208 protein-coding genes, 8 tRNA genes and 3 riboswitches (1 of these 219 cut by a window edge) are annotated in these 225,936 nt (G+C 63.4%); of the genes, 104 read left to right on the top strand and 112 right to left on the bottom strand.

What is annotated here, in order from left to right:
* Nucleotides 1–109: 109 nt before the first annotated feature.
* From WLQ66_RS03965 to WLQ66_RS03955, 3 genes are all read left to right on the top strand, one after another.
* On the top strand, nt 110–1,117 hold the full coding sequence (locus WLQ66_RS03965) for an ABC transporter permease (protein WP_340545090.1): 1,008 nt from the start codon (nt 110–112) through the stop codon (nt 1,115–1,117).
* Entirely contained in the window at nt 1,110–2,081 is a 972-nt protein-coding gene (locus tag WLQ66_RS03960) for an ABC transporter permease (RefSeq protein ID WP_340545089.1), read from the top strand. The genes WLQ66_RS03965 and WLQ66_RS03960 overlap by 8 nt, the downstream gene beginning before the upstream one ends.
* A gap of 265 nt (nt 2,082–2,346) precedes the next feature.
* Complete coding sequence (locus WLQ66_RS03955) at nt 2,347–3,420, top strand: YeeE/YedE family protein (RefSeq protein ID WP_340545088.1); 1,074 nt, start codon at nt 2,347–2,349, stop codon at nt 3,418–3,420.
* Here the strand turns inward: WLQ66_RS03955 and WLQ66_RS03950 are convergent.
* The 8 genes from WLQ66_RS03950 to WLQ66_RS03915 all read right to left on the bottom strand — a co-directional run bounded on the left by WLQ66_RS03950 (nt 3,356) and on the right by WLQ66_RS03915 (nt 10,914).
* Complete coding sequence (locus tag WLQ66_RS03950) at nt 3,356–4,636, bottom strand: DUF3422 family protein (RefSeq protein WP_340545087.1); 1,281 nt, start codon at nt 4,634–4,636, stop codon at nt 3,356–3,358. The genes WLQ66_RS03955 and WLQ66_RS03950 overlap by 65 nt on opposite strands.
* A 131-nt stretch (nt 4,637–4,767) precedes the next feature.
* Nucleotides 4,768–5,139: a carboxymuconolactone decarboxylase family protein gene (locus tag WLQ66_RS03945; RefSeq protein ID WP_340545086.1), complete on the bottom strand. Its 372-nt coding sequence runs from the start codon at nt 5,137–5,139 to the stop codon at nt 4,768–4,770.
* Nucleotides 5,132–5,500, bottom strand: coding sequence for a MerR family transcriptional regulator (locus WLQ66_RS03940; protein WP_340545085.1), 369 nt, complete (start codon nt 5,498–5,500; stop codon nt 5,132–5,134). The genes WLQ66_RS03945 and WLQ66_RS03940 overlap by 8 nt, the downstream gene beginning before the upstream one ends.
* 70 nt (nt 5,501–5,570) lie before the next feature.
* Nucleotides 5,571–5,945 (bottom strand): VOC family protein, encoded by a 375-nt coding sequence (locus WLQ66_RS03935; RefSeq protein ID WP_340545084.1) that lies wholly within the window; start codon nt 5,943–5,945, stop codon nt 5,571–5,573.
* A 98-nt stretch (nt 5,946–6,043) separates the two neighbouring features.
* The gene (locus tag WLQ66_RS03930) at nt 6,044–7,477 is read right to left on the bottom strand and encodes an NAD(P)(+) transhydrogenase (Re/Si-specific) subunit beta (RefSeq protein WP_340545083.1); all 1,434 of its coding nucleotides are present in this window, start codon (nt 7,475–7,477) and stop codon (nt 6,044–6,046) included.
* Nucleotides 7,478–7,490: 13 nt separating this feature from the next.
* Entirely contained in the window at nt 7,491–9,062 is a 1,572-nt protein-coding gene (locus tag WLQ66_RS03925) for a Re/Si-specific NAD(P)(+) transhydrogenase subunit alpha (protein ID WP_340545082.1), read from the bottom strand.
* A gap of 137 nt (nt 9,063–9,199) precedes the next feature.
* Entirely contained in the window at nt 9,200–9,661 is a 462-nt protein-coding gene (locus tag WLQ66_RS03920) for a methyltransferase family protein (RefSeq protein ID WP_340545081.1), read from the bottom strand.
* 299 nt (nt 9,662–9,960) lie between these two features.
* Nucleotides 9,961–10,914: an MBL fold metallo-hydrolase gene (locus WLQ66_RS03915; protein ID WP_340545080.1), complete on the bottom strand. Its 954-nt coding sequence runs from the start codon at nt 10,912–10,914 to the stop codon at nt 9,961–9,963.
* A 247-nt stretch (nt 10,915–11,161) separates the two neighbouring features.
* Here WLQ66_RS03915 and WLQ66_RS03910 point away from each other — a divergent pair, with 247 nt between their 5' ends.
* The 4 genes from WLQ66_RS03910 to kynA all read left to right on the top strand — a co-directional run bounded on the left by WLQ66_RS03910 (nt 11,162) and on the right by kynA (nt 14,576).
* Nucleotides 11,162–11,914: an SDR family NAD(P)-dependent oxidoreductase gene (locus WLQ66_RS03910; RefSeq protein WP_340545079.1), complete on the top strand. Its 753-nt coding sequence runs from the start codon at nt 11,162–11,164 to the stop codon at nt 11,912–11,914.
* Nucleotides 11,914–12,297 (top strand): MmcQ/YjbR family DNA-binding protein, encoded by a 384-nt coding sequence (locus WLQ66_RS03905; protein ID WP_340545078.1) that lies wholly within the window; start codon nt 11,914–11,916, stop codon nt 12,295–12,297. Before WLQ66_RS03910 ends, WLQ66_RS03905 begins: the two co-directional genes overlap by 1 nt.
* Nucleotides 12,298–12,396: 99 nt before the next feature.
* The gene (gene kynU, locus WLQ66_RS03900; RefSeq protein WP_340545077.1) at nt 12,397–13,590 is read left to right on the top strand and encodes a kynureninase; all 1,194 of its coding nucleotides are present in this window, start codon (nt 12,397–12,399) and stop codon (nt 13,588–13,590) included.
* Between the two features lie 152 nt (nt 13,591–13,742).
* Complete coding sequence (gene kynA / locus WLQ66_RS03895) at nt 13,743–14,576, top strand: tryptophan 2,3-dioxygenase (protein WP_340545076.1); 834 nt, start codon at nt 13,743–13,745, stop codon at nt 14,574–14,576.
* 84 nt (nt 14,577–14,660) lie between these two features.
* Here the strand turns inward: kynA and WLQ66_RS03890 are convergent, their stop codons facing one another.
* Nucleotides 14,661–15,284 carry a TetR/AcrR family transcriptional regulator gene (locus WLQ66_RS03890; protein ID WP_340545075.1) on the bottom strand — a complete coding sequence of 208 codons (624 nt, stop codon included), beginning with the start codon at nt 15,282–15,284 and terminating at the stop codon, nt 14,661–14,663.
* Between the two features lie 60 nt (nt 15,285–15,344).
* Here WLQ66_RS03890 and WLQ66_RS03885 point away from each other — a divergent pair, with 60 nt between their 5' ends.
* Together WLQ66_RS03885 and WLQ66_RS03880 are read left to right on the top strand one after the other, a co-directional pair.
* Nucleotides 15,345–15,809: a (2Fe-2S)-binding protein gene (locus WLQ66_RS03885; RefSeq protein WP_340545074.1), complete on the top strand. Its 465-nt coding sequence runs from the start codon at nt 15,345–15,347 to the stop codon at nt 15,807–15,809.
* 3 nt (nt 15,810–15,812) lie between these two features.
* On the top strand, nt 15,813–18,053 hold the full coding sequence (locus WLQ66_RS03880; protein ID WP_340545073.1) for a xanthine dehydrogenase family protein molybdopterin-binding subunit: 2,241 nt from the start codon (nt 15,813–15,815) through the stop codon (nt 18,051–18,053).
* Between the two features lie 87 nt (nt 18,054–18,140).
* Here the strand turns inward: WLQ66_RS03880 and WLQ66_RS03875 are convergent, their stop codons facing one another.
* The 4 genes from WLQ66_RS03875 to WLQ66_RS03860 form a co-directional block, all read right to left on the bottom strand.
* Nucleotides 18,141–18,920: a gamma-glutamyl-gamma-aminobutyrate hydrolase family protein gene (locus WLQ66_RS03875; RefSeq protein ID WP_340545072.1), complete on the bottom strand. Its 780-nt coding sequence runs from the start codon at nt 18,918–18,920 to the stop codon at nt 18,141–18,143.
* Between the two features lie 203 nt (nt 18,921–19,123).
* Nucleotides 19,124–19,549: a GlcG/HbpS family heme-binding protein gene (locus WLQ66_RS03870; protein WP_340545071.1), complete on the bottom strand. Its 426-nt coding sequence runs from the start codon at nt 19,547–19,549 to the stop codon at nt 19,124–19,126.
* 66 nt (nt 19,550–19,615) lie between these two features.
* Nucleotides 19,616–21,748: a malate synthase G gene (locus WLQ66_RS03865; protein WP_340545070.1), complete on the bottom strand. Its 2,133-nt coding sequence runs from the start codon at nt 21,746–21,748 to the stop codon at nt 19,616–19,618.
* A gap of 236 nt (nt 21,749–21,984) precedes the next feature.
* Nucleotides 21,985–22,185, bottom strand: coding sequence for a hypothetical protein (locus tag WLQ66_RS03860; RefSeq protein WP_340545069.1), 201 nt, complete (start codon nt 22,183–22,185; stop codon nt 21,985–21,987).
* Nucleotides 22,186–22,306: 121 nt separating this feature from the next.
* Between WLQ66_RS03860 and pepN the strand changes: the two genes are divergently transcribed.
* From pepN to WLQ66_RS03845, 3 genes are all read left to right on the top strand, one after another.
* Nucleotides 22,307–24,871 carry an aminopeptidase N gene (pepN, locus tag WLQ66_RS03855; protein ID WP_340545068.1) on the top strand — a complete coding sequence of 855 codons (2,565 nt, stop codon included), beginning with the start codon at nt 22,307–22,309 and terminating at the stop codon, nt 24,869–24,871.
* Nucleotides 24,872–24,976: 105 nt separating this feature from the next.
* On the top strand, nt 24,977–25,453 hold the full coding sequence (locus WLQ66_RS03850; protein WP_340545067.1) for a hypothetical protein: 477 nt from the start codon (nt 24,977–24,979) through the stop codon (nt 25,451–25,453).
* 177 nt (nt 25,454–25,630) lie between these two features.
* A complete protein-coding gene (locus tag WLQ66_RS03845) occupies nt 25,631–26,965 on the top strand; it encodes a hypothetical protein (RefSeq protein WP_374015626.1) in 1,335 nt (444 codons plus the stop codon).
* A gap of 19 nt (nt 26,966–26,984) precedes the next feature.
* On the opposite strand, the gene WLQ66_RS03840 is transcribed toward WLQ66_RS03845, so the two are convergent.
* The gene (locus WLQ66_RS03840; protein WP_340545065.1) at nt 26,985–29,366 is read right to left on the bottom strand and encodes a Tex family protein; all 2,382 of its coding nucleotides are present in this window, start codon (nt 29,364–29,366) and stop codon (nt 26,985–26,987) included.
* Between the two features lie 287 nt (nt 29,367–29,653).
* On the opposite strand from WLQ66_RS03840, the gene gatB reads away from it, so the two are divergent.
* Both gatB and WLQ66_RS03830 read left to right on the top strand, forming a co-directional pair.
* Nucleotides 29,654–31,165: an Asp-tRNA(Asn)/Glu-tRNA(Gln) amidotransferase subunit GatB gene (gatB, locus tag WLQ66_RS03835; protein ID WP_340545064.1), complete on the top strand. Its 1,512-nt coding sequence runs from the start codon at nt 29,654–29,656 to the stop codon at nt 31,163–31,165.
* A gap of 231 nt (nt 31,166–31,396) precedes the next feature.
* Nucleotides 31,397–32,068, top strand: a complete 672-nt coding sequence (locus WLQ66_RS03830; protein ID WP_340545063.1) for a DUF4177 domain-containing protein — start codon at nt 31,397–31,399, stop codon at nt 32,066–32,068.
* Nucleotides 32,069–32,142: 74 nt separating this feature from the next.
* On the opposite strand, the gene WLQ66_RS03825 is transcribed toward WLQ66_RS03830, so the two are convergent.
* A complete protein-coding gene (locus WLQ66_RS03825; RefSeq protein ID WP_340545062.1) occupies nt 32,143–32,397 on the bottom strand; it encodes a BolA family protein in 255 nt (84 codons plus the stop codon).
* A gap of 118 nt (nt 32,398–32,515) precedes the next feature.
* Between WLQ66_RS03825 and WLQ66_RS03820 the strand changes: the two genes are divergently transcribed.
* Nucleotides 32,516–33,139, top strand: a complete 624-nt coding sequence (locus WLQ66_RS03820; protein WP_340545061.1) for a DnaJ domain-containing protein — start codon at nt 32,516–32,518, stop codon at nt 33,137–33,139.
* 224 nt (nt 33,140–33,363) lie between these two features.
* On the opposite strand, the gene WLQ66_RS03815 is transcribed toward WLQ66_RS03820, so the two are convergent.
* Nucleotides 33,364–35,457, bottom strand: coding sequence for a DEAD/DEAH box helicase (locus WLQ66_RS03815; protein WP_340545060.1), 2,094 nt, complete (start codon nt 35,455–35,457; stop codon nt 33,364–33,366).
* Nucleotides 35,458–35,884: 427 nt separating this feature from the next.
* On the opposite strand from WLQ66_RS03815, the gene cobS reads away from it, so the two are divergent.
* The 4 genes from cobS to WLQ66_RS03795 all read left to right on the top strand — a co-directional run bounded on the left by cobS (nt 35,885) and on the right by WLQ66_RS03795 (nt 41,371).
* A complete protein-coding gene (cobS, locus tag WLQ66_RS03810; RefSeq protein WP_340545059.1) occupies nt 35,885–36,871 on the top strand; it encodes a cobaltochelatase subunit CobS in 987 nt (328 codons plus the stop codon).
* Nucleotides 36,872–37,063: 192 nt separating this feature from the next.
* A complete protein-coding gene (gene cobT, locus WLQ66_RS03805) occupies nt 37,064–38,941 on the top strand; it encodes a cobaltochelatase subunit CobT (RefSeq protein ID WP_340545058.1) in 1,878 nt (625 codons plus the stop codon).
* A gap of 235 nt (nt 38,942–39,176) precedes the next feature.
* Entirely contained in the window at nt 39,177–40,967 is a 1,791-nt protein-coding gene (locus WLQ66_RS03800) for an aminopeptidase P family protein (protein ID WP_340545057.1), read from the top strand.
* A 62-nt stretch (nt 40,968–41,029) separates the two neighbouring features.
* Entirely contained in the window at nt 41,030–41,371 is a 342-nt protein-coding gene (locus WLQ66_RS03795) for a DUF427 domain-containing protein (RefSeq protein WP_340545056.1), read from the top strand.
* 90 nt (nt 41,372–41,461) lie between these two features.
* Here WLQ66_RS03795 and WLQ66_RS03790 read toward each other — a convergent pair whose 3' ends face one another.
* The 16 genes from WLQ66_RS03790 to ftsW form a co-directional block, all read right to left on the bottom strand.
* Entirely contained in the window at nt 41,462–41,605 is a 144-nt protein-coding gene (locus WLQ66_RS03790) for a hypothetical protein (protein ID WP_340545055.1), read from the bottom strand.
* Between the two features lie 168 nt (nt 41,606–41,773).
* Nucleotides 41,774–41,965, bottom strand: coding sequence for a hypothetical protein (locus tag WLQ66_RS03785; protein ID WP_340545054.1), 192 nt, complete (start codon nt 41,963–41,965; stop codon nt 41,774–41,776).
* Nucleotides 41,966–42,181: 216 nt separating this feature from the next.
* Nucleotides 42,182–43,873 (bottom strand): chloride channel protein, encoded by a 1,692-nt coding sequence (locus WLQ66_RS03780; RefSeq protein WP_340545053.1) that lies wholly within the window; start codon nt 43,871–43,873, stop codon nt 42,182–42,184.
* A gap of 114 nt (nt 43,874–43,987) precedes the next feature.
* Complete coding sequence (recN, locus tag WLQ66_RS03775; RefSeq protein ID WP_340545052.1) at nt 43,988–45,634, bottom strand: DNA repair protein RecN; 1,647 nt, start codon at nt 45,632–45,634, stop codon at nt 43,988–43,990.
* A gap of 28 nt (nt 45,635–45,662) precedes the next feature.
* Nucleotides 45,663–46,511, bottom strand: a complete 849-nt coding sequence (locus WLQ66_RS03770) for an outer membrane protein assembly factor BamD (protein WP_340545051.1) — start codon at nt 46,509–46,511, stop codon at nt 45,663–45,665.
* A gap of 641 nt (nt 46,512–47,152) precedes the next feature.
* The gene (gene lpxC / locus WLQ66_RS03765) at nt 47,153–48,088 is read right to left on the bottom strand and encodes a UDP-3-O-acyl-N-acetylglucosamine deacetylase (RefSeq protein ID WP_340545050.1); all 936 of its coding nucleotides are present in this window, start codon (nt 48,086–48,088) and stop codon (nt 47,153–47,155) included.
* A 213-nt stretch (nt 48,089–48,301) separates the two neighbouring features.
* Complete coding sequence (ftsZ, locus tag WLQ66_RS03760; RefSeq protein WP_340545049.1) at nt 48,302–50,080, bottom strand: cell division protein FtsZ; 1,779 nt, start codon at nt 50,078–50,080, stop codon at nt 48,302–48,304.
* Between the two features lie 438 nt (nt 50,081–50,518).
* Complete coding sequence (gene ftsA / locus WLQ66_RS03755; protein WP_014874087.1) at nt 50,519–51,853, bottom strand: cell division protein FtsA; 1,335 nt, start codon at nt 51,851–51,853, stop codon at nt 50,519–50,521.
* Nucleotide 51,854: 1 nt separating this feature from the next.
* The gene (locus WLQ66_RS03750; protein WP_340545048.1) at nt 51,855–52,748 is read right to left on the bottom strand and encodes a cell division protein FtsQ/DivIB; all 894 of its coding nucleotides are present in this window, start codon (nt 52,746–52,748) and stop codon (nt 51,855–51,857) included.
* Nucleotides 52,736–53,656: a D-alanine--D-alanine ligase gene (locus WLQ66_RS03745; RefSeq protein WP_340545047.1), complete on the bottom strand. Its 921-nt coding sequence runs from the start codon at nt 53,654–53,656 to the stop codon at nt 52,736–52,738. Before WLQ66_RS03745 ends, WLQ66_RS03750 begins: the two co-directional genes overlap by 13 nt.
* A 286-nt stretch (nt 53,657–53,942) precedes the next feature.
* The gene (gene murB / locus WLQ66_RS03740; RefSeq protein ID WP_340545046.1) at nt 53,943–54,866 is read right to left on the bottom strand and encodes a UDP-N-acetylmuramate dehydrogenase; all 924 of its coding nucleotides are present in this window, start codon (nt 54,864–54,866) and stop codon (nt 53,943–53,945) included.
* A gap of 193 nt (nt 54,867–55,059) precedes the next feature.
* Complete coding sequence (locus WLQ66_RS03735) at nt 55,060–55,311, bottom strand: DUF2484 family protein (protein ID WP_340545045.1); 252 nt, start codon at nt 55,309–55,311, stop codon at nt 55,060–55,062.
* Nucleotides 55,308–55,562 (bottom strand): DUF2484 family protein, encoded by a 255-nt coding sequence (locus WLQ66_RS03730; protein WP_340545044.1) that lies wholly within the window; start codon nt 55,560–55,562, stop codon nt 55,308–55,310. The genes WLQ66_RS03735 and WLQ66_RS03730 overlap by 4 nt, the downstream gene beginning before the upstream one ends.
* A gap of 58 nt (nt 55,563–55,620) precedes the next feature.
* Complete coding sequence (murC, locus tag WLQ66_RS03725) at nt 55,621–57,018, bottom strand: UDP-N-acetylmuramate--L-alanine ligase (RefSeq protein ID WP_340545043.1); 1,398 nt, start codon at nt 57,016–57,018, stop codon at nt 55,621–55,623.
* Nucleotides 57,015–58,112: a UDP-N-acetylglucosamine--N-acetylmuramyl-(pentapeptide) pyrophosphoryl-undecaprenol N-acetylglucosamine transferase gene (locus tag WLQ66_RS03720; protein ID WP_340545042.1), complete on the bottom strand. Its 1,098-nt coding sequence runs from the start codon at nt 58,110–58,112 to the stop codon at nt 57,015–57,017. The genes murC and WLQ66_RS03720 overlap by 4 nt, the downstream gene beginning before the upstream one ends.
* Before the next feature lie 84 nt (nt 58,113–58,196).
* Nucleotides 58,197–59,366 (bottom strand): putative lipid II flippase FtsW, encoded by a 1,170-nt coding sequence (gene ftsW / locus WLQ66_RS03715; RefSeq protein WP_340546293.1) that lies wholly within the window; start codon nt 59,364–59,366, stop codon nt 58,197–58,199.
* A gap of 132 nt (nt 59,367–59,498) precedes the next feature.
* On the opposite strand from ftsW, the gene WLQ66_RS03710 reads away from it, so the two are divergent.
* The gene (locus WLQ66_RS03710) at nt 59,499–60,680 is read left to right on the top strand and encodes a BaiN/RdsA family NAD(P)/FAD-dependent oxidoreductase (protein ID WP_340545041.1); all 1,182 of its coding nucleotides are present in this window, start codon (nt 59,499–59,501) and stop codon (nt 60,678–60,680) included.
* Between the two features lie 56 nt (nt 60,681–60,736).
* Here the strand turns inward: WLQ66_RS03710 and WLQ66_RS03705 are convergent, their stop codons facing one another.
* Together WLQ66_RS03705 and murD are read right to left on the bottom strand one after the other, a co-directional pair.
* The gene (locus tag WLQ66_RS03705; protein ID WP_340545040.1) at nt 60,737–61,078 is read right to left on the bottom strand and encodes a thiamine-binding protein; all 342 of its coding nucleotides are present in this window, start codon (nt 61,076–61,078) and stop codon (nt 60,737–60,739) included.
* Entirely contained in the window at nt 61,078–62,508 is a 1,431-nt protein-coding gene (murD, locus tag WLQ66_RS03700) for a UDP-N-acetylmuramoyl-L-alanine--D-glutamate ligase (protein WP_340545039.1), read from the bottom strand. Before murD ends, WLQ66_RS03705 begins: the two co-directional genes overlap by 1 nt.
* Before the next feature lie 129 nt (nt 62,509–62,637).
* Between murD and WLQ66_RS03695 the strand changes: the two genes are divergently transcribed.
* Complete coding sequence (locus WLQ66_RS03695; RefSeq protein ID WP_340545038.1) at nt 62,638–63,552, top strand: glutaminase; 915 nt, start codon at nt 62,638–62,640, stop codon at nt 63,550–63,552.
* Nucleotides 63,553–63,883: 331 nt separating this feature from the next.
* Here WLQ66_RS03695 and mraY read toward each other — a convergent pair whose 3' ends face one another.
* The 8 genes from mraY to WLQ66_RS03655 form a co-directional block, all read right to left on the bottom strand.
* Entirely contained in the window at nt 63,884–64,966 is a 1,083-nt protein-coding gene (mraY, locus tag WLQ66_RS03690; RefSeq protein ID WP_061048820.1) for a phospho-N-acetylmuramoyl-pentapeptide-transferase, read from the bottom strand.
* A 27-nt stretch (nt 64,967–64,993) separates the two neighbouring features.
* A complete protein-coding gene (locus WLQ66_RS03685; RefSeq protein WP_340545037.1) occupies nt 64,994–66,406 on the bottom strand; it encodes a UDP-N-acetylmuramoyl-tripeptide--D-alanyl-D-alanine ligase in 1,413 nt (470 codons plus the stop codon).
* Entirely contained in the window at nt 66,403–67,887 is a 1,485-nt protein-coding gene (locus WLQ66_RS03680) for a UDP-N-acetylmuramoyl-L-alanyl-D-glutamate--2,6-diaminopimelate ligase (protein WP_340545036.1), read from the bottom strand. Before WLQ66_RS03680 ends, WLQ66_RS03685 begins: the two co-directional genes overlap by 4 nt.
* Nucleotides 67,888–67,902: 15 nt before the next feature.
* Complete coding sequence (locus WLQ66_RS03675) at nt 67,903–69,690, bottom strand: peptidoglycan D,D-transpeptidase FtsI family protein (protein WP_340545035.1); 1,788 nt, start codon at nt 69,688–69,690, stop codon at nt 67,903–67,905.
* Nucleotides 69,687–70,061 (bottom strand): cell division protein FtsL, encoded by a 375-nt coding sequence (ftsL, locus tag WLQ66_RS03670; protein ID WP_014874069.1) that lies wholly within the window; start codon nt 70,059–70,061, stop codon nt 69,687–69,689. The genes WLQ66_RS03675 and ftsL overlap by 4 nt, the downstream gene beginning before the upstream one ends.
* Complete coding sequence (gene rsmH, locus WLQ66_RS03665) at nt 70,061–71,065, bottom strand: 16S rRNA (cytosine(1402)-N(4))-methyltransferase RsmH (RefSeq protein ID WP_340545034.1); 1,005 nt, start codon at nt 71,063–71,065, stop codon at nt 70,061–70,063. Before rsmH ends, ftsL begins: the two co-directional genes overlap by 1 nt.
* A 3-nt stretch (nt 71,066–71,068) precedes the next feature.
* Nucleotides 71,069–71,572 carry a division/cell wall cluster transcriptional repressor MraZ gene (mraZ, locus tag WLQ66_RS03660; protein ID WP_340545033.1) on the bottom strand — a complete coding sequence of 168 codons (504 nt, stop codon included), beginning with the start codon at nt 71,570–71,572 and terminating at the stop codon, nt 71,069–71,071.
* A 698-nt stretch (nt 71,573–72,270) separates the two neighbouring features.
* On the bottom strand, nt 72,271–73,341 hold the full coding sequence (locus tag WLQ66_RS03655; protein ID WP_340545032.1) for an Mrp/NBP35 family ATP-binding protein: 1,071 nt from the start codon (nt 73,339–73,341) through the stop codon (nt 72,271–72,273).
* 328 nt (nt 73,342–73,669) lie between these two features.
* Here WLQ66_RS03655 and WLQ66_RS03650 point away from each other — a divergent pair, with 328 nt between their 5' ends.
* Nucleotides 73,670–73,888: a DUF1127 domain-containing protein gene (locus tag WLQ66_RS03650; protein ID WP_340545031.1), complete on the top strand. Its 219-nt coding sequence runs from the start codon at nt 73,670–73,672 to the stop codon at nt 73,886–73,888.
* A 334-nt stretch (nt 73,889–74,222) separates the two neighbouring features.
* Here WLQ66_RS03650 and WLQ66_RS03645 read toward each other — a convergent pair whose 3' ends face one another.
* Nucleotides 74,223–76,583, bottom strand: a complete 2,361-nt coding sequence (locus WLQ66_RS03645) for an ATP-dependent helicase (protein ID WP_340545030.1) — start codon at nt 76,581–76,583, stop codon at nt 74,223–74,225.
* 230 nt (nt 76,584–76,813) lie between these two features.
* Between WLQ66_RS03645 and WLQ66_RS03640 the strand changes: the two genes are divergently transcribed.
* From WLQ66_RS03640 to WLQ66_RS03630, 3 genes are all read left to right on the top strand, one after another.
* Nucleotides 76,814–78,610, top strand: coding sequence for a sensor domain-containing diguanylate cyclase (locus WLQ66_RS03640; RefSeq protein WP_340545029.1), 1,797 nt, complete (start codon nt 76,814–76,816; stop codon nt 78,608–78,610).
* Nucleotides 78,611–79,193: 583 nt separating this feature from the next.
* Entirely contained in the window at nt 79,194–80,399 is a 1,206-nt protein-coding gene (locus tag WLQ66_RS03635; protein ID WP_340545028.1) for an alpha-hydroxy acid oxidase, read from the top strand.
* Nucleotides 80,400–80,525: 126 nt separating this feature from the next.
* On the top strand, nt 80,526–83,966 hold the full coding sequence (locus tag WLQ66_RS03630; RefSeq protein WP_340545027.1) for a pyruvate carboxylase: 3,441 nt from the start codon (nt 80,526–80,528) through the stop codon (nt 83,964–83,966).
* Between the two features lie 115 nt (nt 83,967–84,081).
* Here WLQ66_RS03630 and WLQ66_RS03625 read toward each other — a convergent pair whose 3' ends face one another.
* On the bottom strand, nt 84,082–84,288 hold the full coding sequence (locus WLQ66_RS03625) for a hypothetical protein (RefSeq protein WP_340545026.1): 207 nt from the start codon (nt 84,286–84,288) through the stop codon (nt 84,082–84,084).
* Nucleotides 84,289–84,521: 233 nt separating this feature from the next.
* On the opposite strand from WLQ66_RS03625, the gene WLQ66_RS03620 reads away from it, so the two are divergent.
* From WLQ66_RS03620 to WLQ66_RS03595, 6 genes are all read left to right on the top strand, one after another.
* Nucleotides 84,522–84,596: transfer RNA gene (locus WLQ66_RS03620), tRNA-Gly, on the top strand.
* A 158-nt stretch (nt 84,597–84,754) separates the two neighbouring features.
* Nucleotides 84,755–85,729 carry a DNA cytosine methyltransferase gene (locus WLQ66_RS03615; protein ID WP_340545025.1) on the top strand — a complete coding sequence of 325 codons (975 nt, stop codon included), beginning with the start codon at nt 84,755–84,757 and terminating at the stop codon, nt 85,727–85,729.
* Nucleotides 85,730–85,831: 102 nt separating this feature from the next.
* Nucleotides 85,832–86,743: a NaeI family type II restriction endonuclease gene (locus WLQ66_RS03610; RefSeq protein WP_340545024.1), complete on the top strand. Its 912-nt coding sequence runs from the start codon at nt 85,832–85,834 to the stop codon at nt 86,741–86,743.
* A 67-nt stretch (nt 86,744–86,810) separates the two neighbouring features.
* Nucleotides 86,811–86,885 (top strand) — tRNA-Gly (locus WLQ66_RS03605).
* A gap of 242 nt (nt 86,886–87,127) precedes the next feature.
* Nucleotides 87,128–87,202 (top strand) — tRNA-Gly (locus WLQ66_RS03600).
* A 201-nt stretch (nt 87,203–87,403) separates the two neighbouring features.
* Nucleotides 87,404–88,756, top strand: a complete 1,353-nt coding sequence (locus tag WLQ66_RS03595) for an aminotransferase (RefSeq protein WP_340545023.1) — start codon at nt 87,404–87,406, stop codon at nt 88,754–88,756.
* Between the two features lie 508 nt (nt 88,757–89,264).
* Here the strand turns inward: WLQ66_RS03595 and WLQ66_RS03590 are convergent.
* Complete coding sequence (locus WLQ66_RS03590; protein ID WP_340545022.1) at nt 89,265–89,504, bottom strand: Lrp/AsnC family transcriptional regulator; 240 nt, start codon at nt 89,502–89,504, stop codon at nt 89,265–89,267.
* Between the two features lie 203 nt (nt 89,505–89,707).
* Here WLQ66_RS03590 and hisB point away from each other — a divergent pair, with 203 nt between their 5' ends.
* Nucleotides 89,708–90,295: an imidazoleglycerol-phosphate dehydratase HisB gene (hisB, locus tag WLQ66_RS03585; RefSeq protein ID WP_340545021.1), complete on the top strand. Its 588-nt coding sequence runs from the start codon at nt 89,708–89,710 to the stop codon at nt 90,293–90,295.
* Nucleotides 90,296–90,934, top strand: coding sequence for an imidazole glycerol phosphate synthase subunit HisH (gene hisH / locus WLQ66_RS03580; RefSeq protein WP_340545020.1), 639 nt, complete (start codon nt 90,296–90,298; stop codon nt 90,932–90,934).
* Between the two features lie 94 nt (nt 90,935–91,028).
* On the opposite strand, the gene WLQ66_RS03575 is transcribed toward hisH, so the two are convergent.
* On the bottom strand, nt 91,029–91,760 hold the full coding sequence (locus WLQ66_RS03575; protein ID WP_340545019.1) for an AraC family transcriptional regulator: 732 nt from the start codon (nt 91,758–91,760) through the stop codon (nt 91,029–91,031).
* A gap of 102 nt (nt 91,761–91,862) precedes the next feature.
* Between WLQ66_RS03575 and WLQ66_RS03570 the strand changes: the two genes are divergently transcribed.
* Both WLQ66_RS03570 and WLQ66_RS03565 read left to right on the top strand, forming a co-directional pair.
* On the top strand, nt 91,863–92,399 hold the full coding sequence (locus WLQ66_RS03570) for a peroxiredoxin-like family protein (protein ID WP_340545018.1): 537 nt from the start codon (nt 91,863–91,865) through the stop codon (nt 92,397–92,399).
* 39 nt (nt 92,400–92,438) lie between these two features.
* On the top strand, nt 92,439–92,822 hold the full coding sequence (locus tag WLQ66_RS03565) for a WGR domain-containing protein (RefSeq protein ID WP_340545017.1): 384 nt from the start codon (nt 92,439–92,441) through the stop codon (nt 92,820–92,822).
* Between the two features lie 72 nt (nt 92,823–92,894).
* Here the strand turns inward: WLQ66_RS03565 and WLQ66_RS03560 are convergent, their stop codons facing one another.
* Nucleotides 92,895–93,281, bottom strand: coding sequence for a DUF2147 domain-containing protein (locus WLQ66_RS03560; RefSeq protein ID WP_340545016.1), 387 nt, complete (start codon nt 93,279–93,281; stop codon nt 92,895–92,897).
* Between the two features lie 193 nt (nt 93,282–93,474).
* Between WLQ66_RS03560 and hisA the strand changes: the two genes are divergently transcribed.
* Nucleotides 93,475–94,197, top strand: coding sequence for a 1-(5-phosphoribosyl)-5-[(5-phosphoribosylamino)methylideneamino]imidazole-4-carboxamide isomerase (gene hisA / locus WLQ66_RS03555; RefSeq protein WP_340545015.1), 723 nt, complete (start codon nt 93,475–93,477; stop codon nt 94,195–94,197).
* A 233-nt stretch (nt 94,198–94,430) separates the two neighbouring features.
* On the opposite strand, the gene WLQ66_RS03550 is transcribed toward hisA, so the two are convergent.
* Complete coding sequence (locus WLQ66_RS03550; RefSeq protein ID WP_340545014.1) at nt 94,431–94,877, bottom strand: DUF302 domain-containing protein; 447 nt, start codon at nt 94,875–94,877, stop codon at nt 94,431–94,433.
* 273 nt (nt 94,878–95,150) lie between these two features.
* Here WLQ66_RS03550 and WLQ66_RS03545 point away from each other — a divergent pair, with 273 nt between their 5' ends.
* The 3 genes from WLQ66_RS03545 to WLQ66_RS03535 are packed head-to-tail and all read left to right on the top strand — an operon-like array spanning nt 95,151 to nt 96,744.
* Nucleotides 95,151–95,633, top strand: coding sequence for a DUF2867 domain-containing protein (locus WLQ66_RS03545; protein WP_340545013.1), 483 nt, complete (start codon nt 95,151–95,153; stop codon nt 95,631–95,633).
* 35 nt (nt 95,634–95,668) lie between these two features.
* Nucleotides 95,669–96,430, top strand: coding sequence for an imidazole glycerol phosphate synthase subunit HisF (gene hisF / locus WLQ66_RS03540; protein ID WP_340545012.1), 762 nt, complete (start codon nt 95,669–95,671; stop codon nt 96,428–96,430).
* Nucleotides 96,427–96,744, top strand: coding sequence for a phosphoribosyl-ATP diphosphatase (locus WLQ66_RS03535; RefSeq protein WP_340545011.1), 318 nt, complete (start codon nt 96,427–96,429; stop codon nt 96,742–96,744). Before hisF ends, WLQ66_RS03535 begins: the two co-directional genes overlap by 4 nt.
* A gap of 213 nt (nt 96,745–96,957) precedes the next feature.
* Here WLQ66_RS03535 and WLQ66_RS03530 read toward each other — a convergent pair whose 3' ends face one another.
* From WLQ66_RS03530 to rlmB, 3 genes are all read right to left on the bottom strand, one after another.
* Nucleotides 96,958–97,428, bottom strand: coding sequence for a CoA-binding protein (locus WLQ66_RS03530; RefSeq protein WP_340545010.1), 471 nt, complete (start codon nt 97,426–97,428; stop codon nt 96,958–96,960).
* A gap of 367 nt (nt 97,429–97,795) precedes the next feature.
* The gene (locus tag WLQ66_RS03525; RefSeq protein WP_340545009.1) at nt 97,796–98,410 is read right to left on the bottom strand and encodes a YHS domain-containing (seleno)protein; all 615 of its coding nucleotides are present in this window, start codon (nt 98,408–98,410) and stop codon (nt 97,796–97,798) included.
* 218 nt (nt 98,411–98,628) lie between these two features.
* Nucleotides 98,629–99,405 carry a 23S rRNA (guanosine(2251)-2'-O)-methyltransferase RlmB gene (gene rlmB / locus WLQ66_RS03520; RefSeq protein ID WP_340545008.1) on the bottom strand — a complete coding sequence of 259 codons (777 nt, stop codon included), beginning with the start codon at nt 99,403–99,405 and terminating at the stop codon, nt 98,629–98,631.
* Between the two features lie 120 nt (nt 99,406–99,525).
* Between rlmB and WLQ66_RS03515 the strand changes: the two genes are divergently transcribed.
* Nucleotides 99,526–99,609 (top strand) — tRNA-Tyr (locus WLQ66_RS03515).
* 224 nt (nt 99,610–99,833) lie between these two features.
* Here WLQ66_RS03515 and WLQ66_RS03510 read toward each other — a convergent pair.
* The 7 genes from WLQ66_RS03510 to bioB all read right to left on the bottom strand — a co-directional run bounded on the left by WLQ66_RS03510 (nt 99,834) and on the right by bioB (nt 105,994).
* A complete protein-coding gene (locus tag WLQ66_RS03510) occupies nt 99,834–100,361 on the bottom strand; it encodes a DUF2478 domain-containing protein (RefSeq protein WP_340545007.1) in 528 nt (175 codons plus the stop codon).
* 96 nt (nt 100,362–100,457) lie between these two features.
* A complete protein-coding gene (locus WLQ66_RS03505) occupies nt 100,458–101,246 on the bottom strand; it encodes a methyltransferase (RefSeq protein WP_340545006.1) in 789 nt (262 codons plus the stop codon).
* On the bottom strand, nt 101,243–101,863 hold the full coding sequence (locus tag WLQ66_RS03500) for a pimeloyl-ACP methyl esterase BioG family protein (protein WP_340545005.1): 621 nt from the start codon (nt 101,861–101,863) through the stop codon (nt 101,243–101,245). The genes WLQ66_RS03505 and WLQ66_RS03500 overlap by 4 nt, the downstream gene beginning before the upstream one ends.
* A gap of 3 nt (nt 101,864–101,866) precedes the next feature.
* Complete coding sequence (gene bioA, locus WLQ66_RS03495) at nt 101,867–103,165, bottom strand: adenosylmethionine--8-amino-7-oxononanoate transaminase (protein WP_340545004.1); 1,299 nt, start codon at nt 103,163–103,165, stop codon at nt 101,867–101,869.
* A complete protein-coding gene (bioD, locus tag WLQ66_RS03490; protein WP_340545003.1) occupies nt 103,162–103,881 on the bottom strand; it encodes a dethiobiotin synthase in 720 nt (239 codons plus the stop codon). The genes bioA and bioD overlap by 4 nt, the downstream gene beginning before the upstream one ends.
* On the bottom strand, nt 103,878–105,017 hold the full coding sequence (locus WLQ66_RS03485; protein ID WP_340545002.1) for an 8-amino-7-oxononanoate synthase: 1,140 nt from the start codon (nt 105,015–105,017) through the stop codon (nt 103,878–103,880). Before WLQ66_RS03485 ends, bioD begins: the two co-directional genes overlap by 4 nt.
* Nucleotides 105,017–105,994 (bottom strand): biotin synthase BioB, encoded by a 978-nt coding sequence (gene bioB, locus WLQ66_RS03480; RefSeq protein ID WP_340545001.1) that lies wholly within the window; start codon nt 105,992–105,994, stop codon nt 105,017–105,019. The genes WLQ66_RS03485 and bioB overlap by 1 nt, the downstream gene beginning before the upstream one ends.
* A gap of 209 nt (nt 105,995–106,203) precedes the next feature.
* Nucleotides 106,204–106,332: riboswitch (TPP riboswitch) on the top strand.
* A gap of 121 nt (nt 106,333–106,453) precedes the next feature.
* Here bioB and thiC point away from each other — a divergent pair.
* The 7 genes from thiC to thiD are packed head-to-tail and all read left to right on the top strand — an operon-like array spanning nt 106,454 to nt 112,556.
* A complete protein-coding gene (gene thiC / locus WLQ66_RS03475) occupies nt 106,454–108,268 on the top strand; it encodes a phosphomethylpyrimidine synthase ThiC (protein ID WP_340545000.1) in 1,815 nt (604 codons plus the stop codon).
* Nucleotides 108,265–109,239: an FAD-dependent oxidoreductase gene (locus tag WLQ66_RS03470; protein WP_340544999.1), complete on the top strand. Its 975-nt coding sequence runs from the start codon at nt 108,265–108,267 to the stop codon at nt 109,237–109,239. Before thiC ends, WLQ66_RS03470 begins: the two co-directional genes overlap by 4 nt.
* Entirely contained in the window at nt 109,208–109,405 is a 198-nt protein-coding gene (gene thiS / locus WLQ66_RS03465; protein ID WP_340544998.1) for a sulfur carrier protein ThiS, read from the top strand. Before WLQ66_RS03470 ends, thiS begins: the two co-directional genes overlap by 32 nt.
* Before the next feature lie 2 nt (nt 109,406–109,407).
* Nucleotides 109,408–110,175 carry a thiazole synthase gene (locus WLQ66_RS03460; RefSeq protein WP_340544997.1) on the top strand — a complete coding sequence of 256 codons (768 nt, stop codon included), beginning with the start codon at nt 109,408–109,410 and terminating at the stop codon, nt 110,173–110,175.
* 31 nt (nt 110,176–110,206) lie between these two features.
* Nucleotides 110,207–110,800 carry a thiamine phosphate synthase gene (locus tag WLQ66_RS03455; protein ID WP_340544996.1) on the top strand — a complete coding sequence of 198 codons (594 nt, stop codon included), beginning with the start codon at nt 110,207–110,209 and terminating at the stop codon, nt 110,798–110,800.
* Nucleotides 110,776–111,765: a ThiF family adenylyltransferase gene (locus tag WLQ66_RS03450; RefSeq protein WP_340544995.1), complete on the top strand. Its 990-nt coding sequence runs from the start codon at nt 110,776–110,778 to the stop codon at nt 111,763–111,765. The genes WLQ66_RS03455 and WLQ66_RS03450 overlap by 25 nt, the downstream gene beginning before the upstream one ends.
* On the top strand, nt 111,762–112,556 hold the full coding sequence (thiD, locus tag WLQ66_RS03445; RefSeq protein WP_340544994.1) for a bifunctional hydroxymethylpyrimidine kinase/phosphomethylpyrimidine kinase: 795 nt from the start codon (nt 111,762–111,764) through the stop codon (nt 112,554–112,556). Before WLQ66_RS03450 ends, thiD begins: the two co-directional genes overlap by 4 nt.
* A 293-nt stretch (nt 112,557–112,849) precedes the next feature.
* On the opposite strand, the gene WLQ66_RS03440 is transcribed toward thiD, so the two are convergent.
* The 3 genes from WLQ66_RS03440 to WLQ66_RS03430 form a co-directional block, all read right to left on the bottom strand.
* Complete coding sequence (locus tag WLQ66_RS03440; protein WP_340544993.1) at nt 112,850–114,784, bottom strand: methyl-accepting chemotaxis protein; 1,935 nt, start codon at nt 114,782–114,784, stop codon at nt 112,850–112,852.
* 263 nt (nt 114,785–115,047) lie between these two features.
* The gene (gene rpoH, locus WLQ66_RS03435; protein WP_340544992.1) at nt 115,048–115,944 is read right to left on the bottom strand and encodes an RNA polymerase sigma factor RpoH; all 897 of its coding nucleotides are present in this window, start codon (nt 115,942–115,944) and stop codon (nt 115,048–115,050) included.
* A 220-nt stretch (nt 115,945–116,164) separates the two neighbouring features.
* Nucleotides 116,165–117,199 carry an RluA family pseudouridine synthase gene (locus WLQ66_RS03430; protein WP_340544991.1) on the bottom strand — a complete coding sequence of 345 codons (1,035 nt, stop codon included), beginning with the start codon at nt 117,197–117,199 and terminating at the stop codon, nt 116,165–116,167.
* Here WLQ66_RS03430 and WLQ66_RS03425 point away from each other — a divergent pair.
* A complete protein-coding gene (locus tag WLQ66_RS03425; protein WP_340544990.1) occupies nt 117,198–117,512 on the top strand; it encodes a DUF6476 family protein in 315 nt (104 codons plus the stop codon). The genes WLQ66_RS03430 and WLQ66_RS03425 overlap by 2 nt on opposite strands.
* A gap of 116 nt (nt 117,513–117,628) precedes the next feature.
* Here WLQ66_RS03425 and WLQ66_RS03420 read toward each other — a convergent pair.
* Nucleotides 117,629–117,705: transfer RNA gene (locus WLQ66_RS03420), tRNA-His, on the bottom strand.
* A gap of 204 nt (nt 117,706–117,909) precedes the next feature.
* Between WLQ66_RS03420 and WLQ66_RS03415 the strand changes: the two genes are divergently transcribed.
* Nucleotides 117,910–118,098, top strand: a complete 189-nt coding sequence (locus WLQ66_RS03415; RefSeq protein ID WP_340544989.1) for a DUF6324 family protein — start codon at nt 117,910–117,912, stop codon at nt 118,096–118,098.
* 63 nt (nt 118,099–118,161) lie between these two features.
* Here the strand turns inward: WLQ66_RS03415 and WLQ66_RS03410 are convergent, their stop codons facing one another.
* The 6 genes from WLQ66_RS03410 to WLQ66_RS03385 form a co-directional block, all read right to left on the bottom strand.
* Entirely contained in the window at nt 118,162–118,632 is a 471-nt protein-coding gene (locus tag WLQ66_RS03410; RefSeq protein WP_340544988.1) for an MmcB family DNA repair protein, read from the bottom strand.
* A 447-nt stretch (nt 118,633–119,079) separates the two neighbouring features.
* A complete protein-coding gene (locus tag WLQ66_RS03405; protein ID WP_340544987.1) occupies nt 119,080–119,409 on the bottom strand; it encodes a hypothetical protein in 330 nt (109 codons plus the stop codon).
* Nucleotides 119,410–119,646: 237 nt separating this feature from the next.
* A complete protein-coding gene (gene nusB, locus WLQ66_RS03400; RefSeq protein ID WP_340544986.1) occupies nt 119,647–120,138 on the bottom strand; it encodes a transcription antitermination factor NusB in 492 nt (163 codons plus the stop codon).
* Nucleotides 120,135–120,686, bottom strand: a complete 552-nt coding sequence (locus tag WLQ66_RS03395; RefSeq protein ID WP_340544985.1) for a 6,7-dimethyl-8-ribityllumazine synthase — start codon at nt 120,684–120,686, stop codon at nt 120,135–120,137. Before WLQ66_RS03395 ends, nusB begins: the two co-directional genes overlap by 4 nt.
* A 1-nt stretch (nt 120,687) precedes the next feature.
* Nucleotides 120,688–121,809, bottom strand: coding sequence for a 3,4-dihydroxy-2-butanone-4-phosphate synthase (gene ribB / locus WLQ66_RS03390; protein WP_340544984.1), 1,122 nt, complete (start codon nt 121,807–121,809; stop codon nt 120,688–120,690).
* Between the two features lie 427 nt (nt 121,810–122,236).
* Nucleotides 122,237–122,830: a riboflavin synthase gene (locus WLQ66_RS03385; protein ID WP_340544983.1), complete on the bottom strand. Its 594-nt coding sequence runs from the start codon at nt 122,828–122,830 to the stop codon at nt 122,237–122,239.
* A gap of 254 nt (nt 122,831–123,084) precedes the next feature.
* Here WLQ66_RS03385 and WLQ66_RS03380 point away from each other — a divergent pair, with 254 nt between their 5' ends.
* The 3 genes from WLQ66_RS03380 (at nt 123,085) to WLQ66_RS03370 (ending at nt 127,645) form a co-directional block, all read left to right on the top strand.
* Nucleotides 123,085–124,377 carry a capsule polysaccharide biogenesis protein gene (locus WLQ66_RS03380; protein ID WP_340544982.1) on the top strand — a complete coding sequence of 431 codons (1,293 nt, stop codon included), beginning with the start codon at nt 123,085–123,087 and terminating at the stop codon, nt 124,375–124,377.
* A 96-nt stretch (nt 124,378–124,473) separates the two neighbouring features.
* On the top strand, nt 124,474–125,610 hold the full coding sequence (locus tag WLQ66_RS03375; RefSeq protein WP_340544981.1) for a polysaccharide biosynthesis/export family protein: 1,137 nt from the start codon (nt 124,474–124,476) through the stop codon (nt 125,608–125,610).
* Between the two features lie 4 nt (nt 125,611–125,614).
* A complete protein-coding gene (locus WLQ66_RS03370; protein ID WP_340544980.1) occupies nt 125,615–127,645 on the top strand; it encodes a capsule polysaccharide biogenesis protein in 2,031 nt (676 codons plus the stop codon).
* 19 nt (nt 127,646–127,664) lie between these two features.
* Here the strand turns inward: WLQ66_RS03370 and ribD are convergent, their stop codons facing one another.
* The 5 genes from ribD to WLQ66_RS03345 all read right to left on the bottom strand — a co-directional run bounded on the left by ribD (nt 127,665) and on the right by WLQ66_RS03345 (nt 130,756).
* Nucleotides 127,665–128,741, bottom strand: coding sequence for a bifunctional diaminohydroxyphosphoribosylaminopyrimidine deaminase/5-amino-6-(5-phosphoribosylamino)uracil reductase RibD (gene ribD / locus WLQ66_RS03365; protein ID WP_340546292.1), 1,077 nt, complete (start codon nt 128,739–128,741; stop codon nt 127,665–127,667).
* A gap of 38 nt (nt 128,742–128,779) precedes the next feature.
* Nucleotides 128,780–129,247, bottom strand: a complete 468-nt coding sequence (gene nrdR / locus WLQ66_RS03360) for a transcriptional regulator NrdR (RefSeq protein ID WP_340544979.1) — start codon at nt 129,245–129,247, stop codon at nt 128,780–128,782.
* Between the two features lie 121 nt (nt 129,248–129,368).
* Entirely contained in the window at nt 129,369–129,785 is a 417-nt protein-coding gene (locus WLQ66_RS03355; RefSeq protein WP_340544978.1) for a secondary thiamine-phosphate synthase enzyme YjbQ, read from the bottom strand.
* 34 nt (nt 129,786–129,819) lie between these two features.
* Nucleotides 129,820–130,311 (bottom strand): hypothetical protein, encoded by a 492-nt coding sequence (locus WLQ66_RS03350; protein WP_340544977.1) that lies wholly within the window; start codon nt 130,309–130,311, stop codon nt 129,820–129,822.
* Between the two features lie 34 nt (nt 130,312–130,345).
* Nucleotides 130,346–130,756 carry a hypothetical protein gene (locus WLQ66_RS03345; RefSeq protein ID WP_340544976.1) on the bottom strand — a complete coding sequence of 137 codons (411 nt, stop codon included), beginning with the start codon at nt 130,754–130,756 and terminating at the stop codon, nt 130,346–130,348.
* Nucleotides 130,757–131,001: 245 nt separating this feature from the next.
* Between WLQ66_RS03345 and WLQ66_RS03340 the strand changes: the two genes are divergently transcribed.
* Entirely contained in the window at nt 131,002–131,676 is a 675-nt protein-coding gene (locus WLQ66_RS03340) for an SDR family oxidoreductase (protein WP_340544975.1), read from the top strand.
* Between the two features lie 115 nt (nt 131,677–131,791).
* Here the strand turns inward: WLQ66_RS03340 and WLQ66_RS03335 are convergent, their stop codons facing one another.
* From WLQ66_RS03335 to WLQ66_RS03295, 9 genes are all read right to left on the bottom strand, one after another.
* Nucleotides 131,792–132,091 (bottom strand): hypothetical protein, encoded by a 300-nt coding sequence (locus WLQ66_RS03335; protein ID WP_340544974.1) that lies wholly within the window; start codon nt 132,089–132,091, stop codon nt 131,792–131,794.
* 227 nt (nt 132,092–132,318) lie between these two features.
* Nucleotides 132,319–134,307 carry an RNA polymerase sigma factor RpoD gene (gene rpoD / locus WLQ66_RS03330; RefSeq protein WP_340544973.1) on the bottom strand — a complete coding sequence of 663 codons (1,989 nt, stop codon included), beginning with the start codon at nt 134,305–134,307 and terminating at the stop codon, nt 132,319–132,321.
* A 131-nt stretch (nt 134,308–134,438) separates the two neighbouring features.
* Nucleotides 134,439–136,664 carry a DNA primase gene (gene dnaG, locus WLQ66_RS03325; protein WP_340544972.1) on the bottom strand — a complete coding sequence of 742 codons (2,226 nt, stop codon included), beginning with the start codon at nt 136,662–136,664 and terminating at the stop codon, nt 134,439–134,441.
* 1 nt (nt 136,665) lies between these two features.
* Complete coding sequence (locus tag WLQ66_RS03320; protein WP_340544971.1) at nt 136,666–137,004, bottom strand: hypothetical protein; 339 nt, start codon at nt 137,002–137,004, stop codon at nt 136,666–136,668.
* A 37-nt stretch (nt 137,005–137,041) separates the two neighbouring features.
* Nucleotides 137,042–137,587: a sarcosine oxidase subunit gamma gene (locus WLQ66_RS03315; protein WP_340544970.1), complete on the bottom strand. Its 546-nt coding sequence runs from the start codon at nt 137,585–137,587 to the stop codon at nt 137,042–137,044.
* Nucleotides 137,580–140,501 carry a sarcosine oxidase subunit alpha family protein gene (locus WLQ66_RS03310; protein ID WP_340544969.1) on the bottom strand — a complete coding sequence of 974 codons (2,922 nt, stop codon included), beginning with the start codon at nt 140,499–140,501 and terminating at the stop codon, nt 137,580–137,582. The genes WLQ66_RS03315 and WLQ66_RS03310 overlap by 8 nt, the downstream gene beginning before the upstream one ends.
* Nucleotides 140,501–140,761, bottom strand: coding sequence for a sarcosine oxidase subunit delta (locus tag WLQ66_RS03305; RefSeq protein ID WP_340544966.1), 261 nt, complete (start codon nt 140,759–140,761; stop codon nt 140,501–140,503). The genes WLQ66_RS03310 and WLQ66_RS03305 overlap by 1 nt, the downstream gene beginning before the upstream one ends.
* A gap of 81 nt (nt 140,762–140,842) precedes the next feature.
* Entirely contained in the window at nt 140,843–142,096 is a 1,254-nt protein-coding gene (locus tag WLQ66_RS03300; protein ID WP_340544965.1) for a sarcosine oxidase subunit beta family protein, read from the bottom strand.
* A 528-nt stretch (nt 142,097–142,624) separates the two neighbouring features.
* Nucleotides 142,625–144,055: a Glu/Leu/Phe/Val family dehydrogenase gene (locus WLQ66_RS03295; RefSeq protein WP_340544963.1), complete on the bottom strand. Its 1,431-nt coding sequence runs from the start codon at nt 144,053–144,055 to the stop codon at nt 142,625–142,627.
* 359 nt (nt 144,056–144,414) lie between these two features.
* Between WLQ66_RS03295 and WLQ66_RS03290 the strand changes: the two genes are divergently transcribed.
* From WLQ66_RS03290 to WLQ66_RS03280, 3 genes are read left to right on the top strand one after another with little or no spacing between them, the layout of a single operon-like run.
* The gene (locus tag WLQ66_RS03290) at nt 144,415–146,097 is read left to right on the top strand and encodes a pilus assembly protein TadG-related protein (protein ID WP_340544962.1); all 1,683 of its coding nucleotides are present in this window, start codon (nt 144,415–144,417) and stop codon (nt 146,095–146,097) included.
* A complete protein-coding gene (locus tag WLQ66_RS03285) occupies nt 146,094–146,654 on the top strand; it encodes a TadE/TadG family type IV pilus assembly protein (protein ID WP_340544961.1) in 561 nt (186 codons plus the stop codon). Before WLQ66_RS03290 ends, WLQ66_RS03285 begins: the two co-directional genes overlap by 4 nt.
* 3 nt (nt 146,655–146,657) lie before the next feature.
* Nucleotides 146,658–147,257 carry a TadE/TadG family type IV pilus assembly protein gene (locus WLQ66_RS03280; RefSeq protein ID WP_340544960.1) on the top strand — a complete coding sequence of 200 codons (600 nt, stop codon included), beginning with the start codon at nt 146,658–146,660 and terminating at the stop codon, nt 147,255–147,257.
* A 90-nt stretch (nt 147,258–147,347) separates the two neighbouring features.
* On the opposite strand, the gene WLQ66_RS03275 is transcribed toward WLQ66_RS03280, so the two are convergent.
* Nucleotides 147,348–147,863, bottom strand: coding sequence for a hypothetical protein (locus WLQ66_RS03275; RefSeq protein ID WP_340544958.1), 516 nt, complete (start codon nt 147,861–147,863; stop codon nt 147,348–147,350).
* A gap of 236 nt (nt 147,864–148,099) precedes the next feature.
* Between WLQ66_RS03275 and WLQ66_RS03270 the strand changes: the two genes are divergently transcribed.
* On the top strand, nt 148,100–149,011 hold the full coding sequence (locus tag WLQ66_RS03270; protein ID WP_340544957.1) for a pirin family protein: 912 nt from the start codon (nt 148,100–148,102) through the stop codon (nt 149,009–149,011).
* Between the two features lie 62 nt (nt 149,012–149,073).
* Here the strand turns inward: WLQ66_RS03270 and WLQ66_RS03265 are convergent, their stop codons facing one another.
* Nucleotides 149,074–149,691: a TetR/AcrR family transcriptional regulator gene (locus WLQ66_RS03265; RefSeq protein ID WP_340544955.1), complete on the bottom strand. Its 618-nt coding sequence runs from the start codon at nt 149,689–149,691 to the stop codon at nt 149,074–149,076.
* A gap of 97 nt (nt 149,692–149,788) precedes the next feature.
* Here WLQ66_RS03265 and WLQ66_RS03260 point away from each other — a divergent pair, with 97 nt between their 5' ends.
* From WLQ66_RS03260 to WLQ66_RS03235, 6 genes are all read left to right on the top strand, one after another.
* On the top strand, nt 149,789–150,118 hold the full coding sequence (locus WLQ66_RS03260; protein WP_340544954.1) for a hypothetical protein: 330 nt from the start codon (nt 149,789–149,791) through the stop codon (nt 150,116–150,118).
* Nucleotides 150,119–150,332: 214 nt separating this feature from the next.
* On the top strand, nt 150,333–151,619 hold the full coding sequence (locus tag WLQ66_RS03255; RefSeq protein WP_340544952.1) for a homoserine dehydrogenase: 1,287 nt from the start codon (nt 150,333–150,335) through the stop codon (nt 151,617–151,619).
* Nucleotides 151,620–151,752: 133 nt separating this feature from the next.
* Nucleotides 151,753–152,736 carry a class II fructose-bisphosphatase gene (glpX, locus tag WLQ66_RS03250; RefSeq protein ID WP_340544950.1) on the top strand — a complete coding sequence of 328 codons (984 nt, stop codon included), beginning with the start codon at nt 151,753–151,755 and terminating at the stop codon, nt 152,734–152,736.
* A 143-nt stretch (nt 152,737–152,879) separates the two neighbouring features.
* A complete protein-coding gene (recJ, locus tag WLQ66_RS03245) occupies nt 152,880–154,622 on the top strand; it encodes a single-stranded-DNA-specific exonuclease RecJ (protein ID WP_340544948.1) in 1,743 nt (580 codons plus the stop codon).
* A gap of 134 nt (nt 154,623–154,756) precedes the next feature.
* Nucleotides 154,757–154,831 (top strand) — tRNA-Glu (locus tag WLQ66_RS03240).
* A gap of 272 nt (nt 154,832–155,103) precedes the next feature.
* Nucleotides 155,104–155,178 (top strand) — tRNA-Glu (locus tag WLQ66_RS03235).
* Nucleotides 155,179–155,470: 292 nt separating this feature from the next.
* Here WLQ66_RS03235 and WLQ66_RS03230 read toward each other — a convergent pair.
* The 6 genes from WLQ66_RS03230 to WLQ66_RS03205 form a co-directional block, all read right to left on the bottom strand.
* On the bottom strand, nt 155,471–156,481 hold the full coding sequence (locus WLQ66_RS03230) for a diguanylate cyclase domain-containing protein (protein WP_340546291.1): 1,011 nt from the start codon (nt 156,479–156,481) through the stop codon (nt 155,471–155,473).
* Nucleotides 156,481–157,068: a heme NO-binding domain-containing protein gene (locus WLQ66_RS03225; RefSeq protein ID WP_340544946.1), complete on the bottom strand. Its 588-nt coding sequence runs from the start codon at nt 157,066–157,068 to the stop codon at nt 156,481–156,483. Before WLQ66_RS03225 ends, WLQ66_RS03230 begins: the two co-directional genes overlap by 1 nt.
* 94 nt (nt 157,069–157,162) lie before the next feature.
* A complete protein-coding gene (locus tag WLQ66_RS03220) occupies nt 157,163–158,950 on the bottom strand; it encodes a DUF4153 domain-containing protein (protein WP_340544945.1) in 1,788 nt (595 codons plus the stop codon).
* A 93-nt stretch (nt 158,951–159,043) separates the two neighbouring features.
* Nucleotides 159,044–160,603 (bottom strand): trimethylamine methyltransferase family protein, encoded by a 1,560-nt coding sequence (locus tag WLQ66_RS03215; protein WP_340544943.1) that lies wholly within the window; start codon nt 160,601–160,603, stop codon nt 159,044–159,046.
* Nucleotides 160,604–160,805: 202 nt separating this feature from the next.
* Entirely contained in the window at nt 160,806–161,495 is a 690-nt protein-coding gene (locus tag WLQ66_RS03210; RefSeq protein WP_340544941.1) for an HAD family hydrolase, read from the bottom strand.
* A 297-nt stretch (nt 161,496–161,792) separates the two neighbouring features.
* Nucleotides 161,793–162,077, bottom strand: coding sequence for a DUF3572 domain-containing protein (locus tag WLQ66_RS03205; protein WP_340544939.1), 285 nt, complete (start codon nt 162,075–162,077; stop codon nt 161,793–161,795).
* 115 nt (nt 162,078–162,192) lie between these two features.
* On the opposite strand from WLQ66_RS03205, the gene WLQ66_RS03200 reads away from it, so the two are divergent.
* A complete protein-coding gene (locus tag WLQ66_RS03200) occupies nt 162,193–163,623 on the top strand; it encodes a diguanylate cyclase domain-containing protein (RefSeq protein ID WP_340544937.1) in 1,431 nt (476 codons plus the stop codon).
* A 318-nt stretch (nt 163,624–163,941) separates the two neighbouring features.
* Here the strand turns inward: WLQ66_RS03200 and WLQ66_RS03195 are convergent, their stop codons facing one another.
* From WLQ66_RS03195 to WLQ66_RS03180, 4 genes are all read right to left on the bottom strand, one after another.
* The gene (locus tag WLQ66_RS03195) at nt 163,942–164,421 is read right to left on the bottom strand and encodes a periplasmic heavy metal sensor (RefSeq protein WP_340544935.1); all 480 of its coding nucleotides are present in this window, start codon (nt 164,419–164,421) and stop codon (nt 163,942–163,944) included.
* The gene (locus WLQ66_RS03190; protein WP_340544933.1) at nt 164,418–164,894 is read right to left on the bottom strand and encodes a hypothetical protein; all 477 of its coding nucleotides are present in this window, start codon (nt 164,892–164,894) and stop codon (nt 164,418–164,420) included. Before WLQ66_RS03190 ends, WLQ66_RS03195 begins: the two co-directional genes overlap by 4 nt.
* Complete coding sequence (locus WLQ66_RS03185) at nt 164,887–165,510, bottom strand: RNA polymerase sigma factor (protein WP_340544931.1); 624 nt, start codon at nt 165,508–165,510, stop codon at nt 164,887–164,889. The genes WLQ66_RS03190 and WLQ66_RS03185 overlap by 8 nt, the downstream gene beginning before the upstream one ends.
* A gap of 64 nt (nt 165,511–165,574) precedes the next feature.
* Nucleotides 165,575–166,078 carry an EF-hand domain-containing protein gene (locus tag WLQ66_RS03180; protein WP_340544929.1) on the bottom strand — a complete coding sequence of 168 codons (504 nt, stop codon included), beginning with the start codon at nt 166,076–166,078 and terminating at the stop codon, nt 165,575–165,577.
* Nucleotides 166,079–166,313: 235 nt separating this feature from the next.
* Here WLQ66_RS03180 and WLQ66_RS03175 point away from each other — a divergent pair, with 235 nt between their 5' ends.
* Both WLQ66_RS03175 and WLQ66_RS03170 read left to right on the top strand, forming a co-directional pair.
* Complete coding sequence (locus WLQ66_RS03175) at nt 166,314–166,730, top strand: DUF983 domain-containing protein (protein ID WP_340544927.1); 417 nt, start codon at nt 166,314–166,316, stop codon at nt 166,728–166,730.
* Nucleotides 166,731–166,758: 28 nt separating this feature from the next.
* Nucleotides 166,759–167,526 carry an NUDIX hydrolase gene (locus WLQ66_RS03170; RefSeq protein ID WP_340544926.1) on the top strand — a complete coding sequence of 256 codons (768 nt, stop codon included), beginning with the start codon at nt 166,759–166,761 and terminating at the stop codon, nt 167,524–167,526.
* A 32-nt stretch (nt 167,527–167,558) separates the two neighbouring features.
* Here the strand turns inward: WLQ66_RS03170 and WLQ66_RS03165 are convergent, their stop codons facing one another.
* Genes WLQ66_RS03165 through WLQ66_RS03155 form a run of 3 tightly spaced genes read right to left on the bottom strand, consistent with a single transcriptional unit; the run spans nt 167,559 to nt 169,619 of the window.
* Nucleotides 167,559–168,461: an EamA family transporter gene (locus WLQ66_RS03165; protein ID WP_340544924.1), complete on the bottom strand. Its 903-nt coding sequence runs from the start codon at nt 168,459–168,461 to the stop codon at nt 167,559–167,561.
* Nucleotides 168,462–168,478: 17 nt separating this feature from the next.
* Nucleotides 168,479–169,420, bottom strand: a complete 942-nt coding sequence (locus WLQ66_RS03160; protein ID WP_340544923.1) for a fatty acid desaturase — start codon at nt 169,418–169,420, stop codon at nt 168,479–168,481.
* A complete protein-coding gene (locus WLQ66_RS03155) occupies nt 169,413–169,619 on the bottom strand; it encodes a DUF2061 domain-containing protein (RefSeq protein ID WP_340544921.1) in 207 nt (68 codons plus the stop codon). Before WLQ66_RS03155 ends, WLQ66_RS03160 begins: the two co-directional genes overlap by 8 nt.
* Before the next feature lie 108 nt (nt 169,620–169,727).
* Here WLQ66_RS03155 and WLQ66_RS03150 point away from each other — a divergent pair, with 108 nt between their 5' ends.
* Complete coding sequence (locus WLQ66_RS03150; RefSeq protein ID WP_340544919.1) at nt 169,728–170,600, top strand: helix-turn-helix domain-containing protein; 873 nt, start codon at nt 169,728–169,730, stop codon at nt 170,598–170,600.
* 78 nt (nt 170,601–170,678) lie between these two features.
* Here the strand turns inward: WLQ66_RS03150 and WLQ66_RS03145 are convergent, their stop codons facing one another.
* From WLQ66_RS03145 to bcoG, 3 genes are all read right to left on the bottom strand, one after another.
* Nucleotides 170,679–171,437, bottom strand: a complete 759-nt coding sequence (locus WLQ66_RS03145) for an SDR family oxidoreductase (protein WP_340544918.1) — start codon at nt 171,435–171,437, stop codon at nt 170,679–170,681.
* 10 nt (nt 171,438–171,447) lie between these two features.
* A complete protein-coding gene (locus tag WLQ66_RS03140; protein ID WP_340544916.1) occupies nt 171,448–172,920 on the bottom strand; it encodes a carnitine 3-dehydrogenase in 1,473 nt (490 codons plus the stop codon).
* A gap of 102 nt (nt 172,921–173,022) precedes the next feature.
* On the bottom strand, nt 173,023–173,940 hold the full coding sequence (gene bcoG / locus WLQ66_RS03135) for a 3-dehydrocarnitine:acetyl-CoA trimethylamine transferase BcoG (protein ID WP_340544914.1): 918 nt from the start codon (nt 173,938–173,940) through the stop codon (nt 173,023–173,025).
* 132 nt (nt 173,941–174,072) lie between these two features.
* Between bcoG and WLQ66_RS03130 the strand changes: the two genes are divergently transcribed.
* Nucleotides 174,073–175,164: a GlxA family transcriptional regulator gene (locus WLQ66_RS03130; protein ID WP_340544913.1), complete on the top strand. Its 1,092-nt coding sequence runs from the start codon at nt 174,073–174,075 to the stop codon at nt 175,162–175,164.
* 68 nt (nt 175,165–175,232) lie between these two features.
* On the opposite strand, the gene WLQ66_RS03125 is transcribed toward WLQ66_RS03130, so the two are convergent.
* Nucleotides 175,233–176,276 (bottom strand): aldo/keto reductase, encoded by a 1,044-nt coding sequence (locus tag WLQ66_RS03125; RefSeq protein WP_340544912.1) that lies wholly within the window; start codon nt 176,274–176,276, stop codon nt 175,233–175,235.
* 180 nt (nt 176,277–176,456) lie between these two features.
* Between WLQ66_RS03125 and WLQ66_RS03120 the strand changes: the two genes are divergently transcribed.
* From WLQ66_RS03120 to glpD, 12 genes are all read left to right on the top strand, one after another.
* Nucleotides 176,457–176,858, top strand: coding sequence for a rhodanese-like domain-containing protein (locus WLQ66_RS03120; protein WP_340544911.1), 402 nt, complete (start codon nt 176,457–176,459; stop codon nt 176,856–176,858).
* 86 nt (nt 176,859–176,944) lie between these two features.
* Nucleotides 176,945–177,346, top strand: a complete 402-nt coding sequence (locus tag WLQ66_RS03115) for a rhodanese-like domain-containing protein (protein ID WP_340544910.1) — start codon at nt 176,945–176,947, stop codon at nt 177,344–177,346.
* A 162-nt stretch (nt 177,347–177,508) separates the two neighbouring features.
* Nucleotides 177,509–178,732: an MFS transporter gene (locus WLQ66_RS03110; RefSeq protein ID WP_340544909.1), complete on the top strand. Its 1,224-nt coding sequence runs from the start codon at nt 177,509–177,511 to the stop codon at nt 178,730–178,732.
* A 107-nt stretch (nt 178,733–178,839) separates the two neighbouring features.
* Complete coding sequence (gene metG, locus WLQ66_RS03105; RefSeq protein ID WP_340544907.1) at nt 178,840–180,558, top strand: methionine--tRNA ligase; 1,719 nt, start codon at nt 178,840–178,842, stop codon at nt 180,556–180,558.
* A 427-nt stretch (nt 180,559–180,985) separates the two neighbouring features.
* The gene (gene hemP / locus WLQ66_RS03100) at nt 180,986–181,153 is read left to right on the top strand and encodes a hemin uptake protein HemP (RefSeq protein WP_317961085.1); all 168 of its coding nucleotides are present in this window, start codon (nt 180,986–180,988) and stop codon (nt 181,151–181,153) included.
* On the top strand, nt 181,150–181,656 hold the full coding sequence (locus WLQ66_RS03095) for a hypothetical protein (protein ID WP_340544905.1): 507 nt from the start codon (nt 181,150–181,152) through the stop codon (nt 181,654–181,656). Before hemP ends, WLQ66_RS03095 begins: the two co-directional genes overlap by 4 nt.
* Nucleotides 181,657–181,734: 78 nt before the next feature.
* Nucleotides 181,735–183,003 carry an imelysin family protein gene (locus tag WLQ66_RS03090; protein WP_340544904.1) on the top strand — a complete coding sequence of 423 codons (1,269 nt, stop codon included), beginning with the start codon at nt 181,735–181,737 and terminating at the stop codon, nt 183,001–183,003.
* Between the two features lie 216 nt (nt 183,004–183,219).
* Nucleotides 183,220–184,854, top strand: a complete 1,635-nt coding sequence (locus WLQ66_RS03085) for a di-heme oxidoreductase family protein (RefSeq protein WP_340544902.1) — start codon at nt 183,220–183,222, stop codon at nt 184,852–184,854.
* Between the two features lie 110 nt (nt 184,855–184,964).
* Complete coding sequence (locus WLQ66_RS03080) at nt 184,965–185,984, top strand: imelysin family protein (RefSeq protein WP_374015627.1); 1,020 nt, start codon at nt 184,965–184,967, stop codon at nt 185,982–185,984.
* A 3-nt stretch (nt 185,985–185,987) separates the two neighbouring features.
* Complete coding sequence (locus WLQ66_RS03075) at nt 185,988–187,082, top strand: DUF1513 domain-containing protein (RefSeq protein WP_340544899.1); 1,095 nt, start codon at nt 185,988–185,990, stop codon at nt 187,080–187,082.
* A gap of 94 nt (nt 187,083–187,176) precedes the next feature.
* Nucleotides 187,177–187,962 carry a DeoR/GlpR family DNA-binding transcription regulator gene (locus WLQ66_RS03070; protein ID WP_340544898.1) on the top strand — a complete coding sequence of 262 codons (786 nt, stop codon included), beginning with the start codon at nt 187,177–187,179 and terminating at the stop codon, nt 187,960–187,962.
* Nucleotides 187,955–189,544, top strand: coding sequence for a glycerol-3-phosphate dehydrogenase (gene glpD, locus WLQ66_RS03065; RefSeq protein ID WP_340544897.1), 1,590 nt, complete (start codon nt 187,955–187,957; stop codon nt 189,542–189,544). The genes WLQ66_RS03070 and glpD overlap by 8 nt, the downstream gene beginning before the upstream one ends.
* Before the next feature lie 306 nt (nt 189,545–189,850).
* Here glpD and WLQ66_RS03060 read toward each other — a convergent pair whose 3' ends face one another.
* A complete protein-coding gene (locus tag WLQ66_RS03060; protein WP_340544895.1) occupies nt 189,851–191,083 on the bottom strand; it encodes a PAS domain-containing protein in 1,233 nt (410 codons plus the stop codon).
* Nucleotides 191,084–191,330: 247 nt separating this feature from the next.
* Nucleotides 191,331–191,966: a cob(I)yrinic acid a,c-diamide adenosyltransferase gene (cobO, locus tag WLQ66_RS03055; RefSeq protein WP_340544893.1), complete on the bottom strand. Its 636-nt coding sequence runs from the start codon at nt 191,964–191,966 to the stop codon at nt 191,331–191,333.
* Nucleotides 191,967–192,016: 50 nt separating this feature from the next.
* Nucleotides 192,017–192,236, top strand: a riboswitch (cobalamin riboswitch).
* A 98-nt stretch (nt 192,237–192,334) separates the two neighbouring features.
* Between cobO and WLQ66_RS03050 the strand changes: the two genes are divergently transcribed.
* The 7 genes from WLQ66_RS03050 to cobJ all read left to right on the top strand — a co-directional run bounded on the left by WLQ66_RS03050 (nt 192,335) and on the right by cobJ (nt 200,468).
* Entirely contained in the window at nt 192,335–192,742 is a 408-nt protein-coding gene (locus tag WLQ66_RS03050) for a DUF1636 family protein (RefSeq protein ID WP_340544892.1), read from the top strand.
* A 4-nt stretch (nt 192,743–192,746) separates the two neighbouring features.
* The gene (gene cobW, locus WLQ66_RS03045; protein WP_340544891.1) at nt 192,747–193,832 is read left to right on the top strand and encodes a cobalamin biosynthesis protein CobW; all 1,086 of its coding nucleotides are present in this window, start codon (nt 192,747–192,749) and stop codon (nt 193,830–193,832) included.
* Nucleotides 193,833–193,923: 91 nt separating this feature from the next.
* A complete protein-coding gene (gene cobN / locus WLQ66_RS03040) occupies nt 193,924–197,169 on the top strand; it encodes a cobaltochelatase subunit CobN (protein WP_340544889.1) in 3,246 nt (1,081 codons plus the stop codon).
* The gene (gene cobG / locus WLQ66_RS03035) at nt 197,166–198,344 is read left to right on the top strand and encodes a precorrin-3B synthase (RefSeq protein ID WP_340544888.1); all 1,179 of its coding nucleotides are present in this window, start codon (nt 197,166–197,168) and stop codon (nt 198,342–198,344) included. Before cobN ends, cobG begins: the two co-directional genes overlap by 4 nt.
* Nucleotide 198,345: 1 nt before the next feature.
* Nucleotides 198,346–198,975: a precorrin-8X methylmutase gene (locus WLQ66_RS03030; RefSeq protein ID WP_340544887.1), complete on the top strand. Its 630-nt coding sequence runs from the start codon at nt 198,346–198,348 to the stop codon at nt 198,973–198,975.
* 3 nt (nt 198,976–198,978) lie between these two features.
* Nucleotides 198,979–199,707: a precorrin-2 C(20)-methyltransferase gene (locus WLQ66_RS03025; protein ID WP_260087413.1), complete on the top strand. Its 729-nt coding sequence runs from the start codon at nt 198,979–198,981 to the stop codon at nt 199,705–199,707.
* On the top strand, nt 199,704–200,468 hold the full coding sequence (gene cobJ / locus WLQ66_RS03020; RefSeq protein WP_340544886.1) for a precorrin-3B C(17)-methyltransferase: 765 nt from the start codon (nt 199,704–199,706) through the stop codon (nt 200,466–200,468). The genes WLQ66_RS03025 and cobJ overlap by 4 nt, the downstream gene beginning before the upstream one ends.
* Here cobJ and WLQ66_RS03015 read toward each other — a convergent pair.
* Nucleotides 200,465–201,205 (bottom strand): cobalt-precorrin-6A reductase, encoded by a 741-nt coding sequence (locus WLQ66_RS03015; RefSeq protein WP_340544885.1) that lies wholly within the window; start codon nt 201,203–201,205, stop codon nt 200,465–200,467. The genes cobJ and WLQ66_RS03015 overlap by 4 nt on opposite strands.
* Between WLQ66_RS03015 and cbiE the strand changes: the two genes are divergently transcribed.
* The 7 genes from cbiE (at nt 201,204) to cobF (ending at nt 207,596) form a co-directional block, all read left to right on the top strand.
* Nucleotides 201,204–202,400, top strand: a complete 1,197-nt coding sequence (gene cbiE / locus WLQ66_RS03010) for a precorrin-6y C5,15-methyltransferase (decarboxylating) subunit CbiE (RefSeq protein WP_340544883.1) — start codon at nt 201,204–201,206, stop codon at nt 202,398–202,400. The two genes, WLQ66_RS03015 and cbiE, sit on opposite strands and share 2 nt — an antisense overlap.
* Entirely contained in the window at nt 202,397–202,774 is a 378-nt protein-coding gene (locus WLQ66_RS03005) for a cobalamin biosynthesis protein (RefSeq protein WP_340544882.1), read from the top strand. The genes cbiE and WLQ66_RS03005 overlap by 4 nt, the downstream gene beginning before the upstream one ends.
* Nucleotides 202,771–203,565 (top strand): precorrin-4 C(11)-methyltransferase, encoded by a 795-nt coding sequence (gene cobM / locus WLQ66_RS03000; RefSeq protein ID WP_340544881.1) that lies wholly within the window; start codon nt 202,771–202,773, stop codon nt 203,563–203,565. The genes WLQ66_RS03005 and cobM overlap by 4 nt, the downstream gene beginning before the upstream one ends.
* A 4-nt stretch (nt 203,566–203,569) precedes the next feature.
* Nucleotides 203,570–204,889 (top strand): cobyrinic acid a,c-diamide synthase CobB, encoded by a 1,320-nt coding sequence (locus WLQ66_RS02995; protein WP_340544880.1) that lies wholly within the window; start codon nt 203,570–203,572, stop codon nt 204,887–204,889.
* Nucleotides 204,886–205,650: a uroporphyrinogen-III C-methyltransferase gene (gene cobA, locus WLQ66_RS02990; protein ID WP_340544879.1), complete on the top strand. Its 765-nt coding sequence runs from the start codon at nt 204,886–204,888 to the stop codon at nt 205,648–205,650. Before WLQ66_RS02995 ends, cobA begins: the two co-directional genes overlap by 4 nt.
* A gap of 187 nt (nt 205,651–205,837) precedes the next feature.
* Nucleotides 205,838–206,053: riboswitch (cobalamin riboswitch) on the top strand.
* A 28-nt stretch (nt 206,054–206,081) separates the two neighbouring features.
* Nucleotides 206,082–206,759, top strand: a complete 678-nt coding sequence (locus WLQ66_RS02985) for an energy-coupling factor ABC transporter permease (RefSeq protein WP_340544878.1) — start codon at nt 206,082–206,084, stop codon at nt 206,757–206,759.
* Between the two features lie 69 nt (nt 206,760–206,828).
* Nucleotides 206,829–207,596 carry a precorrin-6A synthase (deacetylating) gene (gene cobF / locus WLQ66_RS02980; RefSeq protein WP_340544877.1) on the top strand — a complete coding sequence of 256 codons (768 nt, stop codon included), beginning with the start codon at nt 206,829–206,831 and terminating at the stop codon, nt 207,594–207,596.
* 75 nt (nt 207,597–207,671) lie between these two features.
* On the opposite strand, the gene WLQ66_RS02975 is transcribed toward cobF, so the two are convergent.
* Nucleotides 207,672–207,761 (bottom strand) — tRNA-Ser (locus tag WLQ66_RS02975).
* 333 nt (nt 207,762–208,094) lie between these two features.
* Between WLQ66_RS02975 and WLQ66_RS02970 the strand changes: the two genes are divergently transcribed.
* Genes WLQ66_RS02970 through WLQ66_RS02940 form a run of 7 tightly spaced genes read left to right on the top strand, consistent with a single transcriptional unit; the run spans nt 208,095 to nt 214,733 of the window.
* A complete protein-coding gene (locus WLQ66_RS02970) occupies nt 208,095–209,024 on the top strand; it encodes an SPOR domain-containing protein (protein ID WP_340544875.1) in 930 nt (309 codons plus the stop codon).
* 52 nt (nt 209,025–209,076) lie between these two features.
* Complete coding sequence (locus WLQ66_RS02965; protein ID WP_340544874.1) at nt 209,077–210,267, top strand: D-alanyl-D-alanine carboxypeptidase family protein; 1,191 nt, start codon at nt 209,077–209,079, stop codon at nt 210,265–210,267.
* The gene (tmk, locus tag WLQ66_RS02960; protein WP_340544873.1) at nt 210,264–210,968 is read left to right on the top strand and encodes a dTMP kinase; all 705 of its coding nucleotides are present in this window, start codon (nt 210,264–210,266) and stop codon (nt 210,966–210,968) included. The genes WLQ66_RS02965 and tmk overlap by 4 nt, the downstream gene beginning before the upstream one ends.
* Nucleotides 210,965–212,086 carry a DNA polymerase III subunit delta' gene (locus WLQ66_RS02955; protein WP_340544872.1) on the top strand — a complete coding sequence of 374 codons (1,122 nt, stop codon included), beginning with the start codon at nt 210,965–210,967 and terminating at the stop codon, nt 212,084–212,086. Before tmk ends, WLQ66_RS02955 begins: the two co-directional genes overlap by 4 nt.
* Nucleotides 212,087–212,130: 44 nt before the next feature.
* Nucleotides 212,131–212,952 carry a TatD family hydrolase gene (locus WLQ66_RS02950; RefSeq protein WP_340544871.1) on the top strand — a complete coding sequence of 274 codons (822 nt, stop codon included), beginning with the start codon at nt 212,131–212,133 and terminating at the stop codon, nt 212,950–212,952.
* On the top strand, nt 212,952–213,749 hold the full coding sequence (locus tag WLQ66_RS02945; RefSeq protein WP_340544870.1) for an MBL fold metallo-hydrolase: 798 nt from the start codon (nt 212,952–212,954) through the stop codon (nt 213,747–213,749). Before WLQ66_RS02950 ends, WLQ66_RS02945 begins: the two co-directional genes overlap by 1 nt.
* Before the next feature lie 51 nt (nt 213,750–213,800).
* Nucleotides 213,801–214,733 (top strand): AEC family transporter, encoded by a 933-nt coding sequence (locus tag WLQ66_RS02940; RefSeq protein ID WP_340544869.1) that lies wholly within the window; start codon nt 213,801–213,803, stop codon nt 214,731–214,733.
* Between the two features lie 58 nt (nt 214,734–214,791).
* Here WLQ66_RS02940 and WLQ66_RS02935 read toward each other — a convergent pair whose 3' ends face one another.
* The 3 genes from WLQ66_RS02935 to WLQ66_RS02925 form a co-directional block, all read right to left on the bottom strand.
* Nucleotides 214,792–216,309, bottom strand: coding sequence for a tripartite tricarboxylate transporter permease (locus tag WLQ66_RS02935; protein WP_340544868.1), 1,518 nt, complete (start codon nt 216,307–216,309; stop codon nt 214,792–214,794).
* A 1-nt stretch (nt 216,310) separates the two neighbouring features.
* Nucleotides 216,311–216,805, bottom strand: coding sequence for a tripartite tricarboxylate transporter TctB family protein (locus WLQ66_RS02930; RefSeq protein WP_340544866.1), 495 nt, complete (start codon nt 216,803–216,805; stop codon nt 216,311–216,313).
* Between the two features lie 148 nt (nt 216,806–216,953).
* Nucleotides 216,954–217,931, bottom strand: coding sequence for a Bug family tripartite tricarboxylate transporter substrate binding protein (locus WLQ66_RS02925; RefSeq protein ID WP_260090143.1), 978 nt, complete (start codon nt 217,929–217,931; stop codon nt 216,954–216,956).
* A gap of 131 nt (nt 217,932–218,062) precedes the next feature.
* On the opposite strand from WLQ66_RS02925, the gene WLQ66_RS02920 reads away from it, so the two are divergent.
* Genes WLQ66_RS02920 through WLQ66_RS02910 form a run of 3 tightly spaced genes read left to right on the top strand, consistent with a single transcriptional unit; the run spans nt 218,063 to nt 221,189 of the window.
* A complete protein-coding gene (locus WLQ66_RS02920) occupies nt 218,063–218,728 on the top strand; it encodes a response regulator transcription factor (RefSeq protein ID WP_260090142.1) in 666 nt (221 codons plus the stop codon).
* Nucleotides 218,725–220,140, top strand: a complete 1,416-nt coding sequence (locus WLQ66_RS02915) for a sensor histidine kinase (RefSeq protein ID WP_340544864.1) — start codon at nt 218,725–218,727, stop codon at nt 220,138–220,140. Before WLQ66_RS02920 ends, WLQ66_RS02915 begins: the two co-directional genes overlap by 4 nt.
* Nucleotides 220,110–221,189, top strand: a complete 1,080-nt coding sequence (locus tag WLQ66_RS02910) for an ABC transporter substrate-binding protein (RefSeq protein WP_340544862.1) — start codon at nt 220,110–220,112, stop codon at nt 221,187–221,189. The genes WLQ66_RS02915 and WLQ66_RS02910 overlap by 31 nt, the downstream gene beginning before the upstream one ends.
* 22 nt (nt 221,190–221,211) lie before the next feature.
* On the opposite strand, the gene WLQ66_RS02905 is transcribed toward WLQ66_RS02910, so the two are convergent.
* The 4 genes from WLQ66_RS02905 to WLQ66_RS02890 all read right to left on the bottom strand — a co-directional run.
* Nucleotides 221,212–222,303, bottom strand: coding sequence for an ABC transporter ATP-binding protein (locus WLQ66_RS02905; protein WP_340544861.1), 1,092 nt, complete (start codon nt 222,301–222,303; stop codon nt 221,212–221,214).
* 31 nt (nt 222,304–222,334) lie between these two features.
* A complete protein-coding gene (locus WLQ66_RS02900; RefSeq protein ID WP_340544860.1) occupies nt 222,335–223,993 on the bottom strand; it encodes an alpha-amylase family glycosyl hydrolase in 1,659 nt (552 codons plus the stop codon).
* 65 nt (nt 223,994–224,058) lie between these two features.
* Nucleotides 224,059–225,207: a carbohydrate ABC transporter permease gene (locus WLQ66_RS02895; protein WP_340544858.1), complete on the bottom strand. Its 1,149-nt coding sequence runs from the start codon at nt 225,205–225,207 to the stop codon at nt 224,059–224,061.
* A 12-nt stretch (nt 225,208–225,219) separates the two neighbouring features.
* Nucleotides 225,220–225,936 carry the 3' portion of a carbohydrate ABC transporter permease gene (locus WLQ66_RS02890; protein ID WP_260102984.1) on the bottom strand. 291 nt of this gene lie beyond the right edge of the window, so the window shows 717 of its 1,008 coding nt (coding positions 292–1,008); its start codon lies beyond the right edge, outside the window; it ends in the stop codon at nt 225,220–225,222.

Raw genomic sequence — 225,936 nt, 5'->3', positions numbered from 1 at the left:
CTCTTGCCATTCACGTCCGAATGACGTCATTGCGTCGGCCAGAAATGGATCTCAGGCAAAAGACCGCCCAGTTCCACCCCATTCTTCCAATTGCAAAGGCGCCTACTGGATGCTGACCTTTACAATCAGACGCCTTGTCCTGTCGGTACCGACGCTTCTGTTCATCAGCCTGGTGATCTTCCTGCTGCTTGAACTTGCGCCCGGTGACCCGATGGCTCAGGTCCCTCTGACCGTCCCCCCCGAAGTCAAAGAAAAGATGCGCGAAGCGCTTGGCCTTGGCCAACCCGCGCATATCCGATTCTGGAAATGGATCGTGCAGTTCTTCTGGATCGAACCTCAGGTTCTGATCGATTATTATTTTGGCACCAGCTTCTCCGCAGGTGACCTGCGGGTGATCTCCTGGCAGACCCGCTCGCCGGTGATGGATATCGTCGTGCAGCGTATTCCCCAGACCCTGTGGGTCGTGGGCACCGCCTATCTGGTCGCCATCGCCATCGCCCTGCCCATCGGCATCTATTCGGCCTATCGCCAGTATAGCTGGTTCGATCAGGTCGGCACATTTGTGTCGATGGTGGGTTTCTCGGTGCCGCCCTTCTTCTCCGGCGTACTGGTGATTGTGATCTTCTCGGTCCAGCTGGGCTGGTTCCCATCGATCTACGACACCACTCATATCGTGAACAGTTGGGAGTCTTTTGTAAAGCAGCTGCAACAGATGATCATGCCGGTCATGGTGCTGGCGCTGCAAATCACCGCACAGCTGAGCCGGTTCATGCGGGCCTCGATGCTGGACAACCTCAATCAGGATTACGTCCGCACCGCCCGCGCCAAGGGCCTCAGCGAATATGTGGTCGTCATGGTCCATGTTCTGCGCAACTCGATGATCCCGGTCGTGACCGTGATCGCGCTGGGGATTCCGTCGATCTTCGGTGGCGCCATCATCACCGAACAGGTGTTCAAGGTGAACGGCATCGGCCAGCTGCTGATCGGCGCGATCGAGGCCAACGACCTGCCGATGGTGCAGACGCTGACCTTCATCTTTGCCGTGCTGATCGTGCTGTTCAACCTGATTGCCGACGTGCTCTATGGCATTCTAGACCCGAGGATCCGCTATGACTGATAAGGACCGTCTGGTGCCCGACGAAGGGATTGTGCCCGCCTCGACCGCGCTGCCTGCGGCGGGCGTGATCGAAGAACTGGACCAACCACCCCGCAGCCAGTGGCTGGATGTGTGGGATCAGTTCAAGTCACACAAGGGCGCCATGCTTGGCGGGGCATTGTTCCTGCTGATCATACTGGCCGTCTATCTCGGCCCGTTTTTCTGGGACATTGATGCCACCCGCATTGATATCCGTGCCCGCAATCAGAGCCCAAGCTGGGCGCATCCTTTTGGCACGGATCAGCTGGGGCGTGACATGCTGGCCCGGATGATGGCAGGCGGCGCGACCTCGGTCTCCGTTGGCCTGACCGCGATGCTTCTGGCGCTGTTCCTCGGCTCATTGGTTGGCGTTCTCGCAGGGTTCTTCAAACGTCTCGACGGACCGCTGATGCGCCTGACCGATCTGTTCCTGGCGCTGCCGCTGTTGCCGCTGCTGCTGGTGATGATGCTGTTGTTCCGCGAGCCGCTGAATGCCGCCTTCGGCCCGGAACAGGGGATCTTTATCCTGATCGTGGCCTCGATCGGCATCACCAGCTGGATGCCCACCGCGCGGATCGTGCGTGGCGATGTGCTGGCGATCAAGGAACGGGAATTCGTTCTTGCGGCCCGCTCCATCGGCACCACCAACAGCAAGCTGATTTCGCGGCACATCCTGCCCAACGTGCTGTCACCGATCATGGTTTCGGCCACGCTGGGGATTGCAACCGCGATCATCACCGAATCCGCCCTGTCCTTCCTCGGCCTGGGCTTCCCGCCTGATTTCCCGACATGGGGGCGTCTGCTCTATGATGCGACGGACTATCTCCAGCAATACCCGGAGCGGGTGTTCTGGCCCGGTATGGCGATCTCTCTCACCGTGCTGAGCGTGAACTACCTCGGCGACGGTCTGCGCGACGCCTTGGACCCACGGATCCGCGGGCGCTGACCACCCAGAGATGTGAGGGCAGAACAGCTCAACACATTCAAATAAAAACATATCAACCGGCCACTTCTCCCGGGTGGCCGGTTTGTTTTTGCCCGCAGCGGCAGGGCTGGGACACATAGCCTGCGAAGGACACCTAGCAGAGAACATCATTCTGCCGGATGCCGCGCCAGCTTGGTGCCATAGGGTTGCTCAGATCAGAGAAACCGGCCATTTCGGGAAAATATTCCAAACGCGACGAATCCGCTCGCAGCAATGGAGGCCGCATATGTTCGAGACACTTGGCTTTGAAGACACCACCGCGCGGGCCGTTTCGGTTCTGTTTGCACTCGCTGTCGGTGTCCTGTTCGGCGGGCTGGCGCAATTGACCCGCTTCTGTTTCCGCCGCGCTATTGTCGGCGCTGATCGCCGTCAGGCCGCAGGCGTCTGGACAATGGCGCTGGCCGTTGCTGTTCTCGGCACGCAGGCCGCCGTGGCGCAGGGCTGGATCAGCTTTGCCGAGCACCGCCTGATGGTCGCGGATCTGCCAATTGCTGCGGTGGTACTGGGCGGCCTTATGTTTGGGGCCGGCATGGTGCTGACCCGTGGCTGCGTCTCGCGCCTGATGGTTCTGACCGGCAGCGGCAACCTGCGGGCGCTGGTTGTGATCGTGACCTTTGCAATTGTCGCCCACGCCACGCTCAAAGGCGTGCTTGCACCGCTGCGCAGCTGGATCGGCGGCGTCACGGTGCCGATTGGGGATTTCGCCTCTCTCACCGCACTGCCCGGCGGCGCGCTGACGGGCGCCGGGCCGATCGTTGCGGCCGCTCTTGTCATCGCTCTGCGCTCGGGCAATCATCCGCTGATGCTGGCCGGGGGGGCCGCCATCGGCGCGCTGGTGCCGCTGGCCTGGGTCGGCACTGGCTATGTGCTGTATGATGAATTTGACCCCATCGCCATGGAGAGCCTCTCCTTCACCGCGCCTTCGGCGGAAACACTATTCTACACGCTGGCGTCCAGCGCCGTGGCTGCGGGCTTCGGGACCGGGCTGGTGGGCGGCGTGCTGATTGGCGCGCTGGTCGCCGCCCTGCTGAGCGGTCGCTTCCAGTGGCAGAGCTTTGAAAGCCCGCGACAGACCGGCCGCTACCTCACTGGCGCGGTGCTGATGGGGATTGGCGGTGTACTGGCTGGCGGCTGCACAGTCGGGGCCGGTCTCGCCGGTATCCCAACCCTCAGCCTAGCGGCTGTTCTGGCACTGCTGTCGATTGGCGCAGGCGGTTTGGCGGCAGACGCCCTGCTCAATGCAGCCGCTTCCGGATCTGCCGCACCGCGAGCCAGACCAGCAGCACAACCGGCAGAGTAAGTGCTGCCGTCATCATCCCCTTGCTGAGGTCCAGCACCGCCGCGAGGGGATAGAGCGCATAAGACGCCAGCGACACAGCGTAATAGCTGATCGCCACCACTGACAGCCCTTCCACCGTATGTTGCAGCCGCAGCGCCATATCGGCGCGGCGGTCCATGCTTTCCAGAAGGGCCTGGTTCTGGGCACTGCGTTCCACATCGACACGGGTTCGCAGCAGCTCCCCGGCGCGACGCGCCCGGTCTGCCAGCGTAGCGAGCCGCCCTTCGGTTGACTTCACCGTGCGCATCGCCGGTTCAAATCGGCGCAGCATGAACTCGGCAAAGGTCTGATACCCTTCAAACCGGGTCTCGCGCAGCAGGGCGATCCGTTGGTTGACCAGCGCATCATAGGCCCCCGTCGCACCAAAGCGGAACGCCGCCTGCGCCGCCATCGCCTCCAGCTCAGCCGAGACCGTGAGCAGCTGCGCAAGGGTCTGTTCCGCCGGCATGCGATCCCCGGTCATCTCGGCCATCATCTCGCTCAAATGGGTGTCGAGCGCGCCAATCGTCGGACTCAGCCCGCGCGCCCGCGAAAACCCGAGCATCGACATCGCCCGATAGGTCTCAATCTCGCAAAGGCGCTGCACCACCCGGCCGATCCGCTGGGCGCCGGTTTCCCGGTTCGGGAAAACCGCAAACCGCATATGCCCAGCCGGATCAATGCGGAAATCCCCCGCCACCACGCAGCTGTCGTCCAGCACTCGGGCCACGGCGAGGCTTTCCGGCACAAACCAATCGGTCAGAGCCGCCCGAACGTCAGAGGTTTCGCCACGAGGCAAGACCCGCAGCATGATCGAAGTGATGCGCTGACCCGGAGCCTCCGCCAGCCAGTCCGACGGGAAGACATCAAAATCCGCAGGATCATACGGGCGGGCGCTGATACCGTCGAAATACAGGGTGTAGGACACAAATTCAGTATGCTGTTCCCATTTGAGCGTATGGCGGCCCAGCTGCACCGAATGATGGGTCGCCCCCGGCGTCGGGTGGGCGACACCGTGACGGTCCAAGAGATCGACCAGATGCGCAAGGTCCCGGCTGCGGTCCCGATGCACGGCCTCCTGCGGCTGCTTGATCGCCAGGTAGATCACCGTCGAGGGGTTGCTCATCGTCGGGAACGGGCGGGCGTGCAGCTCATTGGCCAGCTGGTAGCGCAGCGGGTGGTCTTGGATCGGCGGCATCTATGGTCTCCCTGAGCAGCAGACCACAGGTTAGCCGAGGTGGAGCAACCTGTAAAGAATTACGTTTTTTCAATACCTTAACTGGATACAACCGTATACAATTATGGGGCAGCCCTCAGCTCTTGCCGACATTATGCCGCCTCGAACACCTCAATCGCCGCATTCAAACCATTGATGGCCGCAGGCATGCCGCCATAGACCGCCATCTGCCAGATGACCTCCAGAATCTCGGCTTCACTTGCCCCTGCGGCGAGGGTGTTGGCGATATTCACCTTGAGCTGCGGCGCGGTCTGACCGCCAAGCGCAGTCAACGCCGCAACCGTACAGAGCTGCCGTGTCCGCAGGTCCAGCCCCGCGCGTGCGTAGTGGCGCCCATAGGCCCATTCCACCAGGCTCTCCGACATTCCGGGCAGATGGGCGTCATAGCGCTCTGCCAGGATATTCTCCAACTCCGGGTTCAATTCGGCCAACAGATTACGGCCCTTGGTCACTGCGTCAGACATCTGCGCTTTCCTTCTCCAGCTCGTGGTAGATCGCAACCTTGCGATCCATCAGGGCAAGCGTGTCATGAAGCTTCTCCAGCTGCTGGCGGATCACCTCGCGGTGGGCCTCCAGCATTGCGCGGCGTTCGGCCAGGGTTTCGCGCCCCCGCGCCCGCAACCGGGCATAGCGGACCCGATCCGCCTGTTTCATTCCGGTGGCGTTCAGCTGCCCCAGAAAGCGGATCCAGCCCAGGATTTCGCGATCATAGACCCGCCGCCCGGCGGCATCCCGCGCCGGCGGATCAATCAACCCGATCTTCTCGTAAAAGCGCAGGGTATCCACGCTCAGCCCCGTGGCCATCGCCACCTCTGAAATCTTCATGCACATCTCTCTTGCTGCCCACCCCTCATGGGTGAGTCGGGACACCCTAGCGGTTGGAGTACACTCCAGCTCAAGCGGTATCTGCGGCGCGTCCGATCGGCTGCCAGAGTTCTATCGGATTGCCCTCCGGGTCATGCAACCGCGCGAAATAGCCAATCTCGCCGTCCCACTCCAGCCGGGTCTCAACAGCGATACCGGCGGCGGTCAGCTGGGCGATCATCGCGGCCAGATCCGTCACCCGGAAATTGATCATCCACTGTTTGCTGGTATCTCCGAAATAATCGGTATCCTCGGCAAATGGAGCAAAGACGGTGTAGCCGCCGCCCTGCATCCAGGGGGTTCCGCCGACGGGGTCAATCCCCAGATGGTCATTGTACCACCGGCTCAGCGCTTCGGGGTCTTTGGCGCGGAAAAACACGCCACCTATGCCTTGGGCCTTTTCCATATCATCCTCCTCGGCTGGCGAATGATACCACAGGATCACGAAAAAAGAGCGCCCCGGCAGGAGCGCTCTTTCGGTATGTGCAGCGATACGCCGAACAATCAGCTGATCATGGTCAGCAGTTTATCCAGGCTGGCCTTGGCATCGCCATAGAACATGCGGGTATTCTCCTTGAAGAACAGCGGGTTCTCGATGCCCGAGTAGCCCGTACCCTGCCCGCGCTTGGAGACGAACACCTGTTTCGCCTTCCAGCATTCCAGCACCGGCATACCGGCGATGGGCGAGTTCGGGTCTTCCTGAGCCGCCGGGTTCACGATGTCGTTGGAGCCGATGACGATGGCCACATCCGTTTCCGGGAAGTCCTCGTTGATCTCGTCCATTTCCAGCACGATATCGTAGGGCACTTTCGCCTCGGCGAGGAGCACGTTCATATGGCCCGGCAAACGACCTGCAACCGGATGGATCGCAAAGCGGACGTTCTTGCCCTTGGCACGCAGACGGCGGGTCAGCTCAGCCACATTCTGCTGGGCCTGCGCCACTGCCATACCGTAGCCGGGGATGATGACGACACTGTCGGCCTCATCCAGGGCAGCGGCCACACCATCGGCATCAATCGCGATCTGCTCGCCGTCGATTTCCATCGCCGGACCAGCCGTGCCGCCAAAGCCGCCCAGGATCACCGAGATGAAGGACCGGTTCATCGCCTTACACATGATGTAGCTGAGGATCGCACCAGAGGAGCCCACAAGCGCGCCAACCACGATCAACAGATCGTTGCCGAGCGAAAAGCCAATCGCCGCCGCGGCCCAGCCGGAGTAGCTGTTCAGCATGGAGACAACCACGGGCATATCCGCGCCGCCAATACCCATGATCAGGTGGTAGCCGATAAACAGCGCTGCCAGGGTCATCAGGAACAGCGGGAAGAAACCGCCAGTGTTAAAATACCAGATCAGACAGATCAGCGAGAGACCCGCAGCACCGGCGTTCAGCATATGGCCGCCGGGCAGCTTGGTCGCCGCCGAGGACACTTTGCCTGCCAGCTTGCCATAGGCAATCACCGACCCGGTGAAGGTCACGGCACCGATGAAGACACCGAGGAAGAGTTCCACCCGCAGGATCGCGATCTCGACACCGTCTTTCTTGGCCAGAAGCGCACCAAAGCCTTCGAGCGCCTTTTTCGCAGTGTCATCCATCGCCAGAACGCGGCCCAGCTCGATATGGGCGATAAAGCCCACGAACACCGCAGCCAGACCCACCAGCGAGTGCATCGCCGCCACCAGCTGCGGCATTTCGGTCATCTGCACGCGTTTGGCGACGTAGTAGCCGATGATACCGCCTGCGGCGATCAGGACGATCGACAACAGCCAAAGACCGGCACCGGGACCAATCAGGGTTGCCAGAACCGCCAGCGCCATACCCGCAATGCCGTACCAGACCGCGCGTTTCGCACTTTCCTGACCGCTCAGGCCGCCCAGCGACAAGATGAAGAGAACAGCCGCAACCACATAGGCGGCAGTTGTAAAGCCAAAGTCCATACTCCCGGCCTCCTTAAGATTTCTGGAACATGGCAAGCATGCGCCGCGTGACGAGGAACCCGCCGAAGATATTGATCCCGGCCATGAACACCGACAGCGCCGCAAGGAAAATCACCAGGAACGACCCGGATCCGATCTGCATCAACGCGCCGAGGATGATGATCGAGGAAATCGCATTGGTGACAGCCATCAGCGGCGTATGCAGCGAATGGGCAACGCCCCAGATCACCTGGAAGCCCACGAAACAGGCCAGTGCAAACACGATGAAATGCTGCATGAAGCTCGCGGGGGCAAACAGCCCCACAAACAGCACCAAGGCACCGCCCACAGCCAGCAGGGTGACCTGGTTCTTGGTCTGCTGCTTGAAGGCTTCGACCTCCTGCGCCCGCTTCTCTTCGGGCGTCAGTTCCTTCACCTCTTTCTTCGGCTGGGCCGCGATGGCCTGCACCTTGGGCGGTGGCGGCGGGAAGGTGATTTCCTTCTCGAAGGTCACCGTGGCGCCGCGGATTACGTCGTCTTCCATGTTGTGATTGATCTGACCGTCCTTCTCGGGCGTCAGGTCAGTCATCATATGGCGGATGTTGGTGGCATAAAGCGTCGAGGCCTGCGCGGCCATCCGGCTCGGGAAATCGGTATAGCCGATGATGGTCACGCCATTCTCGGTTACCACTTTTTCGTCCATCACCGTGCCTTCGACGTTGCCGCCCTTTTCGGCTGCAAGGTCAACGATCACCGAACCCGGCTTCATCGCGGCGACCATATCCTCAAGCCACAGCTTGGGAGCCTCGCGGTTGGGGATCAGCGCGGTGGTGATGACGATATCGACATCGGGAGCCAGTTCGCGGAACTTCGCGAGCTGCGCTTCACGGAACTCCGGGCTGGAGACCGCAGCATAGCCGCCGGTTGCCGCGCCATCCTGCTGGTCTTCCTCGAAATCCAGATAGACGAATTCGGCCCCCATGCTTTCGACCTGCTCCGCCACTTCGGGGCGCACGTCAAAGGCGTAGGTCACCGCACCCAGGCTGGTAGAGGCGCCAATCGCCGCAAGGCCTGCAACCCCTGCACCAACCACCAGAACCTTGGCCGGAGGAACCTTGCCCGCAGCTGTGATCTGACCGGTGAAGAACCGGCCAAAGTTATTCCCGGCCTCAATGACGGCGCGGTAACCTGCGATATTGGCCATCGACGACAGCGCGTCCATTTTCTGGGCACGGCTGATACGTGGCACCATTTCCATGGCGATCACATTGGCGCCCTTGGATTTGGCGAGTTCCAGACCTTCGCTATTGCCGCCGGGATTGAAGAAGGAGATCAGCGTCTTGCCCGCTGTCATCCGCTTCAGCTCCGCTTCGGTGGGCTGACGCACCTTGGCAACGATATCGCAGGCTTTCCACAATGCGGCCGGTGTCTTGATGATCTCGACGCCGACAGCCTCGTAGGTGGCGTCAGAAAAACCTGCCGCTGCCCCGGCACCGCTTTCAATCGCGCAGTCGTACCCCAGCTTTTGCAGTTGAACCGCGGAGTCCGGGGTCATCGCAACCCGCGCCTCGCCGTCAAACACTTCTTTTGGTGTGCCTATTTTCACCTTGTCGGTCCCCCTCTTTGTGTCCGCATCAGACTGACTGAGCACGGATCGCAAATATTTTGACTACATTGCGCAATATTTTTGCGCAACAGTTTCGCTGCGTCGCCGCAACACTTTGCTGCGGTGCCGCAAATCCGTCACAGCCATCGTCCTGTGTCTTTTTCGTAGCGCCCCCACTGCGCCCTGAACTGCCGCCGCAACCGGTTTTCCTCGGGCAGGATGAAACGGCGTTCCAACACCCAGACAAAGACCGGCAGCAGTATCAGCGACAGCACCGCGTCAAACCGCAGGATCAGTCCGAGCAGCAGCAGGCAATCACCTAGGTAGATCGGATTGCGGCTGCGTTTGAAAATACCCGATTGAACCAGCTGGCTTGGCTGCCCGTGTGGATGCAGCGTCGTCCTATGACGCCGCATTTCCATCACCGCGAGCAGCATCAGAATGACTCCCGCTCCGATCAAGAGGCCGCTGACCAGCCCGACGACGGCGCCGATCACGCCATGCGACAATTCGAGCCCCATAGGCAGGAAACGTGCCTGACACCAGGCCAGCACTGCAAACCCCAGCAACCACACAGGAGGCACGTCAATCCATTTCATTGCAGACGGCACTCCGGGTGATCCTTGTCGGTCTTGATGCGCATCAGCGGCAGTTTTCCCTCATGTGGCCAGAACGTCCAGCCTTCGGAGATGACTTCCGAAGGATAAGGACAGATTGCCCAAAATGGTCGTGAAACGGCGAATCCGTTCCGTTTGCGGCATGATCCTGCATATATTGTTGCGAATGACCACGTATACTTTTGCATGCCTGCCGCAACTGATCGGCATGCTGAGTTCAGCTACCGCTCACAGTTCTTGTCGCAAGGATGACGATGGGCACAGATCACCGGGCGGGCGCGCTATTCCCACTCCATCTCCTCATAGACACGCCCGGCATTCTTGGTCGCCAGTTCCTCAAAAGTATCGAGCTGCTGCCAGCGGGCCTGATCCACGTAATAGGCCGAGGCCAGATCGCCGCCCTCCTCGATATGGGCGCCAATCTTGCTGCGCAGATCGAGCAGATACTCCAGCGTGTAGTGCCGGACCTGATCCAGGTTGGTCGGATGACCATGGCCGGGGATCACATAGGTCGGCGCCAGCGGTTCCAGCTTGTCCTGCCAGGTCTCGATCCAGCAGCTGGTGCAGGTATGTTCAAAAATCGGCAACATCCGCTCGTGAAAGGCAATATCGCCTGCGATCAGCATCCCCCACTGCGGAATCCAGACCTGCGTGTCACCCGGATCGTGGGCCGGACCAAGATGCAGGACCTGAAAGTCGACCCCGCCAAGTGACAGATCGTAGCGATCTTCAAAACTCAGGTTCGCAGGCTCCACCCGCGTGTCCCCGGCCCTGTCCTTATTGTAGCCTTGCATCCCCTGAAGGATAAAATGACCGTTCTGCGTCACCTCGGCCGTGGCATCTACATGCGCCAGAACGTCAACGCCCCGATCGCGCCAATAGCCGTTGCCCAACATCGCATGGCCCTGCCCGTTTTCATTGATCACCAGAACCACCGGCTGATCGGTCACCGCCTTGATCTCGGCATGGAGCGCGGCAGCCAGCGCATCAGACGCCCCCGCATTGATCACCACAACACCCGCCTCGGTCACAACGAAGCTCAGGTTATTGTTATGGCCGGCATTTTCATAGGTTGGCGGCGCGGTGGCTCCAATGGCCGAAAACACATGCGGGATCACCTCCACCGGCTTTGAGTAAAGCTCGGACTGCGGGTATTGATCCGCGATATCTTCGCTGGCCAGCCCGCATAGAGGCAACATCAGCGCGGTTGCCACGCCACAGACAAGAGCTTTCATGGGATCCTCCGTCAGCCTTGGTGGCGGTTCGTCGCCACATGTCGTGACATTCACACATAGGAATATTTCTGTAAACCATTTCTCCAAAACCCGTCGCCGCAAGCGTTGTGCCCGTGCCGGTTGATAAGTGACGGAACGGAGATCTTGCCAGCCTCCCTGCGGCGGTTAGGCTCATATCAAGATCCGGGTTGCATGTGGGGATCACCCGCATGGCCCCAACAGTTACGAACAACAGCGGAGCAACACCATGACACTCAAGGGAAAACACGCATTGATCACCGGCGGAGGCACCGGCATTGGTCTGGCGATGGCCAAGGCGCTGGCCGCCGAGGGGGCTGCGGTGACGATCACCGGCCGTCGGCAGGAGGTGCTGGAGGAGGTCGCAACCGATGGGCTGCATCCGCTCGCCATGGATGTGCGCGACGAACAGGACGTGATCGCAAAAATTGACGCCGCCACCGCAGCTCGCGGTCCGGTGCAGATCTGCGTCCCCAATGCAGGCATCGCCGAGGGCAAGGCCCTGCACAAGATGTCGATGGACTTCTGGCGCAACATGATGGCAACCAACCTCGACGGCGCTTTTCTGACGATCCGCGAATGTATGAAATCCATGCGCCAGACCGACTGGGGCCGTGTCGTCACCGTATCCTCCATCGCAGGCCTGCGCGGGCTGCAAGGCGCGCCCTGCTATTCGGCCAGCAAACACGGGCTGATCGGCCTGACCCGATCGCTGAGCGAGGATTATCTGGGCACGCCCTATACCTTCAACGCGCTCTGCCCCGGCTATGTCGATACGCCGATCATCGACCGCAACGTCACCTCGATCTCTCAGCGCGCCGGAGTGAGCGAAGAACAGGCGCTGAAGATCATGGTCTCTGCGAACCGGCACAAGCGGCTGATCCAACCGGATGAGGTTGCCGCCGCGCTGCTGTGGCTCTGTGGTCCAGGCTCTCAGTCTATCAACGGGCAAACCATCGAAATCGCAGGTGGGCAGACCTGATGACCCGCGACGAGTTCAACGCCTTCTGCGCCAGCTTCCCCGCTACATCGCATGTCATCCAATGGGGTGATGCCGATGTGTGGAAGGCAGGAGGCAAGGTCTTTGCCATCTGCGGCTGGGCCGAGGGCAAGGACGCCTTTACCTTCAAGACGGGCGAGATCGCCTTTGAGGTTTTGCAGGAGCGACCGGGCGTCCGCCCGGCGCCCTATCTGGCCTCGCGCGGGATGAAGTGGCTGCAACATTTCAAAGATCCCGGCCTGACCGATGCCGAGCTGAAAGAGCAGATCAGCCTGTCGTACAGTCTGGTGACCGCCGGTCTGTCGAAACGAAAACGAACTGAACTGGGCATTCCGGAACCGCAGCTGGATCCCACCAGCCGCTAATCTCTGGACAGGACAGATCCGATGCGGTAGCACTCGAGAAGCTTTAAGCCTAAAACAAACCACTCCGTCCGTCAGGCCGCCCATGATCACGAGGTTCAGATGACCGATTTCGCCGCAACCAAGGCTATGTTTTCCCTGCCCGAAGGGATGATCTACCTCGATGGCAATTCTCTGGGTCCGATGCCGCGTGCAACCGCCGAACGGGTGCGCAGCACGATCGAGGACGAATGGGGCGAGATGCTGATCACCGGCTGGAACAGGGCCGGGTGGATGCAGAAACCAACCGCCATCGGCGACCGGATTGCCCGGCTGATCGGCGCAGAACCCGGCCATGTGGTGATGGGTGACACCCTGTCGATCAAGGTCTATCAGGCCGTCGCCTCGGCACTGGAGCTGAACCCATCGCGCAAGGTGGTCCTGTCTGACAGCGGCAACTTCCCTTCCGATCTCTATATGGTCGAAGGTCTGGTGAAATCGCTTGGCCCGGACTATTCGCTTCGCGTGGTCGCACCGGAGGAGGTCAGCGCCCATATCACCGACGACATTGCCGTGCTGATGCTGACCGAAGTCGATTACCGCAGCGGTCGCAAGCACGATATGAAGGCGCTGACCGAACAGGCCCATGCTGCCGGTGTCGTGACGGTCTGGGATCTGGCCCATTCCGCAGGTGCGCTGCCGGTCGATCTGGCAGGCTGCAAGGCCGATTTCGCCGTAGGATGTACCTATAAATACCTCAACAGCGGCCCCGGTGGTCCAGCGTTCATCTATGTGGCGCCGCGCCATGCCGACACGGTCCGCCCGGCGCTCTCCGGCTGGCTGGGTCACGCCGCGCCGTTTGAATTCGACCTGAATTACAAACCCGGCAGCGGGATCGAACGGATGCGCGTCGGCACGCCGCCGGTGTTACAGCTGGCCGCACTCGAGGCCTCGATGGATATCTGGGACATGGCCGATATGGCCGATGTGCGCGCCAGATCCATCGAACTTTGCGATCTGTTCATTGCCGAGGTGGAATCCCGCTGCCCCGATCTCACTCTTGCCTCGCCGCGCGACGGCAACGCCCGTGGCAGCCAGGTGTCCTTCCGCTTCCATGAAGGTTATGCCGCCATGCAGGCGCTCATCGCCCGTGGGGTGGTGGGAGACTTCCGCGCGCCGGATATAATGCGCTTCGGCTTCACCCCGCTCTACATTGACGAAGGTGACGTCAGGGCCGCTGTTGATATCATCGAGGACGTGATGACCAACGCGCTCTGGGATCGCCCGGAATACAAAACCCGCAACGCAGTCACCTGATGGCGAGCCTGCCCGCATATCGCCTGCCACTGTGCCGGCCAGCAGGCTGGATCGCCCTGTGGCGACGACTGGCCCAATGCGGTACGCTCAACGCAAGAAAGGCCCCCGTTCCCGCAATCTGATACACTACCGGAACACCAAGGAGCCTTTCCATGTCCACCCCCTATGATCCCGCCAAGGAAGGCGCGCAGATGTCGTTTGACGGGCGCATGTCCTATGGCGACTACCTGTCGCTCGACACGCTGCTGACCGCGCAGAAGACCTGGACCAACACCCATGACGAGATGCTGTTCATCATCCAGCATCAGACCTCAGAGCTTTGGATGCGCCTCGCCATTCACGAGCTGACCGCCGCGCGCGCGCGCCTGCTGGCGGAGAAACCGCATGAGGCGTTCAAGATGCTGGCCCGCGTGGCGCGGATCTTCGAACAGCTGAACTCTGCCTGGGATGTGCTGCGCACCATGACACCCTCGGATTATTCTGCCTTTCGCAATGAACTGGGGCAGAGTTCCGGCTTTCAGTCGCATCAGTATCGCCAGATCGAATTCATGCTCGGCAACCGCAACAAGGCGATGCTGCGCCCGCACGCCCACCGCCCCGACATTCTGGCGCTACTGGAAGAAGAACTGCGCCAGCCCTCGCTCTATGATGTTGCCCTGCGCGCCCTGTCCAAGCGGTTTGAGCTGCCCGAAGAGGTGCTGAACCGTGACCTCTCCGAAACCTATAGCCCCAATCCGGCGGTTGAGGCGGCCTGGACCGAGGTCTACCGCAATACCGAAGCGCATTGGGATCTCTACGAGCTGGCCGAGAAACTGGTGGATTTTGAGGATTATTTCCGCCGCTGGCGTTTCAACCATGTCACCACGGTGGAACGGGTCATCGGCTTCAAACGCGGCACCGGCGGCACCGGTGGCGTCAGCTATCTGAAACGGATGCTGGAGGTGGAGCTGTTCCCCGAGCTCTGGCACCTGCGCACCACGCTCTGACGCCAGATGGGATCGGCGGCAGGCCAGCCCTGCCCGCCCCCAAGGCTGCCCCATTTGGACCTGCCCTCAGTCAACCTGCTCCAGTCAGCGCGGCGACAGCGCAGCCGCGAACAACAGCGCCAGTTGGCGAACGCCCGAGCGGTAGGCGGCATAATCTGCCGAGGTATGTTTGACGCCCTTCATGGCACTGCAAAAGCTGCGCGCCACATCCTGCGGCGTGCCGGCCAACCGCACCAGTCCCGCAGCCGCCATATCCTTTAGCCAATCCGCATAAACCCCGCGCATCAGGCATTCGCCGGCCTCAATGTGATCGCCGGCGGCGTTCATGCTGGCTTCCAGCGTTTCCATCCCGTGGGGCGTGCTCAGCATAGCCTCTATAGCCGGGCCGCCCTGCGCGTCGAATGCGTTCAGAACCTTCGACTGAAGATCCCCGTCTGCGGTCAGCGCTGCGTGGACCGCTCGCGCTGTCTCGGCGTAATAGGCATCAATCAACGCCTTCAGGATGGCTTCCTTGTTCTTGAAATGCAGATAGACCGCAGGGCGAGACATCCCCGCCCGCTTGGCAATGTCATCCATTGAAGTCTTGCGAAACCCATAGGTCGCAAAGGCTTCCCAGGCGGATTCCAGAATGTTGCGCTGTTTGGGGTCGATCTGCTGCATGTCCATAGCGCAGTTCTGACATTCGACACCAAATTTGTCAATTGACACACTGACACATATACATCATTTTGTCACAAAGTCACGCAGCCAGCACAGAAAGGACACCCAATGTCCACCAGCCTTCGCATCAACGGGAAATCCCATCAGATTGACCTGCCTGACGACGTGCCGCTTCTTTGGGTGCTGCGCGATGAAGTCGGCCTGACCGGCACCAAATTCGGCTGTGGCGTCGCGGCCTGTGGCGCCTGCACCGTGCACATTGACGGCGAGGCGGTGCGCTCCTGCCAGGTGGCGCTGTCCGATGTCTGGGGTGACGTCACCACCATCGAGGGGATCGGCACACCCGACGCCATGGCCGCCGTGCAAAAAGCCTGGGTCGCCAATCAGGTCGCGCAATGTGGCTACTGCCAGTCCGGCCAGATCATGCAGGCCGCGAGCCTGCTGGCGGAAAACCCCGCCCCCTCGGATGCCGATATCGACGAGGCGATGCAGGGCAACCTCTGCCGCTGTGGCACCTACCCCCGAATCCGCGCCGCTATCCATGACGCCGCCAAAATGATGAAGGAGGTCTGAGCCATGGCCAGCATCAGGAAAATCGCCCGCCGCAGCTTTCTCATCGGCTCTGCTGCCATCGTAGGTGGCGTCGCCTTTGGCACCTATAAGTACCACCAGCCCGCTCCCAACCCGCTCGACCAGAAGGATGGTCGCGCGGTGCTCAACCCTTTTGTGTTTGTGGATCAATCCGGCGTCACTCTGATGGCGCCCCGGGCGGAGATGGGACAGGGTGTCAAATCCGCCTGGGCCAGTCTGATCGCCGAAGAGCTGGACGTGGATCCGGCCAAGGTCACGGTCCTGCACGGCCCCGCCGCCAAGGCCTATTACAACAGCGCCATGATGTCAGAGGCGCTGCCCGGACGGGGCTATGACAGCTCGCCTCTGCAGCATTCACTGGGCGAAATCGTCGGTCACATGGCCAAGTTCCTTGATCTTCAGGTCACCGGCGGCTCCTCTTCCATGCGCGACGGCTTTGAGCGGATGCGCCATGCGGGCGCCAGCGCCCGCGAGACCCTGAAACAGGCCGCTGCGGAGCAGCTGGCAGTCGGACGCGATCAGCTCGCCACCGAAGATGGTCATGTCATCGCGCCGGATGGCACCCGCCTGCCCTATGGCAGCCTTGCCGTTGCAGCCGCCGCCCTTGACCCTGTCGAGGCGGATCTGCGCCCGGCGTCGAGCTGGCGCCTGATCGGCAAGGATGTGCCCCGCATCGACATGGTTGCCAAATCCACCGGCACCGCAGAATTCGGCGTCGACGTCCGCCTGCCGGGCATGAAATTCGCCGCCATCAAACAAAGCCCGCATTTCGGCGTGGGCAAGACCGCCTTTGACGCCAGCGCAGCCGAAGGCATGGCCGGTGTGGAAAAGGTACTGGATCTTGGCGATGCTGTCGCGGTGGTTGCCAGCAACACCTGGCTCGCGCAGCAGGCCGTGGATGCCATTGACATAACGTGGAAGGCAGCCCCTTACCCCGAGACAACCGACGCGATTTTTGACGAGATCGCCCGCAGTTTTGACACTGCCCCCAACTCGACCCTGCGCGATGACGGCGATGTGGACGCGCTGCCGGACGGGGCAACCGTGATCGAAGCGGAATATCGCCTGCCCTATCTGGCCCATGCCACGATGGAGCCGATGAACGCGACCGCGCTTTACTCCGGGGATGCGCTGCAAATCTGGGCGCCCAATCAGGGGCCCACCGTGGTGCAGAAAAACGCCGCAGCGCTTGCCGGGCTCGATGCCGAGGCGGTTGAGGTCAATACAACCTACCTCGGCGGCGGATTTGGGCGGCGGATTGAAACCGATTATACCGACCGCGCCGTTCAGATCGCATTGCAGATGCCCGACACCCCGGTGCAGCTGACATGGAGCCGCGAGCAAGACATGACCCATGACTTCTACCGCCCAGGCGCCATCGCCCGCTACCGCGCCGCGGTAAAGGACGGCAAGGCGGTGATGGTCCACGGCAAAATCGCCGCGCAATCGACCACCGTCGAAGGCGCTGGCCGGATGCTCGGCCTGCCAATGTCCGGCCCGGACAAGGGGCATGTGGATACCGCCTTCAACCAGCCGCTCGCCATCCCCAATTTCCGCGTCGAAGGCTATCTGGCCAAACCGATGATTCCCGTCGGCTTCTGGCGCTCGGTGGGGGCCTCCTTCAACGGCTTCTTCTCCGATTGTATCATCGACGAAATGGCCCATGCCGCCGGGCGCGATCCGCTGGAATTCAGGCTGGAGCTGGCCCGCGCCGAGTGGGAGCCTGCTGCCAAGGTGCTGGAAACCGTGCGAGACATGTCCGGCTGGACCGGCAAGACAGCCGATGGCATCGGCCGGGGTGTGGCGCTTGCCTATAGTTTCGGCACGCCGGTGGCGCAGGTCATCGAGGTCGCCGACCAGGACGGGCAGATTCGCATGACCAAAGCCTGGATCGCCGCAGATCTGGGCCGTGTCATCGACCCGCAGAACACCCGCGCGCAGATGTTTGGCGGCATGGTCTACGGTCTGTCTGCGGCCTGCTTTGGCGAGATCACCTTTGACGGTGGCGCGGTCCAGCAGCAGAATTTCCCCGACTATGACGCCCTGCGCATGCACACGATGCCCGAGGTGCAGGTCGCGCTGCTGGAAAACCAGCCCCGCATGGGCGGCGCCGGGGAACCCGGCACACCCCCGGCGGCCCCGGCGCTGGCCAATGCGATCTTCGATCTGACCGGCAAACGCGCCCGTCAGCTGCCGCTGATACATGAGTTTGATCTGCTGGTCTGAAAGACCAACGGCACCGCCCTAAAGGCGGTGCCGATTGAGGTGCCTACGGGTAGTCAAAGACCGGATGCCTCAGGCCGATGTCGTGCCTCAGGCCGATTTCCGTTGGGTTGGTCTGCCCGCACCCTCCGCCCAGGCGCGCACCGCGTCACCAAAGGCGGTGAACAAAGGCCGCGACACCGGGTCATTCGCGGCGTCCCACTCTGGATGCCATTGCACCGCAAGGGTAAAACCGGGAGCGTCTTTCACATAGATCGCCTCGGGTGTGCTGTCAGGGGCGGTTCCGTCGATGACGATCCGCTTGCCCGGCACCTTGATCCCCTGCCCATGCAGCGAATTGGTCATCACCTCCGCCGCACCGAACAGACGATGGAAAACGCCGCCTTCACTCAGCTCAACGATGTGGCGCATGGCGAATTTCTCTTCCAGTGTCCCGTCGGGGGGCATCCGGTGGTTCATCCGTCCCGGCAGATCGCGGATTTCCGGGTAAAGCGTGCCACCCATGGCCACATTCACCTCCTGAAAGCCACGACAGATGCCAAGAAACGGCTGCCCCCGCTCGACGCAGGCGCGCACCAGCGGCAGGGTGATGGCATCACGCGCCCGGTCAAAGGCGCCATGGGCATCCGTCTCGGCCTCGCCGTATTCATGCGGGTGCACATTCGGCCGCCCGCCGGTCAATAGAAAGCCATCAAAGCTCTCCAGCAGCTCCTCCACCGTCAGAAACCGGGGATCCGACGGAATCAGCAGCGGCATACAGCCTGCAACCTCGGCCACCGCCTCGGAGTTCATCGTCCCCCCGGCATGGGCGGGGTATTCATCATTGATGAGATAGGAATTGCCAATAATGCCGACTTTGGGGCGTGTCATTCTGTCCTCAGCGGTTTGGGCGCCGGCCCTTCTGTCCATCCTCGGACAGCATCTCCGGGTCACCGCAATCCTACAGCCCTGCCGCGGCGGGTTGCAATTCCCCTATGGGGCGCAACCTGCCGCTTTGCCGTAAAAAGCTGTATCTCCGCCGCAGCTTTCGGCAGATCGCGATCATCTGCCAGCTCGTCAGCGGGCGCCTCGGCTCACGCTTCCCCGGTCAGCCCGGTGGCGCGGATCCCGGCCATCGCCGCCTCGGCGTCATTGTCGGAGGTATCGCCGGTGACCCCCACAGCCCCGATCACCGCACCTGCATCACTGCGCAGCAAAACGCCACCGGGGACCGGTACGACCTGCCCGCCGTAGACACCGTTCACGGCTGCCATGAAATAGGCCTGCTGTTCAGCGCGCGCCATCTGCGCAGTGCCAGCCATGCCCAGCATCACCGCGCCATAGGCCTTGCCATGGGCGATGGCAAAGCGGCCGGGCGCGGCGCCGTCCTCGCGTTCAAAGGCAAGCACATGTCCGCCCGCGTCCAAGACTACGACAGAGAGCGGTTTCAGCGCCATCTCCCGCCCCTTGGCGCGGGTATGTTCGATGATGCTGCGGGCCTGATCCAGAGTGAGGGTCATGTCTATTGTCCTTGATGTGCACATAAAAAAGGGGCCGGGCAGACCGCCCGACCCCAGTCGTTTTTCTCAGCCCTGCGCCTTCAGCTCCAGGCGGCGGGCGTGCAGCACCGGCTCGGTATAGCCGGAGGGCTGGACGCGACCACGGAACACCAGATCGCAGGCCGCCTGAAAGGCAACCCCGTCAAATCCGGGTGCCATCGGCGTATAGCTCGGATCACCCGCATTCTGCTGGTCCACAACCGCCGCCATTTTCTGCATCGCGGCCATGACCTGCGCCTCGTCCACCACGCCATGATGCAGCCAGTTGGCCAGCGCCTGGCTGGAAATCCGACAGGTCGCCCGGTCTTCCATCAGCCCCACGTCGTGGATATCGGGCACCTTGGAGCAGCCGACGCCCTGATCAACCCAGCGCACCACATAGCCCAGGATGCCCTGCGCGTTGTTCTCGATCTCTTGCGCGATATCGGCGTCCGACAGGTTCTGACCATCCATCACCGGAATGGTGAGCAGATCCGCAAGGGTTCCGCGCGCACCGGCTGCCTTCAGGCTGTCCTGCACCGCATGGACATCAACATGGTGGTAATGGGTGGCGTGCAGGGTCGCCGCCGTCGGCGACGGCACCCATGCACAGGTCGCGCCGGATTTCGGGTGGCCGATCTTGGCCTCCAGCATCTCGCCCATGCGATCCGGCATCGCCCACATCCCCTTGCCGATCTGCGCCCGACCCTTCAGACCGCAGGCCAGACCGATATCGACATTGCGATCCTCGTAGGAGGCAATCCAGGGGGTCGATTTCATCTCGCCCTTGCGCAGCATCGGGCCTGCTTCCATCGAGGTGTGGATCTCATCGCCGGTCCGATCCAGGAAGCCGGTGTTGATAAAGGCCACACGATGCTTGGCCGCGCGGATACATGCCTTGAGGTTCACCGAGGTGCGGCGTTCCTCATCCATGATACCAATCTTGACCGTGTGGCGCGGCAGGCCCAGCGCGTCTTCGACATGGTCAAAGATCCGGTTGGTAAAGGCGACTTCCTCGGGCCCGTGCATCTTCGGCTTCACCACATAGACCGAACCATGCAGCGAATTGCCGCCCTCCGCCTGGAGGTCGTGCATGGCGCAGAGCACGGTGATCATCGCATCCATGAAGCCTTCGCCCGCCTCACGGCCTTCGCTGTCCAGAACCGCTGGATTGGTCATCAGATGGCCGACGTTGCGCACCAGCAGCAGCGAGCGCCCCTTTAGCCGCAGGTCGGACCCATCCGGCGCGGTGAAGGACAGATCGTCATTCAGCACGCGGGTAAAGGTGGTCCCACCCTTGCTCACCTCCTCGGAAAGGTCACGCTTCATCAGGCCCAGCCAGTTGGAATAGGCCGTGACCTTGTCCTCACTGTCCACGCAGGCAACGGAGTCTTCGCAATCCATGATGGTCGACAGCGCGGATTCCAGGATGATATCGTTGATCCCCGCCTGATCGCCCTTGCCGATATTGCCCTCGGCATCGACCACGATCACTGCATGCAGCCCGTTGTTTTTTAGCAGGATCTTGCCCGGCGTGGCGGCGGCGCCGTCATAGCCTGCAAACTGCGTCGCATCCTTGAGCGCAGGCACCAGCGCGCCATCCTCAACCGACAGGCCAGTGCAGTCCGACCACGACCCGTCAGCAAGCGGGAAGGTCTGATCGAGGAACCCACGCCCCCATGCGATCACCCGCGCGCCCCGCCCGGCATCATAGCCTTTGCCCTCCGGCAGGTCGCCCATGGCATCCGTGCCGTAAAGCGCATCATACAGGCTGCCCCAGCGCGCATTGGCCGCATTCAGGGCAAATCGCGCGTTGGTGATCGGCACCACCAGCTGCGGCCCCGGAACATTGGCGATTTCATCGTCAACATTCTGCGTCTCGATCTCGAAATCATCCCCTTCGGGCAGCAGATAGCCGATCTCGCGCAAAAACGCCTCATAGGCCGCCGCGTCATGGGCCTGGCCCCGGCGCGCGATGTGCCAGGCATCAATCTGTCCCTGAAGATCGGCGCGTTTGGCCAGCAATGCGCGATTTTCGTCACCCATGCCGTTGACCAGACCGGCCAGTCCACCCCAGAAGGCATCTGTCGTGACACCGGTGCCAGGCAGCGCCTTGTCCTCGATGAAGGACACCAGCGTGTCAGCCACCTGCATATCATGACGTTCCTGCATCCCGCTCATGGGGCCATCCTCCTGTTAACTGGGCGTATTACTGCCCCCGATACACCAATAGTTCCGTATCATCAACGTCGACGGTAATATTAGTTTACCAATTCATGCGAAACTGCTTCAAATAATCTCTACAGATGCCCGACAGCGCTGACCGTCTCTCAGACTAGCGACACTCTCCAAACAGAAAAAGCCCGGTAGCGAGCTACCGGGCAAGTCGGGGAGGAATATCAGATTGTCATACAGGGTCAGTCACCGGCGATGGTCGCCTGCACTTCGGCGGCGGTCTGCGGTGCTTCGACCACGTCCTGCTCGCCACCTTTGTTGAAAACCCACAACAGGAAGACGGCGAACATCAAAAGCACCGCAACAACGACGCCCCGAATGCCCAATAGGGCCGGTTTGTGCAGTTTCTCTTCGCGTTCAACATTGGTGTCAGGTGCCGACATGGGCCGCTCCTTTGTCTACAAGTTTGCACGGTTGCTGGCGCGGGGCCGCAGCCGCTGGTACATAGTCTTGGTATAGATACGCTGACGGACCCATCCGGGTTCCATGGAACAGGAAAAAACCATGAAAGATGCCGCGCCCGCCACCGCACCGGAGACGATTTATCTAAAGGATTACAAACCCTTCGGATTTGAGGTGGAGAAGGTCGAGCTGACGTTTCAACTCTCGCCGAATGCCACCCGCGTTCTGAGCAAGATCCGGTTTTCGCCCAAAGCCGAGGCCGCCGATCCCCGGTTATTCCTGCACGGCGAAGCGCTGAAGCTGATCTCGGCCAAAATCGACGGTGCGCCGGTGACACCCGAGCTGATCGACGGCGGGCTGACCTGCGCCACCCCCGATACCCCCTTCGTCTGGGAGGCCGAGGTGGAAATCGACCCCGCCGCCAATACCGCGCTGGAAGGGCTTTACATGTCCAGCGGCATGTATTGCACCCAATGCGAGGCCGAAGGGTTCCGCAAGATCACCTACTACCCGGACCGCCCGGACGTGATGTCGACGTTCTCGGTCCGGATTGAAGCCGACGCGCCGGTGATGCTGTCGAACGGCAACCCGGTGGGCGCAGGCGAGGGTTGGGCCGAATGGCACGACCCCTGGCCCAAACCGGCCTATCTCTTTGCGCTGGTGGCCGGCGATCTGGTGAACCACCCCGACCGCTTCACCACCAAATCCGGCAAGGATGTCGAGCTGAACATCTGGGTCCGTCCGGGGGATGAGGGCAAATGCGCTTTTGGCATGGAGGCGCTGAAGAAGTCGATGAAATGGGACGAGGATGTCTATGGCCTCGAATACGATCTCGATCTGTTCAACATCGTCGCGGTTGACGACTTCAACATGGGTGCGATGGAAAACAAGGGGCTGAATATCTTCAACTCCTCCTGCGTACTGGCATCACCCGAAACCTCCACGGATGCCAATTTCGAACGGATCGAGGCGATTATCGCGCATGAGTATTTCCACAACTGGACCGGCAACCGCATCACCTGCCGCGACTGGTTCCAGCTCTGCCTCAAGGAAGGGCTGACCGTCTATCGCGACGCCCAGTTCACCGCCGACATGCGATCGGAGCCGGTGAAGCGGATCGAAGACGTCATCGCCCTGCGCGCCCGCCAGTTCCCGGAGGACGGCGGCCCCCTCGCCCATCCGCCGCGCCCGGAACAGTTTCAGGAAATCAACAACTTCTACACTGCCACCGTCTATGAAAAAGGCGCCGAGGTAATCGGCATGCTGAAGCGGCTGGTCGGCGATGAAAACTACTACAAGGCGCTGAAGCTCTATTTCGAGCGCCACGACGGGCAGGCCTGCACCATCGAGGATTGGCTGAAGGTGTTCGAGGACGCAACCGGCCGCGACCTGACCCAATTCAAGCTGTGGTACAGCGAGGCAGGCACGCCGCGGGTAAAAGTGTCCGAGGATTACGCCGACGGCACCTATACCCTGACATTTGAGCAATCAACGCCGCCGACACCCGGCCAGCAGAACAAGGCGCCGCGGGTCATTCCGATCGCGGTGGGCCTGTTGTCCCCCAACGGCGACGATCTGCGCGGCACCGAAGTGCTGGAGCTGACCGAAGCCAGACAGAGCTTCACCTTTGACGGCCTCGCCTCGAAACCGGTGCCGTCCATCCTGCGGGAGTTTTCGGCCCCGGTGATCCTGGAGCGCGAGACCACCAACACAGAACGCGCCTTCCTGCTGGCCCATGACACCGACCCGTTCAACCGCTGGGAGGCCGGCAATCTCCTCGCGACCGAAACCCGCGTCGCCATGGTGACCGATGGCATCGCCCCCGATACGGCCTATCTTGATGCGCTGGTCAAACTGGTGCGCGACGATGCGCTGGACCCCGCCTTCCGCGCGCTGGTTCTGTCTCCCCCCAGCCAGTCGGAAATCGCCCAGACCCTGCACGATCGTGGGGTCACACCCGACCCGCAGAAAATCTACGACGCGGCGGAGACCTTCACCCAGACCCTGGCGCAGCAGCTGGAAACCAGCCTGCCCCGGCTCTATGCCGCCACAACTGTCGATGGCCCCTATCAGCCCGACGCCCATGGCGCGGGCCTGCGGGCGCTGAACGGCCGTATTCTGGCGCTGCTGACCCGTCTCGACGGTGGCGATCAGGCTGCGCGCCAGTATCAGACCGCCGACAACATGACCCAGCAATATGCCGCACTGGCAAGCCTGATGAAGGCGGAGAAAGGCGCGGACCAGAGCCAGGCCTTCTTTGATCAGTGGCAGGACGACCGTCTGGTGATGGACAAATGGTTTGCCCTGCAAGTGGCCTGCGCCGCGCCAGACGCCGCCGCTCGCACGGCCGCAGAGCTGACCCAGCACCCACTGTTCAGCATGAAGAATCCCAACCGGTTCCGCGCCGTTATGGGCGCGCTTGCCGGCCATCACGCAGGCTTTCACCATGACAGCGGTGCAGGCTATTCCCTGCTGGCGCAGAACCTCATCGCGCTGGACCCGCTGAACCCGCAAACCACCGCACGGATGTGTGCTGCCTTCCAGACCTGGACGCGCTACGACAGCGCGCGTCAGGCGCTGGTCCGGGCCGAGCTGGAGCGCATTCTGGCCACTGACGGGCTGAGCCGGGACACCCATGAAATGGTCAGCCGGATCCTGAAGGGGTGATGCGACAGGCCGCGCAGAAGAGCGGGCCATATCATGGCCCGTTCGCAATCCGCCGCCGCTCCTCCGCGCCCCGGCGCGAACCATCTGTCATCGAGGCCCCGCCTCATGGCTGATGCTCCGATGACAGATCCGCCGACGAGCCGCCGGGCAGTCATTCCCGCCTATCACTACAGCCGGGCCGCCCGCTCGCCACGCCTGCTGCTCGCCCTCGGCCTGTGGGGGGCCGGGATTGCGGCGCTGTCGCTGGCGCTTTCCGTCGCGCTCTGGATCTCGCTGCTGCTGATCCTGCCAATGCTGCCCGGCCTCTGGGAACTCTGGCGCAACCCGACTGCCAGTCTGAAGCTGGATGCAACACGGCTCTGCTGGCGCAATGCCTCCGGCGCCGTAGACCTGCCGATCAATCGGATAAGCCATGTCACGCTCGACCGGCGCTGGGACTTTTCTCACCGCGCCACCGTTCATACGGAGGCGGGCAAGCGGTTGCGCATTCCCCCCGATTGCCTGCCACCGCATCAGATCCTTGAACAGGCCCTCACCGCAGCAGGCCTGCCCGTCAGGCGGCATCACTTCCGCATCTATTGAGCGCGGACCTCCCCAAAACGACGCCCCGCCGCCACACAGGCAAATCTTAACCCGCGTTAACCTGCCACTGGAATATCCCAATCGTCCATCGCAATGGCGCGCGCCCGCCATGATTGCGCCCCAAAGAACAGCCAGTCTGATTGCAGTGATTTCAGCTGCCAGCACGCGGACATGGATATGCTCAACAAAAACACCCCAGCGCGCGACCTTATCAGACAGGTATTTTCAACTCTGCTACCCGGTGAAGGCCGGGCGACCCTCACGCAAAACACAGCGGCGCCCCCCTGCGCTGCCGCCCGCAGCAGGCAGGATCAGGCAACCGCTCCCCGCCGCGCCGCAGACCGCCCGGATCACCCGCCGCAGCAGCTCATCGTGCCGGTCTGCGAGCCGGATCAGGGCGAAAGCGACTGCGCAACGCTTCAGGACAAGGGACAGTTTCTGGCCCGTCAGGACCGCTGGACCGACCTCTCCGCAGAGATCGCAAAAGCCGACAAGGCCCGCCAGAATACGCCGCATGGCCTGCCCGTTGCCGAGCTTCTGGCCCATGGCGCGCGCAGCGATGTGGTCAATGCCGTCGAACACGCGCTCAGCCTTGGCCACGCCGGGGACCGGCGCAAGATGATCGAAGGCGTCATGGGGCTGGAGACGATGTGCGTGGAACACCGCGACGATCCTTATCTGCGCACTCTGGTGGCCCTCGCCCATATTGATGTGGCCTGGATCTGGCGCGGCTATTCCGATGTCCTGTCAATCACCGTGGCCAATGGCCAGCGTTGCGCCGCCCATTTCGACAGGGCAGCCGCCTTGCTGCATCCGCTGGATGGTATTGCCCTCGACAGCCCGTTTATTGCCGCAGCGAAAACCGCGCTGCTCGCCGGGCAACGATCCGCCAGCGCGACGCAGGTGGCGGATGATTTCGCCGCACTCATCGACCTGGACCCCGACAATCACCGCCACATGCGCAGTCTCGGCACCCATATGCTGCCGCGCTGGTTCGGCAGCTACGATGCCCTCGACCTCGAAGCGCGCCGCACTGCCGCCCGTACACAAGAGATCTGGGGCGACGGCGGCTACGCCTGGGTCTATTTCGACGCCATCGCCTTGGACCCGGAAGCCTGCGCCCGCGTCGACATCGACTTCTTCATGGATGGCTTGCGCGATATAGTCTCACGCCGACCGGATCAGGAAATGATCAACCTGCTGGCCTCTTACTGCGCGGTGGCGCTGCGTTATGTCGAAGAGACAGCAACGACCACCACCGGGCAGCGCGGCGAGATCGCCGGGGCGGCGGATTGGCTGATCCGCGACCACCTGCGCGAAATTCATCCGCTGATCTGGGCCCACGCCGCGCAGCGGTTCGACAACAACCTGCGCATCGCCTCACCGCGCCGGTTTGCCGACCATGGCCGCCGGGACGCGCTGCGCTTCATCGCCGGCCTGTTTCGCAGCGAAATCGAGGCCGGCCAGCGGGTGGAGTTTTCCGCCAAAGGGCTGCGCGTCTCGCCTGATTAGGCGGGCCGCGCAGCATCGCTCAGGTTTTTTTGAACGCATCCAACAGGGCCGCACCCAGCGCGCCTGTGGTTTGGCCAGAGCTTTGACCTGAACCCTGCCCCCTGCCCTGACCACCCTTTGGGCCAGCGGACATCTGGCGCTTGCCGCCGCCCGAATGCCCACCGGGCTTGCCACCACGCTGCGGAGCTGCGCCCTTGGCCGGGCCGCGAGCATTGCGCTCCTCTCTGGCTGAGGCACCGCCGTCCTTCTTCATGGTGAGGGCGATGCGCTTTCGCGGCACATCCACCTCGGTGACAGTGACCTTGACCACCTGTCCTGTCTTCACCACCTCATGCGGGTCTTTCACGAAGCGGTCGGCCAGCTGGCTCACGTGCACCAGCCCATCCTGATGCACCCCAATGTCCACGAATGCCCCAAAACCCGCGACATTGGTGACCGTGCCCTCCAGCACCATGCCGGGTTTCAGGTCGGTGATCGTCTCCACCCCATCCTTAAAGGACGCCGTCACAAAAGACGGGCGCGGGTCACGGCCCGGTTTCTCCAGTTCCGCAAAGATATCCCGAACCGTCGGCAGGCCCACGTCGCCGCCCACAAAATCCTCTGCCCGCAAGCCTTTCAGCGCCGCACCATCGCCCATGATCTGGCGGATATCACGGCCGCAGGCCACCACGATCTTGCGCGCCACATCATAGCTTTCGGGGTGAACTGAGGACGCATCCAGCGGCTCCTTGCCATCGCGGATCCGCAGGAATCCCGCGCATTGCTCAAATGCCTTGGGGCCGAGGCGCGCGACCTTCAGCAGTTCCTTGCGCGAGTTGAACGCGCCGTTCATGTCACGATGCGCCACAATCGCCTCCGCCAGGCCGGGACCAAGCCCCGAGACATGGCTCAGCAGCGGCGCCGATGCCATGTTGAGGTCCACCCCCACGGCGTTCACCACATCCTCAATCACCGCCTCCAGCGATTTCGAGAGTTTGTGCTGGTCCACATCATGCTGGTACTGGCCAACGCCGATGCTCTTCGGTTCGATCTTCACCAGTTCCGCCAGCGGATCCTGGAGGCGGCGGGCAATCGAGACCGCACCGCGCAAGGAGACATCCAGATCCGGGAACTCCCGCGCTGCCAGCTCGGAGGCGGAATAGACCGAGGCGCCGGCCTCGGAAACCACCACCTTGGTCGGCGCCTTCACCTTGGCCGGCAGGTGTTGCAGCACCTCCGCCACCATCCGCTCGGTCTCGCGGCTGGCGGTCCCGTTGCCAATGGCGATCAGCTCAACGCCATGTTCGGCAATCAGCTTCACAATCGACACCTGCGCCCCGCGCAGATCGTTCTTCGGCTGGAACGGGTACAACGTCTCGGTGGCCACCAGTTTTCCGGTTGCGTCAACCACCGCCGCCTTGACGCCGGTGCGAATGCCTGGATCCAGCCCGAGAGTCGGCCGCGCACCGGCTGGCGCGGCAAACAACAGATCCTTCAGATTGCGGGCAAAAACCTGAATCGCATCCTCCTGCGCCCGGCCGCGCAGATCGCCCATCAGCTCCAGCATCATCGAGAGCGACAGTTTCACCCGCCAGCACCAGCCCGCGACCTTGCGCAGCCAGACATCTCCCGGCCCGTTGCCGCCCGCGCCCAGCACCGCCGCCACCATCGCCTCGGCGCGCGCCACGCCTTCCTCCGGCTCCGGCCCGACGTCCAGCGTCAGCACGCCCTCGTTTGATCCCCGCAGCATCGCCAGCGCCCGGTGCGAGGGCACATCCGCCCAGCGTTCGGAATGCGCGAAATAGTCGGAGAATTTCGCCCCCTCCTGCTCCTTGCCCTCGACCACCTTGGCGGTGAGCACCGCCTCCTTCTGGAGGAACTCCCGCAGTCGGCCCAAGAGGGTTGCATTCTCCGTCAGCCGCTCGGTCAGGATATCCCGCGCGCCGTTCAGCGCGTCCTTCACCGTCACGACCGCCTCGGTAACATAGCCTTCGGCCAGCGCCTCCGGGTCGGTGCCGCGGTCGGCCAGAATGGCATCCGCCAGCGGCTCCAGCCCGTTCTCCTTGGCGATCATCGCCTTGGTGCGCCGCTTCGGCTTGTAGGGCAGATAGATATCCTCCAGCTGCGCCTTGGTCTCCGCCTTGGCAATCGAGGCGGCCAGATCATCAGTCAGCTTGTCCTGCCCCTTGATCGAGTCGAGGATGGCCGCCCGACGCTTTTCCAGCTCACGCAGATAGTCCAGACGCTCCGCCAGCGTGCGCAGCTGGGTGTCATCCAGCCCGCCCGTGACCTCCTTCCGGTAGCGCGCAACAAAGGGCACTGTGGCGCCTTCATCCAGCAGCGCAACGGCGGCACTCACCTGTTTGGCGGCGGCGCCGATTTCCGTGGCAATGGTCTGGCTGATGCGGGCGGATGTGTCCAAGGCGGCCTCCTGAAATTTCTGCTCGGGCTGCCAGTACTAGCCCTGCCGGAACGTCTCGCCAAGAGGCTGAATCAGCCCCGAGCGAACCATTGCGAAGGGCAGAGTCCGTCCCGAGGGTGGGCGTGAAGCGCCCGTCCATGGGCACGGGACGGGCGCTGCCCGGACCTGCGGCCCATGCAAAAGGGCAAATCAATGTACCCTTCTGCCCCTCGATGCCCCCTTGCCCCTGCCCGCGCGGGGGCCTAGAACGCTTGCCAACATCGGACATTCGGATACGGCGGAAAACCATGCTCGACCTGACATATGAACTCCCCAAGCCCAAGGTGATCGCGGGCGCCAAGCATGACTGGGAACTGGTCATCGGTATGGAGGTGCATGCTCAGGTCAGCTCCAATGCAAAGCTGTTCTCAGGCGCCTCCACCAAATTCGGCGCCGAGCCGAACTCCAACGTGGCCTTTGTGGACGCGGCGATGCCCGGCATGCTGCCCGTGATCAACGAATACTGCATTGAACAGGCGGTGCGCACCGGTCTGGGCCTGAAGGCCGATATCAACCTGTGGTCGGCTTTTGACCGCAAGAACTACTTCTACCCCGACCTGCCGCAGGGCTACCAGATTTCCCAGCTTTACCACCCGATTGTGGGCGAAGGCGAAGTGCTGGTGGAACTGGGCGACGGCACCGCGCGCAACGTGCGTGTGGAGCGGATCCACATGGAGCAGGACGCGGGCAAGTCGATCCACGACATGGATCCCAACATGTCCTTTGTCGACCTGAACCGGACCGGCGTCTGCCTGATGGAGATCGTCTCGCGCCCCGACATCCGCGGCCCGGAAGAAGCCGCCGCCTATATCGCCAAGCTGCGCCAGATCATGCAGTATCTCGGCACCTGCGACGGCAATATGCAGAACGGCAACCTGCGCGCCGACGTGAACGTCTCCGTCTGCCTGCCGGGCCAGTACGAGAAGTATCAGGAAACCCAGGACTTCTCCCACCTCGGCACCCGCTGCGAAATCAAGAACATGAACTCGATGCGCTTCATCCAGCAGGCGATCGAGGTCGAAGCCCGCCGCCAGATCGCCATCATCGAGGCAGGTGGCGAGATCATGCAGGAAACCCGCCTGTACGATCCGGACAAGGGCGAAACCCGCTCCATGCGCTCCAAGGAAGAGGCGCATGACTACCGCTATTTCCCCGATCCCGACCTCTTGCCGCTGGAAATCGAACAGGCCTGGGTCGATGATATCGCCGCCAGCCTGCCGGAGCTGCCGGACGAGAAAAAGGCACGTTTCATCAAAGACTTCGGCCTCAGCGACTATGACGCCTCGGTACTGACCGCGGATGTGGAATCGGCGGCCTTCTTCGAGGAAACCGCCAAGGGCCGCAGCGGCAAGCTGGCTGCGAACTGGGTCATCAACGAGCTGTTCGGCCGCCTGAAGAAAGAAGACCACACGATCACCGACTCCCCGGTCTCACCTGCCCAGCTGGGCGGCATCATCGACCTGATCGCCTCCGACGCGATCTCCGGCAAGATCGCCAAGGACCTCTTTGAGATCGTCTATACCGAAGGCGGCGACCCCGCTCAGATCGTCGAAGAGCGCGGCATGAAGCAGGTGACAGATACCGGCGCCATCGAAGCCGCGCTGGACGAGATCATCGCCGCCAACCCCGCGCAGGTGGAGAAGGCCAAGGTGAACCCGAAACTGGCAGGCTGGTTTGTCGGCCAGGTGATGAAGGCCACCGGCGGAAAGGCGAATCCGGCCGCCGTGAACAAGCTGGTGGCGCAGAAGCTGGGCGGCTGATCCGGCCACCGGGCACGCAACGCCCTCAGATAAGAACCACGCAAGGGCGCCCCGGTGGCGCCCTTTGTCGTGTGAAAGGCGCTGCCACCCCCCAACCCGAACGCGATGATCTGGAAGCCGCAGCGGCAATTGGGGTATACTGCCGCCCGACAGGTCCCCGCCCATGGGGAACGCGGACGCTTGACCCCCCGCACGCTTGCGCTAAACCTGCCGCCGACACAGGAGACGTTTATGCAAGCTTTTGAATACAAAGTTGTCCCCGCCCCCGCCAAGGGCACCAAGGCCAAGGGCGTCAAAACCGCCGAAGCCCGCTTTGCCAATTCCATTGATATCCTGCTGAACGACATGGCGGCAGAGGGCTGGGAATATCAGCGCGCGGAGCTGCTGCCATCCGAAGAGCGCAGCGGGCTGACCGGCTCGACGACGAACTGGCGCAACGTGCTGATCTTCCGCCGTGCGCTGCCAGCCGCCGCCGAGCAGTTGCAGGCTCAGGCCGTGGCTCAGCTGGCCGCCCAGATCACCGCGCAGCTCGCAGCGCAGCCCCCCGCCCAAGCGGCGGATCACAGCACAGCGGCAGCTGCCGCGGCGCCCCCCGCGGAGGAGACACCAGCAGTCCCGACGCTTGGCCCGGCCACCACCAGCGCTGTCGCGCCACCCATCGCCATCGCCGGCGACCCAGAGGCCCCGGCAGGCGCCATTGCCGTTCCGGGCCGGGGCGCCCGCTCTATGGTCGCCGATGACGGCGTCGAGGAGCTGAGCCCGGTGTCCGGCCTGACCGCCGCCCTGAAAGCCCGCGCCAGCCTTGCCGCCACCCCGAAAGATGGCGCCGCCAAACCCGCGCCAAAAGCAGAACCAAAACTGACCAGATCGGAAAAATCCTCCGAGGATCCGGCAAACAGCTGACCAGCCCCCGGATGCAATTCCCCGCCAGCGTTGCCATTGTGGCACATCGGCGGGGCTTTGCCTGACTTTGGCCGCTAGACCCCGATATCCAGCGCCAGCGCGTGGATGCGCGGCACGATATCGCCCAGCGCCTTATGCACGGCGCGATGCTGCGCCACGCGGGACATCTCGGCAAAGCCATCGGCCCGGATATATACGTTGAAATGGCTTTCGCCACGCCCGTCGTGACCGGCGTGGCCGACGTGCTGGTCGCTCTCATCCTCAACCCGCAATGCGCGTGGTGCAAATGCGTCGCGCAGACGCGTCTCGATCTCTTCACGGATGCTCATTCTGGCGTGTCCTGCATAAAAATCCCCGTATTAATTTTCCCAGCCCCCTTCAATCTGCCGCCCCTTAGACTAAACTGCTGCCTCCGAGTCGAACAGTTGCGTCTAGAAGGTGCGCCCCATGACCAAGTCAGATCCCTTTGGTTTCGATATGTCCATCCGGTCAGCGAAGAAAAAGAACCCCCGCGGCCGGCGGGCCGCCACCGGCGCGTCCGAGACCTCGCAGCGCATCTGCGACAAGGATGGCTGCGATGAACCCGGCAAATTCCGCGCGCCCAAGGCACCGGATGTGCTGGATGATTACTACTGGTTCTGCCAGGAGCACGTGCGCGAATACAATACCAAGTGGAACTTCTTTGAAGGCACCACCGAGGCCGAATTGAACGCCCAGCAATCCAAGGACAAAGTCTGGGAACGCCAGACCAAACCGATGGGTGACCCCGAGGCGCGCGCCTGGGCGCGGCTGGGCATCGAGGATCCGCATCAGGTGCTGGGCCAGAACGCCACCCGGAATCCGGGTCGCTCAGCCCAGGCCGGGCGCCGCCTGCCCCCGACCGAACGCCGCGCGCTGGAAGTGCTTGAGGCCAAGGACGACTGGAGCAAGGCAGACATCCGCAAAGCCTATAAGAAGCTGATCAAGGTGCTGCACCCCGACATGAACGGTGGCGACCGCAGCCAGGAAGAACAGCTGCAAGAGGTGGTCTGGGCCTGGGACCAGATCAAGGACAGCCGCAGCTTCAAATAAGCGGTAGTTGCGCCCCGAACCAGCCAGACAGAAAACCAGAGCGTCGCGCAAGCGGCGCTTTTTCTTTGTGCAACCTCTGGGCTTTGCAACGCCAGAAGCTTGCAGCATTCCGACGCCCGCCACTGGACAGCTACGGACCGGCGCGGGGCAGAGATTTGTCCCTAAATGAAAAAGCCACGGCAGATCGGTGCCGTGGCTTTCTGTCTTGCTGACAGGCTCGGATGTTAGCTGCCCTTGCGCTGCGGCCGCGCCGCTCCGCCTGTTTTGGCAACTGCTGCCCGGGCCTTGTTCTTCTTGCTGGTCGGCTTGCCCTTTGGTGGCGGTGCGCCCTTGCGGCCCGATTTCCCCGGATTGGACCAATCGCCCTTGGGCTTGCCCGGAACCGCCGGCTTGGCGGGTTTTGAGGGGCTGGCGGCACGATCCGACGGGCCGCGCGCAGTCACCGTGGCCTTGCCGCCTTCGCCCGTGCGCTTTGGTTTCTCAAAGCGCGGCTTGTCGCCATAGCTGGGCTTGTCGCCACGGGGTTTGTCGCCATAGGGCTTGCTGCTCCGTGGCTTGTCACCATAGGCAGGCTTGTCACCATAGGCAGGCTTGTCGCCCCGGGGTTTGTCACCGCGCGGCTTGTCATAGCTGGGTTTGTCGCCGTAGGGCTTGCGCTCACCACGATCCTGGCCACGGGGGCCACGTTTGTCATCGCGGAAACCATCGCGGTCCCGGTTCTGCGGGCGCGGCGATTTCGGCAGATCTGGCGCCTTGTCCAGACGCGTTACCGTGGCGCCCTCTTCCAGCTCACCATGTTTGACCGCACCCCAGAACGCATCGGCACTGCTTTCGCGCACCTCGACATAGCTCTGGTCGAACTGAATGCGGATCGCGCCGATGTCGTCTTTGGTCAGATTGCCGGCATTGCACAGCATCGGCAGCAGGCGGCGCGGCTCTGCACCGGCCTTGCGACCACCACTGACCGCAAACCAGACGGAGGGGCCAAAGGGCGCCCGCTCTTCCCGCTCGCGCTTGTCCATCTGCGGATCGCTCAGCTCTTCCGGCGCGCTGTGGCGGTCGTGGAACAGGCGCAGATAGGCGGCGGCCAGCTGCTCGGGAGAGAAACGCTCGACCAGTTCCGCCACCGGGGCGGTCTCATTTTCGCTGACCGGCTCGCTCCAGGCCTTGTCACCCAAGAGACGTTCAAAGTCGCGGGCGCGCACATCATCGGCACTGGGGGCCGGGCTGGTTTCTGCGGTGATCTTGGCGGCACGCAGCAGGCGCAGGGCCTTGCCCTTGGCTTTTGGCGGTACAATCAGCGCGGACACACCCTGGCGCCCGGCACGGCCGGTACGGCCCGAGCGGTGCAACAGGGTTTCGTGGCTGGACGGCAGATCCGCATGAATCACCAGATCCAGCTTCGGCAGGTCAATCCCGCGCGCCGCCACATCGGTGGCCACGCAAACCCGCGCCCGCCCGTCGCGCAGGGATTGCAACGCGTTGCTCCGCTCCGCCTGGGACAGCTCGCCCGACAGGGCAACCACGGAAAATCCGCGATTGCTCAGCCGCGTGGTCATCCGGTTCACCACCGCACGGGTGTTGCAGAACACGATCGCATTGGGCGACTCGTGGAAGCGCAGCACGTTGATAACGGCGTTTTCGACGTCGCGCTGCGCCACAGCCAGCATCTGGTATTCGATATCCGCGTGCTGCGAGGCTTCAGCCACGGTTTTGATCCGCTGGTGATCCTTGAGATAGGTCTCCGCCAGACGCGCGATACCAGTCGGCACAGTTGCCGAGAACATCAGGGTGCGGCGGTCTTCCGGGGATTCGCCCAGAATGAACTCCAGATCCTCGCGGAAGCCCAGATCCAGCATCTCGTCAGCTTCGTCCAGCACCACGGCGCGTACCTGCGACAGGTTGATCGAGCCGCGCATGATGTGATCGCGCAGACGACCGGGGGTGGCCACGACGATATGCGCGCCACGCTCCAGCGCGCGGCGTTCGTCGCGCATGTCCATACCGCCCACGGTGGAGACGACCTGCGCACCGGCCTCGGCATAGAGCCAGCCCAGTTCGCGTTTCACCTGCAACGCCAGTTCGCGCGTCGGCGCGATGACCAGCGCCAGCGGCAGTTCGGCCCGGTCCAGTTTCTCGGCCTCACCCAGCAATGTAGGGGCCATCGCCAGGCCGAAGCCTACGGTTTTGCCGGAACCGGTCTGTGCCGACACCAGAAGGTCGGACTGATCCAGCTCGGGCGCGGTGACGGCCTGTTGAACGGGTGTCAAATGCTCGTAGCCGCGCGCCTGAAGCGCTTGTTCGAGTGCTGTTTTCAAGATTTCATTTCGCTTGCTGCGGGGCGCGCCGCCAAAGGGCACGCCGAATATCGGGAATGTCCCCGACTGCGCAGGAACGCGGATGGCATCATCCAAGTGCGCGCTGATATCGGCTTTGCCCCCTTTTGTACAGGGTTCATTTGGCTCATCCGGCACCAGAAGCCACCAGCAGACGCAACCCCGCTATGCGTTTGCCGCCACACCCTGCCACCGGCAGAACACAGGGGCGCGGGCCGGAATGCCCCCCCGACACGCGCGCAACTGGTCCGGCCAGGCGCGGCCTTAGCGCCAGATTGAGACCAAACGTCACGACAGCTGGTCAAACCCGGCCTTGGCCCCTTGCGATTGCAGACAAGATCAGGCACCAATCCACCGGATTGCCGCCAGCCGACGGACGCTGCGCGGATGAGGATAAGGATCGATTGCGATGACCGACGGTATGCTGGATATGAACGCGAAACCCACCGAAACCCTTTCGGTGCGCGATGTGTTCGGAATTGATACGGATATGACCGTCAAGGGCTTCGCCGACGGCTCCAACCGGGTTCCGGCTCTGGATCCGACCTATAAATTCGATCCCGAGACCACATTGGCCATTCTGGCAGGCTTCAGCCACAATCGCCGCGTGATGATCCAGGGCTACCACGGCACCGGTAAATCGACCCATATCGAACAGGTCGCCGCGCGCCTGAACTGGCCCTCCGTCCGGGTGAACCTCGACAGCCACATCTCCCGGATCGACCTCATTGGCAAGGACGCGATCAAGCTGCGCGACGGCAAGCAGGTCACTGAATTCCACGAAGGCATCCTGCCCTGGGCGCTGCGCAACCCGGTTGCCATCGTGTTCGACGAATATGACGCGGGCCGCGCGGACGTGATGTTCGTGATCCAGCGCGTTCTGGAGCATGACGGCAAGCTGACGCTCCTCGATCAGAACGAGATCATCACCCCGAACCCGTTCTTCCGCCTGTTTGCCACCGCCAACACCGTTGGTCTGGGCGATACCACTGGCCTCTATCACGGCACCCAGCAGATCAACCAGGCCCAGATGGACCGCTGGTCGCTGGTGGCCACGCTGAACTACCTCAGCCACGACGCCGAAAGCGCCATCGTCCTGTCCAAGGCGCCGCATTACAACACCGAGAAGGGCCGCAAGACCATCAGCCAGATGGTCACCGTCGCCGATCTCACCCGCACCGCCTTCATGAACGGCGATCTCTCCACCGTGATGTCGCCGCGGACGGTGATCAACTGGGCCCAGAACGCCGAGATTTTCCGCGACGTGGGCTATGCCTTCCGCCTGTCGTTCCTGAACAAATGCGACGAGCTGGAGCGCCAGACCGTCGCCGAGTTCTACCAGCGCTGCTTTGACGAAGAGCTGCCGGAAAGCGCTGCAAGCGTTTCGCTGGGCTAACAGCAATGTGCCGCCCGGCCGCAAGGCCGGGCAGCGCCCGAACTGCCCCCGCCAGACCGAAGGTTTGCCTCCGGCAAAACGGGCGGGCGCTTCGCCTCTCACCCCGCCGGGACCGGCGCTGCCCTATCCGCAGCAGTGCCACTGGACTTTTCCGACACGAGGGGGGATGCTCACAAGGGACTAGGTGCGACCATGAAAAAGCCCAACGACAACCCCGCCGATCCGTTCAAGAAGGCGCTGGCCGAAGCCACCAAGGTCATGGCCAATGATTCCGAGCTGAACGTCTCCTACTCGGTCGACCCTGCCGGTCTGTCCGGCGACAATATGCGGCTGCCTCAGGTCTCCCGACGGATGACCCGCGAAGAGGTGCTGCTGGCCCGTGGCACCGCCGATGCGCTGGCATTGCGCCACAAATTCCACGACCCCGCCACCCATGCCCGCTATGCCCCGCCCGGCGACATGGCGCTTGATCTCTACGAGGCGCTGGAATCCGCCCGCTGCGAGGCGATGGGCGCGCGGCACATGCCCGGCACCGCCTCCAATATCGACGTGAAGATCCAGAACGAAGCCCTGCGCAAGGGTTACGACCAGATCAAATCCGCAACCGAGGCGCCGCTGGCGGTATCCGCCGGCTATCTGATCCGCCATCTGGCGACCGGCCGCCCGATGCCCGATGCGGCGGCCAACGTCATGGAACTGTGGCGCGGTTTCATTGAGCAGCAGGCCGGCGACACGCTGGCCAATCTCGGTGACACCATCGAGGATCAGGCCGCATTCGCCAAATTCGCGCGGCAGGTGATCACCGATCTGGGCTATGGCGACCAGCTGGGCGACGACCCGGATCAGCTCGACGACGAACAGGACAGCGACGCCGAAGACGACGCCGAGGAGCAGCAGGACCCCGACAGCAGCGGTCAGGACGACTCCGAAGAGGAAGAGGCCGACGCCAACCCCGAACAGGCCCAGGAGCAGCAGCAGGACGAAAGCCAGGCGCAGGTCTCGATGGACGAGATGGCCGATGAAGAGCTGGCTGAAGATACCGAAATGCCCGATGGCGAGGCTCCGCTGGACCCGCCACCGCCGCCCGCCGTGTCGGAGGCCGATCCCGACTATAAGGTCTTCGATGATGCCCATGACGAGGAAATCGCCGCCGAGGATCTCGCCGAACCAGCGGAGCTGGAACGGCTGCGCGCCTATCTGGACCAGCAGCTGGAACCGCTGAAAGGGGCCGTCTCGCGGCTTGCCAACAAATTGCAGCGCCGCCTTCAGGCGCAGCAGAACCGCTCGTGGGAGTTCGACCTCGAAGAGGGCATTCTGGACGCCGGCCGTCTGGCCCGCGTGGTGGCCAACCCCACCACGCCGCTGTCGTTCAAACGGGAGAAAGACACCGAATTCCGCGACACCGTGGTGACGCTCCTCTTGGACAACTCCGGTTCCATGCGCGGTCGGCCAATCTCCATCGCCGCGATCTGCGCCGACGTTCTGGCCCGCACTCTGGAGCGCTGCAACGTGAAGGTCGAAATCCTCGGCTTTACCACCCGCGCGTGGAAAGGCGGGCTCGCGCGTGAGGCCTGGCTCAATGACGGTCGCCCACAGCTCCCCGGCCGTCTGAACGACCTGCGCCACATCATCTACAAAGCCGCCGATGCGCCGATGCGCCGGACCCGCGACAATCTTGGCCTGATGATGAAAGAGGGCCTGCTGAAGGAGAATATCGACGGCGAGGCGCTGGAATGGGCGCACCGCCGCATGGTCGCCCGTCAGGAAGCCCGCAAGATCCTAATGGTGATCTCCGATGGCGCGCCGGTGGATGACAGCACGCTGTCGGTGAACCCGGCCAACTATCTGGAAAAACACCTGCGTGATGTGATCGCGATGGTGGAGCGGCGCAAACAGGTCGAACTGCTGGCCATCGGCATCGGCCATGACGTCACCCGCTATTACGATCGCGCCGTGACCATCACCGATGTTGAACAGCTGGCAGGCGCCATGACCGAGCAGCTGGCCGCTCTCTTTGACAGTGACCCGCGCGCCCGCGCCCGGGTGATGGGCATCAAACGCGCGAGCTGAGCACGCCAGCCACGCCGCTCTGAATCAAAGCCCCGCGCCGCTTCGGTGCGGGGCTTTGTGTTACAGGGGTTGCGGGACGTCGCCGGATTTGGAACAAGTGTTCGCGACAGAGCGCGCCGTGACTGCCGAGCCATTTCCTTGTTCCTGCCGACGTTGCGCAACACCCGCCCAGAAGGGCCGGCCGCTGCGCCCTGACCAACCGTCGCGGACCACCCGAAACAGATGGAGGGAGCCGATGTTCCAGACCTTCGACGTGACAGCCCGCCCGGAACAGGGCCCGCCCCGCCTCGAGGCTTTGCGCACTGAATTGCAGCGCGAGGGGCTCGACGGCTTTCTGGTGCCGCGCAGCGATGCCCATCAGGGCGAATATGTCGCCCCCGGCGACGAACGTCTGGCCTGGCTCACCGGATTTACCGGCTCTGCGGGCTTCTGTGCCGTGCTGCGTGATGTGGCCGGGGTGTTTATCGACGGGCGTTACCGCACGCAGGTAAAACAGCAGGTCGCGGAGGTCTTTACCCCGGTGCACTGGCCCGAGGTGCAGCTGGCCGATTGGCTGAAGGAGCAGCTGCCGACCGGGGGGCGCATCGGCTATGACCCCTGGCTGCATTCGGCCAGCCAGATGCAGGGGCTCGATCTGCACGGGTTTGAATTCGTGCCGGTCGACAATCTGGTGGATCGCATCTGGCAGGATCAGCCCACCCCGCCGGTGCAGCCCGTCATCGCCCATCCGCTCAGCTATGCAGGTACATCCGCCTCCGAAAAGACCGCCTCTCTGGCCCAAGAGCTGCGCGACGCCGGACATAGCGCCGCCGTGATCACCCTGCCAGATAGCATCATGTGGCTCCTGAACATCCGCGGCAGCGATATCGCCCACAACCCGGTCGCCCACGGGTTTGCCATCCTGCACGCCGACGCGCGGGTCGATCTGTTCATGGCGGAAGAGAAGCTGACGGGTGTCAGGGATCACCTCGGCGCGGATGTGGCCGTTCATGCGCCGCAGACCTTCCTATCAGCCGTGGCTGAGCTGGCACAGGCCAAAGATGCCTCCGTCACCGTCGATCTGACGACCCTGCCCCGGATCGTCGCCGATCAGCTCGGCGATGCGCTGGTTGCGGCCGGTGACCCCTGCGCCCTGCCCAAGGCCCGCAAATGCGCCGCCGAGATCGCAGGCAGCGCCGCCGCTCATCTGCGCGATGGTGCCGCCGTGGTGGAAACCCTCGCCTGGCTGGACGCCCAGCCCCCCGGCAGCATCACCGAAATCGACGTGGTCAAACATCTCGAAGCCACCCGCCGCAAGGATCCGAAGCTGCGCGACATCAGCTTTGAAACCATTTCGGGCACCGGCCCCAATGGCGCCATCATCCACTACCGGGTCAGCGAGGACAGCAATGCCGCGCTGCTGGACGGGCATCTGCTGGTGCTGGACAGCGGCGGGCAATATCTGGACGGCACCACCGACATCACCCGCACCCTCGCCATCGGCACCCCACCGCAGGAAGCCCGCGAGGCCTATACCCGCGTTCTGCAGGGCATGATCGCCATGTCCCGCCTGCGCTGGCCCAAGGGGCTTGCCGGTCGCGACATCGAGGCGGTGGGACGAATGCCGCTCTGGCTGGCCGGGCAGGACTTCAACCACGGGCTTGGCCACGGGGTCGGCGCCTTCCTCAGCGTACATGAAGGCCCCCAGCGGCTCAGCCGTGCCGGCACCGTACCGCTGGAACCCGGCATGATCCTCTCCAATGAACCGGGATATTACCGCGAAGGCGCTTTTGGTATTCGCATTGAGAACCTGTTGGTGGTAGAACCGGCGCCTGAGCTGGACAGCGCCGACGCCGAACGCGAAATGCTGTGCTGGCGCACCCTGACCTACGCCCCGCTGGACCGCCGCCTGATCGTGGTGGACCTGCTCACCACGGCAGAGCGGGACTGGCTGAACGCCTATCATGCGGATGTAGCCGCCAAGATAGGACCCAACGTAACAGACCCGGCACAAAGCTGGCTGGATGCCGCAACGGCGCCGCTGTGATACCGCAGTGTTACATCTGAAGACGACATTGATCCGTGACGAACGACGTGAAGGAAAAGGCCATGACAAAGATCCATATTCGCAAAGCAGAAGGCACCTGGGTGGTGCGCTCCGGTGGTGCCGTGCTGGGCGAGAGCAGCAACGCGCTTGAGCTGAGCGAGGGCGATCTGGCGCCCGTCATCTATTTTCCCCGCGGCGACATCGCGACAGCCTTCCTTGACCGCAGCGACAAGACCACCCACTGCCCGGCCAAGGGCGATGCCAGCTACTTCTCGATTGTGAACAAATCATCCGTGACCGAAAACGCGGTCTGGAGCTACGAAACCCCCAATGAGGCCGTAGCGCAGATCAAGGACCACCTTGCCTTCGTCACCGGTGACACCGTGAAAGTGGAGCGGATCTAGGCCCGGCTCGATCGGCAAAAACACGCTCTTATGCAGTCAGGGCGCCCCGTCTCGGGGCGCCTTTTTCGTGGATAAGCAGCCTTTCGCTCATCAGGAAACCGCGCTGGGAACCGGGCAACCTACCGCCCGCAGGCCCCGGCGCAGCGGCGCACGATTGTCGGAAAACGCCATCTGATGGGTCGCAAACGGATCCGAAAAACGGCCAATGACGCGGTCGGAGAATTCGGACTTCACATATTCTCCCGACACAGAAATTAGAAAGATGCACGTATAACGATCATATTGATCGTTATTTCACTACCGTTTTTGCAGGCCAAAGAGAGCCCGCCCGGAACCCTGCCCCAGGACCAAATAAGATACCGACGAAGAAACAAATAGGCGCGACGGATGTCGCATGCCCCCCTAGTTCAGGATGGTCTGACAAAGATGCTGACGCGCGGCCTCGACGGCCTCACCGGTACAGAACATCTGTGCATCCCGTGCGCTTTGAACGACATAGTCGATCAGGGCCTCATAAGACGCCCGCTCATTTTCCTGCTCTACTGCCTTCGCCACTGTTTCAGCCTCTGTCGGGCTGATTGTTTTGTGTTGCATGTTTTCACTTCCGAAGAATGATCACCATTATCCTTATGTTAACCATATTTAAGCCGCTGGGCCGATAAAGGTTAAAATTTCTTCTGGAAAAAAGCGAACACCCGTTTCAGAAATATCACATATTTGGGATCGTCTTTTGCGGGTAAACTTGTCTTTAAGCGACGGCTTTATGGGAAATGTCGCAAATTGACGATGAGCCGCCGTAGTTTTCAATCCTCAACTATGCTCCTCCGCAGCCGCCGCAGCCAGCGCACGGGTGTAGGCTTTCAGCGAATCAATGTGGTAAAGGGCCCCGATGAGATTCGGCGGATTATCGCCGCCCTCCCCTTCCGCCAGTACCGGCAGATAGCTGAGATCGGCCCGGTCGAAGATCGGCATCGCCGCCTCCAGCGAGGCAGAGGCGCGGACCGACAGCCCCTGGTCAATCAGCGCGGCGCAGTCCTCCGCGCTGGCGCAGCGCGGATCGCCCAGGGGCCGCATCACCGCTCCGGCGCGCAGCATCGACAGCAGATAGGCCTGTGGCCCCGCCGCGCAATGAATATTGCGCCGCTCTAGCTGGGTGAGAAAGAACGACCGGTCGACAATCCGCGACGCCAGCGCCGTCGACATCGACACCGCCACCATCACCGCCAGGCCGATCTGCCAGTCGCCGGTCAGTTCGAACACGATCAGCGTCGTGGAAATCGGCGCGCCAAGCACCGCCGCCGCCACGGCGCCCATCCCGGCAAAGGCATAGAGCGTATGCGTCCCCGACACATCCGGCAGCACAGCGGTCGCAATCAGCCCGAAGGCGAGCCCGGTCAGCGCCCCGACCATCAGCGACGGCGAGAACACCCCGCCCCCCATGCGCCCGCCCATGGTGATCGCCACGGCCGCGGTTTTGACCATGGCAAAGAGAATGGTCTGATGCAGCACCAGCGCGCCCGTGAGGGCCAGAACCGTGGTTTCATAGCCAACGCCAATGATATGGGGAAACCAGACCGCAAGCCCGCCCAGCAGCAGGCCAGAGGCCGCCGGACGCAGCCATCGCGGCAGACCCAGCTTTGTCTGCACCGCATTGCCGATTTCCTCGGCAAAGAAGATCGACCGCATCAGCACCACCGCCACGATCCCGCAGATCAGCCCAAGCATCAGAAAGGCCGGCAGCTCGACGTAGAATTGCAGCGCCCCCGGCGTGATCAGGTCGAACTCCGTCACATCGCCATATTCCAGCCGGTTGATCACGGTTCCGGCCACCGAGGCGATGACAATGGGCGCAAAGGCATGGACCGCGAAATGCCGCAGCACCACCTCCAGCGCAAAGAGCGCCCCGGCAATAGGCGCATTGAAGCTGGCAGAGACCGCCGCCGCCACCGCACAGCCCAGAAGATCGCGCCCGGTGATGCCATCGGCCTGAATACGATTGCTGACCCAGGTCGAGATCACCCCCGCCATATGCACCACCGGCCCCTCGCGACCGGTTGATCCGCCGGTACTGAGCGTGATCAGAGAGGCACAGGCAGACGCCAGACCGGCGCGAATTTCCACCCGTCCATCGCCAAGCGCGGCCCCCTCGATCACATCGGCAACGGATCGCACCCGGGCATCCGGCGTAAACCGGTGCAGGATCAGCCCCACCACCAGCCCGCCAAGGGTCGGAATGATCATCAGCCAGTACCAGGGCATGTCCTGTGCGAAACTATGCAGGAAATTCACATCCTCCGCGCCATAGACCCAGGCCTGAAAGGCGGTGATCCCCTTGCGGAAGAACAGCGCCGCAAACCCGGCAGCGATCCCGATCAGCAAGGCGATAAACCAGAATTGAAACTGGCTCGGCCCCCGGTGGCGCAGCACCCGCCAGACATCCCGCACGCCAGCAACCCCCTGAGCCAGCTGGGCGGAAATGGCGGAGCGTATGGTCTGTGGCATGAACCCGATTGTCCCGGTGTCGTTCTTGTCTGTTTACGCGGCAAACTATCGGCAGGTTGGTTAAGCCATCGTGAAAACTCAACAGCTTAGAACGATCCGGGCAACAGTTTTAGCTCAGCCCACCAGCAGCGCCCTGGCGGCGGCGCGGGCCTCCGAGGTGATTGTATCACCTGAAACCATACGCGCCAGCTCATCGACCCGTTCGTCCTCATCCAGCGGCACCACCTGCGACAGCGTCTGCCCGTCGACAACCTGCTTCTGCACCCGCCAATGATGCGCGCCCTGGGCCGCCACCTGCGGCGAATGGGTCACAACCAGCACCTGCCCGCCATCTGCCAGCGCCTTCAGCCGCCGCCCCACGGCATCCGCCGTCGCGCCGCCCACGCCGCGGTCGATCTCGTCAAAGATCATCGTCTGATTGCCGGTCTCGCCGCGCAGGCAGACCTTCAGCGCCAGCAAAAAGCGGCTCAGCTCACCGCCCGAGGCGATCTTGTTCAGCGGCCCCGCCGGCGCGCCGGGGTTTGTGGCCACGGTAAAGGCAACCGCGTCCTTGCCCTCCGGTCCCGGCTCGGCCTCGGTCAGCCGTGTTTCAAACACCGCGCGTTCCATCTTGAGCGGGGCCAGCTCAGCCATCACCGCCGCATCCAGTGCCGCCGCCGTCTCCCGCCGCGCCGCCGAGAGCTGCGCCGCCGCCCCCGTATAGGCCGCCTCGGCCTCGGCCAGTGCGGCCTCCTGATCGGCGAGATCCTGATCCCCGGCGTCCACCGCCGCCAGTTTCTCGCGCAGGGTTTCAGCATAGCCGCCCAGATCATCAGGCAGCACATCATGTTTGCGGGCCAGCGCGCGGATGGCAAACAGCCGCTCCTCGCTCTCTTCCAGCTCACCGGGATTGAACTCCAGCCCGTCGAGCACACGGGCAACGCCATCCTGCGCCTCACCCAGTTCGATCATCGCCCGCAACAGCGCCGCAATCGGCGCATCCAGCGCCGAGTCTGCCTGCGCAGAGACCCCTTCCAGCCAGCGCTGCGCATCCCCCAGTGCCGTCTCGGCACCATCGGTCAGGATGCTCTGGGCGCGCTGGATATCGCCACGGATCCGCTCGGCGGACTGCATCTCGCGGCGGCGCTGATCCAGTGCAGCATCCTCGCCGGGCTGCGGGTCAAGCGCGTCCAGCTCCGCCACCGCATGGCGCAGGAAATCCTCTTCGGCGCGGATGGCCTCCAGCGCGGCGCGGGTTTCGGCAACGCTCTTTCGGGCGCGGCTGGCAGCGGCCCAGCGATCGCGGACGGTCCGCAGAAGATCGCCAAGACCGGCAAACTCATCCAGCATGGCGCGGTGGCCGCGCGGGTTCAGCAGGCCCCGGTCATCATGCTGGCCATGCAATTCCAGCAGCGTGTCCGACAGCGCCCGCAGTACCTCGCCCGAACAGCGCCGGTCATTGACCCAGGCGGTCTTGCGTCCCTCGGCGGTGTTCACCCGGCGCAACAGCAGCGTATCGCCTCCGGGCAGCCCCGCCTCAGCCAGCACCGCATGGGCCGGATGGTCGGGCGACAGCTCGAACTCGGCCAGCACCTCCCCCTGTTTGGCGCCCTGGCGCACCAGTTCGGCCCGGCCCCGCCAGCCCAGCACAAAACCAAGCGAATCCAGCAGGATCGACTTGCCGGCCCCGGTCTCCCCGGTCAGCACGTTGAGACCCGGCTGAAAATTCAGCTCAAGATGGTCGATGATCAGGATATCGCGAATATCAAGCGCGCGCAGCATGGCCCGGCCCCAATTGCGGAAGTGGCAATTACAGCCACTCCCCCTTGATGGACTGACGGTAGATCTGGCTCAGCCAGTTGTTGCCAACATCGCGCATTTTCAGCCCGTTGTCTGTCAGCAGCTTAAAGCTGTCCTCATACCATTCGGTCGATTGATAGTTATGGCCCAGAATGGCACCGGCGGTCTGCGCCTCATTCACCAGCCCCAGCGACAGATAGGCCTCGACCAGACGGTGCAGCGCCTCTGCGGTATGGGTTGTGGTCTGGAAATCCTCGACCACAACGCGGAACCGGTTCACCGCCGAGGTATAATGCCCCTTGCGCAGATAGTAGCGGCCGATCTCCATCTCCTTGCCCGCCAGATGGTCAAAGGCAAGGTCGAACTTCAGGATTGCCGAGCTGGCATATTCGCTGTCCGGGTAGACCTCGATCACGGTGCGCAGCGATTGCAGCGCCTGAAAGGTCAGGCCCTGATCGCGGCCCACTTCGTCGATCTGATCATAGTAGCTCAGCGCCAGCAGATACTGCGCATAAGCGGCGTCTTCTTCGGTCGGGTAGAAGTCGATATAGCGCTGTGCGGCAGCGCGGCTGTCCTCGTAGTCACGCCCCAGATGATAGGCATAGGCCTGCATGATCAGGGCCTGTTTCGCCCAGGAGGAATAGGGGTAAAGACGTTCGATCTCGGAGAAGTAAAAGGCCGCATCCTCGGTCCGGTTGCGCTCCATCTCGAATTCGCCGCGCTCGTAGATCTGCTCCGGGGTGAACCCGTCAAGTGGCTGCGAACTCTTGGCCGCGCCCCCGTCTCCGCCACATCCCGAAAGCGCAGCTACGAGTAGAACCGCGCCGATGGTTTTGGCTGCCGCCCCCATGCCCATCATGTTCGCCTAACCTCACCGTCATTTACTTACGGGTGTGAACCCCGGTTCTGCCCGGTCTAGCACATTCAATTGACGCGCAAAACGTCTTTAACCGATTTCCCGCCCACTTGGCAGAGAAAGCGCGGCGGGGTCAAGAGTGCGAAGCAGCCCCGGCCCGCCACAACATGGCCCACGCCAGCCGATACCCCATGCCGCGCCGGGGTTCGCCGCATCCGAAAACATTGGTCAATATGAGGTGAGCGCTGCAAGGATCCGAACCAAACGGGATCTGGACAAGTCCCGGCAAGCCGCTTTGGGGCACGCTGAGGCCGCGCGCTGCGCCGTGAAGCCGCCGGTGTGATCTTCGAACCGCCCCGCCCCTCTAGGGTCACGACCTAAGGACGGCTCGAAGATCTCCCCCGGTGCCCCCGGCGCAATCTGCCCCGGTCGGGCTGCGCCAACGCATAGGCCTGTATTGGATCGAACTGTGGTGCAGTCTGCGCCCGGCGTCTGTGCTGCAATCATCAGTTCGCGAGAGACCGGAGTGCTGTCGTTGCAGCCCGCGGTCCGGTTGGCGCCGGGTGCACCCCGATTGTCCGGGGGAACCCAGGTTGAACGTCAGGCCCCCCAGCCGACGTTCCCGCCCGATAGCCTCAATTCAGTTACGCAACGCGGCGCGCATCGGTCGGGATCTCCGCCCAGACCAGCCCCTGCCCCGGCAGGCGCGCTGCCATCGCCGCATCGCAGCTCACCTGACGCACCGCGCCGGATGTCGCAAAGACCGCCCGCAGCAATGTGTTGGTCAGCGAATGACCGGCACGCTCGCCGATATAGTGGCCAAAGACCGGGCCACCCGCCAGCGACAGGTCACCAAGCGCGTCCAGCATCTTGTGGCGCACCGGCTCATCCGAGTGGCGCAGCCCCGCGCCGCTCTCGACCTGCGGGCCGTCGAACACAACCGCGTTCTCGCCGGGGACACCCCCCAGCGCCAGACCATTGGCCTGCATGCTTTCGACGTCAACGCGACGGCAGAAGGTGCGGCTGTCGCAAAGCTCACGCGCAAAGGCACCATTGCGCAGATCCAGCGTCTTGCTCTGACGGCCAATCGCCGTCTCGGCAAAGTCGATGTGGAACTCGATGGTCAGGCGGTTGCTCGGCAACAGGGTGGCGGTGGCACCGTCATGGCTGACACTCACCGGCTTCAGGATCTGATAGGCGGTGACCGGCGCCGCAAGGCGCTGAATACCGGTCTGCATGATGCCCCGCACGAAATGCGCCGAAGACCCATCCATGATCGGCACTTCCGGGCCGTCGATATCAATCATCACATTGTGGATGCCACAGCCCGCCAGCGCGGCCATGATATGCTCCACCGTGGAAACCGAAACACCGGAGGCATTGACCAGCCGCGTGCACAATGGCGTCCGCTCGACCCGGTCCCAAAGCGCCGGCACCATGGTGTTGCCCAAAGCGATGTCAGTGCGCCGGAAGCAGATCCCGTGGCCAGCCGATGCAGGCTTCAGGATCATGCGAACGGGTTTGCCGGAGTGGAGCCCCACACCGGCAAACGTCACTGATGCTTTAAGCGTATTCTGCACGATGGCCTCATTCCGTAAGGGTGGGCCGTACTTGGGCCCTTGTTGCGGAACAGAGGTAAGGTGTCACTTCGTTAGGCTCAACTCAATCTTTGTAACGGAATGAAACATCCCTGTAACAGATCGGCAAAACCCTGCCCAACCGGCACCAACTCGCTGATTCAAAACGAAAAAAGGTCGCCATATGGCGACCTTTTTGACTTATATGTGATCAGCTCAGTTGGCTTGACGGCGCAGGAATGCGGGAATTTCGATGCGTTCCTGCTCAGGGTTCGCCTGCCGCTGCGGCTGCGCTGCGGGTGCCGCCTGCTGGCCGTGATGCGCAACCTGGGGCTGGTGCATCGGGGCCTGCTGTGCGGCGGCCTGCTGCATGGGCGGCTGCTGACGTGCCGGTTGCTGCGGCTTAGCGGCCTGGCCTTCAGCGGCGCTGCCGGTCATGCGATGGATCAGCGAATTGAGCCCAAAGCGGCGCTGTTCGTGACCCGCTGCGGCGGGCTGCTGCACCTGCTGAGGCTGCTGCTGCACCTGCTGCGGAGCCCGCGGCTGAACCGTGTCGATCGACGGGCGCTGCTGCATCTGTGTCTGCTGCATCGGCTGCTGAGGCTGGGCGCGCTGCGCAGCCGCCTGAAGCCGCACGATCGCCTCTGGCGACGGGGTACCGGGTGCGGGCGCCTTTGGTGCCACAAAGCTCTCGGCCTGATGGGCCGCAACTTCGGCCTGCGGCTGGAATTCCGGCGCGGGCGTGCCCTGATAGGCCGGTGCGGGCAGACCGTCGGCGCCCAGCTGTTCGCCTGCGTCCTCCAGCACTTCTTCATAGTGACCTTCAGCGGCGGCCTGACCATCGTCGAATTCCGCAAACAGCGACGGCTCTTCCTGAGCGGCGGCCACGGGTTCGGCGGCAGCTGCGGGCTGCTCAACCGGGGTGCTCAGCTCCAGCGGCGCGGCGCTGCGGCTGTCTTCAACGCTGACGGTCTGCTTCAGCGGTGCCGACATCGGACGGCGCGGCACCGGAATGTCGGAGTGCACATCCACGGCATCAATACCGGTGGCCACAACGGAAACCCGCATCTTGCCTTCCATCGCGGTGTCGAGGGTCGAGCCGACGATGATGTTTGCGTTGGGATCGACCTCTTCGCGAATGCGGTTGGCCGCTTCGTCCAGTTCAAACAGGGTCAGGTCATGTGCGCCGGTGATGTTGATCAGAACACCCTTCGCGCCCTTGAGGCTGATTTCGTCCAGCAGCGGGTTCGCGATGGCCTTCTCGGCGGCCTGCACCGCGCGATCTTCGCCCTCGGCCTCGCCGGTGCCCATCATCGCCTTGCCCATCTCGTCCATCACGGCGCGCACGTCCGCAAAGTCGAGGTTGATGAGACCCGGACGCACCATCAGATCGGTCACGCCTTTGACACCCTGATAAAGGACATCATCCGCCATCGAGAACGCCTCGGTGAAGGTGGTCTTTTCATTGGCCAGACGGAACAGATTCTGGTTCGGAATGATGATCAGCGTATCGACGACCTTTTGCAGGGCTTCGACACCCTCCTCGGCCTGACGCATCCGCTTGTTGCCTTCGAACTGGAACGGCTTGGTGACAACACCAACGGTCAGCACACCCAGTTCACGGGCGGCCTGCGCGATGATCGGCGCAGCCCCGGTGCCGGTGCCGCCGCCCATACCTGCGGTGATAAAGCACATATGCGCGCCCGCGAGGTGATCAACGATCTGTTCAATGCTTTCTTCAGCAGCGGCAGACCCAACCGAGGGGCGCGCGCCGGCGCCCAGACCTTCGGTGACTTTGATGCCCAGCTGGACGCGGCTTTTGGAGGCGCTTTGCTGCAGCGCCTGCGCGTCGGTATTGGCGACGACAAAATCCACGCCGTCCAGCTGTTTGTCGATCATGTTGTTGACGGCATTGCCGCCTGCCCCGCCGACGCCAAACACGGTAATCCGGGGCTTCAGCTCTTCCTGGCCGGGCATCGAAAGGTTCAAGGTCATGCTCGTTCCGCCTGTGTTATCAGCCCTCCCGCAAGGGCCTATTCCTGTCCATCTTTGCGACAATCCTACCGCGCAGCACGAGTCGCGTCATCCAAAAAAGCGCTATTTTCCACAAAATATAGACATAGTATTGTCTAATTTCGCGACATTTCGCCGATTTTGGCAAATGCTGTGGAAAGCCCAGCAACACACCACAACATGACGGCAGCCTCCGAAAACCAAAGCCCTCGAAAGCACATCTCGTCACTGATACTGGTGGCCACTGCTCGGCCTACATGCGCCGCATGATGCGATCGTTACCGGAACATTAACGCGGCAGGATTTCGCTGTCACCCGCGAAACCACTTTGCCAGCAAAGTTTTTCGTTAACATTTGATTAATGAAGACGGCGCTGCGAAGGCGCGGAGCGGGCCTGTCCCCCCTACTCCGACAGAGGCCTCACCAGTTGTCGCGGAACCATTTTACCGCCCGTTTCAGCGTGCCGCTGGCGTTGCGGTCCACCGGCATCTCAAAATCCCACCACTCATCCTGCGGATGGGCGGCAAACAGGCTGAGACCAACGGCGGAGGCAAAGCCGGGACCGGTTGCCGACTGCGGCAGGCCGTGAACCCGCAAAGGCCGGCCGAGGCGCACCTGCTGCCCCAGAACCCGGCTCGCCAGCCCGTCCAGACCCATAATCTGGCTGGAGCCTCCGGTCAGCACGATCTGCTGGCTTGGCAGGCTGTCAAACCCGGCGGCATCCAGACGGGCGCGCACCTCTTCAAGGATCTCTTCGACGCGCGGCCGCATGATCCCGATCAGTTCAGCCCGGCTGACAGTGCGGCGGTCATGTTCCCAGTCGCCGGTATCGGCGTGGATATCAATCATCTCGCGGTCATCGGCGCCGGTGGCATGGACGCCACCGTGAAAGGTCTTGATCCGCTCGGCGTTGGCCGTTGGCACCCCCAGCCCCATAGAAATATCGCTGGTGATGTGATCACCGCCCATACGCACCGCATCGGCATAGATCATATGTTTCTTCATAAAGACCGAAATCGAGGTCGAGCCGCCGCCCATGTCGATACAGGCCGCCCCCAGCTCCTGCTCATCCTCAACCAGTGCCGCAAACCCGGACGCGTATGCGGAGGACGCGATGCCCGCCAGCTCCAGATCACAGCGCTGGATGCAGCGCACGAGGTTCTGCACGGTCAGCGCATCAACCGTCAGCATGTGCATATCCGCCGCCAGCGTCTGCCCCATCTGCCCGCGCGGGTCATTCAGACCCGACCGGTTGTCCAGCGCAAAGTTCACCGGCTGGGCATGCAGCACCTCGCGTCCGGCGCCATATTCCGGCACCTCACAGGCCGCCAGCACGCGGGCGATTTCATTCTCGGTCACCACCTGACCTTCCAGATCCACCTGCGCATCCAGCCCGTAGGATCGCGGATTGGCCCCGGAAAAACAGGCGATCACATGATCCACCCGCACCTCGGCCATCTTCTGCGCGGCCTGAACAGCCGTGCGGATCGCACGTTCGGTTTCCTGCATGGCGGTGATCTCGCCGAACTGCACCCCGCGCGAGCGCGTGGTGGCCGCGCCGATCACCCGGAACCCCGACTGCCCCGCCAGGGACCCAATGGAATTATCCTCGCTCAGCCGCCCGGTGCCGTCGAAACGCAGCACCAGACAGGCAATCTTGGAACTGCCCACATCCAGAATGGCCACAACACCGCGCTGCATCGCCTGACGTCGCATCTGCCGCATGGCTCTTTGGGATTGGTAGAGATCGGTCATATCATAGCCCGCCTGCGTTCAACTGTCGGATCCGCCACCAGTCCTCGACGGCGTTTTCGGTCATTCTTACGGTTGGACGCGCCGCCAGGCGCATATCCACCACCGCCACATCACGCTCCAGAAGGTCGCGCACTTCGCTGACGGCAATCACCCGCTCCAATGCGGGCACCGGATTTTCGGCCGGCAGCATGATCCGCTGGCCACGGTCCAGCACCAGATCCCAGCGCCGTTCGCCAATCCGCACCAGCCCACGCATCCGCGGTCCCAGCGGCTTGGCCACCGCAAACAGCCGCAGCGCCTCCTCAATGGCGTCGTCGGCATTGCGCCCGGCCACCAGCGGCAGATCCGGGTGCATATTGCGCGCGCCCAGCTCAGCCACATGCACGCCATTGGCATCCAGCAGCGCCAGACCTTCGCGGCTGCGCCAGACAACTGCGGGTTTGCGCTCTTCCACCGTGACCTGAAGCACCCCACCCGGGCGGATCCGCACATCCGCCGTCCGCACCGGATCCAGACCGGTGATTTCATCGCGGATCTGGGCCAGATCCAGATCGAAGGAGCTGATGGGAAAATCAATCGGCACCACTTCGCGAATATCTTCGGCCACGCTGCGCCCCGCCCCGTCGATGGCCATCACATTGACCATGAATTCGGGGCGCTCCTCGATCGAGGCCCGCAGATCGCTGATCATCACCTGCAACCGGTCGCGTCGCGCCTCATCCGCCATGAACACGGTGCCGGCCACAAAGACCAGACAGAAGGGAATGCCAAAACGCACACCAAAGCGAATGCCCGGCGTCAGCATCCAGCGCTGGATGCGATAGGTCAGACGGGAGGGGGCAGGATCGGAACGCCCCTCGCGGGGTTTGCGAAACCGCGTGATCAGCGAGGGCATGTCGCATCCTCAACCAGCCAGGCGCAGAGCTGCCCGAATGTCATACCCACATGTTCCGCCTGCTCCGGCGTCAGCGACGTCGGCGTCATTCCGGGCTGGGTATTGGTCTCCAGCAGGATCAGCCCCTCGGCGCCGCGCGTCTCGTCCCAGCGAAAATCGGTGCGGCTGATGCCCCGGCACCCCAGCGCCTCATGGGCCTTCACTGCATATTCGAGACAGAGCGCAAAGATCTCCTCCGGGAGATCCGCAGGCAGCACATGACGCGAGCCACCGGGTTTGTACTTGGCGTCATAGTCATACCAGCCGTCGGTCAGGATATCGGTCACCGTCAGTGGTCTGTCGCCCAGTACGGTGGTGGTCAGCTCGCGGCCGGGGGCAAAGCTCTCGACCATCACCTGATCGGGCATATCCTGCGACAGCTGCGGCGGACCGTTGGCGACTTCATTCACCAGATAGACCCCCACGCTGGAGCCTTCGTTATTCGGCTTCACCACATAGGGCGGCGCCATCACATGGCCGGCCATCACCTCGGTCTTGGAATAGATGCCGCTCTCGACAACCGGCAGACCTGCGGCCCGATAGATGGATTTGGCCCGCTGCTTGTCCATCGCCAGGGCAGAGGCCAGCACGCCGGAGTGGGTATAGGGGATGCCGAGCCATTCCAGCAGCCCCTGCACGCAGCCATCCTCGCCCCAGCGGCCATGCAGGGCGTTGAACACCACGTCAGGACGATCCGCCTGCAAACGCGCCGCGAGATCCGGACCCGCGTCCAGTTCTGTAACCTGATATCCCTCGTCCCGCAGCGCGGTGGCGCATTCGCGCCCTGTGGACAAAGACACCTCGCGTTCAGCCGAGGGGCCACCCATCAATACCGCCACTTTCGGGAGTGTCCTGCTCGACTTACTCACGACAAGCGCCTCAAATGTTCCGGGGCTTCTCGCCCCTTGTTATGCGGTCGTAAATTGACCCCAATTCGCGCAGGCCAAGGCCTGCTTTTTCGTCTTGCGAGGTCTATTCCCCGCACCGGACGGACCACTGTGGTTCGCTGTCACCACATTAACGTCATAAACGTTACCGGCCCGTTAACAGTGCCTTTACCAAGATCGCGCTTTTCCAGTTCGCCAGCTGCTGCGATTCCCACAGGAGCGACCTGCTGATCAGAGATAACCCTCTGAAAAACATGGCCTTTATCGGCTATTTGGAAAGCGGATCCCCCACCCGCATGATTTCCCACTCTAGCGTTATGCCAGAATTGGCGTAAACCTCTTTTCTGACATCTTCGCCCAATCCCTCAAGATCTGCGGCAGATGCGCCACCTGTGTTAATCAAGAAATTGGAATGCTTCTCGCTCATCTGCGCACCGCCGCGCCGGGCGCCGCGCATTCCGGCATCATCAATCACTTTCCAGGCCTTCAGATCATGGACATCATCGGCCTGACCGGTCGATGAAAACCCCGCCGGATTGCGAAAGGTCGACCCGGCTGACCGGTCCTTTGTCGGCTGGGTGGCATCGCGTTTGGCCAGCTGCTCTTCCATGCGCGCATGCAGGGCTTCGGGATCGCCCATCGGGCCGCGCAACACCGCCGAAACCAGCACGGCCCCCTCCGGCAGGTCGCTCTGGCGGTAGGCGAATTTCAGGTCCTCACCGCTCAGCCTCACCACTTCACCGCTGCGCAGCACCACCGTTGCCGACTGAAAGACATCTGCGACATAGCTGCCATAGCAACCGGCATTCATCCGCACCGCGCCACCGATCGAACCGGGGATGGTGCGCAGAAATGTCAGATCCACCCCCGCATCCGCGGCCTTGCGGGCCACATGGGCGTCCAGCGCAGCAGCGCCAGCGGTCACCGTGTCGCCCTCGACCTCAATCGCGTTGAACCCGCGCCCCAGCCGGATCACCAGCGCCCGCAACCCGCCATCACGCACGATCAGGTTTGAGCCGACGCCCATCGGGAACACCGGCACCGATGGATCCAGAGACCGCAGAACATGCGCCAGATCCTCCACATCGGCAGGCTGAAACAGATAGTCCGCCGGTCCGCCAACCCGCAGCCAGGTCAACCCTGCCAGATCGCGATTCGGATGAAGCTTGCCGCGCAGCCCGTCGATGTTCATATGCTCTGCCCCTGCCTGTCTTGGCGTCCACCCCGGCCAAGCGAGCCGACGCAGCACCCAGCGGGCAAACGACGACGAGACTCAGCAGCCCGGACCGGCCCTGCGTGTACTCCGGTTTTGCCCATGCACACAATGGCCCAGCCCGTAGCCCGGCGCAAAGGGCAGAGCGCTCATTCGTGGAAATCGGCGGGGTTCAGCTGCGGCTCAGGCGGTTGCGCAGCCAGCGGCCCAGATAGATCACGGGCCAGCGCAGCATCGACATGCCCGCAAACAGCGCCGCCAGCCCCCACCAGGGACCGTTTTCATAGGTGACATAGCCCAGCAGCGGGATGCCAAAGGCAATCAGGAGATAGGCGCGCGACCAGTGATTGTCCCGGCTTGGCAGCATCGCCAGCACATTGGCGGCCACCACCCAGAGACAGGCCAGGATCAGCGACTGCGTCATTCGCCAACCTCCGGCCCGGAGGCCCGGCGCAGGCGCGACAGCACATGCAGCAGCGGACGGCGGAACATCGACACTAGCGCAAAACAGCCAAAGGCAGCGGCAAACCAGCCGTGGTCACGACCCAGGAAATAGATCAGCACCGGCGCCACAGCGACCAGCGCAATCCCCGGCCCGCGCTGCCAGCGAACCGGCAGGGCAGCCACGCCGGTGGCAATGAACACCCACAGGACAGAGGCCAGCAGGCTCAGCATGGCGCTGCCTCAACCGCCGGGACCCTCGCCCGCGGATAGGAGATCACGCCAGCCACCCTCAGCCCCGCAACCGCTCGGGCAGACCATTGGCCCAGGCGCTGATGGTACCCGCCCCAAGGCAGACGACCATATCGCCGGGTCGGGCCTGTTCACGCACCAGCCGCTCCAGATCGGGTTCGTCCAGCAGCGCGCGGGCATGGCGATGGCCATGACGGATCAGACCGGCCACCAGATCGTCGCGCCCGGCGCCCTCGATCGGGTCTTCGCCCGCGGCAAAGACCTCGGCGATGGCGACCACATCGGCCTCGTTGAAACAGGCGCAGAAATCCTCGAACAGGCTGGACAGGCGCGAATAACGGTGCGGCTGATGCACCGCGATCACCCGGCCCTCGCAGGCCTGCCGGGCCGCTTTCAGCACGGCAGTGATCTCGACGGGGTGGTGGCCGTAGTCGTCAATAATGGTGACACCGTCCACTTCGCCCACTTTGGTGAAGCGGCGGTTAACGCCGCCAAAGGCCGCCAAAGCCTCGCGGATCTCACTGCTTTTCATGCCCAGATGGCGCGCCACGGCCACTGCCGACAGCGCGTTGGAGACATTGTGATCCCCAGGCATCGGCAGGGTGCAGCCCTCGATCACGCGATCCTCGGCCTGAAGATGAATATCAAAATGCGCCACGCCCGCCTTGTAGGTCAGGTTGACTGCCCGCACATCTGCCTGCGCGTTGAACCCATAGGTCACGACCCGGCGGTCGGTGATCCGGCCAACCAGCGCCTGCACCTCGGGATGGTCGGTGCAGCAGACCGCGACGCCGTAGAAGGGAATATTGGAGACAAAGTCGTAAAACCCGTCCCGCAGCGTATCGAAATCGCCCCAATGCTCCATATGCTCAGGGTCGATATTGGTGACGATCGCAATGGTTGCGGGCAGGCGGTTAAAGGTGCCGTCGCTTTCGTCGGCCTCAACCACCATCCACTCGCCCTGGCCCATCCGCGCGTTCGACCCATAGGCGTGAATGATGCCGCCATTGACAATGGTCGGGTCGAAATGACCGGCCACCATCAGCTCCGCCATCATGGTGGTGGTCGTTGTCTTGCCATGGGTGCCTGCGATGGCGATGTTGGATTTGAGCCGCATCAGCTCGGCCAGCATTTCGGCCCGGCGGACCACCGGCAGGCCACGCAGGCGCGCCTCGTCCAGCTCTGGATTGCCCGGTTTGATCGCCGAGGAAATGACCACAACCGCCGCGTCTTCCAGGTTTTCCGCCGCCTGCCCGACAAAGATCCGCGCGCCCAGCTCTTCCAGCCGGTTGGTGATCTTTGACGCCTTCAGATCCGAGCCCTGCACCACATAGCCAAGGTTCAGCAGCACTTCGGCGATGCCGGACATGCCGATGCCGCCGATGCCAACAAAATGGATCGGGCCCACATCACCGGGGAGTTTGGTCGCAGGGTTCATGTCATTCCTTCCTCGGACAGCTGTTCAACAAGCCCCACCAGCCGCTCGGTCGCATCGGGAATACCCACTTGCAAGGCGGCCCGTGCCATCTGGCTGGCACCATCGGGATTGCTGAGAACCGCGCTCATTTGCTCTGTCAGCGCCGAAACGTCAAGAGCGCTTTCCGGGATCAGGATCGCCGCCCCGGCATCGACCAGCCCACGGGCATTGGCGCTCTGGTGGTCGCCAGCCGCCGCGGCAAAGGGGATCAGGATCGACGGGCGGCCGATCACCGAGATATCCGCAACCGACGACGCACCGGAGCGCGAGATCACCAGCTGCGCCTCCGACATGCGGGCGGGCACATCGGTGAAAAACGGCTGCACATCCGCCGCGATCCCCTGTTCGGCGTAGAATTGCGCAACCCGCGCACCATCTTCATCGCGCGCCTGATGCGAGACCCGCAACCGGCTGCGCAGCGCCTCTGGCAGTGCGGCAATCGCTGCGGGCACCACGTCCGACAGAATCCGCGCGCCCTGGCTGCCGCCCATCACCAGCACCGACATCGGATAGTCACCCGGCGGAATATAACCGGCCCCAGCCCGCTCCAGCACCGCAGCGCGCACCGGGTTGCCGACATGGACGCCATCAACCCCCTCCGGCAGCGCCGTGGGCCAGACGCCACAGGCCACCCCGGCCACACGGGGAGCAAACAGCTGATTGACCCGGCCCAGCACGCCGTTCTGTTCATGGATCATACGCGGCAGCTTCAGCAGGGTCGCAGCCCCCAGTGCCGGGATCGACGGATAGCCGCCAAAGCCGACCACCACGTCAGGCCGGTCCCGCCGCATCTGCATCGCCATCCTTGTGACACCTGCGGCGATCTTCGGCGCGACCATCGCCTTGGCCAGCAGCCCGCCGCGGGCAAAGGTGGCCGAGGGCACCTCGGCAATCTCGGTGGTATGCGGATAGCCGCCGGTGTACCGCGCGCCCCGCGCGTCCGTTGACAGTTTCACCCGCCAGCCGCGTCTCAGCATCGCCTCGGCCAGGGCCTGCGCGGGGAACATATGCCCCCCGGTGCCACCCGCCGCCATCAAGAGCAATTTCTGCGCCATCGTATTTTCGGTCTTTCTGTCTCTGCTCACTCACCCCCCCGACCGCGCAGGGCAGACCGAGGGGTGCGCTTCAATCGGGCAGGCTCAGCCGCGCCCGTGTCCGCGCAGGAAATCTGCAATCTCGCCCTGCGGGCGCGACCGCGAAAACGCCAGCAACATCCCCACCGCGATCCCGCCGGCAATCAGCGAGGAGCCACCGTAGCTCACAAACGGCAGAGTCATGCCCTTGGCCGGCAAGAGCCGCACCGCAACGCCCATGTTGATCATCGCCTGCACGCCAAAGGTACAGACAAGACCGGTTCCGGCAAGCCGGATAAACGTGTCGCGCTCCCGCATCAGGCGGAACAGCGTGCGGGCCACCACCGCCGAATAAAGCAGGATCAGGATCACCACCAGCACCAGCCCGTATTCCTCGGCCGCCACTGCGATGATGAAATCGGTATGGGCATCCGGCAGCGACCATTTCACCTCGCCCTCGCCAACGCCGACACCGAACAACCCACCTTCGCGGATGGCATTGGTGGCATAGCCCATCTGGGTGGTCGGGTCGATTTCAGGGTTCAGGAAGCCGTCGATGCGGCGGGCAAAATGCTCGGAGCTGGAATAGGCCACAACCCCGCCCATCACGACCACCGCCGCCATGATCACCAACAGCAGCATCGGCGCACCGGCCACGAAATACATCACGCCCCAGCCAAACAGCACCAGACAGGCCTGACCAAAGTCAGGCTGCATCACCAGCATCAGCACCACCGTCAGGCACAGGCCAAAGGACATCAGCGTGCCCGGCGGGCCGTTGATCTGCTGGCTCGCGGCGATCATCCAGGCCGCCACCACGATGAATCCGGGCTTCAGGAACTCCGACGGCTGCAACGAGGCAAAGCCGAGGCTGTACCAGCGCGTCGCGCCCTTGCCGAAATCAGTGCCAAAAACCGGCAGCAGCGCCAGCGCGACAAAGGCGCAGACAAACCCGATCACCGCCAGTCGCCGCACCAGCGTTGGCGACATCATCGAGGTGATCAGCATCGCCACCAGCCCGGTGATACCAAAAATCGCCTGCCGCTCGACATAGTGGAAATTGTCAAACCCGTTGCGTTCGGCCAGCGGCACCGAAGCGGCCAGCCCCAAGAGCAGCCCGATGACAAACAACATCAGGACGCAGGACATCGTCCATTTGTCCAGCGTCCGCCACCATTTGGGTAGAATCGGCTCGCCCGCCTGTACGGGGAGCGCGCCATAGACCATTTCAGTCATGGAAGTACCGCCACTATCTGCCTCGTCATCCGTCCCGTTTTCGGGATCGTTAGGCAAACAGTAACCGGAAACTTTGCCTCAGGCCACCCTCTTCCTCTTGCCTTTGGCAGTTATCCGCGCCTATGGCCGGGCATGGCATATGAAACCCTGATCCTTGGCGCCGGCGCGGCCGGCATGATGTGTGCAACCCGCTCCGGCGCAGGCACGCTGGTGATTGATCACGCCAAGGCGCCGGGTGAGAAAATTCGCATTTCCGGCGGCGGGCGCTGCAATTTCACCAATATGTACGCCAGCCCCGAAAACTACCTGTCGCAGAACCCGCATTTCTGCAAATCCGCCATGGCGCGCTACACCCAGTGGGATTTCATCGAGCTGGTGGACCGCCACGGAATCGCCTGGCACGAAAAGACCCTCGGCCAGCTGTTCTGTGATGGCTCGGCCAAACAGATCGTCGCCATGCTGGTGCAGGAGATGCAGGCCGCCGGGGCCGAGCTTTGGTTGCAGACCTCCGTCACCTCGGTAAGCCGCAGCCCGGATGGGTTTCGCGTCGCGGTGGAGCGAGAGGGCAAGCCGCAGGTGCTGACCGCGCGCAATCTGGTGATTGCCACGGGCGGCAAGTCGATCCCGAAGATGGGCGCGACCGGTCTGGCCTATGATCTGGCGCGCCAGTTTGAGCTGCCGCTGACCGAAACCCGCCCGGCACTGGTGCCGTTCACGTTCTCCGAAGACCGCTTCAAACCTCTTGCGGGCGTCGCCCTGCCCGCACGGCTTTCCAATGATCGCACCAGTTTTGACGAGGCGCTGTTGTTCACCCATCGCGGCCTCTCCGGCCCCTCGGTGCTGCAACTGTCGTCCTACTGGCGCGAGGGGGAGCAGATCCGCGTCAACCTGATCCCGGAAACGCCGCTGTTTGATCACCTGCGCCGCCAGCGTCAGGAAACCGGGCGCAAGGATCTGACCACCGAACTGGCCCGTCACCTGCCCGGACGGCTGGTGGAGTTCCTGGCCCCTGAATTCGCCCTGAAGGGGCGGCTCGCCGACCAGTCCGACGCCGCCTTGCGCGATCTCTGCGACCAACTGGAAAACTGGACGCTCACCCCTTCGGGCAGCGAAGGCTATCGCACCGCCGAGGTGACGCTGGGCGGCATCGACACCGATGCGCTGTCGTCAAAGAGCATGGAGGCCAAGACGGTTCCGGGGCTTTATGCGATTGGCGAAGCGGTTGATGTGACCGGCTGGCTGGGCGGCTATAACTTCCAATGGGCCTGGGCCTCCGGCGTCGCGGCCGGAACCGCTATCGCCGCCAAGGGCTGAGCCTCGGGCGTCTCCGCTCGGGCCAGCCCGAAACGCCGCCCCGTTCACCCCTCGCGTCACTCCTCGATAAACACCTTATTGGCCGGCGTGACGCCGCGCGTATAGGTGCAGAAAGTGTCATGCGCATCAGGCGTGGTGGTATGGATCTTGATATTGGTGATCACCTCCACCGCCCCGGCATCAAGACAGGCCTGTTCGGCCTGTTTCACGATCCCCAGCAGCTGATCCAGCTCACCACGCATCGTGGTCTCCATCGCCCCCACCTGAAACGGCAGACCTGAGGCCTTCACCACATCAATCGCGCGGTCCACAACCTCGAAGTTATTGCCCTCACGCAGCCGGGGAATGACCTGAAAGGCCAGCATCACCGTGTTCTGCGGCGCTGTCGTCTCGGCCATCAGATTGTCTCCCCATCGGGTTGCGCCGGGGCCTCCCCCTGTCGCTTCTGCACCTCGGCGATGAAATCCTCTCCGCGCTGCTCGAAGTTGTCATATTGGTCGAAACTCGCTGCCGCCGGGGCCAGAAGGATGGTATCACCCGCCTCCGCCTCAGCGGCGGCCCGGGCCACCGCCTGCGCCATGGTGATGCAGACCTCGGCCTCCACATCCAGCTGCATGGCAAAGCCTGCCGCCTCGCGACCGATCACATAAGCCTTGCGCACTTTGCCGGTCTGGCCGCGCAGAGCGTCCAGGCCGCCCTCTTTCTCCAGCCCGCCACAGATCCAGCGGATATTGTCAAACGCGCTCAGCGCCTTGGCCGCGCTGTCAAGGTTGGTGGCCTTGCTGTCATTCACATAGCGCACCCCCTGATGGGTCGCGATGGTCTGGCTGCGATGCGGCAGACCCGGATAACTGGCCAGCGCCTCCTCGATCAGGCGCGGGGCCAGCCCCAGTGCCCGCGCCGCCGCATAGGCCGCACAGGCGTTCTGATGGTTATGCGCGCCCGGCAGCCCCTGCATCTGACGCAGATCAATCGAGGCCGCCTGCCGCCCCTTGCGGTATTCGCTCAGGAACCCTTTGCGGGCAAAGACCTGCCAGCCCGGTCCGGTCAGTTTCTGGCTGGCCGAAATGCGGATCACCCGGTCATCGCTGGCCGCCTCCGACAGCTGACCGGCCAGATACAGCCCCTCATCCTCATCGACGCCAATGATCGCACGATCCGGGCCGCCTTCGGCAAACAGCCGGCGTTTGGCCGCGAAATAGCCGCCCATGCCCGCGTGCCGGTCCAGATGATCGGGGCTGAGGTTGGTGAACACCGCCACATCCGGCGTAAGCGCCCGCGCCAGATCGGTCTGATAGCTCGACAGCTCCAGCACCACCACGCCCCCGGAGCCCGGCGGATCAATATCCAGCACACCGCGGCCGATATTGCCCGCCAGCTGGCTTTCGCGACCGGCCTCCTGAAGAATATGGTGGAGCAGCGCCACCGTGGTGGATTTGCCGTTGGAGCCAGTGACCGCCACGATGCGCGGCGCCTGATCGTATTGCTCCCAGCCCTGGGTCGCGATGGACCGGAAGAACAACCCGATATCATTGTCCACCGGCACCCCCGCCACCAGCGCTGCGCGGATCACCGGGTTGGGTTTGGGGTAGAGATGCGGAATACCCGGCGAGACGATCAGCGATGCAACATCGTCAAAGGCGCCGGATTTCAGCAGATCCCGGCAGGTGAACCCCTCGACCTCGGCCCGGGCCCGCGCGCCGGGGTTGTCATCCCAGCAGACCGGCTCTGCCCCGCCCGCACGCAAGGCCCGCGCGGTGGCAAGGCCAGACCGTCCAAGCCCCAGCACCGCTACAGTTGCGCCTTCGAATCCGGTCACAGGGATCATCGCCTGCCCTCCCATTTGATCTTTGCTCGAATCGCTACCCGATCACGGGAACCAACACCAGTCCCGTTGCGTTTGCCAGTCCGCCGACACCCGGCTAGTGTCGGCCAAAAATTGGGAGGCCCCACAGCCATGGACGCGCGATTGCAGCAGATCCTCGATGCCATCAACCGCGATCTTCGCGATGATCCCGACCGGGGCGACGTGGCCAGCTACATTCCCGAACTGGGGCAAGTCGATCCCCACCAGTTTGCCATCTCCGTGGCCACCGCCGACGGCCAGATCTACAGCGCCGGGGATGCCGCCACGCGGTTCTCGGCCCAGAGCATCACCAAGCTTTTTACGCTGGCGATTGCGCTCGGGCGCTCCGGCGATCAGCTCTGGCAGCGGGTTGGTCGCGAACCCTCCGGCACCGCCTTCAACTCCATCGTGCAGCTGGAACATGAACGCGGCCGCCCGCGCAATCCATTTGTGAATGCAGGCGCCATTGTCACCACGGATGAGGTGCTGGCGGGCCGCGAACCGCGCGATGCGCTGGCCGAGTTCCTGGGCTTTATCCGCGCCGCTGCCGAGGATGACGATATCCACATCAATGGCGCGGTTGCCCGCTCCGAAACCGCCCATGGGCACCGCAATTTCGCCCATGCCCATTTCCTTGCCTCCTGCGGTAATCTCAAGAATGACCCGGACAAGGTGCTCGGCACCTATTTCCACCATTGCGCCACCGAGCTGACCACCACCCAGCTGGCCCGTGCCGGCCGTTTCCTGATCGGCGCCGGTGTCGGCCCGCGGCTGGTCTCGCTGGACCGGGTGCGGCGGCTCAATGCGCTGATGCTGACCTGCGGGCATTACGATGGCTCGGGCGAGTTCGCCTATCGCGTCGGCCTGCCCGCCAAAAGCGGGGTTGGCGGTGGTATTCTGGCCAGCGTACCGGGCAAGGCCAGCATCGCCGTCTGGTCGCCGGGGCTGGACCGCAACGGCAATTCGAAACTGGGCACCGAAGCGATGGAGCGGCTGGCGCGGGAGATGGACTGGTCGGTGTTCTGAGCCGCCGTTGCCAGCCCGGCGCACGCAGGGCTTACCATCCGTTCAGGCGGCAGCGTTATGCTCCCATCCGTTGCAACACCAAGATCAGGAGAACGTCCCCGCCCAACTGACCCTTTCAAGGTCAAGACTCCGGGCGTATGGGGATCCGCACAGGCCGACAGAAGGAGATGACCCCTGGCAAAGGTCATCCACCCTCCGCCCCTCCGGCGGCGCCGCCTTCTTCTTACGCAAAACCGCCCAAGGCATTTTCAGCCCAGAGCGGTTTCAGATATCAGACCAGATCGGCACACCGCCCCGCAGGATGACCTGCGCGGCGGCGATCCGGCGTGGCTCAGCGCACTTTCAGCGTGGCCAGACCGATCATCGCGAGGATCAGCGAGATGATCCAGAAGCGGATCACGATGGTCGGCTCCGCCCAGCCCTTTTTCTCATAGTGGTGATGGATCGGCGCCATCAGGAAGACCCGTTTGCCGGTGCGCTTGAAATAGAGCACCTGAATGATCACCGACAGCGCCTCCACCACGAACAGCCCGCCGACAATCGCCAGCACCAGCTCGTGTTTGGTGACCACCGCGATGGCGCCCAAGGCGCCGCCAAGGGCGAGCGAGCCGGTATCGCCCATGAACACCGCCGCTGGCGGCGCATTGTACCAAAGGAAGCCCAGACCGCCACCAAACAGCGCCGCGGCAAAGATCAGGATTTCACCGGTGCCGGGCACGTAATGCACATCCAGATATTCGGTAAAGTCCACACGCCCCACCGCATAGGCAATCACCCCAAGGGTCGAGGTCGCGATCATCACCGGCATAATCGCCAGCCCGTCAAGCCCATCGGTCAGGTTCACCGCATTGGCCGCGCCGACGATCACGCAGATCGAAAACGGCACGTAGAACAGACCAAGGTTGATCAGCGTATCCTTGAACACCGGCAGCGCCAGCTGGTTCTGCAACTCCACCGGATGATAAGCCGAGGCCCAGAGGGCGGCGATCACCGCAATGGTGATCCCAAGCGCCAGCCGCAGCTTGCCCGGTACGCCTGCGGTGTTCTGCTTGGAGACCTTGGCATAATCATCGGCAAAACCGATCAGGGCAAAGGACAGCGTCACAAACAGCACCAGCCAGACAAAGGGATTGTCCCAGCGCGCCCAGAGCAGCGTCGCCGTCACCAGCGCGCCGACGATGAGCAGCCCGCCCATGGTGGGCGTGCCGGCCTTTGCCAGATGCCCTTCGGGGCCGTCATCACGGATCGGCTGACCCTTGCCCTGCTTCTTGCGCAGCACATTGATCAGCGGTGGCCCAAACAGAAACCCAAACAGAAGCGCCGTCAGAAACGCCCCGCCCGCGCGGAAGGTGATGTAGCGGAAGAGGTTGAAAAGATCGCCCCCATCCGACAGCGCGGTTAACCAATAGAGCATGTCAGCCGGTCCTCAGTTCGTCAAAGTTCAGAAAGTGGCCTCGCCATGGCCCAATTCGCGGATGCCGTCAACAACCTTGGCCAGCGCCATGCTGAGCGACCCCTTGGCCAGAACCACATCCCCCGCCGCGATCTGACCCGCCAGATCCGCCTGCACATCACCGCTGCTGGCATAGTGACCACCGCGTTTGTCCGCAGGCAACGCCGCATGAAGTGCCCCCATCAGCGGGCCGATGCAATGCACCACATCGAGATCCGCCATCGCGGGCAGATCGGCAAGGGCCGCGTGCAGCTCGGCCTCCTGCGGTCCCAGCTCCTTCATATCGCCCAGATAGGCAATCCGCCGCCCCGCGCAGGGGGTCGCGGCCAGAACCGCCAGCGCCGCCGCGACCGAGGTCGGATTGGCGTTGTAACTGTCATCCAGCAGCAGGATCTCGCCCTGCCCCGCGCCAAGCGTCACGGTTTCACGCGCCCCGCGCCCGGTGACCGGCGACCAGAGCGACAGGCTTTGCACGGCCTTGGCCAGATCCAGACCCAGCGCCGCCAGACAGGCCAGCGCGCCAAGCGCGTTCATCGCAAAATGGGCGCCAAGCGACTGGATATTCAGGCGATATCGCTGCCCATCCGGCAGCGTGACCTCGGCCTCTGTCTCATCCCCGCGTGAGGCGGTTCCGGTCAGGCGATAGCCCGGCACGATCGGCCCCTGACCGGTGCCAAACCACTGCGCAGGGCGCGCAGCCTCCTCGGCAACGGAGTGCAGGATCGGAGCCTCGGCAATATCGGCGTTCAGCACCGCAACACCGCCCGGCTCCAGCCCGTCGATGATGGCGGCTTTTTCGGCGGCAATGCCCTCGATCCCGTCAAAGGCCTCCAGATGCACCGGCGCCACGGTGGTGACCATCGCCACATGCGGACGCGCCTGCTTGGCAAGCGGGCTGATTTCACCGGGGTGATTCATGCCGATCTCGATGACGGCAAATTCGGTGTCCCGCGGCATCCGCGCCAGCGTCAGCGGCACGCCCCAATGGTTGTTATAGCTGGCAACAGCCGCATGGGTGCGCCCCTGATCGGACAGCATCCGCGCCAGCATTTCCTTGGTCGAGGTCTTGCCGACCGATCCGGTGACGGCAATCACCCGTGCATCCGTGCGCGCACGACCTGCCCGGCCCAGAGCCTCCAGCCCGGCCTGCACGTCATTCACCAGCAACAGCGGCGCATCGTCACCGACGCCCTCGGGCCTGCGCGAGACCAGCGCCGCACCAGCGCCTTTCTCCAGCGCCTGCGCCACGAAGTCATGGCCATCGCGCGCCGCCTTCAGCGCCACAAAGAGATCGCCCGCCGCAATGCTGCGGGTGTCGATGGAAATGCCATTCACGCTCCAGTCGCCAATCGCCTGACCACCGGTGGCCGCTGCCGCCTCCTCAGCTGTCCAAAGGCTCATACCAACCTCCCGTCCAGAGCCGCGACCGCCATGCTGGCCTGCTCCACATCATCAAAGGGCAAAACATCACTGCCAACGATCTGGCCGGTTTCATGGCCCTTGCCGCAGATCAGCAGCGCGTCACCCGCCCCCAGCGCATCAACGCCGCGCAGGATCGCCTCGGCCCGGTCGCCAACTTCCATCGCATCCGGCGCGCCGCCCTTGACGGCGGCGCGGATCACGGCCGGGTCCTCGCTGCGGGGGTTGTCATCGGTCACGATCACCAGATCGGCATTGTCCTGCGCCGCCTGCCCCATCAGCGGGCGTTTGGCGGCATCGCGATCACCACCGGCACCAACAATGGCGACCAGCCGGCCCAGCACATGCGGGCGCAGTGCCTTGATCGCGGTGGCCACGGCATCAGGCGTATGGGCGTAATCCACAAAAACCGTCGCGCCATTTTCGCGTGTGGCCGCCAGTTGCATCCGGCCGCGCACGGTCTGCAAATGCGGCAGCGTCGCAAAGACCGCATCCGGGTCCTCGCCGCTTGCAATCACCAGACCGCAGGCCAAAAGGATATTCTCCGCCTGAAAGCCGCCAATAAGGTTGAGCCGCGCCTGATAGGGCCGGTCGTGCCAGGTAAAGCGCATGTCCTGCCCCGAGGCGTCATAACGCGCACCGACAAGGCTCAGATCACCGAGACCGCGCCCGACCGATATCACCTCATGCCCGCGCGCAGCGGCGACCGCCCGCATCTCGGCGCCGCGCGGGTCGTCCATGTTGATGACGGCCACGCCATCATCGGGCAGCACCCGGCGGAACAGGCCCGCCTTGGCGGCGAAATATGCCTCAAACGTCTCGTGGTAATCGAGGTGGTCCTGGGTGAAATTGGTGAACCCCGCCGCCGCCAGATGCACACCATCCAGACGCCGCTGATCCAGCCCATGCGAGGAGGCCTCCATTGCGGCATGGGTAACCCCCGCCGCCGCCGCTTTTGCCAGCGCGTCATGCAGGGTAACCGGCTCCGGGGTGGTGTGGTTGAGCGGATGGCTCCAGGCGCCCTCAACCCCCGTGGTGCCGAGGTTCACCGCCTTATGGCCCAGCTCCACCCAGATCTGGCGCACAAAGCTCGCCACCGAGGTTTTGCCATTGGTGCCGGTCACTGCCACCATGGTTTCGGGCTGTGCGCCGAACCACAGCGCCGAGGCATAGGCCAGCGCCTGACGCGGGTCTTCGACCACCACCAGCGCCACGGTCGACTCGCGCAGCAGCTCCGCCGCAATCGACGCGCCTGTCGCATCGGTGAGAATCGCAGCCGCCCCGTTGCCGAGAGCGGCGGGCACAAATTTGGCGCCATGCACCTGACTGCCCGGAAGGGCTGCAAACAGCCCCCCTTCGACCACCTTGCGGCTATCCACGGCAATGCCATGGATCGTCGGATCGACACCGCCGCGAGCGGTCAGCCCCAGCTGGCTAAGAGGACGGTTTTCAATGGTGCCCATAGCAACCCCACCTGATCAGTTTGAGGTGAGGGTTATAGCAGCCATCTCATCCGGTTCAACTTGCGGTCTGAGGCCAAGCAGCGGCGCGATCCGACCGATCATTTCGCCAGCGACGGGCACAGCGGTCCAGCCTGCGGTGCGGCGCTCCTCGCCATGGGCGATGACCGAGGGTTCATCCAGCGTCACCACCAGCACATATTTCGGATCATGGGCCGGGAACATCGCGGCGAAGGTGGCGATGACCTTGCTTTCGTAATAGCCGCCGCGTGGTTTGGGTTTATCGGCGGTGCCGGTCTTGCCGCCCACCTGATAACCCGGAACCTCGCCAAAGGAAGCGGTGCCGCTGGTCACCACCTTGCGCAGCATGGCGCGGGCCTGACGGGCCGCCTCAGCCGACATCACCCGGTGGCCCAGCTGCGGCCCCTTCTGGCGCAGGATGGTGGGGCTGACATATTGGCCGCCATTGGCGATGGCCGCATAACCGGCTGCCAGATGCATCGGGCTGGTGGACAGCCCGTGCCCATAGGAAATCGTCACCGTGCTCAGCTCGCCCCATTTGCTGGGTTTGAGCGGCTTACCGCCTGCGGCCTCGGCGATTTCGATCGGCGTCGGATCAAACATCCCCATGGCGCGCAGGAAATCCTGCTGCCGCTGGGCACCGATTTGCAGCGCCAGGCGCCCGGTGCCCCGGTTGGAGCTGTTGACGATGATATCGGCGACACTCAGCTTGCCGTAGTCCTTGTTGTGGAACTCGCCAATCGGAAAGCGCCCGATCCGCATTGGACCGGAGGTGTCGATAATGGTCTCGGAATTCACCAGCCCCAGATCAACGGCCTGAGCTGCGGTGAAAATCTTGAAGGTCGAGCCCAGTTCATAGACCCCCTGCACCGCGCGGTTGAACAACGGGCTGTCGGAGGGATCGAAACCGGAGGTCGGCGGACGTGGGCGGTCATTGGGATCGAAATCCGGCAGCGACACCACCGAAATCACCTCGCCGGTGTGAACATCCATCAGGATCGAGGTGGCGCCTTTGGCGTTCATCAGCTTCATGCCGCCGAAAAGCACCCGCTCGGATGCCGCCTGCACCGTCAGATCCAGCGAGAGCTGCAAGGGCCGCCCGCCGTTGGCCGGGTCGCGCAGGTAGTCGTCGAACTGTTTTTCGACCCCGGCAACACCGATCACCTCGGCGGCGCTGACGCCTTCCTTGCCGAAACCGGCGCCGCCCAGCACATGGGCCGCCAGGCTGCCATTGGGGTAAAGACGCATTTCGCGCGGACCAAACAGCAGCCCCGGATCGCCGATGTCATGGACGGCCTGTTTCTGTTCGGGGCTGATTTTTTTCTTGATCCAGATGAACTTACGCTTGCCGGAAAAATCCTTCAGCAGGCGTTCCAGCTCCAGATCGGGGAAAATCTCCACCAGACGCCGCGCCGCCCCGTCCGGGTCGACCATCTGCGGTGGCTGGGCATAGAGCGAATGGGTCTCGAAGTTGGTTGCCAGAATGCGGCCCTTGCGGTCGACGATATCGGCGCGCTGCATGGCAATGGCGCTGCCCGGCGCGCTGGCGACCGGTTCGACCGGCTCCGAGGTGGCCAGCGTTGCCATACGGGCGCCAATCGCGGTGAAGGCGCAGAGGAAGAACATGCCCAGAACCAGCAGCCGCCCCTCGGCGCGCTGGCGGGCATGGGCCTGCATCTCGGCGTGGCGCTGGCGCAGGTTTTCGCGTTCGATGGCATCCGGGTTCTCGCCCCGCGCGCGCGCGGTCAGGATCCGCGCCAGCGGGCGTAGCGGCGTGCGGATCATGGCTGTGTCCCCGTTGCGGTCTGCCCATTGGCCCCAAGCGAGGAAACCTCAACCCCGTTGGTGAAATCCAGCAGCTCATCCTCCTGCGGCGGATAGGCGACCTCATCCACGCGGCCAAACTGTTCCGGGCGCAGCGGCAGCAGGCTGAGGCGATCAAAATTGAGTTCCGCCAATTCGCGCAGCCGGTCGGGACGGTTGAGATAGGCCCATTCGGCGCGCAGCACGCTGAGCCGGACCTGCGATGCGCCGATCTGGCGTTGCAGGCTGCGGGTTTCCTTCAGTACCTGCTGGGTGGTGTAATTCTCGCGGTAGGCCCAGAAAGCCAGCCCAAAGACGGCGAGACAGGTGGCGATATAAAGCAGGGTCTTCATCAGCGTTTCTCTCTTGCCTGCGCCTGTTTCAGCTGCGGCATGCCAATATCCTTGGCGCTGATCGCAATCGGCGCGGCCCCGGTGCGGCGACCGACGCGCAGCCGGGCGGAGCGGGAGCGCGGGTTGTCCGCCAGCTCCTGATCGTCCGGCCCGACGGCCTTGCGGGTGACCAGCGTGAATTGCGACGGCGTTTCCTCGACCTCGGGGGCGTAGCGGTTGGCGCGACCGGTTTTGCCCGCGCGATGCTGGAAGAAGCGTTTGACCATGCGATCTTCGATGGAATGGAAGGTCACAACCGCCAGCAGGCCGCCGGGTTTCAGCGCGCGTTCGGCGGCCAGCAGCCCCTCGAACAGCTCTTCATATTCGGCGTTCACCGCGATGCGCAGACCCTGAAAACTGCGGGTTGCCGGATGTGACTGGCCGGGTTTGGAGCGCGGCAGGCAGCTCTCGATGATTCCGGCGAGCTGGAGTGTCGTGGTGATCGGCGCCTCGGTGCGGGCCTTCACGATGGCGCGGGCAATACGGCGGCTGGCGCGTTCCTCGCCAAAGAGGAACAGGATATCGGCCAGCGCCGCCTCGTCCAGTTCCGCGACCAGATCGGCGGCAGAGGGGCCATCCTGCGACATCCGCATATCCAGCGGCCCGTCGCGCATGAAGGAAAAGCCGCGTTCGGCCAGATCCAGCTGCATGGAGGAGACGCCAAGATCGAGGACGACGCCGTCGAGATCCTGCGCATAGTCGTCCATGCGGGAGAACACCCCCTGTTGCAGGGTCAGGCGACCGGCATAGGCGCCGATCCAGCTTTCAGCCATTTCAAAGGCCAGCGGATCGCGATCAACGCCGATCACGTGATCGGCCCCTGCCTCCAGCAGGCCCCGGCTGTAGCCCCCGGCCCCGAAGGTGCCATCGAGCCAGCGCCCGGAAACCGGCGCCACGGCTTTCAGCAGCGGACGCAGAAGGACCGGTACGTGAGGACCGGTTGAGGTTGGGCGGTCCGTTGTCATGGATCAAGCGCCTCCGGCGCCATCGAGGAATTCCGCCGGGTCAAAGTCCTCGGGCAGATCGTCCAGCCACTCCTCGGATTTTGCCAGTTCTTCCTCTTCATAGGTTTCAGGCTTCCAGATCTGGAAGGTGTCGCCGGCGGCGATGAAGAACGCCTCGGCCTCCAGATTGATCTTGTTGCGCAGCTTGGCGGGCAGCACCAGCCGCCCGGTTTCATCAACGGTAGTCGGGAAGGACTGACCGTGGAACATGCGCTGCAACATCTTGCGCGGCATCGAGCCGCGCGGCAAGGCGTCGATTTTGGCGTCGACTTCCTCGATCGCCTCCATCGTGTAGCATTCCAGGAAATTGCGGCGGTGGTCACCATAGACGATGACCAGTTCGGGGTTGCTGCCGGATTGCCAGTTGGGGTCACCCGCCTCCAGAACACGGCGAAAGGAGGCCGGAATCGAGACCCGCCCCTTTGTATCCACCTTGTGGTGGCTTTCACCTCTGAACCTACGGCCCAATCTATCGTCCCTTTTTTCAGCGTCCCTCGTGCCGAAGCTATCCCCAGAAGCAAAAGGGGCGGGCTGATCTGCTGCCACTGATCAACCCGCCTCCTTGTCCCGACTTGCGGGGTGTCCGACTGCGCGCGCCACCTGGGGGGATGTCTGCTCGCTCGCGCGCCGGATCTCTCTATTTTCGATGAAAGCGAAGGCCTGTATGAAACCTGCTTCTTAGTAGTCTTGGTTGGGGTCGTTTGGTGCCCCTGCTCTTCGTCTCATTCGATGAACTAGGGATACTATGGGAATACGTGGGCGACAACTGTTTTTTATGGACCACATCTGCACATCTAGATAACGACGCGCCGATTCTACGGGAAAGAATCGCAGATACGTCCAGTGGTAGATTAAGCCACCATAAAGGCCACTATATGTAGGGTCGTATCCGGCTTGGAAAAAGTGCCATGATTTCCCAGAAATTTTAAGATCGAGTCTGGAGAACCAGAATGTTCATATTCTGTTCACGGGTGCGTGTGGCAGTTGGACCGGGGCAAATCCCGTGATCCGGGTGATATCGCCTGAAAATCACGCCAGAACAGCACAGTGATTCGGGAAAGCGGGCCAAAATGTCTCGACGCCGCCCATAATTTCCCACATGGCCCATCAATTCCCACGCGGACCATGATTTCCCAGCAGCGCCGGGAGCGTTTCAGCTTCGCGATCTAGGCCATGCCGCCGCGGATCAGACCTTCGGCCATTTTTGCATAGGCCTCGGCCATCAGACCGTCACCGGCAGCGATGGGAGTGCCATTGTCACCGGCCAGCCGGGTCTCAAGATCAATCGGCAGCGCCCCGAGCAAGGGCACCCCGATGCGCTCAGCCTCGGCAGCAACCCCTCCGTGACCAAAGATGTGATGTTCGCCGCCACAATCCGGGCAGGCAAAGAAGGACATGTTTTCGATCAGGCCCAGCACCGGCGTTTTCAGGGTGTTGAACATGTCAATCGCCTTGCGCGCATCCAGCAGCGCCACATCCTGCGGGGTGGAGACCACGATGGCACCGGACAGCTCGGCCTTGGTGCACAAGGTCAGCTGCACATCGCCGGTGCCGGGCGGCAGATCGACGATCAGCACGTCAAGCTCCCCCCAGTTCACCTGCCCCAGCATCTGCTGAAGCGCGCCCATCAGCATCGGGCCGCGCCAGACCACCGCCTTGGCCTCGTCAACCATGAAGCCGATCGACATCAGCGTGACGCCATGGGCGTGCAGCGGTTCGATGATCTTGCCGTCAGGGCTGGCGGGGCGGCCGCTCGCCCCCATCATGCGTGGCTGGCTGGGTCCATATATGTCAGCGTCGAGCAGGCCCACCTTGCGCCCCTGCCGGGTGAGCGCCACGGCGAGATTGGCGCTGACGGTGGATTTACCCACGCCGCCCTTGCCCGATCCCACGGCGAGAATGCGTTTCACCCCGCTGGGTTTCAGCGGCCCCTGCTGCGGCTTGGGGTGGCCGCCCAGTTTCAGGGTCGGCGCGGGCCGCGCGGCGGCATCGGAGTGGGCGGTCAGCGCCGCGGAGACGCTCTCCACCCCCGGCAGCGCCAGAACGGTTGCCTCGGCGGCGCGGCGCAGCGGCTCCATCTGGGCGGCGATCTGCGGGCTGGGCGCCTCGATCACGAAGCTGACGCGACCTCCCTCCACCATCAGCGCGCGCAGCATGTCGCGCGAGACCAGCGTTCCGCCATCGGGCAGTTGCAGCCGCGCAAGGGCGTCGCGAATCTCATCCTGGGTGGGGGTCATGGCCTGTCTCCTGTTGGTTACCCGCCATATAAGACCTGCGGCCGACAAGCCCAAGACCGCATCGGCCCCTGTACAGGCTCCCGGTCGGCCCCAATCTGCGCGCGGCCTGTAGCCTGCCCGTTTGCCGCCTGCCGCGAATTTAGGCATCAGCACACCGATTGGCGCATACCTCGGCAAGATCAACCCGGTTTCCGCAAGGAAACCCATGCGTTTGCTGCATAGCAGAAATGCCCCTTTCAGGGATTGTGCGTGTGCAGCATTATCATATTTATGAGGCCAAGAGAGGCCGGGAACGGCCAGACATTCATAGACGTTAAGGACAACACCGATGGCCGCTGTTGACAATATCACAACCCGCAAAGGCGCTCTGGCCTTCAGCCCGCGCGCCATGTTCGACGAGCTGAAAGGCAAGATTGCACGCTACCGCCTGTATCGCCAGACCATGGATGAGCTGTCGACACTCTCCGGTCGCGAGCTGGCTGACTTGGGGCTGAGCCGCTCCATGCTGCGCAGCGTCGCCTATGAGGCCGCATACGGCACGAAATAAAGAGATCAGGCTCTCTTCTCCTCCTCCCTTGGGAGCCTGCTATCGCGGTGACATCCTCCTCCTCCCTGATGTCACCGCACCCTATACCGGCGTCATAGCCGGACCCTGATACACCATGCCTCCTCCTCCCTGATGGTATGGTGTTGTACAGAACGGCGGTGCCCTCCTCCTCCCTGGCACCGCCGTTTTTTTGTGTCTGATTGCCTGATCGGCAGCGCCTCCCATTGATGACAGGACGCAAAAAGGCGCCGGCAAACTGCCGACGCCCGAGCTGGTGCCCGCCTGCCGATGGCGGGGATCTATCGGTGCTGGATCAGACCCGCAGTCGGCGCGGTCAGAACGGCACGTCCTCTGCTGCGGTGACGAAACGGGCGACAACCTTTTTCGTGCCGGCCTTCTCGAATGCGACTTCCAGCTTGTCTCCCTCGATCGCGGTGATCGCGCCATAGCCGAATTTCTGGTGGAACACCCGTTCACCGGCAGTGAAGGCGGAGGTGGCGGTGAGGTCGATGACGCTGGACTTGCTTTCCTTGGGCTGGGACAGACCACGCTCTCCGGCGCGGGACTGCATGCGTTTCCAGCCCGGCGAGTTGTACCCATCGGCAGAGGCCATGCGGTCCTCAATCGTGGAGCGCACGCCCCCGAAACCGCCCGGAGCCGCCGCGCCGTAGCCGCCGCCGTAGAGACCGGGCGGGGTCAGCACCTCGACATGTTCTTCGGGCAGCTCATCAATGAAACGGGAGGGCAGCTGCGATTGCCACTGACCAAAGACACGGCGGTTGCCGGCAAAGGAGATCGTGCAGATGTCCTCGGCCCGCGTGATACCGACATAGGCCAGACGGCGTTCTTCCTCGAGGCCCTTCAGGCCGCTTTCGTCCATCGAGCGCTGCGAGGGAAAGAGACCATCCTCCCAGCCGGGCAGGAAGACGGCAGGAAATTCCAGCCCCTTGGCGGCGTGCAGCGTCATGATGGAGACCTTCTGCGCCGCATCCTGTTTGTCATTGTCCATGATCAGGCTGACATGTTCGAGGAAGCCCTGCAGGTTTTCAAACGCCTCCAGCGCCTTGACCAGTTCCTTGAGGTTTTCCAGACGGCCCGGCGAATCCGGGTTCTTGTCGGTCTGCCACATGGTGGTGTAGCCGCTCTCGTCGAGGATGGTTTCGGCCAGCTCCATATGGGTCATGTCGGCGTCGCCCGCCAGACGTCCCCAGCGGGAAAGATCGGTGACCAGCTGGCGCAGGGCATTGCCGCCCTTGCCCTTGATCTGGCCGCTCTCCACCGCAAGCCGCGCCCCCTCGACCAATGAGACGCCATTGCTGCGCGCCATGGTCTGGATGGTCTGCTGCGCCTTGTCGCCAAGACCACGTTTGGGGGTATTGACGATCCGCTCAAACGCCAGATCGTCCTCCGGGCTGACCACCAGCCGGAAATAGGCCATGGCATCGCGAATTTCGAGCCGCTCGTAGAAGCGCGGCCCGCCGATGACCCGGTACGGCAGACCAATGGTCAGAAAGCGGTCTTCAAAGGCGCGCATCTGATGCGAGGCCCGCACCAGAATCGCCATATTGTTGAGGTCGATGGGGGCAAGGCCACGGGTGCCGCGCTGCATCGCCTCGATCTCCTCGCCGATCCAGCGGGCCTCCTCCTCGCCGTCCCAATGGCCGATCAGACGCACCTTCTCGCCGCCGCGTGCCTCGGTCCAGAGTTCCTTGCCCAGACGTCCGCTGTTGCCCCGGATCACCCCGGAGGCGGCGCTAAGAATATGTTCGGTCGAGCGGTAGTTCTGTTCCAGCCGGACCACATTGGCGCCCGGAAAATCCTTTTCAAACCGCAGGATATTGCCCACCTCGGCCCCGCGCCAACCATAGATCGACTGATCGTCGTCACCAACGCAGCAGATGTTCTTATGCGCGCCCGCGAGAAGCCGCAGCCAGAGATACTGGGCCACGTTGGTATCCTGATATTCGTCCACCATGATAAAGCGGAACCAGCGCTGGTATTGTTCCAGCACATCCGGGTTGTCCTGAAAGATGGTGACCATATGCAGCAGAAGATCGCCGAAATCGACCGCATTCAGATCCTTCAGCCGCACCTGATACTGCGCATAGAGGTCCACGCCACGGTGATTATAGGCGCTGGCATCCGCGACCGGCACCCGGGAAGGCGTCAGCGCGCGGTTTTTCCAATCGTCGATCACTCCCGCCAGCATCCGCGCAGGCCAGCGTTTGTCATCTATGCCTTCGGCCTTGATCAGCTGTTTCAGAAGCCGGATCTGATCGTCGGTGTCCAGAATGGTGAAATTGGATTTCAGCCCGACCAGTTCGGCGTGACGGCGCAGCAGTTTCACGCAGATCGAGTGGAAGGTGCCGAGCCAGGGCATCCCCTCAACCGCCTGCCCCAGCATTCCGGCGACGCGCTCCTTCATCTCACGCGCGGCCTTGTTGGTGAAGGTCACGGCAAGGATCTCGTTTGGTTTGGCCGTGCCGGTGGTCAGCAGATGGACAATCCGCGCAGTCAGCGCCTTGGTCTTGCCGGTGCCGGCCCCTGCCAGCATCAGCACGGGACCTTCCAGACATTCGACGGCGGCGCGCTGTGCGGGGTTCAGCCCGTCAAGATAGGGCATCGGCCGCGCCGCCATGGCCCGCGCGGACAGCGAAATCCCCTCATAGGGGTCGATATCGTCAAAACTGCTCATGGGCAGGACATTAACGTGATTCAATCCCGGCGGAAAGAGGGCGTTCACAGTCTGTTCCGCAGACATCCGCAACAGGTCAACCGGGCAAATCCCGAAAATCTTCAGTAGTTTAAACCCCGACACCCCGGAATTTAGGTTAACGATTAACACAATTGAAAACTCAACCGACCAGCATGGACCAGCGGCCATAGCGCCGTGAGGGCACTCTCAATCGGACGGCAGACGGCACCATGAAACCTGATCTCAAAACCAGCGTCGCGGAGAAAATCCGCAGCATGTCACTCCTTTTCGTGCTGGTTGTGGCCGCGGCCGCCTCGGTCTGGGCCGTTTTTGCGGTGCCAACCCCCATCGTCGATCACATGCTGGAAGCCGACATCCGCAAACAGGCGGAACTCTGGCAGCGGCGGATCGTCCTGCATATGGCAAACCCGGAGGAGTCGTTCAAGGAGGGCATCATCCAGCCGCATGACGCCCATATGCTGGCGCTGTTCACCGAGGAAACCGATGTCTACCGCTATCGCCTGCTGACCAGCTCGGGCGAAATTTTCTGGTCCTCGCGCAGCGATGAAATCGGCGAGTTTGAGGCAAATGTCTTTTTCACCACCAAGGTCGCCAAAGGTGAGGTCTACTATATGCACGAAACCTTGCCCGCCTATGACGTCGACGGGCTGACCCTGGCAACCGGCAACTACAACAGCGAGGTCACGCGGGAGATCGCACAGGTATACATGCCCCTTATTCATAACGGGCATTTCGACGGTGCGATTGATTTCCATACCGATATCACCGAGCTGCGGAATATCTTCATCAACCGGGTGCGGCTGTCGCTGATCGTGCTGACATCCATAGCGCTGCTGGCAATGACAATTGCTGTTTATGTCGTGTTCAAATCGAACCGATTCCGCATGAATCAGCTGCGCCAGCGCAACGAGACCGAGCGCGAGATCCTGGACGAGCAGCTGCGGCTGGCCCGTGAAGTGCAGCTGCTGGGAGAGCTGAACGAATGGCTGCAATCCAGCCGTTCGCTCGACGAGCTGTTCGACATGGTGGCCCGTTTCATGACCCATATCCTGCCGACGGCAGAGGGCAGCGTCTATGTCTACTCCAACTCGCGCGATGTGCTTGACGGCTGTGCCAGCTGGAATGGCGGCAGTCACAAGGACCATATCCACCCGGAAGAATGCTGGGGGCTGCGTCGCGGCCGCAGCTATGAATTCGGCTCCTCCGAGATTGATTTTGTCTGCGAACATGCCGAGCCGCATGACGGCCGCGCCTATTACTGCTTCCCGATTCTGGCCCATGGCGAGACCGTCGGCCTGATGCATCTGCGCGCGCTGAGCGACGCCACCGAAGAGTTCCGCAGCAGCAAGAAACTGGCCCAGATGTGCGCCGAACAGATCTCCATGGCGATCGCCAATGTGCGGATGCGCGACCAGCTGCATGATCAGTCGGTGCGTGATCCGCTGACCGGTCTGTTCAACCGCCGCCACATGACGGAGACCCTGCGCAAGAGCATCTCCAGCAGCCAGAAAAGCGGCACACCGCTGAGCCTGATTGCGGTGGATGTGGATCATTTCAAGAAGTTCAATGACAATCACGGCCATGATGCCGGTGACATGGTCCTGCGGGCGGTCGGTTCGGTGCTGGAACAGGCCTGTGACGGCGATGAAGTGGCCTGCCGTCCGGGCGGAGAGGAATTCACGCTGATCCTTCCCGGGGTCAGCCAGCAGGATGTGATGACCAAGGCCGAGCTGCTGCGCCAGGCCGTGGAGGCGATTGTCGTCCGCTACGGCGAGAAGGCGCTGCCGGGGATTTCGATCTCGCTTGGCGTGGCCCATTACCCGCGCCACGGCACGATGCCACAGGACCTGCTGCGCGCCTCCGACGAGGCGCTCTACGAGGCAAAGGCGAAAGGCCGCAACCAGGTCTGTGTCGCCTCCTCCGCAGAGCAGGCGCCACGCAACCCTGCCGCGCAGACAGGTCCCTCAAAGCCGTCGGATTCGGGCAGCTCGATCGCTGCGGAGTAGGCCGGAGCCCCCTTCCCCCGCAGCAGAAACCGGGCCGACGGGCATTGACCAAAGCCCCGTCACAGCGACCAAACGATGCACCCGGCGCCAGCGCCCCAGTTGCGGCGGCTGGATTGACGGCGTGACCGGGCAACTGGGCGCGTGGGCAGACCGCCTTCGACACGGGCTTCGCGCTCGCTGCGCGATCCTTCGGATCGGTCATTGACCAGCCAACAGGATGACACGCCCCGACGCCGACCGTTGGCCCATCGGGCGCGCAATAGCCCTCTTTTACAATTGGCGGACACATCGCGCGCCCGATGGGCCTGGCTCTGGGCCTGGCGTGGCCCCTCGACCCGGCGTGATCCCCGCAAGGCCGCGACAAGACACCGATCAGAAGGCTCGCAAGCAATAGAGGCACGCACAATGCACCGGGGTGGTAACGGATGGCAGCGACCCGCGAGAAAGGCACCAAAAGGGCGCGCAGCGGGTGGCGCATACGGACGACAACAGCGCCGGAGATGGAACGGGTGCGGTCCAAATAGTTACAAAAATGTTTCAATGCTGCACTCCACACTAGACTTTTGCTGCAAGGCAGCGACAAATGCGCAGCATGGATCTGCACCAGCGTTACCCCGCTCTCAGTGACCTTCGCCAGCGCGCCCGGCGGCGCCTGCCCCGTTTCGTTTGGGAGTATCTGGACAGTGGCACCGGGCGAGAGGCGACCACCGCCCGCAACCGCAAAGCGCTGGATTGTATCGGCTTTGCCCCGTCGATTCTGCATGGGCCGCAACAGCCCTCGCTCAGCTCCAAGTTTCTGGGCGTGTCGCGCCCGCTGCCGTTTGGCATTGCGCCAGTTGGCATGTCGGGGCTGATCTGGCCCGACGCGGAACGCCAGCTGGCCCGCTGCGCCGCGGCGCAGGGCCTGCCCTACTGCCTGTCGACCGTGGCAAGCCAGTCCCCCGAAGATCTGGCCGATGACCTCGGGGCGGCGCCGTGGTTCCAGCTTTACCCGCCGAAGGATCCCGCCATCCGCCGCGATATGCTGCAGCGCGCCAAATCCGCAGGCTTTGCCGGTCTGGTGCTGACAGTTGATGTGCCCGTGGCCTCGCGCCGGGAACGGCAGACGCGCTCCGGGTTGACGCAGCCCCCCCGGCTGACGCCCCGGTTGCTGGCACAGGTGGCGATGCGACCGGCCTGGGCCCTGGGCATGGCGCGCCGGGGGATGCCGCATATGCGGACGCTGGATAAATATGTGACCGGCCAGAGCGGCAGCCTGTCGTCGACGGCCCATGTCGGCTATCTGCTGCGCACCTCGCCCGATTGGGACTATGTGAAATGGCTGCGCGATCATTGGGAGGGGCCGCTGATCATCAAGGGGGTGATGCGCGCCGAGGATGCCACACCGCTGGAGGCGCTTGGCGTCGATGCGCTGTGGGTATCGAACCATGCCGGGCGCCAGTTCGATGCGGCCCGCGCCACCATCGAGGCCCTGCCGGATATTCGTGCGGCCACCACCCTGCCGCTGATTTTCGACAGCGGTATCGAAGGTGGTCTGGATATCCTGCGCGCGCTGGCGCTGGGGGCGGACTATGTCATGTTAGGCCGCGCGTTCCACTTTGCGCTGGCAGCGCTTGGCCCGCAGGGGCCAGACCATCTGATCGATCTTTTGCGCCTGGATCTGCTGGCAAACATGGGCCAGCTGGGGGCGGAGGACCTGACGATGCTGCCGCAACCGCTCCCACTTCAGCCGATTGCGCCGCCATTTGCGACATTTAGGACCGATACGGACCTAAAATCTCCGCCGTAATCGTATTTTTTGCCGGATTCTGGCCTCAGGTCAGCGCTATCACGCTGTCCATACCCAGAACTACGTCTATACCGGACCCTAATTTGCGCTTATCACTCCGCCAAACTGCACGACCCCGAGGAAGCCATGACTGACTTCAAGAAAATCCTGATCGCCAACCGCGGCGAAATCGCCATCCGCGTCATGCGGGCAGCCAATGAGATGGGCAAGAAGACGGTTGCCGTCTATGCCGAAGAGGACAAGCTGGGCCTGCACCGGTTCAAGGCGGATGAAGCCTATCGGATCGGCGAAGGTCTGGGACCGGTGGCCGCCTATCTGTCGATTGACGAGATCATCCGCGTGGCCAAGGAAAGTGGCGCCGATGCGATCCACCCCGGCTACGGCCTGCTGTCGGAGAACCCGGATTTCGTGGATGCCTGCGCCCGCAACGGCATCACCTTTATCGGTCCGAAGGCGGAAACCATGCGCGCGCTCGGCGACAAGGCCAGTGCCCGTCGCGTCGCAATCGAGGCCGGCGTGCCGGTGATCCCCGCCACCGAAGTGCTGGGCGATGACATGGATGCGATCCGCGCCGAAGCGGCTGAGGTCGGCTATCCCCTGATGCTGAAAGCCTCCTGGGGCGGCGGCGGTCGCGGTATGCGCCCGATCCACAGCGAATCCGAACTTGAGGAAAAGGTGCTGGAAGGCCGCCGCGAAGCGGAAGCGGCCTTTGGCAATGGCGAGGGCTATCTGGAAAAGATGATCACCCGCGCCCGCCACGTCGAGGTACAGATCCTGGGCGACAAACACGGCGAGATCTACCACCTTTATGAGCGGGATTGCTCGGTGCAGCGCCGCAACCAGAAAGTGGTCGAGCGTGCGCCCGCCCCCTATCTGACCGAGGAACAGCGCGCCGAAATCTGCGATCTGGGCCGCAAGATCTGCCAGCATGTGAACTATGAATGCGCAGGCACCGTCGAATTCCTGATGGATATGAACGACGGCAAATTCTACTTCATCGAGGTGAACCCGCGGGTGCAGGTGGAGCATACGGTGACCGAGGAAGTCACCGGCATCGACATCGTGCAGGCGCAGATCCTGATCGCCGAGGGCAAGACCATTGCCGAGGCCACCGGCAAGGCGTCGCAGGACGAGATCCAGCTCAATGGTCATGCGCTACAGACCCGGGTGACCACCGAGGATCCGCTCAACAACTTCATCCCGGATTACGGTCGAATCACCGCCTATCGCTCGGCAACGGGCATGGGCATTCGTCTGGATGGCGGCACTGCCTATGCGGGCGGCGTGATCACCCGTTACTATGATTCGCTACTGACCAAGGTGACGGCCAAGGCCCCCACCCCGGAAAAGGCGATTGCCCGCATGGACCGCGCGCTGCGTGAATTCCGGGTGCGCGGTGTCAGCACCAATATCGCCTTTGTCGAGAACCTGCTGAAACACCCGACCTTCCTGTCGAATGAATACACCACCAAATTCATCGACGAGACGCCGGAGCTGTTCCAATTCGCCAAGCGCCGCGACCGCGGCACCAAGGTGCTGACCTATATCGCCGATATCTCGGTGAACGGGCATCCCGAAACCGAAGGTCGCCCGGCGCCTCATCCCGATCTGAAAGAGCCGCGCGCGCCCAAGGCCGATGCCGCGACGCAGCCCTATGGCACCCGCAACCTGCTGGAGCAAAAGGGCGCGCAGGCGGTGGCCGACTGGATGAAGGCGCAGCGTCAGCTGCTGCTGACTGATACCACCATGCGCGACGGCCACCAGTCGCTGCTGGCCACCCGGATGCGCAGCCATGACATGATCAAGGTGGCCCCGGCCTATGCCCAGAACCTGAGCCAGCTGTTCTCGGTCGAGTGCTGGGGCGGTGCGACATTCGACGTGGCCTATCGCTTCCTTCAGGAATGCCCCTGGCAGCGGCTGCGCGACCTGCGCGAGCGGATGCCGAACCTGATGACCCAGATGCTGCTGCGCGCCTCCAATGGTGTCGGCTATACCAACTATCCCGACAATGTGGTGCAGAGCTTTGTGAAACAGGCGGCCACCGGCGTTGATGTATTCCGCGTCTTTGACAGCCTGAACTGGGTCGAGAACATGCGCGTCGCCATGGATGCGGTCGTTGAAAGCGGCAAGATCTGCGAAGGCACCATCTGCTATACCGGCGATATCCTTGATCCGAACCGCGCCAAATACGACCTGAAGTATTATGTCGGCATGGCCAAGGAGCTGGAAGCGGCAGGCGCGCATATTCTGGGCCTGAAGGACATGGCGGGCCTGCTGAAGCCGGCCGCTGCCCGCCAGCTGGTCAAGGCGCTGAAAGAAGAGGTCGGCCTGCCGGTCCATTTCCACACCCATGACACCTCGGGTGTGGCTGGTGCCACCATCCTGGCGGCAGCGGATGCCGGCGTCGATGCGGTGGACGCGGCTATGGACGCCTTCAGTGGCGGCACCTCGCAGCCCTGCCTCGGCTCCATCGTCGAAGCGCTGCGCAACACCGACCGCGACACCGGGCTGGACATCGCCAAGATCCGCGAAATCTCGGACTATTGGGAACAGGTGCGGATGCAATATGCCGCCTTTGAATCCGGGTTGCAGGCGCCCGCCTCGGAGGTCTATCTGCACGAGATGCCCGGCGGCCAGTTCACCAACCTGAAGGCACAGGCGCGCAGCCTGGGGCTGGAGGATCGCTGGCATGAGGTCGCCCAGACCTATGCCGATGTGAACCAGATGTTCGGCGATATCGTGAAGGTGACGCCCTCGTCCAAAGTGGTTGGCGACATGGCACTGATGATGGTCAGCCAGGGTCTGAGCCGCGACGACGTCGAGGATCCGAAGAGTGATGTGGCCTTCCCGGACTCGGTTGTCGACATGATGCGCGGCAACCTCGGCCAGCCTCCGGGTGGCTTCCCTGAGGGGATCGTCTCCAAGGTGCTGAAAGGCGACGCGCCCAATCTGGATCGCCCCGGCGCCCATCTGGACCCGGTCGATCTGGAAGCGACCCGTGCGGAGCTGTCGCGGGAGCTGGAAGGCAAGGCCGTCGATGACGAGGATCTGAACGGCTACCTGATGTATCCCAAGGTGTTCCTCGACTACATGGGCCGCCATCGCCAATATGGTCCGGTCCGCAGCCTGCCCACCCGCACCTTCTTTTACGGGATGGAACCGGGCGAGGAGATCACCGCAGAAATCGACCCCGGCAAGACGCTGGAAATCCGCCTGCAGGCCATCGGCGATACCGATGACAAGGGCGAGGTGAAAGTCTTCTTTGAACTCAACGGCCAGCCCCGCGTCATCCGCGTGCCGAACCGTCTGGTCAAGGCGACGACGCAGGCCCGGCCCAAGGCCGAGCAGGGCAATGCAAACCATGTCGGCGCGCCGATGCCCGGTGTCGTGGCCACCGTTGCCGTGCAGGTTGGCCAGCCGGTGCATGAGGGCGACCTGCTGCTGACCATCGAGGCGATGAAGATGGAAACCGGCATCCATGCCGAGCGCGATGCGGTGGTGAAGGCCCTGCATGTGCAGGCAGGCGGGCAGATCGACGCCAAGGATCTGCTGATCGAGCTGGAGTGATCACAGCCCGCGCCTGTCACCGATGACAGGCACTGCGACTATCATATGAAGGCGTCCCCGCATTCCGGGGGCGCCTTTTTCTGTGAGGTGGCGCGGTCTGCCAGATGCGCGGTGGTCAGATCAGCGCCTGTGTCTCGATCTGTGGTGGCAACATCACCGGGGCCTCGGCGGTATGAAGACCCGCAGCCTGCCCATCCGTGGTGAGTTTGGCGCCGATCGCCAGACCAATGGCGACGGTCAGGCCAAGGATGCGCAATGTGTCCAGCCTGTCGTCCAAGGATTTACCCATCCGGTCGCGCAGCGGTTTGCTAAGCAGTGTCATCTCGGGGCTCCCTTTCGGTTTCGCAGATATTTCCGCGGGTTGGCCCGGCTCGTTGGCTCGCAAACATCAGGTCGTCTTGGCCAGGCTCATGTCATCATCATAAGGGTAAAACGCCGCACGTGGCGGCTTCCGTCGCTCAAAACACCGTGACGGTCATTTTTTGCCGACGGCTTTGCGTTTTTCCCTTGCAGCCCTGCCTGTGAATGACTAAATCCGCTTCACCGAATGGCAGCGCGGGCGTAGCTCAGGGGTAGAGCATAACCTTGCCAAGGTTAGGGTCGGGCGTTCGAATCGCCTCGCCCGCTCCATTTGGATACATGAAAAGGCCACCGCTTGCAGACGCAACGGTGGCCTTTCGCGTTTGTGAAATACGACATAGCCTCTGGCTTGCGCGGAATCACTTCAGCGCCTAAGAACAGAGCGCGAACAGCTGCAACGGCAGCATGAGAACAGGTGATACGGCAGCATGCTCACATCGGTAGAACTCTGCGCTGGTGCAGGCGGCCAGGCACTGGGGCTTGAGAAAGCCGGCTTTGACCACACCGCGCTGGTCGAAATCGACAAACATTGCTGCGCCACCCTGCGCCATAACCGGCCCCAGTGGAATGTGCTGGAAGAGGATGTGCGCGCCTTCAAGGCGGATGCCGACGCCTATCGCGGCATTGACCTGCTGGCTGGCGGGCTGCCCTGCCCACCATTTTCGGTCGCCGGCAAACAGCTCGGCGAGAAGGACGAGCGCAACCTCTTTGACGATGCCATCGAAATCGTCGCCGCCACCCGCCCCCGCGCGGTGATGATCGAGAATGTGCGCGGCTTTCTGGATGCAGTATTCCATGACTACCGCGAGAAGCTGAAGAAACAGCTGGCCAAACTGGGCTATGAGACCGACTGGCGCCTGCTGAATGCTTCCGACTTCGGCGTGCCGCAGCTGCGCCCGCGGGTGGCCATCGTCGCCCTGCGCAAGGAATTCTCCGGCCAGTTCAACTGGCCCGAGCCGCTGCCGCATAATCCCCGCACCGTGGGCGAGACCCTGCTTGACCTGATGAAGGAACGCGGCTGGCGCGGGGCCGAGGAGTGGGCCGCCAGGGCCGATGAGATTGCGCCAACGATTGTGGGCGGCTCCAAGAAACATGGCGGGCCGGACCTCGGCCCCACCCGGGCGCGGCGCGCCTGGGCCGCCTTGGGCGTCGAGGGGCGCACCATCGCCTATGAGGCGCCGGATCCCTTTCACAACGACATGCCGCGCCTCACCGTGCGGATGGTGGCGCGCATTCAGGGCTTCCCCGACAGCTGGCATTTCACCGGGGCCAAGACCAACGCCTATCGCCAGGTCGGCAATGCCTTTCCGCCGCCGGTGGCCGAAGCCGTGGCCCGGCAGATCCGTCAGGCCATCGCACGCCCCAGCCTGAAGGTGGTGACCAGCCCTGCCACCGGGCGTTGATCGGGCCGTCGTGATGGCGCTGCGCGATGTAGGGCCACATCCTGCCCTGTCACCTTTCCCAAAATACTCAAGCCACGGCTGCAACCGGGAACAGGCTCTGCGATGAAACAGAAACTGCCGCCCAGCCGGATCCATCCCGGCCATGCCGATCACCTGCTGCTCAGCGCGCTGGCACAGGATATCACCAGCCGCGCAGGCGGCCCGATGGAGCTGGCGGCCGGCTTTCCGCTGATGCTGCGCACGTGCATCGACGATGTGATCCTGACCGCCAAGACCGGGCGGCGCGCCTATGAGGATCTGGAAAAAACCGAGAAGACCTATATCGGCACCCGCGTCGAGATTGAGCTGCGGGCGCTGCTGCGCCTGCCAAAGGGGCGGTTGGATACCGTGATCCTCGGCCATGATGTGGATATCAAACACACCATGGGCAGCAATTGGATGATCCCGACCGAAGCCGTCGACCAGCCCTGTATCCTGGTGGCGGCGGATGAGCCGCGGGCGCGCTGTTACCTCGGGCTGATCGTCGCGCGGCAGGCCTATCTGACCGCCGGTCAGAACAAGGACGCCAAACGCTCGATCTCGGCCGAGGGGTTTGGCAATATTCTCTGGCTGCTCTGTGATCAGCCCTATCCGGCCAATTTCTGGCGCCTGCTGCCGGAGCGGGTGGTGGCGCGTATCTTTGCCGGGGAGAGCGGCAATGCCCGGATGGCGACGCTGTTCCGGGAGGTGCAGCGTCAGCCGATTCCCCGTGACGTCGTCGAGGCGGTGGCCGCGCAGAAGGATTTCATGCGACGGATCCGTTCGGATGGCGGCCATGGCACGCGGGACCTGCTGGGGCGGGAGGGCATCGTTATCCTTGAGGGGCGCAAGGATGCGCAGCTGATCCGCGCACTTGACCTGCCCCATTGCGGCGGCTCGGAGTTCATATCGGCGCAGCTCTCCAACCTGACGCAGGCGCGGCTGGCCGCCAGCGCTGGTCACACGATCCGCGAAGATTTTTTCGATCCGAGGTGAAAACCCGCTGTTTTTCGGTTGCAGCCCTGCGCGCAATTGCCTATTCACCGCCTCACCGGATGGCAGCGCGGGCGTAGCTCAGGGGTAGAGCATAACCTTGCCAAGGTTAGGGTCGGGCGTTCGAATCGCCTCGCCCGCTCCATCGGGATCACAAAGGCCGCTCTTTTGAGCGACTTTTTGTTTTTCTACCAAAAACACAGGGTTACCCGGCCATCTGCGGTGTCTTTACGGCGATGATGATTGCGGCATCTGGATCTGCGCGCAGGGCTGACGTGCAGGGCTGACGTACGGGTGGGCGTCCGATTAATTTCTTCACGCAGCTGTCATTTTTCCTCTTGCAGGTGCTGCGGCAATTTCCTAAACACCGCCTCACCAAATGGCAGCGCGGGCGTAGCTCAGGGGTAGAGCATAACCTTGCCAAGGTTAGGGTCGGGCGTTCGAATCGCCTCGCCCGCTCCATTTGGACTGCAAAGGCCGCTCTTTACGAGCGGCCTTTTGCGTTTCCGCACCCGGATCAGCGCCACGATGCGCTTGCGCGAACATTTGATCAAATTCCTTTGACGCGACTCTCAAAACCCGCCAATGCTGTGCCAAAGGGGCCAGAGCCCCATCGCCTATGCGCCGCAGGTCTGGCGCTTCAGCTCAGGAGGACAACAGCCCATGGCCCCGGTCATCTATCCCACCACCAATTTCACCGCCACCGAACAGCTCTGCCTTGAGAGCGGCGAGGGCATCTATGTGTTCGACAGCGAGGGCAACAAATATATCGAAGGGCTGGCCGGGCTCTGGTGTACATCGCTGGGCTACAGCAATACCGAAGTGATGGATGCGATCACCGAGCAGCTGCATAAGCTGCCATTTTCGCACACCTTTGGCGGCAAGACCCATCAGCCGATCCAGGATCTGGCGAAGAAGCTGGCCGCGATGGTGCCGGTGGAGGACGCCTATATCTTCTTTGGCAACTCAGGCTCCGACGCCAATGACACCCATTACAAGATGCTGCGCTATTACTTCAACGCAATCGGCAAGCCGGAGAAGCGCAAGATCATCACCCGCGAGCGCGGCTATCACGGGGTCACGGTTGCAGCCGGCTCGCTGACCTCCCTGCCCGCGAATCTTGCGCATTTTGATGCCCCGCTGGAGGCGCTGTCGATCCTGCGCGCCGACTCGCCGCATTATTACACCGCCCGCAAGGGCAATGAGACCGAGGCGCAATTTGTCGAGCGCATCCTTCAGAACCTCGAAGACCAGATCCTGGCGGAAGATCCCGAAACGATTGCGGCGATGATCGTGGAGCCGATCACTGGCGCCTCTGGCGTGATCGTGCCGCCGGAGGGCTACTATGAGGGGCTACAGGCGCTGCTGCGCAAATATGGCATTCTGGTCTGGGCCGATGAGGTGATCTGTGGCTTTGGGCGCACCGGCGCCGATTTCGGCTGCACCACCATGGGCATCAAGCCGGATCTGATGACCTTTGCCAAGCAGTTGTCCTCGGCCTATTTCCCGATCTCGGCCTCGGTCATTCCGGGCTGGATGTATGAGGCGATGGTGGATCAGACCAATCAGGTCGGCGTGTTTGGGCATGGCTATACCTACTCCGGGCACCCGGTCGCCTGTGCCGCCGCGCTGAAGACGCTCGAAATCTACGAGCGCGACAATCTGTTCGACCACGCCGCCGAGGTTGGCAGCTACATGCAGGCGCAGCTGCGCGAGATCTTTACAGATCATCCGCTGGTGGGCGAAGTGCGCGGCAAGGGGCTGATCGCGGCGCTGGAACTGGTCTCGAACAAGACCACCGGCGCAAGCTTTGACAGGGGTCTTGCCGGGGCCACCGCGCAAAGGCTGTGTCAGGACAATGGTCTGATCCTGCGGGCCGTGGCCGGGAATGCGGTCGCGCTCTGCCCGCCGCTGATCATCACGAAGGATGAGGTGGACGACATGCTGGCACGCCTGAAAACCGCAATCGACGCCAGTTTCGAAGAGCTGAAGGCAGCCGGTCACCTGGCGCATTGAGGCCGCAGACGCCCCAGTGTGCAACGACGGACCGACAAGAGCAGCGCCCCGGCTGAGGCGCTGCTTTTTTATCGCCCCCAAGACCTCCGCCTAGCCAGACAACAGGCTGATAACGACACCCGCGAGATCTGTGCGATATCCGGTAATGTCACAATCTTGCGGTTTTTCCCCGTGAAAGGATCACAAATTACTGCGAGGTTTGTCTTATCCCAAGGGTGTTCCAAACCTTGCATTTCAGCACCAGCGCATTTCGCGATCCCGCATGGCCCTGTGGTCGGATGGTTTCGGGGGGAACCTGATGGTCAGGGACCTGTGGGATACGGAGACCAATGGGTCCGGGGACCACTGTATCCGGTAGGTCGGGGGAACCGGGGCATGGGACGTGAGGCGGCACGGACCGCGTCACTCCCTGCCGCCGGACAGTCTGGCTGAAACTCTGCGTGAAGTTCTGCCTGACAGGCTGCGGGCCGCAGAGCTTCCTGTCTGAGCCTTTGAGCCGGATCCGAGGTCAGAACACCTTGAAGGTCATCGTTGTCAGCGAGCGTTCGATTCCCTCGATATCGAGCAGCTGATCGTTGATGTATTTGCCAACATCCTGATCGCTGGGAATGTAGAGTTTCATCAGGAGATCATAATCGCCACTGGTGGAATAAAGCTCGGAGTGGATTTCACGCAGGGCAATCTCTTCGGCCACTTTGTAGGTGGTGCCGGGTTTGCAGCGGATCTGGATAAAGACGCAGGTGGACATGATGGCCCTCAACTGTTTGGGAATGCGTGGTTTGCGCGCCAAGCTGGCATGCGGGCGCAGCAGAGGCAATCCCCGGCGACGGGCATTAGGGGCTGGCCGCAGACAATTGGCGCAACAGTTTTGCGCCAATTGACGCGGCAGGCTTGAGCGCGGCCCCGCCCTGCCCCTATAAGCAGCGGCAGGATATCAAGGACATGCCGACCATGCGTACCGCTCAGATCACCCGCAAGACCGCCGAAACCGAGATCAGTGTCGAGATCAACCTCGATGGCACTGGTGCCTATGACAATCAGACCGGCGTCGGTTTCTTTGATCACATGCTGGACCAGCTGTCGCGCCACTCGCTGATCGACATGACCATCCGCGCCAAGGGTGACTATCACATCGACGACCACCACACGGTGGAGGACACCGGCATTGCACTGGGTCAGGCGCTGGTTGCCGCACTTGGCGACAAGAAAGGCATCAACCGTTATGGCGAATGCCACCTGCCGATGGATGACGCCCAGGTGCGCTGTGCGCTGGATCTGTCGGCACGCCCCTTCCTGATCTGGAACGTTGAGCTGCCAACCCAGAAGATCGGCAGCTTTGATACCGAGCTGGTGCGCGAGTTCTTTCAAGCCTTGAGCACCCATGGCGGCATCACCCTGCACATCGACCAGCTGCACGGGTTCAACAGCCACCATATTGCCGAGGCCGCGTTCAAGGCGGTGGCGCGCGCGCTGCGCACCGCCGTTGAGACCGACCCGCGCAAGGCGGATGCGATCCCGTCCACCAAAGGCGCTCTGTAAATGCTGACCGCGATCATCGACTATGAATCCGGCAATCTCCACTCCGCCGAAAAAGCCTTTCAGCGCATGGCGCGGGAGGTGAATGGCGGCGAGGTGATCGTGACCTCTGACGCGGATGTGGTGGCGCGGGCCGATCGGCTGGTGCTGCCCGGCGACGGCGCCTTTCCGGCCTGCGCAGAAGAACTGCGCGGCCATCGCGGCATCTATGAGGCGATGGTGGAGGCGGTCGAGCAGAACGGCCGACCCTTCCTCGGCATCTGCGTCGGTATGCAGCTGATGGCCACCACCGGTCATGAGTATCGCGAGACGCCCGGCCTTGGCTGGGTTGAGGGCGATGTGGTCAAGATCACCCCAAGCGACCACAGTCTGAAAGTGCCGCATATGGGCTGGAACAATCTGGTGATCGACCATGACCACGCGATTTTTGATGGTATTTCCTCAGGCGATCACTGCTATTTCGTGCATTCCTATCATTTCCGCGTCACCGATCCGGCGGAACGGCTGGCGCATGTGGACTATGGCGGCGATGTCACGGCCGTCATCGGGCGCGACACCATGGTGGGGATGCAGTTTCACCCGGAGAAAAGCCAGGATATCGGCCTGCGGATGATCGGGAATTTTCTGACCTGGCGACCGTGACACAGCGGTTGGCCCGCAGCATATGAAAAGCCGCCTGCTGCACAGGCGGCTTTTGTTTTTGAGTATTTATGGAAAGATGACAGGCGGGGCGCGATCAGGCCGCTGCCCTGCGCAGCGAGAGCGGCGCCGCACCATAGGCCTTGCGAAAGGCACGGCTGAAGCCTTCGGGGCTGGCATAGGCATAGCGGCGGGCCACGGCCTCCACCCGGTCGCCGCGCGTGAGATCCTGATGCGCCAGAATCAACCGCCAGCGGCGCAGGTACCCCATCGGGGTTTCGCCGACAGCGGCCCCGAACAGCTCGGCAAAGCGGGACAGCGACAGGCCGGCGACCTCGGCCAGATCGGCATTGCTCCAAAGGCGGCCGGGGTGATCGTGCATCGCCACAATCGCCCGGCTGAGACGCGGGTCGGACAGCCCTGCCAGCAGCCCCGGCTCCGTAGCACCCTCGCGGATCTGATGCCGCAGCAGCCGCACCATCAGCACCTCCCCCAGCCGGTTGATCACCGATTGCGCCCCACAGCGCTGCGCATCGGCCTCATCCCGCATCAACCGCAGCAGATTCCGGGCCTCCGGCTTGTCGGCGATGTCATAATCCACCAGCCCGGGCAGTGCGGCGATGAGCGGATTGCGGCGCCCTGACCAATCCACCCGTGCCGCCCACATCACCCTGTCAGGCGGCTGCGCCGGGGCATCATCACAACTGCTGTAGAGCAGCCGCACCGGCTCCCCCGACGCATCCGCCAGAGCGATAAGATTGGCCTCTCCCGGTGCGGCAGCGCGAACGGAGAGCTGGAAACGCTCCATCAATGTGGTCAGGCGGTCCATGATATCGGTGTTTCCATCAGGTTTTTCGGATTTATCTGATACTATGCTGCGCCATACTTCGAGACAAGCCCCCAGGGCTGACTTCGAACAAGGAGCGACAACATGTTGATGCCACGCCAACCCACGCCCGATCTGACCCTGCCAACGCTGGACCATGGACCGTTTGACCTGTCGCGGGAAGACAGCCAGCGCGGCACCGTGATCTGCTTTTATCGCGGACTGCACTGCCCGATCTGTGCCAACTACCTCAAGGAACTGGAAAAACGGGTGGCCGATTTCGCCAGCCGTGGCGTGAACTGCATTGCGGTCAGTTCGGACGGCGAAGAGCGCACCCGCGCTATGGCCGAGAAGATCGAGGCGAAGAACCTACGGTTTGGCTATGATCTGCCCCTGAATGTCGCCCGCCAATGGGGTCTGTACCTGTCGACCTCACGCGGGAAGACATCAATCGGGATCGAGGAGCCGGCGCTGTTCTCCGAACCGGGCCTGTTCATGGTGACCCCGGAGCAGACGCTCTACTATGGGTCGGTGCAGACCATGCCCTTTGTCCGGCCGCATTTTTCAGAGCTGGTATCGGCGCTGGATTTCGCCATCGCCAACGACTATCCGGCGCGCGGCGAATACGACGGCGACGTCTGACGCGGGCTGCGCCAGGTCGCGGCGCCTGTTGGCGACGGCGTGCTGTGGCCGGATCGCCACCTGCCTCAGGTCGACAGGCAGAAATCCGGGCAAGAATGGATGGACAGCGGTGCCGCACAAGGGCATACACCGCAGACCCAGATATCCCAGTCGCTTGCAGGTCACCGTCCGGTGCAGATCCGTCTTGAAAAATTCGACCACCAGGAAGGCCAGCACCGCTATTGCGTGCTGCATCTGAGCCGAACCCTGTTTGGCGAATGGTGTGTCGAGCAGACCAGCGGGCCCTTGGGTGAGGCCGGAGGGCAGCAGCGGCGCAGCTACTATGCCTCGCAGGAGATCGCGCTGGCCGCAGCGGCGCAGCAGCGCGACCGTCAGATCAAACGCGGCTTTGTCCCGATTCCGGTTCAGCTGGGGCTGTTCTAGACCGGCACAAAAAAGGCGGCGCAGACATACCGTCCACGCCGCCCGTCCGATCGCTAACAGCAATCCGGCTGTTTACTTCACGCGGCTCCAGGTCTGTTTGGAGCAGATCAGCCCGCCCGCGACACAGCCCCGCAGAGCCAGCGATGTGCCCGACAGGTTCATCTTGCCGATGTAGATCTTGTTGTTCGACGGCCGCCAGACCTTGCCCGCATAAGACCCGTCGCCATTGGCCACCATATCGATCACCAATGTCTTGCCGATATTGGGGGATTTATACTCTCCCTCGGCATTGAAGGTCCGGCTGATCTTGCCGCAGACCGCCGCGCCGCAGGGCGCCATGGTGACATGCGCATAAGAGCCGTCATCCGTCTGCGTCTTCCAGGTGCCCAGCACCGGATCCGCCGCGGCCATGCCCGCCAGCCCCAGTGCAAATGTCACGCCAAGTGCCAGTTTCTTCATGTGTCATCCTCCCTTTTGCAGCCAGTCTGGCCGCCAAGAGGCAATTCAGGCAAGCTTGACCTCGGGTCGCGTTGCAATCACGGGCCGCCTTGTGCAAAAGAGGCGTCAGAGCAGGCCCGCCCCCGATCACCGGCGACCGGAGGCAGCGGCCCCGGCTCAGACAGTTCTGGCAGTACCGATAAGGGCACGCGATATGATCCTCTACCCCGCAATTGATCTCAAGGACGGGCAAGCCGTTCGCCTGCTGCATGGCGATATGGACAAGACAACGGTCTTCAACGACGATCCGGCAGCGCAGGCGCTGGAGTTTGTCGCCGCTGGCTGCGAATGGCTGCATCTGGTCGATCTCAACGGTGCCTTTGCAGGCGAGCCGGTCAATGCGGCCCCGGTCGAGGACATTCTGAAACGGTGCCAGGTGCCCGCACAGCTGGGCGGCGGTATTCGCGATATGGCGACCATCGAACGCTGGATCGACAAGGGGCTGGCGCGGGTGATCCTTGGCACCGTGGCGGTGGAAAATCCCGATCTGGTCCGCGAGGCGGCACGTGCATTCCCGGGCAAGGTTGCCGTCGGCATTGACGCGCGCAATGGCCGCGTTGCGACCAAAGGCTGGGCCGAGGAAACCGATGTGATGGTTACGGATCTGGCAAAATCCTTCGAAGACGCAGGTGTTGCCGCGATCATCTACACCGATATTCTGCGCGACGGCGCCATGAAGGGGCCGAATATCGAGGCAACGGCAGATCTGGCCAATGCCGTCAGCATCCCGGTGATCGCCTCGGGCGGCGTGTCCTCGCTCGACGATTTGCAGGCCCTGAAATCCTGCGGCGCGCCGCTCAATGGCGCGATTTCCGGCCGCGCCCTCTACGATGGGGCCATCGACCTCGCGCAGGCGCTGAAGATCCTGAAGGGCTGAGACCTGGTCTTCTTCTGGCCGAAAATATCCCGGGGGTGAATGGGCCAAAGGCCCAGAGGGGGCAGCGCCCCCCCCCCCGCCCCCCCCCCCCCCCCCCCCCCGCCCCCCCCCCCCCCCCCCCCCCCCCCCCCCCCCCCCCCCCCCCCCCCCCCCCCCCCCCCCCCCCCCCCCCCCCCCCCCCCCCCGGCCCCCGGCCCCCGCTCCCGGTTGGCTCCAGCTGCCCCCGCAGTGGATCAGCGCGCGGCGGCCGCCGTCAGTTTTGCCAGCGCGCCCTGCATCTTGGCGATGACATCGGCATCAGCCGCGATATCCAGACCCGCCAGCATCTCTGACGGGTTTTCATAGGTCAGCCAGACCTGCCCCTCGGCATCCTCATGGACCAGAACCTTCAGCGGCAGGAAAAGCCCCGCCCGCATATCCGCCTGCATCGCGGGGGTGCCCAGCTGGGGGTTGCCAAAGATCAGGAGTTGCGCCTCGGCGAGGGACATATCCACGGCTGCCGCACCCGCAGCGTGGTCCACCCGGGCAAAAACCGTGGCCCCGGCGCCTTCGACCGCCGCCTGTAGCGCATCCATGGTGTCAGACACGGAACTCGGGCTCGGAACCGTCATCAGTTCGGCTGCGGCCGGGATCGCGGAGAGGGCAGCAAGAGTTCCGGCAAGGGCGAGGGATTTGATCATGGCGATGGCTCCGAGAAAATGACAACATGCCAGCAGCACAGGCCAAGCGGGGCAAACAGGCAATTCACATCTCAGGCATCGGCAGAGTGTCGCTGACCTGACCGCCCCTCTGTGGCCCACCCTCTGCCAGGCAAGACCCGCGGTCGACGCCCCAAGGCCACGCGCGGCCTGCGGCACCGCGCCTGCTTTCCATTCCTCACGTAATGGCGTCTATTGCGCGGCGACAGCGCAACCGGCGCCTCCGGTTGCGATCACAGACACGAAAGTTCTCCCATGCCCCGCGTCCGCAAGACCCGCCTCCCAGACAGCGCCCGTTTGTGGCAGATGGTATCGCCCGGTGATTTTGTCGATGGCTATGCGGTCGACAGTCCGCTCACCCCGCGTGAGGCCGCCGATATCGGCCTGTCGATGCCGGGCTGGGCAGCCGCACTCCTGCGGCTGCGCAATGCCTTGGTCCGCCCACTCGGGCTGAAGACCGAGGTGAGCGACACCGGCGAGGGCGCGATTTTTCCGGTGACATTCGAGGACGGCCGCGAGCTGATCCTCGGCGCCGATGATGCTCATCTCGATTTCCGGATCACCGTATTGCGGCACGAAGGACGGATTCACATGGCCACCTGGGTGCATCGTCACAATCTGCTGGGACGGATCTATCTGGCGCTGGTGATGCCGTTTCACATCCTGATCATCCGTGACAGCATGCGCCGCATCGCGCGGCACCGCCCGATGATTGCATCCCAACCACCCGCGCAGTAAAGACACAAGGCACCCCCAGCGGCAAAGGGATCGCCATGCTGAAGACCCGTATCATCCCCTGTCTCGACGTGGCTGACGGCCGCGTGGTCAAAGGTGTCAATTTTGTCGGCCTGCGCGATGCCGGAGACCCGGTTGAGGCAGCCAAGGCCTATGACGCGGCAGGCGCGGATGAAATCTGCTTTCTCGACATTCATGCAACCCACGAAAATCGCGGCACCATGTTCGATATGGTGCGACGCACCGCAGAGCAGTGTTTTGTGCCGCTGACCGTGGGCGGTGGGGTGCGCACAAAGGATGATGTGCGCGCGTTGCTGCTGGCAGGCGCCGATAAGGTGTCGTTCAATTCCGCAGCCGTGGCCAACCCGGATGTGATCCGCGAGGCGGCCGATCAGTTTGGCAGCCAGTGCATCGTCTGCGCCATCGACGCCAAGACCGTGGCCCCCGGCAAATGGGAGATCTTCACCCATGGCGGGCGCCGCGAAACCGGCATTGATGCGGTGGACTTCGCCCGGCTGGTCGTTGCCAAGGGCGCCGGGGAAATCCTGCTCACCTCGATGGATCGCGACGGCACGAAATCCGGCTTCAACCTGCCGCTCACCCGCGCCATTTCGGATGCGGTTGACGTGCCGGTGATTGCCTCTGGCGGGGTTGGCACGCTCGACCATCTGGTCGAGGGCGTCACCGAAGGCGGCGCCAGCGCGGTTCTGGCGGCGTCGATCTTCCACTTTGGCGAATACACCATCCAGGAGGCCAAAGAGCATATGGCCAAGGCCGGTATCCCGATGAGGCTGACATGAGCCTGCTGCACGATCTCGAAGCCACCATTCTGTCCCGCAAGGGGGCTGATCCGGAGAGCAGCTGGACCGCCAAACTGCTGGCCAAGGGTCCAGAGAAATGCGCCGAGAAATTCGGCGAGGAAGCCATTGAGGCCATCATCGAGGCGGTGAAGGACAACACGGCCGGACTTGCCTCCGAGGGCGCCGATGTGCTGTATCATTTTCTGGTGATGCTGGCGGCCCGCGATGTGGCGCTGGATGATGTGCTACAGGTTCTGGCCGAGCGTCAGGGTCTGAGCGGCATCGCCGAGAAGGCCGCCCGCCCCAAGGGCTGAAATCCAGGCCATGCGGCGGATCAGCGGAGGCGCAGCCTCGGCGCGGCACGCGCGGCTTGCCCTTGACGCGCAAAGACCCCTTACAATCGTTAAGGTCCTTCAAGGGGATCCCAACACATCGTCTGCGCCGCGCAGCGGCGCCCGGCCCAACCGTGTATGCCGCCCGTCAGGGCGGCGGGAATGGGCGGGAGCGCCCTGCCCGGCGGTCGGGCATCACAGTTTCGACGAGATGATTCCGGTGGCAAACCCACCCATGCGCAGCTCGCCAAACAGGCACTGATATTCAATCTTGGGGCACCGGTTCTGGATCACGGTGAGGCCTGCCGCTTCTGCCCGTTCAGCCGCTTCGGCATGTTCGACTCCGATCTGCATCCAGATCGTCTGCAGCCCCTCGCAGACCTCCAGCGCCTCCTCGACAATGGATGGGACCGCCTCTGAGCGGCGAAAGATGTCGACCATATGCACCGGCTCGTCGATGTCCCGTAGACTGGCGTGAATGGTCTGGCCGAACAGGGTTTTGCCGGCATGACCGGGATTCACCGGCAGGACGCGATAGCCCTTGAGCCCGAGATAGCGGGCCACATAGTAGCTGGGACGCACCGGGTTCGTGGAGACCCCGACCACGGCAATGGTCTTGCTCCGTGTGAGCACGTCCTTCAGATGTCGATCGGAATAGTCTGGCATCGCTCCCCCGGCTGTTCTGGCCTCGTATCAAGGCGCCCTCATCGCGCTTCGATCTGCCTGACCCTATCGGCTGGGACACGAGGTGCAAGATGAATTGCAACGGCTCTGACGCCCGCTGGCGGACCAGCCTGTTGGCGCAAGAACGAGAGATAAAGCCCGGTCAGACAATAAAAAAGCGCCCAGGACAAACCTGGGCGCGAGGTATGGAACGAGGGACAGTGAAAAAGATCTGCGAAGGTTCCAATTCGCAGTCTGTTAATAATATGGGATGGTCATCGCGTTTTGAAAGGGATCCTCTCAAATTCGTGACATTTCTCCTGCGGGGCCAGTCACATAGGCCCATAGCACAAGCAGGCGTTCGAGGCGGTCATTTGCGCAGGACGGCTGGCCACTGCTGTTCGGCATCAGCGATCAACCTCAGCCGCTCCGCCTCCCAGGCGGCCAATGCGCTGGGGTTGTTCAGGAGATAGAGTCGCCCGTCGGCAATCACCCAGAGCGTCGGATTGCCGGGCGCCAGATATCCCTGCGACAGCGCATAGGCGCAATAGCCGCCAAATCGTGGCGCAAAAGCTCTGGGATTGCGTTCGAATTCTTCCTGATTCTGCGATGAGGCAAAGCGCCAGATCGCCCCGCGCCACAGGATCGCATGGTCTTGCTGACCGGGGATTGCCGCGCCATCCTGAAAGAACGCCACCACGTCATGGCCGCCCACCGCCAGCCCACGCGGCGCGGAGACCAGTGCAACCTCCGCCCGTGCTGGCGTGGCTGTCAGCATCGCTGCGGCCAGGGTGATCAGCGCGCCCAGGCACAGGGCGGCGAGCCTGGATCCCGCCTTGGCATCGCTTCGCGACGCGGCCCCGCCGACCACCAGACCGGCCAGCCAACCGGCCAGCCAACCAGCCACCAGTTCTGCCGAGGCACCCAACACGGGCTGTGCGCAGGCGCGCCAGCTCCGGCAGATGATGGCAGTCGAAAACGTCACAGGCGTGCAGGTCCTTGTCAGGAAACTGGGGTTGAATTTAAAGCGCAGCAAGAACAGTCGCTCTTACCCGGCCAAGTCTGCCCGGCGCGCAGGCCGCTGCAAAGGGTGGATACGCATTTGTGATGGATCCGTGACCTTTGCACAGATGCGCCCAACCCCTGATCGGGGCTGGGCCGCCGCTAGCGGTTCAGCTGGCGGCATCGACAGGCAGGCAAGGCTTAGCGCGCAATAGAGGCATAAAGCGCAATCGCCGCGGCATTGGAGACGTTCAGCGATCCGAATCCGCCCGCCGCGTCAATCTTCACCAGATGATCCACAGTTTCCTTGGTCTTCTGGCGCAGGCCCGGCCCTTCGGCCCCCAGCACCAGGGCTACCGGATCCCCCTTGCGCCCCTCAAGCACGGTTTCGATGGTCTCTTCCGCCTCGCCATCAAGGCCGAGCACCAGAAACCCCATCCGCTGCAACTCGACGATGGTATCGGCGAGATTGCGCATCCGCAGATAGGGCTGGCGCTCAAGCGCGCCGCTGGCGGTTTTGGCAAGGGCGCCGGTTTCCGGTGCCGAGTTATGCCGCGTGCCGATCACGGCGCTGGCGCCCAGCACCTCGGCCGAGCGCAGGATGGCACCGACGTTATGCGGATCAGTGACCCGGTCCAGGAGCACCACACGCGGGCGTTCCGCACCGATGCAGTTTTCCGCCAGACCGCCCCAGTTCAACGGCTTGACCTCCATCGCCGCGCCCTGATGGACGGATTGTTTGTCGATCGGCGGGTTGAACTTGCGCGGGTCGATCACCTCGGCTTCGATGCCCGACTGGGCGATGGCATCGGCCAGTTTCGCCTCGGCGTTCTGGGTCACCATCAGACGCAGTTTTTCGCGCTTGGGATTGAGCAGCGCATCGCGCACCGCATGAAGACCGAACAACCATACCGTTTCCGCCGAGGCTGCCTTTTTGGACTGCTCTTTTTCGACGACCCATTTGGGTTTTTTAGACATTTTGCTCTCCAGCAGAAAGAAATCCGGACCCGTGTGAAAATCTGGCGATTTTCCTGTTGACGCCCCTTTGGCCTGCTTGTAATCACGCCTCCACATCAGGTGCAACACGCAACTGATTGTGGGCGACAGGCCGCAAGGTGTGGCAGGGGACTGTAACTCCCTCGCGGAGACGCACGCCTGGTTCGATTCCAGGGTCGCCCACCATCTTCTCTCTTTCAGCACCGGTAAGCAAGAAGATGGTGGCAACCGCCCGGACCATGGGCGCATCTCGCAAGCCTCTGATACATATCACTATTCCGGCACATCAAGACGCTCAGCCGCTGAGCTGCTTTCCATGTCATCTGCTGATGATCCGTGGCTGCGGCAGAAGAAAACCGGCGCAGCAATCTGCACCGGCCTCATCGAATTGGAGATTGGACGCGAAGGCTTCAGCGGTCCTGTTCGGCCTGTGCGACGGCGGAATGGACCCAGCTCACCAACGCCTCAAGGTCCGGTTCGGCCTCCTGTGCCAGCCCGTCGGAAAAGCTCTGAAACGCCTCCACGTTCATCCGGTTCACACCTGAAACCACGACCGCGCCGCGCGCCAGCGCTTCGCCGATAACGGGGCGCATCCCGCGCCCGTCAGCTTCGTGTTTGCCAAATTTATTGACCAGCAGAACCTGCGGCGCCGGGTCCTGCCCCAGCGCTGCCGTGACCTGTCCAACCGCGCGCTCCAGCGCCTCGGGGTTCAGGCGGCAGCCGCGTGCCTCGGGGCCGAGAGACTGCGAGATGCGGATGGTTTCGCCCGCGGGCAGAACGCGCACATCCATGTCACAGAGCTGGCTGTCGTAGCATTCGGTGTTGGTCTGGACGATGCCAGCCAGCCGCAGCCCATCGGCCTGCAACCGCTCCGCCAGGGCGCTGAGCAGTTTATCGGTGGCACCGCGTTCCTGGGTCATCACGTAGGACAGATGCATTGTGGCCTCTTGCTAGGAAATTGCGTGCCCGCAGGCTAACCCCAAATGCACATGACAGCCAGAGGCCCGATTGCCGCGCGATACACGACTTTGGCATCAGACACGCTGTGCCAGCATCAGCACCGGATCATAGGTCAGCCGCACGCCCCCCTGATGGCCAAAGCGGCGACGATAGTCCTCCTCGAACTGGCGCAGCCTTCTGCGGGTCCAGCCTCCCCGAGACTGGCCATTCACGCCCGTTGCCCGCAGGTGGTGCAGCACGGCGCGCGGGGTCTCAAAGCTGAGCGTGATCGGAGCCTGCCGCAACTCGACAAGTCGCAGCCCCGGCGGCAGATGCTGCGCCCATTCGTGGTGATCCATGTAGTTGGGCGCCGCCGCCCCGGACCCCAGCGCGACCAATTCGTGGAAATGCGCGTGCCCAAAGCCAGAGAGCGCCAGCCACCCACCGGGGCGCAGCGCGGTCTCAAACCCTTGCAGGAGGGAAGGCAGGTCGCCGATCCACTGCACAACCGAGGCAGCCGCGATCAGGTCCAGGTTTTCGGGCAGCGCGAGGGTTTCGATCCGTCCCGGCAGGAAGAGCGCCGATTGCCCATGCGCTGCCAGAACCGGCTGAAGGCCTGCCTCTGCCTCTGGCACAAGGTCGTTGAGCGTGAGATGGCGGACCGACAGATCCCGCAACAGCGCATCGGTCAGATGGCCGGTCCCTGCCCCGAATTCAAACAGATGTGCGACGGGGGAGGTGCCGATATGTGCAGCGAGGAGCGCCGACAGCTCTGCCGCGATCTGTGCCTGCGCGCTGGCAGCATCGTGGTAGCTCCCAAGCCCACGGCGAAAGGCGCGGGCCACGCGGGCGGCATCCACGGTTGGGGGGGGCAGATCCCTCATGACAGCAGGGCCTGCCAGCTGTCGAAGTGATCAAACGGCGCATGGGCGGCTGTGGGCAGCTCCCTCAGCGCCACGCCCGCCCAGGCCCGGTGCTGATTTGCGGGCGGAAAGATTCGGTCCCGCCCAGCGATCCAGACCAGATCAAAGCCGACAGCCGGCGCCGGTCCGCGCTGCGCGACCGCATGCAGCTCGGCCCGGCGAGCGTCAATGTCGATCTCATGGGGAGACTGCGGCGCATTGAATGTCCGGCGCAGGAACTGGGCAAAGCTCTGCTCACTCAGCCCCTCTGCGGTCCTGGCCATCACCTCCGGCGGGATGCCGCGCGTCTCGTCCACTGGCGCAAGGGTGCCGTTGACCGCGACCTTGCGATCAAAGGGATCGCCGCGCCCCTGCTGCCAATGGGCATAACCCGCAACGCCGAAAGACCAGGCCAGCAGCGTGACATGATCGTAGCCAGACAGATCGGGGAGATCGGCATCAAGGCTGCGGAAATCGCTGACAAACAGAACATCCTCAGGGCCGGTGAGATGCGCAAAAACATCCGCCCCAATCGCCCAGCCGCCGAAGACCACAATGGCCTCGACTGCCTCGTTCTGTTTGAGCCAGCGGAATTCCATCGCCTAGAGTTCCCGCGCCAGCCGCAGCATGCCTGCGGTGATTTCGCTCAGTTGCTCCGGCGATGTGATGAAGGGCGGCATCGTGTAGATGTTGGTGCCGAAGGGGCGCAGGAACACGCCCATCTCATGCGCCCGCGCGTGCGCCTCATCCGCCGAGACGCGGTGCTTCATCTCGATGACACCAATGGCGCCCAAGACCCGCACATCAGCCACATTGGGTAGATCGCGGGCCGGGGCCAGTTCGGCCTGCAACTGCTCAGCGATGGCCGCCACGGTGCCGCGCCAGTCCTGTCCGGTCAGCAGATCCAGAGAGGCCTTAGCCGCGGCGCAGGCCAGCGGATTGCCCATGTAGGTCGGCCCGTGCATGAACAGACCGGGACTGCCGCCGCCGATGCCCTCCGCCACACGGTCGTTGGTCATGGTGCAGGCAAAGGAGATATGGCCGCCGGTCAGCCCCTTGCCGAGGCAGATGATGTCCGGCTCGACAGTGCAGAAATTGGTGGCAAACAGCTCCCCCGTGCGGCCAAAGCCGGTAGCGATTTCGTCGAAGATCAGGAGGATACCCAGCTCATCGCAGATGATACGGGCCTGATTGAGATATTCCGGGTGGTAGAAATACATACCGCCAGTACCCTGCACCACAGGTTCTAGGATGAAGGCGGCGATCCTTTCTGCGTTGGCCTCCAGCACATCGCGCAGTTCACCCAATCCGTTTAGGGCCGGGTCGTCCACCCAGTCCTCATGGATGCGGACCGGCGGGCGTGAGACGAAATGCTGCACGCTCAGCGCGCCCTGGAACAGGTGGTGCATCCCAGTGTCGGGGTCGCAGACGCTCATCGCTTTCCAGGTGTCGCCGTGATAGCCGGAGCGGATGGTGGCAAACTGCTTGCGCCCGGGCTGGCCGATGGCGTGCTGGTACTGCGCCGCCATCTTCATCGCCACCTCGACCGAGACCGAGCCCGAGTCGCAATAGAAAATGCGGGTGAGGCTTTCGGGGGTGATCTCCAAGAGCTTGCGGCCCAGGTCGATGGCGGGGTCATGGGTCAGCCCGCCGAACATCACATGCGGCAGGGTGTCGAGCTGGGCGTGGATCGCCTTGGTGATTGCCGGGTTCCTGTGGCCGTGCATCATGCACCACCAGGACGACATAGCGTCGATCAGCCTTGTGCCGTCGTCCAGCGTGATGTACATGCCCTCGCTTTCCTTCACCACAAAGGTCGGGCCAGGCTTGGCGACGTTGGTGTAAGGGTGCCAGAGGTGCTGCTGGTCGAATTCCAGCTGGGTGAGGTCTGCCGCACTCATGCCATCTCTCCTTGGGCCAAGGCCTCCTTGATCAGGTCCACGTTGATGCTTTCGGCAAAGGTATCTTCGAGCACCGTTCTGGTCCGGTCGATAGACCGGGCCGCGCCCGACCCTCCCCCCGGGAGGGCGCTTCGCACCCGCCCAGGCTCGGGCGTGGCCCTCAGCTCTTCCATGAAGGGCAGCCGTCCCAAATACGCGACCTGGCCGAACTGGCAGATGGTTTCCTCCACCGCAGGTTCCGGATCTCCGATGAAGGCCACGCCGGCCACCGTGCAGCCTGAATCGCGCAGCGCTTTCAGCGACAGGAGCGTGTGGTTGATGGTTCCCAGCTGCGTCCGCGCGCAGAGGATCACCGGCTCGCCCCAGCGGGCAAACAGGTCCAGGTACAGCACCTTGCGGTTCAAAGGCACCATCAGGCCGCCCGCCCCCTCGGCCACCAGCACACCGTCCACTTCGGGCAACGGCAGCGTGTCCGGGTCGATCTCCACCCCCTCGGCCTCCGCCGACAGATGCGGCGAGGCGGGCAGCTGCAGCAGATATCCCTCCGGCAGCGCCGGGCGGCCGGACAGGCGGGCGACGATCTGGCTGTCGGTCTCCTCCTCAAGCCCGGACTGCACCGGCTTCCAATAGGTCGCGCCCAGCGCCTGCACCAGACCGGCGGAGAAGATGGTCTTGCCGATGCCGGTATCGGTTCCGGTGACGATCAGCGCGCTCATGCGGCACTCTCCATTTCCCGGGCGAGGTCTTCGAACATCTGGGTGATGACCTCTGCCCCCGTATTCAACGTGATCGACAGCCGCAGCCGCGAGGTGCCGCGCGGCACCGTCGGCGGGCGGATGCCGCGGATGTCATAACCGCGGGCCTGCATCCTTGCGGCCAGCGCCATGGTGCGTTTGTCATCGCCAATCACCACCGGCAGGATCTGGCTTTGGAATCCTTCCAGCCCGCACAGGCGTTTGGCCTCATCATGCGCATGAGTAATCCCCTGCCACGCCTGTTCGCGGCGGTCCGGGTTCTGCTGAAGCTCCTGCAAGGCCGCCCGCACCAGCGCCGCGTTCAAGGGCGACGGCGCAGTCGCGAAGATGAAGCCGCGCGCCTTGTTGATCAGCGTTTCGATCAGAACCCGCTGGCCGCAAATCAAAGCGCCGGAACCGCCCAGCGCCTTGCCGCAGGTGTGTAAGGACAACACGTTGGGGCGGTGTGCGATGTCATGTGCTAGTCCGCGACCCAGATCGCCGAACACGCCGGTCGAATGCGCCTCATCCACCACCAGCACTGCGCCCTCTGCATCCGCCAGCGCCATCAGCACCCCCAGCGGCGCGAGGTCGCCGTCCATGGAATAGACCGCCTCAACCGCGATCCAGGCCTGGCCCGTGCCGCCCTCAGCGCGCCAGGTCTTCAGCACCCGTGCAGCATCCTCCGAATCGCCATGGGCAAAGCTGCGGGTCTCTGCCCGGCCCAGCCGCATCCCGTCATGGGTGCTGGCATGGATCAGCGCATCATAGAGCACCAGATCCCCCTGCTGCGGCAGGGTGGAGAAGATCGCCTGATTGGCGTTGAAGCCGCCGCCCATGAACAGCGCCGCCTCGGTGCCGAAAAACGCGGCCGCCTCCGTCTCCAGCAGCTGGTGTTCGGCGTCATTGCCGCGCAAAAGGCGCGAACCGCCCGCCCCCACCGGCACCCCGCGCGCCAGCGCATCTGAAGCGGCGGCGCGCAGCACATCGCTGCCTGCCAGCCCAAGGTAGTCGTTGGAGGCAAAGTCATGCCCGTCCCGCGGCATCAGTTGCCGGTAGCGTCCGCGTGTGCGCAGCGCTTCCAGCGATCTGTCATGCCTCGGGAAGGCGCCCGCCATCAGCGGCTGCCGTCGCAGCCCGCGGCCATGGCGGTGATGCCCAGACGGTCGAACAGCTGCTGATCCTTGTCCTCTTCGGGGTTGTCGGCGGTCAGCAGCGTGTCGCCCACGAAGATCGAGTTGGCACCGGCAAAGAAGCACATCGCCTGCATCTCGTCCGACATATCGGTGCGGCCGGCCGACAGGCGCACATGCGACTTCGGCATCAGGATGCGGGCCAGCGCCACCGAACGCACAAATTCGATCGGATCCAGCTTCTCTACATTGGCGAGCGGCGTGTCGGCGATCGGGATCAGCATGTTGACCGGCACCGAGTCGGGATGCACCTCCAGCGTCGCCAGCGCCAGCATCATGTCGATACGGTCCAGCTGCTGCTCCCCCATACCGACGATACCGCCGGAGCAGACCTTGATGCCCGCCTCGCGAACCCGGTTCAGGGTGTCGATCCGGTCGGCAAAGGTGCGGGTGGTGATGATCTCGGAGTAGTAACGCTCCGAGGTGTCGATATTGTGGTTGTAATAATCGAGACCCGCATCACGCAGGCGGAACACCTGTTCCTCGTCCAGCATGCCCAGCGTCATGCAGGTTTCCATGCCCAGATCCTTGACCCCCTGCACCATCGCCTCAAGTGCGGCCATGTCGCGGTCCTTGGGCGAGCGCCAGGCGGCCCCCATGCAGTAGCGCGTCGCGCCGCCTTCCTTGGCTTTCCTGGCCTCGGCAATCACCCGCTGCACCTCGATCAGCTTGGAGGCCGAGAGCTGCGCGCCGTTGCGCGCCGACTGCGAGCAATAGGCGCAATCCTCGGCGCAGCCGCCGGTCTTGATGCTCAGGAGCTTGGATTTCTGCACCTGATTGGGGTCGAAATACTGTCGGTGCACGCTGTGCGCCTCAAACAGCAGATCCATGAACGGCTTGTTGTAGATCGCTTCCGCTTCCTTGCGGGTCCAGTCGGTGCGGATGGGTGCAGCGTCCAGCATGCTGTCTCCTGTTCTCTATACCTGTCGGCCATGCGCGGATGGCGTTGCGGTTTTATAGATAACTTGCAGGGTTGCGATCAAGCGCAAAGCTGCGATGCAGCGATTTGCCCCACCGGAGGAGTCATCTTGGATTTAGCGCATTGTTATTTATATATATAAATAATCTATAAAATAACAGGTTGACGGGATGACAGCATCTCCCCTACCCCTAAGGCACGCAGGGGAGTCCCGCCAAGGGGACTGAGAGGCGTTTTGGTGCGGGGCAACCCAAACCGGCGGCGCGACCCTTTGAACCTGACCCAGTTGATACTGGCGTAGGAAGCTAGGCATGCACGGCGCCGGGACAAATACACCCCGACCACCCTGCGTTGACCGAACAAGAGGGCCGCGCGCTCTCTGTTTCCCGAGCCAAGCCTCATCTGGTGTCTTTTCTGAGTCTAGGCTTCGAGGAGCACCATAATGAACGTCCCCAACCCAAAGATCACCACAGGTGGCCTGCCCGCATCGCGCAAGATCTACGTTGCAGGCGAGGTCCATCAGGACATCCGCGTGCCGATGCGCGAGATCGCCACCCACCCCACTGCGGGCGAGGCGCCGCTGCCGGTCTATGACAGCTCCGGCCCCTACACCGACCCGGATGTGCTGACCGATATCCGACAGGGCCTGCCCGCCCTGCGCCGCCAGTGGACCCTCGCGCGCGGCGACGTCGAGAGCTATCAGGGCCGCGATGTGAAGCCAGAGGACAACGGTTTTGTCGAGGGCGACCGGCTGGTGCCTGAGTTCCCGGTGAAGCCTGCCCCGCTGCGCGGCAAGGACGGCGCCGCGCCAACCCAGCTGGCCTATGCCCGCGCCGGTATCATCACGCCGGAAATGGAATTCGTGGCGATCCGCGAAAACCAGCTGCGCGAGCTGTCGCCCTGCCACGGCAAACGCGACGGCAATGACTTTGGCGCCAATATCCCCGACTACGTGACTCCGGAATTCGTTCGCTCCGAAATCGCCGCCGGTCGCGCCATCATCCCGGCCAACATCAACCACCCCGAACTCGAGCCGATGATCATCGGCCGCAATTTCAAGGTGAAGATCAACGCCAATATGGGCACCTCTGCTGTCACCTCCTCAATGGAGGAAGAGGTGGACAAGCTGGTCTGGGCGATCCGCTGGGGTGCTGACACGGTGATGGACCTGTCCACGGGGCGCAACATCCACAACACCCGCGAATGGATCGTGCGCAACTCGCCGGTGCCGATCGGCACCGTGCCGATCTATCAGGCGCTGGAGAAGGTGAATGGCATCGCCGAGGACCTGACCTGGGAAGTGTTCCGCGACACGCTGATCGAGCAGGCGGAACAGGGCGTCGATTACTTCACCATTCATGCGGGCGTGCGGCTGCACATGGTGCCGATGACCGTGAACCGGGTGACAGGGATCGTCTCGCGCGGCGGCTCAATCATGGCAAAGTGGTGCCTGCATCACCACAAAGAGAGCTTCCTCTATGAGCATTTCGAGGAGATCTGCGACATCTGCCGCCAGTATGACGTGAGCTTCTCCTTGGGTGATGGCTTGCGCCCCGGCTCCATCGCCGATGCCAATGACGAGGCGCAGTTTGCCGAGCTGGAAACCCTTGGGGAACTCACCAAGATTGCTTGGGCCAAGGATTGCCAGGTGATGATCGAGGGGCCGGGCCATGTCGCCATGCACAAGATCAAGGAAAACATGGACAAGCAGCTGGAGTGCTGCCACGAGGCGCCGTTCTATACGCTGGGGCCGCTGACCACCGACATCGCGCCGGGCTATGACCACATCACCAGCGGCATCGGGGCGGCGATGATCGGCTGGTTCGGCTGCGCGATGCTGTGCTACGTGACGCCGAAGGAGCACCTGGGCCTGCCTGACCGGGACGACGTGAAAACCGGCGTGATCACCTATAAGATCGCAGCCCATGCCGCCGATCTGGCCAAGGGTCTGCCGGGGGCGCAGCGCCGCGATGATGCGCTCTCCCGCGCGCGGTTTGAGTTCCGCTGGGAGGATCAGTTCAACCTGTCGCTGGACCCGGATACTGCGCGCGAATTCCACGACCAGACTCTGCCGAAACAGGCCCATAAGGTTGCGCATTTCTGCTCCATGTGCGGGCCGAAGTTCTGCTCCATGCGGATCAGCCACGACATCCGCGCCGAAGCGCAGAAGGAAGGCATGGAGGCAATGGCGGCCAAGTTCCGCGAGGGCGGCGAGCTCTATGTGCCTGCACCTGAGGCTGCGGAACCGGCGGAATGATCACCATCGCAGGCGCAGGCCTCGCCGGTCTCGCCTGCGCCTATGAGCTGGCGCAGCGCGGGGCCACCGTGCGGATCTACGAACGCGCGGCTGCGATCGGTGCAGGCAGTGTCGCGCGCTATGCCGGCGGCATGCTCGCCCCCTGGTGCGAACGCGAAAGCGCCGAGGAGGCGGTGATCACCCTCGGTGGCCGCGCCATCGACTGGTGGGCCAAGGTCACGAGCGTCCACAGGCGCGGCACGCTGATGGTGGCGCCTGCCCGCGACCGGGCCGAGCTGACCCGCTTTGCCCGCCGCACCACCGGGCATCGGGGCGTGGACGAGGCCGAGATCGCGACGATGGAGCCGGCGCTGGCGGGGCGGTTTGCGCAGGGGCTGTTCTTTGAGCAGGAGGCACATCTGGACCCGCGACAGGCGATCCGGGATCTGGCGGCTGCGGTCTCTGCGCTTGGCGTTGAGATCTGTCTGGGGGCTGATGCGCCGGGAAGCGTTGATATCGACTGCCGGGGCATCGCCGCCGCCGACCGGCTAACGGGCCTGCGGCCTGTGCGCGGAGAGATGGCGATACTGCACTGCCCGGAGGTCATGCTCACCCGCACCCTGCGGCTGCTGCACCCGAGAATACCGCTGTACCTCGTCCCACGCGGCGACGGGCTGTTCATGATCGGCGGCACCATGGTTGAAAGCACATCCACCCGTCCCGTTACCCTGCGCTCGCTCAGCGAGCTGCTGAATGCAGCCTTCACCCTGCACCCGGGCTTTGCCGAGGCCAGCGTTGTGGAAACAGGCGCCGGGCTGCGCCCCGCCTTTGCCGACAATCTGCCCCGCCTTCATCAGGACGGCGGGACGCTATTCCTCAATGGGCTGTACCGCCACGGATTTCTGCTGGCGCCCGCGATGGCGCAGCAGGTGGCGGACCGCCTCAGACCGGAGACATCAGATGAACATCACCGTGAACGCCAAAGCGCATGAGGTGAGCGCCCGGACGCTGGAAGCTGCGCTGCGCGAGCTGGGCTATATCAGCCCATCGGTCGCCACCGCGCTGAATGGCGCCTTTGTGGCCCGCACCCGACGCGCTGACACCGAGCTTAACGAGGGCGACCGCATCGAAGTGCTCGCCCCGATGCAGGGGGGATAACGATGCAGATCTATGGAGAAGAGATCACCTCGCGGCTGCTGCTGGGCACCGCCCAATACCCCTCGCCTGTGGTCCTGAGCGAGGCAATCAGAACCAGTGGCTGCGAAATCATCACCGTGTCCCTGCGGCGCGAGACCGCTGATGGCTCCGGCGCGGGATTCTGGGACGGCCTGCGCGATACCGGCTGCCGCATCCTGCCCAACACCGCAGGCTGCCACTCCGTGCAGGAAGCAGTGACCACCGCCCAGATGGCGCGCGAGCTGTTCGGCACGCCCTGGATCAAGCTGGAAGTGATCGGCCATTGCGACACGCTGCAACCGGATGTGTTCGGGTTGGTCGAGGCCGCGCGTACGCTGTCTGACGATGGGTTTCAGGTCTTTCCCTACACCACCGACGATCTGGTGGTCGGAGAGAAACTCCTTGAGGCGGGCTGTGAGGTGCTGATGCCCTGGGGGGCGCCGATCGGATCCGGTCAGGGCTTGCGCAACCCGGATGGCCTGCGCGCGATGCGGGCCTATTTCCCTGAGGTGCCGCTGATCGTGGATGCGGGCATTGGCCGCCCGTCGGATGCGACGCAGGCGATGGAGCTGGGCATGGATGCCGTGCTGCTGAACACCGCTGTGGCCAAGGCCGGAGATCCTGCCGGAATGGCGCGCGCCATGGCGCTGGCGATTGCGGCCGGGCGCGCCGGATATCACGCAGACCCGATGGAGCGGCGCGATATGGCGGTGCCCTCCACCCCTGTTCTTGGCCTCGCAGCGCTAAGCTGAGCTGCGCCCCCCCTTATTCACGGAGACGACAATGGAGCGTTTTTACCTGATCGTTGGTCATGTCAGCCAATTGGAACTGCTGGTTCCCCATGGGGTGCGCCTTGTGCAGCTGCGGCTGAAAGACCTGCCGGAGCCGGAGATCCGTCGCCAGATTGCCCGCGCGCGGGATTTCTGCGCCGTGCATGGCGCGCAGCTGGTGGTCAATGACTATTGGCAGGCCGCACTGGATCTGAACTGCAGCTTTGTGCACCTGGGACAGGAAGACATGGACACGGCCGATTTCGAGGCCCTGCGCCGCAAGGGCGTGCGATTTGGCCTGTCGACCCATGACGTAGCGGAGCTGGAGCGCGCCCTCGCCCATGGCCCTGAGTATGTGGCGCTTGGTCCGGTTTATGAAACCCTGCTGAAACAGATGAAATGGGCCCCACAGGGGCTTGACCGGGTGCGCCGGTGGAAAGCGATGGCGGGAGACACACCGCTGGTTGCCATTGGCGGGCTGACGCCCGAACGCCTGCCCGGGGTCTTTGCCGCAGGTGCAGACAGCGCTGCCGTGGTGACGGATATCCAGCAGGCCGCCAACCCGGAGGCGCGGACCCTGGAATGGATCCGGGCCTGCGCGAGATGAGCCGCTTTGACCGCCAGACCGCTTTGCCGGAGGTGGGCGCCGAGGGACAGCAGAGGCTGGCCAGCGCCCATATTCTTGTTGTCGGGGCCGGCGGGCTTGGCTGTCCGGTTCTGCAATATCTTGCCGGTGCCGGTATTGGCGAAATCACGGTGATGGACGGGGACCTGGTTGAGGCAACCAACCTGCCACGCCAGCCACTCTATACATTTGCGGACGTTGGTCGCTACAAGGTCGAGGCCGCGCGCAGGCGGCTGATGGCAATGGCGCCGGAGCTGCGGCTGCACCCCCATGCACGCGACCTGACACCGGACAATGTCGCCGCTGCGGTCGGCCCGGCCGATCTGGTGATAGATGCTGCCGACAGCTATGCGGTGTCCTACACGCTTTCGGATTGCTGTCAGCAGCTGGGGCGTCCGCTGATCAGTGCGTCGGCACTGGCGCAATCGGGTTATGTCGGCGTCTTTTGCGGGGGCGGCCCCTCGCTGCGCGCCGTCTTCCCCGACCCAACCGACAGGAGCGCTACCTGCGCCAGTGCCGGGATTATGGGGCCGGTTGTCGGGGTGATTGGCGCCCTGCAGGCACAGCTTGCCCTGAAGTTGCTACTGGGCCATCAGCCAACCCCGCTGGGGCGGATGTTGAGCCTCGACTTTGCCGGGCTTCAGATGGGCGGGTTTGATTTCGCCACGGCTGCAGAGCCTGCGCGGTCGCTGCCCTTTATCGGGATGAACAGCCTGACCGCCGCCGATTACGTGATAGAATTGCGCCCGGAGGATGAGGCCGCTGAACCGGCCACGACGACCGCCGTCCGCATCCTGCCGGATCGGTTGACGGCGGCTGATCTGCCGACGGACCGCCGGGTTGTGCTTGCCTGTCATAGTGGCCTGCGGGCCTGGCGCAAGGCGGCGGAGCTTGCGCCTGACTTTGCCGGAGATCTGGCGCTCTTGGCAGCGGGGCGGCGGCAATGAGCGCGCTGCTGATCATCGCAGGCACCGACAGCAGCGGCGGCGCCGGGCTGACCCGTGATATCGCCGCCGCCACGGCGATGGCCCGCATGATCCCGCAGTTCGCGGCCCGATCGCTGAGCCTGCGACCGGTGGTGACAGCCGTGACCGTGCAGACCAACCAGGCCTTGCAGGAGATCTACCCGACGCCGGTTGACGGTATTCTGGGTCAGATACAGGCCGCTGTTGAGACCGGCCCGATCAGCGCGGTGAAGATCGGCATGGTCGGAAGCGCGGCAGCTGCCGAGGCAATTGCCGCAACTCTGGCGCGGTTGCTCCCGCCGAGTTGTGCGGTTGTGCTGGATCCGGTTCTGCGCAGCAGTTCAGGCGGTCGGCTGATGCACGCCGGTGATCTGGCACCGTTAATGGCCCGCGCCGATCTGATCACCCCCAACTTGCACGAAGCATCGCAGCTATGCCCAGGCTTGCACGGCGCAGTTCCGGGCGGTGGGAGCCGCTTTGACCCGCAGCACTTCGGCATGGCAGCGCAGGCGCGCCAGCTTCACCAGGCGGGCGCCGGAGCAGTTCTGATCAAAGGAGGACATGGGACCGACGCGATGGCAGTGGACCATCTTTTCTGCGACGCCACCCATGTCGCCTTCCCGCGGCCAAGACTGAAACAGACCAAGCGCGGCACCGGCTGCACCCTGGCCACCGCAATCGCAGTCCAGCTGATGGCAGCGCAAAAGATCGAGACAGCCTGCCGGGCGGCTGGCGACTATGTGCATGAGTGGCTGAAAGAGATCCCTGCCTGATTGGCGCATGGTCGGTTCCCCGCCGCCTGTTTCCGGTGCTCCCTGCTGTGATGTCGGTTTCCAGCCGCAGATTTCTGGAGCGCTTTGAGACTGACATTGGCCGTTGATCGCGACGATCGGCATCCGGCGCGACACCAGGGCCGATGGATCATGGCACTGGAGCACTGGGGAATCGCGGCATCATCGCGGCAGGCGCCACCCATACCGCTGGCATGGAAAAACCGCGCCGGGATGATCCGGCGCGGTCTCTGTCTCGGTCGTTGAAGTTCTGGCTTTCAAGGCCCGTTTCCGGGTCAGAAATCCTGCCAGATATCCTTGGCCGCGTTGCCACTGGTGCTGGCGACCGCCGGGGCCGGGGTCGGTTTCACCGCCTCCAGATCCCAGTCATCGCCATGGGCACTGGGCGCCGCCGGTTTGGGGTCATTTCTGGTGACCCGCGGCGCCGGGGCCGCTGCTGGGGTCTTGCGGGCAGGTTCCGAGGCCGGTCTGCCCCCCGCCGCGACCCGGAAATGGGCGACCAGCTGGGCCAGCTTGGTGGCATCGGCATTGAGCATATGCCCGGCGGCAGTGGCCTCTTCGACCATGGCGGCGTTCTGCTGGGTGACCTGGTCAAGCTGGGTCACGCCGGTGTTGATCTCATGCAGACCGGTCGACTGTTCGCTGGCACCGGTTGCGATGCCCGAAACCAGTTTCGAGATATGACCGACCCGCTCCACGATGCTTTGCAGCGCGTCGCCGGTTTTGCCCACCAGATCAACGCCCCGCTCCACCTGCTTGGTGCTGTCGCCGATCAGCGTCTTGATCTCCATCGCCGCATCCGAGGACCGCTGCGCCAGGGCGCGCACCTCGCTGGCGACCACGGCAAAGCCCTTGCCCGCCTCGCCGGCCCGCGCGGCCTCGACACCGGCGTTCAGCGCCAGAAGGTTGGTCTGGAAGGCGATGTCGTCAATCACCCCGATGATCTGCGAAATATGGGTCGAGGACTGCTCGATCTCGGTCATTGCGGAGACGGCGCTCTGCACCACGGTGCCACTTGTTTCGGCCTCCTGTTTGGCTTCCTGCATGATGCTTTCGACACTGCGGGCACCTTCGGCGGCGGATTTCACGCTGGCCGTCATCTCGTCCAGGGCGGCGGCGGTTTCCTCCAGCGTGGCGGCCTGGCTTTCGGTGCGGTTGGACAGGTCGTCGGAGGCCTGGCTGATCTCATTGGCGCCGTTGCGGATGCTTTCGGCAGTGTCGATCACCTGGGTCACAGTGGCGCTCAGCGTTTCCGCGGTGCGGTTGAAGTCACGCTGCAGCTGGGCGTAATCCTCCGGCAGGGTCTCGTTGATACGCACGGTCAGATCGCCCTGCGACAGTGCCGCGAGACGGCTGGAGATGATCGACACAACATCGGACCGCTCGGCGTCGCGGGTCTGCTGCTGGCCTTTCAGCACGTCTTGCTCCTGCAGCTTCCCGCGGAATGCCTCCAGCGTTCGGGCCATTTCGCCAATTTCGCTGCGCGCCCGAGTATAGGGTACATCCGTCGCCGTCTCGCCGTCGGCCATCGTGGCCATCCGCGCCTTCAGACCGTTGATCGGGCCGGTAACACTGCGCAGCAGGACCGTCGAGGCAATCACCAGAAGAATCAGGCTGATCGCGAGGGTGGCCATCGCTTCGGTCCGCATCTGGGCAAGATCCACCCGAATGTCAGAGACATAGGAGCCGGTGCCAATGACCCAGCCCCAGGGTTCAAAGGCCTTCACATAGCCGATTTTCTGCTCTGGAGTGGTCTGACCCGGTTTCTGGAACCAATAGCGGACCGAGCCGGCACCATCAGCTGCGGCAACCTTGCCCAGCTCCTGGAACACCTTGATACCCTTCACGTCTTCGAAGCCGGACCGGTCAGTGCCGACCCAGTCTGGCACCATGGGGTGCGCACGCACGATAAGTTCCTTGTCGAATGCAAAGAGGTAGCCGGAGGTTTCGAAGCGAATTTTCTCAATCACCTCACGGCCCTGAGCGCGCGCCTCCTCGGCTGTCAGCTCACCAGACTGTACCCGCACCTCAAGATCGGCAAGCAGGCTGATTGAGGTATCGATGATATTGCTGAGCTCACGGTCGCGCATGGCATAGGCGTTGTCGACTGCGCGTGACAGCAGCAGGACGGTCAGCAGCACAGAGAGCGCGAGTGCCATCGCCACCACAGCGTAGATACGGATGGGAAGACGAAAGAATATGGACGGCATCGGTTACTTGGTCCTTTGAGGAATTACATCCCCGAACACTAGGACCGGCGCCCCTAACAAAGCGTTAGGCAAAGACCCAAAATCGCAGGCTTCACGCCATTATTGCATAGAATTTCAATCTCTTATCTTAAGAGTTTGGAAACCTTCGCCCGCCTCGGGCCGCAGCTGGTCGCGGCGGCGCTGTGGCGCCCCTCGCGACACAGGAAAAACGGCCCCGCAAAGGGGGCCGTTCAATCTGCGATTCGCGGGCCGCTCCGGACGTATCAGCTCACCGGCAACATGCCCTTCTCGGACGCCAGCTCGCGCATCTTCTTTTGAAGTTTCTCGAAGGCGCGCACCTCGATCTGGCGGATACGCTCGCGGCTGACGCCATATTGCGTGCTGAGGTCCTCCAGCGTTTTCGCCTGATCGGCCAGTCGGCGCTGCGTCAGAATATCCTTCTCGCGATCGTTGAGCACATCCAGTGCATTGGCGAGCAGCTCGCGGCGGGCCTCAAGCTCATCGCGCGCCTCGTAGTCGCCGGCCTGATCAGCATCCTCATCCTCCAGCCAGTCCTGCCACTGCATCGTGCCTTCGCCCTCGCTGCCGACGGTGGCATTGAGAGAGGCATCGCCGCCGGACATCCGCCGGTTCATCGAAATCACCTCCGTCTCGGTCACGCCGAGGTCGGTGGCGATCTTCTTGACGGTGTCGGGGTGCAGGTCGCCCTCCTCCAGCGCGCCGATACGGGCCTTGGCCTTGCGCAGATTGAAGAACAGCTTCTTCTGCGCCGAGGTGGTGCCGAGTTTCACCAGCGACCAGGACCGCAGGATATATTCCTGGATCGAGGCGCGGATCCACCACATGGCATAGGTTGCCAGGCGAAAGCCCTTTTCGGGATCAAAGCGTTTGACCGCCTGCATCAAACCGACATTGGCTTCGGAGATCACCTCGGCCTGCGGCAGACCATAGCCGCGATAGCCCATGGCAATTTTCGCCGCCAGACGCAGGTGCGATGTCACCATCTTATGGGCCGAGGCACTGTCCTGCTCTTCGACCCAGCGCTTGGCCAGCATATATTCCTCTTCCGGTTCCAACAGCGGGAACTTGCGGATTTCCTGAAGGTACCGGTTCAGCCCGCCTTCGGGTGTCGGTGCGGGCAGATTTGCATAATTTGCCATTCTTTGTGTCCCTCCCAATGTATAAGGACTTAACATCTCGTCATATGGGTTAACGCACAGCCCCGTTCAAGAGTTGCCAAGTTTATCTCTTATAGGAATCATAAGAAAAGCGGTCTGTGACGAAGTTCACAGCAAGTTGCAGACCATCGACCCGCCGCAACGCGCGGCGGGATCTCGGTTTTTCTGCAATAAATCAGGAGCTCGCTGATCGCAGGCGTGATTATTCCGCAGGCGTTGCCAACATTTGCAGCAGATCTGTCATATCTTCTGGTACCGGCGCTTCAAATCGCATGTCGTCACCGGTGACAGGATGGACAAAGCCCAGAACCGCAGCATGTAGTGCCTGACGCGGGAATGACTGGATGGCCGCCGCGGTGGCCTCGGGCAGCGATTTTGCGGCAAGTTTGCGCTTGCCGCCATAGACAGGATCGCCGACCAGCCCATGGCCTGCGTGGGCCATATGCACCCGGATCTGATGGGTGCGGCCGGTTTCCAGCCAGCATTCGATCAGCGCCACCACCGGCGGCGTGCCGTAGCTGTCGACGATACGGGCGCGGGTGACAGCATGGCGGCCGCCCTGGAACAGCACCGCCTGCCGCTGCCGGTCGGTTCTATGGCGCGCGAGTTGTGTGGTCAGTTTGAGGATATTGCCAGGTTCAAAGCTCGTCCCCTTTACCCCGCGCAGGCGCGGATCATTGGCATCCGGCACACCATAACAGATAGCGCGGTAATAGCGTTCGACCGTATGTTTCTCGAATTGAGCGGCCAAACCCTGATGGGCGGCATCGGATTTCGCGACCACCAGCAGCCCGCTGGTCTCCTTGTCGATGCGGTGCACGATGCCGGGGCGTTTGACGCCACCAACGCCGGAGAGGTTATCGCCGCAATGGTGCAGCAATGCGTTGACCAGCGTGCCCGATGGTGTTCCGGGGGCGGGATGGACAACCATGCCTGCGGGTTTGTTGACAACGATCAGATCGTCATCCTCATAGATCACCTCAAGCGGGATATCCTCGGGGCCGATGTGGCTGTCCTCGGCCTCTTCCACGGTGATCTCGATCAGCGCACCTTCCTCGATCTTGGCCTTGGGGTCGGTCACGACCGTGCCATTGACCTGCAGCTGCCCAGCCTCGATCAGCCGCGCCAGACGGGTGCGCGACAGGGTGGCTTCCTCTGGCACATCACGCGAAACCGCTTTATCAAGCCGTTTAGGCGGGTTCTCCGCGATGACAAACTCGATCCGGCGGCGGGCCATGACACATCCTTCTGAGACAGATATTCAAAGTGAACCGCCCCAGCTGGTGTTCCTGCGGCGGATGGTGACCACATTAACGGTGATCATGATTTGCGGGTTCTTAGTGGTTCTGACCCTGCTTGTCATCCGTTTGTCTGCGTCAGGTCCAAAGCTGCCCGAAACGGTGACGCTGCCAGCGGGGATCAGCGCCCGCGCCGTGACCTTTGGCGACGGCTGGATTGCTGTGGTCACCGATGGGGATGAGATCCTGATCCTGAACAATCTGAGCGGTGCAATCGAACAACGCGTGGCGATCCAACCGGTCGGCGACTGATCTTCACCGGCTCGTTCATGTAAGCTGACCCGGGGTAAGCTGCTGAATTACCGACATAAAAACAGGCGTCGTGCCTCTGGCGGTCCGATGTGGTTATATTAATCTCAGCTGAAGGGTGGTACCACCTCCCCGGCTCGAACGGGGGACCTCCTGATCCACAATCAGGCGCTCTAACCAACTGAGCTAAGGCGGCACTGAGGGCGATTTAATACAGGGGCGATGAGAGCGCAAGAGGCAAGCGGCAAGTTTTTTACCCCGAATGTGAAGAGATTTGCCGTCACGCTTGCGATCTTCTGCCCCGCCCGCGAGGTCCATCTGGAAGCCGCGAGTGCTTGCCATTACAGTGGCAGCAGGCTAGCAGAACCCGTCACCGCAAGCCCCATGACAGGAGTGCCGCATGAGCATCAACACCGAGCGCGACATCGAAGCCAATATGCAGATCGGCCCCACCGACGCAGGCATGGTCCGCATCTTCATCGAAGCCGACGGGATCGAAATCCCGATGGATTTTGATCCGGATGAGGCCAATGAAATCGCCGAAGAAATCATGGCCGCAGCCCAGGCAGCGCGCAGCCTCGATACCTGAACCTCACGAACACCCGGCGGCGGGCTGACGCGTCCGCCCTGCCAACCGACGCGCCGCCAGCAATCAGGCACCGCGCGCCGCGCTGTCCCATATCCCATCCATCCCCGGTCGCGGGTCGCGCAGCCGGTGCAGGCGGCTGGCGGCGTCCATTGCGAATTTCTGGATCAGCTTCTTGCGACGGGCGGCGGGCAGTTTCTGTTCCGGCGCCATGCGGATGATCTCGGCGTCATAGTCATCGGCGATGATCAAACCGCTGTCGTCAGGCAACAGCTCATTCGGAAACGCCAGATCCACCGCCCAGAAATAGCGATCGCACCATTCAAGATAGCCCCGCCATTTGCTGTCGGACTGATAGTCGGCGCGGCTGGATTTGCATTCGACCACCCATAGCTCACCCTTGGGGCCAAGCGCCATGACATCGACCCGCAGACCACGGGCGGGAACGAATTCTTCGACCGTGACAAAACCAAGCGCCGCCATATGGCGGGCCACACCACGCGCGAGGCGCTGACCGGGGGCAAGATCCTGCATCATGGGGTCAATGTGAACAATTCATGAACAAATAACAAGACCATGGCGCAGGCACCTTGCAAACGCACTGGTCAGATATCGCATCAAGACAGCCTGCGGCCATGCCACATCCGCCACGGTGAGAGGGCCATGTCGAAAAGACGGCGGACGCCCCTTGTCTCCGCCTGCCCCGACGCCTAGTTAGAACGAAGGCGGGTTCTGCCCTTCTCGTGACAGGTAGCATTCCAGTGGCCTTAAGCAATTCCGAGGGAGCTGGCTCTGTTTGGACCCTGGTCCTTTTACCTGGCGCCCACCTGTACATACAGGTCCTCGGGAATCATAACCGCACGGTTGCCTGGTGGTCCCGCCGCATTCCACCACTGTTCTGGCTGACAAAAGAAAAGCCGCGCCTGAGGGGCACGGCTGACTGACGGCTTGCTGGTCTGGACGTTTTGTGTCCAGATCTGCGGATCAGCGGCGCGGCAGCTGCCGAGAGGCTTTCTTGGCCGGAACGCGCACCGGAACCATCTCAGAGTGCATATCGGGGGTGATCCGCATCCCGCCGCGCGGGGTGTCTTCTTTCTGCGCCAGCGACATCACCGCATAGCCGAACTGCACCCCGGCAAAAACGATACCGTTCATGAACCACAGGATCGCAACCGCCAAAACGCCACTGTCCGATGTGCTGACCAGATGCCAGAGGTTCCTCACGTTGAACCACAACAGCAGCCCGACAAAAGCTGCGGCAATGGCAAAGCCGATCACCACGTTGCGAATATAAAGACTCACCAGCTTTGGCATGGCATACCCTCCTGCTTCGGCCAAAACGGTAGCACTCTTTGCGACATGGTCCAGCGGCAATTGCCGGATCGGCGGGATTTGACGCATGTCGACCAGCATTTTACGGCAGTGTGCCGGCAGCCCGGCGGCAGACGAAAAAAGCGCGCCCATCGGGCACGCTTCTCGATCCTTGTTGCGCCACAGCAGCTGGCGCCTGTCGCAAGCCCCGGTCAGAAGGCCCCAGTCAGATTGCCCTGGTTAGAAGGCTTCGGGGCATGCCTCACGCGCCATATGGTCCAGAACGGCATTCACGAATTTCGGCTCCTTGCCCTCTGGAAAGAAGGCCCGCGCGATGTCCACGAACTCATTGATCACCACCTTGGGCGGTGTCTTGCCTGTCAACATCTCAGAACCCGCGGCCCGGAACAGGGCGCGCAGCGTCGGGTCGATCCGTGCAATCGGCCATTTGGCCACCAGTGCGCGGTCCGTCATCTGGTCGATCTTGGCCTGATTAATGACTGCGCCCTCGATCAGCTTGCGAAAGCTTTTCGGATCGCCCTCTGCCATCTCGTCGCCTTCGTAGACCGCCCCAAAACGGTGGTCCTCAAATTCGACGATGACCTTGTCGAAAGACAGGTTGCTATGTTCCATCTGAAACAGCGCCTGCACGGCATAGAGCCGCGACGCTGATTTCATTTTATGCTTGTCGCTGCCCTTGCGAGCGGCGCCCTGGCTTTCCGAAGTGGTCATACGGTGGTGGGTCCATTGTCTGAGTCGGCCAGTCTGATGGCCTCGGAAGGGGCTTTGAAGCCGACTCCCTTGGTTTGGGCGCCCCATTTACGCGTCAGCGCGATCAGATGCAAGGCCGCAGCCGCAGCACCGCCACCTTTGTTCTGATCGTTCACATCGGCGCGGACCTCCGCCTGCTTGCGGTTTTCCACCGTCAGGATGCCATTGCCGATGCACAGCCCCTGTAGCCCCATCAACTGAATCGCGCGGCTGCTGTCGTTGCAGACGGTTTCATAATGGGTTGTTTCGCCACGGATCACGCAGCCCAGAGCCACGTAGCCGTCGAAGTTAGAGCTGCGGTCGGCAATCGCGATCGCGGTCGGCACCTCCAGCGCACCCGGCACTTCGATCAGTTCGCAGGTGCCGCCGACGGCTTCGATCTCGGCCTGGGCGCCGGCCACCAGATTGTCGGCGATATCCTTGTAATAAGGCGCGACCACGATCAGCAGCTTGACCGGTTTGTCGAATGTCGGACGGTCCAGCGTATAGTGAGTTTCATGTGCAGCCATATCAAGCGTCCTTCAGAAGAGGTTTGGTGCCAACGATGCTCAGGCCGTAGGCGTCAAGTCCAACATAGGTGGTCGAGGGCGAATCCGTCAGCAATACCAGCTCATGCAGACCCATTTTGGACAGGATCTGCGCGCCCAGCCCGGTCTGCTTGATGGTGCGCGGGCCTTCGTCGTCCTGCGCATAGAGCGAATTGCGCGGCTCGCGGAACAGGCAGACGACGCCGCGCCCCTCGGCCGCGATCAGTTCCATCGCGCGCGGCAGCTGTCGGCCCGATTTGGGACCAAGTCCCAGAAGATCCGTTGCCTCATGCAGCGCATGGGTGCGGGTCAGGACCGGTTCAGGGGTGGTGATATCGCCCTTGGTCATCACCACATGTTCAATGCCGTGGGTCTGGTCGGTAAACAGGCGCAGTTCCCAATCGCCACCGATTTCAGACGTGACGGTCTTGCGCGAGGTCTCCACCACCAGATTGTCGTTGCGCGCGCGGTAGGCAATCAGATCACTGATGGTGCCGATTTTAAGCCCGTGCGTCCGGGCAAAATCGACCAGCTCCGGCAGCCGCGACATGGTGCCATCCTCATTCATGATCTCGCAGATCACGCCCGAGGGGTTCAGACCAGCCAGACGAGAGATATCAACCGCCGCCTCGGTATGGCCTGCGCGCACCAGCACACCGCCGCGTTTGGCCCGCAGCGGAAACACATGCCCCGGTGTCGCCAGCGCGGCCATCGTGTTGCTCTCGTCAATGGCCGCCGCCACGGTCAGTGCACGGTCGGCAGCGGAAATCCCGGTCGAGACACCTTCGCGGGCTTCGATCGACACGGTGAAAGCTGTTTCATGGCGCGAAGAATTGTTCACCGCCATCATCGGCAGCCCCAGCGCATCGACCCGCTCCGCCGTCATCGGAAGACAGATCAGACCGCGTCCGTGAGTCGCCATAAAGTTGATCGCCGCAGCATCCGCAAATTCGGCGGCAATCACCAGATCGCCCTCATTTTCGCGGTCCTCGTGATCGACCAGGATGAACATCCGCCCCTGACGGGCCTCTTCGATGATCTCTTCAATAGGGCTGATTGCGTCACGCAACTGGGCTTCAATCGGCCCCGGTGTTTCAAAGCTCATTCAGGCAACCTTTCGGTGGGCAGTCGTGGACAATGGTCAGTGCGACCTCCACAACCCCGAGCAAGGCCGTGGATACCCCAGCGGGATAGACCAGCCGCAGCGTAAATACCAGCCCCGCTTGCGGCAGCCCATGTTCCGGACGCGGCGTCGCGGTGGCGCGTTCCCCTGTCAGAGGCTGTTTCAGGGTCAGCGGTTGCGGCGGCAGATGGCCCCTTGCACAGGCACGACGCAGCCACGGCAAAGGTCAAACTGCGCCGCAAGATCAGCTCCCCTCGTCGCGGGAGATCGCTGACGCGCGCCCCCCCAGCGGCGCGCCACGCCCAACGCCTGAGACGGCATCCGCGATGCCGGGGAACGGGGGCGGGAGCCTTTTGCGACGCCCTAGGCAGACAGCCCCAGATTGCACGGGGGCGCGCGTGAAAGAGGCTCAGCCCTGCTCGTTCAGCCGGGCCACGTAACGGGCCAGCGTGTCGATCTCAAGATTCACCGCATCGCCAATCGCGACATCCCCCCAGGTCGTCACTTCCTTAGTGTGCGGGATGAAGTTGATGCCGAAATCACATCCGTCGACATCATTCACAGTCAGCGAGGTGCCATTCAGCGCCACCGATCCCTTTGGCGCGATAAAGCGCGCCAGCTCCTGTGGCGCGCGCAGAGTCACGCGGGTGCTGTCCCCTTCATCGCGGAGATCCACCACCTCGGCCACGCCATCGACATGCCCCGACACGATATGGCCGCCCAGCTCATCACCGACCTTCAGCGCGCGTTCCAGATTGACGCGCTTGCCCAGGGTCCAGCCGTTGCCGCCGATATTGGTCTTGGACACGGTCTCGGCAGAGATCTGCACATCATACCAATCCTCCCCCAGTGCGATCACCGTCAGGCAGACACCGTCAGAGGCGATCGAGGCCCCGATGTCGATGGTTGCAGTGTCATAGCCGGTCTTGATCCGCGCCCGCAGGTCGCCCTGCTGCTCCAGCTCGGTGATGATGCCGATATCGGTGACGATGCCTGTGAACATGGGCGGGCTCCTGCAGGTTGCAAATGCGGTTATGGCCGTCTTGATCGGCCGGCGCCTCTCTGGTAGCCATTGGACCGCCGCGCGGCAAGCCCCGCTGTTGCCGGATAGGCGCGCCCGGGCCCCTGTGGCGCAGAACAGGCCGCCACTGGGCTTGCCTCGCCCAGCCGCGCCAGCCTACCCTCGCGCGGAAAGATGGTTAAATCCGATTAGGGGTTAAGCCATTGTTTGTACAATCGGGATATATTCGGCCCATTATGCACAAGACCGACCATCCACAACGCTCCTTTTTGTTTCTGCAAGGGCCTCATGGCCCGTTCTTTGCCAGCCTGGCAGAGATGTTGCAGGCTGCGGGCTCAGACGTGTGGCGGGTGGGGTTCAATGCCGGCGATCAGGCCTTCTGGCGTGACCGGGCCGGCTACCTGCCCTATCGCGGCACCCCGCAGGATTGGCCCGCCCATCTGGACACGATGCTGGACGACAAGAAGATCACCGATCTGGTGCTCTACGGCGATACCCGCCCGATCCACGCCAAGGCGGTGAGCATCGCGCGGAGCCGCGGCATCCGGGTACATGTCTTCGAGGAAGGCTATCTGCGCCCCTATTGGGTCACCTATGAGCGGGACGGCTCCAACGGCAACTCGCGGCTGATGGACATGCCCGTGGAGCAAATGACCGCAGCGCTTGCGCTCTCCGATATGGAGGCGCCGCTGCCCCCTTCACATTGGGGCGATACCCGGCAACATGTCTTCTACGGCGCGCTTTACCACGGCTGTGTCATGCTGCTCAATCAGGGGTACCGCCAGTTCCGCCCGCATCGGGCGCTGCCGGTCACCCGCGAATTTCAGCTCTATCTGCGCCGCCTGCTGCTGATGCCAATTCAGGCGCTGGAACGCAGATTGGCGACCCGGCGCATCCGCAACGGCGGCTTTCCCTATCATCTGGCCCTGCTGCAACTGGAACATGACAGCGCCTTTCAGGAGCATTCCCCCTTTGCCAGCCTCACAGATTTCCTGACCGAGGTGTTCCAGGGCTTTGCCGAGGGCGCGCCGCGCCATCACCATCTGGTGGTCAAGGCGCATCCGCTGGAAGATGGCCGTGTTCCGATCCGGCGCGCGGTGCGCCAGCTGGCAAAACACTATGGGCTGGAACACCGCGTCCACTACGTGCGTGGCGGCAAGCTCGCCGCCCTCCTGAACGAGGCCCGCACAGCGGTCACAGTGAATTCAACGGCCGGCCAGCAGGTACTCTGGCGCGGCATCCCGCTAAAGGTGTTTGGCAAGGCGGTCTACGACAAGCCCGAATTTGTCTCCACCCAACCCCTGCAGGAGTTCTTTGCCGCGCCCGCACGACCCGACAATCGCGCCTACAAGGATTATCGCCGCTATCTTCTGGAAACCTCGCAGCTCCCTGGTGGCTTCTACTCCCGCAAGGGCCGCCGCCAGCTGCTGCGGCAGGTGGTGGATATGATGCTGGCGCCGGAGGACCCCTATCAGGCGCTGATCCAGGGGACAGCGGCACCGCGGCAACAGTTGCGTGTGGTGAACTGACGAGCCAGACCTCCAAGGCTGGATTTTTCCAAAACACTGCGCTAGCTTGGCCTTAAAACTTGAGGCAGAACAATAATAGGTCGAGGAGACCGAGCAGTGAAAACCGTTCCCTTGCAATGGGCGCGCCCGGTTGCGATTCTGGCCGCAGTCACGCTGGCAGCATCCTGTGGCCTGCCCCAGGTCGGCCCGAACAAGCGTCAGATCTATGCCGGTTCCGTGCAAAAAGAAGGCGATGCCTTCATTGTATCGGTCAATGATCGCGTGACCCGCGCCACCGCCGTTGTCCCGGCGCTTGGCTTTTCCGAAAGCTTCCGCAGCGCCGGTCAGCTGACCTCCGACGTGATCCGCCCCGGTGACGTTCTGGGCCTCACCGTCTGGGAAAACGTCGATGACGGGCTCTTGGCGGCAGAGGCCACCAATGCCACGGTGCTGGAAGAGGTGCAGGTCGACAGCGCCGGCTTTATCTTCGTGCCATATGCCGGTCGGCTGCGCGCCTCAGGCAATACGCCGGATCAGCTGCGCCGCACCATCACCAAGAAACTCGAAGATCAGACCCCCGACCCGCAGGTTCAGGTCCGCCGCCTCGCAGGCGATGGCGCCACTGTCAGCCTGACCGGGGCTGTCGGAGGACAGGGGGTTTACGCGATCGAACGTCCGACACGGACGCTGGCCACCATGCTGGCCCGCGCTGGCGGCGTCGCGATTGAGCCGGAAAACGCCCAGATCACCGTTATTCGTGGTGCGGAGCGCGGTACCATCTGGTTCCAGGATCTGTTCAAACACCCCGAGCTGGACATCGCCCTGCGCGGCGGCGACAAGATCCTTGTGGAAGAGGACAGTCGCTCCTTTACTGCTTTGGGCGCAACCAGCGCGCAGGCGCGTGTCCCGTTTGAAAGCCAGAACCTGTCCGCACTTGAGGCCATCGCCCAGGTCGGCGGTCTGGTCTCCACCGCGTCAGATCCGACAGGCGTCTTCGTCTTGCGCAATGAGCCTGCGGAAATCGCCAATCAGGTGCTCGGGCGCAACGATCTGATCGGGGCACAGCGGCTGGTCTACGTGCTGAACCTGACCAAGCCCAACGGGTTGTTCGTGGCGCGCGACTTCGTGATCCGCGATGCCGACACGCTCTATGTGACCGAGGCACCCTACGCCCAGTGGACCAAGACCATCTCGCTTCTGGCCAGCCCGCTGGCGCCAATCGCCAGCGTCGAAAGTTTGGCCAGCGGCGGCTGATGACATGACGGGAACAGACCCGACGACAAGGGCCGGGGGCATCCGCTCCCGGCTTTACTATTTCAACGCCGGTTTCCTGCGCCAGCGGCGGCTGCGGCGCATCCTGTCACTGGCGGGCTATGACCTGCGGCTGGGCAAGCCGACGGCAGAGGATCTTGTCGCGGTCTGGGGCAATGCCGATACCGCTCATCGTGGTCTGGCCGTGGCGGCGGCACAGGGCTGTGGCCTGCTGCGGGTCGAAGACGCGTTTCTGCGCTCGATCCATCCCGGCCGTGAGGGAGAGCCGCCGCTGGGCTTGCTGCTCGACCGGTCAGGGTTGCATTTCGATCCCGCTACCCCCTCGGATCTGGAGCAGCTGCTGGCCACGCACCCGCTGGATGACAGCGCGCTGATGCGCCGCGCCCGGCGCGCGATTGCCCGGCTCCAGGACGCCCATCTGAGCAAATACAACGCCTATTCGCCAAACGCGCCGGTGCCGGAACCGGGTTATGTTCTGGTGATTGATCAGGCCCGCGGCGACGCCTCCGTCCGCGCATCCACCCCTCATGAAGGGACCGATCACGCGCGTTTTCAGGAGATGCTTTACTATGCGCAGGACGAACATCCCGGCGCCCGCATCATCATCAAATCCCATCCGGAGGACCGCGCAGGTCATCGCCCCGGTTACTATACCGCCGCAGACGCGCAGAGACGGGTCGAGATCCTTGATGCGCTGGTCTCGCCCTGGGCGCTGCTGGAGGGCGCCATCGCCGTTTATACCGTGTCTTCGCAGATGGGGTTCGAGGCCATCCTCTGCGGTCACAAACCCCGCGTTTTTGGTCAGCCCTTCTACGCGGGCTGGGGCCTCAGCGAGGATGAATTCCCGATCACCCGGCGCCAGCGCCGCCTGACCCGCGCGCAGCTGTTTGCGGCGGCGATGATCCTCTATCCGACCTGGTACAGCCCCTATCACGACCGGCTCTGCGAGCTGGAGGAGGTGATCGACGCGCTGGAGGCCGAAGCCCGCGCTTGGCAGCAGGATCGCGCAGGCTGGATCGCCTCAGGAATGCGGCTGTGGAAACGACGGCCGCTGCAACAGTTCTTTGGCCGCTACCGACGTCTGCGGTTTAGCGACAGCCCCAAGGTCGCGCGCGCCAGCGGGCGCAACTGGATGATCTGGGCCGGGCGCACCGGCACCGGGCAATCTCCGGGCGCCCATCGTGTCGAGGACGGGTTTCTGCGGTCCCGCGGGCTGGGGGCGGCGCTGGTGCCGCCACTGTCGCTGGTCGTCGACCGGCAGGGTATCTACTACGATCCGCATCAGCCCAGCGACCTGGAAGACCTGATCGCCGCCCGCGCGACCCTGACCGCCCAGCAGCAACAGCGCGCCGAGAACCTGACCCGGCGGCTGGTGCAGGACAGCCTGTCGAAATACAACCTCGGCGGAACGGTCCCGAACCTGCCCGAGGGGCACCGCATTCTCGTGGTCGGACAGGTGGCAGATGATGCCTCGGTCCGTCTGGGATGTGAGAAAATCGCAACCAATGCCGACCTGCTGCGGGCGGCCCGTGCGGCCAACCCGGACGCCGTGCTGATCTACAAGCCGCACCCGGATGTGGAGGCCGGGCTGCGCGACGGCAGCATCGCCGCCGAGGGGCTGGCGGATGTGGTCGCGCCCGACAGTGACCCGATGGCGCTTCTTGACATGGTGCATGAGGTCTGGACGATGACCTCGCTTCTGGGCTTTGAAGCGCTGCTGCGTGGGGTCAAGGTGACCACGGTTGGCGCACCGTTCTATGCGGGCTGGGGGCTGACCCGGGATCTGGGCGCGGTGCCCGTTGCCCGACGGCAGGCCCGCCCCTCCCTGATGGGGTTGGTCCATGCCGCGCTGATTGATTATCCGCGCTATGTGGATCCGGTCAGCGGCCTGCCCTGTCAGGTCGAACTGGTGGTGGAGCGGCTGGCGAAGGGCGATATTCCTGCCCCGGGCACCGCCACCCGGACCCTGGCAAAGCTTCAGGGGCTATTCTCCACCTATGCGCATCTCTGGCGCTAGGCTGCTGCCATTAGGCGACCTAGCCCAGTGAACGGGCCCAACGGTGCTGGATATCTGCCCCAACGGGACGCATGTCGATCAGATCAAAGCGCGGCGCATCGGCCAAACCCTTTAGGCCCATGCTGCCAATTGAGGACAGACCATCACCCCCGATGGCCAGCCCGGCAGTGAAGCCAATCAGCTCATCCACCAGATCCTGCGCCAGAAGCGAGGCTGCAAGCGCGCTGCCGCCTTCGCAGAAGACGCGTGTCAGACCCGCCTGCCCCAGCTGCTGCAAGACATCAGCCGCATCCAGCTGCTGACCCTCTGCGGCGCAGGGCAGCAACCGCGCGCCCAACCCTTCCCAGGCGCGCAGGCGCTCAGCATCGGCGCCGCTCCCATGGCAGATCCAGACCGGGATATTGCGTGCACTGCGTGCCAGCTGCCCCATCAGCGGCAGGTCGAGATGTCGCGAAATCACCACCCGCACGGGCTGACGGCTCACCCCAAGATCCCGCACGGTCAGTGACGGGTCATCCGCACGGGCAGTCCCACCACCCACCATCACCGCATCATGGCGTGCCCGCATCGCGTGGACGGCACGGCGGGCCTCGGGTCCGGTGATCCATTTGCTCTCGCCCGCAGCGGTGGCAATACGGCCATCAAAGCTGCTCGCAAGCTTCAGCGTCACAAAGGGGCGCCCTTGTTCCGTCTTCAGAAAAAAACCGGCATGATCCCGCGCTGCCGCGTCCGAGCACACCCCGGTGGTGACCTCGATACCGGCATCGCGCAGCATCGCAAACCCGTGGCCTGAAACCCGTGGATCACTATCTTCCATGGCTGCCACCACCCGCGCCACGCCAGCGTCGATCAGGGCCTGAGCACAGGGAGGTGTCTTACCGGTATGAGAACAGGGTTCCAGCGAGACATAGGCGGTAGCGCCGCGCGCCAGTGCGCCGGCCTGGCGCAATGCCTCGGTCTCCGCATGAGGGCGCCCCCCCGGCTGGGTCCAGCCCCGGCCGACAATGCGGCCTTTGCGCACGATCACACAGCCGACAGCCGGGTTCGGCCAGCATTGCCCCTGCCCCCGTCGTCCCAGCGACAGGGCCAGCGACATATAGCGCGTATCCCCAGCCCGCATCCGTCCGGAGGCGTTCACTCTTCCGGCGCCTCCGGCGGGCGCAGCTCGTGAACGAAATCCTCAAAATCATCCGCCGCCTGGAAGTTCTTGTAAACACTGGCAAAGCGGACGTAGGCCACGGTATCTATACGGGCCAGCGCCTCCATCACGATTTCACCGATCTTCTTGGACGGGATATCGGTCTCACCCATGCTCTCCAAGCGCCGCACGATGCCCGAGATCATCTGATCTATGCGTTCCGGTTCAATCGGGCGTTTCTGCATGGAAATGCGAATCGAGCGCTCCAGCTTGTCGCGGTCGAAATCTTCACGTTTGCCATTGGTCTTGATCACCACGAGGTCACGCAGCTGCACCCGCTCATAGGTGGTGAAACGGCCACCACAGGCCGGGCAGAACCGGCGCCGCCGGATCGAAACGTGATCCTCAGCAGGGCGCGAGTCCTTTACTTGGGTGTCGATATTTCCGCAAAACGGGCAGCGCATCAGCTGTCCCCCCCTGTTCCAGTCCGCCGGTCAACCGGACGCCGCTGCGCCCTTATCCACAACTATATGGCAGCCTCTAGGGTTTGGGTAGAGGTGAATTAAGACCACAAGATGCCGGGGCTTAAACCAAATGCGCGATCACCCTGCGGCTGTGCGCTGCGTCGCGATGCTCGAACAGGTAGATGCCCTGCCAGGTCCCCAAGGCAGGCCGCCCGGCGGTCACCGGGATCGACAGGCTGACAGGCAGGATCGCCGCCTTGATATGGGCAGGCATATCGTCTGGCCCCTCATAGGTGTGGCGCAGATAGGCCATCGACGGATCGGACGCGGGCGGCACCAGACGCGACAGATAAGCGAGGAGATCGCCCTGCACCTCCGGATCGGCGTTTTCCTGGATCAGCAGCGAACAGGAGGTGTGCCGCACAAAAAGCGTCAGCAGCCCGGCGTCGCAGGGCGCGCGCGATACCCAGTCCACGATCTGATCGGTGATTTCATACAGCCCCTGCCCGCGGGTGGAGACGGTGAACTCTGCCTGCATGGATCACCTCGATGCCCAAACTTCTGCCCGGCTATCAGTTACGGCTGCGAAAGGGGAAAATCCAGTCTTCGCATTTGCCATAGGCCGCATTGGCACGAAACGCATAGCCGGGCGTCAGGATATCACCGGTCCAGTTGCCGGTGAATGGCGTCACCCCGGCGGCGGCCGGATCCAAGGTGAACCGCACGGCGGAGCGTGCACCGGTGGTGCTGCTGGCCCCGATGCCGTCGACGGCGTAGATCTTTGTCTGCCAGGGCAGTCCGAGCGATTTGCGCACATAATCTCCGGCGGCACACCAGTAGTCGGATTTCAGCGCCCCGGCCCGTCCGATCACCTCAAACTGACTCGCCCCCGCGGGCACGACCTCCAGCCGGTTAATCGCACGAAAGGCGGATGCCGGCACCGCCAGCGCCAGAAGGCCAAGCCCAACACCCAAAACGGCGAGTGCCGTCCGGCGTGGTCCAGCCCGACGGCCCCTGGAGATCTGACGCGCTCTGCGGAATTTGAAACTGGGAAAGTCGGTCATGATGAACCTCGCCGATTGCGAATGAGGGCGCTGGTCAGAAGCGAACAAAGGCGGTGGTGCACTGGTGATCGGCCTCCTGAACGCTGAGCCGGTCACCAACGCGATAGGCATTTGTCCGTTTCAGCCAACTGTCGGGACGATCACTTGCAACCGGGCTCAGGCTGAAATGCACGGTGGATTTACGGTTCACGGCGACGCCCTCGCCGATAGCGCGCGCGACATAGATGCTCTGCCCCCAGTCGGCACCAAGCGCGCGGCGCGCGTAGTCCGCCGCGCCACACCAGAATGCCGAGCGCACTGCGCCCTGCGGCGGGACCACTTCGAAACTGCCGTCAGGAAGAGCAAAGACACGCGCCTGATCGACGGTCACATGACCTGTCGGGGTTGCTTCGGCGCAGGCTGACAGCGCAAGCGCCGCCGCAATAGTCACAGAAAATAGTCGCATGATGCCTATCCTTGATGAGTAATTCAGCCCGCCGCTCTGAGGATGCGCGCGCAAGCTGACCTGCGATCTGCGCGAAGCCCCAGGTTAGAGATAGATGGCCACCGGCAGGATTCCAGATACCGCCGACCACGGCCAGTCACAACTGTTCACATTCAACGCTGCCGAAACGGGCCCATCACCTGCGCAACCAATCGGGCACTCGCCGCGTTGAGCGGTCAAACAACCACAAGACAGAGGATCATCCCATGGCTCAGAAAACCCTGTTCATCACCGGCGCATCCAGCGGCATCGGCGCAGCAACCGCGCGTGCGGCCCATAAGGCAGGCTGGAACGTCGGCCTGTTCGCCCGATCCGAAGACAAGCTCAACAGCCTCGCCGAGGAACTGGGCGACGGCGCCCTGGCCTTGCCGGGAGATGCCACCAAATTCGAGGATCAGGTCGCCGCCCTACAGCATCTGCGCGACAGTTTCGGCCAGATCGACGCAGCCTTTGCCAATGCCGGGACCGGTCTCAACACTCCCGGGACGGAAAACGGCGCCCCCTCGGAATGGCATGACATGATTCATATCAACATCATGGCCCTGCTCTACACGGCAAAAGCCGCTATCCCGCATCTGAAACCGCAGAAAGGACACATCGTACTGACCGGTTCGGCGGCAGGGCGGGTGCATATCCCCGGCTCCATCTATGGCGCCTCAAAATGGTTCGTCCATGGCTATGGCGGCAATCTGGCCGAAGAGATGAAGGACTGGGGCGGGCGCTGTACCGTGGTTGCGCCGGGGATGGTGGACACCGCGTTCTTCGACGAAGCCAAGCCCGACAAGCTCCAGCCCGAAGACGTGGCCGATGCCGTTGTCTTTGCGCTGGAGGCCGACCCGCGCAATGCCGTGCGGGAGGTCTTCCTGATGCCGACCGGCTGAGGCCGCACGCGCCGCAGCACTGCGGGGGAGTAACGCCCATAAAAACATCCGGAAGGGTTACCCCTTCTGGATGTGTCACCTCAGGCGCGGTGACGCGGCGGTGCCTATGGCCCGCTCAATGACGTCGGTCGGTGGGAAACGGAATGATTTCAGCTGTTTGCCCTTCGGTTAGGGCGGTCGCCAGCACCTCCAGAACATCTGGATCTGCGGCATCTCCTGCGCCCTCACCAAAGCACTGGCAGGCGCGGTCCATCAACATCGCCCGGGCAGCAGGGGCTTCCATCTGTTCAAGCAGGGCGCGATCTTTGCGCATGATTTCGACAAGAAAGGCATTCGCCTTGGTCAGCGCGCTGAGCGAGCGGAGCTTGTTGTCCAGCACATTAAGTGCCTCGTTCAAATTCGAATGATGCGCCATTGGACCCCTCCGATCTCGCAAAGTTAACATATTGGTAACTTAGGTATTCGCGGCCCAAAAACAATTGCTGACTGTTAGGAATGGTTAACAATGCCACCCAGACAGGCGGGCCGGGCCGCGACGGGCTGGACCCGCAAAATCCATGCCGAACCGCCCCCTGCTGCAAGGCACACAGCAAAAAGGCGCCCCACCGGGGCGCCTGTTCTGTTCGGATATCAACTGCCGCATTACTGGTCGAGGAAGCTGCGCAGTTTGCGAGACCGGCTCGGGTGCTTGAGCTTGCGCAGCGCCTTCGCCTCGATCTGGCGGATCCGCTCGCGGGTCACGCTGAACTGCTGGCCCACCTCTTCCAGCGTGTGGTCGGTGTTCATGCCGATGCCAAAACGCATCCGCAGAACCCGCTCCTCACGCGGGGTGAGCGAAGCCAGCACGCGGGTGGTGGTTTCCTTGAGGTTTTCCTGAATGGCGCTGTCGAGCGGCAGCACGGCATTCTTGTCCTCGATGAAATCGCCCAGCTGGCTGTCTTCCTCGTCCCCGATCGGGGTTTCGAGAGAGATCGGCTCCTTGGCGATTTTCATCACCTTGCGGACCTTTTCCAGCGGCATCTGGAGCTTTTCGGCCAGTTCTTCCGGCGTCGGCTCGCGGCCGATTTCATGCAGCATCTGGCGGCCGGTGCGGACCAGCTTGTTGATCGTCTCGATCATATGGACCGGAATACGAATGGTCCGGGCCTGATCCGCGATGGAGCGGGTGATCGCCTGACGGATCCACCAGGTCGCATAGGTCGAGAACTTGTAACCCCGGCGGTATTCGAATTTATCCACCGCCTTCATCAGGCCGATGTTGCCTTCCTGAATGAGGTCAAGGAACTGCAGGCCGCGGTTGGTGTATTTCTTGGCGATCGAGATCACCAGACGCAGGTTGGCCTCAACCATTTCCTTCTTCGCCTGACGGGCTTCTTTCTCGCCCTTCTGGACCTGCTGCACGATGCGGCGGAATTCAGAGATGTCGAGACCGACATACTGACCGACCTGCGCCATATCGGCGCGCAGCTCTTCGACCTTGTCGGTGGAACGTTCGACAAACATCTGCCAGCCCCGTCCCGGCTTCTCCGCCATATCGGCCAGCCAGTTCGGATCCAGCTCGCGGCCACGGTAGGCATCCACGAACTCGCGACGGTTGATACGGGCCTGATCCGCCAGTTTCACCATCGAGCTGTCGATCTGCATGACACGGCGGTTGATGCCATAAAGCTGGTCGATCAGCGCTTCGATCCGGTTGTTGTGCAGGTGCAACTCGTTGACCAGCAGAACAATTTCAGACCGCAGAGACTGATAGATCTGCTCATCCTGCGCGCTGAAAGAGCCATCTTCGTTCAGGGTGGCCGAAATCCGGCTGTCCTGCATTTCGCTCAGCTGTGCATAGTCGGAGGAGATCTGTTCCAGCGTGGTCAGCACCTTGTCCTTCAGCGCCGCTTCCATCGCGGCAAGGGACATGTTGGCCTGATCGTCCTCGTCCTCGTCGTCGTCCGATGCAATCGGGTTGCCGTCAGCGTCGAGCTCTGGACCGGTGTCTTTCGCCACAGGTTTGCTCGCGGCAACGACAGAGGTATCCACCACCGGCTCGCCAACTTCACCGTCTTCGTCCAGCTGGTTGCCGAACGTCGCCTCGAGGTCGATCACATCGCGCAGCAGAATGTCTTCGGACAGAAGTTCGTCATGCCAGATGGTGATCGCCTGAAAGGTCAGCGGGCTCTCGCAGAGACCGGCGATCATCGTGTTGCGGCCAGCTTCGATCCGCTTGGCGATGGCGATCTCGCCTTCGCGGCTCAGCAGTTCGACCGATCCCATTTCGCGCAGATACATGCGGACGGGATCGTCCGTGCGGTCCAGCTTCTCAGCTGCCGCGCCAGCCACCGCCACTTCGCGGTTGCTGTCGGTGGTCACCAGATCGGTCGAGCCCTTCTGCTCTTCCTCTTCGGCTTCCTCATCTTCGATGATGTTGATGCCCATTTCGGAGAGCATCGACATCACGTCCTCGATCTGCTCCGAGCTTACCTGATCCGGCGGCAGGACCTGATTGAGCTGATCATAGGTGATGTAACCCTTCTCGCGCGCTTCGGCGATCATCTTCTTGACCTGAGCCTGGCTCATGTCGAGAGAGATTTCGGGCTCCTGATCGTCAGGTTTGCGGTCGTCGGTATCTTTGGCGGCCATTCAATGCTCCTCGTCGGGGCTGGGGCGATTCGGTTTCGCGAATCATTATCGCGATCCGCTGATTCGTCACCCGGTTTACCCGTTTTTCTTTCGCTCTTCCTTAGCAAAACGACCTGACTGCGGCGCAGCGGTCACTTCTTGGAGTAGCCAATTCGTTCCAAAAGGGCTCCGAAAGCGTCGAGTTCCTCACGGTTCAGACGCGCTCCGTTCTCCCCCACATCATATTGCGCTCGGTCTTCGTTCTCACTGCGCACGGCTTTGTTGCGCGCTTCGGCAGCCTGTCCCAGCCGCCATGTCACAGCCTCATCAGCCAGCCCGTCCAGATCCTTTTCCGCCTCGGCCAGCTCTGCATCCAGGCCCCGGCTTGCCTCCAGCTTGGCAAATTCCTCCGCCAGGGTCAGGCTGGCGATTTCCACATCGCCGGGACGACGCAGACAGGGGCTGATTGCCACATGGCGAAGCGCAAAGAGGTTTTCAAGGGCATGGCTGCCGGCAGCCTGTGCAATTTCCTCTTTCAGCCGTTCAGGCGCATCGACACCATGACGCAGCACCAGATCGCGCAGCAGCGCGTGATCCGAGCCGACACAGGCCATACGTTCCAGATTGACCTCATATTTTGCAATCACCGCCGGTGTGGTGATCACCGTCGCCAGAATCACTGCCTCACGGACGCGCACCAGCGCTTCCTCGCTGCCGCCAGCAAGCAGCGAATTACGAGTCGTCTCCAGCGGCTGTGGTGGGGCGTTCTTGCCGCGCCAGGGCATCCGGGCACCATCGCGGAAACCACCAGCCTTGCGGAATTTTCCAGCGCTGTAATTGCCCTGATTGCCCGCCTGAGCCGGGGTGACGGGCGGCGGCGGCGGCTCATAACCGGGATCAAATCCACTGTCGTAGCCCGGATCGTAGCCGCTATCATAATCGCCATAATCGCCGCCAAAGTCGGGATCGCCCGCAGCTCCAAAGCCCGGATCAAAGCTTGGCCCCGGATCAAAACCGGTATCAAACCCCGGATCCGGCAGCGCGTCGAACCCGGCGTCCAGCCCCGGTGCCGCTGTCGCTTCGCGCGGGCGCCCGCCGCGAAACAGCTGCCAGCGCAGATCCTGCAGATCCTCGCCATAGTGGCGGCGGATCGAGGGATCGCGGATCAGCCGGATCTTGTCGCGCAGCGCCTTGTCCAGCGCGGCCTTGCGCTCGGGACTGTCGAAAACCTTGCCCTCCGTTTCGCGCTGCCACAGCAGCCGCACCATCGGCATCGCCTGATCAAGCACCCTCTGCACCGCCTCCGGCCCTTCGGCTCGGATCAGGTCATCGGGGTCCTTGCCCTCAGGCATCAGCGCAAACCGCAGGGATTTCCCCGCCTCAAGCAAGGGCAATGCCAGATCAATCAGCCGCATCGCCGCGCGCAGACCAGCAGTATCGCCGTCCAGCGCGATGATCGGCTCATCCGCAATGCGCCACAGCATCTGGAGCTGGTTTTCGGTGATCGCAGTGCCCAGAGGCGCCACCGCCGCCTCAAATCCGCCCTCTGCAAGGGCGATCACATCCATGTAGCCTTCGGCGACCAGCAGCTGGCCGGATTTCCCCGACGCGGTGCGCGCAGGCCCGTGATTGTAAAGGCTGCGCCCCTTGTCAAACAGCGCGGTCTCCGGCGAGTTCAGATATTTTGCATTGTCGCGCGGATCCATGGCTCGGCCGCCAAAGGCGATCGCCCGCCCGCGCGCATCGCGGATTGGATACATGATCCGGTTGCGAAAGGTGTCATAGGGCTTGCCACCTTTGTTCGAGGGTTTGGCCAGCCCCGCACCCATGATCAGCTCTTCCGGCACACCCTTGCCGCGCAGCGCGTCCCATAGGTTCTGCCAGCCGTCAGGGGCAAAACCGATCTCCCAGCGTTCCAGGGCCTGACCCGTCAGCCCGCGCCGCGCAAGATAGCTGCGCGCAGCCTCACCCGACCGCGTGTTGAGCTGAAGGCGGAAAAACCGCACCGCCTGTTCCATCACCTCGGCCAACTGGGCCCGGTGGTCCTGCTTCTGCTGGGCCTTGGGGTCGCGGGCGGGCATTTCCAGCCCCGCCTCCTGCGCCAGGATCTGCACCGCCTCCATGAAGCCGACGTTCTCGGTCTCCTGCACGAATTTCAGCGCATCCCCTTTGGCATGACAGCCAAAGCAGTAATAGAACCCCTTGCGGTCATCGACATGGAAACTGGCGGATTTTTCATGGTGGAAGGGGCATGGCGCCCACATGTCGCCCTTGCCCTGATTCGATTTTCGCTGATCCCACATGACCTTGCGCCCGACAACCTGAGAGAGGCTGACGCGAGTGCGCAATTCATCAAGGAAACCGGGGGGAAGCGACATCTCAGTTGCTCTGCAACTGCTTCTGCATCTTCTGGATCTGATCCCAATTCGCCAGACATTGCTGCTCCAGCAGCGCGCCGAAATCATTGTCGCGCAGATCGCGCTTGCGCAGACTGTAGATATGCGCGGTCAGCTGCGGAATGGCTTTGCTGTACTGCTCGGGCCAGGCGGGATCACTGTTCAGAATCGTCTGGGCAACATCAGCCTGTTTCACACGGTCCAGCCGCGCCTGCTGCACGGCCGCCATGACCTGCCCTTGATACTTGCAGCTTTCTTCTTTTTTTTCAGCAGCATAGGCTGGTGCGGCCAGCAAAGCTGCGACAAGGGCAAGACGGATCATACACTTGGCTCCCGGAATCAGTTGGTGATCCCCGAGATTACCCCCGTGCCGCAACAGCTTCCATCGCTGTTTTCAGATCATCCACAAGTGTCTCCGCCATGGAGCGGAACACCATGATCTGCAAGCTCTTTGGCCCGAGCCGGGTGACCGAGGCCGCCATGTGCTTCAGCTCGCATCGGACGGTATGGCCGCGTTTGAACACGGCGGGCCGCAAATCCACCGGGCAGAGCCGTGCCAGCACCGCGTCGCCCTGCGCACCTTCCAGTAGCACCACGGCCCAGCCATCGCTCTGATCGGTCAGCGCGGCATGATCTGCCAGCGCAGGATCCGGCCGCACGCCGGACAGCAGCGCCAGCTCACGGCCAAACCAGATAATCCGCGCCCCGGCCTTGCTGTTGCTTCGGTTCGGCATCGGCCAGCGCAGCCCATGCGCGGCCGACAGCACTTCGGAGAGCGCGGCTTCTTGACCGGCATAGGGCGCGAGGGTGGTCATCTCCTCCAGCGTCGCCTCCCTCAGCGACAGATCCCCCACCTGCACAGGCAGCAGCCCCGCACAGGGCGATTTTGCAATCAGCTTAACCACGCGCACGCTCCCCCTCTGGATCAAAGAACACCGGCTCGACAATCTCGCAGAGCACGTCCAGCCCTGCCGTGTGATCCACCATGCGGATCGGATCGCCAATCCGGTCTGGACCGGCCTTTATCAGCGCCAGACCAATCATATGCCCCAAGGTCGGCGAATAGCAGACCGAGGTGACATAACCCTGATCATGTGGCCGGTCGACCGGATCCTCCGGGTCAAACAGATGCGCCCCGGCGGTCAGCTGCTGCACCGCGCCGGTGGGTCTGATCCCGACCAGCCGCATCCGCGCCTTGTCGACCAATCCCTCGCGAAGGGCCATCGCGCGACCGACACAGGGTTTGCCGGAGCGGAGCATCCCACCGAACCCCAGATCATGCAGCGTCGCGGTGCCGTTGATCTCGGCATGGGTCAGAAACCCTTTTTCAATGCGCAGCACATTCAATGCCTCCAGCCCATAGGCCCCACCGCCAAGCGCTTCCGCCCGGCGCAGCAATTCGCCAAACAGGCTCTCGCCATAGCGCGCAGGAACCGCCAGCTCATAGGCCTCCTCGCCCGAGAAAGAGATGCGGAACAGCCGCGCCGTGACCTCTCCCAGCGCAACTGCGCCACAGGCCATGAACGGCCAGTCCTCGCTAACAAATGCCGCGCCGAGGAGATCCTGCAACAGCCTCCGCGCCTTCGGGCCTGCGATGGAAAACTGCGCCCACTGCTCGGTCACAGAATGGATCCGCACGTCCCACTCCGGGTGCAGCGCTTGGCTCACGAATTCCAGATGCGCCATTACCTGCCCGGCCGCTGCGGTCGTGGTGGTCATCACATAGTGGTCTGGCGCCAGACAGGCGGTGGTGCCGTCATCCATGACAAACCCGTCTTCGCGCAGCATCAGCCCATAGCGCACCCGACCGGGTTGCAGCGTGGCAAACCCATTGGCATAGACATAGTCTAGTAACCGCGCGGCATCCGGCCCCTGAATGTCGATCTTGCCAAGGGTGGAGACATCCGCCACCCCAACCGCATTGCGCACATACCCGACCTCGCGATCGCAGGATTGCCGCCAGCTGGTTTCACCCTGTTTTGGATAATAGCTGGCGCGATACCACAGCCCCACCTCCATCATATGCGCGCCCATATCCTCGGCCAGCGCATGGGATGTCAGCAGCCGACGCGGCGCAAAGCCGTGATCCTGCGCGCCTGCCCCCATCACCCCGATCGGCACCGGCACATAAGGCGGGCGAAAGGTGGTGGTGCCGGTCTCGGGAATGCTGCGGCCCGTGGCCTCGGCCAGCACCGCCAGAGCCACCACATTGGAGCTCTTGCCCTGATCGGTGGCCATGCCTTGCGTGGTATACCGCTTCATATGCTCGACCGAGCGGAAATTCTCGCGCCCCGCCTGACAGATGTCCTTGACCGTCACATCGTTCTGGAAATCCACCCAGGCCCGCCCGCGCCCCGGCACCGACCAAAGCGGCGTCACCCGGCAGGGCGCATCCTCGGCCTCCGGCAGCTCCACGGGCACAGCGCGCCTGCCCAGCGCCTCCAGCGCGCGTGCGCCCGCTTCCGCCCCATCCCGCAAGGCCGCCGCAGTGGAGAAAGCTCCGCCACAGGCCCCGGCAACCGCCAGCCCCGGCACCGCGCCCTCCTGCGGCACAAAACAGGCCAGATCGCGCCGCCAGCGCGGCCGCCCGTTCAGGTGACAGGTCAGATGCAGCGTCGGATTCCAGCCACCGGACATGGCCAGACAGTCGGTCTGCAGCTTTTCCTCCCCCGCAACAGAGCGCAGCGTCAGGCTTTCCAATCGCTGACGGCCTGAGGCATTGCAGACCTGAGCGCCCCGGATCACCCGGAACTCATCGCTCTGTGGTGCGTCATGGCGGCTGTCGATGACCGCCGCGACATGAACACCCGCCGCCGCCAGATCCCGTGCCGTCCGATGAGCATCGTCATTGTTGGCAAACACCGTCACCCGCTCACCGGGCGCCACCCCCCACCGATTGAGGTAGCTTCGCACCGCACCTGCCATCATGATGCCGGGTCGGTCGTTATTGGCAAAGGCCACCGGCCGCTCCAGCGCGCCGGATGCCAGGATCGCGCGTTTTGCCACCAGCCGCCAGAAACAGCTGCGCGCAGCCTTGCCGGACCCGGCAGCTGTGGTTTCAAGCGCACCATAGGTGCCCTGATCATAGACCCCGGTCACCGTGGTCGAGGTCATGCGCCGCACATTGTCCAGACTGTCCAGCTCCGCAACCACAGCCGCCACCCAGTCCTGTGCCGGCTGCCCTGCGATGGTCTCGCGCTCGCTCAGCAGGCGACCACCGGGCGCGCTATCTTCGTCACAAAGGATCACATCCGCACCACCCCGCGCCGCCGTCAGCGCCGCCATCAGACCCGCAGGTCCCGCGCCGATGACCAGAAGATCACAGAACCCAAATGCCTTTTCGTAGGTCCCGTCATCCGGCGCCCCGGACAACGCCCCCAGCCCTGCTGCACGACGAATGACCGGCTCGTAGATCTTCTCCCAGAAGACCGCAGGCCACATGAAGGTCTTGTAGTAGAACCCCGCGCCCAGAAACGGGGCCGCCAGATCATTGACGGCCATCACATCAAAGCCCACCGAGGGCCAGCAGTTCTGGCTCCGCGCCGCCAACCCCTGGTAGACCGGCAGGGTGGTGGCGCGCAGATTGGGTTCCTGCGCCGCCCCCTCGCCCAGGGCAACCAGCGCATTGGGCTCCTCACTGCCCGCGGTCAGAATGCCGCGTGGCCGATGATATTTGAACGAGCGCCCGACAAGGTGAATGTCATTGGCCAACAGCGCCGCCGCCAGCGGCTCACCTTCATGCCCCCGCAACACACGCCCATTGAAACTGAAATCGACCTCGCGCGGCTCTGCCATGCCGCCCCAACCTGCAACCCGCATCAGCCCGCCTCCCCGGTTGCCGCAGGCGCGGCGGCGAGCATCTCGTGATTTGAGGTGTCGCGCTGCACCCTGATCCAGCTGCCACAGCCGTGCTGATGATACCACCATTCCTCCAGCGGGCCTGCCGGGTTGAGCCGCAGATGGACATGAGCATGCCAGACCTCGAGGGGCGCGCCCTCCTCCGGCGCCTCCAGCACCGCCCCGCGATAATAGAACTCGCGACGATCACGCTCACCGCAGAGCGGACAGGTAATCCTCATGACGGGCGCCCTTTCACCTTTCCAGAAATACTCAAATACGCCGTCACGCCAGCCACGACGTCGGCGCGGACCACGCGACGGTCAATGCAGGTTATGCTGCGCACCGGTCGCCTCCTCATCCATCAGGCCCCGACCGGTCTCAAACCGGTCCAGCCGGAACGCTGCCGCCGCCTGATGCGGGCGATCCGTGGCGATCAGATGCGCGTAACACTGCCCCGAGGCAGGGGTTGCCTTGAAGCCGCCATAACACCAGCCCGCATTGAGATAGAGACCCTCAATCGGCGTGCGATCAATGATCGGCGATCCGTCCGGCGTCATATCCATGATGCCGCCCCAGCTGCGCAGCAGCCGCGCCTTGCCGATGGCCGGCAGCATCGCCATGCAGGCCTCCATCGTGTGTTCCACCATCGGCAGATTGCCCCGCGCCGCATAAGAGGCATAGAGGTCGAGATAGCTGCCAAACACCAGCCCCCCCTTGTCGGACTGGCTGATATAGAGATGCCCCTCCGCAAAGGTGATGACGTGGTCGATAATCGGCTTCAGCCCTTCGGAGACAAAGGCCTGGAGCACATGGCTCTCGATCGGCAGGGTCAGCCCCGCCATGGCCGCCACCTGGCTGGAGCGCCCGGCGGCGGCCATCGCAACCTTGCCCGCGCGGATCAGACCACGGGGGGTTTCCACCCCGATGACCTTGCCGCCCTCGGTCCGAATGCCGGTGACCTCGCAATTCTGCAGGATATCGACACCGCGCTGATCCGCCCCCCGCGCAAAGCCCCAGGCGACCGCATCATGGCGCGCCGTGCCCGCCCGCCGCTGCAACAGCGCCCCCTGGATGGGAAACCGGTTATTGTCATAGTTCAGCAGCGGCACCATTTCGCGCAGCTGGTCACGGGACAGGATCTCGGCATCATCGCCCTGATTGATGATCGCATTCGCCCGCCGCACCGCGCTGTCGCGCTGCGCGTCATTGTGGAACACGTTCAGGATCCCCCGCTGCGACATCATCGCATTGTAGTTCAGATCCTGCTCCAGCCCCTCCCAGAGCTTCAACGAATGGGAATAGAACTCCGAATTGCCGGGCAGATAGTAATTCGCCCGCACGATGGTGGTGTTCCGTCCGACATTGCCACCGCCGATATAACCGCGCTCCAGCACGGCGATATTGCGCATCCCATGGTCCTTGGCCAGGTAATAGGCCGTGGCCAGCCCGTGACCACCGCCGCCGATGATCACCGCATCATATTCGGGTTTGGGATCCGGGTCGCGCCAATGGGCCTGCCAGCCCCGGTTGCCTGTCAGCCCTTCGCGCAGCACACGCCAGCCAGAAAATCGCATCCCCGCTCCCCCCTTTGTATCCCGGTTGATCCCCCGGTCGTCCGCAGGCCAGGCCACCTGCACCCGCGGTGATCTCATGCCAGCCGCCGCGCCCTCTTGGGCGACAGTCTGGCGCGTTCCGCATCCCGATACCAGCCCTGATGCACCGATTGGCCCGCGCCCTGTTCCCGGTTCCAGCCCTGGCCGGGACACCCGTGCCGACCGGCGCTGCACCTGCCCTGATCCGCCCTGGCAAACGACACCGCCCGCTATCAGCAGCACATTAAATACACATGTGTCCAGAGCAAAGAAGCCAGCATTGCCGGATCGCGCCTCGGGCCTGGCCAGCGGGCCGCCTTGATCGCAGCGCTACTGCTTGATCGGGGTTTCCGAAGGGCATCGGCGGCATTCCAACGCGTCGCAGCGGACATCCAAAACGCAAGAAACCCCGCCAAGCTGGCGAGGTTTCCTGTAGGTCGGGCGCAAAACCGCGTCAGCGCCCGGTGTGTTTGCGGGGACCCGATCCGGTTCGGGTCCTTCGCGTGACGATCAAAGCCCCTTGGCGCGGTAGCTCTTGGCGACCTTGTCGATGGACACCAGATAAGCGGCGGTGCGCAGATCGGTGACATCGTCGCGGCCATGCCAGACCTCGCGCATGGACTGATAAGCCGTGCGCATGGTGTCATCGAGCCCCGACCGCACCAGCTCCAGCTCATCGGCGCCCCGCAGGTAGCGTTCCTTGAACTTCGGATCCAGCGTCCAGGTCTTGCCTAGGCTTTCCGACAGCGCTTCCAGCTCATCCACGACCAGCTGATGGCGTGCCTCTTCCTGGCGGCGCTGCATCCGGCCAAAACGGATATGGCTGAGGTTCTTCACCCACTCGAAGTAGGAAACCGTCACACCACCCGCGTTGGCATACATGTCGGGAATGATCACCACGCCCTTCTTGCGCAGGATCTCGTCAGCGCCCGCAGTGATTGGACCGTTGGCCGCCTCGATGATCAGATTCGCTTTCACGTTTGCCGCGTTGGAGAGGTTGATCACCCCTTCCAGCGCCGCCGGAATCAGGATGTCACAGGCCTCCTCCAGCAGAACCGCGCCGTTTTCGACGTAGCGGGCATCCGGGTAACCGGTGACGCCGCCATGGTTGGCAATCCAATGGGACACCGCTTCGATGTCCAGACCGTTTTCATCGACCAGACCGCCATCGCGTTCGATCACTGCGGTGATTTTGGCACCGTCTTCGGACATCAGGAACTTTGCCGCGTGGTAGCCCACGTTGCCCAGACCCTGAACAATGACCCGCTTGCCGTCCAGCTTCCCTTCGAGACCGGCCGCAGCCACGTCCTCGGGGTTGCGGAAAAACTCGCGCAGAGCGTATTGCACGCCACGGCCGGTGGCCTCCACACGGCCGGCAATCCCGCCGGCATTCAGCGGCTTGCCGGTAACACAGGCCTTGGCGTTGATGTCGGTGGTGTTCATCCGCGCATATTGGTCGGCGATCCAGGCCATCTCGCGTTCGCCGGTGCCCATATCAGGGGCCGGAACGTTCTGCGACGGGTTGATCAGGTCGCGCTTGGCCAGCTCATAGGCAAAACGGCGGGTGATGAGTTCAAGCTCATGTTCTTCATACTGGCGCGGATCAATGCAGAGCCCGCCCTTCGAGCCGCCAAACGGCGCTTCGACCAGCGCACATTTATAGGTCATCAGCGCCGCCAGCGCCTCAACCTCATCCTGGTTCACTCCCATCGAATAGCGGATACCGCCTTTGACGGGTTCCATATGTTCGGAATGAACCGAGCGATAGCCGGTGAAGGTCTGGATGCCTCCACGCAGGCGAACGCCAAAACGCACCGTATAGGTCGCGTTGCAAACCCTGATTTTCTCTTCCAGGCCTGGTGGCAGGTCCATCAGGGCAACTGCCCTGTTGAACATCAGGTCCACACTCTGGCGAAAACTGGGTTCTGTTGCACTGCTCATCAGGCTGTACTCCGTGCTTCTGCGTCGACTCAGTGAGATAGTGTTCGGACACTATGACTCTTGGATTAAGAAGGTGCGACCTTTTTGACCATTCCCATGCAAAAAGATTTATTTTTAGGCAATTTGAAAACAGTGGGCATTTGACTGAGTCGCCTCCAACTCGCAGCTACCGTCGATTTGTTCGCAGCCCCCGAACAACCGGCGCGCCGAGACCTCATTGGGCTTGGAATTGAAGACAATTCGCGCGATTTGGTCCGGTATACGCCCCAATTCCGCCACCTTCATAAAGCATTAATAAGTGTGAAATTCCATTTCTGATGGCGCTGTGCCGGGGGGTTAAGCGGCTGGGGGTTCGACTTATGACTACGCGTTTTGACAAGATATCCATCGCGGCTCGCAAGGCCTGCCTGACCGCCTGTGTCCGTGGCGATGCGCGGCTGCGGGCGTTCCGCGCGGATGAATCGGGCGTGCTGCTGAAACCCATGGTGGGATTTCTGCTGTCGATGCTGGCCGTCGGCGGGATCGGCGTCGATCTAATGCGCATGGAGCGCGACCGGACCATCCTGCAATATACGCTCGACCGTGCGGTTCTGGCAGCAGCTGACCTCGATCAGCCACTGCCGCCTGCAGTGGTTGTTCAGGATTATCTCAACAAGGCCGGGCTGAACAAATATTACACCCCACCGGTGGCCGAAACCGGGATCGGTTTCAAAAAGGTGCAGAGCACCATCGACACCACATTTGAAACCCATATGCTGAAATTCTCCAGCGGTCAGGACATGCCTCTCTACGCGACCTCGCGCGCAGAAGAGAGCATTGACGGGCTGGAGATTTCACTGGTGCTGGATGTCTCCGGCTCGATGAACTCCAACAGCCGCCTGACCAACCTCAAGGTTGCGGCCAAAGACTTCATCGACACGATGGTCGCCAATACCATCGACAACAAGATGTCGATCTCGATCATCCCCTACGCCACTCAGGTCAGCCTCCCGGCGGATTTGATGGACCAATACACAACGACCGATGAACACGAATACTCCAACTGTGTGAATTTCACCGGCGCCCATTTCCAGAGCACCGCCCTGTCGACCGGGATCGAGCTGCAGCGCACAATGCACTTCAGCCCATGGTCCAGCGGTGATTACCGTCGCAGCTCGGACCTCGTCGCAAGCCCCGTCTGCGAAGATCGCGCAGACCGCGAGACGCTGCCGCTCCAGAAAGATGCAAACACACTGAAAACCTTCATCGACAACCTCTACGCAAGAGGCAATACGTCGATTGACGTCGGTATGAAGTGGGGGACCGCCCTGCTCGATCCCTCCGCCCGCCCGGCCATCAGCGCGCTGGCCTCGGGGGGCGCTTCGATGGTTCCGGCAACCTTTGCCAACCGGCCTGCGAATTTCAACGACAGTGAAACCGTCAAGGTCATCGTCCTGATGACCGACGGGCAGAACACTGCGCAGTATTATGTGGAGCAGGATCACCGCGAGGGGCCATCCGACGTCTGGTACAATTCAGCGGCGACCGGATCCAATCCGCGCTATTCGCTCTATGACCCGCAGCGCGACAAATACTGGTGGGATCGCCTCAACCGCTGGGAAGACCACGCCTATGGTCAGGGCAGCTACCGCAAATGCGACAGCTATAGCTGCTGGTGGCAGGACGAACAGGGCGAGCCTGCCAATGTGCAACGGCTGAGCTACGCGGATCTCTTTGCCGACACGTCGCTGAAGTATCTCTATTCCAACCTCTATGGCGACTGGATGGGGCAGTCCTCGGCGCGCAGCGTCTGGTACTATGGTGTCTATGACTACTGGAACACCAGCGTCAAAAACGCCCGCACCAGCGCCATCTGCACCGCTGCCAAGAACCAGGGCATCGTGGTCTATACCATCGGCTTTGAAGCGCCCAGCGGCGGCACTGCGGTGCTGAAGGACTGTGCCAGCTCGGATGCCCATCACTTTGACGTCAACGGGCTGGAGATCAACGACGCTTTTGCCTCGATCGCCACGTCGATCCGCCAGCTGAGGCTGACCCAATGACCTGTCACCCCCCGCATAAGGGCCTCCATCGGCTGCGCCGGGCGCTGCGCCTGTTTCGCGATCGCGAAGACGGCAATGCCACGGTTGAATTTGCAATCGTGATCCCGGCCTTTCTGTTCCTGCTGATGAATACGGTGGAACTGGGCATGATCACCATCCAGCAGTCGATGCTGGAGCGGGCGCTGGATCAGACCGTGCGCGGCCTGCGCCTGTCGACCGGCGTGCCCAAACAGCACAATGAAATCCGCGATGAGGTCTGTAGCCGGTCCGGGTTTATTCGCGACTGCGGCACATCGCTCAGGCTGGAAATGGTCCAGGTCGACCCCTACGCCTGGATGCCCGTCGATCCCGAGCCCGATTGCATCAACCGGGTCGAGGACGTGCAGCCGGTCCGAACCTTCGTGACAGGGGCGTCAAACGAGCTGATGTTCATCCGCGCCTGCATGGCGTTCAAGCCGGTCTTTCCCCACTGGGGCCTGGCCGATGACATGGACAATGACGCCGACGGCCGAATCCGCCTCTATGCGACCTCCGCCTTTGTTCAGGAGCCTCGGTAAGCCATGTTGACCAATATCCGCGCCCTGTTTCGCCGCTACAAGCGAGAGACCGACGGTTCCGTCTCGGTGGAATTCGCCTTTTACATGCCGCTGCTGCTCGGTGTCTTTGCGGCGATCTACACCTATTTCGATGCTTTCCGGCAGGAAGGTGTGAACCTCAAGGCCGCCTATACGATCTCGGACCTCATCTCGCGGGAGACTTCCACGCTCAACGAGGACTATATCGACAGTATGCACGAGCTGGCCAAGCTGCTGATCCGCGTGGATTCGTCGATCTCCCTGCGAATTTCGGTGATCCGCTGGGACGAGACGGACAACCGCTACTACGTTGACTGGTCCAAGGTGCGCGGCGGACAGTTCGCGGAATGGCAGGACGCCACGATCCAGCAGGTAAAAGCCAACCTGCCAAACATGCCCGATCAGGAGCGGGTCATTCTGGTGGAAACCCGCAACGACATCGATCCTGCGTTCAACATCGGCCTGCCAGCCATGGACATCGAGAACTTCGTTTTCACCAGACCCCGCTTTGCACCACAGGTAAAATTCGAAGGTCAGGATGGCAGCGGCGGCGGCCATGACGACAGCACACCGCCAACAGACTGACACCCTACGGACCACCCAAGAGTGGATCGAACAACAAAGGCGCCTCCGGTAACGGTGGCGCCTTACTATGTTCGTCGAACAAATTCGGTCTCAGACCTGTGGTTGTCCCGCCTCACGCCGTGCAATCATGATGGCGAGGATCTCGGCCATGGATTTGCTCTGCGCCCCCGGCGTCACACCCCCAATGCCAATGCGATGTCCCAACCGCCACCAAAGCCCGGGCCGCCAGCTGCGGTCGCCCTTTGAGGCGGTGCGGATCAGAAACCCGTTTGACGGCTTGAACGCAAATACGCCGCGGTCCACCGCGACGACATCTGCGACCTCGGCGATCACGGCCCCGTCAGAGCTACGCAGCACCTGTTCTGTCAGCTCGATCCGCAACGCTGTCGCCTGCCACAAACGCATCGCCAGCCACAGGCAGAAACCGCCGATGGCCAGCAGGAACACCAGCCAATGCGCGGCAGGCGGAGTGGCCAGTGCAACATAGATCACCAGCGCCCCCACCACGACCAGCATCACTGTCGCCAGCAGCCGTCGCGGCGCCGAGGCATTGACGGTTGCCAAAATCTCATCGCTCATCTCGCCCGATCCAGTCATCTCGCCCATCACCTGCTCCCTCAGCCTGTTCGTCGCACCCCGCCTGCATCATGGGGTCGGTCCGGGCGGATGTACCCTGATTGCGTCTGACCGCATAGCCCCCCTGTTGTCGCGGCACCGCTGCACCAGGGGCCGTACCGACTGCGGCTGTGCGCTCCCGCACATCAGCCGTTAACCGGAAGGGCTTTTCGACACACTCGCACAGGCCTATTTATGACGGAGCAATCAGCAACCGGAGACCCGCCATGTCGATCCGCCCTATCCTAGAGACCCGCCCCGCCACTCCGGCGCTGGAGGGCGCAGGCGTCAAACTGCATCGCGCTTTCGGCTTCCACGACCCCAGTGAACTGGACCCGTTCCTGCTGTTTGACGACTTCCGCAATGACCACCCTGCGGATTTCGAAGCGGGGTTTCCCTGGCATCCGCACCGCGGGATCGAGACCATCACCTATGTTCTGGACGGCACCGTTCAGCATGGCGACTCACTCGGCAACAACGGTGTCCTGGGCGCAGGTGACGTGCAGTGGATGACCGCAGGGTCAGGCATCCTGCATCAGGAAATGCCAAAGGGCAACGCAAAGGGTCAGATGCACGGCTTCCAGCTCTGGGGCAATCTTCCCGCCAGCCAGAAGATGACGGCGCCGCGCTATCAGGACATCACCGCCAAGGACATTCCCGAGGTCATCGACGATGACGGCACCCGCGTAAAGGTCATCGTGGGCGAGTTCTGGGGCAAGCGCGGCCCGGTGGACGGAATTGCCGCCGACCCGCAGTATCTGGATGTCTCGGTGCCGCCCGGCGTGAAAAAGACCTTCTCCATCGACACCTATCGACGGGCCTTTGCCTATGTCTTTGCCGGTCAGGGCGCTTTTGTCGATGCGGCCCCGCCGCAGGGGGTCCTGCTGGAAAAAGAGGTCGCAGGCGAAGAGCTGCATATCCGCGACATGTCAGGGGATCGCACATTGGTGCGTTTTGGCAGCGGCGAGGAAATTACCGTGCAGGCAGGCCCCGATGGCCTACGCTTCCTGCTGATCTCAGGCGCGCCGATCGAGGAACCCGTGGCCTGGCACGGCCCGATCGTGATGAACACCCAGGAAGAGCTGCGGCAGGCCTTCAGGGATCTGCGCAACGGCAGCTTTATCCGTCCGGCGCATTAGACCTCAAACATCACCGCCCCGGCGGGTGCGGCGCCAACAGCGCCGCGCCCGCTGTCGGGCTGTCAGGCGCGCACGGATTTCTGCACCATATCCCAGTAAATCGCCTCGACCTCATCCAGCGACAGACGTCCACCGCTGCGATACCAGGTCATCACACCGTTCAGCATCGCAATCACCGCCAGCGTCGCGATCTTGGTATCGGGGATGTGAAACACCCCCAGCCGCACGCCATCCTTCAGGATGGTCTCCAGCGTATTTTCATATTCGCGGCGCAGGGATTCGATGGCAGCGAAATTGTCCTCTGACAGGTTTCTCAGCTCCATATAGGCGATGAACACCGCATCGGGCCGTTCCAGGTGAAAGCGAATGTGAAACCGGGTAAAGGCCTCAAGCCGCGCCACCACATGGTCCTCGGCACTGCCGGTTGTAACCGCCTGATCGGGGCTGCGCTGATCCTGCCAGGCCTGCAACAGCTCGGTCATGTGACCTTCCATCAGGCTGAACAGCAGGCTCTGCTTGTCTGGCGTATAGTTATAGAGCGCCCCCGCCTGCACCCCGACCTCTGATGCGATCTGGCGCATTGAAACAGCCGCATACCCATGCTGGGCAAACAGCTGCAGGGCGGCGGCACGGATGCGTGGGCCTGTGATATCGGAATGTGAACCTTGGGTACGTGCCATGCCTCAACGATATCTGAACAGATGTTCAGATAAAAGCCCCGCTTGTGCCTTTTCACCAATATGTGCATCAAGGGAACAGCGAACAAGGATGGTTTTGATGCAGTTGACCGCAGAGCCCGAGAACCGGCCGCAGATGCCCGCAACTGATAACGAGCGGGCGGCATGGATCAGCCACGGGACCACCATGCGCCTGACCTTGCTGACCGCGGCCGTGCTGCTCTGCGGCTGCGCGCGGGTGCCGGAGCTGGAAGACCGGCTGACCCCAGACCTGCGCGGTGCCGATTATCCGGCCCTTGTTCCGCTGGAGCAGGCCTTGACCCCCGAGACGCCCCCCGCCGAGGAGAGCAAAGCGCTCGAGCAGACGCTGGAGGCCCGCGCTGCCCGCCTTCAGGCCCGCGCCGATGCGCTGCGCGCAGCCCAGCCCTAAGCGACACCTGCCTTGGGCGCCGGTCGAGATCCCCCTGCGCGTGGATCCTCCGCGCTGGTCCCAGCCCCTGCTGTTCCGTCTCATGCGGCTGCATTGCTGCCGCCAAAACCCGCTCTTCGGAATTGTCCGCCCGGAGCCGCTGCTGCCGTTGCACCGCTGCGCCGAACCCGCTAAGGCGGGGAGACGTCTTTTCGGAATTAAAGGATCCCCAGCTATGACAGAGCCGCTTCGCCTTGGTATCGCAGGTTTGGGCACGGTTGGCACCGGCGTGGTCAAGATCGTCCGTCGGCAGGCGGCCATGCTGGAGGCCCGCACCGGACGCCGCATCGAGATCACCGCGGTTTCGGCGCGCGACGCAAGCAAGGATCGCGGCGTCCCGCTCGGCGACTACGCCTGGGAAACCGATCCCGTGGCGCTGGCAACCCGCGACGATGTGGATGTCTTTGTCGAGCTGATGGGCGGCCATGAAGGCGCCGCAAAAGCCGCCACCGAGGCCGCGCTGGCCGCGGGCAAGGATGTGGTCACCGCCAATAAGGCGCTCCTGGCGATCCACGGTCAGGCTTTGGCCGAACAGGCCGAGGCCGCAGGCCGCGTGATCCGTTTCGAGGCCGCTGTGGCCGGCGGCATTCCGGTGATCAAATCCCTGACCGAAGGTCTGGCCGGTAATCAGATCACCCGCGTCATGGGCGTGATGAACGGCACCTGCAACTACATCCTGACCCAGATGGAAGCCACCGGTCAGGGCTACAATGCCCTGTTCGAGGAATGCGGCCGCCTGGGCTATCTTGAGGCCGATCCGAACCTTGATGTGGGCGGCATTGATGCCGGGCACAAGCTTGCGATCCTTTCGGCCATCGCCTTTGGCACCAAGCCCGCCTTCGACGACGTGCAGCTGGAAGGCATCCAGCGCATCAGCCTGGATGATATCCGCCACGCCGCCGACATGGGCTACCGCATCAAGCTTCTCGGCGTTGCACAGCGCACCGGGCGTGGGTTGGAACAGCGCATGACACCCTGTCTGGTGCCGGCGGATTCACCGCTTGGCCAGCTGGAAGGCGGCACCAATATGGTCGTGATCGAAGGTGACGCAGTTGAACAGATCGTTCTGCGCGGCCCCGGCGCCGGCGAGGGCCCAACCGCCAGCGCGGTCCTGGGCGATATCTGCGATCTGGCCCGTGGCACTCGTCTGGCCACCTTTGGTCAGCCTGCCACCTCGCTGGAGGATGCCCCCGCCGCCCGCACGAGCCTGGCCGCACCGCATTACCTGCGCCTGGCGCTGCTGGACAAACCCGGCGCGCTGGCCAAGGTGGCGGCGGCCCTCGGCAATGCCGGCATCTCGATCGACCGGATGCGCCAATACGGCCATACCGAACCGACCGCTCCTGTGCTGATCGTCACCCACAAATGCACCTCCAGCACCCTGCAGACCGCGCTGGAAGACCTCGCCAAGACCGATGTGGTGGCAAGCGAACCCGTTGCCCTGCGGATTGAAGAGGTCTGACAGGCCCAAACGCAGAAAAACACCGGTAGCGGCGTCGATTGCAGCGCGCCGTTACCGCCAACTGCCCTTGCCCGCGCTGCCAGATGCAGGGTATGCGACGGCACCGACCCGGGATTGAGATAGGACATTGGCTATGACTTCTGACACCAACGACGCCGCATTCAACGACCGCCTGCTGTCGCTCGGCCTGGCCCGTGTGGCCGAACAGGCCGCTCTGGCCTCGGCACCGCTGATCGGTCGCGGCGATGAGAAAGCCGCCGATCAGGCCGCCGTCAACGCCATGCGCGAGCAGCTGAACCTGCTGGACATCGCAGGTGTCGTGGTCATCGGCGAAGGCGAGCGTGACGAGGCGCCGATGCTTTATATCGGCGAAGAAGTCGGCACCGGCAATGGCCCCGGCGTCGATATCGCTCTGGACCCGCTGGAAGGCACCACGCTGACCGCCAAGGACATGCCCAATGCGCTGACCGTCATTGCCATGGGACCGCGCGGCTCCATGCTACACGCACCGGACACCTATATGGACAAGCTGGCTGTCGGCCCGGGCCTGCCCGAGAATGTCGTCTCCCTCGACATGAGCCCGCGTGAACGGGTCGAAGCCCTCGCCAAGGCCAAGAACTGCGCGCCCGGCGACATCACCGTCTGCATTCTGGAACGGCCGCGTCATGAGGCCATGATCGCCGAGGTCCGCGAAACCGGGGCCTCGATCCGCCTGATCACCGATGGTGACGTTGCGGGCGTCATGCATTGCGCCGAAAGCGAGATCACCGGCATCGACATGTATATGGGCCAGGGTGGCGCGCCTGAGGGCGTGCTGGCCGCCGCTGCGCTGAAATGTATGGGCGGGCAGATCTTTGGCCGTCTTCTGTTCCGCAACGACGATGAGAAAGCCCGCGCCGCCAAGGCTGGCATCACCGATCTGGACCGGGTCTACAGCCGTGATGAAATGGTGACCAGCGATGTGATCTTTGCCGCGACCGGCGTCACCGGCGGTTCGCTGCTGCCGTCGATCAAGCGCCAGCCGGGCTGGGTTGAGACCACCACCTTGCTGATGCGATCCAAGACAGGCTCGGTGCGCCGGATGAGCTATCGCACTCCGCTGAGCGCGCATCAGTAAGCTCTGACCGTGCGGCTTGCAGCACCGGTCGGGATTTGAGTACTTGAAGAAAGGTGAAAGGCCGGGTCCGCGCAGATCCGGCCTTTGCCATGGTCAGCCCCGGTATCGGACTAGGGGCGGGCACGCAGGAAAGGGGCGCAGATATGAGCTTTCTGGGAGTTGAGACCTCGCTCACCGGTCGTCGCTGGATCGGTCCCGACGTGGACACCGCCCGCGCCGCCGAGATGATGGAACAGCAGACCGCCCTGCCCCCGGCCGTCTGTCAGGTGCTGGCCCGACGCGGCGTCCCGGCGCATGAGGCCAGCGGCTTTCTGACCCCGCAGCTGAAGGAGCTGCTCCCGGACCCGCGCCGGATGAAAGATATGGAAAAGGCCGCCGCCCGGTTTCTGCAAGCGGTGGAGCGGCGCGAGCGGATTGCGGTCTTTGCTGACTATGATGTGGATGGCGGGTCTTCTGCCGCACTGCTTCTGGTCTGGCTGAACCAGGTCGGCCTGAGCGCCACGCTCTATGTCCCGGACCGCATCGACGAAGGCTATGGCCCCAATGACGAGGCGATGGCCGCCCTGGCGCGAGATCACGATCTGATCGTCTGCGTCGATTGCGGCACGCTGTCTCATGGCCCGATTGCCGCCGCCAAAGGCGCCGATGTGGTGGTTCTGGACCACCATCTGGGCGGCGAAACCCTTCCCGACTGCGTGGCGGTGGTGAACCCCAACCGTCAGGATGAGGACGGCGATCTGGGCTATTTCTGCGCCGCGGGTGTGGTGTTCCTGATGCTGGTCGAGCTGCGCCGCCAGATGCGCGACAAGGGACTTGGCACCGGGCCGGACCTGATGGCGCTGCTGGATCTGGTGGCGCTGGCCACCGTTGCGGACGTGGCGCCGCTGATCGAGGCCAACCGGGCGCTGGTCCGTCAGGGGTTGAAGGTGATGGCCGCCCGCCAGCGCCCCGGCCTGGTGGCGCTGGCCGATGTCTCGCGGATGGATTCGGCCCCTTCGACCTATCACCTCGGCTTCCTGCTTGGGCCTCGGGTCAATGCAGGTGGCCGCATCGGCAAGGCCGATCTGGGCGCGCGCCTGCTGGCCACCACGAATCCTGCCGAGGCCGAGGCAATCGCGGCCCGGCTGGATGAGCTGAACACCGAGCGTCGTGATATTGAAAACGCCGTTCGCGCCGCGGCGCTGGAACAGGCGGAGGCGCGCGGACTGGATGCACCGCTGGTCTGGGCCGCAGGCGAGGGCTGGCATCCGGGCGTTGTCGGCATTGTCGCCTCGCGCCTGAAGGAGGCCGCAGGTCGCCCCGCCATTGTCATCGGCCTTGACGGCGACGAGGGCAAGGGGTCGGGCCGATCTGTCAGCGGCATCGACCTTGGCGCCGCGATCCAGCGGGTCGCCGCCGAAGGGCTGCTGATCAAGGGCGGCGGTCACAAGATGGCCGCTGGTCTGACTGTCGCGCGCGACCAGCTGGAGCCCGCCATGGCACGGCTGAGCGAGCTGCTGGCGAAGCAAGGCGCCGGTGATCTGGGACCAAGCGACCTGAAGCTCGACGGAATGCTGATGCCGGGCGCCGCCACGGTATCGCTGATCGAACAGATTGAACAGGCGGGCCCCTTCGGCGCGGGCGCACCGGCCCCGCGCTACGGGTTCCCCGATCTGCAGGTACGCTTTGCCAAACGGGTTGGTGAAAGCCATCTGAAACTCTCGCTCAGCGACGGGCTGAGCAGCGGGATTGACGCCATCTGCTTTGGTGCCTTTGACACCCCATTGGGCCAGCGCCTGCTGGACCACGGCGGCGCGCGGTTCCATTTTGCCGGGCGCCTTGAAATCAACACCTGGGGCGGCCGACAGTCGGTGCAGCTGCGACTGGAGGATGCGGCAGAGGCCTGACCGCGCGCCGCCAGCAGAGCCAGGGAGAGCACAACAATCTCCAGCTTTTGGCGGGGACAAAATAAATCGCGATGCCGGTGTTTTTTGGCTTGCGGCTTCCGGCCTGAGCCACTAAACACCCGCTCACACCAAGTGGCCCGTTCGTCTATCGGTTAGGACGCCAGGTTTTCAACCTGGAAAGAGGGGTTCGATTCCCCTACGGGCTGCCACTTTTCCTCCCCTTGCATATCCCTGCTGATCGTGACGCCCCTGTTGCCTTTTGCGCGTCTGCGTGGCCTGCCTGCGGGTCTCCCGCCGTCATGTTCCCTTGCAACACCGGCAAACGGCCCGTTCGAATAAATCCGAAAAGCTCTGATTATATTCTGAGGTTTTTCAGAAGCTTGCAGAGATTTTTGCGATTTGGAAAAAAACTGGTCTTCTTGTGAAAATCTCTCTTGCACCGGGGCAGCGTACTCAGTAAACACCCCCTCACAGACCAAGTGGCCCGTTCGTCTATCGGTTAGGACGCCAGGTTTTCAACCTGGAAAGAGGGGTTCGATTCCCCTACGGGCTGCCACTGTATCTCCCCAGATTTTGCTTAGAGATGCCTACGCGCTTGAGACCCAACTGGTCCTGTTGGTGGGTTCAAAGGGTATCCAGGTCTCGAATATATCACCCGTTTTCCCCGCAGATGCTGAGCCCCTGCGCAACGGGTGATCTGGCAAATCCATCTGAAAAACTGCCTCCGATGCGCCTCCAGCGACGTCTGCCGATGAGACAGGTCCAACTCGCCGGTCGCGAAATCAGGCCGCAGGGAGCATCAGACGCCTGAAGGCCGCGCGCAGGTCGCGCCGCCGCGGAACAGCCGCTTAAATCGGCTTGACGGTGTCTTTGTCTTCCATACCCGGTTGGTAAAAGAAATGGCGCGCCCGCCCGGCGTTTTTCGCCGCATAGAGCGCCACATCGGCCTGATTGAGCAGTGTCGCGGCATCCAGCCCGGCAGAAAACATCGTAGAAAGCGCGGTGCCTGCGCTTGCCGAGATCTTGCAGGTCTTGTCGCCAAAAGGGATCGGCTCTTCAATGCTGGCGATCAGACGGCGCGCGATGCCCGATAATTGGATCCGGTCAATAAGCCCCTCGAAGATCAGAACAAACTCATCCCCGCCGACCCGCGCAACGGTGTCGTTCTGGCGGGTACATTGCACCATAAGCTTTGCCACCCGCTGTAGCACGGTATCGCCGGCGGCGTGACCAAGCGTGTCGTTGACCTCTTTGAAGAAATCCAGATCCACATGCATCAACGAGAAATCCCGGCCCGAGGCGATCAGCCGGTTGAGGATATGATCCATCGCGCGGCGGTTCTTGACCCCGGTCAGCGTATCAGTGAAGGCCTGTTCCTCGGCGGCGATTTTTGCCCCCTGCAGGCGCAGGTTCAGCTGGCGTGACGCCTCCATCGCGGCCGATTTGGCCTCAACCAGATAGAGCATCTCGATGGTCAGATCGGTGGGGGAGAAATCGGCGCTGGTCAGGTCATAATCACGCACGGCCTCAAGCACGGAAATACCAAAAGACAGGTTGATGAACCCACCCTTTCCCTCTGGAAACGGTGCCAGAACCCCCTTCAGGCCGGTCTGCGGCGCATCGCGGAAATTGAGGTGCAGTTTGGCCCCTGCCGTCTTCATCAGATCCTCGGTCGAGCGCACCCGGCGCGGCCGCGCCAGATCAAAGATCCGAAAGAACCTGCTGCCCAGCCATTCCGTATCCGGGCGCAGCTTTCGCAGCGTCGGTCCGACCCCGGTAATCCGACCCTCATGGTTAATGACCACATGCATTGGGCAGATTTCATTGGCGATGGAGGAGATTTCCTGCATGCTCAGCATCATAGCGAATGGGCCCCAAGATCGAAGGCCCGGCCTTCGGCAAATTCGGTTTCGACCAATGTGATCGATATCACCTCGGCATTGTCCTGCGTGCCGGAGTGGTCAAGGAAGACCAGATCGCCGTAGTCATCCGCCATCGCCCGAAGCACGCCCATCAAAACATGGGCATAGCCCGGCAGACCCGGCTGGCAATGCAGTTCGAATTGCCCCGGCGCCTGTTCGATCAGTTCCAGTCCGGGCAGGTTCAGATCCGATACCGCAAGCCGCGCACGATCCGGCAGATCGTCCAGAGAATGCAGGAATTCCACATAGTTAACCCCGCCAAACCGCAGCAATCTGCGCAGCGACTCCAGCTGCGGGTTCGACACCAGAAACGTGCCCATATCCTCAAGCATTTCAGGCAGCGGACGCCTCAGTAGCTCTTCGGCGGTGTGCAGCATGGTCTGGGATTGTTCATCCGTGTAGGTGAGCATGGCTTCGAACTCGCTGAAGCCGAGCTCTGCCGAATCCATAATCGCCTGCCAGCTCTCCGTTCCGAAGGTGGTGCTGACAAACGCCTGGAATGCCCTGTTGATCAGACCGTGCATCACTGGCCCCTTGCTACATGTCTCTACTTTTGGCCCAGCCTGGTTAATAAAGGGCCAACAATTAAAATTGCTACGGTTTTCCCTCAACCGTCGATCAGGGGGTTATCAGAACCTCCAAATCGCCCAGTTTCAACGTATTTTGCCGCGCGGGCGAGATTTCGAAACGACCCGCCTGCGCCGCCGCCAGCAGGGCCTCGACCTGCGCTATGGTCTGCTCTGTCCGGGCCGCCTCTCCAAGCAGAACGCTGCCCAGCATCTCGGCCCCATCCGGGCCAAACCGCAGGGCCAGACTCTCAAGCTGGGCACCGTTGCGGCCCTCTCTGAACAACAGCAGCGCCTGATCGTCGGCCGCATTAGCACTCACCCCGAGTGGCCCGCGAACCAGCACACATCCGGCGGCGCCATCCGGCAACAGCTGTTTGCAGCCCCGGATCCAGCGGACCAGCTGATAACGTCTCAGCCCCCTGAAATCCTCAGGAGTCGGCACCGCTCCGGCTGGCTGCACCGGCATCACCTCCAGCAGGTCCCGGCGCAGATCATCGGTGACATCCTGCACATCCGCCGCCAGTTCCCAATAGGTCGCGGCACTGCGCGCCTCTTGCAGCCGGGTCGTCAGATCCGTGTTGCCCGAGGCCTCGGCATAGTCCGCCAGCTGCTCCAGCCCGTCGCGCCCGGCCGTCCCCCACCGATGCGCCATCTGCCACAGGGGCAATTCCGCCGCATCGGCCTCGCCCGCCAGCACCCGCGCCACCTGGCTCTTGGCGGCAATGCGCCCGGCATCCACAACCGGTGTCAGGATCAGGGCCAAGGCGGCCGCGGTCACCAGCGCAAGGCCAACAGCCGCCCGTCGCAGCCGACCGGACCACGCTGACCCGCCAAAGACGGCACAGCCTGCATAGGCCAGCCCATGCAGCAGCAAGACCGCCGCGAACCACAGCGCATAGACCCGATCCGGGGTCCAGCCATATTGCCGCACGCGCATCAGCACCGCCCAGACGGCAAGCCCGGTCACCAGCATCAGCGCACCCGCCAGCAGGCGCGCGGCAGCCCCGTTGACCCCGCTCGGGTGCTGTTGCCAGGTCAGCGCCACGCAGACCAGCATCATCATCACAAGAGCCATCGCCATCAGGGTTCCCGCCGACGACAGCTGGCCAAAGGCGCTGGACAACCCCTGCACAGGGATAGCGGCCAGGAACAGGCCGACCACCAGCGCCACCGGGATCAACAGCAGGCTGAGCAGCCGGAACAGCAGCTGAGGCGCGCCGCTGCCACCCAGATCCTGCACCACCGCCAGCCCCAGCCCAAAGACAGCGCCGCTCAGCATCAGCGCCAGCCAGTCGATCTCGGCGATATCCTCCAGCAGGGTGATGTTCACCAGATCAAGAAGCGCATGGGACAGGAATCCCAAGATCCAGAACACCAGAACAAACCCGGCGCCACAGGACAGGCGGAACAGCATCCCCCAGCTGGCCGACGACAGATCAGCAAAACGCATCCAGCGCCCCGGCTGCGACATCCGCAACAGAACAAAGGGGCAGGCGATCGCCACCAGCACCACGGCCACCAGGACCAGAACTTCGTTGTCAAAGAGACCTGTTGCGACCTCGTACCGCGTTCCCGCCAGCAGCATCAGACCCGTGATCGGCAGCGCGATCCACAGCGCCCCCCGCAGCGCCCGCGCCAGCGATAGCGGGCCAATCATCGCAAGCGCCGCACCGCAAAAGCTGGAGAGAAACGCAAATACCGCCAGGAACCCGGCCTCCGGCAGGACCGTCTGATCCCAGGACCGCGCCAGCAGCCAGAAGGCAAACCCGCTGCCAGCCCCCAACGCCACCATCGGCAAGCGGGCCCGTAGCAAGGTCGCGGTATCCGGATCAGTCATGGTTGCGATTCTCTCGTTAGACCGCCCTGATTTATACAATCGCATCAATTAATGGCAGAGGTCCGAACAGGCGAAACTTCCCCTCAACCGGGATTAGAAGTCCGTGGGGGCACCTCCCTCGGATTTTCGCCGCGCGACAAACTCCGCCAGCTCCTCGCGCAGAGCGGGATCCAGCGGTGGAGCCTCAAACCGGGCGATGATCTCCTTGAACAGGTTATGGGCGCGCTGCGGGGTCCAGATGGCGCCTGCCGCCTCCCAGGCCTCGTAATTGCGCCAGTCGCTCAGATAGGGCTGGTAAAACGCGGTGCTGTAGCGGTCCTGAGTGTGCTGGATGCCAAAGAAATGGCCGTCGTTCCCGACCTCGCGAATGGCGTCCAACGCGATATCCTCAGGGCCGGTCCCAATGATCTCAGGCTGCATATAGCGCTGTATCTGCTGGAGAATTTCGCAATCCATGATGAATTTCTCGGGGCTGGCGATCAGCCCGCCTTCCAGCCAGCCCGCCGCGTGATAGACCATATTGGTGCCGGACTGCACCGCCGCCCAGAGCGAATTGGAGGTCTCCCACATCGCCTGCCCATCAGGCACATTCGCCGCGCAGACACCGGAGGATCGCATCGGCAGCCCATAGTAGCGCGCCATCTGCCCGGTCATCTGGGTCGAGCGCATATATTCCGGCGTGCCAAAGGCCGGGGCGCCGGACTTCATATCCACATTGGAGGTAAAGGTGCCGATCACGCAGGGCGTCCCCGGGCGCACATATTGAAACAGGGCAATGGCCGACAGCGCCTCCGCGATGGATTGCGCAACTGCACCGGCCATGGTCACCGGCGCCATCGCCCCCGCCAGGGTAAAGGGCGTCACGACAATCGCCTGACCACGGCGCGCCAGCCGCAGACAGCCGTCGATCATCGGCTGGTCATGTTTCAGCGGCGAGGTGGAGTTGATGTTGGTATACATATGCGGACGGGCCTCGAACTCCTCATGAGTAATCCCTGCGGCGATGCGCACCATCTCCATCACATCCTCGACCCGCTCCTTGCCCAGCGAATAGGCGTGCATCGCCTTGTCGGTCAGCGTCAGCTTGTCATAAACCACGTCCAGATGCCGCACCGAGGCATGGATATCCACGGGTTCCACCGGGTAGCCACCGGCAAAATGAATGCAGTTGAAATACTGGGTCAGCTTCAGCAGGTTCTGGCACTGCTCGCGGGTGCCTGCCACCTTCGCATTGAGCGACATGTCCCAGTAGTTCGGTGGCGAGGAGACATTGCCGAACAGCAGGTGATTGCCGCCCACCGGCAGGCTATGGTTCGGGTTGCGCGGGGTGATGGTGAACTCAGATGGTGCCTTGGCGATCATCTCCATCACGAACTCACGATCCAGATGCACGCGGTCGCCGACCACCTTGCAACCCGCTTCCCTGAAGATCGCAAGCGCCTCATCGTTGAGGAACACGATGCCGATCTCTTCCAGGATCCGCATCGCGCCGTCATGGATCGCCGCAACCCCCTCAGGCCCCAGCGGTTCCACCGGGCGGTCGATGTTGCGCGGAATCGACCAGGGCATCTGTTCGATCACCGCATCGCCGCGCCGGGCAGCTGCCCCCGCGCGCCCACCACCGCGCCGTCTGGATCTGGTCTCGGATGTCATGGCGGCCCTCCCCTGCTGTCATCCAGCCGCAGCAGACACATTGAGATGCGCCCGACCGCCGGCTCATGTCTCTCAGCAGGCCCTGTTCACACCGGGCAGGAATGCCTGTTCCCGACAGGTTTTGTCGCTTTTCAGCGCCAAACCGTCTCAGAACACATATTTCTGGGCATATGTGTCCAGTCCGTCAAACCCTGACCGCCGGTCAGCGATCCAGCCAGGCCGGGATATGGCCAATATCCGGCAGGACCACATCGGCATGCGCTTCCAGCTCCGCCGCCCCGGCAAGGCCGGTCAGAACCGCGATCCGTCGCATCCCCGCCGCCGCACCGGCCTCCAGATCGTGCAGGCTGTCGCCCACCATCGCCGTCCGCTCAGGTGCGATCCCGGTGGCGGCGCAGAAGGCCAGCAGCGGATCGGCATCCGGCTTTGCGCCATGGCCGCTGTCGAACCCCGCCACAAAGGCAAAGCGATCCAGCACACCGACGCGGCTCAGCTGCGATTTGGCCGAGAGTTCCGCATCATTGGTCATCACCCCAAGCACCTTGCCCCGCGCCAGCAGATCATCAAGGAAGGCCGCCAGCGGCACCGCCTCTGCAAGCTCTGCCGCCCCGGCGCTTTCAGCCATGTAACGCTCCAACGCATCCAGATCCATCGTCGACACATATGGCGCCAGAGCCTCGGCAACCTGTCGATTGGTCGAGGCGATCACCAGGCTGCTGGGCAGGATCTCTCCGGTCTGAAGATCAAAGTCGATGGCCGCCGCCATCGCCTGCAACCGCTCGGCATCGCCGTCCGACAGCAGCTCCAGCATCCGCCGGGTCCAGCGGTTCCAGGTCTCGGCAAAGTCGAACAGGGTTCCGTCCTTGTCGAACAACAGGGCATCAACGGGCATGGGCTCTCCTAGATCAAAGCTCTGTTTCATCCCGCGCCCTGACATCAGCGCAACGGGTCAGACGCGGAACGGTTGCCCGCAGGCTGCCGGAGACGTCGCCCGAGTCATAGGCGATTGCCACGCCCCACGCCAGAGCGCGGCAGCACCGCCCAGATCGCCTGGTTCAGAGAGGTTAATCAAACCGGTTAACACCGCGCCCACCGGCTGCGCACGTCAGCGTCACATTCCCGCCATCACAGCCATTGCAGACCTGCCGTCCCGGCTGGGAGTCGTGGCTGGGCGTCGCTGCCGCGTGGCTCAGGTCCAATGCACCTGCGAACCGCCGGGCAACGCCATCCGCGCCTGCATCGGTTGATCATAGGCCAGCCCGACACTGTCGCAGAACTGCATGACCCAGGCGTCATCCATGGTCAGAAAATCAAGGACGGACCCCAGAAACTCGGGATTTGCGGCCTGATCGCGCAGATCCGCCTCGCTCGCTCCGGTTGCGCCCAGAAAAACCGGCAGCAACTCATCATTGCCCGCCAGCCAGGCAAGCGCTTTTAAGCCCAAAGTCTCGGCTGCATCGGCGGAAAATAGCATATGGGCACACATTCCTGACACTTCGCTGTCAAATTGATGAAAATACGAAAGGGTTTGTTAACCAGTCTCATTAAAACTTGAGTCAATTCCAATGCAAGGGGCGAAAGGGCACCACGTGCAGGGCACTATCCTCATCATCGACGGGGTTGCGACCAACCGGATCATGCTAAAGGTCCAGCTGTCCGCCGCCTATTACCGGGTGGTTCAGGCCGAAACGGTCGCCGATATTGCCAAGACCGCCAGACGCTGCCGCCCCGACCTGATCCTCAGCGCGATGTCACTGCCCGATGGCGAGGCGATGGATGTGAAACAGGCGCTGGCCGCAGATGACCAGCTTGCCGAAATCCCGATGATCGCCATTGATCGCGACAGCGACGCCGACCGCCGTCTGGCCGCTCTCAGCGCCGGCATCGACGACGTGCTGTGCCAGCCGCTCGACGACACCATGCTTCAGGCCCGCATCCGCAGCCTGCTGCGCGCCAGCAGCACCCAGGAAGAGCTGCATCTGCAACAGGGCGGCTCGCATGGCTATGCCCTTCCCCTGTCCAGCCCGCATATCAGCGCCGGTCTGAGCGGCGCCCATGTCGCGCTGGTCACCGAACAGACCGCCACTGCGGTCTACTGGCAGGCGCAGCTCGCGCCGCGGGTTCCCTACCACCTGTGCAACCACCAGTTCAGCGCGGTGCATCCGCTGATGCGCGAACCGGTGCCGGATGCCATCGTGATCGAACTCGGCCGCAATACGCTGGCGCAGGGCCTGCGCCTGCTGGCCGACCTGCGCGCCCGCGCCGCCACCCGGAAATCCGTCGTCATCGCTGTCGTCCACCCCGCCGATCCCGCCATCGCCGCAGAAGCTCTGGACCGGGGCGCTCATGATGTGCTCCAGTCCGGGTTCGATGTCGCCGAACTGGCGCTGCGACTGGATAGCCAGCTGCGCAACAAGGCGCGGATCGACCAGCTGCGCGACAATCTGCGCAACGGGCTGCGCGCCGCCGTCGAAGACCCGATGACCGGCCTCTTCAACCGCCGCTATGCCAAGCCATTTCTGGAGCGCGTCGCGCAGACATCGGCCAAGACCGGCGAGACATTTGCCGTCATGCTGGCCGATCTGGACCACTTCAAGCAGATCAATGACCTCTACGGCCACCCGGTTGGTGACGCCGTGCTGATCGAAGCGGCCAAGCGCCTGCAGACCGCGCTGCGCCCGGTAGACCTGCTCGCCCGCATCGGCGGCGAGGAATTCATGATCGTGATGCCCGCGATCGGCGAGGCCATGGCCGAGGCCGCCGCCAGCGATCTCTGTAACCGGATCAACAGCAAGCCGTTTCACATCGCCGGTGTCGAGACACCGATCTATGTGACCATCAGCATCGGTGCGGTGATCGGCGGGCGATCGACCCCGGCAGATCAGCACAGCCGCACCGCGCTGTCGCCTCAGGATCAGGACAGCGCCGTCAGCGCCCTGATCACCAATGCCGACCGGGCGCTTTACGCGGCCAAACATGCCGGACGCAATCAGGTCTCGCTCGCGGAGCTTGCCGCCTGACGCAGTCCACCACGGCTCCGGGACTTCTTGCGGGGCAAACGGCTCAGAGATATCCGCGCGGACCATGGCGCGGCGCAGGACACAGACCACGACCACCAGACACGGGACAGTGTTATGGGCGCCAGCGGCCACAGACCGGGACAACCCGGCAGGCCACTGGCACAGACGCAGGCAGGACCGGCCGAGCAGCCAAAGGGTCCAGAAACATGAAACGGGGCAGCGATCCTCTCACTGCCCCGTTTGGTATGGTTGCAATTCGACGAGGTGCTATATCCCGGTCATACGCACCTCATGCCTGTTAGCCTGCGCAGCAATGGCTCAATGCGGCCACCGGCGCCGACGCGGATGTTTGATCCGCTGTTCCAGATTGTCGGCATAGGCCGCCCGTTCGACCGGGCTCATCGCCACCACCTGATCCAGCCAGGCCGCCTGCACCGAGCGCTGGAACCCATGCCGCCGCTCGGCGTGTTCATCCAGCATTCCGCTCAGCGCCTCGGCATCAAAGGGGTCGGCCCGCAGCAGATCCACCACCTTGCGCCCCTCGGCCTGACGCCGTCCCTGATAGCTGCCGTGCTCGCCTTCTGCCGCTTTGCGCAGGCTACGGCGGGTCTCGACCTCCAGATCCCGGAACAATATCGCGCCCACCGGCGGTGGCATCCCGGCAGCGGCCCTGCCGCCCGCAAACCGCCAGGCGGCCCCGCCCACAATGCCGACAATCACCAGGTTCAGCGCCAGAGAGGCAATCAGAAGCCAGCGCATCCAGCGACGCCGCTCAGGTCTGGGGGGTTCGTTGGTCATTCCATCTCCTCGCTCAGCACCACCGCCAGATCGTAACTGTCATCCGGCAACGCATCCTCACTCATCTCCAGCCCGGCAAGGCTCACCGGGTCGGGCAGGAACGACGGCGGCGCCAGCCCGATCCACAACCCCGCCGCGCCCGCCACGCTAAGGCCTCCTAGGGCAGGCCATCCGCCCAGCCCGGCCAGCAGATCCCGCAGCCCGGCAAAAATCCGGTCGCGCATATCAGCGGGCTCAGCCGCCAGATCCCCCACAGGCACGCTGCGCTGCAGGATCGCCGCCTGCGTCGCCTGTGCATCGCTCAGGATCGCGCGCTCCAATGCCGGGGGCAGCGCCATCGGTGCGGCGGTTCGCGCCTCGGCAAACAGATCGTCCAGCACCAGCTCCGCAGCATCCAGCGCCGCCGAATCCAGCTCATGCAGCGCATCATCGCCCATATCCGCGGGCGCAGTTTTTCCAGTTTTATCAACCATCACTATACCCCAGTTCAGCCCGCCGCCCGGCAAGAAGAGCCGCCAGCGCCCGCTTGCCCCGCGCGGTCAGACTTTCGACCGCCTCGACGCTGATGTCCATGATCCCGGCAATTTCCGGGTTCGGCAGATCCTCAATGTGGCGCAGCACCACCGCCTGCCGCTGACGCTCCGGCAGCTGCATCAAAGCCGCCTGCAAAGCATCCTGCCGCGCGCCATCCTGCATCTTCTCTGCGGCGGATTTCGACGGATCGGGCGGATCGGGTATCGCATCCAGATCCACATGCCCCCCGCGCAGGCGGCGCTTGTGATCGATACAGAGGTTCATCACCACACGGTAGAGCCAGGTCGACAGCCGCGCCCGTCCGGGTTCCCAATGTTCCGCCTGTCGCCACAGGCGCACCATTGCCTCCTGGGCGATATCCTCGGCCTCGGCCCGGTTGCCCAGAACCCGCATCGCAACCCCTAAGGCCCGAGGCGCCAGCCGCGAGGTCAGCAAACCCGCCGCATCGCGGTCGCCCGCCGCAAATCGGATCAGCAAGGCGCCATCGGGATCATCCAACACAGGACCATCCGCAGCGCCCGCATCAGCCGCCGCCTTGACGTCAGGCGGTGACATCAGCGGGCCCTCATCACGGGCCCGCTGCAGGGTATCGGCAGAATTATGCACCTGTCGTATCGGATCAGTTCTGTTCCGTCCCGCTGTCCTGCGCCCCGGCGCGTGGTCGGTGACCAGCGCCATGGCGGTCACGGAGCTTTGCCCGGGCAGCTTCGAATTCATCCTTGCTGATTGCACCATCGTCATTGGCATCGGCGCGGTCAAACATCTTTCCGATCCGGCGCGGTTTCGGCAACTCATCCAGGCTCAGCGCGCCATCCTTGTCGGCGTCCATCCGCTCCAGCATCGCTGCGGCACGGGTCTTGGCACGGGCCTCGGCAGCCTTTTCCATCTCCGCCAGCGTCAGCTTGCCATCGCCATCCGCATCCGCCGCAGCAAAGCGCGCCTCGCGCAGACCTTCCATCTCGCTCCTGGTGACCTGACCATCACCATTGGTGTCCATCTCCTCAAAGCTCATCCGTGGACCATGCCCGCCCTTGCCCGCAAACCCTGGTTTGGCGATCGCACCGGTGGCCCCGATCAGAGCTCCGACAGCAACAACAGCGGCAATAAAATTGGTATGCTTCATATCTGCGCGTCCTCTTGCAGCAGGCAGCCCCATGCTGCCGATCACAGAAACAAAACGCAGCCCCATCCGGGTTCCGTCGCAAAAACTTCAAAACCGTCGCAGAAAGCTTCAACCGTCCATTGCACTGAAGCACTTGGCAGCGCAGTCTTGCGGCATGCCGACGCACTGTGGCGCACTGCCTCTTTAAACTTATGGGAGAAACGCTCAGATAAGCGGACAAAAGATAGGATTTGTCATGACCGAGTCATCTGTGGCCCTTTCGGCCGATATTCAATCGAACGATCAGGAAGACCGCCCCACCATGCCCGCGGTTCTGCGCGGCTGGCGGTGCAAATGCCCCAACTGCGGCGAAGGCAAGCTGCTGCACTCCTATCTGAAGGTGAACGACAGCTGCTCCAACTGCGGGCTTGATCTCACCCATGCGCGCGCCGATGACGGCCCGGCCTATCTGACCATTCTGCTGGTCGGCCACATCATGGCCCCGCTGCTGCATGTGGTCTATTTCACCTGGCGGCCCGAGCCGATGGTCACCTTCACGGTGTTCTCGCTGGGCTGTTTGCTGTCCTCGCTGTTCCTCCTGCCACGGATGAAAGGCATCGTGATCGCCTATCAATGGGCACGCCGGATGCACGGCTTCGGCAAGGACAGCTGATCCCGAAAATCGACAGGAAGACCCAGACATGAGCAAATCGCCCAGCCCGGCCCAGGCAACCATGGACACCGGCTACGCCGATGCCGCCACTGCCCGCCGGGACACAACACCGATCCGCAACGCCGCGACAATTATCGCCGTGCGCGACCGGATGGGCGACGACCCTCAGGTGCTGATGGGGCAGCGCGGGGCAAAGGCCGCCTTCATGCCCAACAAGGTGGTCTTTCCCGGCGGCGCCGTCGATCCGGGCGACGCCGATGTGCCGCTCGCCAGCGCCCTGCCGCCCCTCTGTCGCGAACGGCTGACGGAGCAGGCGCAGGAGGATCTGCATCACGCCCTTGCCGCCGCAGCCATCCGCGAGCTGTGGGAGGAAACCGGCCTCATCCTCGGGCAGCCCGGCAGCTGGCCGACAGCCCCCACCCCCGACTGGGTCGAATTTGCCGCGACCGGTCATCTGCCTGCCGCCGAGGCGCTGCAATTTGTCTTTCGCGCCATCACGCCCCCCGGTCGCCCGCGCCGCTTTGATGCGCGGTTCTTTCTGGTGGATGCGGCGCATGTCAGCAGCGATATCGACGATTTCTCCCGCGCCTCGGATGAGCTGTCGCACCTGCAATGGATCCCGCTCAGCCAGGTGCGCACCTATGATCTGCCCTTCATCACCGAGGTGGTGCTCGCCGAGGTCACCCGCCGCATCCGCCAGGAAGGCCCGCCCGCAAGCGTGCCGTTCTTTCGCAATGATGATGAATCGAGCCATTTTCTGCGGCTGAACGGCTATCCGATGCCGCAGGACGGCTGACCCCCGGCCAGTTGCCTTGCCCGCACGATCGCTCAGATCGCCAGCAGCAGTGCCAGAATGGACAGGATCAGCAAGCCCATGCCCAGGATTTCCCGGCGCGTGATCTGTTCCCTGAAAAACAGCACCGATGCCAGCAGGGACAACAGCAATTCGATCTGTCCCAGCGCCTTTACATAGGCCGCGTTCTGCAGGGTGAAGGCCCAGAACCAGCAGAAGGATCCCGCCATGCTGGTCAGGCCCACCCAGATTGCCACCCGCCGCGCCGCCCAGACCCGCGCGATTTCGCCCGGCTCCCGCCACTTCAGCCAGACCAGCATGAACAGCGTCTGCAGGCTCACCACAATGGCCAGCGTGACCCCGGCACGAAACGCAGGCGCCAGCGCGTCAAGCTCAAGCGAGGCGGCGCGGTAGCTCACCGCGGAAAAGGCAAACAGCACCCCCGATCCCAGCCCCAGCAGCGACGCCGGACTGGACAGATGCCGCCACCACGGCCCCTTGCTTTCGGGCGTCTTCGACAGCACCAGCACCGCGCAGAGGCCGATGACAATGGCCAGCCAGCCCAGCGGCGTGATCTGATCGCCCAGCACCACCAGCCCCACCAGCGCGGTCTGAATCACCTCGGTTTTCTTGAAGGTGATGCCCACGGCAAAATTGCGCTGGCGAAACAGCGCCACCACGCAGACGGTCGCAAGGATCTGCGCCGTCCCGCCAATGGTGGCAAACACCCAGAACCGCCCGGTCAGCGCGGGCATCCCCTGCCCCGATATCGCCAGATAGGCCAGCAATCCGGCCCAGATCACCGGCGCCGAATAGACAAACCGGGCAAAGGTCGCGCCGGCCGACGACAGCGTGACGCTGCTCAGCACTTTTTGCAGCATGAAGCGAACCGTCTGGAAACTGGCCGCGGCGATAGCGATGGGGATCCACAATGTCATACCGCCCTTATGGGGCGCTATCGGCGCTCTGACCAGATCGGATGTGCCACCGGATCCTTTGCGCGCAGCGCATATCGGCGCAGGACCGCGCCATAAGACGGATAGGCATAGCCTTCGTTGCGCCTGAGAAACTCCGCGCGCCGACTTCGGTACAGCTTCGGCAACGCGTACCAGGGCACCCCCGGATGGCTATGGTGCACCACATGCAGGTTGTTGTTCAGAAACAGAAACCCCAGAACACCGCCCCGCTCGATGATCACCGTGCGCGCCGCCGGGCTGACATGGGCGCGATGCTCCAGAAAGGTGCGGATCTTCAGGATCGCAAGCCCCAGATAGGCCGCCAGCAGATAGGCCCATAGCGGCAGCGCGCTCTGTCCCACCAGCCACAACGTCAGCCCAGCCCCCAAGATATGCAGCAGCCAGTCGCGCAGCACTGCCATGCTCCCGCCCCGGATCAGCCGCCAGTCCGCCACCATAATACGGATCTGCCCCAGCAGCGGCCCCAGCAGCACCCGCCCCAGAAGCGTGTTGTTCACCCGCAGCAGCAGCCGCGCCGGCAGCCCCAGCCGCCGCCAGCGCGCCGGATCCAGGTAATTGCTTTCGGGATCATCATAAGGATCGGTCAGCCGCTCATCCCGGTGATGCGCCAGATGGGTGTCGCGAAACCGGCCATAAGGAATGGCAAGGTTCAGTGGCAGCGCCATCAGCGCCTCGTTCAGCGCCCTCAGGCGGAACGGATGCCCATGCAGCGCCTCATGACAAAGCGAGGAATGCAACGTGATCAGACAGGCCAGAACCGGCACCGCCAGCCAGACCGATAGAGGTGGCAGCCAGATCAGTGCCGCGCCCCAGACCGCGTAACAGCCGAGCATCAGCCCCAGCGTGCCCCATTCGACCCGCCCCGGATTAAGCACGAAACGGTCTAGGCCAGCGCTGCGGGCGGTATGCGGATCAGACATGCCGCCGCCCCCAGCCCACGCCTGCCCAGACCCGTTCATAGATCACATAGCACAGGAACCCGACGCAGCTGTTCAGGATCGCAAGCCTGCCGCCCAGCCCGGCAGATCCGGTCACCAGCCAGCCAACGCCTGCCATCATTATCAGGCCAAGCAGGTTCCAGATCACCGCCTTCGCCACGGATCGCGCCCGCGTTTCCATCCGCATCCTCCTGTTTTTCCGGCTCCCCTCAGGCCTACCCCGGCGCGACACGATGCAGAATTCGGAATATGATTAACAAAATTCAGCAATGGTGATAATAATCACCACATGATTGAAATTCTGGACAAACGGCTGCGCGCCGAACAGTTCCGCCTGCGTCTCAACCGCGCGCTCAGCGACAGCGGCCTCAGCCAGAGCGCGCTGGCCCGCGCCATCGCCGTCGACCGCTCCACCATCTCGCAACTGCTGACCGACGCCGGCGCGCGGCTGCCGAACGCCCATGTGGTCGGCGCCTGCGCCGCGGCCCTCGGCGTCTCTGCCGACTGGCTCCTCAGCCTGTCGGACCGCCCGGAGAACGCCGCCGATCTGGTGGCCGCCAGCCTGACGATGACCGCGGCCCCCCGCGCGCTGGTGGATGAACGTATCTTTGAATGGCACCAGGAGGCACAGGGCTACAAGATCCGCCATGTGCCCGCCGCCCTGCCCGACATGCTGAAAACCCGCGCCCTGCTGGAATGGGAATATGCCCCGCATCTGGGCCGCACCGCCGATCAGGCCATCGGCGCGTCGGAGGATCGTCTGACATGGATGCGCCAATCAGCCTCCGATTATGAAATCGCCATGCCCATCTATGAGCTGGAGAGCTTTGCTCAGGGCGTCGGCTACTATGAGGGGCTGTCGGCAGAGATCCGGCGGGAGCAGCTTACCCACTTTGAACGCCTCTGTGAGCAACTCTACCCCCGCCTGCGCATCTATCTCTTTGATGCCAAGCGGCTTTATTCCTCACCGATCACCATCTTCGGCCCGCTCCTAGGGGTGTTCTATGCCGGCTCGCATTATCTGGCCTTCCGCGACAAGGAGCGGATTGCCACCTTCACCAGCCATTTCGACAATCTGGTGCGCGAGGCGGATATCACCGCCCGGCAGCTGCCGGGACGGCTCAGAGCGCTCAGCGCCGCGATCAGCAGCGGTTCCACCTAACACCGAGGGCTGCGCCTGCCTTGCAGCCGGGCAGAACATTTCACCGTTGGGCAAGCGTTTCCGCCCGCCACTCCACCGTCACAGCTTCGGGTCCGGATTCTCCGTGTGGCCATCAACCGCAATCACCTGCCCCGATACCAGCCGCGCCGCGTCCGACCCCAGAAAAACCGCCATATTGGCAATATCGCTGGCCTCCACAAACCGTCCCATCGAGGTGCCGGAGGCATAGCCCGCATAGACCTCATCCCGGGTCATGCCCTTGGCCGCCGCCTCGCGCTCCAGCACCCCTTCCATCCGCGGCCCTTCCACCGCGCCGGGACAGATTACATTGGCGCGGATGCCAAAGGGGCCAAGCTCCATCGCCAGCGTCTTCATCAGGCCGATGACCGCCCATTTGGCCGAACAATAAGGCGCCCGGTTCGGATAGCCGTATTGCCCTGCGGTGGAGGATGTCACGATGATCGACCCGGCCTTTGCCGCCTTCATCAAAGGTGCGGCGTATTTCGCCGCCAGAAAGCAGCCCTCCAGATTGACGCTCACGCATTTGCGCCAGTCCTCCAGCGCAATGTCTTCGATCAATGCGGTCGGCCCGGCGATCCCTGCATTGGCACAGAGCACATCGAGCCCGCCCCAGGCGTCAGCGATCTCCGCAAACAGCGCCTTGACGCCCGCCTCATCGGTGGCATCCACTGCCGTCGCCCTCCAGCCCTCCGGCACGTCTGCCAGTGCGACGGCGCTCACATCCGTGACCCAGACCTGATGGCCGGCGGCGGCAAAGCCCTCGGCCATGGCGCGGCCAATTCCTGACCCGCCGGCGGTGATCAGAACCCGGCTCATGCCCGAAACCTCACCGTGGCGCGCCGATGGCGCGGCCCAGCCCGTCCGGCGCGGGCAATGCGGAATGCGCCTCGGCCAGCTTCACCAGATTGGCCTCGATATGCGGCGCAGGCGGGGCAGAGCGGCGGGTCGCAAGATCCACATGCAGCAGCATATGCTCGCCGGTCGCCAGCAGACGCTCGCCCGAATACATTTCGTGCCACAGGTGCATCTTCTTGCCAGCGCCCATGATCACCCGTGTCCGCACCTGGATCGGATCGCCCGCGTGCACCTCGTCGATGTGGCGGATATGGGTCTCGGCGGTGAAATAGCTGCCGCCACTGGCGATATACTCCGCATTGCAGCCGATGATCATCATCAGCCGGTCGGTGGATTGCGCAAAGGCATCCAGGTACCGGCTCTCGGTCATATGGCCGTTGTAATCGGTCCAATCCAGCGGCACCACGCGGCTCTGGGTCAGAACCGGCTGGCTCAGGTCTTTCAGGTCTTCGATCCGGCGCACCAGCCCGGCCTCGCCCTCGCGGTTCAGGTCATGACTGTTCTGCAGCGCGCCCGCACCCCAGTTGTTTGCGCCCAGCGCCCGCATCATGCCCACCAGGTTGTCATCCCGGTGCCGCTCCAGCTCGCGGATCGAATACTGGCCGGACTGTTCGTCCGACTGGCCCGCGATCAGGTCCACCAGCTCATCGGTGAACTCCGGAACATCCATCAGCTTGGTCCAGGGCCAGCTGAGACACGGGCCGAACTGCGCCATGAAATGCTTCATGCCCGCCTCGCCGCCCGCAACCCGGTAGGTCTCAAAGAGGCCCATCTGCGCCCAGCGGATGCCAAAGCCGTAGCGGATCGCGTTGTCGATCTCCTCGGTGGTGGCGATACCGTCCTTGACCAGCCACAGCGCCTCGCGCCAGACCGCCTCCAGGAACCGGTCGGCCACATGGGCGTCGATCTCTTTCTTCAGGTGCAGCGGGTACATGCCGATCTCGGTGATGATCGCCTTGGCCCGGTCGACAACACCCGCCGGGTTGGCCCCGGTGGTGACCAGCTCCGCCAGCGGCAGCAGGTAGACCGGGTTGAACGGATGCGCGACCACGATCTGACCGGGGTTCTCGCGCCCGTCCTGCAATTGTGACGGCTTGAAGCCCGAGGTGGAGGAGCCGATCACCGCATCCGGCGCGCAATGCGCCTGCAGCTCGGCATAGACCTTCTGTTTCAGGTCCAGCCGCTCCGGCACGCTTTCCTGGATCCATGCCGCGCCGTCCACAGCCTCCGCAATGGTGTCATGGAAGGTCAGGCTGCCCTCCGCAGGCAATGCCACATTGCCAAGGCCGGGCAAGCTCCGGCGGGCATTCCCCAGCACTTCGCCGATCTTGCGCTCCGCTTCCGGGTCCGGGTCGAACACCCGCACGTTCCAGCCATTCAGCAGGAACCGCGCGGCCCAGCCGCCGCCGATAACCCCGCCGCCGATGATTGCTGCTGTTTTCATGTGATGTCCTTTCGGAACCGGCCGTTTCTTCTGGCCTGAAATATCCTGGGGGTTTGGGGGCTAGCCCCCAAGTCCGCCGCTACAACTCGGCTCAAACGCCGCTCAACCCGCCACCGGTGCGCGTTTCACCAGACCCAGCTGCTCCCGCACGTCCTGCGGCCCCATCACGCGGGCCCCCATGTTCTCGATGATGGTGCCCGCCCGTTCGACCAGCTGCCAGTTTTCCGCCAGCTGCCCTTTGCCGAGCCACAGGTTGTCCTCAAGACCCACCCGCACATTGCCGCCCGCCAACACGGAGGCCGCCACATAGGCCATCTGATCGCGCCCCAGCGAGAACGCCGACCAGTCCCAGTCACCCGGCACATTATTGACCATCGCCATGAAGGTGTTGAGGTCATTGGGCGCGCCCCAGGGGACCCCCATGCACAGCTGGACCAGCGCCGGGCTGTTCAGCACGCCTTCCTTCACCAGCTCCTTGGCGAACCACAGATGACCGGTGTCGAAGGCTTCGATCTCCGGCTTCACCCCCAGATCGGTCATCATCTGGCCCATGGCGCGCAACATGCCCGGCGTGTTGGTCATCACGTAATCGGCCTCGGCGAAGTTCATCGTGCCGCAATCCAGCGTGCAGATCTCCGGCAGGCACTCCGCCACATGCGCCATCCGGGCGGTGGCGCCGATCATATCGGTGCCAGCCTCGCTCAGCGGCAGCGGGTTTTCGGTGTCGCCAAACACCATGTCACCGCCCATGCCCGCTGTCAGGTTCAGCACCACATCGACATCCGCATCGCGGATCCGCTCGGTCACCTCGCGGTACAGATCCAGCCGACGGCTGGGGGCACCGGTCTCGGGATCACGCACGTGGCAATGCACGATCGCCGCCCCGGCCTTGGCCGCCGCAATCGCGCTATCGGCAATCGCCTGGGGTGATCTGGGCACATGCGGGCTGCGATCCTGGGTGCTGCCAGAGCCGGTCACGGCGCAGGTGATAAAGACGTTTTTGGCCATATTCAGAGGCATTTTGGTTTTCCCCTCGATGTACAGGGTTGTGCCCGAGTTATCCCCAAGCCTGCCCCCAGATTCCTGTTTGTGTTGCTTTCAACAGTGCCGCAGCCTTGGTGCACCCACTAGTCAACATGCGAATCGAACTTGATGAAATCCGCAAAAAACATCCTCCAGCCCGAGAATCAGCCGCTAAAAACCGCTGTTTTGGTGCTTGATGAGAGCAATACGCTGTCCTTCGCCGCTGCCGTCGATCCGATGCGCGCGGCCAATCGGCTGGCAGGTCGCGGCGCATTCGACTGGGACTATGTCACCGCCACCAGCGAGCCTGCGATGCTGACCAGCGGCCTCTCGGTGCCCGGCATCCCGCTGGCCCGGCTGCAAAGCTGCGAATTGCTGATCGTGATCGCCGGCTTCCAGCTCGCGCGCCATGCGACCCCCAGCCTGCTCGCCGGTCTGCGCCGTCTGGCGGCAGGTGGCGCGACCATCGCGGGCATCGACGGCGGCCCCTGGCTTATGGCCGAGGCCGGTCTGCTGGACGGCCACCCCGCGACGACACATTGGGAAGATCTGGACAATTTCGCCAGCCGCTTTCCGGGCGTGCAAAGCCGCAACGACCGCTTCACCCTCTCCGAGGGGCGGATGACCTCCGGCGGGGCGACCCCGGCGATCGAGATGATGCTGCATATCATCGGCAGCCGTCATGGTGCGGGCTTTGCCTCACGCGTGGCCGGCCTGTTCCTCTACGATGGCCCCGGCTCGACCGAACGGCCACAAAGCCGCCTTGGCAGCTCCAGACATTCCTCGCTCACGGCACGGGCCAACGCCCTGATGGAGGCCGCGCTGGACGATCCCAAACCGCTCAGCGAGATTGCCGAGGAACTGGGAACCAGCACCCGCAGCCTGCAACAGCAGTTCCGCCTGCGGCTGAATACGACGCCGCAGGACCATTATCTGCAACTGCGTCTGGCCGAGGCACGCCGATTGGTGACCGACACCGATCTGCCGATCATGGAGGTCGCGCTGGCCACCGGCTTCAACTCGCAGTCGAGCTTTGCCCGCGCCTTCCGCACCGCCCATGGCATCACCGCGCGCGAACTGCGCCAGACCAGCCTCGCAACCGCCGCAACGCCACGTCTGGCGGCAAGCAAACCGCTGTTCAGCCAAGCCCCCCTGTCGCAGGGCCAGACCACGCTGCGCCAGAGCGGACCGCTGCCACGGCACTCAACCGGTTCTTACTGACTGAGCCTTTTGCAGATCAGAACGGACGCCCCGGCGGGCGTGCCCGTTCTGCCAGCAGCACCGCCAGATCAATAAGGCATCGGATGGGCGCGATGGGCCGCGTCGATCTCGTCCATCACCTCCGGCGACAGCGTCAGATCATCGCCCGCCAGCGCGTGCTCCAGCTGCGGCAGCGTGGTGGCACCCAGAATGGCCGACGCCATGAACGGCCGGGTATGGCACCAGGCCAGCGCCATATGCACCGGGTCCAGACCATGGCGCGCGGCAATCTCCAGATAGGCAGCTACCGCCGGATAGACCCGCGGCGTATCACGCCCGCCCAGTTCCGGGTTCAGCGTCTTGCGGGAGGCCTCAGGCACCGCACCATCCTGATATTTCCCCGTGAGCAGGCCCGTTGCCAGCGGTGAAAATGCCAGCAGCCCGACGTCCTCATAGGCGCTCAGCTCCGCCAGATCGGTATCGTATAGACGGCACAGCAGCGAGTATTCATTCTGGATCGAGGCCACCCGTGGCCCGCCCATCTCCTCCGCCAGCCGCAGCCAGTGCGCCGTGCCCCAGGCGCTTTCGTTGGACAGACCAAAGGCGCGGATATTGCCCTTGTCCACCTGCGCTTTCAGCGCCTCCAGGCAGCCGGCCATATTGTCCAGCACCTCGGCCCGGTCATCGCCACCCGGATCATACTGCCAGTTCTTGCGGAACATGTAGCTGCCCCGATTGGGCCAGTGAAACTGATAGAGGTCGATGTAATCCGTCTGCAGCCGCCGCAGCGATCCCTCGATGGTGGCCGGAATGGTCTCTGTGGTGATCGCAGCGCCATCGCGCACCGCCTGCAACCCCTCGCCGGAATGTTTGGTCGCCAGGATGTAATCCCCGCGCCGCCCGCTGCGGGCATTCCAATTGCCGATGATCGCCTCGCTGTCCCCGATCGTCTCGGCGCTGATCGGATTCACCGGGTACATCTCGGCGGTATCCAGAAAATTCACCCCCGCCGCCAGCGCCAGGTCGATCTGCGCATGGGCGTCAGACTCATCCGTCTGGGTGCCAAAGGTCATGGTGCCAAGACAGATACGCGACACCTCCATACCGGTGCGGCCAAGCGGGTTCTTTTTCATTTCGCGCAGATCCTTCGTGTTGCAACTCGCAACAGACCCTAGCCCACCCGCGGCCCAGTGCAACCAGATCGCCTCCGTCGTGCATCAGGGCGTTAACCTTTCATGCACAATCCAGACGTGAAACGCGATGGATATGATATGATTAAAATTGTCGCAAATCTAGAAAAGGAGAGTGACAACATGACGTTCTCTATGTCCAAAAGCTACAAAGACCTGATCGCAGAAGCTGAAGCCATCGTGGTGTCGATTTCCCCGGCAGAGGCGGCAGATCTGCATGGCCGTGACGACAGCCTGTTTGTCGACCTGCGGGTAATCCGCGAAGTTGAACGCACCGGCGTCATCCCCGGCGCCCTGTCCTGCCCGCGCGGCCTGATGGAGTTCTGGATTGATCCCTCCAGCCCCTACCACAAACCGGTCTTTGCCGAGGATCGGGCCTTCATCTTCTATTGTGACAACGGATGGCGGTCGGCCCTGGCTGCCAGCACCGCGCTGGAAATGGGATTGCAGCGGGTGGTCTTTTTGAAAGGCGGCTTTGATGCCTGGATCGCCGACGGGGGCGATGCCATCCCTTACAAGTGGTAAATACCGGCTGATACCGGACAAGCGGTGCTTGTCACCCCGCGCAAAACCCGGCAGCCTGTGCCTCTGACAGCCAGAGGGAGCACAGCATGCCGCAAACCATCACAAAAGGCGTCAAGGCGCTCCTTGACGAGGCCAACGCCGTCGTGGACACCCTGTCCGTGGAGACCGCAAAAGAGGCCATCCATGATGACGCCTATGCCTTCATCGACCTGCGCGATATCCGCGAATTGCAGGCCAGCGGCATGATTCCAGGCGCCTTTTCCTGCCCGCGCGGGATGCTGGAATTCTGGATCGACCCGGACAGCCCCTACCACAAACCGGTGTTCAATCAGGACAAGACCTATGTCTTCTACTGTGCCAGCGCCTGGCGCTCCGCGCTGGCCGCCAAGGCGGCGATGGAGATGGGGCTCGGACCGGTGATGCACCTTGAGGGCGGTTTTACCGCATGGAGCAAGGCCGGCGGCGAAATCGCCCAGCGCGACGACTGACCCGCACCCCACCTGCGCCGGAATGACCTGCACCGGAATAACCCGCGCCTGACAGGCCTGCGCGGCAAATCTGCCGCGCCGCTGCACAATACGACATTCCTGACCGGCAAATGTCGGAAACACCCGTGCAATCCCGCGGCGCAGCGGTCATGACTGGCCATTATGCGGATGATGATTTCCTTTGCGGCGCTGTTTCTTTCGGTGATCCTGTTGCAACTGTCGACCGGCGGCGTTGGCCCGCTGGACGCGATCTCTGGCCTGACGCTTGGCTTTGACAAGGAGCAGATCGGCTTTCTCGGCTCGGCGCATTTCCTTGGCTTTTTTGTGGGCTGCTGGTGGGTGCCGCGCCTGATGGGCAATGTCGGCCACAGCCGCGCCTTTGCCGTCTGTACCGCGCTCGGCGCCATGGGGCTGATCGGCCACACCCTGACCGAGGATCCAATGGCCTGGGCCGTGATGCGCATGGCCTCCGGCCTCTGCGTTGCGGGCTGCTACACGGTGATCGAAGCCTGGCTGAACGCCAAGGTCACCAATGAAAGCCGTGGCCGCGCCATGGGCACCTACCGGATCGCGGATCTCTCCGCCTCGCTCGCGGCGCAGCTGCTGATCGCGGTGCTGCCGCCCGCCTCCTACGTGTCCTACAACCTGCTGGCTATCCTCTGCTGTGCCGCGCTGCTGCCGCTCACCATGACCAAAGCGAGCCAGCCGGAGATCCCCGACGCCCCGCGCCTGCGCCCGAAACTGGCCTGGGCCTGCTCGCCACTCGCCGTCGCGGGGGTGATCGTCGCCGCGCTCAGTTCAGCCTCCTTCCGTATGGTGGGGCCGATCTACGGTCAGGAGGTCGGTCTGGAGGTCGGCCAGATCGCCTTCTTCCTCGCCACCTTTGTTCTGGGCGGCGCGCTGGCGCAATATCCGCTCGGCTGGCTGGCCGACAAATACGACCGCCGCTGGGTTCTGATCTGGCTGTCGGTGGTGGCGATCCTGTCCTGTGGCGTCACCATGGCGGCCAGCGGCATGGGCACATTGGCGGTGATGGCCTCTGCCGCCTTCTTCGGTTTTACCACCATGCCGATCTTCTCGGTCTCGGCCGCACACGCTAACGACTTTGCCACCTCGCAGCAGCGCGTCGAACTCTCCGCCGCGCTGATGTTCTTCTACGCCCTTGGTGCCATCGCCTCGCCGCTGATCACCTCGGCGCTGATCGAAAACTACGGTCCCGGCGCGTTGTTTGCCTTTGTCGCCGTGGGCCACCTTGGGCTGATCGTCTTTGGCCTGCTGCGGATGCGCGCCCGCCCCGCCCCTGAGGATCGCACACGTTATGTCTATGCGCCGCGCACCTCCTTCACCATTGGCCGCCTGCTGAAACGCTCCCGCGAGCGCCGCTAGCCCACCGCGACCCGATACGGGAAAATGGCGGCAAAGCGCACCACGGGGTTTTCGGCGGCAGCGCCATGCGCTAGACGGGCCAGCAGAGCTTTAGTTGGATGGATGATATGGCGCGCTTTCTCATTACCTCGGCGATCCCCTATATCAACGGGATCAAGCATCTGGGCAATCTGGTCGGCAGTCAGCTGCCCGCAGATCTCTATGCCCGCTACCAGCGGGCGCGCGGCCATGAGGTGATGTTCCTCTGCGCCACCGACGAACACGGCACCCCCGCCGAACTGGCCGCCGCCAAGGCAGGCAAGCCGGTGGCGGAATACTGTGCCGAAATGCACGAGGTCCAGGCCGGTATTGCCAAGGGGTTTGGCCTCAGCTTTGACCACTTCGGCCGTTCCTCCAGTGCGCAGAACCATGCGCTGACCCAGCATTTCGCAGGCAAGCTGGCCGAACAGGGCCTGATCCGAGAAGTGACCGAAAAACAGGTCTATTCCCACGCCGACGGCCGCTTCCTGCCCGACCGCTATATCGAAGGCACCTGCCCCAACTGCGGCCATGAGAAGGCGCGCGGCGACCAATGCGAGGAATGCACCAAGCAGCTGGACCCGACCGATCTGATCGACCCGCGCTCCGCGATCTCCGGCTCCACCGATCTGGAAGTGCGCGAGACCAAGCACCTGTACCTCTGCCAGTCGCAGCTGAAGGACCAGCTGGATGCCTGGATCGACTCCAAGAAGGACTGGCCGGTCCTCACCACCTCGATTGCCAAGAAATGGCTGCATGACGGCGACGGCCTTCAGGACCGCGGCATTACCCGCGATCTCGACTGGGGCGTCCCGGTCAAGAAAGGCGATGAAGATTGGCCCGGCATGGAGGGCAAGGTGTTCTACGTCTGGTTCGATGCCCCCATCGAATACATCGCATGCGCCAAGGAATGGGCCGACGCCAACGGCAAGACCGACGCCGATTGGGAACGCTGGTGGCGCACCGACAAGGGCGCTGAGGACGTCAAATACGTCCAGTTCATGGGCAAGGACAACGTCCCCTTCCACACCCTCTCCTTCCCGGCCACCATCCTTGGCTCGGGTGAGCCTTGGAAGATGGTCGACCACCTCAAATCCTTCAACTACCTGAACTATGACGGCGGCCAGTTCTCCACCTCGCAGGGGCGCGGTGTGTTCATGGATCAGGCGCTGGACATCCTGCCCGCCGATTACTGGCGCTGGTGGCTGCTGAGCCATGCGCCGGAAAGCAGTGATTCCGAATTCACCTGGGAGAATTTCCAGCAATCGGTGAACAAGGATCTGGCCGACGTGCTGGGCAACTTTGTCAGCCGCATCACAAAATTCTGCCGCTCCAAATACGGCGAGGCGGTCCCCGCAGGCAATGACTACGGCGAGGCCGAACAGGCGCTGATTGACGAAATCAGCACCCGCGTCACCGCCTATGAGGGCCATATGGCCGCCATGGATGTGCGCAAATCCGCGCAGGAGCTGCGGGCGATCTGGGTCGCAGGCAATGAATACCTGCAATCCGTAGCCCCCTGGTCCGTCTTCAAAACCGACCCCGATCAGGCCGCCGCTCAGGTGCGTCTGGGGCTGAACCTGATCCGGCTCTATGCGGTGCTGTCCGCCCCCTTCATCCCCGACGCGACCGAGCGTCTGCTGGCCGCCCTTCAGACCGAGGATCGCAGCTGGCCCGACGATGTGGCCGCCGCCCTCAGCGCGCTGCCCGCAGGTCATGCCTTCACCGTGCCGGAGGTGCTCTTTGCCAAGATCACCGACGAACAGCGCGAAGACTGGCAGGAGCGCTTCTCCGGCACCCGCGACTGATCTCAGGGCCGCGCCCCGTGACAAAGACCAAGGCCGCTCCACCGGGAGCGGCCTTTTTCGTCAGATGCGGGCTATTCCGCCCGGCACCGCCACCACCCACACCTGCGCGCTGACAAAATATCAAGGCGCGCAAAAAACCTTAATCTGACTAAAAAAGTCAGGTTGACGATTCCGATTAAATCAGTCAGGTTTAGCGCAGTTCAGCCAACCTGTGATTGTGCAGCCAGCCCGACTGATAGCAATTCAACCGAGATCGTCCAGTGTCGTTTCTTCTGCAATTCTTTTCCCTGCGCCACCGCCCCGCCGAGGGTCGGAGCATACCGCACAGCCTGAACGCCTACGGGCTGCCGCGCGGCGATCAGGGGTTTTGCCTGGAGTGGTTTCTGGATCGGTCGGAAAACAGAAACGGGTGACCCTGATGAACCAGATGAATTTTGACCACGCCACCACCACGACAACTGCGGCCACCGAAGTCTTCCCAACCTACCACGCCGAGGAACTGGCCCGTGGCGGGAACCAGGCCCGCATTCTGCTCAACGGCCAGATCTACAGCCTGCGGATCACCCGCGCCGGAAAGCTGATCCTGACAAAATGATTTCCAATACTGCAACAGCCGCATCTGCGGTCTCACGGGGCGGGGCCACTGTTGGTCTGCTGACCGACTTGCCCGCCCTGGAAGCCATGGCCGTGCGCCATCTGCGCCACTGGTTCAGCGGGGCCGAAACCCGCATCGCCCTGCGCCACCAGCTGCAAGACCTGCTTGGCCCGGTTCTTGGCCGTCAGACCTATGAGAATTTTGGCCGCCTCTGCAACTTCTGCGTGACCGAAGGCCGCCGCCCGCTGGTGCGCCACGGGATGACCTGCACCTGCCTTGGCGCTGACGAAAACTGCTTTGCCAATCTGGTCGCCGCCGCCGCGCGTGGCGAATATGAGGATGCCAATCTCTTTGCCGCGCTGATCGTGCAGCCCCGACAGGCGCAGCGCGCCACCGTTCTCGCTGCCAAGATCGGCCTGGTACTCGACCAGCTCGCGGATCGGCAGGCCCGCCCCTCCGCGCATCCGGCACCGCTCACCCCGCTGTCGGCAACTCTTCACTGACGGTCCGGCGCCGACCGGCACCCGTCGCTTAACCCGTTCCACTTTACCCGTTTCGACGACCACCTAAGGACCAACCAGATGACATCGCATTTCCTCGCAGGCACCGCTGTTGCAGCGCTCGCCACAGTTGCGGCTCCCGCTTTTGCGGCCGACAAGGCTGAGGTGCTGACCACCTACGCAAATATTGCCCAGGCCAAATACCAGGACAGCCTTGAAACCGCCAAAACCCTGCAAACAGCCGTGGACAGCCTGATCGCTGAACCCTCCGCCGAGGCGCTGGAAGCCGCCCGCAAGGCCTGGCTCGCCGCCCGCGTGCCGTATCAGCAGTCCGAGGTGTTCCGCTTTGGCAATGCCATCGTTGACGACTGGGAAGGCAAGGTGAACGCCTGGCCGCTGGATGAAGGCCTGATTGATTATGTCGATGCCAGCTATGGCGGTCCGACCGATGAAAACACCCTCGCCGCGCTGAACATCATCGCCAATCCGAGCTTTGAGCTGTCCGGCACCACCATCGACGCCAGCGCCATCACCCCCGAACTGCTGGAAACCACCCTGCATGAGGCCGACGGCGTCGAGGCCAATGTCGCCACCGGCTATCACGCCATCGAATTCCTGCTCTGGGGGCAGGACTTGAACGGCACCGACCATGGCGCAGGCACCCGCGCCTGGACCGATTTCGCCGCAGGCGAGGACTGCACCAACGGCAACTGCGACCGCCGGGGCGACTACCTGAAGGCGGCGACCGATCTGCTGATCTCCGATCTGGAGTGGATGGCCGCACAGTGGAGCACCGAAGGCGAAGCCCGCGGCACGCTTCTGTCGGACGAAAACGCGGGCATCACCGCCATGCTGACCGGCATGGGCTCGCTCTCCTACGGCGAGACCGCAGGCGAACGTATGCGCCTTGGCCTGATGCTGAACGACCCCGAGGAAGAGCATGACTGCTTCTCCGACAATACCCACAACAGCCACTACTACGACGGTCTGGGCGTGCAGAATGTCTATCTCGGCGAATATATCCGCGCCGATGGCAGCCTGATCTCCGGCGCCTCGCTTTCCGATCTGGTGCAGGATATCGACCCGGCGCTGGACGCTGAAATGCGCAGCAAGCTTGCGACCACCATGCGTGCGCTGGGTCAGATCAAAACCGCAGCCGAGGCTGGTTTCTCCTACGACCAGATGCTGGAACAGGGCAATGAGGCCGGCGAGGCGCTGATCATGGGCGGCGTCAACGGTCTGGTCGATCAGACCCGCTCCATCGAACGGGTGGTCACCGCGCTGGACCTCGACGGCGTCGCCATCGAAGGCTCCGACTCGCTCGACAACCCATCGGCGGTTTTCCAGTAACCCCGCAAACACTGCGCCAGCAGCACTGATCAGGCAGGGGCCGCGCATCGCGTGGCCCCTCTATCCGGGGGTCGGCCCGCCGGTCCGCTGCCTCCCGGACCCGCCCCGGCCCACCGGGGCACTTTAGTGCCCCGGCAAGAGTTGATGCCAGCTGCGGTTCCCCCTATCCATGGAAAGGAGGCACAGCGCCCGCCCAAGAAAAGTTGTCCTGCCCGTATGCGAGTTGTCCCGCCGCCCTGCCGTCCGCGCCTGCCCTCCCTCGTGGTGGGGCTCAGCCTGATCGCACTGGCCGCGCCGCTTGCGCCCGCCTCGGCAAATCCGCAGGCCACCCCGCTGTCAAAGACCCTCACCGGGGATGTTGCCAATACCACGGCGCGCCAATCCTCCCCCTTTGACATCCTGACTGACGCGCATCTCGCCACCCTTCCCCGCACCGCCCAGGAACAGACCCGCATCCGCGCCGTCACCCGCCCGGCAGATCAGTTCGACCAGACCGAACCCTATGAGGCGCTGCCCGCAGGGGCCGCCACCGTCCGCGCCCGCACCGATGACGAGGCGTTTTCGCAGCACAGCGCCAATCTCAGCTTCGAGGAAGAGCTGGAATTCAAGCTCGGCAACGGGCTGTTCAAGAAAATCTGGGTCTTCTCCCCCGCCTCCACCCTGGCCTCCGACGGGCTGGGCCCGCTCTACAATTCCCGCGCCTGCCAGCGCTGCCACCTGAAGGACGGACGCGGCCATGTGCCGGATAGGCCGGACTATGCCTCGACCACGATGTTCCTGCGCGTCTCTGTTCCCGGCCCGGTGCCAGAGCAGATGCAAACCATCGCCGACTATATCGGCACCGCGCCAGAGCCGACCTATGGCGGCCAGATGCAGGATTTCTCCGCCCCCGGCATCGCCCCGGAATACCGCCTCGGCGTCACCTACACCGAAGACACCATCGCACTTGCAGGCGGCGAGACGGCCACCCTGCAACGCCCCGAGTACAGCGCCAATACCCTCGGCTATGGCCCGCTGCACCCCGATGCCATGCTCTCCCCCCGCGTCGCCCCCAGCATGATCGGCCTCGGCCTGCTGGAGGCGATCCCGGCCGCCGACATTCTGGCGGGCGCCGACGAGGATGACAGCAACGGCGACGGCATTTCCGGGCGCGCCAATCTGGTCTGGTCGGTAGAGCACAACCGGATCATGCTCGGCCGCTTTGGCTACAAGGCCGGGCAGCCCACGGTGCATGAACAATCCGCCGCCGCCTTCTCCGGCGATATCGGCATCTCCACGCCGCTGTTTCCTGCCCATGCAGGCGATTGCACCACCGCACAGACCAGCTGCCGCAGCGCGCCCCATGGCGGTGATGACATCCGCGAGACCGAGATCGACCAGCCCAATATGGATCTGGTCACCTTCTACAGCCGCAACCTCGGCGTGCCAGCGCGCCGCACCCCGGACGACCCCGCCGTGCTGCGCGGCAAGGCGCAGTTCTACGGCGCAGGCTGCACCAGCTGTCATACACCGAAATTCGTCACCAACCGGCTGGAGGCGCAACCCGCGCAGAGCTTCCAGCTGATCTGGCCCTATAGCGACCTCTTGCTGCATGACATGGGCGACGGCCTTGCCGACAACCGCCCCGAAGCCCGCGCCACCGGGCGCGAATGGCGCACCGCGCCGCTCTGGGGGCTGGGGCTGGTGCAGCAGGTCAATCCCCGCGCAGGTTTCCTGCATGATGGTCGCGCCCGCACCCTGCTGGAGGCAATCCTCTGGCATGGCGGCGAAGCCCAATCCGCCCGAGACACCGTGGTGGGCCTTGCGCCCGAAGACCGCGCCGATCTGATCCGCTTTCTGGAGTCGCTCTGATGCCCGCATCCCCCAACGCCACCCCCGCGCCATCGCGCCGCTGCCGCGCGCTCCTCACCGGTCTCGCTCTGGCCGCAACCCTTGGCGCAACCCTCCCCGCGCCGCCGCTGATGGCCCAGACCGCGGCGCCGCTTCAGATCACCGCGCCGGAGCTGCCGCCCGCGTCGCTCAGCCGCGCGCTTCAGGTGGACTGGATCCTGACCCACCACATCCTCCCCGGCTTTGACGAGCTGGCCGCCCATAGCACCACCCTGGCAGAGGTCGGCGCCCGCCACTGCACCCCGGATGATCCGGCCCTGCGCGATGCCTTCGGCCGTGCCTTTGATGCCTGGATCAAAGTCAGCCATCTGCGCTTTGGTCCCACCGAAACCGACAATCGTGCCTTTGCCCTCGCCTTCTGGCCCGACAGCCGCAACAAGATCCCCGGCACCCTGCGCCGCGCCGTCACCGAAACCCCGCGCGAAGAGCTGACCACCCCCGAGATCTTTGCCAGCCAATCGGTGGCCCTGCGCGGGTTCTATGCGCTGGAATATCTGCTGTTCGATGCGGACATGCAGACCGAAGGCAGCGCCGCACAACGCTGCGCGTTGGTGGCCGCCATCTCCAGCGATATCGCCCGCACCAGTGCCGCGATCCGCAACGACTGGCACACCAGCTATGCCGCAACGCTGGTGACCGCCGGGCCGGGCTATCGCTACCGGTCCCAGGCGGAAATCCGGCAGGAGCTGTTCAAAACCCTCACCACCGGGTTTCAGGTGCTCTCCGACATGCGGCTGGGCCGTCCGCTGGGCCAGTTCGACGCCCCCCGCCCCAACCGCGCCGAGGCCCGCCGCTCCGCCCGCAGCCAGCGCCATATCGCGCTGAACCTCGCCGCGATGGAACCGCTTGCCCTTGCCCTTGCGGCGGGCGACCCCGCGCTGATGCAGGATATCGACGCAGGCTTTGCCAAGGCGCTGAAACGCGCCTCCGCGCTGGACGATCCGTCCCTCGCCGGGGTTGCCAATCCCGCCCGCCGCTTTCGCATCGAAGCCCTACAGCAGGATATCAACGACCTGCGCGACCTGATCTCCACCCGGCTGGGCGCGGCCCTTGGCGTCACTGCCGGGTTCAACTCGCTCGACGGGGACTGATCCATGGCAGGCCCCTCCCGTCGCGGCTTTCTCGCCGGTCTACTCGCCGCAGGCATGGCCCCGCAGGCCAGCTGGGCCGACCTTGGCCACCCGGCCTATCTCGCCGCCGGTAAAACCCCCGATGGCAGCTTCCTCCTCGCCGGTCTGGACCGCAGCGGCGCCATCCTGTTCCGCCACGCCCTGCCCGCCCGTGGCCATGCCGCAGCCGCACACCCCAGCCGCCCCGAAGCCGTCGCCTTTGCCCGCCGCCCCGGTCAGTTCGCAGATGTGATCGACTGCCGCAACGGCGCGGCGCTGGCGCGGCTGACGCCACCGACCGGGCATCATTTCTACGGCCACGGCGTCTTCTCACCGGACGGCGCCTATCTGTTCACCACCGAAAACGCCTATGAAAGTGGCGATGGTCGCATCGGGATCTGGGACGCCAGCGCGGGCTACCGCCGCATTGGCGATCATGCCTCCGGCGGGATCGGACCGCATGATATCCGCCTGCGCACCAGCCCTGACGGCCAGCACAATCTGGTGGTGGCCAACGGCGGCATCCAGACCCACCCCGACAGCGGCCGCGCAAAGCTGAACCTCGCCACCATGCAGCCCACCCTCAGCTACCTCAGCCTTGATGGCACCCTGGACGATCAGCTGATCCTGAACGCCGACATGCGCCTGAACTCGATCCGCCACCTTGCCATCAGCGCCTCCGGCACCGTCGGCTTTGCGATGCAGTGGCAGGGCGATGCGGGCGCCGATCTGCCAATCATCGGCCTGCACAATCCCGGCTCCGCCCCCCGCCTGATGGCCGAGGATGACCCCCGCCTGCGCAATCTTGATGGCTATGGCGGCTCCCTCGCCTTTTCCCGTGATGGAACACAGATCGCCGTCACCTCGCCACGCGGCGGCGTGGTGCAGATCGCCGACTGCGCCAGCGGCGCGCTGCGGCATGAGGTCCGGCTGGCCGACGTCTGCGGACTCACTGGCGCGGGCGCGGGCTTTATCGTGACCACCGGCGCCGGTGAGGTCAGCACGATCCGCAACGGCACGCTGACCCATCTGGGCCGGGCCGATCTCGCCTGGGACAATCATCTGGTTCCAATCTCCTGACGCGCCCCAGCAGAAAGCAAAACGAAAGCAAAACGAAAATAACTCGTGACTTTTCGCAATCGGAGGCCTAGACAAGCCTGCGAGAGGACGGGCTATGGACGCAACCGAAAGACAAACGGCAATTCTGGACCTGCTGACCCGGCAGGGCCGGGTCGAGGTCGAGGACCTCGCCCAGCGCTTTGGCGTCTCATTACAAACCATCCGCACCGACCTGCGCGATCTGGCCGCCCGTGGCGCCCTCTCCCGCGTGCACGGCGGCGCGGTGCGCAGCAGCAGTGGCGCCAGCCGCGACTACGCCGAACGGCGCAAGCTGAACGCCCGCGGCAAACGCGCCATGGCGGCCCTTGCCGCTGATCTGATCCCTGACAACTGCGCCATCACCCTCAATATCGGCACCTCCACCGAACAGGTCGCGCGCGCGCTCTCCGGCCATCGCGGCCTCACGGTGCTCTCCAATAATATCAACATTATCAATATGATGATGGAGGATGAGAGTAAGGAACTGATACTTGTCGGCGGTGCCATCCGGCAAAGCGATGGCGCCATCGTGGGCGAGGACGCGCTGGAATTTATCGCCCGCTACAAGGTCGATATCGCCGTTATCGGCGCTTCGGCCATGGACGCCGACGGTGCCATTCTCGACCATGATGCACGCGAAGTCTCGGTTGCCCGCGCCATCCTGAAGAACGCCCGCAAACGGGTGTTGGTCTGCGACGGCAGCAAGTTCGAGCGCACCGCCCCGGTCCGCATCTGCGATGTTGCCGATCTTGACGTGGTGATCACCGACCGCCCCGTCCCCCCTGAATTCTCCCGCGCAGCCGAGGCTGCGGACACGCAAATCCTCTGGGTTGGCGAAAACGAAAGTAGCGAAAATGCCTGATACTCACGCGCAAGACCAGATCACCGATCTTTTCATCATCGGCGGCGGCATCAACGGCTGCGGCATCGCCCGCGACGCCGCAGGGCGCGGCCTGTCGGTGGCGCTGGCCGAAATGAACGACCTCGCCTCCGCCACCTCCTCGGCCTCCACCAAACTGTTCCACGGCGGCCTGCGCTACCTTGAATACTTCGAATTCCGTCTGGTCCGCGAGGCGCTGATCGAACGCGAGGTGCTGCTGAAGGCGATGCCGCATATCTCCTGGCCGATGCGTTTTGTCCTGCCGTTCCACAAGGACATGCGCTTTGACAACACCACACCGACGTCGAAACTGCTGACCACCTTTCTGCCGTGGATGAAGGGCCGCCGCCCCGCCTGGCTGATCCGCCTTGGCCTGTTCATGTACGACAGCCTCGGCAAACGCGGCATCCTGCCCGGCACCTCCAAACTGGATCTCGCCAGCGACCCCGCAGGCCGCCCGCTGGACCCGAAGTTCAAGACCGCCTTTGAATATTCCGACTGCTGGATTGAAGACGCCCGTCTTGTGGTGCTGAATGCCCGCGACGCCGAGGCCCGCGGCGCCGAGATCATGACCCGCACCAAGGTCACCGGCGCCCAGCGTCGCGATGACCACTGGGTGATCCAGCTTCAGGATATCGCCACCGGCGAGACCTTCGAACGGCGCGCAAAGATGCTGGTCAATGCCGGCGGCCCATGGGTTGCCGATGTGCTGCGCCAGAAACTGGGCCAGAACAGCCGCGAAAGCGTACGGCTGGTGCGCGGCAGCCATATCGTGGTCCCGAAACTCTACGATCACGGGCGCTGCTATTTCTTTCAGGGCACCGATGGCCGCATCATCTTCGCGATTCCCTACGAAGAGGACTACACGCTGATCGGCACCACCGATGCCGACCACCCGGATCCCGAAACCGCCCCGACCTGCACGCCCGAGGAGCAGGATTACCTGATCAATTTCGCCTCGCAGTATTTCGCCAATCCGCTCAGCCGTGACGATATCGTCTGGACCTATTCCGGCGTGCGTCCGCTTTATGACGATGGTGCCAGCTCGGCCACCGCTGCCACGCGCGAATACGTGCTGACGCTGGACAACACTGCCGCGCCGCTGCTGAATGTCTTTGGCGGCAAGATCACCACCTACCGCAAACTGGCCGAGGCCGCGCTGGAGAAAATCGGCACCCAGTTTCCCGACCTCCCCCGCGACTGGACCGCAGGTGTCGCCCTGCCCGGCGGCGATTTCCCGGTCGGCGATGTGGCGAAACTCACCGCGAAACTGGCGCAGGACTATCCCTTCCTCAGCCCCTACGCGACCCGCCGCCTGATCCGCGCCTATGGCACCGAGGCCTGGGACGTATTGGGCGAGGCAACCTCAGCCGAGGATCTTGGCCAGGCTTTTGGCGCCACCATCACCGCGCGTGAACTCGACTGGACCATCGCCCGCGAATGGGTCCGCACCGGCGAGGATTACCTCCTGCGCCGCACCAAACTCGCCCTGCGCCTGACCGAGGAGGAGCGCGCCGCGGTTGACGGCTATATCCGTGCAAGGGCCGCCGATCTGACCGCCTGAGGTCCAGTTGCAGAGCGGGCGCGCCTCAGCTCGTTTCAGCCTGCGCGGCTTAACCCCGCGGCAACACATCCCAGCCCTATGCGCCCGCAGCCTGCGCAACGCCTACAAAAAGTATCAGCCCCCCTGTCCGATTGTTTCGCACGCGAAACATTTGGTCAGAGGGGCTGACATTGTTGGCAGCAAGAGCGGCAATGCCCGGGGTGAGCAAGCGTTGCCATATTTCTTCGGTCAACAATCCGCAGCGGCCTTCGTCCGGCGCGGCCTGCCGGTGCTATGTCCCGGCACGACCCAAGGATCTCTCGCGCCTCATGCGGTCTGATCTGCGGGCGACGGATCGTTGGAGCACAGCTTGCTGATGTGCTGAAGCCGCTGCGAGATACGCTGCTGGAATCGTCCCAGCTGGTCGATGATGTCAGACAGAGAATGACCATCCTCGGGAAGCCGCGCGCTTTCGATTTTGCACAGCACCCGCGTCGAACTCAGCCCCAGCAGCTGGCGCTGCATGTTTTCGCAGATCTTGGTGATTCGCTCCGCCTCGCGGTTCACATCCGACAGCTGTGTGCGAGCATGTTCTTCCTGTACCATGGCTAGCGCCCGCAGCAGCGATTGCTCATGCGCCCGGCCCTCCTCACCCAGCACTGCATGATTTTCGCTTTGAAGCTGCTTGCTGCATTCACTGAAAATACGTACGACGCCTGCCACGAACAGGCTCTGGCTGACCTGCCCCTTGATCTTTGAAAAATTGCTGTCCTTGCCCATAACATGGGTGGCGAACCAGTTCGACATCTCCTGCGAGATGGACCCGTAGTTCTGTGACAGCACGGTCACCGGGCCGCCCGACGGTTCAATCCGCGACGCAAGGACCCGCAGGTTGTGGGGAATGGTGCGCATCGCCGCAAAATCGTCGATCAGACCACGGGTTTCTTCTGCAAGAACATCCGAGTTTGCGAGCATGGTCCGCAGGCGTTCAATCGCCAGATCAGGCGCATTTTCCATCCCCTGATCGCGGGCCGCCAGCTCATCTGCCAGCGCGTTGGCGGCAAACTGCTGGTAGTTCTCAAAACCCAGTTCACGACACCAGTCCAGCAGCCTGTCACGGCTTTCCTCAGGGCTGAGCCCGCCGTCCTGCTCGGCTTTCAGCAGATCCGCATAGCCTTGTGCAATCTTATCAAACAGTTTGCTGGTCGGTTTGATCCGCGCCGAAAGAAACCCCTCTTCGCAGGGGACAACAACTGCATAAACCCAGTAGTGCAGCCCATCGCGGGACTTGTTCTTTATGTAGCCGCCAAAGAAATCGCCGGCCTGGATGGTCTCCCAGAACAGCTGGAACACCCCGCGCGGCATATCCTCGTGGCGGATGATCTTATGTGGCGCTCCGATCAGATCGCCCCACGGGTAGTCTGACACCCGCCGGAAAATCTCGTTTCCGATTTGAATAACCCCACGGCCATCCGTTCTGGAGTAGAATACTTCATTGAGCGCAAAGGGAGCCTCTCCCCTGAGCGGGCGCGCTTCGATCCGGCTGTCCATGAACGTCAAAGTGATTTCCCATCGCTACTTGTGTAGGTGACCTGCCTAAACCTTGTGCGTTACACAGCCGTAAATTCACCGTGGAAAATCGAGATAAATTTCAAGAATTCGGACTCTCCCGGCCCGGAGCCCGCCCTGCGGGTCCGCTTTCACCGCCTGCCACCGACCCCGCATCCGAACAACAATCGCCAACAAAAAAAGCCCCCGCAAAATAGTGCAGGAGCTTTCCGCCTCATGTCACGATCACGTCAGAAAATCAGAACTCCACACCCTTCTGGGCTTTGATGCCGTCGCGGAAAGGATGTTTGATCTGACCCATTTCGGTGACCAGATCGGCGATCTCGATCAGCTCTTCCTTGGCGTTGCGACCGGTCAGGACGACATGGGTCATCGGCGGTTTCTCGGTCTCAAGGAATTCTACCACATCGGCAATGTCGATGTAGTCATAGCGCAGCGCGATATTGATTTCATCGAGGAGCACCATGGCGTTGCGCTCGTCGCGGATCATCTCCTTGGCCTTCTCCCAGCCCTTCTGCGCGGCGGCAATATCGCGCGCCTTGTCCTGGGTCTCCCAGGTAAAGCCTTCGCCCATCGCGTAGAACTGGCACAGCTCGCTGAAGTTCTCCTCGATCAGGGTGCGTTCACCGGTCTGCCAGGCGCCTTTGATGAACTGCACCACTGCCGACGGCATCCCATGGGCAATGCAGCGCATGATCATGCCAAATCCGGAGCTGGACTTGCCCTTGCCCGGACCGGTGTGGACGATGATCAGCCCCTTTTCGCCATCCTTGTTCTGCATCATGCGGTCGCGGGCGGCCTTCTTCTTGGCCATTTTCGCCGCATGGCGTGCCGCTTCTGCTTCGGAAATGTCGGTCTCGGGCGTATCGCTCATTGTGGCTCTCCTACTGGTTCGCCCATCTCTTGACAAAGACAGGGGCAATGGCGCAAGGGGGTTTTGTTGGTTCCTGCCATTTGGCAGGCGAAGAGGGAATGTGACAGTTGGGCCATCAGGGTCCGTCAAAGCACAGCCGCCCCCGCGACCGTGACCGGAGAGGTCTCCGACGCCACTGAGTACCACTCGGGAAGGCAGGATGACCGTCAGGACCCGAAAAAGGTCCTGGCATCCGCAAGCCGGGAGACCTGCCAACGCACGAAATGCAACGGGCGGACGGGGTGTTCCGCGACCGGCTGGGATCCGCGCGCGACCCTCGCGCCCCCGCTGGCCCGCAGCCCCCTCGCTGAACCAAGTGAAGGGCGCTCATGGCCGAGGTAACATTGACGATCTGCACCACCTGCCGTCGCGGCGAGGTGACCGACCCGGAGGCCCCCCGCCCCGGTGCCCGTATGCTGGCCGCCCTGCAAGAGGCCGATCTGCCCGAAGGCGTTGCGGTGCGCGGTGTCGAATGCCTCTCAGCCTGTACCCGTGGCTGTTCCATGGTGCTGAGCGGCGGCGACGCCCGCTGGAGCTACATCTACGGTGATCTTGATCCCGACGAGCATGTGCCCGACATCCTGAGCGGCGCTGCCGCCTATGCCGCCACCACGGATGGTCTGGTGCCCTGGCGCGAACGCCCCGTGGTGTTCCGCAAGCAATCCATCGCCCGTATCCCGCCTGCGCCGGCACCTGCGGCGACCTCTCCCACTCCTCCCTCCTTATCCAAGGACTGACCCCATGAGCGATCTGAACAAAATCCCCGTCACCGTCATCACCGGCTTCCTTGGTGCGGGCAAAACCACCCTGATCCGCCATCTGATGCAGAACCCGCAGGGCAAGCGTCTGGCCGTGGTGGTCAATGAATTTGGCACCGCCGGTGTGGACGGTGAAATCCTGAAATCCTGCGCCGATGAGAACTGCCCGGCGGAGAACATCATGGAGCTCGCCAACGGGTGTATCTGCTGCACCGTGGCCGATGATTTCATCCCCACCATCGAACAGCTGATGAACCTGCCGGAAAAACCCGATCACATCGTGATCGAAACCTCCGGTCTGGCGCTGCCGAAACCGCTGCTGAAGGCCTTTGACTGGCCCGCGATCCGGTCGCGCATCACCGTGGATGGCGTGGTTGCGCTGGCCGACGCCGAAGCGGTCGCCAAGGGCCAGTTCGCCACCGATCTGGATGCGGTGCAGGCCCAGCGGGAAGCCGATGAGGGCATCGACCATGAAACCCCGCTGTCGGAGCTGTTCAAGGATCAGATCTCCTGCGCGGACATCATCCTGTTGTCGAAGGCCGATCTGGCCGGTGAAGAGGGCCTGGACAAGGCCCGCGCGATGATCGAGGCCGAAGCGCCGCGCAAACTGCCGATCCTGTCGATGTCCGAAGGCGTGATCGACCCGCGCGTCATTCTGGGACTTGAGGCCGCGGCCGAAGACGATCTGGATGCGCGCCCGTCGCACCATGAGCATCATCACCACCATGACGATGATCACGACCACGATCACGATCACGATCATCACCACCATGATCACAGCCATGACGATTTTGATACAATCGTGGTCGACCTCGGCGAAGTTTCCGATCCGCAGGCATTGCAAGATGCCATCGTGAAACTCGCCCGCGAGCGCAATATCCTGCGCGTCAAAGGTTATGTGGCGGTGGAAGGAAAACCGATGCGGATGCTTGTTCAGGCCGTGGGCGAACGCCTGCGCGCGCAATATGACCAGCCCTGGGGTGACATGCCCCGGCGCACCCAGCTGGTGGTGATTGCCGAGCATGACAACATCGACGCCGCCGCCATCCGCGCCGAGCTGGGGGCCTGAGCCGATGCCGGTCGGGCGCATTCGCACCCTCCCAGGCTCGGACGCAGCCCACAGAGCGCCCGCCGCCTGCCAGAATACAAAGGCCTGACCCATGCATGTCGTCTTCCGCGAAAGCCACGGCCTCGACGAGAGTGATACACCACAGGATCTGGGGCAGACGCCTGCGGACCTTGTGGTGCTCTCGTTCTCCGACAGCGATCTCGGGGCCTTTGCGGCGGGCTGGCACCGGGCCGAGGGCAAGCTGCCCAGCCTGCGCCTTGCCAATCTGGTGGCGCTGAAACACCCGCTCTCGGTCGATGTCTATGCCGAACAGACACTGGAGGGCGCCAAGGGCGTTCTGGTACGTCTGATCGGCGGCGAAAGCTACTGGTCCTACGGGCTTGCCACGCTACAGGATCTGGCGCGGCGCAAGGGCATCGCGCTGGCGATCCTGCCGGCTGACGGGCGCGAAGATGCCCGTCTGGACGCCCTCTCGACGCTGCCGGTTTCAACTCTGCGCCGTCTCCAGCATCTATGTGATGCCGGCGGTGCGGTGGCGGCACAGGCGGCACTTGCCCAGCTATCGCTGGCGGCGGGGCTTTATGCTGGTCCGGTCCTTGGCCTCAAGAGCACGCCCGAACATGGGTTCTATGACCCGGAAAAAGGCGTGCTGGCGGATCTGCCGGCGCAGGACAAACCTCTCATATTGGTGAGTTTCTACCGCTCCTATCTGACGGCCGCCGATACCGCCCCGGTGGATGCGCTGATCAATGAGCTGCGCGGGCGGGGCTATGCGGCCTATGGCGCCTTTGCTGCCAGCCTCAAGGCACCGGCCAGCGCGGACTGGCTGCGTGACAAACTGCCCGGACTGGCGCCGGCAGCCATCGTGAACGCCACCGCCTTCTCGGCGCAGGGCACCGATGGCAGCGCGTCGCCGCTCTCCACCACCGGCTGTCCGGTGTTCCAGGTCGCCCTGTCCACCGCGCGGCGCAAGGACTGGACCGAGGCGGATCGCGGGCTGTCCCCGGCCGATCTAGCCATGCATGTGGTGCTGCCCGAGGTGGATGGCCGCATTTTCGCCGGGCTGGTCAGCTTCAAGGCGCCGGGCAAGAAAGACCCGGATCTGCAATATTCCCGCTTTGCCCATCGCGCCGATCCCGGCCGCATCACCGCAGCCGTTGACCGGATCGAGGGCTGGCTGCGGCTGGCGAAGCTGCCCAATGCCGACAAACGTCTGGCGCTGGTGCTGTCCACCTATCCGGGCCGCGATCACAATCTGGCCCATGCGGTGGGACTGGATGCGCTGGCCTCCTGCGATGAAATCCTGCGCGAGCTCTGGGATCAGGGCTATGTCGTGGAACCGCTGGAAAGCACCGGCCTGCGGCTGATGGCGGAGACGCAGACCATCTCGCTACAGGGCTACCGGGCTGCGCTGGCGACCCTGCCGAAGGTGTTGCAGGACAGGCTGTCGGAGGCCTGGGGTGCCGCTGAGGAAGACCCGGATTGCCGCGATGGTGCCTTTCACTTCAAGGCGTTGCGGGCAGGCAAGGCGCTGATCGCGCTGCAACCCGAACGCGGCGAGGTCAAGACCCGCGTCGATGATTACCACGATCTCGACCGCACCCCGCGCCATGCCTATGTGGCGTTTTACATCTGGCTGCGCAGCCAGTCCGACGCCATTGTCCACATCGGCGCCCATGGCACGCTGGAGTGGCTGCCGGGCAAGGCCGTCGCCCTGTCCGAGCACTGCTGGCCCGAGGTGCTGACCGGGCCGCTGCCTGTCGCCTATCCCTTTATCGTCAATGATCCGGGCGAGGCCGCACAGGCCAAGCGCCGCATTGGCGCCGTCACCCTGGGCCATCTGCCGCCGCCGCTGGCGCAGACCAATCTGCCCGCAGGCATGGCGCGGCTGGAAAGCCTGCTTGATGAATATTCCACCGCTGACGGATTGGATCCGGCCCGCCGCGACCGGCTGATCGACAGCATCCGGGCCGAGGCGCAGGGCACAGGCGTGGAGGCTGATCTGGGCCTCACGCCCGACACCTCGCCCGCCGAGGCGATCACCCGGATCGACGCCTTTGTCTGCGACATCAAGGAAAGCCAATATGGGGAAGGGCTGCATATCTTTGGCACCGGTCAATGCGGCGCTGAGGAACGCGCCGGGCTGGTGGCCGCGCTGAATGGCCAGATGGTGGCCCCCGGCCCCTCCGGCTCGCCGTTTCGCGGCCGTACGGATGTGATCCCGACCGGGCGCAACCTCTTTACCACGGATCCCCGCGCGGTGCCGTCGCGCGCGGCGCAGGCGCAAGGGGTCAAGCTGGCAGAAGAGCTGCTGCGCCGCCATCTTCAGGACCATGGCGACTGGCCACGCGGGCTGGTGATTGATCTCTGGGGCTCGGCCACCATGCGCACCGCGGGCGAGGAATTTGCCATGGCGCTGCATCTGGCGGGGCTGGCGCCCAAGTGGGACGAAGGCTCCGAGCGCGTCTCCGGTTTCGAGGTGCTGCCGCTCTCGATGCTGAACCGGCCACGCATTGATGTCACCCTGCGGGTCTCCGGTCTGTTCCGTGACGTCTTCCCCGGTCTGGCGCAGATGTTCGAGGCCGCCGCCGCCGCGCTGGCAGGCCGCGAGGAAAGCGCGAGCGACAATCCCTATCTGGCGCAGACGCCCCGCGTCTTTGGCCCGAAACCGGGTCAATATGGCCTGTCGATGAACCCGCATCTGGATGACTACAGCGACGCGGCCCGCGCGGCAGCGGGCGAGGCCTGGCTCAACGCGTCGTCGCACGCGATTGATGCCAAGGGCACCATCACCGATGCCCGCGAGGCCCTGGAGATCCGGCTGCAAACCACGGATAGTTTTGTGCACCTGCAGGATCTGCCGGAAACCGACCTGCTGGTGGCCTCGGATTATGCCGCGCATGAGGCCGGATTTGCCGCCGCCATGGCGCGCATCGGCCAAAAGGCACCGGCGCTCTACCACATGGATGCCACCCGGCCTGACAAACCGCAGGCGCGCAGCTTGGGCGAGGAGATCGCCCGCGTGACGCGCGCCCGCGCCGCCAATCCCGATTGGGCCACCTCGATGATGAACCACGGCTTTCGCGGCGCGGCGGAAATCGCGGCGACACTGGATCATATGGCGGCCTTTGCCCATCTGGCGCAGGTGGTGCAGCCGCATCTCTTTGATCTCTATTTCGAGGCCACTTTGGGCCGCGAGGATCTGGTCGACTTCATGGAGCGCGAGAACCCCGACGCGCTGGCTGCCATGCGCGACCGCTTTCGCGCGCTGTTTGATGCCGGCCTGTGGAGCACGCGGCGCAACTCGATCATGGCTGAGCTGGAGGGCGCGGTGTGAGTGAGCAAGCCGCCTCCCCAGCGCCCAAAGTCTATGGCTGGTGTCCCGGTGCGCTGCGTCCGATGATGTCGGGCGACGGTCTGGTGGTGCGGGTGCGCGCAGCTTTGGGGCGGCTCACACCGGATCAGGCGCGCGGTCTGGCCGATCTGGCGCAGCGCTGTGGATCCGGCATTGTCGATATTTCCGCCCGCGCCAATCTGCAACTGCGCGGCATTCGCGAGGACGCCCATCTGCCACTGATCGCAGGTCTTGGCGATCTGGGTCTGGTCGATGAGGACGCAGAGGCCGAAGCGCGTCGCAATATCACCCTGACGCCGTTCTGGCGCGCAGGCGACGACAGCCACCAGATTGCGCAGACGCTGGCCGCCGCGCTGACGGCGGCCAGCGATCTGGCGCTTCCCGGCAAGTTCGGCTTTGCCGTGGACTGTGGTGACCTGCCCGTGCTGGCCGAGACAGCCGCAGATATCCGCATCGAACGTGGCCCTGACGAGCTGATCCTGCGCGCCGATGGTGCAGACAGGGGCCTGCCGGTCACGGCTGACGGTGCCGCAGGCGACGCCCTCGCGCTGGCGCGCTGGTTTCTCGACCAAGGCGGCGCGTCCGAGGGGCGTGGCAGAATGCACCGGCTGATTGCGCGCCGCGGCCCCCCTGCGGCGCATGCGGCAACGGTCGGTGCCGCAACGTCTTCCCTCCGGCCTCTCCCGGGCGCATCGGCGCAGGGGCTGTTGGTGGCTTTGGAATTTGGCCAGATGCCTGCCCGCACGTTGGCGGCGCTGGCCGATCACGGCGCGCTGCGGCTCACCCCCTGGCGGATGCTGCTTGTCGAAGGCGCCAGCACCCTGCCCCCCCTGCCCGGCCTGATCCTGGATGCAACGGATCCCCGCCTGCGGGTGAGCGCCTGCACCGGGGCACCCGGCTGCCCGCAGGCGCGCGCGGCGACGCGCGCTCTGGCCCGCGATCTGGCCCCTGCGGTGCCTGCGGGCCTGCATCTGCATGTCTCCGGCTGCGCCAAAGGCTGTGCCCACCCCCGCCCCGCCGATCTGGTGCTGACCGCCACCGGTGACGACCAATTTGACCTGATCCGCAATGGCACTGCCGCCGATCACCCGCTAAACACCTCCCTGAGCGCCGCCCGCTTACGCGCCGCTCCAGACCTTATGACAGAGGGCAGCTGATATGCTCCACACCTATGAAACCAATGGCGCCGCGATCTATGCCGAAAGCTTTGCCACCATCCGCCGCGAGGCCGATCTGGCGCGCTTCAGCAAGGACGAGGAAGTTGTCGTCGTCCGCATGATCCACGCCGCAGGCATGGTGGGGCTGGAGGAGCATGTGCGGTTTTCCCAAGGCATGGCCGAGACCGCCCGCGCAGCCCTTGCCAAGGGCGCGCCGATCCTCTGCGATGCGTATATGGTCTCCGAGGGCATCACCCGCCCGCGCCTGCCCGCGGACAATGAGGTGATCTGTACCCTGCGAGACCCCAAGGTGCCGGAGCTGGCCAAGGAGATGGCCAACACCCGCTCCGCCGCCGCGCTGGAGCTTTGGCGCCCGAAACTGGAAGGTGCGGTCGTGGCCATCGGCAATGCCCCAACCGCGCTGTTTCACCTGTTGAACATGCTGAAAGACCCCGATTGCCCCCGCCCCGCCGCCATTATCGGCTGTCCCGTCGGTTTTGTCGGTGCGATGGAATCCAAAGAGGCGCTGATGGAAGATCTGCCAGTGCCGTCGATGATCGTCAAAGGGCGCCTCGGCGGGTCTGCAATCACTGTCGCTGCCGTGAACGCGCTGGCGAGCTGGAAAGAGTAAGCCATGACCATTGCGAAGGGCAAAGTCATCTGCGCGGGGCTCGGCCCCGGCGATCCCGATCTGATGAGCCTGCGCTCGCACCGGATGATTTCCGGCGCGCGCCACATCGCCTATTTCCGCAAGGCCGGCCGCAAGGGCCAAGCCCGCGCGATTGTCGAAGGCATGCTGGCAGACGGCGTCACCGAACACGCGATGGAATACCCGGTGACGACCGAGATCCATTTCTCCGATCCCGAATACAACCGGGTACTGGCGGAGTTCTATGACCGCTGGGCCGACACATTGGCCGAGATTGCCCAGACCGAGGACGTCGTGGTGCTCTGTGAGGGGGATCCGTTCCTCTATGGCTCTTATATGCATCTCTACACCCGCCTTCAGGGCCGGGCCGCACAGGAGATCATTCCCGGCATCACCGGCATGTCCGGCTGCTGGACCGCCTCCGGCCAGCCGATCACCTGGGGCGATGATGTTCTGACCGTGGCGATGGCCACCCTCAGCGAGGATGAGCTGGCCAAACGCGCGGCAGAAACCGACGCGCTGGTCGTCATGAAAATCGGCCGCAACCTGCCCAAACTGCGCCGCGCGCTGGAACGTGCGGGCCGCGCAGATGACGCCTGGCTGGTCGAACGCGGCACCATGCCCGGGCAAACCGTGCAGAAGCTGTCGGAGATCGACGGCGAGGTGCCTTACTTCTCTATCGTCTTGGTTCACGGACAGGGGCGTCGGCCATGACTGTATCGCAAAACGGCTGGGTGGTGATTGCGGGGCTTGGGCCCGGCAACGAGGCATTGGTAACGCAGGAAGTGCGCGACGCCATTGATGAGGCCACGGATATCGTTGGCTATATCCCTTACGTCAACCGGGTCGCGCCGCGCGACGGCCTGACGCTGCATGCCACCGACAACCGGGTCGAGGTGGACCGCGCCACCCATGCGCTGGAAATGGCTGCCGCGGGTAAGCGGGTTGCCGTTGTCTCCTCCGGTGATCCGGGGGTGTTCGCCATGGCCTCCGCTGTGTTTGAGGCGCTGGAGAACAACGCCGAAAGCAACCCCGAGTGGCTGGATCTGGAGATCAAGGTGCTGCCCGGTATCACCGCCATGCTGGCCGCCGCTGCTGCCATCGGCGCGCCCTTGGGGCATGACTTTGCCGCCATCAACCTCAGCGACAACCTGAAGCCCTGGAGCCTCATTGAAAAACGCCTGCAACTGGTTGGCGAGGCCGGTCTGGCGATGGCGTTCTACAACCCGCGTTCCAAGTCGCGGCCGCATCAGTTTGCCCGCGCGCTGGAGATCCTGCGCGAGGCCTGCGGCGCGGAGACGCTGATCACCTTTGCCCGCGACGTGACCAAGCCCGGGCAGGAGCTGCTGACCGTGCCGCTGAAGGACGCAACGCCCGAGATGGCCGACATGCGCACGGTGGTTATTGTCGGCAACCGCGACACGCGGCGGGTGGGCCATTACGTTTACACCCCCCGCTACGCGGCTGAGGGTTAAGCGGCGGAATGCAACAGCCAGGCCATCACCTCTGCCACGCTGCCCAATACGGGCCGCTGAGGCACCTCGGGTCTGCCGATCATGATGACCGGCAGGGCGAGGGTGCGCGCGGCGGCGAGTTTGGCGGCTGCGCCTGCACCGCCCGCGTTCTTGGCGACCACGTGGGTGATGGCGTGGCGCTGCAGCAGCGCGGTGTCGCCCGCCGCGTCAAACGGCCCGCGGGCGATCTCGACCGTGGTGTGCGGCAACGGCAAATCCGCCTCCGGCGCATCCACCAGCCGCAGCAGATAGTGGTGCTGCGGTTTGGCGGCGAATTGTGCAAGGTTCTGTTTGCCGATCGCCAGAAACACCCGCGTGGAGGAATCCGGCAGAGCAATTACCGCGCCTTCGATGCTGTCCGTGTGAACCCACCGGTCGCCCTCCCCCGCCTGCCAGGCCGGGCGCTCAAAGGCACAGAGCGGCACATCCGCCGCTTCGCAGGCGTGCACCGCATTGGTGCTCATCTGCGCCGCGAAGGGGTGGGTCGCATCGACCACATGGGTGATGCTTTTGGCGCGCAGGTATGCCGCCAGCCCCTCCACGCCACCAAAGCCGCCAATGCGGGTGGGCAGCGGCTGGTTGACCGGTTTGGCTGTGCGGCCCGCGTAGGAAAACACTGCATCCGCGCCAGTTTCCGCAAGGGTTTTGGCCAATTGCGAGGCCTCGGTGGTGCCGCCCAGCAGGAGGATGCGTGTCATGTCTGATGGCCTTTCACAGCACTGGCTCACAATCATTGGTCTGGGCGAAAATGGACTGGATTCCTTAAGCGATGCAAGCCGGAAGGCGCTGGAGCAGGCCGAGGTGATCTTTGGCGGCCCGCGGCATCTGGAGCTGGTGGAGGCCGGCAGCAAGGGTCAGCCCTGGCCGGTGCCGTTTTCAACCGGGCCGGTGCTGGCGATGCGCGGGCGCAAAGTCGCTGTTCTCGCCTCCGGCGATCCGTTCTGGCATGGCGTCGGCGGGTCGCTGATGCGGGATCTGGAGGCGGGTGAATGGGTGTCGCACCCGGCGCCATCCTGTTTTGCGCTGGCCGCCAATCTTCTGGGCTGGAAGCTGGAGGAGGTTCTGTGCCTTGGCCTTCATGCCGCACCTTACGCCCGGCTGCTGCCGCTTCTGGGCCGGGGCGTGCGGGTGATCTGCACCCTGCGCGATGGCAAGGCACCGGCGGAGCTGGCGCAATGGCTGGCTGCAAACGGCCAGCCCGACGCGCGGCTTCATCTGATGGAACGGCTGGGCGGGCCAAGGCAACGGCTGCGCCAAGCAACAGCCGAAGCCTGGGATCTGCCGCAGGCAGAAGCGCCGGTCCTTATGGCCATCGAGGCCATGCGGCCCGGGCTGCCGCAGGCGTCGGGGCTGGCGGATGATCTCTTTTCCAGTGACGGGCAGATCACCAAACGCCCTATTCGGGCGCTGACCCTGTCGGCGCTGGCCCCGCGCGCAGGTGAGCTGCTGTGGGACATCGGCGGCGGGTCTGGGTCCGTCTCGGTGGAGTGGTGTCTGGCCGCACAGGGTGCGCGGGCGATCACCTTCGAGCCGCGCGAGAGCCGACTGGCGAACATCCGCGCCAATGCCGCAGCGTTCGGGCTGGATCACCGGATGACGGCGGTGCTGGGCAAGGCGCCGGAGGTGCTGGACGGGTTTGAGATGCCCGCCTGCGTGTTCATCGGCGGCGGCGGCTCGCAGGCGCTGCTGGATCATCTGTGGGACATCCTGCCCGCAGGCACCCGGCTGGTTGCCAATGGGGTGACGCTGGAAACCGAAACCCTCTTGATGCAGGCCCATGCGGACCGTGGCGGGCATCTCTTGAAAGCGGAGATCGCCGAGGCCGGGCCGCTGGGCACCATGCGCGACTGGCGACGGGCGCGACCCGTCATCCAGTGGAGTGTCACGCGATGAAGGTGGCAGGCATCGGGTTCCGCAGCACGGCCACGGCAGCGGATTTGCAGGCCGCACTGGCGCTGACCGGGGAGCGGGTGGATGCGCTGGCCTCCATCGCTCAGAAGGCCGACGCCCCCGCTATGCAGGAGTTTGCGCGCAGCCTTGGGCTGCCGGTGATTTCATTGCAGGAACAGGATATAGCCGGGGAGCAGACATTGACCTGCTCGCCAAGGATAAAGGCGCGGTTCGGCACCGGGTCGCTGGCGGAAGCCGCGGCGCTGGCGGGCGCGCGCCATGGGGTGAAGGGCGCGCGCGTGCGCCTTCTTGCCCCGAGAGTTGTCACCGCGGATGGGCTTGCCACCGCGGCCATAGCAGAAAGACTTGAGCCATGACCGTTCACTTCATTGGCGCCGGACCTGGCGCTGCCGACCTTCTGACCCTGCGCGGGCGCGATATCATCGCCGCCTGCCCGGTGTGCCTCTACGCGGGCTCGCTGGTGCCGGAGGAGATCCTGAGCCATTGCCCCGAGGATGCAAAGATCGTGAACACCGCGGCGATGGATCTGGATGCCATCGTGGCGGAGATCAAGGCGGCGCATGAGGCGGGACAGGACGTGGCGCGGTTGCATTCCGGCGATCTGTCGGTCTGGTCGGCGATGGGCGAACAGCTGCGCCGATTGAAGGCGGAGGGCATTCCGGTGAGCGTCACCCCCGGTGTGCCATCCTTTGCCGCCGCTGCTGCCGCGCTGGGGACCGAGCTGACCCTGCCGGGCCTTGGCCAGTCAGTGGTGCTGACCCGCACGCCGGGGCGCGCGTCCTCGATGCCCGAGGGCGAGACGCTGGAGAATTTCGCCCGTACCGGTGCCACGCTGGCCATTCACCTGTCGATCGGCAATCTGGACCATGTGGTGGACAGCCTCGCGCCCCATTACGGCGCGGATTGTCCGGTGGCGGTGGTTTACCGCGCCAGCTGGCCGGATCAGCAGATCATCCGCGCCACGCTGGAGACCCTGAAGGATGCGCTGGACGAGAAAATCTCCCGCACCGCACTGATCCTTGTTGGACCGGTGCTGAAGGGCGAAGGCTTTGACGAAAGCTGCCTCTATTCCACCGAATACGATCGCCGCTACCGGCCGCAGAGCGCCGACAGCCCGTGGTCGAGCTGGAGCCATGGGGACGACTAAGGCCATGACAAATATGAACCCTCCCGGACTGATGATCTCGGCGCCCTCCTCGGGCACCGGCAAGACCACCGTGATGCTGGGCCTGCTCAGGGCGCTGGCCGAAGACGGGCTGGTGGTGCAGCCTTACAAGAGCGGGCCGGATTATATCGACCCGGCCTTCCACCTGGCGGCGGCGAAACGGCCCAGTTTCAACCTCGATACCTGGGCGATGGACGGCGGCCTGCTGGATGCAGTCACAGCGCAATCTGCGGGGGCGGAGATCTGCGTCGGAGAAGGCTCCATGGGCCTTTATGACGGTGTGGCGACGCGCGGGCAGTCGGGCTTTGGCTCCTCCGCCGAGACCGCCAAGCGGATGGGCTGGCCGGTGGTGCTGGTGGTAGACGTGGGCGGACAGGCGCAATCGGCGGCGGCCACGGCGCTGGGGTTCAAGAATTATGACACCGAAGTGCCCTTTGCCGGGGTGATCCTCAATCGTGTAGCCAGCCCGCGCCATGAGCGGCTGACCCGGCTGGGGATGGAGAAGGCGGGCATCAAGGTGCTGGGCTCTCTGCCCCGGCGCGGCGATCTGGCGCTGCCGGAGCGGCATCTGGGTCTGATCCAGGCTGTGGAACATCCCGATCTGGAAGCCGCCATCGCGGGCTATGCGGCGTTCCTGCGCGAGAATGTCGACCTCGACGCGATCAAGGCAGCTGCCCTGGCAGGTCCCGCACCCGCGCCGGCCAGCCTGCCCAAGCCACCTGCCCAGCGGATTGCGCTGGCGCGGGATGCGGCGTTTTCCTTCACCTATCCGCACCTGCTGGAAGGCTGGCGCGCGGCGGGGGCAGAGATCCTGCCGTTCTCGCCGCTGGCTGATGAGGCCCCCGCGGCAGATGCCGATCTGGTCTGGCTGCCCGGCGGCTACCCGGAATTGCACGGCGGCACGCTGGCGGCGGCGGAGACCTTCCGCGCCGGTGTCCGCAAGCACGCCGAGACCAAACCGGTGCATGGCGAATGCGGCGGCTACATGGCCCTGGGTGAGGCGCTGATCGACAAGGAGGGCAACCGCCACCGGATGCTGGGCCTCTTGGGCCTCGTAACCTCCTACGAGAAGCGCAAGTTCCACCTTGGCTACCGCCGTGCGGTGCTTCAGGCGGCGATGCCCGGATTTGACGCAGGCACAGCACTGCGCGGCCATGAGTTCCATTACTCGACCATTCTGGAAGAACCTGACGCGCCGCTGGCCAATGTCATGGATGCCGACGGCGGCCCGGTGCCAGAGACCGGCTCGATCAAGGGCCATGTTACCGGCACGTTCTTTCACCTGATCACGGGAGAGCGCGCATGAGCGGTTTTGTCTCCTTTGTCTCCTCCGGTCCGGGCGACCCGGAGCTCTTGACCGTGAAGGCTGTAAAGCGGCTGGAGGCTGCGGATGCGGTGCTGTTTGACGACCTGTCCTCGGGGCCGATCCTGACCCATGCCCGCGCCGACGCGGATCTGGTGGGCGTGGGCAAACGGGCCGGACGTCCCTCCCCCAAGCAGGACCATGTGAGCCAGCTTCTGGTGGATTATGCCCAAAATGGGCTGCATGTGGTGCGGCTGAAATCGGGCGATTCCGGTGTCTTTGGCCGGCTGGAGGAAGAAATCACCGCGCTGCGGCAGGCGGGTATCGGGTTCGAGATCGTGCCCGGAGTTACCGCGGCCTCGGCAGCGGCGGCGGCGGCGAATATCCCGCTGACCCGGCGGCTGACGGCGCGGCGGTTGCAGTTCATCACCGGCCATGACGTGACCGGTGGGCTGCCCGATCAGCTGAACCTCGCCGCGCTGGCGGACCCGGATGCGACCACCGTGGTCTATATGGGCAAGCGGACCTTTGCTGCGCTGGCGGAAAAGCTGCTGGAGGCGGGGCTGCCCCCGCAGACCCATGCGCTGATTGCACTGGGGGTGTCGACGCCGGAGCAGGAGCTGCATTGCCACACGGTGGGCGAGCTGCCGGAGGTGCTGCGTGCGATGGAGACCACCGCGCCGGTGCTGATCCTCTATGGCCCGCTTGCCGATCAGCCTGCGGATCCGGCCCATGCCGCCGTGAAGGCCAAGGACGACCACTGACCCGCCGTCACCGCGCGGTCCCTACGCCCGGACCAGAGGTCATCCCGCTCTGAGAGCACCACACCCTGCCCGTGTTTCGCGGGTGGGGCATTTCCATTTTCGCGTGTTCGCCGCAGCTGACCCAAGGGCGCGTCGCAATCGCCTTCTCCGGGGCCGGATTCAAACTTGACCGAGTCGGGGCGCAGGGGCCACATAGGCGCCATATGGTGTCCAACGGCGCGAAGCGTCAGGACTGAAACGGGAATGAGGAACGGTGGACCCAATTGCGGCACCGAAGCCTCAACCGCCCCCGCGACTGTGAGCGGCGAGCAGCTTTCCAACACCCACTGGCCAACTGGCTGGGAAGGGGGAAAGCAAGCAGCGACCCGCGAGTCAGGAGACCGGCCATACCACATAATCAACCCGTCGGGTGAGACGGAGAGGAGACAGATATGCATATCGAACCGGGCATCGTTGATGCCACCAAAATTGGCTTGTCCTATGCCACCGCAGCCGGTGCCGCGACCTATGCTGCAAAAGAGACCTTTGTGGATCTGAAGAGGACCAATATCGCCTCCTACGCGCTGCGCGCGATGATCGCGACCGTGGGTGTGCTGGTGTTCTTTGAAGTGCTGCCGCATTTCCCGGTGGGCGTCTCCGAGGTGCATTTCATTCTCGGCTCGACCCTGTTCCTGATCCTTGGGTCCGCGCCTGCGGCCTTTGGTCTGGCGATGGGTCTGCTGATCCAGGGCGTGTTCTTTGCGCCGTTTGATCTGCCGATGTACTTCATCAACCTGACCACGCTCTTGGTGCCACTGTTTGCGCTGCAAGCGCTGGCCAGCCGCATCATCGCGCCGGGCACCGCCTATATCGACCTGAAATACAGCCAAGCGCTGGCATTGAGCACCGCCTATCAGGGCGGCGTGGTGGCCTGGGTGGCGTTCTGGGCCTTCTACGGTCAGGGATTTGGCAGCGCGACCGTGACCTCGGTGCTGAGCTTTGGCGGCGCCTATATGCTGGTCATCCTGATCGAGCCGATTGCCGATCTGGCCGTTCTGGCGGCGGCAAAGGCGACGCGTGGCCTCAATGGCAGCGCGCTGGTCACGCCGCGTCTTTACAACAACGCCTGATCCTTGGCACATGAGTGAACCGGCACGGCCCCGCCTTCGGGGCCGTGTTTTCGTCTGAAAGGCCCCGCAATGATTGACCTCACCCTGATCGGCATTGGCACCGGCAACCCGCAGCATCTGACCCTGCAGGCCGTTGAGGCACTGAACGCGCAGGATCTGATCCTGATCCCCAACAAAGGGGCTGGCAAAGATGATCTGGCGGGACTGCGACAGGCGATCTGCGCCGAGGCGATCCGCAGTCGCGGACAGCAGGGCGATGGCCCCCGTATCGTGGAATTCGACCTGCCGGTGCGCGATGAGGCGACACAGGATTACCGCCAACGGGTGGATGACTGGCACGACGCCATTGCCGAGATCTGGTGGCAGACCATCACCAGCCACCTGCCCGAGGGCGGCGCGGTCGGGTTTCTGGTCTGGGGGGATCCGTCGCTCTATGACAGTACGATGCGGATTGCGGACCGGCTGAAAACACGGGCCGAGATTGCCCTGCGCGTCATTCCCGGCATCACCTCCATTCAGGCGCTGACGGCGGCCCATGCGATCCCGATCAATACGATCAACGGCCCATTCACCATCACCACCGGACGACAGCTGCGCGATGCCGGCTGGCCTGCCACTGCGGATACCGTGGTTGTGATGCTGGATGGCGCCTGTTCGTTCCAGTCTCTTGAGGCTGATGGCATCGACATCTGGTGGACGGCCTATGCCGGCATGGCGAATGAGATTTCGATCTCGGGTCCGCTGGCCGAGGTCACCGATCAGATCATCGAGACCCGTGCCAAGGCGCGTGCGGATCACGGCTGGATCATGGATATCTACCTGCTGCGGCGCAGCTGACAACAGCTGCGCAGATGTCCGGTCTCGCGCTCGGCTATGCCTATGGCCATGCGCTTGAGCTTAGGGCGGCTGGAGTGGCGGGGAGACAGGGATTCGAACCCTGGGAACGCTCTCACGTTCAACGGTTTTCAAGACCGCCGCATTCGACCACTCTGCCACCTCCCCGGTCGGCGCAGGGTTTAGGCGCTGGTTGCCGTTCTGGCAAGAGGGAATTGCAGCGGGCGGCATTTCTGCAGCGCCGTGCTCAGCCGCAGTTGGCCCCCTGCGGGGATGTGGAGGGCGGGCGGATCCGCGATCTTCGAAATCTTGCCGAGCAGGCGGCGGCAGGGTTTCCATGCGATTGCCTGACGGCTATGCTGCGCCCAGCATAAGGGCGCCGGAACAACCGGTACAGGAACAGCTGACGCCGGAGCAACCGGCTCGGGGTGGGTGACTGGTCATATGGCTGAGCACAAGACCGGGCGCGGGACGCCGTCAGATACAGGCAAGGAAGCACACATGGTTCACGCTATGTCGACACGGAAACACAGCGCGCGACGCCTCGGTGCGCCGCGTCGCGGGGCGCGGCTGGCTGCGGCATTGGCCGGGCTTATGATCCTTGGTGCCTGCGAGGACGGCCCCGGGCTGGCCTTTCTGAAACCAAAGGCGCAGGACACGGGCGCCGTCACGCCCTCAAGCAGCACCCGGCTGGTGGAACGAGAGGTCGAGGCGCCGGAAGTGTTCCAGGTGACCGAAGCGGGTCTCTGGGATGGTCGCCCGTCGCTGGGCGGGGTCTGGGTGGCGCATCCGGATGCCGAGGATCCCGAACAGGTGATCATCCGCAATCAGGCCAATGGCAAATTTGTGATCGGAGCGCTGTTCCGGCGCGAGCGGGAGATCCCCGGCCCCCGGTTGCAGGTCTCCTCAGATGCCGCCGAGGCGCTTGGCATGCTGGCGGGCGCGCCGGTTGAGCTGAATGTGACCGCCCTGCGCCGCGAAGCTGTGGCCGACCCGGATCAACCTGCGCCGGAGCTGCTGGATGACGCGGATATCGCAATCAGCGATGCCGCTGACATCGACATCCAGCCGCTTGATCCGATTGCCGATGCAGCCGCTGCGATTGATGCCGCAGCCCCCACCGCCATTGCCCCGGCGCCCGCCGCCGTGAGCGCAGCACCCGCTGCGACAGCCAAGGTGGCGGCGACCAGCTCATCGCTGAGCAAACCCTATATCCAGATCGGCATCTTCAGCGTTGAGGCCAATGCCAAACGCACCGCCGATCAGATGCGCAACGCCGGACTTGTGCCCTCTGTCCTGGCCCAATCCAGCAACGGCAAGCCGTTCTGGAGGGTGCTTGTGGGTCCGGCTCAATCGAAATCAGAACGCAGTCAGCTGCTGAAGAGCGTAAAGGACGTCGGCTTCTCCGATGCCTATGCGGTCACCAATTGACCCTGCCTGTGCGGCGCTGCCTGACCTGACCAATCGGAAAGACGACCCTGTCATGACCTTTCTTCCCTCCCCGTTTCGCTCTGCCTTGAAACTGACCTGTGCGGCTGGCCTTCTGGTCAGCCTCTCGGCGCTGTCGGCGGCGGCTTTTGATACCCGCGCCCGCGCCGCCTATGTGCTGGATCAGGAGACCGACACGGTGCTGCTGGCCAAGAACGCCGATCTGGCGCTGCCGCCTGCGTCGATGTCGAAGCTGATGACGCTCTATGTGGCGTTTGAGGCGATCCGCGATGGCCGCCTGACGCTGGATGAGCGCCTGCCGGTCAGTGAACACGCGATGAGCTACAAGGGCTCGACCATGTTCCTCAACACCCAGGACCGGGTCCGGGTGGAGGATCTGTTGCGCGGGATCATCGTGCTGTCAGGCAATGATGCCTGTGTGGTGCTGGCCGAAGCGCTGAGCCCGGATGGCACCGAGGCGGGGTTTGCCCGCTACATGACCAAGCGGGCGCAGGAAATGGGGATGGAGAATTCCACCTTTGCCAATTCCAACGGCTGGCCCGCCGCCGGGCACCGGATGTCGGTGCAGGATCTGGCGATTCTGGCGGAAAAGCTGATCGAGGATTTCCCCCAGTATTATCCGCTGTTTGCCGAGCGGGAGTTTGAATTTGATGGCCGCGCGCCCTCCAATGTGCGCAACCGCAACCCGCTGCTGGGTCTGGGCATTGGCGCGGATGGTCTGAAGACCGGTCACACATCCGAGGCGGGATATGGGCTGGTGGGCTCCGCGGCACAGGGTGACCGACGGGTGATTTTTGTGATCACCGGTCTGGACAGCACCACCGCCCGCGCAGAGGAGGCCGAGGCCATCGTTAACTGGTCGTTTCGCCAATTTGCCAAAAAAACGGTGGCTAAAGCGGGTGTTCCGGTCGCAGAAGCCGAGGTCTGGCGCGGGGCAGAGACAACCGTAGGGCTGGTGCCTGCCGAGGATCTGAATGTGTTGTTGCCTGCGCTTGCGGGCCGCGAAATCACCGGCGAGGTGGTCTATACCGGGCCGATTGATGCCCCCATCGAAAAGGGCCAGAAACTGGCCGAGCTGGTGCTGCAACCGGATGAGCTGCCCGAGGTGCGCCTGCCGCTGGTGGCGGAGAAGGACATTCCGACCGGCGGCTTTCCGGTGCGGGTGAAAACCGCAGCCCAGGTGCTGGTGAAACGCTTCCTCAGCGGTCCCGAGGTCAGCCAGTGACAGCAGCCAAACCTGCCGCTGGCTCCGGCGGTGCCTCTGCTTACCCCGGCCTGTTCGTGACCTTTGAGGGCATCGACGGGTCCGGCAAATCGACACAATGTCGGCTGCTGGCCGAGGCGCTTGAGGCGCGTGGCCATGAGGTGGTGCTGACCCGTGAGCCGGGAGGCTCCGATGGCGCCGAGGAAATCCGCCGTCTGGTGCTGGAGGGGGATCCTGACCGCTGGTCTGCGGAGACCGAGCTGCTGTTGTTCACGGCGGCACGGCGCGACCATATGGAACGGCGGATCCTGCCTGCGCTGGCGGCAGGCAAGGTCGTGGTCTGCGACCGCTTTGCCGATAGCACCCGGATGTATCAGGGGCTGTCGCGCGGCGATCTGCGCGCCAGCGTCGACCAGCTGCACGCGCTGATGATCGGGCAGGAACCGGATCTGACCGTGCTGATCGACATGGATCCGGCCAAGGGGCTGGCCCGCGCCAAAGGGCGTCAGGGCAGCGAGGAGCGGTTCGAGGATTTCGGTCTGGATCTGCAACAGCAGATGCGCGCAGGGTTTCTGGCGCTGGCGGAGGAGTTTGCCGACCGGTTTCGCGTCATTGACGGGGACCGCCCGATTGAGCTGGTGGCCGAGGATGTCCTGGCGACCGTCACCCCGTCGCTGCCCGGCGTGACCTCAGCCGCCGCAGAGAATGGCGCGGCGAGATGAGCAAGGATGACGCCCCCCTGCGCGCGGATCAGACCCTTGGCGCGCCGCACCCGCGCGAGACGGTTCAACTGTTCGGACAGGATCAGGCAGAGCAGGATTTCCTGACCGCCTTCAATTCGGACCGGCTGCATCACGGCTGGCTCGTGACCGGACCGCAGGGTGTGGGCAAGGCGACGCTGGCCTGGCGGATCGCGGCCTTTCTGCTGGCGCAGCCCCCGGCGGAGGATGCCGGTCTGTTTGGCGCGCCGCCGCCTGCCACCTCGCTGGAGATTGGCGCGGACCACCCGGTGAAGCACCGTATTCAGGCGCTGGCGGAGCCGGGGCTGGCCTCGATCACCCGCAGCATCAACGACAAGGGAAAGCTGCGCGATCAGATCGTGGTCGATGACATCCGCGCACTGAACAAGTTCTTTGGCCTGTCGGCAACTGACGGCGGGCGCCGGGTGGTGATTGTCGATGCCGCCGACGAGATGAACACCAGTGCCGCCAACGCGCTGCTGAAGATGCTGGAGGAGCCGCCTGCCCGCACGACGCTCTTGCTGGTGTCGCATCAGCCCTCGCGGCTGTTGCCGACGATCCGGTCGCGCTGTCGCCTGCTGCGGCTCTCGCCGCTGGGGCCTGAGGATATGCTGGCTGCGCTCAATCAGGCGGGGGCCGAGCTGCCCGGTCAGGCCGATCATCTGGCCGCATTGGCCAATGGCTCTGTCGGGGCGGCGCTGCGGCTGCTGAACCTTGGCGGCCTACAGGCCTATAGCGATGTGGTGCGGCTGCTGGACAGTATGCCCCGGCTGGATCGGCAGCGCGCCATGGCGCTGGCGGAACAGGCCGCAGCGCGCGGTGCGGCCGACAAATTCGAGCTGCTGCTGACACTGATCGACACCGCGCTGGCGCGGCTGGCGCGCACCGGGGCCACCGGAATGGCACCGCAGCCGGAGGCCGCCCCGCAGGAGGCCGCGGTGCTGTCGCGGCTTTCACCAACACCGCAGAAGGCGCGGGCCTGGGCGGATCTGGCAGCGCAGGTGACAGCCCGGATGCGCCACGGTCAGGCGGTGAACCTTGACCCCGCAGCACTTGTTCTAGATACGGTTTTCAAGATGCAGGACACTGCGGCGCGCTGATCCGGGCGACCGGACCGCCCCGCAGGACGCGACAGAGAGCACAGATGACCGAGAGCCTTTCCCCCATGCCCCCGTCCATCACGGACAGCCATTGCCATCTGGATTTCCCCGATTTCGAGGGCGAGCTGGACGCGCTGATCACGCGCGCGGCAGAGGCCGGTGTCACCCGGATGGTCACTATCTGCACCAAGCTGCGCAATGAACCCACCGTGCGCGCCATCGCCGAAGCGCATGCGCCGGTGTTCTATGCCGCCGGCACCCACCCGATGAGCGCCGCGGATGAGCCGCTGGTGTCGGTTGATGAGCTGGTGACGCTGGCCCAGCATCCCAAGTTTGTCGGCATCGGCGAGACCGGGCTGGACTATCACTATACCGCTGAGAGTGCGGAGGTGCAGAAGACCTCGCTCAGGACCCATATCACGGCAGCGCGGGAAACCGGCCTGCCGCTGATCATCCACGCCCGCGCGGCGGATGATGATATGGCGATGATCCTGCGCGATGAGATGGCCAAGGGCGCCTATAGCTGCGTCATGCACTGTTTCTCCTCCTCGCCCGAACTGGCACGGGCGGCGCTGGATCTGGGGTTCTACCTGTCGATGTCGGGCATCGCCGCCTTCCCCAAGAGCCAGGAGCTGCGCGATATTTTTGCCGCCGCCCCGCTGGAGCGTATTCTGGTGGAAACCGACGCGCCCTATCTGGCGCCGCCACCCTATCGCGGCAAACGCAATGAGCCGGCCTATACCGCCCATACCGCCCGCGTGGGTGCCGAGGTGTTTGGTGTGGATTACGCCGATTTTGCCGCGCAGACGCAGGCGAATTTTGACCGGCTGTTCTGGAAAGTCGCCCAATATGAGGCTGCCGCCTGATGGGCGTGCTGCGCTTTACCATTCTGGGCTGCGGCTCCTCCGGTGGGGTGCCGCGTCTTGGCGGGCATTGGGGTGCCTGCGACCCGACCAATCCGCGCAACACCCGGCGGCGCTGTTCGCTGCTGGTGGAGCGTGAGGGGCCGGAGGGCACCACAACGGTGCTGATCGACACCTCCCCGGATATGCGAAGCCAGTTGCTGGACAGTGGTATCGGGCGGCTGGACGGGGTGGTCTACACCCATTCCCATGCCGACCATGTGCATGGCATTGACGATCTGCGCATGATCGTCTTCAACATGCGCGACCGCATTCCGGTCTATGCCGATGGTGAAACGCAGAACGCGCTGCTGTCGCGGTTCGGCTATGCCTTTGTGCAGCCTGAAGGCTCTCCCTACCCGCCCATTCTGGACCTGCGCAGCATTGATGGGCCGCTGACCATCTCCGGCCCCGGTGGCGATATCACCCTGCGCCCGTTTGAGGTCAACCACGGCTCCATGGATGCGCTGGGGTTCCGCATTGGCGATCTGGCCTATCTGCCGGATGTGGCCAAGATCCCTGACAGCGCGCTGGTGGAATTGCAGGATCTGGACTGCTGGATTCTGGATGCGCTGCGCCGCAAGCCACATCCCACCCATCTGTCTCTGGACGAGGCGCTGGAGTGGATCGACCGGATGGCCCCAAAACGCGCGGTGCTGACCAATATGCACATTGATCTCGATTATGCCGAGGTCGCCGCAGAGACCCCCGATCACATCGACCCGGCCTATGACGGGATGGTGATCGAATACCCGATCTGATCCGCGTCCGCCGGTGGGCAGACCCCTCTCCCGCCGATAGGAAGGCACGTCATGTTTCAGAGCCTGATTGATGTCATCCTGCCGGTATTTCTGGTCATCGGTGCGGGGTATATCGCCACCCGGCGGGGGTATTTTCAGGCCAGTCATGTCGATGGGCTGATGAAATTCACCCAGAGCTTTGCCATCCCCTGCCTGTTGTTCCGCGCCATTGCGACGCTCGATCTGTCGGCGAGTTTCGATCCGCGCCTGCTGATCAGTTTCTACACCGGCGCCGCGGCCTGTTTCTGTCTGGGCATGGCGGGCGCGCGGCTGATTTTCAAACGCGACTGGGAAGATTGCGTGGCGATCGGGTTTTGCTGCCTGTTCTCCAATTCGGTCCTGCTGGGGCTGCCGATCACGGAACGGGCCTATGGTGCCGACAATCTGACCGGCAACTATGCGATCATCGCCTTTCACTCGCCGTTTTGCTACGGGCTGGGGATCACGGTGATGGAGATCGTGCGCAGCCGGGGCGCTGGCAGCAGCAAGACCGTGAAGGCCGTGCTGAGCGCGATGTTCAAGAATGTGCTGATCCTGGGCATCGCCCTGGGGTTTGTCGTCAATCTCTCGGGCCTGTGGATCCCGCAGGCGGTGGATGAGGCGCTGTCGCTGGTCATTCGCGCCGCCCTGCCTGCGGCGCTGTTCGCACTGGGGGGTGTGCTGGTGCAATACCGGCCAGAGGGCGATCTGCGCGCCATTGGCTTTGTCTGCGCGATCTCATTGATGGTGCATCCGGCAATTGTCTGGAGCATGGGCACGGCGCTGAAGGTGCAGCCGGATCTGTTCCGCTCCGGCGTGCTGAACGCGGCCATGGCGCCGGGGTTCAACGCCTATATCTTTGCCAATATGTATGGGCGCGCGAAACGGGTGGCGGCCTCCTCGGTGCTGATTGCGACCGGCAGCTGTATCCTGACAGTCTGGCTGTGGCTGCTGATCCTGGGCTGAGGGGGCAAACAAACAGGGGCGCCGCAGCGCCCCCGATGGTCTGTTTCCATGGCGCCCGTCAGTCGCCGTCCGCCACCCCGGCCTGACGCAGCCGCGCGCGGCGGGCGCGGTAGCTGGGCAGGATCACCAGAATGGCTGCCAGCCCCAGCAGGCCGATGGTCATCGGGCGTTCCATCAGGAAGCCCAGCCCATCATAGAGCTGCATCGAGCGGGAGAAATTATCCTCCAGCATCGACCCCAGGATGAAGCCGATCAGCAAGGGCGCAAGCGGATAGTCGGCAAAGCGCAGCACCGTGGCACAGATCCCCAAACCCACAAGGATCAGCAACTCTGTCGCATTGTTCTGCCCGATATAGGCCCCCATCAGCGTAAAGAAGAAGATGAAGGGGATCAGGTAGTTGCGCGGGACCGCCAGCACCTTGGCAATATAGGGGATCAGCGGCAGATTGAGGATCAGCAGGACCAGATTGCCGACATACATCGAGATGATCACGGCCCAGAAGATCTCCGGCTCATCCACCATCAGGCGCGGACCGGGCGAAACATTGAGCGCAATCAGCGCCCCCAGAAGGATCGCAGTGGTGCCGGAGCCAGGAATGCCCAGCGTCAGCAGTGGCACAAAGGAGCCGGTGCAGGCCGCGTTATTGGCGCTTTCGGGCGCGGCGAGGCCTTTGATCGAGCCTTTGCCGAACTCTTTCTGTTCGTCCTTAGGCGCGATATTGCGCTCCACCGCGTAGCCCAGGAAGGAAGCGATGGTGGCTCCGGCCCCCGGCAGGACGCCGATCAGAAAGCCCTGGATCGACTGACGGCCAATCACCGGCGCGATGGACTTGGCCTCCGCTCTGGTGATGCGCAGATCCTTGATCTCGCTGCTGCCGCCTTCGCTGGCAGAGCGGCTGGGATCAAGCACCAGATAAAGCGCCTCCGGCAGGGCGAACATCGCCATCGCCAGCGTGATGAAACCGAAGCCCGACTGAAGATCCATGATGCCCATGGTAAAGCGGGGCATGTTGAACAGCGCGCCCTCGCCCACAGTGGCCATGATCAGGCCAAGCACGGTCATCAGCAGCGCCTTCACCACCTGGCCGGTCCCCGCAAAGGCGGCGATGGCCGACAGCCCCACCACCATCAAGGCGAAGTATTCGGCGGAGTGGAACAGCAGCGCGACGCTGGCCAGTGCAGGCGCGAAAATCATCAGCAGGACGGCACCAATAGTGCCGCCGCAGAAGGAGGAGATCGCGGCCACGGTCAGCGCCTTGCCGGCCTTGCCCTGCCGCGCCAGCGGGTAACCATCGAAGGACGTTGCCACTGTCGAGGCCACGCCCGGCGCGTTGATCAGGATTGACGAGGTGGAGCCGCCAAAGATGGCGCCATAATAGACCCCGGCCAGCAGGATCAGCGCCGCCGAAGGATCGCCGATGGAAATCGCCACCGGGATCATGATGGAAATGATGCTCATCGGGCCGAGACCCGGCAACATGCCGATAAAGGTGCCGATGAGGCAGCCACCGATGACCATCAGCAGGTTGCTGAGGGAAAAGGCGGTGCCGAGGCCGATCAGAATACCGTCCAGCATATCAGACTCCATTGCCAAGGAAGAGCGGCAGCGGGCGTAGGTAGATGCCCAGCACCCCCTGCACGAGATACCAGACCACGCCTGCCGCAAGGACGGCGATGGGGATCAGGATATGCAGCTTGCGTTCGCCCAGGATCATGGCGCTGATCACCAGAAAGCCGACGGTTGCGATCAGGAACCCAACCGGGCGCAGCGCCAGTGCATAGATCGCCATCATCGCCAGCAGTGCAACGGCCTGCCCCAGCTTGTAATCCAGCAGGCGGCGGTAATCGATGTCACCCGTCTTTGGGCCTGCATCGGATTTCTGCGGCGACAGCAGGATGATCAAAGCACAGATCACCGCCAGTACCGACAACCCCTTGGGGAAGGTGCTGGGCCAGATGGCATTGAATTTCATGAACGGCGGCAGCCCTTCGTCCATGGTGAAAAAGGCCGTGTAGCCATAGGCGAGGCTGATCATGAGGATGACCAGCGCGATCCATCGGTCGAGCGCCATGAGGCTCTCCCCCCCTTTGGTGAGATATGTTCAGAATGAAACCTGAGAGGCAGCGCGGCTCCTCCCGAAGATCTGCGCCGCCGGTTTCTGTCGTCAGAGGCGGGCGCCCGACACCTCTCGGACCGGACGCCTGTCTGCTCTGCCAGACTTAGAGGAAGCCGAGTTCCTGCATCAGGCTCTTGATGACTTCTTCCTGACCTTCCAGGAAGCTGACGAAATCATCGCCGCTGTTGTGGATGTTGACCCACCCGTTGCGGGCGCGGACCTCTTCCCATTCGGGGGTGTCATACATCTTGGCCAGGGCCGCGCGATAGGCGTCGACCTTTTCCTGCGGAAGGCCGGGGGCGCCAAAGAAACCGCGCCAGTTGACGAAGGTTGCGTCGATCCCCTGTTCTTTCATCGTGGGGGCGTCTGCATAGGCCGGCACGCGGTCCTCGGCGGTGACACCGATGATTTTCACCTCGCCTGCGTTGGCCAGATCAATCGCCTCGGAGAAACCGGTGGAGAGTGCTGCGATTTCACCGGACAGCAGCGCCGCCATGGCAACCCCGCCTGCATCATAGGGGATGTATTTCACCGCCGTCGGCTCTTCGCCTGCGGCCTTCATCACCATTGCGGCAACCAGATGGTCCATGCCACCGGGTACCGAGCCACCGCCGATGGCGGTCTTGCGCGGATCGGCCTGATAGGCGGCGATCAGATCGGACATGGAGTTGATCGGGCTGTCCTTGCCCACCACGATGGCCGCGTAATCGCCAATGGTGCCTGCGACCATGGTGAGGTCACGGAAGTTATGCGGGAAGACACCAGTCAGCGAGCGGATCACAATCGGGGTGGAGTTCACCATCAGGGTGCCGTGGTTGCTCTCGGCGTTTTCGATCAGATAGCCGATCGCCTTGCCACCGCCGCCGCCGGACATGTTCTCGTAGGAGGCATTGCCCACAAGCCCCGCCTTGGTCAGCGCCTCACCGGTGCCGCGCGCGGTGCCGTCCCAGCCGCCGCCTGCGCCGCCGGGGATCAGAAAGTGGATGCTGTCCACCATCTCATCTGCGGAAACCGGCGCCGCAAAGGCCAGTGTCGCAGCGGTCACCGCCATCAGGGCGCGCCGGGTCAAAGTCGTTTTCATCTGTTTGTCCTCCCATTTGACAAATGGCGGCTTGGCCGCTCATGACTGGAAGGGAACACGTTAAGCTGACACAAACCTGTCACACCCGATGCAGCCGCCACCTGCCCGGCCACCTGGATGAATGGACTCCCATGCGCTTCTTGCTGGTTGAAGACAATCTGAGCCTTGCGGCCGCCGTCGAGGACCGGCTGCGGATGGATGGCCATGTGGTGGATCACGCCCCCGATCTTGCGGTGGCGGATGACTATGCGGCGACCGCGGATTACGATTTGATTTTACTGGATATTATGTTGCCAGACGGGGATGGCCGCAGCTTCTTGAAATCCCATCGCAACCGTCAGGGCACAACGCCGGTGATCGTGCTGACGGCACGGTCCGAGGTGTCGGACAGGGTTGGTGTGCTGGATCTGGGGGCGGATGACTACATCACCAAACCCTTTGATTTTTCCGAGCTGGAGGCGCGCTGCCGGGCGGTGCTGCGGCGCCATGGTGGCGGCAGTTCCAACCAGAAACGATTCGGTGCGCTGATCTTTGATCCGCTTGCCGGAACCCTGACGGTGGGCGGCAGAACCGTATCGCTGCGCAACAAGGAGCTGCGGCTGCTGGAGATTTTCATCAACGCGCCGGACCGTATCTTTTCCAAGTCGAAACTGGTGGACCGGTTGTTCTCCTATGAGGAGGACGTTTCGGAAAATGCGATCGAGGTCTATGTGGCGCGGCTGCGCAAGCATCTGGCCGGATCTGAGGTGGAGATCACCACGGTGCGCGGCCTTGGCTACCGGATGTCGCTTGCATGAGCGAGGCCATCCGCACCAGTGGGTCGATCCGGCGGCGTCTCACGCTGCAACTGGTGGGGAGTGCGGCCTTTCTGGCGTCGCTCTTGTTCTTTATCGTGCTGGTCTTCACCCGCGATGTGTCGCAGCAGACCCATGACAGCATTCTACAGGCCTCGGCCACCTCGATCATGGATTCCGTTTCGGTCCGCTCGGGCGATGTGACAGTGGATATCCCCTATGCGGCGCTGTCGATGCTGGGCAACGTCAGCAATGACCGGGTATTTTATCGCGTCGCGCAGGATCAGCTGGTGCTGACCGGTTACGACGACCTGCCCCGACCCGACCCGTTGCCGCGACAGGGGGCGCCCCGGTTTCAAACGCTGAGCTACAAGGGCGACAGCATTCGGATGGTGACGCTGGCGCGGCGGGTTTCGCTGGGCGGGCAGGCATCCGACCTGATTATTTCGGTGGCGCAGACCCGCGAGGGGCAATCGGCGCAGCTGGCGCAGCTGACACGCCGCGCCTTGCAGCTGGGGGTCGGTTTCTTTGTCATTGCCGCAGTCCTCGCGATCTGGGCGGCGCAATCCAGTGTGCGGCCGCTGGCCGAACTTGCCGGGGCGGTGTCGCGGCGCGGGCCCAAGGATCTGCGCCCGGTGCGCAGGCCCGTGCCCTCGGAGATGATCCCGCTGGTGTCCTCGCTCAACCGGTTTATCGACCGGCTGCGGATTTCGCTGTCTCGGTCGGAGGATTTCATCGCCGAGGCCGCGCACCGGGTGCGCACGCCGCTGGCCACTGTGCGCACGCAGGCGGAGATCACGCTGCGCCGGGTTGAGCGGGACGAAAACCGCGCCTCGCTGCGCGAGATGATCCGCGCAATTGACGAAAGCTCGCGCGCGGCGGGTCAGCTGCTGGATCATGCGATGGTGACCTTTCGCACTGACAGCCTCTTGCGCGAAGAGGTGGATCTGGGGGCCCTCTGCCGGGAGCTTCTGAACCGGCTTCGTCCGATTGCCGAGCTGAAGGATATCGCGCTGCATTGCGACCTGCCGCAGACACCGGCCCTGTCGGGTGATCCGATCCTGATCCAGAACGCGGTGCGCAACCTCTTGGACAATGCAATCAAATATGCGCCGGGCGAAAGCGACGTGCAGGTGATCCTGCGCCGGGAGGGACAGGCGCTGCGGCTGAGCATCATCGATGAGGCTGGTGGGTTTCCGGATGGCGACACCGACGCGCTGACCGCGCGGTTTGCCCGTGGCACAAACGCCGAAGGCACCATCGGCTCCGGTCTTGGCCTTACCATCGCGCGCGAGGTGGTTGAGGCCCATGGCGGACGGCTGAGCATTGCCCCCAGCGAGGCCACCACCGGCCCGCCAGCGGCGGCCCCAAGACGGGAGGGATCATGCGTATCCTTGTATTTTCCGCTGTCGTGAGCCGCCCGGTGCGGGGTCTGTGTCTGGCGCTACTGGCGCTTGTTCAGCTGGGGATCGCAGCGCAGGCGTTTGAAATCGAAGATCGTCGTCGCTTTGGGCCTGCCGCAGCCGAGGCGGCACCGGATCTGCTGCGGGTTCTGTCAACCACAGACACCGATCTGCTGGCGCCGCTTGTCGATAGCTTCCTGCGGACGCGACCGACCGTGGTGGTGGACTATGTTGCTGTCAGCAGTGCCGAGCTGATGCGGGCGGTCGTGGAGGAGAACGCGCCGTTTGATCTGGCCGTTTCCTCGGCGCTGGATTTGCAGACCAAACTGGCCAATGACGGCTATACACTGGCGCACCGCTCCACCACGACGGCGCAGCTGCCGGTCTGGGGCAACTGGCGCGACCATGTCTTTGCCTTCTCGCAGGAGCCTGCGTCGATTGTGCTGTCTCCGGCGGCCTTTGAGGGGCTGGAGATGCCGCGCAGCCGGCAGGCGCTGATGTCGCTCTTACGGCGATACCCCAACCGGTTCCGGGGCCGCATCGGCACCTATGATGTCGAGACCAGCGGCCTTGGCTATCTGTTTGCGACGCAGGATCTGCGCACCTCAGAGAGTTTCTGGCGGATGATGGAGATTTTCGGCAGTCTTGACCTGCGGCTCTATTGCTGTTCCAGCGAGATGATCGAGGCGGTCGCGCGGGGAGATCTGGCGATTGCCTATAACGTGCTGGGCAGCTACGCCCGCGCGCGGGATGATCTGGCGGATCGGATCGAAATCGTGGATCCGCAGGATTACACCAACATGATGCTGCGCACCGCAGTGGTTCTGAAGGGGGCTGAGCGGCCGGATCTGGCCGGCGCCTTTATCGACCATCTGCTGCGCGCGGCCTGGGGAAGCAGCCGCGATCCGGCCTATCCGTTCCCAAGGTATCCAACCGGGGCCGCCAGCCCCGAGGCGGCGCTGCGCCCGATCCAGATGGGACCGGGGCTGCTGGTGTTTCTGGACCGGCTGAAACGGGCGCGTTTTATCGAAGAATGGCGCAGCACCGTGTTGCAGAAATAAGCCCGCCTGCCGCCCGCACCGCTCAACGATAGAGCAGCGACTGGCCGTTGTGGAACAGATGCAGCTTGGCCGGGTCGGCGTAGAGCCGCACAGAGGAGCCGCGCAACCCCTTGTGAATGCCGGGGAGTTTCGCAATCAGGGGATCCTTGCCCTCACCTGCGGCGATGTAGAGCACCGTCACCTCACCCAGAGCCTCCACAATATCGACGCGGCTGTCGATCAGCGCGCCGCCTGTGCCGGTTTCGACCAGATCCTCGGGCCGGACGCCGACATTCACCGCGAGCCCCTGATCGGCGTCGGTCGTGGGGATATCGGCGATGACCTCTTCCCCACTGTTGAGCCGCACGGTGGTGCGTGGGCCAGTGGCGATCACAGTGCCGGGAATGAGGTTCATTGCGGGCGAGCCGATGAACTGGGCCACAAATTCATTCTCCGGGCGCTGGTACAGCTCCAGTGGCGTGCCGACCTGTGCGATGCCTTTGTCGGCCAGAACCACAATGCGGCTGGCCAGCGTCATCGCCTCCACCTGATCATGGGTCACATAGATCATGGTGCTGTCCGGCATCGCCTCTTTCAGCTGGGCGATTTCGATCCTTGTGGCGACCCGCAGGGCCGCGTCCAGATTTGAGAGTGGCTCGTCAAAGAGATAGACCTTCGGATCACGCACGATGGAGCGACCGATGGCGACCCGCTGGCGCTGCCCGCCCGACAGCGCCTTGGGCAGGCGGTCGAGATAAGGCTCCAGCTGCAGGATCTTGGCGGCGCGGTCGATGGCGGCGTCGATCTCAGGCTTGCTTTTCTTGGCGATTTTCAGCGCAAAGGCCATGTTGTCGCGAACGGTCATATGCGGATAGAGCGCATAGGACTGGAACACCATCGCGATGCCCCGCTGGGCGGGCGGGATATCATTCATCACCGCATCGTCGATTTCCAGCGTGCCGCCGCTGATCCGCTCCAGCCCCGCGATCATCCGCAGCAGGGTGGATTTGCCGCAGCCGGAGGGGCCGACAAAGACGATCAGCTCCCCCTGTTTGATATCGAGATTGATATCTCTCAGGACCTCGACGCCGCCCCCGTAGGTCTTGGCGACATTGGTCAATTTCAGGTTTGCCATCTACTGGTCCCTCCCCTGCTCGTCGTTTCTGTCAGACCCGCACCGCAAGGCAGGCCTGCCACGGTGCCAGCGCGACACGGGCGCCGCTTTGCGGCAGGTCGGCCAGGGCGATGTCGGTGTCGGGCCTGCGCCATGTGCCCTCCGGCAGGGTGATCTCTGCCGGGGTGTCCCCCAGATTGAAAGCGCAGAAGATCACCTCGTCACGGTCCTGACGGGTGAAGAAGGCGACATTGCCCTCTGCCCGCAGCTGGTCATGAGTGCCCACCGCGAGCGCCGGATGTGCCTTGCGCAGGGCGATGGCGCGGCGGTAGTGGTGCAGCATGGCCTGCGGGTCGGCTTCCTGACTGGCGACGCTCAGGCTGAGATGCTCGGGCGAGACGGGCAGCCATGGCTTGCCTTCGCTGAAGCCGCCTGCGCTGTTTGACGGTTCCCAGACCATTGGCGTACGGCAGCCGTCGCGGCCCTTGAATTCGGGCCAGAACTCAATGCCATAGGGGTCCTGCAGATCTTCAAAGGCGATGTCTGCCTCTGGCAGGCCCAGCTCCTCGCCCTGATAGATGCAGGTGGTGCCGCGCAGGCACATCATCATGGTGGTGAACAGGCGCTGCGCCTCCGGGCTGAGATCCCAGCGGCTGCTGTGGCGGATCACATCGTGGTTGGAAAACGCCCAGCAGGCCCAGCCGCTGGCCGCAACGCGGTCCACCTCGGCAAAGACTTCGGCCAGCCGGGAGGCGGTCAGCACATCCTTGGCCAGGAGCTCAAAGGCGTAGCACATGTGAACGCCGCTGTTGCCTGCCGTGTAGCTGCCCATGATCTCAAGACCGCGCTGCGCGTCGCCCACCTCGCCCACGGCCGCCTTGGCCGGGTATTCATCCAGAAGCGCGCGGAACCGGCCAAGGAAGGCCAGGTTTTCCGGCTGGTTCTTTGAGTAGAGATGTTCCTGGTGATTATAGGGGTTTACCGAGGGCGCGATGGTGGCATTGCGCTGCTCTGGCGGCAGGGCCGGGTTCGACCGCAGCTCAGCGTCGTGGAAATAGAAGTTGATGGTATCCAGACGGAAGCCATCAACGCCGCGCTCCAGCCAGAAGCGGGTCACATCCAACAGCGCGTCCTGCACGGCGGGGCAATGGAAATTCAGATCCGGCTGCGAGACAAGGAAGTTGTGCAGGTAATACTGTTCCCGCCGGGGATCCCATTGCCAGGCAGAGCCGCCAAAGATCGACAGCCAGTTGTTCGGCGGCGTGCCATCGGGCTGCGGGTCGGCCCAGACGTACCAGTCAGCGCGGGCATTGTCGCGGCTCTGGCGGCTTTCGCCGAACCACGGGTGCTGGTCAGAGGTATGCGACAGCACAAGATCAATCATCACCCGCAGGCCCAGGCCGTGCGCCGTTGCGACCAGCTGGTCAAAGTCGGACAGGCTGCCGAACATCGGATCAACGTCGCAGTAGTCGGAGACGTCATAGCCGAAATCCTTCATCGGGGATGTGAAGAACGGCGAGATCCAGATCGCATCCACCCCAAGCGAAGCAATATGCGGCAGGCGCTGGGTGATGCCTCTGAGGTCACCGATGCCATCGCCGTTGCTGTCCTGATAGCTGCGCGGGTAAATCTGATAGATCACTGCACCGCGCCACCAATCGGGGTCAGCGGCGAGAACCTGTGCCGGGTCGAGTTGAGCTTGAGCGTTCATATCAGCTGTTTCCATAGTCTGTAGAGTAAGAGGCAGGACCGGTGTGATCCGGCCTGCGGATCACGTCACTTGACCGAGCCTGCAAGGAGGCCACGGACGAGGTATTTCTGCATGGCAAAGAAGACACCGAGCGGCACCGCAATCGAGACGAAGGCGGAGGTTGCGAGGATCTCCCAATTGCCGCCACGGGTGCCCAGCAGCTCAACGATCTGCTTGGTCATCACGGTGGTTTCCCCGGTGGCGTCGATCAGGAACACCATGGCCACCAGAAGGTCGTTCCAGGTCCACAGGAACTGGAAGATTGCAAATGAGGCCAGCGCCGGAAAGGACAGCGGCAGGATGATGCGGGTGAAGATCATGAAATCGGTCGCGCCATCGACACGGGCATTTTCGATGATATCGCGTGGAATGCCGACCATGTAGTTGCGCAAAAGGTAGATCGCGAGCGGCAGGCCAAAGCCGGTGTGGGCCATCCAGACGCCGATGTAGCCTTTGCCGATGCCGATCTCATTGTGGAATTTCAGCAGCGGGATCAGCGCCAGTTGCAATGGCACCACCAGCAGGCCAACGATGGCCGCCACCAGCAGGGCGCGGCCCGGAAATTCCATCCACGCCAGCGCATAGGCCGCGAAGGCGGCAACAAGGATCGGGATGATGGTTGCCGGAATGGTGACGGTTAGCGTGTTGAAAAATGCCTTGGCCATATTGTCGGTTGAATTGCCAGAGATGAGCACTGTTTCATAGTTTTCCAGCGTGAATTCCGGCGGCACGGTTGCGGTGACAAACACCCGGGGGCCGCGTTTGCCGCTGATTTCCTCGGTGCTTTCGAACCGGTAGGCGCCATCTGCCGCAACCGACAGGGTGCCGCCACGGCGCAGCTCGGCCGTTTCACCGGGCTGATAGGCGGCAGGCTCGCGCGCCGAGGTGCCCCAGGCGGAAATCTCGCTGCTGGTGTCTTCGGCAAAGAGGCGGCCCTCAATCACAAAGAGATCTCCCTGTCGCAGCTGTTCGCTGGGCGGGTCAATGCGCAGGGTCAGGTTCTGTTCACTGGGGAACATCGCGCGCCACCAGCCGCTGGTCGCGATCTGATCGGCGGTGCGGAAGGAGGACACCAAGAGGCCCAGCGTCGGGAACAGCCACAGCCCTACGAGCAGCACCACAGAAAGGCGTAAGGCCCAGGTCAGCGCAGGTTTTTGTCCGGCAATCATTGTCATGGCGGTCTCTCCTCAGCGCATTTCGCGGCGGGCGTTGTAGACGTTCCAGACCAGGATCGGCAGGACCAGAAGCATGATGACCATGGCGCTGGCGGAGCCGACGCCCCAGTCATTGGCGCGGAACAGTTTGTCGTACATGTAATTGGCCAGAACCTGCGTCTCCCACTGGCCGTTGGTCATGGCAAAGACGATGTCAAAGACCTTGAGCACAACGATGGTGATGGTGGTCCAGACGACGACGATCGTGTCCATGATCTGCGGCACCTTGATCTTGAAGAAGATCTGAAACGGTCCGGCCCCATCCACGATGGCGGCTTCAACGGTTTCTTCGGGGATGCCGCGCAGGGCTGCCGACAGGATCACCATGGCAAAACCGGTCTGGATCCAGATCAGCACCATCATCAGGAAGAAGTTGTTCCAGAACGGGATGGTCAGCCACTGCATCGGCCCGTCGCCGCCGAAATAGATGTAGAGCGCGTTCAGAACGCCGATCTGCTCGGTGCCCTCGGGGCGGGCGTCATAGACCAGTTTCCAGATCACCGCAGCCCCGACAAAGGAGATCGCCATCGGCATGAAGATCAGCGACTTCGCGATATTGCCCCAGGCCAGCCGGTCCGTCAGCTGTGCGGCCAGCAGGCCGAAGGCGGTCGAGGCGGCAGGCACCACGAGAAGCCACAGGAAATTGTTCTTGAGCGCTTCCCAGAATTTCGCCTCGGCCAGCATCTGCTG

The organism is Phaeobacter sp. A36a-5a, from assembly GCF_037911135.1.
Lineage (GTDB): Bacteria > Pseudomonadota > Alphaproteobacteria > Rhodobacterales > Rhodobacteraceae > Phaeobacter > Phaeobacter bryozoorum.
Note: the sequence above shows the minus strand (reverse complement) of the source record. Positions and strands in the feature narration are given on the sequence as shown.

What these genes read in the sequence shown, in the direction of transcription:
- WLQ66_RS03965 (WP_340545090.1), top strand. Translation starts at nt 110, where the DNA reads ATGCTGACCTTTACAATCAGACGCCTTGTCCTGTCGGTACCGACGCTT.
- WLQ66_RS03960 (WP_340545089.1), top strand. Translation starts at nt 1,110, where the DNA reads ATGACTGATAAGGACCGTCTGGTGCCCGACGAAGGGATTGTGCCCGCC.
- WLQ66_RS03955 (WP_340545088.1), top strand. Translation starts at nt 2,347, where the DNA reads ATGTTCGAGACACTTGGCTTTGAAGACACCACCGCGCGGGCCGTTTCG.
- WLQ66_RS03950 (WP_340545087.1), bottom strand. Translation starts at nt 4,636, where the DNA reads ATGCCGCCGATCCAAGACCACCCGCTGCGCTACCAGCTGGCCAATGAG.
- WLQ66_RS03945 (WP_340545086.1), bottom strand. Translation starts at nt 5,139, where the DNA reads ATGTCTGACGCAGTGACCAAGGGCCGTAATCTGTTGGCCGAATTGAAC.
- WLQ66_RS03940 (WP_340545085.1), bottom strand. Translation starts at nt 5,500, where the DNA reads ATGAAGATTTCAGAGGTGGCGATGGCCACGGGGCTGAGCGTGGATACC.
- WLQ66_RS03935 (WP_340545084.1), bottom strand. Translation starts at nt 5,945, where the DNA reads ATGGAAAAGGCCCAAGGCATAGGTGGCGTGTTTTTCCGCGCCAAAGAC.
- WLQ66_RS03930 (WP_340545083.1), bottom strand. Translation starts at nt 7,477, where the DNA reads ATGGACTTTGGCTTTACAACTGCCGCCTATGTGGTTGCGGCTGTTCTC.
- WLQ66_RS03920 (WP_340545081.1), bottom strand. Translation starts at nt 9,661, where the DNA reads ATGAAATGGATTGACGTGCCTCCTGTGTGGTTGCTGGGGTTTGCAGTG.
- WLQ66_RS03915 (WP_340545080.1), bottom strand. Translation starts at nt 10,914, where the DNA reads ATGAAAGCTCTTGTCTGTGGCGTGGCAACCGCGCTGATGTTGCCTCTA.
- WLQ66_RS03910 (WP_340545079.1), top strand. Translation starts at nt 11,162, where the DNA reads ATGACACTCAAGGGAAAACACGCATTGATCACCGGCGGAGGCACCGGC.
- WLQ66_RS03905 (WP_340545078.1), top strand. Translation starts at nt 11,914, where the DNA reads ATGACCCGCGACGAGTTCAACGCCTTCTGCGCCAGCTTCCCCGCTACA.
- kynU (WP_340545077.1), top strand. Translation starts at nt 12,397, where the DNA reads ATGACCGATTTCGCCGCAACCAAGGCTATGTTTTCCCTGCCCGAAGGG.
- kynA (WP_340545076.1), top strand. Translation starts at nt 13,743, where the DNA reads ATGTCCACCCCCTATGATCCCGCCAAGGAAGGCGCGCAGATGTCGTTT.
- WLQ66_RS03885 (WP_340545074.1), top strand. Translation starts at nt 15,345, where the DNA reads ATGTCCACCAGCCTTCGCATCAACGGGAAATCCCATCAGATTGACCTG.
- WLQ66_RS03880 (WP_340545073.1), top strand. Translation starts at nt 15,813, where the DNA reads ATGGCCAGCATCAGGAAAATCGCCCGCCGCAGCTTTCTCATCGGCTCT.
- WLQ66_RS03875 (WP_340545072.1), bottom strand. Translation starts at nt 18,920, where the DNA reads ATGACACGCCCCAAAGTCGGCATTATTGGCAATTCCTATCTCATCAAT.
- WLQ66_RS03870 (WP_340545071.1), bottom strand. Translation starts at nt 19,549, where the DNA reads ATGACCCTCACTCTGGATCAGGCCCGCAGCATCATCGAACATACCCGC.
- WLQ66_RS03865 (WP_340545070.1), bottom strand. Translation starts at nt 21,748, where the DNA reads ATGAGCGGGATGCAGGAACGTCATGATATGCAGGTGGCTGACACGCTG.
- WLQ66_RS03860 (WP_340545069.1), bottom strand. Translation starts at nt 22,185, where the DNA reads ATGTCGGCACCTGACACCAATGTTGAACGCGAAGAGAAACTGCACAAA.
- pepN (WP_340545068.1), top strand. Translation starts at nt 22,307, where the DNA reads ATGAAAGATGCCGCGCCCGCCACCGCACCGGAGACGATTTATCTAAAG.
- WLQ66_RS03850 (WP_340545067.1), top strand. Translation starts at nt 24,977, where the DNA reads ATGGCTGATGCTCCGATGACAGATCCGCCGACGAGCCGCCGGGCAGTC.
- WLQ66_RS03845 (WP_374015626.1), top strand. Translation starts at nt 25,631, where the DNA reads ATGCTCAACAAAAACACCCCAGCGCGCGACCTTATCAGACAGGTATTT.
- gatB (WP_340545064.1), top strand. Translation starts at nt 29,654, where the DNA reads ATGCTCGACCTGACATATGAACTCCCCAAGCCCAAGGTGATCGCGGGC.
- WLQ66_RS03830 (WP_340545063.1), top strand. Translation starts at nt 31,397, where the DNA reads ATGCAAGCTTTTGAATACAAAGTTGTCCCCGCCCCCGCCAAGGGCACC.
- WLQ66_RS03825 (WP_340545062.1), bottom strand. Translation starts at nt 32,397, where the DNA reads ATGAGCATCCGTGAAGAGATCGAGACGCGTCTGCGCGACGCATTTGCA.
- WLQ66_RS03820 (WP_340545061.1), top strand. Translation starts at nt 32,516, where the DNA reads ATGACCAAGTCAGATCCCTTTGGTTTCGATATGTCCATCCGGTCAGCG.
- cobS (WP_340545059.1), top strand. Translation starts at nt 35,885, where the DNA reads ATGACCGACGGTATGCTGGATATGAACGCGAAACCCACCGAAACCCTT.
- cobT (WP_340545058.1), top strand. Translation starts at nt 37,064, where the DNA reads ATGAAAAAGCCCAACGACAACCCCGCCGATCCGTTCAAGAAGGCGCTG.
- WLQ66_RS03800 (WP_340545057.1), top strand. Translation starts at nt 39,177, where the DNA reads ATGTTCCAGACCTTCGACGTGACAGCCCGCCCGGAACAGGGCCCGCCC.
- WLQ66_RS03795 (WP_340545056.1), top strand. Translation starts at nt 41,030, where the DNA reads ATGACAAAGATCCATATTCGCAAAGCAGAAGGCACCTGGGTGGTGCGC.
- WLQ66_RS03785 (WP_340545054.1), bottom strand. Translation starts at nt 41,965, where the DNA reads ATGCAACACAAAACAATCAGCCCGACAGAGGCTGAAACAGTGGCGAAG.
- WLQ66_RS03780 (WP_340545053.1), bottom strand. Translation starts at nt 43,873, where the DNA reads ATGCCACAGACCATACGCTCCGCCATTTCCGCCCAGCTGGCTCAGGGG.
- recN (WP_340545052.1), bottom strand. Translation starts at nt 45,634, where the DNA reads ATGCTGCGCGCGCTTGATATTCGCGATATCCTGATCATCGACCATCTT.
- WLQ66_RS03770 (WP_340545051.1), bottom strand. Translation starts at nt 46,511, where the DNA reads ATGATGGGCATGGGGGCGGCAGCCAAAACCATCGGCGCGGTTCTACTC.
- ftsZ (WP_340545049.1), bottom strand. Translation starts at nt 50,080, where the DNA reads ATGACCTTGAACCTTTCGATGCCCGGCCAGGAAGAGCTGAAGCCCCGG.
- ftsA (WP_014874087.1), bottom strand. Translation starts at nt 51,853, where the DNA reads ATGACCGATCTCTACCAATCCCAAAGAGCCATGCGGCAGATGCGACGT.
- WLQ66_RS03750 (WP_340545048.1), bottom strand. Translation starts at nt 52,748, where the DNA reads ATGCCCTCGCTGATCACGCGGTTTCGCAAACCCCGCGAGGGGCGTTCC.
- murB (WP_340545046.1), bottom strand. Translation starts at nt 54,866, where the DNA reads ATGAACATCGACGGGCTGCGCGGCAAGCTTCATCCGAATCGCGATCTG.
- WLQ66_RS03735 (WP_340545045.1), bottom strand. Translation starts at nt 55,311, where the DNA reads ATGACGCAGTCGCTGATCCTGGCCTGTCTCTGGGTGGTGGCCGCCAAT.
- WLQ66_RS03730 (WP_340545044.1), bottom strand. Translation starts at nt 55,562, where the DNA reads ATGCTGAGCCTGCTGGCCTCTGTCCTGTGGGTGTTCATTGCCACCGGC.
- murC (WP_340545043.1), bottom strand. Translation starts at nt 57,018, where the DNA reads ATGAACCCTGCGACCAAACTCCCCGGTGATGTGGGCCCGATCCATTTT.
- WLQ66_RS03720 (WP_340545042.1), bottom strand. Translation starts at nt 58,112, where the DNA reads ATGGCGCAGAAATTGCTCTTGATGGCGGCGGGTGGCACCGGGGGGCAT.
- ftsW (WP_340546293.1), bottom strand. Translation starts at nt 59,366, where the DNA reads ATGACTGAAATGGTCTATGGCGCGCTCCCCGTACAGGCGGGCGAGCCG.
- WLQ66_RS03710 (WP_340545041.1), top strand. Translation starts at nt 59,499, where the DNA reads ATGGCATATGAAACCCTGATCCTTGGCGCCGGCGCGGCCGGCATGATG.
- WLQ66_RS03705 (WP_340545040.1), bottom strand. Translation starts at nt 61,078, where the DNA reads ATGGCCGAGACGACAGCGCCGCAGAACACGGTGATGCTGGCCTTTCAG.
- murD (WP_340545039.1), bottom strand. Translation starts at nt 62,508, where the DNA reads ATGATCCCTGTGACCGGATTCGAAGGCGCAACTGTAGCGGTGCTGGGG.
- WLQ66_RS03695 (WP_340545038.1), top strand. Translation starts at nt 62,638, where the DNA reads ATGGACGCGCGATTGCAGCAGATCCTCGATGCCATCAACCGCGATCTT.
- mraY (WP_061048820.1), bottom strand. Translation starts at nt 64,966, where the DNA reads ATGCTCTATTGGTTAACCGCGCTGTCGGATGGGGGCGATCTTTTCAAC.
- WLQ66_RS03685 (WP_340545037.1), bottom strand. Translation starts at nt 66,406, where the DNA reads ATGAGCCTTTGGACAGCTGAGGAGGCGGCAGCGGCCACCGGTGGTCAG.
- WLQ66_RS03680 (WP_340545036.1), bottom strand. Translation starts at nt 67,887, where the DNA reads ATGGGCACCATTGAAAACCGTCCTCTTAGCCAGCTGGGGCTGACCGCT.
- WLQ66_RS03675 (WP_340545035.1), bottom strand. Translation starts at nt 69,690, where the DNA reads ATGATCCGCACGCCGCTACGCCCGCTGGCGCGGATCCTGACCGCGCGC.
- ftsL (WP_014874069.1), bottom strand. Translation starts at nt 70,061, where the DNA reads ATGAAGACCCTGCTTTATATCGCCACCTGTCTCGCCGTCTTTGGGCTG.
- rsmH (WP_340545034.1), bottom strand. Translation starts at nt 71,065, where the DNA reads ATGACAACGGACCGCCCAACCTCAACCGGTCCTCACGTACCGGTCCTT.
- WLQ66_RS03655 (WP_340545032.1), bottom strand. Translation starts at nt 73,341, where the DNA reads ATGACCCCCACCCAGGATGAGATTCGCGACGCCCTTGCGCGGCTGCAA.
- WLQ66_RS03650 (WP_340545031.1), top strand. Translation starts at nt 73,670, where the DNA reads ATGGCCGCTGTTGACAATATCACAACCCGCAAAGGCGCTCTGGCCTTC.
- WLQ66_RS03645 (WP_340545030.1), bottom strand. Translation starts at nt 76,583, where the DNA reads ATGAGCAGTTTTGACGATATCGACCCCTATGAGGGGATTTCGCTGTCC.
- WLQ66_RS03640 (WP_340545029.1), top strand. Translation starts at nt 76,814, where the DNA reads ATGAAACCTGATCTCAAAACCAGCGTCGCGGAGAAAATCCGCAGCATG.
- WLQ66_RS03635 (WP_340545028.1), top strand. Translation starts at nt 79,194, where the DNA reads ATGCGCAGCATGGATCTGCACCAGCGTTACCCCGCTCTCAGTGACCTT.
- WLQ66_RS03630 (WP_340545027.1), top strand. Translation starts at nt 80,526, where the DNA reads ATGACTGACTTCAAGAAAATCCTGATCGCCAACCGCGGCGAAATCGCC.
- WLQ66_RS03625 (WP_340545026.1), bottom strand. Translation starts at nt 84,288, where the DNA reads ATGACACTGCTTAGCAAACCGCTGCGCGACCGGATGGGTAAATCCTTG.
- WLQ66_RS03615 (WP_340545025.1), top strand. Translation starts at nt 84,755, where the DNA reads ATGCTCACATCGGTAGAACTCTGCGCTGGTGCAGGCGGCCAGGCACTG.
- WLQ66_RS03610 (WP_340545024.1), top strand. Translation starts at nt 85,832, where the DNA reads ATGAAACAGAAACTGCCGCCCAGCCGGATCCATCCCGGCCATGCCGAT.
- WLQ66_RS03595 (WP_340545023.1), top strand. Translation starts at nt 87,404, where the DNA reads ATGGCCCCGGTCATCTATCCCACCACCAATTTCACCGCCACCGAACAG.
- WLQ66_RS03590 (WP_340545022.1), bottom strand. Translation starts at nt 89,504, where the DNA reads ATGTCCACCTGCGTCTTTATCCAGATCCGCTGCAAACCCGGCACCACC.
- hisB (WP_340545021.1), top strand. Translation starts at nt 89,708, where the DNA reads ATGCGTACCGCTCAGATCACCCGCAAGACCGCCGAAACCGAGATCAGT.
- hisH (WP_340545020.1), top strand. Translation starts at nt 90,296, where the DNA reads ATGCTGACCGCGATCATCGACTATGAATCCGGCAATCTCCACTCCGCC.
- WLQ66_RS03575 (WP_340545019.1), bottom strand. Translation starts at nt 91,760, where the DNA reads ATGGACCGCCTGACCACATTGATGGAGCGTTTCCAGCTCTCCGTTCGC.
- WLQ66_RS03570 (WP_340545018.1), top strand. Translation starts at nt 91,863, where the DNA reads ATGTTGATGCCACGCCAACCCACGCCCGATCTGACCCTGCCAACGCTG.
- WLQ66_RS03560 (WP_340545016.1), bottom strand. Translation starts at nt 93,281, where the DNA reads ATGAAGAAACTGGCACTTGGCGTGACATTTGCACTGGGGCTGGCGGGC.
- hisA (WP_340545015.1), top strand. Translation starts at nt 93,475, where the DNA reads ATGATCCTCTACCCCGCAATTGATCTCAAGGACGGGCAAGCCGTTCGC.
- WLQ66_RS03550 (WP_340545014.1), bottom strand. Translation starts at nt 94,877, where the DNA reads ATGATCAAATCCCTCGCCCTTGCCGGAACTCTTGCTGCCCTCTCCGCG.
- WLQ66_RS03545 (WP_340545013.1), top strand. Translation starts at nt 95,151, where the DNA reads ATGCCCCGCGTCCGCAAGACCCGCCTCCCAGACAGCGCCCGTTTGTGG.
- hisF (WP_340545012.1), top strand. Translation starts at nt 95,669, where the DNA reads ATGCTGAAGACCCGTATCATCCCCTGTCTCGACGTGGCTGACGGCCGC.
- WLQ66_RS03535 (WP_340545011.1), top strand. Translation starts at nt 96,427, where the DNA reads ATGAGCCTGCTGCACGATCTCGAAGCCACCATTCTGTCCCGCAAGGGG.
- WLQ66_RS03530 (WP_340545010.1), bottom strand. Translation starts at nt 97,428, where the DNA reads ATGCCAGACTATTCCGATCGACATCTGAAGGACGTGCTCACACGGAGC.
- rlmB (WP_340545008.1), bottom strand. Translation starts at nt 99,405, where the DNA reads ATGTCTAAAAAACCCAAATGGGTCGTCGAAAAAGAGCAGTCCAAAAAG.
- WLQ66_RS03510 (WP_340545007.1), bottom strand. Translation starts at nt 100,361, where the DNA reads ATGCATCTGTCCTACGTGATGACCCAGGAACGCGGTGCCACCGATAAA.
- WLQ66_RS03505 (WP_340545006.1), bottom strand. Translation starts at nt 101,246, where the DNA reads ATGAGGGATCTGCCCCCCCCAACCGTGGATGCCGCCCGCGTGGCCCGC.
- WLQ66_RS03500 (WP_340545005.1), bottom strand. Translation starts at nt 101,863, where the DNA reads ATGGAATTCCGCTGGCTCAAACAGAACGAGGCAGTCGAGGCCATTGTG.
- bioA (WP_340545004.1), bottom strand. Translation starts at nt 103,165, where the DNA reads ATGAGTGCGGCAGACCTCACCCAGCTGGAATTCGACCAGCAGCACCTC.
- bioD (WP_340545003.1), bottom strand. Translation starts at nt 103,881, where the DNA reads ATGAGCGCGCTGATCGTCACCGGAACCGATACCGGCATCGGCAAGACC.
- WLQ66_RS03485 (WP_340545002.1), bottom strand. Translation starts at nt 105,017, where the DNA reads ATGGCGGGCGCCTTCCCGAGGCATGACAGATCGCTGGAAGCGCTGCGC.
- bioB (WP_340545001.1), bottom strand. Translation starts at nt 105,994, where the DNA reads ATGCTGGACGCTGCACCCATCCGCACCGACTGGACCCGCAAGGAAGCG.
- thiC (WP_340545000.1), top strand. Translation starts at nt 106,454, where the DNA reads ATGAACGTCCCCAACCCAAAGATCACCACAGGTGGCCTGCCCGCATCG.
- WLQ66_RS03470 (WP_340544999.1), top strand. Translation starts at nt 108,265, where the DNA reads ATGATCACCATCGCAGGCGCAGGCCTCGCCGGTCTCGCCTGCGCCTAT.
- thiS (WP_340544998.1), top strand. Translation starts at nt 109,208, where the DNA reads ATGAACATCACCGTGAACGCCAAAGCGCATGAGGTGAGCGCCCGGACG.
- WLQ66_RS03460 (WP_340544997.1), top strand. Translation starts at nt 109,408, where the DNA reads ATGCAGATCTATGGAGAAGAGATCACCTCGCGGCTGCTGCTGGGCACC.
- WLQ66_RS03455 (WP_340544996.1), top strand. Translation starts at nt 110,207, where the DNA reads ATGGAGCGTTTTTACCTGATCGTTGGTCATGTCAGCCAATTGGAACTG.
- WLQ66_RS03450 (WP_340544995.1), top strand. Translation starts at nt 110,776, where the DNA reads ATGGATCCGGGCCTGCGCGAGATGAGCCGCTTTGACCGCCAGACCGCT.
- thiD (WP_340544994.1), top strand. Translation starts at nt 111,762, where the DNA reads ATGAGCGCGCTGCTGATCATCGCAGGCACCGACAGCAGCGGCGGCGCC.
- WLQ66_RS03440 (WP_340544993.1), bottom strand. Translation starts at nt 114,784, where the DNA reads ATGCCGTCCATATTCTTTCGTCTTCCCATCCGTATCTACGCTGTGGTG.
- rpoH (WP_340544992.1), bottom strand. Translation starts at nt 115,944, where the DNA reads ATGGCAAATTATGCAAATCTGCCCGCACCGACACCCGAAGGCGGGCTG.
- WLQ66_RS03425 (WP_340544990.1), top strand. Translation starts at nt 117,198, where the DNA reads ATGACACATCCTTCTGAGACAGATATTCAAAGTGAACCGCCCCAGCTG.
- WLQ66_RS03430 (WP_340544991.1), bottom strand. Translation starts at nt 117,199, where the DNA reads ATGGCCCGCCGCCGGATCGAGTTTGTCATCGCGGAGAACCCGCCTAAA.
- WLQ66_RS03415 (WP_340544989.1), top strand. Translation starts at nt 117,910, where the DNA reads ATGAGCATCAACACCGAGCGCGACATCGAAGCCAATATGCAGATCGGC.
- WLQ66_RS03410 (WP_340544988.1), bottom strand. Translation starts at nt 118,632, where the DNA reads ATGATGCAGGATCTTGCCCCCGGTCAGCGCCTCGCGCGTGGTGTGGCC.
- WLQ66_RS03405 (WP_340544987.1), bottom strand. Translation starts at nt 119,409, where the DNA reads ATGCCAAAGCTGGTGAGTCTTTATATTCGCAACGTGGTGATCGGCTTT.
- nusB (WP_340544986.1), bottom strand. Translation starts at nt 120,138, where the DNA reads ATGACCACTTCGGAAAGCCAGGGCGCCGCTCGCAAGGGCAGCGACAAG.
- WLQ66_RS03395 (WP_340544985.1), bottom strand. Translation starts at nt 120,686, where the DNA reads ATGGCTGCACATGAAACTCACTATACGCTGGACCGTCCGACATTCGAC.
- ribB (WP_340544984.1), bottom strand. Translation starts at nt 121,809, where the DNA reads ATGAGCTTTGAAACACCGGGGCCGATTGAAGCCCAGTTGCGTGACGCA.
- WLQ66_RS03385 (WP_340544983.1), bottom strand. Translation starts at nt 122,830, where the DNA reads ATGTTCACAGGCATCGTCACCGATATCGGCATCATCACCGAGCTGGAG.
- WLQ66_RS03380 (WP_340544982.1), top strand. Translation starts at nt 123,085, where the DNA reads ATGCACAAGACCGACCATCCACAACGCTCCTTTTTGTTTCTGCAAGGG.
- WLQ66_RS03370 (WP_340544980.1), top strand. Translation starts at nt 125,615, where the DNA reads ATGACGGGAACAGACCCGACGACAAGGGCCGGGGGCATCCGCTCCCGG.
- ribD (WP_340546292.1), bottom strand. Translation starts at nt 128,741, where the DNA reads ATGTCGCTGGCCCTGTCGCTGGGACGACGGGGGCAGGGGCAATGCTGG.
- nrdR (WP_340544979.1), bottom strand. Translation starts at nt 129,247, where the DNA reads ATGCGCTGCCCGTTTTGCGGAAATATCGACACCCAAGTAAAGGACTCG.
- WLQ66_RS03355 (WP_340544978.1), bottom strand. Translation starts at nt 129,785, where the DNA reads ATGCAGGCAGAGTTCACCGTCTCCACCCGCGGGCAGGGGCTGTATGAA.
- WLQ66_RS03350 (WP_340544977.1), bottom strand. Translation starts at nt 130,311, where the DNA reads ATGACCGACTTTCCCAGTTTCAAATTCCGCAGAGCGCGTCAGATCTCC.
- WLQ66_RS03345 (WP_340544976.1), bottom strand. Translation starts at nt 130,756, where the DNA reads ATGCGACTATTTTCTGTGACTATTGCGGCGGCGCTTGCGCTGTCAGCC.
- WLQ66_RS03340 (WP_340544975.1), top strand. Translation starts at nt 131,002, where the DNA reads ATGGCTCAGAAAACCCTGTTCATCACCGGCGCATCCAGCGGCATCGGC.
- WLQ66_RS03335 (WP_340544974.1), bottom strand. Translation starts at nt 132,091, where the DNA reads ATGGCGCATCATTCGAATTTGAACGAGGCACTTAATGTGCTGGACAAC.
- rpoD (WP_340544973.1), bottom strand. Translation starts at nt 134,307, where the DNA reads ATGGCCGCCAAAGATACCGACGACCGCAAACCTGACGATCAGGAGCCC.
- dnaG (WP_340544972.1), bottom strand. Translation starts at nt 136,664, where the DNA reads ATGTCGCTTCCCCCCGGTTTCCTTGATGAATTGCGCACTCGCGTCAGC.
- WLQ66_RS03320 (WP_340544971.1), bottom strand. Translation starts at nt 137,004, where the DNA reads ATGATCCGTCTTGCCCTTGTCGCAGCTTTGCTGGCCGCACCAGCCTAT.
- WLQ66_RS03310 (WP_340544969.1), bottom strand. Translation starts at nt 140,501, where the DNA reads ATGCGGGTTGCAGGTTGGGGCGGCATGGCAGAGCCGCGCGAGGTCGAT.
- WLQ66_RS03305 (WP_340544966.1), bottom strand. Translation starts at nt 140,761, where the DNA reads ATGAGGATTACCTGTCCGCTCTGCGGTGAGCGTGATCGTCGCGAGTTC.
- WLQ66_RS03300 (WP_340544965.1), bottom strand. Translation starts at nt 142,096, where the DNA reads ATGCGATTTTCTGGCTGGCGTGTGCTGCGCGAAGGGCTGACAGGCAAC.
- WLQ66_RS03295 (WP_340544963.1), bottom strand. Translation starts at nt 144,055, where the DNA reads ATGAGCAGTGCAACAGAACCCAGTTTTCGCCAGAGTGTGGACCTGATG.
- WLQ66_RS03290 (WP_340544962.1), top strand. Translation starts at nt 144,415, where the DNA reads ATGACTACGCGTTTTGACAAGATATCCATCGCGGCTCGCAAGGCCTGC.
- WLQ66_RS03285 (WP_340544961.1), top strand. Translation starts at nt 146,094, where the DNA reads ATGACCTGTCACCCCCCGCATAAGGGCCTCCATCGGCTGCGCCGGGCG.
- WLQ66_RS03280 (WP_340544960.1), top strand. Translation starts at nt 146,658, where the DNA reads ATGTTGACCAATATCCGCGCCCTGTTTCGCCGCTACAAGCGAGAGACC.
- WLQ66_RS03275 (WP_340544958.1), bottom strand. Translation starts at nt 147,863, where the DNA reads ATGGGCGAGATGACTGGATCGGGCGAGATGAGCGATGAGATTTTGGCA.
- WLQ66_RS03270 (WP_340544957.1), top strand. Translation starts at nt 148,100, where the DNA reads ATGTCGATCCGCCCTATCCTAGAGACCCGCCCCGCCACTCCGGCGCTG.
- WLQ66_RS03265 (WP_340544955.1), bottom strand. Translation starts at nt 149,691, where the DNA reads ATGGCACGTACCCAAGGTTCACATTCCGATATCACAGGCCCACGCATC.
- WLQ66_RS03260 (WP_340544954.1), top strand. Translation starts at nt 149,789, where the DNA reads ATGCAGTTGACCGCAGAGCCCGAGAACCGGCCGCAGATGCCCGCAACT.
- WLQ66_RS03255 (WP_340544952.1), top strand. Translation starts at nt 150,333, where the DNA reads ATGACAGAGCCGCTTCGCCTTGGTATCGCAGGTTTGGGCACGGTTGGC.
- glpX (WP_340544950.1), top strand. Translation starts at nt 151,753, where the DNA reads ATGACTTCTGACACCAACGACGCCGCATTCAACGACCGCCTGCTGTCG.
- recJ (WP_340544948.1), top strand. Translation starts at nt 152,880, where the DNA reads ATGAGCTTTCTGGGAGTTGAGACCTCGCTCACCGGTCGTCGCTGGATC.
- WLQ66_RS03230 (WP_340546291.1), bottom strand. Translation starts at nt 156,481, where the DNA reads ATGCTGAGCATGCAGGAAATCTCCTCCATCGCCAATGAAATCTGCCCA.
- WLQ66_RS03225 (WP_340544946.1), bottom strand. Translation starts at nt 157,068, where the DNA reads ATGCACGGTCTGATCAACAGGGCATTCCAGGCGTTTGTCAGCACCACC.
- WLQ66_RS03220 (WP_340544945.1), bottom strand. Translation starts at nt 158,950, where the DNA reads ATGACTGATCCGGATACCGCGACCTTGCTACGGGCCCGCTTGCCGATG.
- WLQ66_RS03215 (WP_340544943.1), bottom strand. Translation starts at nt 160,603, where the DNA reads ATGACATCCGAGACCAGATCCAGACGGCGCGGTGGTGGGCGCGCGGGG.
- WLQ66_RS03210 (WP_340544941.1), bottom strand. Translation starts at nt 161,495, where the DNA reads ATGCCCGTTGATGCCCTGTTGTTCGACAAGGACGGAACCCTGTTCGAC.
- WLQ66_RS03205 (WP_340544939.1), bottom strand. Translation starts at nt 162,077, where the DNA reads ATGCTATTTTCCGCCGATGCAGCCGAGACTTTGGGCTTAAAAGCGCTT.
- WLQ66_RS03195 (WP_340544935.1), bottom strand. Translation starts at nt 164,421, where the DNA reads ATGACCAACGAACCCCCCAGACCTGAGCGGCGTCGCTGGATGCGCTGG.
- WLQ66_RS03190 (WP_340544933.1), bottom strand. Translation starts at nt 164,894, where the DNA reads ATGGTTGATAAAACTGGAAAAACTGCGCCCGCGGATATGGGCGATGAT.
- WLQ66_RS03185 (WP_340544931.1), bottom strand. Translation starts at nt 165,510, where the DNA reads ATGTCACCGCCTGACGTCAAGGCGGCGGCTGATGCGGGCGCTGCGGAT.
- WLQ66_RS03180 (WP_340544929.1), bottom strand. Translation starts at nt 166,078, where the DNA reads ATGAAGCATACCAATTTTATTGCCGCTGTTGTTGCTGTCGGAGCTCTG.
- WLQ66_RS03175 (WP_340544927.1), top strand. Translation starts at nt 166,314, where the DNA reads ATGACCGAGTCATCTGTGGCCCTTTCGGCCGATATTCAATCGAACGAT.
- WLQ66_RS03170 (WP_340544926.1), top strand. Translation starts at nt 166,759, where the DNA reads ATGAGCAAATCGCCCAGCCCGGCCCAGGCAACCATGGACACCGGCTAC.
- WLQ66_RS03165 (WP_340544924.1), bottom strand. Translation starts at nt 168,461, where the DNA reads ATGACATTGTGGATCCCCATCGCTATCGCCGCGGCCAGTTTCCAGACG.
- WLQ66_RS03160 (WP_340544923.1), bottom strand. Translation starts at nt 169,420, where the DNA reads ATGTCTGATCCGCATACCGCCCGCAGCGCTGGCCTAGACCGTTTCGTG.
- WLQ66_RS03155 (WP_340544921.1), bottom strand. Translation starts at nt 169,619, where the DNA reads ATGGAAACGCGGGCGCGATCCGTGGCGAAGGCGGTGATCTGGAACCTG.
- WLQ66_RS03150 (WP_340544919.1), top strand. Translation starts at nt 169,728, where the DNA reads ATGATTGAAATTCTGGACAAACGGCTGCGCGCCGAACAGTTCCGCCTG.
- WLQ66_RS03145 (WP_340544918.1), bottom strand. Translation starts at nt 171,437, where the DNA reads ATGAGCCGGGTTCTGATCACCGCCGGCGGGTCAGGAATTGGCCGCGCC.
- WLQ66_RS03140 (WP_340544916.1), bottom strand. Translation starts at nt 172,920, where the DNA reads ATGAAAACAGCAGCAATCATCGGCGGCGGGGTTATCGGCGGCGGCTGG.
- bcoG (WP_340544914.1), bottom strand. Translation starts at nt 173,940, where the DNA reads ATGCCTCTGAATATGGCCAAAAACGTCTTTATCACCTGCGCCGTGACC.
- WLQ66_RS03130 (WP_340544913.1), top strand. Translation starts at nt 174,073, where the DNA reads ATGAAATCCGCAAAAAACATCCTCCAGCCCGAGAATCAGCCGCTAAAA.
- WLQ66_RS03125 (WP_340544912.1), bottom strand. Translation starts at nt 176,276, where the DNA reads ATGAAAAAGAACCCGCTTGGCCGCACCGGTATGGAGGTGTCGCGTATC.
- WLQ66_RS03120 (WP_340544911.1), top strand. Translation starts at nt 176,457, where the DNA reads ATGACGTTCTCTATGTCCAAAAGCTACAAAGACCTGATCGCAGAAGCT.
- WLQ66_RS03115 (WP_340544910.1), top strand. Translation starts at nt 176,945, where the DNA reads ATGCCGCAAACCATCACAAAAGGCGTCAAGGCGCTCCTTGACGAGGCC.
- WLQ66_RS03110 (WP_340544909.1), top strand. Translation starts at nt 177,509, where the DNA reads ATGCGGATGATGATTTCCTTTGCGGCGCTGTTTCTTTCGGTGATCCTG.
- metG (WP_340544907.1), top strand. Translation starts at nt 178,840, where the DNA reads ATGGCGCGCTTTCTCATTACCTCGGCGATCCCCTATATCAACGGGATC.
- hemP (WP_317961085.1), top strand. Translation starts at nt 180,986, where the DNA reads ATGAATTTTGACCACGCCACCACCACGACAACTGCGGCCACCGAAGTC.
- WLQ66_RS03095 (WP_340544905.1), top strand. Translation starts at nt 181,150, where the DNA reads ATGATTTCCAATACTGCAACAGCCGCATCTGCGGTCTCACGGGGCGGG.
- WLQ66_RS03090 (WP_340544904.1), top strand. Translation starts at nt 181,735, where the DNA reads ATGACATCGCATTTCCTCGCAGGCACCGCTGTTGCAGCGCTCGCCACA.
- WLQ66_RS03085 (WP_340544902.1), top strand. Translation starts at nt 183,220, where the DNA reads ATGCGAGTTGTCCCGCCGCCCTGCCGTCCGCGCCTGCCCTCCCTCGTG.
- WLQ66_RS03080 (WP_374015627.1), top strand. Translation starts at nt 184,965, where the DNA reads ATGGCCCAGACCGCGGCGCCGCTTCAGATCACCGCGCCGGAGCTGCCG.
- WLQ66_RS03075 (WP_340544899.1), top strand. Translation starts at nt 185,988, where the DNA reads ATGGCAGGCCCCTCCCGTCGCGGCTTTCTCGCCGGTCTACTCGCCGCA.
- WLQ66_RS03070 (WP_340544898.1), top strand. Translation starts at nt 187,177, where the DNA reads ATGGACGCAACCGAAAGACAAACGGCAATTCTGGACCTGCTGACCCGG.
- glpD (WP_340544897.1), top strand. Translation starts at nt 187,955, where the DNA reads ATGCCTGATACTCACGCGCAAGACCAGATCACCGATCTTTTCATCATC.
- cobO (WP_340544893.1), bottom strand. Translation starts at nt 191,966, where the DNA reads ATGAGCGATACGCCCGAGACCGACATTTCCGAAGCAGAAGCGGCACGC.
- WLQ66_RS03050 (WP_340544892.1), top strand. Translation starts at nt 192,335, where the DNA reads ATGGCCGAGGTAACATTGACGATCTGCACCACCTGCCGTCGCGGCGAG.
- cobW (WP_340544891.1), top strand. Translation starts at nt 192,747, where the DNA reads ATGAGCGATCTGAACAAAATCCCCGTCACCGTCATCACCGGCTTCCTT.
- cobN (WP_340544889.1), top strand. Translation starts at nt 193,924, where the DNA reads ATGCATGTCGTCTTCCGCGAAAGCCACGGCCTCGACGAGAGTGATACA.
- WLQ66_RS03030 (WP_340544887.1), top strand. Translation starts at nt 198,346, where the DNA reads ATGCTCCACACCTATGAAACCAATGGCGCCGCGATCTATGCCGAAAGC.
- WLQ66_RS03025 (WP_260087413.1), top strand. Translation starts at nt 198,979, where the DNA reads ATGACCATTGCGAAGGGCAAAGTCATCTGCGCGGGGCTCGGCCCCGGC.
- cobJ (WP_340544886.1), top strand. Translation starts at nt 199,704, where the DNA reads ATGACTGTATCGCAAAACGGCTGGGTGGTGATTGCGGGGCTTGGGCCC.
- cbiE (WP_340544883.1), top strand. Translation starts at nt 201,204, where the DNA reads ATGTCTGATGGCCTTTCACAGCACTGGCTCACAATCATTGGTCTGGGC.
- WLQ66_RS03015 (WP_340544885.1), bottom strand. Translation starts at nt 201,205, where the DNA reads ATGACACGCATCCTCCTGCTGGGCGGCACCACCGAGGCCTCGCAATTG.
- WLQ66_RS03005 (WP_340544882.1), top strand. Translation starts at nt 202,397, where the DNA reads ATGAAGGTGGCAGGCATCGGGTTCCGCAGCACGGCCACGGCAGCGGAT.
- cobM (WP_340544881.1), top strand. Translation starts at nt 202,771, where the DNA reads ATGACCGTTCACTTCATTGGCGCCGGACCTGGCGCTGCCGACCTTCTG.
- WLQ66_RS02995 (WP_340544880.1), top strand. Translation starts at nt 203,570, where the DNA reads ATGACAAATATGAACCCTCCCGGACTGATGATCTCGGCGCCCTCCTCG.
- cobA (WP_340544879.1), top strand. Translation starts at nt 204,886, where the DNA reads ATGAGCGGTTTTGTCTCCTTTGTCTCCTCCGGTCCGGGCGACCCGGAG.
- WLQ66_RS02985 (WP_340544878.1), top strand. Translation starts at nt 206,082, where the DNA reads ATGCATATCGAACCGGGCATCGTTGATGCCACCAAAATTGGCTTGTCC.
- cobF (WP_340544877.1), top strand. Translation starts at nt 206,829, where the DNA reads ATGATTGACCTCACCCTGATCGGCATTGGCACCGGCAACCCGCAGCAT.
- WLQ66_RS02970 (WP_340544875.1), top strand. Translation starts at nt 208,095, where the DNA reads ATGGTTCACGCTATGTCGACACGGAAACACAGCGCGCGACGCCTCGGT.
- WLQ66_RS02965 (WP_340544874.1), top strand. Translation starts at nt 209,077, where the DNA reads ATGACCTTTCTTCCCTCCCCGTTTCGCTCTGCCTTGAAACTGACCTGT.
- WLQ66_RS02955 (WP_340544872.1), top strand. Translation starts at nt 210,965, where the DNA reads ATGAGCAAGGATGACGCCCCCCTGCGCGCGGATCAGACCCTTGGCGCG.
- WLQ66_RS02950 (WP_340544871.1), top strand. Translation starts at nt 212,131, where the DNA reads ATGACCGAGAGCCTTTCCCCCATGCCCCCGTCCATCACGGACAGCCAT.
- WLQ66_RS02945 (WP_340544870.1), top strand. Translation starts at nt 212,952, where the DNA reads ATGGGCGTGCTGCGCTTTACCATTCTGGGCTGCGGCTCCTCCGGTGGG.
- WLQ66_RS02940 (WP_340544869.1), top strand. Translation starts at nt 213,801, where the DNA reads ATGTTTCAGAGCCTGATTGATGTCATCCTGCCGGTATTTCTGGTCATC.
- WLQ66_RS02935 (WP_340544868.1), bottom strand. Translation starts at nt 216,309, where the DNA reads ATGCTGGACGGTATTCTGATCGGCCTCGGCACCGCCTTTTCCCTCAGC.
- WLQ66_RS02930 (WP_340544866.1), bottom strand. Translation starts at nt 216,805, where the DNA reads ATGGCGCTCGACCGATGGATCGCGCTGGTCATCCTCATGATCAGCCTC.
- WLQ66_RS02925 (WP_260090143.1), bottom strand. Translation starts at nt 217,931, where the DNA reads ATGAAAACGACTTTGACCCGGCGCGCCCTGATGGCGGTGACCGCTGCG.
- WLQ66_RS02920 (WP_260090142.1), top strand. Translation starts at nt 218,063, where the DNA reads ATGCGCTTCTTGCTGGTTGAAGACAATCTGAGCCTTGCGGCCGCCGTC.
- WLQ66_RS02915 (WP_340544864.1), top strand. Translation starts at nt 218,725, where the DNA reads ATGAGCGAGGCCATCCGCACCAGTGGGTCGATCCGGCGGCGTCTCACG.
- WLQ66_RS02910 (WP_340544862.1), top strand. Translation starts at nt 220,110, where the DNA reads ATGCGTATCCTTGTATTTTCCGCTGTCGTGAGCCGCCCGGTGCGGGGT.
- WLQ66_RS02905 (WP_340544861.1), bottom strand. Translation starts at nt 222,303, where the DNA reads ATGGCAAACCTGAAATTGACCAATGTCGCCAAGACCTACGGGGGCGGC.
- WLQ66_RS02900 (WP_340544860.1), bottom strand. Translation starts at nt 223,993, where the DNA reads ATGAACGCTCAAGCTCAACTCGACCCGGCACAGGTTCTCGCCGCTGAC.
- WLQ66_RS02895 (WP_340544858.1), bottom strand. Translation starts at nt 225,207, where the DNA reads ATGACAATGATTGCCGGACAAAAACCTGCGCTGACCTGGGCCTTACGC.